174 protein-coding genes, 3 tRNA genes and 3 pseudogenes (2 of these 180 only partly in view) are annotated in these 230,686 nt (G+C 65.5%); 96 read left to right on the top strand and 84 right to left on the bottom strand.

The genetic code is table 11. The features are described 5' to 3' along the window. A protein-coding gene (locus NTV05_18530; protein ID MCX6546391.1) for a DUF1343 domain-containing protein crosses the window boundary here: on the bottom strand, positions 1–369 show its start. It extends 795 nt beyond the left edge of the window; only the first 369 of its 1,164 coding nucleotides appear in the window; its start codon is at positions 367–369; its stop codon lies off the left edge, out of view. Between the two features lie 40 nt (positions 370–409). Further along, entirely contained in the window at positions 410–2,680 is a 2,271-nt protein-coding gene (locus NTV05_18525) for a patatin-like phospholipase family protein (GenBank protein MCX6546390.1), read from the bottom strand. A gap of 91 nt (positions 2,681–2,771) precedes the next feature. Between NTV05_18525 and NTV05_18520 the strand changes: the two genes are divergently transcribed. The 12 genes from NTV05_18520 (at position 2,772) to NTV05_18465 (ending at position 17,320) form a co-directional block, all read left to right on the top strand. Further along, the gene (locus tag NTV05_18520) at positions 2,772–3,293 is read left to right on the top strand and encodes a hypothetical protein (protein MCX6546389.1); all 522 of its coding nucleotides are present in this window, start codon (positions 2,772–2,774) and stop codon (positions 3,291–3,293) included. Next, a tRNA-Val gene (locus NTV05_18515) sits at positions 3,273–3,347 on the top strand. Before NTV05_18520 ends, NTV05_18515 begins: the two co-directional genes overlap by 21 nt. An 89-nt stretch (positions 3,348–3,436) precedes the next feature. Continuing rightward, positions 3,437–3,513, top strand: a tRNA-Asp gene (locus NTV05_18510). 194 nt (positions 3,514–3,707) lie between these two features. Continuing rightward, complete coding sequence (locus NTV05_18505; protein ID MCX6546388.1) at positions 3,708–5,957, top strand: PAS domain S-box protein; 2,250 nt, start codon at positions 3,708–3,710, stop codon at positions 5,955–5,957. Then, positions 5,954–6,610: a response regulator transcription factor gene (locus NTV05_18500; protein ID MCX6546387.1), complete on the top strand. Its 657-nt coding sequence runs from the start codon at positions 5,954–5,956 to the stop codon at positions 6,608–6,610. The genes NTV05_18505 and NTV05_18500 overlap by 4 nt, the downstream gene beginning before the upstream one ends. A gap of 251 nt (positions 6,611–6,861) precedes the next feature. After that, positions 6,862–7,440, top strand: coding sequence for a chemotaxis protein CheW (locus NTV05_18495; GenBank protein MCX6546386.1), 579 nt, complete (start codon positions 6,862–6,864; stop codon positions 7,438–7,440). Further along, positions 7,437–8,840, top strand: coding sequence for a tetratricopeptide repeat protein (locus NTV05_18490; GenBank protein ID MCX6546385.1), 1,404 nt, complete (start codon positions 7,437–7,439; stop codon positions 8,838–8,840). The genes NTV05_18495 and NTV05_18490 overlap by 4 nt, the downstream gene beginning before the upstream one ends. A gap of 3 nt (positions 8,841–8,843) precedes the next feature. Then, a complete protein-coding gene (locus tag NTV05_18485; protein ID MCX6546384.1) occupies positions 8,844–9,452 on the top strand; it encodes a chemotaxis protein CheW in 609 nt (202 codons plus the stop codon). 32 nt (positions 9,453–9,484) lie between these two features. Continuing rightward, positions 9,485–11,131, top strand: a complete 1,647-nt coding sequence (locus tag NTV05_18480) for a methyl-accepting chemotaxis protein (GenBank protein MCX6546383.1) — start codon at positions 9,485–9,487, stop codon at positions 11,129–11,131. A 138-nt stretch (positions 11,132–11,269) separates the two neighbouring features. Then, positions 11,270–13,561 (top strand): response regulator, encoded by a 2,292-nt coding sequence (locus NTV05_18475; GenBank protein ID MCX6546382.1) that lies wholly within the window; start codon positions 11,270–11,272, stop codon positions 13,559–13,561. Then, the gene (gene cheB, locus NTV05_18470) at positions 13,558–14,637 is read left to right on the top strand and encodes a chemotaxis-specific protein-glutamate methyltransferase CheB (GenBank protein MCX6546381.1); all 1,080 of its coding nucleotides are present in this window, start codon (positions 13,558–13,560) and stop codon (positions 14,635–14,637) included. The genes NTV05_18475 and cheB overlap by 4 nt, the downstream gene beginning before the upstream one ends. Further along, positions 14,630–17,320: a response regulator gene (locus tag NTV05_18465; GenBank protein ID MCX6546380.1), complete on the top strand. Its 2,691-nt coding sequence runs from the start codon at positions 14,630–14,632 to the stop codon at positions 17,318–17,320. The genes cheB and NTV05_18465 overlap by 8 nt, the downstream gene beginning before the upstream one ends. A gap of 1 nt (position 17,321) precedes the next feature. Here the strand turns inward: NTV05_18465 and NTV05_18460 are convergent, their stop codons facing one another. Beyond that, positions 17,322–18,431, bottom strand: a complete 1,110-nt coding sequence (locus tag NTV05_18460) for a zinc ribbon domain-containing protein (GenBank protein ID MCX6546379.1) — start codon at positions 18,429–18,431, stop codon at positions 17,322–17,324. A gap of 150 nt (positions 18,432–18,581) precedes the next feature. Beyond that, positions 18,582–19,652 (bottom strand): SPFH domain-containing protein, encoded by a 1,071-nt coding sequence (locus NTV05_18455; GenBank protein ID MCX6546378.1) that lies wholly within the window; start codon positions 19,650–19,652, stop codon positions 18,582–18,584. Positions 19,653–19,804: 152 nt separating this feature from the next. Here NTV05_18455 and NTV05_18450 point away from each other — a divergent pair, with 152 nt between their 5' ends. Then, on the top strand, positions 19,805–20,722 hold the full coding sequence (locus NTV05_18450; protein ID MCX6546377.1) for a cation diffusion facilitator family transporter: 918 nt from the start codon (positions 19,805–19,807) through the stop codon (positions 20,720–20,722). Positions 20,723–20,759: 37 nt separating this feature from the next. Continuing rightward, positions 20,760–21,899: a hypothetical protein gene (locus NTV05_18445; GenBank protein ID MCX6546376.1), complete on the top strand. Its 1,140-nt coding sequence runs from the start codon at positions 20,760–20,762 to the stop codon at positions 21,897–21,899. 63 nt (positions 21,900–21,962) lie between these two features. Here the strand turns inward: NTV05_18445 and NTV05_18440 are convergent, their stop codons facing one another. Next, on the bottom strand, positions 21,963–23,711 hold the full coding sequence (locus tag NTV05_18440; GenBank protein ID MCX6546375.1) for a Na+:solute symporter: 1,749 nt from the start codon (positions 23,709–23,711) through the stop codon (positions 21,963–21,965). A gap of 113 nt (positions 23,712–23,824) precedes the next feature. On the opposite strand from NTV05_18440, the pseudogene NTV05_18435 reads away from it, so the two are divergent. Next, positions 23,825–24,895: pseudogene (locus tag NTV05_18435) on the top strand (sodium:calcium antiporter). Between the two features lie 277 nt (positions 24,896–25,172). Here NTV05_18435 and NTV05_18430 read toward each other — a convergent pair. Next, positions 25,173–26,441 carry an aminomethyl transferase family protein gene (locus tag NTV05_18430; protein ID MCX6546374.1) on the bottom strand — a complete coding sequence of 423 codons (1,269 nt, stop codon included), beginning with the start codon at positions 26,439–26,441 and terminating at the stop codon, positions 25,173–25,175. A 204-nt stretch (positions 26,442–26,645) separates the two neighbouring features. On the opposite strand from NTV05_18430, the gene aroH reads away from it, so the two are divergent. The 5 genes from aroH (at position 26,646) to NTV05_18405 (ending at position 32,580) form a co-directional block, all read left to right on the top strand. Continuing rightward, positions 26,646–27,017, top strand: coding sequence for a chorismate mutase (aroH, locus tag NTV05_18425; protein ID MCX6546373.1), 372 nt, complete (start codon positions 26,646–26,648; stop codon positions 27,015–27,017). Then, complete coding sequence (locus NTV05_18420) at positions 27,017–27,922, top strand: prephenate dehydrogenase/arogenate dehydrogenase family protein (protein MCX6546372.1); 906 nt, start codon at positions 27,017–27,019, stop codon at positions 27,920–27,922. The genes aroH and NTV05_18420 overlap by 1 nt, the downstream gene beginning before the upstream one ends. Before the next feature lie 91 nt (positions 27,923–28,013). Continuing rightward, on the top strand, positions 28,014–30,008 hold the full coding sequence (locus tag NTV05_18415) for an adenylate/guanylate cyclase domain-containing protein (GenBank protein ID MCX6546371.1): 1,995 nt from the start codon (positions 28,014–28,016) through the stop codon (positions 30,006–30,008). Then, on the top strand, positions 30,005–31,126 hold the full coding sequence (locus NTV05_18410; GenBank protein ID MCX6546370.1) for a M48 family metalloprotease: 1,122 nt from the start codon (positions 30,005–30,007) through the stop codon (positions 31,124–31,126). Before NTV05_18415 ends, NTV05_18410 begins: the two co-directional genes overlap by 4 nt. An 11-nt stretch (positions 31,127–31,137) precedes the next feature. Continuing rightward, positions 31,138–32,580: a mechanosensitive ion channel family protein gene (locus NTV05_18405; protein MCX6546369.1), complete on the top strand. Its 1,443-nt coding sequence runs from the start codon at positions 31,138–31,140 to the stop codon at positions 32,578–32,580. 37 nt (positions 32,581–32,617) lie between these two features. Here the strand turns inward: NTV05_18405 and NTV05_18400 are convergent, their stop codons facing one another. Continuing rightward, positions 32,618–34,879: a phosphatidylglycerol lysyltransferase domain-containing protein gene (locus tag NTV05_18400; GenBank protein MCX6546368.1), complete on the bottom strand. Its 2,262-nt coding sequence runs from the start codon at positions 34,877–34,879 to the stop codon at positions 32,618–32,620. A 164-nt stretch (positions 34,880–35,043) separates the two neighbouring features. On the opposite strand from NTV05_18400, the gene NTV05_18395 reads away from it, so the two are divergent. After that, a complete protein-coding gene (locus NTV05_18395) occupies positions 35,044–35,826 on the top strand; it encodes an alpha/beta hydrolase (protein MCX6546367.1) in 783 nt (260 codons plus the stop codon). 12 nt (positions 35,827–35,838) lie between these two features. On the opposite strand, the gene NTV05_18390 is transcribed toward NTV05_18395, so the two are convergent. Beyond that, positions 35,839–37,383 (bottom strand): sensor domain-containing diguanylate cyclase, encoded by a 1,545-nt coding sequence (locus tag NTV05_18390; GenBank protein ID MCX6546366.1) that lies wholly within the window; start codon positions 37,381–37,383, stop codon positions 35,839–35,841. 251 nt (positions 37,384–37,634) lie between these two features. On the opposite strand from NTV05_18390, the gene NTV05_18385 reads away from it, so the two are divergent. Further along, positions 37,635–39,308, top strand: coding sequence for an amidohydrolase family protein (locus NTV05_18385; GenBank protein ID MCX6546365.1), 1,674 nt, complete (start codon positions 37,635–37,637; stop codon positions 39,306–39,308). 83 nt (positions 39,309–39,391) lie between these two features. On the opposite strand, the gene NTV05_18380 is transcribed toward NTV05_18385, so the two are convergent. From NTV05_18380 to NTV05_18365, 4 genes are all read right to left on the bottom strand, one after another. After that, positions 39,392–40,717 (bottom strand): amidohydrolase family protein, encoded by a 1,326-nt coding sequence (locus NTV05_18380; protein ID MCX6546364.1) that lies wholly within the window; start codon positions 40,715–40,717, stop codon positions 39,392–39,394. Positions 40,718–40,799: 82 nt separating this feature from the next. Further along, positions 40,800–41,720, bottom strand: a complete 921-nt coding sequence (locus tag NTV05_18375) for a paraslipin (protein ID MCX6546363.1) — start codon at positions 41,718–41,720, stop codon at positions 40,800–40,802. 9 nt (positions 41,721–41,729) lie between these two features. Next, positions 41,730–42,170: an NfeD family protein gene (locus NTV05_18370; protein ID MCX6546362.1), complete on the bottom strand. Its 441-nt coding sequence runs from the start codon at positions 42,168–42,170 to the stop codon at positions 41,730–41,732. 6 nt (positions 42,171–42,176) lie between these two features. Next, positions 42,177–44,123, bottom strand: a complete 1,947-nt coding sequence (locus tag NTV05_18365; protein ID MCX6546361.1) for a M14 family metallopeptidase — start codon at positions 44,121–44,123, stop codon at positions 42,177–42,179. Positions 44,124–44,155: 32 nt separating this feature from the next. Between NTV05_18365 and NTV05_18360 the strand changes: the two genes are divergently transcribed. Continuing rightward, a complete protein-coding gene (locus NTV05_18360; GenBank protein ID MCX6546360.1) occupies positions 44,156–44,380 on the top strand; it encodes a M24 family metallopeptidase in 225 nt (74 codons plus the stop codon). A 36-nt stretch (positions 44,381–44,416) separates the two neighbouring features. Here NTV05_18360 and NTV05_18355 read toward each other — a convergent pair whose 3' ends face one another. After that, positions 44,417–44,881, bottom strand: a complete 465-nt coding sequence (locus NTV05_18355; GenBank protein ID MCX6546359.1) for a DinB family protein — start codon at positions 44,879–44,881, stop codon at positions 44,417–44,419. 229 nt (positions 44,882–45,110) lie between these two features. On the opposite strand from NTV05_18355, the gene NTV05_18350 reads away from it, so the two are divergent. From NTV05_18350 to NTV05_18330, 5 genes are all read left to right on the top strand, one after another. Further along, positions 45,111–46,418, top strand: coding sequence for an aminotransferase class V-fold PLP-dependent enzyme (locus tag NTV05_18350; GenBank protein ID MCX6546358.1), 1,308 nt, complete (start codon positions 45,111–45,113; stop codon positions 46,416–46,418). Between the two features lie 26 nt (positions 46,419–46,444). Continuing rightward, positions 46,445–48,160, top strand: a complete 1,716-nt coding sequence (locus NTV05_18345) for an ABC transporter substrate-binding protein (GenBank protein ID MCX6546357.1) — start codon at positions 46,445–46,447, stop codon at positions 48,158–48,160. A gap of 106 nt (positions 48,161–48,266) precedes the next feature. Then, a complete protein-coding gene (locus NTV05_18340) occupies positions 48,267–51,728 on the top strand; it encodes a prolyl oligopeptidase family serine peptidase (protein ID MCX6546356.1) in 3,462 nt (1,153 codons plus the stop codon). Positions 51,729–51,745: 17 nt separating this feature from the next. Further along, positions 51,746–52,042, top strand: a complete 297-nt coding sequence (locus NTV05_18335) for an MscL family protein (protein ID MCX6546355.1) — start codon at positions 51,746–51,748, stop codon at positions 52,040–52,042. 9 nt (positions 52,043–52,051) lie between these two features. Next, positions 52,052–54,175 (top strand): S9 family peptidase, encoded by a 2,124-nt coding sequence (locus NTV05_18330; protein MCX6546354.1) that lies wholly within the window; start codon positions 52,052–52,054, stop codon positions 54,173–54,175. A 43-nt stretch (positions 54,176–54,218) separates the two neighbouring features. Here NTV05_18330 and NTV05_18325 read toward each other — a convergent pair whose 3' ends face one another. Together NTV05_18325 and NTV05_18320 are read right to left on the bottom strand one after the other, a co-directional pair. Continuing rightward, positions 54,219–55,265, bottom strand: coding sequence for an ABC transporter permease (locus NTV05_18325; GenBank protein ID MCX6546353.1), 1,047 nt, complete (start codon positions 55,263–55,265; stop codon positions 54,219–54,221). Then, complete coding sequence (locus tag NTV05_18320) at positions 55,258–56,214, bottom strand: ABC transporter ATP-binding protein (GenBank protein ID MCX6546352.1); 957 nt, start codon at positions 56,212–56,214, stop codon at positions 55,258–55,260. Before NTV05_18320 ends, NTV05_18325 begins: the two co-directional genes overlap by 8 nt. A 173-nt stretch (positions 56,215–56,387) precedes the next feature. Between NTV05_18320 and NTV05_18315 the strand changes: the two genes are divergently transcribed. The 4 genes from NTV05_18315 (at position 56,388) to dcp (ending at position 62,615) form a co-directional block, all read left to right on the top strand. Next, the gene (locus NTV05_18315; protein MCX6546351.1) at positions 56,388–56,765 is read left to right on the top strand and encodes a type II toxin-antitoxin system prevent-host-death family antitoxin; all 378 of its coding nucleotides are present in this window, start codon (positions 56,388–56,390) and stop codon (positions 56,763–56,765) included. Continuing rightward, positions 56,762–57,148 (top strand): type II toxin-antitoxin system VapC family toxin, encoded by a 387-nt coding sequence (locus NTV05_18310; protein ID MCX6546350.1) that lies wholly within the window; start codon positions 56,762–56,764, stop codon positions 57,146–57,148. Before NTV05_18315 ends, NTV05_18310 begins: the two co-directional genes overlap by 4 nt. A 136-nt stretch (positions 57,149–57,284) precedes the next feature. Continuing rightward, the gene (locus tag NTV05_18305) at positions 57,285–60,419 is read left to right on the top strand and encodes a M14 family zinc carboxypeptidase (protein ID MCX6546349.1); all 3,135 of its coding nucleotides are present in this window, start codon (positions 57,285–57,287) and stop codon (positions 60,417–60,419) included. A 33-nt stretch (positions 60,420–60,452) separates the two neighbouring features. Further along, a complete protein-coding gene (dcp, locus tag NTV05_18300; GenBank protein ID MCX6546348.1) occupies positions 60,453–62,615 on the top strand; it encodes a peptidyl-dipeptidase Dcp in 2,163 nt (720 codons plus the stop codon). Positions 62,616–62,628: 13 nt separating this feature from the next. Here dcp and NTV05_18295 read toward each other — a convergent pair whose 3' ends face one another. Beyond that, entirely contained in the window at positions 62,629–63,036 is a 408-nt protein-coding gene (locus tag NTV05_18295) for a dienelactone hydrolase family protein (GenBank protein ID MCX6546347.1), read from the bottom strand. Here NTV05_18295 and NTV05_18290 point away from each other — a divergent pair. The 3 genes from NTV05_18290 (at position 62,992) to NTV05_18280 (ending at position 66,131) form a co-directional block, all read left to right on the top strand. After that, on the top strand, positions 62,992–63,198 hold the full coding sequence (locus tag NTV05_18290; protein ID MCX6546346.1) for a hypothetical protein: 207 nt from the start codon (positions 62,992–62,994) through the stop codon (positions 63,196–63,198). The genes NTV05_18295 and NTV05_18290 overlap by 45 nt on opposite strands. A 16-nt stretch (positions 63,199–63,214) precedes the next feature. Then, a complete protein-coding gene (locus NTV05_18285) occupies positions 63,215–63,625 on the top strand; it encodes a hypothetical protein (protein ID MCX6546345.1) in 411 nt (136 codons plus the stop codon). A 172-nt stretch (positions 63,626–63,797) separates the two neighbouring features. After that, a complete protein-coding gene (locus NTV05_18280) occupies positions 63,798–66,131 on the top strand; it encodes a prolyl oligopeptidase family serine peptidase (GenBank protein MCX6546344.1) in 2,334 nt (777 codons plus the stop codon). A gap of 26 nt (positions 66,132–66,157) precedes the next feature. On the opposite strand, the gene NTV05_18275 is transcribed toward NTV05_18280, so the two are convergent. Next, positions 66,158–67,366 (bottom strand): hypothetical protein, encoded by a 1,209-nt coding sequence (locus tag NTV05_18275; GenBank protein ID MCX6546343.1) that lies wholly within the window; start codon positions 67,364–67,366, stop codon positions 66,158–66,160. Between the two features lie 354 nt (positions 67,367–67,720). Between NTV05_18275 and NTV05_18270 the strand changes: the two genes are divergently transcribed. The 5 genes from NTV05_18270 (at position 67,721) to NTV05_18250 (ending at position 79,563) form a co-directional block, all read left to right on the top strand. Next, positions 67,721–70,858, top strand: a complete 3,138-nt coding sequence (locus NTV05_18270; GenBank protein MCX6546342.1) for a TonB-dependent receptor — start codon at positions 67,721–67,723, stop codon at positions 70,856–70,858. A gap of 389 nt (positions 70,859–71,247) precedes the next feature. Continuing rightward, positions 71,248–71,970, top strand: coding sequence for a PEP-CTERM sorting domain-containing protein (locus NTV05_18265; protein ID MCX6546341.1), 723 nt, complete (start codon positions 71,248–71,250; stop codon positions 71,968–71,970). 241 nt (positions 71,971–72,211) lie between these two features. Then, the gene (locus tag NTV05_18260; protein MCX6546340.1) at positions 72,212–74,767 is read left to right on the top strand and encodes a hypothetical protein; all 2,556 of its coding nucleotides are present in this window, start codon (positions 72,212–72,214) and stop codon (positions 74,765–74,767) included. Positions 74,768–74,909: 142 nt separating this feature from the next. Then, entirely contained in the window at positions 74,910–76,655 is a 1,746-nt protein-coding gene (locus NTV05_18255; protein ID MCX6546339.1) for a hypothetical protein, read from the top strand. Positions 76,656–76,782: 127 nt separating this feature from the next. Then, a complete protein-coding gene (locus NTV05_18250) occupies positions 76,783–79,563 on the top strand; it encodes a TonB-dependent receptor (GenBank protein ID MCX6546338.1) in 2,781 nt (926 codons plus the stop codon). Positions 79,564–79,634: 71 nt separating this feature from the next. On the opposite strand, the gene NTV05_18245 is transcribed toward NTV05_18250, so the two are convergent. Then, a complete protein-coding gene (locus tag NTV05_18245; GenBank protein ID MCX6546337.1) occupies positions 79,635–80,459 on the bottom strand; it encodes a hypothetical protein in 825 nt (274 codons plus the stop codon). 295 nt (positions 80,460–80,754) lie between these two features. Here NTV05_18245 and NTV05_18240 point away from each other — a divergent pair, with 295 nt between their 5' ends. Then, positions 80,755–84,183 carry a S41 family peptidase gene (locus NTV05_18240; protein MCX6546336.1) on the top strand — a complete coding sequence of 1,143 codons (3,429 nt, stop codon included), beginning with the start codon at positions 80,755–80,757 and terminating at the stop codon, positions 84,181–84,183. A 73-nt stretch (positions 84,184–84,256) separates the two neighbouring features. Here NTV05_18240 and NTV05_18235 read toward each other — a convergent pair whose 3' ends face one another. Further along, a complete protein-coding gene (locus NTV05_18235) occupies positions 84,257–87,148 on the bottom strand; it encodes an insulinase family protein (GenBank protein MCX6546335.1) in 2,892 nt (963 codons plus the stop codon). 176 nt (positions 87,149–87,324) lie between these two features. After that, positions 87,325–89,154, bottom strand: a complete 1,830-nt coding sequence (locus NTV05_18230; protein ID MCX6546334.1) for an ATP-binding protein — start codon at positions 89,152–89,154, stop codon at positions 87,325–87,327. A 102-nt stretch (positions 89,155–89,256) separates the two neighbouring features. Here NTV05_18230 and NTV05_18225 point away from each other — a divergent pair, with 102 nt between their 5' ends. The 6 genes from NTV05_18225 to NTV05_18200 all read left to right on the top strand — a co-directional run bounded on the left by NTV05_18225 (position 89,257) and on the right by NTV05_18200 (position 95,161). After that, entirely contained in the window at positions 89,257–90,231 is a 975-nt protein-coding gene (locus NTV05_18225; GenBank protein ID MCX6546333.1) for an ABC transporter permease, read from the top strand. Continuing rightward, positions 90,228–91,226, top strand: a complete 999-nt coding sequence (locus NTV05_18220) for an ABC transporter permease (protein MCX6546332.1) — start codon at positions 90,228–90,230, stop codon at positions 91,224–91,226. Before NTV05_18225 ends, NTV05_18220 begins: the two co-directional genes overlap by 4 nt. A 121-nt stretch (positions 91,227–91,347) precedes the next feature. After that, positions 91,348–92,229, top strand: coding sequence for a dihydrodipicolinate synthase family protein (locus tag NTV05_18215; GenBank protein MCX6546331.1), 882 nt, complete (start codon positions 91,348–91,350; stop codon positions 92,227–92,229). A 74-nt stretch (positions 92,230–92,303) separates the two neighbouring features. Further along, positions 92,304–93,332 (top strand): alanine--glyoxylate aminotransferase family protein, encoded by a 1,029-nt coding sequence (locus tag NTV05_18210; GenBank protein ID MCX6546330.1) that lies wholly within the window; start codon positions 92,304–92,306, stop codon positions 93,330–93,332. Next, complete coding sequence (gene mtgA, locus NTV05_18205; protein ID MCX6546329.1) at positions 93,310–94,116, top strand: monofunctional biosynthetic peptidoglycan transglycosylase; 807 nt, start codon at positions 93,310–93,312, stop codon at positions 94,114–94,116. The genes NTV05_18210 and mtgA overlap by 23 nt, the downstream gene beginning before the upstream one ends. 175 nt (positions 94,117–94,291) lie before the next feature. Beyond that, positions 94,292–95,161: a hypothetical protein gene (locus NTV05_18200; protein ID MCX6546328.1), complete on the top strand. Its 870-nt coding sequence runs from the start codon at positions 94,292–94,294 to the stop codon at positions 95,159–95,161. A 30-nt stretch (positions 95,162–95,191) separates the two neighbouring features. On the opposite strand, the gene NTV05_18195 is transcribed toward NTV05_18200, so the two are convergent. Continuing rightward, positions 95,192–95,755, bottom strand: a complete 564-nt coding sequence (locus NTV05_18195; protein MCX6546327.1) for a C40 family peptidase — start codon at positions 95,753–95,755, stop codon at positions 95,192–95,194. Positions 95,756–95,807: 52 nt separating this feature from the next. Beyond that, positions 95,808–96,740 carry a sugar phosphate nucleotidyltransferase gene (locus tag NTV05_18190; GenBank protein ID MCX6546326.1) on the bottom strand — a complete coding sequence of 311 codons (933 nt, stop codon included), beginning with the start codon at positions 96,738–96,740 and terminating at the stop codon, positions 95,808–95,810. A 164-nt stretch (positions 96,741–96,904) separates the two neighbouring features. Between NTV05_18190 and NTV05_18185 the strand changes: the two genes are divergently transcribed. The 5 genes from NTV05_18185 (at position 96,905) to NTV05_18165 (ending at position 102,163) form a co-directional block, all read left to right on the top strand. Further along, complete coding sequence (locus NTV05_18185; GenBank protein ID MCX6546325.1) at positions 96,905–97,438, top strand: HNH endonuclease; 534 nt, start codon at positions 96,905–96,907, stop codon at positions 97,436–97,438. A 169-nt stretch (positions 97,439–97,607) separates the two neighbouring features. After that, positions 97,608–98,537: a gluconolaconase gene (locus NTV05_18180; protein ID MCX6546324.1), complete on the top strand. Its 930-nt coding sequence runs from the start codon at positions 97,608–97,610 to the stop codon at positions 98,535–98,537. Positions 98,538–98,665: 128 nt separating this feature from the next. Beyond that, positions 98,666–100,210, top strand: coding sequence for an amino acid permease (locus NTV05_18175; GenBank protein MCX6546323.1), 1,545 nt, complete (start codon positions 98,666–98,668; stop codon positions 100,208–100,210). 353 nt (positions 100,211–100,563) lie between these two features. After that, positions 100,564–101,301 (top strand): energy transducer TonB, encoded by a 738-nt coding sequence (locus NTV05_18170; GenBank protein ID MCX6546322.1) that lies wholly within the window; start codon positions 100,564–100,566, stop codon positions 101,299–101,301. A 55-nt stretch (positions 101,302–101,356) separates the two neighbouring features. Beyond that, positions 101,357–102,163, top strand: coding sequence for a PEGA domain-containing protein (locus NTV05_18165; GenBank protein ID MCX6546321.1), 807 nt, complete (start codon positions 101,357–101,359; stop codon positions 102,161–102,163). Positions 102,164–102,262: 99 nt separating this feature from the next. Here the strand turns inward: NTV05_18165 and NTV05_18160 are convergent, their stop codons facing one another. The 3 genes from NTV05_18160 to NTV05_18150 all read right to left on the bottom strand — a co-directional run bounded on the left by NTV05_18160 (position 102,263) and on the right by NTV05_18150 (position 105,863). After that, positions 102,263–103,084, bottom strand: a complete 822-nt coding sequence (locus NTV05_18160; GenBank protein MCX6546320.1) for an FAD binding domain-containing protein — start codon at positions 103,082–103,084, stop codon at positions 102,263–102,265. 68 nt (positions 103,085–103,152) lie between these two features. Further along, positions 103,153–103,665, bottom strand: coding sequence for a (2Fe-2S)-binding protein (locus tag NTV05_18155; protein ID MCX6546319.1), 513 nt, complete (start codon positions 103,663–103,665; stop codon positions 103,153–103,155). A gap of 17 nt (positions 103,666–103,682) precedes the next feature. Further along, positions 103,683–105,863, bottom strand: coding sequence for a xanthine dehydrogenase family protein molybdopterin-binding subunit (locus tag NTV05_18150; protein ID MCX6546318.1), 2,181 nt, complete (start codon positions 105,861–105,863; stop codon positions 103,683–103,685). Between the two features lie 129 nt (positions 105,864–105,992). On the opposite strand from NTV05_18150, the gene uvrA reads away from it, so the two are divergent. Further along, positions 105,993–108,875 carry an excinuclease ABC subunit UvrA gene (uvrA, locus tag NTV05_18145; protein MCX6546317.1) on the top strand — a complete coding sequence of 961 codons (2,883 nt, stop codon included), beginning with the start codon at positions 105,993–105,995 and terminating at the stop codon, positions 108,873–108,875. 17 nt (positions 108,876–108,892) lie between these two features. Here the strand turns inward: uvrA and NTV05_18140 are convergent, their stop codons facing one another. The 8 genes from NTV05_18140 to NTV05_18105 all read right to left on the bottom strand — a co-directional run bounded on the left by NTV05_18140 (position 108,893) and on the right by NTV05_18105 (position 116,772). Then, positions 108,893–110,527, bottom strand: a complete 1,635-nt coding sequence (locus tag NTV05_18140) for an NAD(P)-binding protein (GenBank protein ID MCX6546316.1) — start codon at positions 110,525–110,527, stop codon at positions 108,893–108,895. 3 nt (positions 110,528–110,530) lie between these two features. Continuing rightward, positions 110,531–112,027, bottom strand: a complete 1,497-nt coding sequence (locus NTV05_18135; GenBank protein ID MCX6546315.1) for a polyamine aminopropyltransferase — start codon at positions 112,025–112,027, stop codon at positions 110,531–110,533. Further along, positions 112,027–112,245, bottom strand: a complete 219-nt coding sequence (locus NTV05_18130; GenBank protein MCX6546314.1) for a DUF350 domain-containing protein — start codon at positions 112,243–112,245, stop codon at positions 112,027–112,029. Before NTV05_18130 ends, NTV05_18135 begins: the two co-directional genes overlap by 1 nt. Before the next feature lie 31 nt (positions 112,246–112,276). After that, on the bottom strand, positions 112,277–112,453 hold the full coding sequence (locus tag NTV05_18125; protein MCX6546313.1) for a hypothetical protein: 177 nt from the start codon (positions 112,451–112,453) through the stop codon (positions 112,277–112,279). Positions 112,454–112,554: 101 nt separating this feature from the next. Continuing rightward, positions 112,555–113,877: a DUF4178 domain-containing protein gene (locus NTV05_18120; protein MCX6546312.1), complete on the bottom strand. Its 1,323-nt coding sequence runs from the start codon at positions 113,875–113,877 to the stop codon at positions 112,555–112,557. Beyond that, a complete protein-coding gene (locus NTV05_18115; protein ID MCX6546311.1) occupies positions 113,867–114,499 on the bottom strand; it encodes a DUF4178 domain-containing protein in 633 nt (210 codons plus the stop codon). The genes NTV05_18120 and NTV05_18115 overlap by 11 nt, the downstream gene beginning before the upstream one ends. Continuing rightward, a complete protein-coding gene (locus NTV05_18110; protein MCX6546310.1) occupies positions 114,496–114,897 on the bottom strand; it encodes an S-adenosylmethionine decarboxylase in 402 nt (133 codons plus the stop codon). The genes NTV05_18115 and NTV05_18110 overlap by 4 nt, the downstream gene beginning before the upstream one ends. Before the next feature lie 69 nt (positions 114,898–114,966). Continuing rightward, positions 114,967–116,772, bottom strand: coding sequence for a PAS domain S-box protein (locus tag NTV05_18105; protein MCX6546309.1), 1,806 nt, complete (start codon positions 116,770–116,772; stop codon positions 114,967–114,969). Between the two features lie 351 nt (positions 116,773–117,123). Between NTV05_18105 and lpxC the strand changes: the two genes are divergently transcribed. Then, a complete protein-coding gene (gene lpxC / locus NTV05_18100) occupies positions 117,124–118,020 on the top strand; it encodes a UDP-3-O-acyl-N-acetylglucosamine deacetylase (protein ID MCX6546308.1) in 897 nt (298 codons plus the stop codon). A gap of 24 nt (positions 118,021–118,044) precedes the next feature. Here lpxC and NTV05_18095 read toward each other — a convergent pair whose 3' ends face one another. The 3 genes from NTV05_18095 to NTV05_18085 are packed head-to-tail and all read right to left on the bottom strand — an operon-like array spanning position 118,045 to position 119,290. Beyond that, complete coding sequence (locus NTV05_18095; protein MCX6546307.1) at positions 118,045–118,314, bottom strand: hypothetical protein; 270 nt, start codon at positions 118,312–118,314, stop codon at positions 118,045–118,047. Positions 118,315–118,316: 2 nt separating this feature from the next. Continuing rightward, on the bottom strand, positions 118,317–118,658 hold the full coding sequence (locus tag NTV05_18090; protein MCX6546306.1) for an STAS domain-containing protein: 342 nt from the start codon (positions 118,656–118,658) through the stop codon (positions 118,317–118,319). Next, complete coding sequence (locus NTV05_18085; GenBank protein ID MCX6546305.1) at positions 118,655–119,290, bottom strand: sigma-70 family RNA polymerase sigma factor; 636 nt, start codon at positions 119,288–119,290, stop codon at positions 118,655–118,657. Before NTV05_18085 ends, NTV05_18090 begins: the two co-directional genes overlap by 4 nt. Positions 119,291–119,369: 79 nt before the next feature. Here NTV05_18085 and lysA point away from each other — a divergent pair, with 79 nt between their 5' ends. After that, positions 119,370–120,611 (top strand): diaminopimelate decarboxylase, encoded by a 1,242-nt coding sequence (gene lysA, locus NTV05_18080; protein ID MCX6546304.1) that lies wholly within the window; start codon positions 119,370–119,372, stop codon positions 120,609–120,611. Positions 120,612–120,625: 14 nt separating this feature from the next. Continuing rightward, positions 120,626–121,213 (top strand): dTMP kinase, encoded by a 588-nt coding sequence (gene tmk, locus NTV05_18075; GenBank protein MCX6546303.1) that lies wholly within the window; start codon positions 120,626–120,628, stop codon positions 121,211–121,213. A 133-nt stretch (positions 121,214–121,346) separates the two neighbouring features. Here tmk and NTV05_18070 read toward each other — a convergent pair whose 3' ends face one another. From NTV05_18070 to rplU, 6 genes are all read right to left on the bottom strand, one after another. Further along, positions 121,347–121,772 (bottom strand): phosphoribosyltransferase family protein, encoded by a 426-nt coding sequence (locus NTV05_18070; GenBank protein ID MCX6546302.1) that lies wholly within the window; start codon positions 121,770–121,772, stop codon positions 121,347–121,349. 508 nt (positions 121,773–122,280) lie between these two features. Continuing rightward, positions 122,281–122,670, bottom strand: coding sequence for a ribosome silencing factor (gene rsfS, locus NTV05_18065; protein MCX6546301.1), 390 nt, complete (start codon positions 122,668–122,670; stop codon positions 122,281–122,283). Continuing rightward, positions 122,667–123,374, bottom strand: coding sequence for a nicotinate-nucleotide adenylyltransferase (gene nadD / locus NTV05_18060; protein MCX6546300.1), 708 nt, complete (start codon positions 123,372–123,374; stop codon positions 122,667–122,669). The genes rsfS and nadD overlap by 4 nt, the downstream gene beginning before the upstream one ends. After that, positions 123,371–124,393: a GTPase ObgE gene (gene obgE / locus NTV05_18055; GenBank protein MCX6546299.1), complete on the bottom strand. Its 1,023-nt coding sequence runs from the start codon at positions 124,391–124,393 to the stop codon at positions 123,371–123,373. Before obgE ends, nadD begins: the two co-directional genes overlap by 4 nt. A gap of 59 nt (positions 124,394–124,452) precedes the next feature. Beyond that, positions 124,453–124,716, bottom strand: coding sequence for a 50S ribosomal protein L27 (rpmA, locus tag NTV05_18050; GenBank protein MCX6546298.1), 264 nt, complete (start codon positions 124,714–124,716; stop codon positions 124,453–124,455). A gap of 81 nt (positions 124,717–124,797) precedes the next feature. Continuing rightward, entirely contained in the window at positions 124,798–125,112 is a 315-nt protein-coding gene (gene rplU / locus NTV05_18045; protein ID MCX6546297.1) for a 50S ribosomal protein L21, read from the bottom strand. Between the two features lie 241 nt (positions 125,113–125,353). On the opposite strand from rplU, the gene NTV05_18040 reads away from it, so the two are divergent. Next, positions 125,354–128,254 carry an MASE1 domain-containing protein gene (locus NTV05_18040; GenBank protein ID MCX6546296.1) on the top strand — a complete coding sequence of 967 codons (2,901 nt, stop codon included), beginning with the start codon at positions 125,354–125,356 and terminating at the stop codon, positions 128,252–128,254. Between the two features lie 82 nt (positions 128,255–128,336). Here NTV05_18040 and NTV05_18035 read toward each other — a convergent pair whose 3' ends face one another. After that, positions 128,337–129,074, bottom strand: coding sequence for a hypothetical protein (locus NTV05_18035; GenBank protein MCX6546295.1), 738 nt, complete (start codon positions 129,072–129,074; stop codon positions 128,337–128,339). A gap of 7 nt (positions 129,075–129,081) precedes the next feature. After that, complete coding sequence (locus tag NTV05_18030; GenBank protein MCX6546294.1) at positions 129,082–129,444, bottom strand: tetratricopeptide repeat protein; 363 nt, start codon at positions 129,442–129,444, stop codon at positions 129,082–129,084. 152 nt (positions 129,445–129,596) lie between these two features. Between NTV05_18030 and dprA the strand changes: the two genes are divergently transcribed. From dprA to NTV05_18010, 4 genes are all read left to right on the top strand, one after another. Next, entirely contained in the window at positions 129,597–130,655 is a 1,059-nt protein-coding gene (gene dprA, locus NTV05_18025) for a DNA-processing protein DprA (GenBank protein ID MCX6546293.1), read from the top strand. Between the two features lie 29 nt (positions 130,656–130,684). Then, the gene (topA, locus tag NTV05_18020) at positions 130,685–133,411 is read left to right on the top strand and encodes a type I DNA topoisomerase (GenBank protein MCX6546292.1); all 2,727 of its coding nucleotides are present in this window, start codon (positions 130,685–130,687) and stop codon (positions 133,409–133,411) included. Between the two features lie 158 nt (positions 133,412–133,569). Beyond that, positions 133,570–134,955: a methylenetetrahydrofolate--tRNA-(uracil(54)-C(5))-methyltransferase (FADH(2)-oxidizing) TrmFO gene (gene trmFO, locus NTV05_18015; protein ID MCX6546291.1), complete on the top strand. Its 1,386-nt coding sequence runs from the start codon at positions 133,570–133,572 to the stop codon at positions 134,953–134,955. A gap of 271 nt (positions 134,956–135,226) precedes the next feature. Next, positions 135,227–136,210: a tyrosine recombinase XerC gene (locus NTV05_18010; protein MCX6546290.1), complete on the top strand. Its 984-nt coding sequence runs from the start codon at positions 135,227–135,229 to the stop codon at positions 136,208–136,210. Between the two features lie 9 nt (positions 136,211–136,219). Here the strand turns inward: NTV05_18010 and NTV05_18005 are convergent, their stop codons facing one another. Beyond that, complete coding sequence (locus NTV05_18005) at positions 136,220–137,476, bottom strand: cytosine permease (protein ID MCX6546289.1); 1,257 nt, start codon at positions 137,474–137,476, stop codon at positions 136,220–136,222. 246 nt (positions 137,477–137,722) lie between these two features. Here NTV05_18005 and NTV05_18000 point away from each other — a divergent pair, with 246 nt between their 5' ends. Both NTV05_18000 and NTV05_17995 read left to right on the top strand, forming a co-directional pair. After that, positions 137,723–138,103 carry a cupredoxin domain-containing protein gene (locus NTV05_18000; GenBank protein MCX6546288.1) on the top strand — a complete coding sequence of 127 codons (381 nt, stop codon included), beginning with the start codon at positions 137,723–137,725 and terminating at the stop codon, positions 138,101–138,103. A 63-nt stretch (positions 138,104–138,166) separates the two neighbouring features. After that, positions 138,167–138,838, top strand: coding sequence for a CDP-alcohol phosphatidyltransferase family protein (locus NTV05_17995; GenBank protein MCX6546287.1), 672 nt, complete (start codon positions 138,167–138,169; stop codon positions 138,836–138,838). 24 nt (positions 138,839–138,862) lie between these two features. On the opposite strand, the gene NTV05_17990 is transcribed toward NTV05_17995, so the two are convergent. From NTV05_17990 to NTV05_17970, 5 genes and pseudogenes are all read right to left on the bottom strand, one after another. Beyond that, positions 138,863–139,063 carry a hypothetical protein gene (locus tag NTV05_17990; GenBank protein MCX6546286.1) on the bottom strand — a complete coding sequence of 67 codons (201 nt, stop codon included), beginning with the start codon at positions 139,061–139,063 and terminating at the stop codon, positions 138,863–138,865. A 66-nt stretch (positions 139,064–139,129) separates the two neighbouring features. After that, positions 139,130–139,840: pseudogene (locus NTV05_17985) on the bottom strand (sigma-54 dependent transcriptional regulator). 99 nt (positions 139,841–139,939) lie between these two features. Beyond that, positions 139,940–140,263: pseudogene (locus tag NTV05_17980) on the bottom strand (response regulator). Positions 140,264–140,278: 15 nt separating this feature from the next. Continuing rightward, positions 140,279–141,364, bottom strand: a complete 1,086-nt coding sequence (locus NTV05_17975) for an ATP-binding protein (GenBank protein ID MCX6546285.1) — start codon at positions 141,362–141,364, stop codon at positions 140,279–140,281. A gap of 186 nt (positions 141,365–141,550) precedes the next feature. Next, complete coding sequence (locus tag NTV05_17970; GenBank protein ID MCX6546284.1) at positions 141,551–144,832, bottom strand: glycosyl hydrolase; 3,282 nt, start codon at positions 144,830–144,832, stop codon at positions 141,551–141,553. 93 nt (positions 144,833–144,925) lie between these two features. Between NTV05_17970 and NTV05_17965 the strand changes: the two genes are divergently transcribed. The 7 genes from NTV05_17965 (at position 144,926) to NTV05_17935 (ending at position 153,452) form a co-directional block, all read left to right on the top strand. After that, positions 144,926–146,968, top strand: coding sequence for a glycosyltransferase (locus NTV05_17965; protein ID MCX6546283.1), 2,043 nt, complete (start codon positions 144,926–144,928; stop codon positions 146,966–146,968). Beyond that, positions 146,965–148,071, top strand: coding sequence for a phospho-N-acetylmuramoyl-pentapeptide-transferase (gene mraY, locus NTV05_17960; protein ID MCX6546282.1), 1,107 nt, complete (start codon positions 146,965–146,967; stop codon positions 148,069–148,071). The genes NTV05_17965 and mraY overlap by 4 nt, the downstream gene beginning before the upstream one ends. Before the next feature lie 91 nt (positions 148,072–148,162). Continuing rightward, entirely contained in the window at positions 148,163–149,302 is a 1,140-nt protein-coding gene (locus NTV05_17955) for a DUF2891 domain-containing protein (GenBank protein ID MCX6546281.1), read from the top strand. Positions 149,303–149,312: 10 nt separating this feature from the next. Next, positions 149,313–150,050: a hypothetical protein gene (locus tag NTV05_17950; protein MCX6546280.1), complete on the top strand. Its 738-nt coding sequence runs from the start codon at positions 149,313–149,315 to the stop codon at positions 150,048–150,050. After that, the gene (locus NTV05_17945; GenBank protein ID MCX6546279.1) at positions 150,047–150,784 is read left to right on the top strand and encodes a hypothetical protein; all 738 of its coding nucleotides are present in this window, start codon (positions 150,047–150,049) and stop codon (positions 150,782–150,784) included. The genes NTV05_17950 and NTV05_17945 overlap by 4 nt, the downstream gene beginning before the upstream one ends. A gap of 3 nt (positions 150,785–150,787) precedes the next feature. Continuing rightward, positions 150,788–152,161 (top strand): MFS transporter, encoded by a 1,374-nt coding sequence (locus NTV05_17940; GenBank protein MCX6546278.1) that lies wholly within the window; start codon positions 150,788–150,790, stop codon positions 152,159–152,161. A gap of 103 nt (positions 152,162–152,264) precedes the next feature. Beyond that, on the top strand, positions 152,265–153,452 hold the full coding sequence (locus NTV05_17935) for an adenosine deaminase family protein (GenBank protein MCX6546277.1): 1,188 nt from the start codon (positions 152,265–152,267) through the stop codon (positions 153,450–153,452). Positions 153,453–153,518: 66 nt separating this feature from the next. Here NTV05_17935 and NTV05_17930 read toward each other — a convergent pair whose 3' ends face one another. Then, positions 153,519–155,585 (bottom strand): ABC-F family ATP-binding cassette domain-containing protein, encoded by a 2,067-nt coding sequence (locus tag NTV05_17930; protein MCX6546276.1) that lies wholly within the window; start codon positions 155,583–155,585, stop codon positions 153,519–153,521. Between the two features lie 257 nt (positions 155,586–155,842). Here NTV05_17930 and NTV05_17925 point away from each other — a divergent pair, with 257 nt between their 5' ends. Then, complete coding sequence (locus tag NTV05_17925; protein ID MCX6546275.1) at positions 155,843–156,352, top strand: hypothetical protein; 510 nt, start codon at positions 155,843–155,845, stop codon at positions 156,350–156,352. Here NTV05_17925 and NTV05_17920 read toward each other — a convergent pair. From NTV05_17920 to NTV05_17890, 7 genes are all read right to left on the bottom strand, one after another. After that, entirely contained in the window at positions 156,349–158,583 is a 2,235-nt protein-coding gene (locus NTV05_17920) for a hypothetical protein (GenBank protein ID MCX6546274.1), read from the bottom strand. The genes NTV05_17925 and NTV05_17920 overlap by 4 nt on opposite strands. Before the next feature lie 8 nt (positions 158,584–158,591). Beyond that, positions 158,592–159,467, bottom strand: coding sequence for a hypothetical protein (locus NTV05_17915; protein MCX6546273.1), 876 nt, complete (start codon positions 159,465–159,467; stop codon positions 158,592–158,594). 50 nt (positions 159,468–159,517) lie between these two features. Beyond that, complete coding sequence (locus tag NTV05_17910) at positions 159,518–160,021, bottom strand: hypothetical protein (protein MCX6546272.1); 504 nt, start codon at positions 160,019–160,021, stop codon at positions 159,518–159,520. Positions 160,022–160,034: 13 nt separating this feature from the next. Continuing rightward, on the bottom strand, positions 160,035–160,496 hold the full coding sequence (locus NTV05_17905) for a hypothetical protein (protein ID MCX6546271.1): 462 nt from the start codon (positions 160,494–160,496) through the stop codon (positions 160,035–160,037). Between the two features lie 33 nt (positions 160,497–160,529). Then, positions 160,530–161,030 carry a hypothetical protein gene (locus NTV05_17900; protein MCX6546270.1) on the bottom strand — a complete coding sequence of 167 codons (501 nt, stop codon included), beginning with the start codon at positions 161,028–161,030 and terminating at the stop codon, positions 160,530–160,532. Positions 161,031–161,102: 72 nt separating this feature from the next. Continuing rightward, the gene (locus NTV05_17895; GenBank protein MCX6546269.1) at positions 161,103–161,603 is read right to left on the bottom strand and encodes a hypothetical protein; all 501 of its coding nucleotides are present in this window, start codon (positions 161,601–161,603) and stop codon (positions 161,103–161,105) included. A 610-nt stretch (positions 161,604–162,213) separates the two neighbouring features. Then, positions 162,214–162,810, bottom strand: coding sequence for a response regulator (locus tag NTV05_17890; protein MCX6546268.1), 597 nt, complete (start codon positions 162,808–162,810; stop codon positions 162,214–162,216). Positions 162,811–163,044: 234 nt separating this feature from the next. Here NTV05_17890 and NTV05_17885 point away from each other — a divergent pair, with 234 nt between their 5' ends. The 4 genes from NTV05_17885 (at position 163,045) to NTV05_17870 (ending at position 165,923) form a co-directional block, all read left to right on the top strand. Continuing rightward, entirely contained in the window at positions 163,045–163,635 is a 591-nt protein-coding gene (locus NTV05_17885) for an RNA polymerase sigma factor (protein ID MCX6546267.1), read from the top strand. Then, a complete protein-coding gene (locus NTV05_17880; GenBank protein MCX6546266.1) occupies positions 163,632–164,438 on the top strand; it encodes a hypothetical protein in 807 nt (268 codons plus the stop codon). The genes NTV05_17885 and NTV05_17880 overlap by 4 nt, the downstream gene beginning before the upstream one ends. 41 nt (positions 164,439–164,479) lie before the next feature. Continuing rightward, positions 164,480–165,355: a hypothetical protein gene (locus NTV05_17875; protein ID MCX6546265.1), complete on the top strand. Its 876-nt coding sequence runs from the start codon at positions 164,480–164,482 to the stop codon at positions 165,353–165,355. Positions 165,356–165,452: 97 nt separating this feature from the next. After that, positions 165,453–165,923 (top strand): hypothetical protein, encoded by a 471-nt coding sequence (locus tag NTV05_17870; protein ID MCX6546264.1) that lies wholly within the window; start codon positions 165,453–165,455, stop codon positions 165,921–165,923. Here NTV05_17870 and NTV05_17865 read toward each other — a convergent pair whose 3' ends face one another. Further along, positions 165,924–166,610, bottom strand: a complete 687-nt coding sequence (locus NTV05_17865) for a protein-L-isoaspartate(D-aspartate) O-methyltransferase (GenBank protein MCX6546263.1) — start codon at positions 166,608–166,610, stop codon at positions 165,924–165,926. 58 nt (positions 166,611–166,668) lie between these two features. Here NTV05_17865 and NTV05_17860 point away from each other — a divergent pair, with 58 nt between their 5' ends. Beyond that, complete coding sequence (locus NTV05_17860) at positions 166,669–168,045, top strand: amino acid permease (protein MCX6546262.1); 1,377 nt, start codon at positions 166,669–166,671, stop codon at positions 168,043–168,045. Here NTV05_17860 and NTV05_17855 read toward each other — a convergent pair. Together NTV05_17855 and NTV05_17850 are read right to left on the bottom strand one after the other, a co-directional pair. Then, positions 168,015–168,401: a hypothetical protein gene (locus NTV05_17855; GenBank protein MCX6546261.1), complete on the bottom strand. Its 387-nt coding sequence runs from the start codon at positions 168,399–168,401 to the stop codon at positions 168,015–168,017. The genes NTV05_17860 and NTV05_17855 overlap by 31 nt on opposite strands. A 10-nt stretch (positions 168,402–168,411) precedes the next feature. Then, the gene (locus tag NTV05_17850; GenBank protein MCX6546260.1) at positions 168,412–169,155 is read right to left on the bottom strand and encodes a PEGA domain-containing protein; all 744 of its coding nucleotides are present in this window, start codon (positions 169,153–169,155) and stop codon (positions 168,412–168,414) included. Positions 169,156–169,713: 558 nt separating this feature from the next. On the opposite strand from NTV05_17850, the gene hslV reads away from it, so the two are divergent. The 10 genes from hslV to NTV05_17800 are packed head-to-tail and all read left to right on the top strand — an operon-like array spanning position 169,714 to position 185,240. Then, complete coding sequence (hslV, locus tag NTV05_17845; protein MCX6546259.1) at positions 169,714–170,277, top strand: ATP-dependent protease subunit HslV; 564 nt, start codon at positions 169,714–169,716, stop codon at positions 170,275–170,277. Positions 170,278–170,281: 4 nt separating this feature from the next. Further along, positions 170,282–171,655: an ATP-dependent protease ATPase subunit HslU gene (gene hslU, locus NTV05_17840; protein ID MCX6546258.1), complete on the top strand. Its 1,374-nt coding sequence runs from the start codon at positions 170,282–170,284 to the stop codon at positions 171,653–171,655. 11 nt (positions 171,656–171,666) lie between these two features. Then, positions 171,667–173,112, top strand: coding sequence for a hypothetical protein (locus tag NTV05_17835; protein ID MCX6546257.1), 1,446 nt, complete (start codon positions 171,667–171,669; stop codon positions 173,110–173,112). A 23-nt stretch (positions 173,113–173,135) separates the two neighbouring features. Further along, positions 173,136–173,918 (top strand): fumarylacetoacetate hydrolase family protein, encoded by a 783-nt coding sequence (locus tag NTV05_17830; protein ID MCX6546256.1) that lies wholly within the window; start codon positions 173,136–173,138, stop codon positions 173,916–173,918. A 20-nt stretch (positions 173,919–173,938) separates the two neighbouring features. After that, positions 173,939–175,483 carry an acyl-CoA carboxylase subunit beta gene (locus NTV05_17825; protein ID MCX6546255.1) on the top strand — a complete coding sequence of 515 codons (1,545 nt, stop codon included), beginning with the start codon at positions 173,939–173,941 and terminating at the stop codon, positions 175,481–175,483. 43 nt (positions 175,484–175,526) lie between these two features. Then, the gene (locus tag NTV05_17820) at positions 175,527–177,062 is read left to right on the top strand and encodes an acetyl-CoA carboxylase biotin carboxylase subunit (protein MCX6546254.1); all 1,536 of its coding nucleotides are present in this window, start codon (positions 175,527–175,529) and stop codon (positions 177,060–177,062) included. A gap of 23 nt (positions 177,063–177,085) precedes the next feature. Beyond that, a complete protein-coding gene (locus NTV05_17815; GenBank protein MCX6546253.1) occupies positions 177,086–177,601 on the top strand; it encodes an acetyl-CoA carboxylase biotin carboxyl carrier protein subunit in 516 nt (171 codons plus the stop codon). A 13-nt stretch (positions 177,602–177,614) separates the two neighbouring features. Further along, complete coding sequence (locus NTV05_17810; protein MCX6546252.1) at positions 177,615–181,664, top strand: translocation/assembly module TamB domain-containing protein; 4,050 nt, start codon at positions 177,615–177,617, stop codon at positions 181,662–181,664. Then, entirely contained in the window at positions 181,664–184,585 is a 2,922-nt protein-coding gene (locus NTV05_17805; protein MCX6546251.1) for a BamA/TamA family outer membrane protein, read from the top strand. Before NTV05_17810 ends, NTV05_17805 begins: the two co-directional genes overlap by 1 nt. A gap of 13 nt (positions 184,586–184,598) precedes the next feature. Further along, entirely contained in the window at positions 184,599–185,240 is a 642-nt protein-coding gene (locus NTV05_17800) for a hypothetical protein (protein ID MCX6546250.1), read from the top strand. Between the two features lie 3 nt (positions 185,241–185,243). Here NTV05_17800 and NTV05_17795 read toward each other — a convergent pair whose 3' ends face one another. Genes NTV05_17795 through NTV05_17760 form a run of 8 tightly spaced genes read right to left on the bottom strand, consistent with a single transcriptional unit; the run spans position 185,244 to position 194,904 of the window. Continuing rightward, entirely contained in the window at positions 185,244–186,779 is a 1,536-nt protein-coding gene (locus NTV05_17795; GenBank protein MCX6546249.1) for a glycosyltransferase family 39 protein, read from the bottom strand. After that, positions 186,776–188,050 carry a glycosyltransferase family 4 protein gene (locus NTV05_17790; GenBank protein ID MCX6546248.1) on the bottom strand — a complete coding sequence of 425 codons (1,275 nt, stop codon included), beginning with the start codon at positions 188,048–188,050 and terminating at the stop codon, positions 186,776–186,778. Before NTV05_17790 ends, NTV05_17795 begins: the two co-directional genes overlap by 4 nt. After that, positions 188,043–189,308 carry a glycosyltransferase family 4 protein gene (locus tag NTV05_17785; protein ID MCX6546247.1) on the bottom strand — a complete coding sequence of 422 codons (1,266 nt, stop codon included), beginning with the start codon at positions 189,306–189,308 and terminating at the stop codon, positions 188,043–188,045. Before NTV05_17785 ends, NTV05_17790 begins: the two co-directional genes overlap by 8 nt. Beyond that, entirely contained in the window at positions 189,308–190,501 is a 1,194-nt protein-coding gene (locus NTV05_17780; protein ID MCX6546246.1) for a glycosyltransferase family 4 protein, read from the bottom strand. Before NTV05_17780 ends, NTV05_17785 begins: the two co-directional genes overlap by 1 nt. Then, positions 190,498–191,565 carry a class I SAM-dependent methyltransferase gene (locus NTV05_17775; protein MCX6546245.1) on the bottom strand — a complete coding sequence of 356 codons (1,068 nt, stop codon included), beginning with the start codon at positions 191,563–191,565 and terminating at the stop codon, positions 190,498–190,500. Before NTV05_17775 ends, NTV05_17780 begins: the two co-directional genes overlap by 4 nt. Then, entirely contained in the window at positions 191,562–192,758 is a 1,197-nt protein-coding gene (locus NTV05_17770; GenBank protein MCX6546244.1) for a glycosyltransferase family 4 protein, read from the bottom strand. The genes NTV05_17775 and NTV05_17770 overlap by 4 nt, the downstream gene beginning before the upstream one ends. Before the next feature lie 18 nt (positions 192,759–192,776). After that, positions 192,777–194,234 carry a hypothetical protein gene (locus NTV05_17765; protein ID MCX6546243.1) on the bottom strand — a complete coding sequence of 486 codons (1,458 nt, stop codon included), beginning with the start codon at positions 194,232–194,234 and terminating at the stop codon, positions 192,777–192,779. Beyond that, entirely contained in the window at positions 194,194–194,904 is a 711-nt protein-coding gene (locus NTV05_17760) for a CPBP family intramembrane metalloprotease (GenBank protein ID MCX6546242.1), read from the bottom strand. Before NTV05_17760 ends, NTV05_17765 begins: the two co-directional genes overlap by 41 nt. 602 nt (positions 194,905–195,506) lie before the next feature. On the opposite strand from NTV05_17760, the gene NTV05_17755 reads away from it, so the two are divergent. The 5 genes from NTV05_17755 (at position 195,507) to NTV05_17735 (ending at position 204,939) form a co-directional block, all read left to right on the top strand. Continuing rightward, positions 195,507–198,323: a vitamin B12-dependent ribonucleotide reductase gene (locus NTV05_17755; GenBank protein ID MCX6546241.1), complete on the top strand. Its 2,817-nt coding sequence runs from the start codon at positions 195,507–195,509 to the stop codon at positions 198,321–198,323. A gap of 66 nt (positions 198,324–198,389) precedes the next feature. After that, complete coding sequence (locus NTV05_17750; protein ID MCX6546240.1) at positions 198,390–199,169, top strand: SDR family oxidoreductase; 780 nt, start codon at positions 198,390–198,392, stop codon at positions 199,167–199,169. A gap of 128 nt (positions 199,170–199,297) precedes the next feature. Then, positions 199,298–200,917, top strand: coding sequence for a DNA methyltransferase (locus NTV05_17745; protein ID MCX6546239.1), 1,620 nt, complete (start codon positions 199,298–199,300; stop codon positions 200,915–200,917). A 110-nt stretch (positions 200,918–201,027) separates the two neighbouring features. Next, a complete protein-coding gene (locus NTV05_17740) occupies positions 201,028–203,463 on the top strand; it encodes a DEAD/DEAH box helicase (protein ID MCX6546238.1) in 2,436 nt (811 codons plus the stop codon). A 162-nt stretch (positions 203,464–203,625) separates the two neighbouring features. Further along, a complete protein-coding gene (locus NTV05_17735) occupies positions 203,626–204,939 on the top strand; it encodes a ribonuclease H-like domain-containing protein (protein ID MCX6546237.1) in 1,314 nt (437 codons plus the stop codon). Between the two features lie 44 nt (positions 204,940–204,983). On the opposite strand, the gene rpmE is transcribed toward NTV05_17735, so the two are convergent. Both rpmE and NTV05_17725 read right to left on the bottom strand, forming a co-directional pair. Beyond that, positions 204,984–205,259 carry a 50S ribosomal protein L31 gene (gene rpmE / locus NTV05_17730; protein ID MCX6546236.1) on the bottom strand — a complete coding sequence of 92 codons (276 nt, stop codon included), beginning with the start codon at positions 205,257–205,259 and terminating at the stop codon, positions 204,984–204,986. Positions 205,260–205,388: 129 nt separating this feature from the next. Further along, positions 205,389–206,354, bottom strand: a complete 966-nt coding sequence (locus NTV05_17725) for an aldo/keto reductase (GenBank protein ID MCX6546235.1) — start codon at positions 206,352–206,354, stop codon at positions 205,389–205,391. 237 nt (positions 206,355–206,591) lie between these two features. Here NTV05_17725 and NTV05_17720 point away from each other — a divergent pair, with 237 nt between their 5' ends. After that, a complete protein-coding gene (locus NTV05_17720; protein ID MCX6546234.1) occupies positions 206,592–210,527 on the top strand; it encodes a carboxypeptidase-like regulatory domain-containing protein in 3,936 nt (1,311 codons plus the stop codon). 156 nt (positions 210,528–210,683) lie between these two features. Here the strand turns inward: NTV05_17720 and rho are convergent, their stop codons facing one another. The 9 genes from rho to NTV05_17675 all read right to left on the bottom strand — a co-directional run bounded on the left by rho (position 210,684) and on the right by NTV05_17675 (position 222,381). Next, positions 210,684–211,931, bottom strand: coding sequence for a transcription termination factor Rho (gene rho, locus NTV05_17715; GenBank protein MCX6546233.1), 1,248 nt, complete (start codon positions 211,929–211,931; stop codon positions 210,684–210,686). A gap of 11 nt (positions 211,932–211,942) precedes the next feature. Beyond that, entirely contained in the window at positions 211,943–212,572 is a 630-nt protein-coding gene (yihA, locus tag NTV05_17710; GenBank protein ID MCX6546232.1) for a ribosome biogenesis GTP-binding protein YihA/YsxC, read from the bottom strand. 150 nt (positions 212,573–212,722) lie between these two features. Beyond that, positions 212,723–215,119 (bottom strand): endopeptidase La, encoded by a 2,397-nt coding sequence (gene lon, locus NTV05_17705; protein MCX6546231.1) that lies wholly within the window; start codon positions 215,117–215,119, stop codon positions 212,723–212,725. Continuing rightward, positions 215,119–216,369 carry an ATP-dependent Clp protease ATP-binding subunit ClpX gene (clpX, locus tag NTV05_17700; protein ID MCX6546230.1) on the bottom strand — a complete coding sequence of 417 codons (1,251 nt, stop codon included), beginning with the start codon at positions 216,367–216,369 and terminating at the stop codon, positions 215,119–215,121. The genes lon and clpX overlap by 1 nt, the downstream gene beginning before the upstream one ends. A 7-nt stretch (positions 216,370–216,376) precedes the next feature. Continuing rightward, the gene (locus tag NTV05_17695; GenBank protein MCX6546229.1) at positions 216,377–217,006 is read right to left on the bottom strand and encodes an ATP-dependent Clp protease proteolytic subunit; all 630 of its coding nucleotides are present in this window, start codon (positions 217,004–217,006) and stop codon (positions 216,377–216,379) included. A 50-nt stretch (positions 217,007–217,056) separates the two neighbouring features. Next, the gene (tig, locus tag NTV05_17690; GenBank protein ID MCX6546228.1) at positions 217,057–218,346 is read right to left on the bottom strand and encodes a trigger factor; all 1,290 of its coding nucleotides are present in this window, start codon (positions 218,344–218,346) and stop codon (positions 217,057–217,059) included. 79 nt (positions 218,347–218,425) lie between these two features. Then, positions 218,426–218,512: transfer RNA gene (locus NTV05_17685), tRNA-Leu, on the bottom strand. Between the two features lie 112 nt (positions 218,513–218,624). Next, complete coding sequence (locus NTV05_17680; protein ID MCX6546227.1) at positions 218,625–221,354, bottom strand: hypothetical protein; 2,730 nt, start codon at positions 221,352–221,354, stop codon at positions 218,625–218,627. Between the two features lie 139 nt (positions 221,355–221,493). Continuing rightward, a complete protein-coding gene (locus tag NTV05_17675; GenBank protein MCX6546226.1) occupies positions 221,494–222,381 on the bottom strand; it encodes a hypothetical protein in 888 nt (295 codons plus the stop codon). 265 nt (positions 222,382–222,646) lie between these two features. Between NTV05_17675 and NTV05_17670 the strand changes: the two genes are divergently transcribed. Further along, on the top strand, positions 222,647–222,874 hold the full coding sequence (locus NTV05_17670) for a ribbon-helix-helix protein, CopG family (GenBank protein MCX6546225.1): 228 nt from the start codon (positions 222,647–222,649) through the stop codon (positions 222,872–222,874). Then, positions 222,871–223,302 carry a PIN domain-containing protein gene (locus NTV05_17665; protein MCX6546224.1) on the top strand — a complete coding sequence of 144 codons (432 nt, stop codon included), beginning with the start codon at positions 222,871–222,873 and terminating at the stop codon, positions 223,300–223,302. Before NTV05_17670 ends, NTV05_17665 begins: the two co-directional genes overlap by 4 nt. Positions 223,303–223,353: 51 nt before the next feature. Here the strand turns inward: NTV05_17665 and NTV05_17660 are convergent, their stop codons facing one another. From NTV05_17660 to NTV05_17645, 4 genes are read right to left on the bottom strand one after another with little or no spacing between them, the layout of a single operon-like run. After that, positions 223,354–224,403, bottom strand: a complete 1,050-nt coding sequence (locus NTV05_17660; protein ID MCX6546223.1) for a DUF1646 family protein — start codon at positions 224,401–224,403, stop codon at positions 223,354–223,356. A gap of 29 nt (positions 224,404–224,432) precedes the next feature. Continuing rightward, positions 224,433–226,361, bottom strand: coding sequence for a TRAP transporter large permease subunit (locus NTV05_17655; protein MCX6546222.1), 1,929 nt, complete (start codon positions 226,359–226,361; stop codon positions 224,433–224,435). Between the two features lie 19 nt (positions 226,362–226,380). Beyond that, entirely contained in the window at positions 226,381–227,457 is a 1,077-nt protein-coding gene (gene dctP / locus NTV05_17650; protein MCX6546221.1) for a TRAP transporter substrate-binding protein DctP, read from the bottom strand. A 3-nt stretch (positions 227,458–227,460) separates the two neighbouring features. Then, positions 227,461–228,420 carry a TRAP transporter TatT component family protein gene (locus NTV05_17645; protein MCX6546220.1) on the bottom strand — a complete coding sequence of 320 codons (960 nt, stop codon included), beginning with the start codon at positions 228,418–228,420 and terminating at the stop codon, positions 227,461–227,463. 260 nt (positions 228,421–228,680) lie between these two features. Between NTV05_17645 and NTV05_17640 the strand changes: the two genes are divergently transcribed. Both NTV05_17640 and NTV05_17635 read left to right on the top strand, forming a co-directional pair. Further along, positions 228,681–230,375, top strand: coding sequence for a glycosyltransferase family 39 protein (locus tag NTV05_17640; GenBank protein MCX6546219.1), 1,695 nt, complete (start codon positions 228,681–228,683; stop codon positions 230,373–230,375). A gap of 67 nt (positions 230,376–230,442) precedes the next feature. Next, positions 230,443–230,686 carry the 5' end (the start) of a DUF1698 domain-containing protein gene (locus NTV05_17635; GenBank protein MCX6546218.1) on the top strand. The gene runs 479 nt beyond the window's last position, so only the first 244 of its 723 coding nucleotides appear in the window; its start codon is at positions 230,443–230,445; its stop codon lies beyond the right edge, outside the window.

The following is a 230,686-nucleotide window of genomic DNA, read 5'->3' as shown; positions in this document are numbered from 1 at the left end:
GTTCGCCATCGTGTAGACGAATGTGTAGATGCGGGCGCCGATATCCTGGAGGTCCACCACGAGCGCATCAATCCCCTCGAGCATCTCCGCGGTTGGTTCGCGAGTCTCGCTGTAGAGGGAGTAGATTGGCACCCGGCGCCGGGCGTCGGCCGCGTGCGCCGTTTCGATCATGTTGTCCTGCAGGTCGGATCGGAAGCCGTGCTGCGGGCCGAAGATCGCGGCCAGCGTCACGCCGGGCGCGGCAGAGATCAAATCGGCGGCGTGGTTCAGGTCGGCGTCCACCGAGGCAGGGTTGCAGACCAGTCCGACCCGACGCCCCTTGAGATCGCGCGATGCCAGCAGGCGGGTGAGTCCAGGGACGACAGTCATGGGGGGATTATAGACGGGCTGTCATGGCCACCGTCGCCAATTACCGGTGCATCAGCTGGCCAAGCCCCGCGAACAGGCGAAGTCGGCCGTCAAATCCCACGCTGGCGCCGGCCGAGATCGGTCCGAGTGGTGTGTCGACGACAAACCCTCCAGACACGTCGGTCTTGAACATAGCGCCGCTCCACCGTTCGAACGTCGCGCCGTTCTCAACCCAGCCGCCCGCATACACGATCCCGCCCGCGCCCTGCGCGAACCGGTACACGCGGTGGAAGTACCCGGCCGTGGCCAGCACATAGTTGCTGCCGCGCAATTCGCCGACGTTGAGGGCGCTGAGCAAGAACGGCCCACCGAGCGCAAACGCGTTGACCTGGGCCGTGCTGCCGAAGGAGGAGCCACCGGCGGCCCGAACGAAGACCCTGCCTGCGCGGCTGACCGGCATGAACACCGACGCGTCGGCCTCGCCAGAAAGCAGATTGTCGGGTTCGGCGCGTGGGCTTACGGCGAGGTCCGTGGACGTCGCGCCGGCGACATGGGTGAAGCGGCGGATCCGCCCTTGCGCATACAGGCCGCGATCGGGGATCGTGGGCCCGCTCTGCCCGTCGTATGTGGCCTGCAGCCTGACGTATCGCTGGGATCCGTTGCTCGCGGGCAGCACCCCAGTGCCCACCAGCGTGAGGCCGTCGAGATGCTCGGCGGCGTAGCCGGCGCGCCACTCGAAAACGTTGCCCATCGTGAACCCGGCGTCGACGCCCGCGGTCGACACGGTCCGGCGGTACTCAGCGCGGAACTGCCGCCCCTCAAATACATTGAACTGCTGTTCCTCAACGCCGGCGTATGACGAGACGAACAAGCCTCCGTGACCGACGGGCTGGTACCACTCACCGGCCGCGCGCATGATCGTGCCGGCAGCCACGTCCAGTCTGGCTTCGGACCCGTGCCCGGTCAGGCCAGACGTCCAGACGCGCCCCCGCAGCGTCGCGGCAACCCCGGTGGACTGGGTGTTCTGCAGATCAAGAGCCGTCAGCAGAAACGGGGGGCCATAGGTCTTCGGCCTGGCCGTCACCGCGATGCCCACACGCTCGCCGTCGACGACGAGGCGATAGGTGACTGACAGGTAACGCTCGGTTCCCATCATCGCCACCATCTGCCGATCGAGCGCCGCGGTATCGAGCGGCTGGAGCACGAATCGCTCCAGTCGGGCGCGAATCGTCGCGGCCTCGTCGGGCAGCACGCCTTCCACATCGACGAACGCCGGCGCCGGCAGCCGCGTCCTGCGCAGGCCGGCGCGCGCGGCACGATACGCCTCGTATTCAACCGGGCTCAGCGCGTACTTTTCGAGCGAGGACCGCTGCGCCTCGGCCGCAGCATATCCCTGCCTGGCGAACTGATCGGCGCGGTCGAAATCAACGGCCCAGAATCCCTTAAGGGCGGGGACGAGCACGATGTCTGCCGATTCAAGCGCGCGGCGCGACCCGGCACGCATCATCACGTCAAGCGACTCGACCAACACGGACAGCAGCGAGTCTCCGCGCTTTTCGTACGCGAGGTCGCCGCTCACATCGACCGCGATGACGATGTCGGCGCCCATGGCCGAGACGACGTCGGCGGGCACGTTGTTGAGGATGCCACCATCGACCAGCGTCCGGCCGTCCACCGTGACTGGCGCGAATACGCCCGGAGTAGCCATCGTCGCCCGCAAGGCCTGGGCCAGCCCGCCGCGATCGAAGACCACCGCCTCAGCGCTCTTCAGATCGGCGGCGACGCAGCGGAACGGCGTAGGAAACTGGTCGAAGCTGGTTGTCGCGTAGTACGGCATGGCGATGCGCCCGAGCAGCAGATCGATCTGCGGGCTGGCGCTCAAGCCGGCCGGAAGACTGAATCCGCCGCGGAGGCCGAACTCGAGACGCGAGGGAAAGTCCCGGGCGTCCTGCTTGCGCCGGAACGCCTTGTCCGCGAACGACGCGCCCGGCGCCAGCATCTGCTCCCACGAGAGGCTCGACACCAGGCGTTCGATTTCGGCAGGCGTCATGCCGGTGGCGAACGCGCCTCCGATGAGGCCGCCCATGCTGGTGCCGGCAATCGCGTCAATGGGAATCCGGTGCTCCTCGAACCACTTGAGCACGCCGATATGCGCCAACCCCCGCGCGGCACCGCCGCCGAGGGCGAGGCCGATGCGGGGCCTGGCGGCGGGTGAGGATGGAGCCGTTTGCGCCGACACGGGAAAGGGCGCGGCGACGACGAGGATGAATCCGAGCAGGCCGGCGACCGCAGTGTGCGCCAGCGGAGAGTCCAGGGCCGGATGGCGATTCATCGAGTCACAGTGTACCCTTGATGCGGTTACAATCGAGGCCGAGGCGGACCAGATGCAGGGCTTTGTGCGCAGGACAGGGATCGGATGCCTGGTGGCAGTCGGACTGAGGATTGTGCTCCTCGGCTGTCTGTTCGTGTCGGTGATCACGGTCGTCGGCGCCTGGCGCCACTTGTGGTTCGCGTTCAACGGCGTCACCGTCGAGGGCGTGGTGGCGCGCCAGGTCGAGGAGTTGGCCGCGGATTGGGCGGATCCGTCCGCCGGGAAGGTGGTCTCGGGCGTCCAACTGGCGCCGGCGCGACGGTTGTATCGCGCGATTGTGGAGTTCAAGGACGGCGAGAGCACTTATTCGATCGAGGCACAGGCGCGAGGCCCGTCCGAGATCTATCCGGTGGGATCGCGCGTGGACGTCGTGTACCTGCGGGGTCGGCCGGATGCCGCGAAGCTGAGGCCGGAGCTGCCGGACTTCTGGACGCAGGCGGGCTATCTGCTGATGGGGATGATGCTGGGCTCGGGCGCGGCGTATTGGTGGTGGAAGCTCATCCGCCGACGTGGTAAACTTGATCCTTTGTCGGGCGGGCCGGATGGACGTGTCGGGCGGTTAGCTCAGCGGTAGAGCACCGGCTTTACACGCCGGCTGTCACAGGTTCGAGCCCTGTACCGCCCACCAGGCGAGATCGCAGTTTTCGGGTTCAGTAAGTCCAGGCAGATGGTGACAGCGACTGCCACGAAACGGACTGCCGAGTAGCCGCCTCGAGCGGGGTTGTAGTTCAGCTGGTTAGAACGCCGGCCTGTCACGTCGGAGGTCGCGGGTTCGAGTCCCGTCAACCCCGCCAGTTTCCACACCACACCATAGTCGCGGGTGCTTCGCCCGCGGAAGCCCTCACACGAGTTCGACAGGCTCACCGCAGGCGGGTTCGACAGGCTCACCGCAGGCGGGTTCGACAGGCCCACCGCGCTCAAATAACATTCGTGAGCTTCGTGAGTTCGTGATACACCGTTACTGAACAGGACAGTAGAGATCTGCACGATGACGATGAAGTCAACTCGTCGAACATCCAGGCGGGCGAAGGAAGCAATTCAGGACCTGTCGAAGTTCCCATCCGACAATCCCAACCCCGTCTTGCGGATCGCTCGAGACGGTACGCTGCTGTACATCAACGAGGCCGGCGTGAGCCTGCTGCCACAGTGGCATCTGGACATTGGCCAGGCGAGTCCCCCCGTACTGAGGGACGCCGTCTTTCGGTCCATGGACACTGGAGCAACACAGGAGCTCGATCTCGAGCACGGCGAGCGGGTGTATTCGTTCTTCGTTGCGCCGATTATCGCCACGCGCTTTGCCAATCTTTACGGTCACGACGTCACCGAGCACAAGCGCGCGAACGCGGCGCTGCGCGAGAGCGAGGCGCGCTTCCGCGCCATCGTCTCCCACACCCCGGACCACATCATCCTGCAGGACCGCGATCTGCGTTACCGGTTTGTGATCAACCCGCAGCTCGGCCTCACCGAGGCCGACATGATTGGGAAGCACGAGCGGGACTTCCTCGGAAAGGAGGATGCCGAGAAGCTTACCGCCATTAAGACGAAAGTGATGGAGACGGGCGAGCCGTTTCACTCGGAGTTGTCGCTTCAGAACTCAAAGGGCGAAACTGAGTTCTTCGAGGGGGCTTACATTCCGAAGTTCGACCTGACGGGCAAAGCCGACGGCCTCATCGGATACTTCCGCAACATCACCGAGCGCAAACGGGCCGAGGAGGCGCTGCGGGCGAGCGAGGGGCGCTTTCGCCAGTTGTTCGACAATATCAGTAGCGGTGCCGCCGTATTTGAAGTCAAAGACAACGGCGACGATTTCGTTTTTGTTGATTTCAACAAGGCGGGCGAGCGTCTTGACGGCGATCGCAAACAAGACCTTCTCGGGAAATCAATTCATACCGTTCGTCCGGGCATCAGGGAATTCGGGCTGCTGGACGTGTTCAGACGAGTCTGGGAAACGGGTATTCCGGAGCATTACCCCGCCAGGGTTTACCGGGACAAAAAGCGGATCAAATGGTATGAAAACTATGTTTACCGTCTTCCTTCTGGGGAAATCGTTAGTGTGTATGACGACGTCACCGAGCGCAAACAGAAGGAGGAAATCATCCGAGAGAGCGAGGCGTCGCTCGCCGAGGCGCAGCGCAGCGCACAGGTGGGCAGCTGGGACTGGGACCTCAAACAAGACAAGGCCACGTGGTCCGTCGAGATGTGCCGCATCTACGGCGTGGAGCCGGGCGGGTTCAGGAACCTTGACGAAAGCCTTCAGGCCATACACCCTGAAGACAGGGAGTCCGTCAGGAAAGCCGTCGAGGATGCGCTGGAAGGAAAGAAAGTCTACAAGGTAGAGCACCGCGTAATCCGCTCGGACGGCTCCACACGCACCGTCCACGCGCAGGGCGAGACGATTACTGGCGAGGGGGGAAAGCCCGTCAGAATGCGGGGCACGGTTCAGGACATCACCGAGCGCCAACGGGCGGAGGAGAGGATGCGGACGTTCTCTCGAGAGATCATCACCACGCGAGAGGAAGAGAGGAAGAAGGTGTCGTCCGTCCTGCACCACGACGTGGGTTCGCTGGCGGTAGGGATTTCGGCCCATCTCGACGCGATCGAAGAGGATCTCCGCGCCGGGAAGCCACGAGAAGCGCTCAAGTGGACGAAGCGGACCAGGCAACTGTTTGACGAGTCAGTGGCCCGCCTGAAGGAGGTGGCCGTCGAACTTCGGCCGCCCGAACTTGATCTGCTCGGACTGTGCGCCGCCCTGCGGCAACACTTCTCCAAGGTGACCAGGCACGGGGGCATCCGGATTCACTTCAGAGATACGCTGGGGCGAAGGCGCGTGTCCGGAGACACCGCGACGACGCTGTTCAGGGTTGTGCAGGAGGCGCTGACCAATGCCATCACGCACGGCGATGCGAAGCAAGTGGACGTGTTCCTCAGCGCATCCAGGAAGGAAGTCAAACTGACGGTTCGTGATAATGGAGCAGGATTCAGTCCGTCCGGACAAACGGGGAAGGCAACATCACGGATGGGCCTCCGCGTGATGAAAGAAATGGCGGCTTCCTTGGGAGGCGGCTTCAAGATTGACACCCGGCGGGGGAAGGGAACCACGGTGCGCGTGAGCCTGCCGCATGAGACCGCGGCCTTGCGGCCGGAAGACGTCACCGTGCGGAAGGAGACGGTGGCGCGAGGAGAGACGATCCGTTCCGCCCGACGGGGCTCGCGGCCGCAGAAAGTGAGCGGCGCATGAGCATTCGCGTCATCATCGCCGATGATCATCCGGTCGTCAGGGACGGGCTGCGGTTGACGATCGAAAGAAGCGGAGCGGAGATCGTAGTCGTCGGCGAGGCTTCCGACGGCATGGAAGTTCTGAAGATGGTCAGGACGAAGGCCGCCGACGTGTTCATCCTCGATATCACCATGCCCAATATGAACGGAATCGAGACCGCCAGAGAACTGCTCAGGCAGTCCCCGGCCGCGAAGATCATCATGCTGAGCCTGCACGATACGAAAGCCATGGTGGAGGAGGCGCTGGCGGCCGGTGCGCGGGGATACTTGACGAAGGAGATGGCCACCCGAAACGTGGTTGAGGCCGTGACCGCGGTCCACGCGGGACAGTACTATCTCTGTCCACGAATCGCCCATTTCGTCGTTGAGGCCGGGCTCATGGGGAAAACGGGCTCACGGAAACGTGGAGCCGCCCCGGTTGCGCTCACCACGCAGGAGAGGAAAGTGCTACAGCTTATAGCCGAAGGCCACAGCAACAAGGAAGTCGCCGCCAGACTGGAGGTGTCCGTCAATACCATCCACGCCCACCGGAACAGCGTGATGGCCAAGCTGAACATCCACAAGCAGGCCGACCTCGTCCGCTTCGCCATCAAGGCAGGCATTGCCAAGCTCTGACAGGCCATCCCTCAGGCGTCTTCCCGAGATAGCCCCAAAATCTTCTTGATTTAACCCCTTCGGGCGATAGCTCTCCATTCCGGACTGCGCAACCATGTACTTTCCATGACCAGCCGAAAGCGCGCACTACCGAAGAGAGACGGCGTTCTGAAGCCGAGGCCCAAGAAGAAGCCTGAGGCTGGTGCCATCGTCTTCAGGTATGCCCACGGCAAGGAAACCGTTTCCACGGCTCGTCGGAAGCCCGCGAAATCATGAGCACCGTCATTCGGGAGAGCGAGAGCGTTCTAGCCCGCGCGTGCCGCGCGCCGGAAGCAGAACGATCTCTGGTGGTCTTCTCGCTGGACGACCAGCGTTACGCGCTGGATCTCGCTCGCGTGCAGCGGTGCATCCGCGTGGTCGCCATCACGCCGCTTCCCAAGGCGCCCGCGATCGTCCTGGGCGTTATCGATCTCGGCGGCGTGGTCATCCCCGTCATCGACATCCGCATGCGCTTCAACCACCCGCCGCGCGAGGTTAGGCTGTCCGACCACCTCATCGTCACCACGGCCGGGAACCGAACCGTTGCGCTCCTGGTCGATGAAACGAAAGGGGTGATCGAGGCCTCGCCGGAGAGCTATGCGCCGGCGGGTGAGTTTATGCCCCGGCTCGAGCTGGTGGACGGTGCGGTGAAGCTCGAGGACGGCCTGATCCTGATCCACGACCTCGGGCACCTGCTGTCCCTCGAAGAGGAGGCAGCGATCGATCGCGCACTGAGCAGTACCGCCGGCAGCGATGCCACTGTGAGCGGCGGCCGTGACGACGCGCCCGAGCGGGGAGTGCCGTCGCGATGATCAGCGCACTGGACAGGACGCTCTTGGGCGAGGTGAGCGGCTTCATCGCGGAGCGCATGGGTCTCCATTTCCCCGAGGAGCGGTGGCCCGATCTGGCTCGCGGTCTCAAGGCCGCCGGTCGGGAGTTGGGTTTCGAGTATCCCGACGCGTGCGAGCGTTGGCTCATGACCCGGGATCTCACGACCCGGCAAGTCGAAACGCTCGCCAGCCACCTGACCGTGGGCGAAACCTACTTCTTCCGCGACCCGGCGAGCTTCGAAGCGCTCGAGCGGGAGATCCTGCCGCCGCTTGTCGCGAGGCGCTCGGAAGCGGGTCGGACACTCCGCTTGTGGAGCGCGGGGTGTTGCACCGGGGAAGAAGCGTACTCCCTCGCCGTCACGTGCGTCCGTGCGCTGCCGGACCTCCGGACGTGGAACGTCTCGATTCTCGCCACCGACATCAACCCGAAGTTCCTCGCCAGGGCTGAGGCGGGCGTCTACTCCGAATGGTCGTTTCGCGGCGCACCCGGCTGGCTTCGCGAACGGTTCTTTTCTCCCGTGCCGGACAAGAAGCTGGCGATCGATCCGACGTTCAAGAAACTGGTTCACTTCGGCTACCTCAACCTGGCTGAAGACGTTTACCCGTCGCTCGCCAACCACACCAACGCGATGGACGTGATCTTCTGTCGCAACGTTCTCATGTACTTCACCCCCGGCCACCAGCGACGAGTCGTGGCGGCGCTGCATCGTTGCCTCGTGGACGGTGGCTATCTCGTGGTCAATCCTGCCGAGGCCAGCACGACGCTGTTCCGGATGTTCGCCATGGAGAATATCGGCGGAGTCCTTCTCTATCGCAAGACCTCACAGCGGGTCCGCGCTGAATCCTGGCCGGAACTGGTCTCGCCCGCCACCGCGTCCGCTGTCGCGGTACACGAGCCCACATTCGTCGTGGCCCCCGCGCCTCTTGTGCCAGTCGAGCCGGTCGCGCCGGTGGCATCTGCCTCGGCAACGACGCCGATCACCGAGTCGCGTTGTGAGGATCTCCTGGTGCGGGCACGAACCTACGCCAATCAGGGCAGGCTCGAGGAGGCGCTCACGTCGTGCCAGGACGCCATCGCGGCCGGGCGCACCAACCCTGCCGCACATTTCCTGCACGCGGCGATCTGCAACGAGCTTGGCCGGCTCGATGAAGCTATCACGGCGCTCGGCAAGGTCCTCTACCTCGATCAGGATTTCATCCTCGCCCACCACGCGCTTGGGGGGCTCTACAAGCAGCTCGGCAAGCAGAAGGAATCCAGGCGCCACCTCGCGATCGCGCTCGAGCTCCTATCAGCCAGGCGCCGGGATGAGATCGTGCCCGAGTCCGACGGAATGACCTGCGGACGCCTCGTCGAGTCGGTTCGAGCGATGACGGAAGCCTAAGCCATGCCGCAACCACGCACGATCGACTGGGACGCGATCCACCGCCGCCTCGCACTGTCGGCGGCGGCCATCTCCGGAGGGTTCAAACACGGCCCGGAAGAGACCCGCCGCATTCTCGAAACGCGCGCGAGGGCGGCGGCCAGGCCACCCGCCAAGACGGACGACGCGGAGCGGCTCGAGGTGCTGGCGTTCTCGCTGGCCGGCGAGACCTATGGCGTCGAGACCTGCCGCGTCCGCGAGGTCTGCCAGCTCAAGGACCTGACAGCGGTGCCCTGCACGCCGCCCTTTGTCGCCGGCGTGATGAACCTGCGCGGCCGGATCCTGGCGATCGTGGACCTGCGTAAATTCTTCGACTTGCCGGCCCGAGGCCTCACCGACCTCAACCGGGTCATCGTATTGGGAGGCGGCGACAACGAGATCGGGTTGCTCGCGGACTCCATTGATGGCGTGCGGTCGGTAACAGTGTCGGCACTGCAGGACGGCCTGCCCACCCTCACCGGCATCCGCGAGAGGTTTCTCAAAGGTGTCACCGGCCAGATGTTGACCGTGCTCGACGGCGACCGCCTGCTCGCAGACGCTGGTCTCAAGGTCAACGAGCAGGTCACCAGGTAGATGCGCTGACTTCCGTCAGAAGGGGGATAGTCATGGGTTGGTTCACGAATCTCAAGACGAAGTCGAAACTGTTGCTCGGGTTCGGTGCCATTGTGGTGCTGCTCGGCGTCGTTGTTGCCGTTGCCTACCAGGGAACGAGCGCTCTAGATCAGTCCCAACGGAGCATCGTCGACCAGGAGTTCCGGGCCTCGGTTGATGTGATGCAAATCAGAAGCCATGTGAATCATCAGCGGGGCGATATGTTCGAGTTGCTGTACGCAGCCGACAAGGTGGTTCAAGCCGCCCACGAGCGCGACATCACAGAGCGCCAGAAAGAAATCCACCGGCTCGTTGCGGACGTGGGAACCATTTTGGGGGGGCGCAATGACAGCGAGGACATCGCCGCAGTCGCCGAGGTCAAGAACCTGCTCGCGGAGTTCTACCAGTTTTGGATGAAGGATCTGGGGCTGGTGCATCAGGGGCAGATGGAGGAGGCCCGCGCGCTGGGTTTCGGGACGCAAACCGATCGCATGAATAGAATCCGCGAGACACTCGCATCGTTGATCGCCAACCTCGAGAAGGACACCGCCGCAGCGGTGGCCAAGTCTCAGCAGGGCGTGCGCGACACGTCGCGCATCTTCGGGATCGTTGCGGTGCTCGCACTTGGCTTCGGCGTCTTCATGGTGTGGTTGATGAACCGCCTCATCGCCGTTCCGCTGAAGGCGGTCACCGGCGTGGCCCAGCGGATCGCCGCGGGCGACCTGACGGTGCAGGTCGAGGCGGAGGGTCGGTCAGACGAGGTCGGCGCGATGCAGGAGGCCCTGCGGACCATGGTCGACAATTTGCGCAGCTTGAACAAGGAGCTGCAGAGCGGCTTCGGCGTGCTCGCCTCCTCGTCGACCGAGATCCTGGCTACGGTATCCCAGGTCGCTGCGAGCGCGTCCGAGACGGCTACCGCCGTGAGCGAGACCTCAACCACCGCCGAGGAGGTCAAGCAGACGGCCCACGTCTCCAACCAGAAGGCGAAGAACGTCCAGGAGACCGCTCAGAAGGCGGCTGCCGTTTCCGAGACCGGCCGCAAGGCCGTCGCCGAGACCCTCGAGGGCATGAACCGCATCCGCGAGCAGATGGAGTCCATCGCCGAGAGCGTGGTGCGGCTCTCCGAACAGGGCCAGACCATCGGTGAGATCATCGCCACGGTCAACGACCTCGCCGAGCAGTCCAATCTCCTGGCGGTGAACGCCGCCATCGAGGCCAGTCGCGCCGGCGAGTACGGCAAAGGTTTCGCGGTGGTCGCGCAGGAAGTGAAGAGCCTGGCCGAGCAGTCGCGGCAGGCGACCACGCAGGTGCGGACCATCCTGATGGAGGTGCAGAAGGCGACGAGCGCCGCGGTCCTGGCCACCGAGCAGGGAACCAAGGCGGTGGCCGCCGGGGTCAAGCAGGCGTCTGAGGCGGGCGATTCGATCCGCGCGCTAACGGGCAGCGTGAGCGAGGCCGCGCAGGCGGCGACCCAGATCGCCGCGTCGAGCCAGCAACAGCTCGCCGGCATGGATCAGATCGCCTCAGCCATTGCCAACATCCGGCAGGCCACCACCCAGAACATGGCGGGTACCAAGCAACTCGAGGCGTCGGCGCAAAGCCTGCAGGAACTGGGCGGACGGCTGAAGATCCTGGTCCAACGGCAGCGCGTCGAGGCCTGAGTCCTTCGATGCACAAATGCGGCAACGTAATTGTGCCCTCAGGACTCAGTGCTGAGGAAGCAACTACGGCCGTTGTGGGCGCAACCGATACGGAGCCGTAGTTGCGACTCGAAGTACTGAGGCGGGGCAGGGGAAGGCATGGATAAGAAGAAGGAGGAGTTCCTGGCGCGGCTGCGCGAGACCTTCCGGGTCGAGGCGGCAGAGCATATCGAGACCATGACTGCGGGCCTCGTGGCGCTCGAGCGCACGGACGATGCCGGGCGGCCGCCACTCATCGAACGCATCTTCCGGGAATCCCATTCCCTCAAGGGCGCGGCGCGGTCGGTGAGCCTCGCCGGTGTGGAGGCGCTGTGCCAGGAACTCGAGAGCATCTTCGCGGCCATGAAGCGCGAAGACCTCAAGGTGTCCACGGGACTGCTCGATGCCATTCATCCCGCGGTCGGTGTTCTTGGGACATTGTGCGGGAGTCTCGGTGTCGCACCGTCGTCGGAAGGCGAGAAGAAGGAGCAGCAGGCGCTTGCAACACTCAAGCGAATCGTTCGGAAAACGGCGAACGAAAGCGCCGAACCGCCGGCGGTTGCCGTTCGGTCTCAGCCCCGCGCCTCCTTCAGCGCGCATTCAGCTCCGGCTGCGTGTGTGGGGTCAGCGCCGCCAGATCCACCTGCGCCGCGCACCGTTGCAGCCATGGCCGCGCCAGATACTGTCCGCGTTTCCACGAGAAAGCTCGGCGCCATCCTGCTCGAAGCCGAGGAACTGGTGGGCGCCAAGATTGCCGCACGCGAACGCGCCGCTGAATTGCGCGCGCTCGCCGCGGATCTTGCCGGCTGGAACCAGCGGCGCGTCGGCCAGGCGGCGCGGCGGCGCCGAGGTCATGAAGCGACGACGGCCGCGTCCGATCTGCTCGAGTCGGAGATGCTGTACGCCAGGACGCTCGAGAACTCGCTACGGAAGGTGGCCGGGGCCGCGCATCAGGACGCCCTCTCTCTTGCGGCTATGACCGACGCAGTCCTCGAGGACACCAAGAAGATGCTCCTGCTTCCCTGCTCGTACCTTCTCGGCACCCTGCCTGCGGTACTGCGCGACCTGGCGCGGGACCAGGGCAAGGAGGCGGACCTCCTCGTGCACGGGGAGGACATCGAGATCGATCGCCGGGTGCTCGACGAACTCAAGGACCCGCTCATCCACTTGTTGCGCAACTGCGCCGATCACGGCATCGAGAAGCCGGATGCACGCCGTGAGCTGGGCAAATCCGGCCGTGGGTCTGTCACGATCACGGTGAAACCGGTCGAGGGGAGCCGGGTCGAGCTCACCGTGGGCGACGACGGCGCCGGGATCAATACCGACAACGTCAGGAAGGCCGCCGTCCGTCGCGGACTCATCGCGGCCGACGAAGCGGCCCAACTGGCCCAGGCCGACGTGACCCCGCTCGTCTTCCGCTCCGGGCTGTCGACCAGTCCGATTGTCACCGACTTGTCGGGCAGGGGGCTCGGCCTGGCCATCGTACGCGAGAAGGTCGAGAAGCTCGGCGGAACGATCGCCGTGACTTCGGCGCCCGGCGCAGGTACGACGTTTTGTATGCTCGTGCCCTTGTCGCTGGCGACCTTCCGCGGCGTGTTCGTCGAGGTCGCCGGCCGGCGCTTTGCGATCCCGACCGCCAGCGTGGAGCGCGTGGGCCGGGTGAAGCCGGACGAGATCAAGACGGTCGAGAACCGTCAGACCATCGCGCTGGGCAAGGACGCGGTGTCGCTGGTGCGCCTGCGGGACGTGCTCGAGCTCTCCGGGCCGGACGGGCGCGTCGATGGCGCGGCCCGCCCCGTGGTGGTGGTGCGAGCCGCCGACCGCCGGGTCGCGTTCCTCGTCGACGAAGTGCAGGGCGAGCAGGAGGTACTGGTCAAGCGACTGGGCCAGCAACTCGCCAGAGTTCGCAACGTCGCCGGCGCCTGCATCTCGGGCAGCGGCGCGGTCATCCCCATTCTCAATGTCGTCGACCTCGTGGAGTCCGCGAGCACGGCCGGCGCGCCGGGGCCGATAGACGCCGCAAAGGCGCACGACACCGTGCCCGAACGGCGCGGGCGCCTGCTCATCGTCGAGGACTCGATCACTGCCCGGACGCTGGTGAAGAGCATCCTGGAGGGCGCCGGTTACGAGGTGGTGGCCACCGTGGATGGCCTGGACGCGCTGACCAGGCTCAAGACCGAGCCGTTCGACCTGGTGGTGTCGGACGTGGACATGCCGCGGATGAACGGCTTCGAGCTCACCGCCAGGATCCGCGCCGACAAGAAGCTCGGCGAGCTGCCGGTGGTGCTGGTCACGGCGCTGGGATCGCAGAAGGACCGCGAATACGGCATCGAGGTGGGCGCCAACGCCTACATCGCCAAGAGCGATTTCGATCAGAGCAACCTGCTCGAAATCATCCGGAGGCTCCTGTGATCAATGTGCTCATTGTCGAGGACTCGCGGGTGATCCGCGACTACCTGGTCTACATCCTCAAGACCGATCCGGACATGCAGGTCATCGGCGTCGCCGGCAGCGGAGAAGCGGCGCTCGAGTTCCTCGCCGAGCACCTTCCCGACGTGATCCTCATGGATATTCATCTGCCGGGGATTGACGGCTTCGAGACGACCCGGCGGATCATGTCGTCGAACCCCGTGCCGATCGTCGTGTGCACGGCCAGCACGCACTTCAGCGAGATGCACACCGTCATGCGCGCCCTGGAGGTGGGCGCGCTTGCCGCGGTAAAGAAACCCCGGGGCCTGACCGGCCCTGACGCCGATGCCGAATCCGCCGCGATCATCACTGCCCTCAAGCTGATGTCCGAGGTCAAAGTGGTGCGGCGGTGGAACCGGTCCCCGGCCACCCCAACGCATGTGACCGCAGTTGCTGCCGGGCCCGTGCTGTGCGATGGGAGTGGCCATGACGCGGCCATCGTCGCGATCGGGGCGTCCACCGGAGGCCCGCCGGCGGTCTTGCGGATACTGTCATGTCTGTCGCCCGCGTTCCCGATCCCGATACTCGTGGTCCAGCACATTGCCGCCGGTTTCACGGCCGGCTTCGCCGAGTGGCTCACTACAGCCTCGGGTTTGCCGGTGCACGTGGCACATGGCGGAGAGACCCCATTGCCCGGTCACGTCTACGTCGCACCCGACGACCATCACCTGCGCGTTGCCCGGCGGGGCGAGCTGGAGACAACCCGGGATGCTCCGCTGAACGGCGTGCGGCCGTCGGTGGGAGTCTTGTTCCGGTCGGTGGCCGAGCGTTTCGGCCGCCGAGCCATCGGCGTGCTCCTGACCGGCATGGGCCGGGACGGCGCCGAGGAGCTTAAGCTCATGGCGGACCGGGGCGCGCTCACCATCGCGCAGGATGAGGAGAGCTGCGTGGTCTTCGGCATGCCGGCCGAAACGATCAAATTGGGTGCGGCCCGATTCGTGCTTCCGCCGCACAAGATCGCCGAGCTCTTGACCACCGCCGTGGCGCGCGACACGAGCAAAGGAGGAACCCGTGGCTGACACTCCGAACACCACGCAGAAGACATTCAACATCCTCGTGGTCGAGGACAGTCCGACGCAGCTCGAGGCGCTGCGGTCCCTCCTCGAGGAGTCGGGCTTTTCGGTGGTTGCCGCGACCAACGGCAAGGAGGGGCTCGCGGCAGCCCAGGCGAACCCGATCGACCTCGTGATCTCGGATATCGTGATGCCCGAGATGGACGGCTATGCGCTCTGCAAGGCACTGCGCGATGACCAGACATGCCGGCGCCTGCCGGTCATCCTACTCACTTCGCTCACCGACCCGCAGGACGTCATCCAAGGGCTTGAATCAGGAGCCAACAACTTCATCTGCAAGCCTTACGACGATCGTGGGCTGGTCGCGCGCGTGCAGAACGTGCTCACGAACCAGGAGATCCGCAGGACCACGTCCAGCGAGATGGGACTAAGCGTCTTTTTTGCCGGACAACCGTTCTTCATCACCGCCGATCGGCTGCAGATCCTCGATCTGCTGCTCTCGACCTACGAAGTGGCCATCCAGCAGAATCGGGAACTGCTGTCGGCACGCGAGGAACTGCGGTTGCAGAACGCGATCCTCGAGAAGAAGGTGCGCGAACGCACGGCCAATCTGATGGCGGAGGTGACCGAGCGCGAACGGGCGGAACGGACGCTACGCGAGGCGAAAGAACATCTGGAAATCCGCGTCAAGGAACGGACGGTGGAACTGGAGCAAACCAATCGCACGCTCCAAGTGGAGATCGCCGAGCGCAAGTTGGCCGAGGAGGCTGTGAATCTCGAGCGGCAGCGGCTCTATGACGTTCTGGAGACGCTGCCGGCCTACGTGATACTACTGTCGGCAGACTACCACGTGCCCTTCGCCAACCGCGTCTTCCGGGAGCGATTCGGGGAGTCCGAGGGGCGGCGCTGCTATGAGTATTTGTTCAACCGTACTGCCTCTTGCGAGATCTGCGAAACCTATACAGTCCTCAAGACCGCAGCGCCGCACCATTGGGAGTGGTTCGGTCCCGACGGCCGCAATTACGACATCTTCGACTTCCCCTTCACCGACACCGATGGCACTCCCCTCATCCTGGAGATGGGCATCGACATCACCGAAACAAAGCGGGCGCGGACAGCCCTTACGGAGGCCAACGAATCGCTGGAGCGGCGCGTGGCCGATCGCACAACAGAACTTCGATTGAGCGAAGCGCGGCTGAGAGATGTCGTATTCAGCGTAGCCGATTGGGTGTGGGAGGTGGACGAGAATGGCGTCTATACCTACAGCTCGGAGAAGGGCTACGACCTGTTGGGAGTATCCTCCGAAGACGTCGTCGGGAAGACACCGTTCGATTTCATGCCACCGGATGAAGCAAGGAGAGTAGGAGCGATATTCTCTGAAATTGCGGCACGCAAGGCGCCCATAAGGGATCTGGAGAATTGGAATATCCGGAGGAATGGCGAACGCGTCTGTCTCCTCACGAATGCTGCGCCCATACTGGACGAAGCGGGGAATCTCAGAGGTTACCGCGGCGTGGATAAAGACATCACGACGCAGCGACAATTGGAGGCCCAGTTTCTGCAAGCTCAGAAGATGGAAGTCGTGGGCCGGCTCGCCAGCGGCATTGCCCACGATTTCAACAACCTGCTGACCATCATCAACGGCACCGCCGATCTCATGTTGACGGACTTGAAAGAAAGCGGCCCGCAGCGCTCGGATCTCCAGGACATCCGACAAGCCGGCGAGCAAGCGGCCTCGCTGACCCGGCAGTTGCTGGCCTTCAGCCGCAAACAGATCATGAAATTCGAGGCCCTCGACCTGAGCAAACTGGTCGCGGACATACAGGGCATACTCCAGCGCCTGATCGGTGAAGACATCGCACTGGTGGTGGTGCCGGCGAAGGACGTGGGCTGCGTCATGGCGGATTCCGCGCAGATTCAGCAGGTCGTGATGAACCTGACCGTCAACGCTCGGGACGCCATGCCCAACGGCGGTACGCTCACCATCGAGACACGGGACATCGTACTCGACGAAGCCTATGCCGAAGAGCACCCATCCGTGCAGTCAGGGCCGCACGTGATGCTCGCGATCAGCGACACGGGTACCGGGATGGACGAGGCCACTCGTGCGCGGATCTTCGAACCGTTCTTCACGACCAAGGGCCCGGGAAAGGGCACGGGACTCGGCCTGTCCACGGTGTACGGCATCGTCAAGCAGAGCGGCGGCAGCATCTGGGTGTACAGCGAACCCGGAATGGGGACGACCTTCAAGATCTACCTGCCGCGAGTCGAGCGTGTGGTGCACAAAATCCAGCCCGCCCCGGCGGTCGTGTCGGTACAAGGCGTCGAAACCATCCTCCTCGTCGAGGACGATGAGGCGGTTCGCTGTTTGGCCAAGCGCGTTCTGCAGAAGGCCGGCTACACGGTGCTCACCGCCAGCAACGGCGCGGAGGCCCTGCTGCTTCTGGAGCGGCACGACGGACCCGTACACCTGATGCTCACCGACATGGTCATGCCGGGGATGAGCGGGCGGGAACTGGTGGCACGGATCGGGCATCTCAGCCCGCGAACGAAGATCCTCTGCACGTCCGGGTACACCGACGAAGCCATCCTGCACCAGGGGTTGCTCGCCGAGGCAGCCCACTTTATCGGCAAGCCGTACAGCGTCGCGGAGCTGACGCGCAAGGTGCGGGAGGTGCTGGAGTCGTAGTCTACCGGTTCGCGAGCGCGATGATCGTCAGCACCACGAGCGCGAGGGTCACCACGAAGAGGATCTTCCAGACGCTCTTCGGGTACTGGCCGGCGATGACGCCGGTGCATCCGTTGGCGACGACCTGGTACATCCTGGCGCCGTACAGGTAAGTCACCAGCCACACCGGCACGAGAATGTGCTTGAACGTCAGCCCCGAGAAGTCTGGCGCAATCTGCAGGTTCCGCTGCGTATCCCCTGGCACCTGCTGGCCGCAGAGCGTCATCAGGTGAGCATGCATCTGATCGCGGGATTCCTTCGCCGCGTCGGCGAGCACCACCTGGTAGCGCTCGACGACAAAGCCTGACAGGAACGCCGTGTCGTACGGCACGAGTTCCTTCGTCGGAAACGGCTCGACGCCGCGCAGCAGCGACTCGTTCACGCCCTTGGTGGCTGGCACCGGCTCATCATCGAAGAAGTGGTCGAGTTCGCCTGACGCCGGTTCCCATCGCACCCGCCTCACCTGGCGCGTCTGGGAGCGGCCCTGGTTGTCGGTGTAGGACTCGGTGACGTAGTAGTAGTAGCCGGCTTCGGCTTCCCAGCGGCAGTGGACCTGCGCGTCGAAGGTCCAGTACGGAATGTAGAGTCCCTTCACCTGATCGACGAGCGCCTTCCGTTTGAGCGCATTCGGCGCGAACCACTTGCTCGCGTACCAGCGCCTGATGCCGTCACGGATCTGATCGTGCGAGATCTTGAACGGGAGCAGGCTCTGCGGCCGGATTGGCGACTTAAGCTCGGCGTAGTCGACCAGGGCCGGTGAGCCGCAGAACTCGCAGTTCTGTCCGACCTTCGCCGGATCGAACACCATCACCGCCTTGCAGTTCTGGCACTGAACGCTCCGGCGCTCGGTGTTCCAGCCACGCATCTCGTCCGGCATGTCGCGCAGTGTCGTGACGAGATCGATCTCCTCGATGGCGACCGCGTCCTTGTTGATGTCGTACGGTGATTCCGTGCCGCAGAACGGACAGATGAGCTTCTGCTTGCCGGGATGCCATTCCGCTTGGGCCCCGCAGGCCGGGCAGGCGTGCTTCTGTTGGGCGACGACCGGTGTGAGCGTTTCGTCCATCGTCATTACCGGGCGCGACCACCTCCGCCGCGACTTCGCTCAAAGAGCTTCGTCGGGCTACGGCGGTCCGCCGAAGCTTGGCGCGAAGGCGGATGAATCGCGCCTCTACGGTTCCGGAAACGATATTCCCGTAGGGGCAACCCCCCTTGTTGCCCGCTATTGCGCCAGGTACGCGTCGAGTGCCGTTTTCGTGATGCGGTAGCTCGTGCCGATCTTCTTCGACTTGAGATCGCCACTCTCGATAATGGCCATCACGTCACTCTCGGCGACGCCAAGCCGCTTGGCGACGTCGGCTGGTGACAGCAGTTCCACCGCCGTTGCGGCCGCCGCCGCCGCCGCGGTTCCCGCTGCCGGCGCCGCGGCCGCCGCCTGCGGATTCATCAGGCCCTGCTGCACCATCTGCTGCGCGAGACCGAAGCCGACCGCCAGCTCCGCCGCCATGCCCGCCGCCCCGCCGGTGCCCGTGGCCATTCCCTGACCCATCTGGTACTTCACGTAGTCGTTGAGGTTCCCGATGGCCGCCATGCTCGACCGCTTGTCGATCGCCCCTTCCACTTCGGCGGGCACCGACACGTTTTCGACGATGAAGCTCGTGATCTCGAGGCCGTACTTCGATCCGACCGCGGGATTGATGAGCGGCAGCAGCGCATCGCCCAGTTCACTGTAGCGTGTCGCCACGTCCAGGACCGGCACATGAGACGAGGCCAGCGCCTCGCTGAACACGCTCACCATGCGCGACCGCATCGTGTCGGCGAACTCGTCGAGCCGGAAATGCTGGTCCGATCCGGCGACCTCCTTCAGGAACAGCTGCGGATTGACGATCTTGAAATCGAAGATGCCGAACGCCCGCAGGCGAACGACGCCGAAGTCGTTGTCCCGCACCATGATGGGATTGGCCGTACCCCACTTGTTGCCGGTGAACAGCCGCGTCGTGATGTAGAACACGTCCGCCTTGAAGGGCGAGTTGAACGCGTACTTCCACGACTGCAGTTTCGTCATGACCGGGATGTTGTCGGTCGTCAGCGTGTGCTTGCCCGGCTGGAATGTGTCGCCGAACTGGCCGAGGTACATGAACTGGACCACCTGCGACTCGCGCACGATGAGCTGCGCCCCGTTCTTGATGGCCTTGTCCTCATCCGGAAAACGGTATGAGAGCGTGTCACGCGAGTCGTCGGTCCACTCGATCACCTCGATGAACTCGCCCTTGATCAAATCCATCAGTCCCATGGTCGTCGTCTCCTGTCAGGCCGGCGGTCGGGTGCCGTCGGGCCTATTCTACCGCGCCGTAGTGAGATATCCTGTCTCTTCCGTCACGAGCATTCCGCGGGGCCGGCTGCCCGCCGTTCTCACGTGAAGATCCACGGCGGAATCCCGACGCCATGACAGTAGACTCGACCGACCGCTCGTCGCTCAAACGGTTCGCGTGGCTGTCGATTGCCGCGGCCCTCGCGACCATTGTGCTCAAGACGGCCGCCTACCTGCTGACGGGTTCGGTCGGGCTGCTGTCGGATGCCATGGAGTCCGGCGTCAACCTGGTTGGCGCCGTGATGGCGCTGGCGATGCTGACGGTGGCAGCCAGGCCCGCCGACGACGACCATGCCTATGGGCATAGCAAAGCCGAGTACTTCTCGAGTGGCGTCGAAGGCGCATTGATCATGGTCGCCGCCCTCGCCATCGCGGTGGCGGCGGTGGAGCGCCTGCACTCGCCCAGACCGCTGGAGCAGATCGGCCTCGGCCTCGTCGTGTCGGTGGCGGCGTCGCTCATCAATCTCGGCGTGGCGCTTATCCTGCTCCCGAAGGCCAGGGTGGCCCATTCCATCACCCTCGAGGCCAACGCCCGCCACCTGCTGACCGACGTCTGGACATCGGCCGGCGTCGTCGTCGGCGTAGGGGCCGTGGCGTTGACGGGCTGGACTTCCCTCGATCCGATCGTCGCCCTGTTGGTCGCGGCCAACATCGTCTGGACCGGCGTGCGGATCGTCCGCGCGTCGGTGTTGGGCCTGATGGACACCGTGCTGCCGCCCGCCGAACGGGACGCCGTCAACCGCGTGCTGCACGAGCATGCCGAAGGCGTCCAGTTTCACGCCTTGCTCACGCGGCAGTCCGGGGCGCGCCGCTTCGTCTCCGTACACGTGCTCGTGCCAGGAGCGTGGACCGTTCACGACGGGCATCGGTTCGTCGAACGCATCGAGGCCGACATCCGGCGCGTCGTGCCGAATGCCTCGGTCCTCACCCACCTCGAATCGCTGGACGATCCGACATCGTGGGACGACGAGAAACTGGACCGCGTCGGCTGACCCCGCTCGCGGTGCCGGCGTCTTCCGAGACATCACCATGACGTCACGCGAGCGGATGGCTGCCGCCATGCGGAGCGGCGCACCAGACAGGGTGCCGGTGATGTGCCAGCTTTCGCTCGGCCACTACTTCCTCCACGCCGGCGGAGACGCCGTCGCGATCTGGCACGACACGACGGCGTTTGCCGATGCCCTCGTGACCCTGAAGCGCCGGTATCGATTTGACGGCATTCTCGTGAATCTTCCGGGGCGTGATCCGCGGTGGCGATCGTTCGTTACCGAGATACGCGAGGCCCCGGCCGGCCGGTCCGTCGTCTGGTCGAACGGATCGATCACGAAGACTCCACGCGACGACAACCCGCACGTGTGCCTGGCTGATGGCACGCCGAAACCGCTCCCTCGTTTCGCCGAAGTTGATCCGGACAAGCTGTACTACATCGAGCCGCACGATCGCTCGGGCGTGACGGCGGTGACGTCCTTCCCGCCGTGGCAATGGGACACGATGGAACTGGTCCGGTCCCGATGTCCGGATGTCAGCGTGCACGGCGAAGTGTTCTCGCCGTTCAGTCAGTTGGCTGAACTGGTAGGAGTGACCGAACTGATGCTGGCCCTGCGGCGCGATGCCGGCAAGGTGACTGCGTGCCTCGACGCGCTCGGGCGCGGCACCATCCGGCTGATGGACCGCCATGCCACGGCCGGCGCGGATGCGGTGCTGATCTCGAGCGCCTACGCCGGCGGAGGCTTTATCTCGCCGCGCGACTACCGCCGGTTCGTGCTGCCTGCGGAAGGAACCATCATTTCGGCGTTCAGAGAGGCGCACCCGGACGTGCCGGTGTACACGCATACCTGCGGCCAGCTCGGCGATCGGCTCGAGCTGCTCGAAGAGACAGGCACCAGGGGGATCGACACGCTGGATCCTCCGCCCATCGGGGACGTCGATCTGGCGGACGCGAAGCGGCGAGTCGGCCACCGACTCTTTCTCAAGGGCAACATCGACCCGGTCAACACGGTGCTGCGGGGAATGCCATCCGAGTGTGCCGACGCCGCGAGGCGCTGCCTCGAGATTGCGATGGAAGGGGGCGGCTACATTCTCTCGACCGCCTGCTCGGTCCCGCCCCATGCGCCACCGGAGAACGTCGAGGCGCTGAGCGTGGCGGCCGATCAATATGGGCGCTATTAGAGGATGGGGTCGAAACTCATTTCCGGGACCGCGTACGCCGAGCCCATGCCGCAGGTGCTGAAATCAGGTCCGACCCCATTTCGACAGGCTGCGGACCAGGACAATCGCACAAACGGCGGCGACTCCGGTCAGGACCCCGGCGCGCATCCATTCGCCGAAAATCACACTGCCCACCGCGAACAGCACGGCGTAGACCAACGCGACGCCTGCAATCCAATCGACAAACAGCCAGCCGAATCCCGCGTCAGGTCGAACCTCCGGGCACCGCGCAGCGATCGGCCGCCATCCTGGCCCGCCCGGCCGGACCCGGGCGTAAAACGCGACCAGCGTCGCCGTGTCGACAGCGGGCGTCACGAAGGTGGCTGTCACCCACGCCACCGTTGTGGCGCCGACGATGAGATACAGGCTCTGCGGGAACTCGATCGTGGTCCGCGACCTGACGAACGCGAGCACGATGAGTGGCGCGACCATGGCCGTCAATTCGCTCCAGGCGTTTACCCGCCACCAGAACCACCGCAGGATCAGGACGAGCCCGAGACCCGCGCCTGCCTCGATGATGAACGTCCACGCGCCCGAGATGGTGCCGAGCATCGCCGTGACGATGAGCGACAGCCCCATGATGACGAACGTCGTGATCCGCGACACCCGCACCAGCTCCCGCTGGCAGGCCAATGGCCGGACGAATCGCCGGTACACGTCGTTGATGACGTATGACGCGCCCCAGTTCAGCTGCGTCGAGACCGTCGACATGTACGCCGCGAGGAACGACGCGACCAGGACGCCAAGCAGGCCCACAGGCAAGTAGTCCCGCATCGCGTAGACGTAGCCGAGGCGTTTCGCATCCGGTGCGAGATCGGGGTACAGCACGAGCGTGGCCAGCCCGGTGATAATCCACGGCCACGGCCGTATGCAGTAGTGCGCGATGGTGAACCACAGCGTCGCGAACACCGCGTGCCGTTCGTTGCGCGCTGACATCATGCGCTGCGCGATGTACCCGCCGCCGCCCGGTTCGGCCCCCGGGTACCAGGACGCCCACCACTGGATCCCGACGAACGCGAAGAACGAGGCTGCGCTCATCATGAATGCGCCTCCTACCGACGCGGCGTCAGAGGCCGCGCCGATTCCGGGCGTCATGCGGAAGGCCCATTCGGGAAGGTGTGCCTTGAGGCCCGCGATGCCCCCGACCTGCGGCACGTTCACGACAATGACGGCCAGTATCGTCGTGCCGGCCATCGCGAGCGCGAACTGGAAGGCGTCGGTCACGGCCACGCCCCAGAGGCCCGACAGCGCCGAGTAGACAGCTGTCAGCGCAAGGACGCCGCCCACCCACCACAGCACCTGGTCGTGCGGTACGCCGAGCAGGCCCTCGAGGATGGCGGCCATCGCGAGGTTGACCCACCCCATGATCACGCAGTTGATGAACAGGCCGAGGTAGAGCCCGCGTACGCAACGGAGCCACGCGGCGGGCTTGCCCGAGTACCGCAACTCCACCAGTTCGACATCAGTGAGGATGCCGGCGCGCCGCCAGAACCGTGCGAAAAAAAACACCGTCGCCACGGCGCCAAACGCCATGTTCCACCACAGCCAGTTGCCGGCGATGCCGTTCTTCGCCACCAGTTCGGTGACCGCAAGCGGCGTGTCGGCGGCAAACGTTGTCGCCACCATGGACGTGCCGGCCAGCCACCATGGGAGGTTGCGGCCCGAGAGGAAGAACTCCTCGACGCTGCTGCCCGCGCGGCGCGTGTAATACACACCGATGGCCGCGCTCGCGACGAAGTAGAGCACAACGATAGTCCAGTCGATCCACGTCATGTCGGGAGCCTCCGCCCTGTCGATCTGCCGATTGTCATGCGCTCTCCGGGACGGATTGAGTAAGGCGGCAACGCGCCGCGGCAGGTCAGATGGTACAGTAGGAACTGGCATCGATGCGACTCCGCCAACTCGTTCCGTATCTTGCGGCGGCCTCCGCCATCCTCCCAGGCGTCGTGCTTCGGCTTTCCGGCATACAGCCGTCGCCCATGGCGGCCGCGGCCGTGTCTGGAACGGCCATTCTGGGCGCCTCCTTCATCTTGTTGTGGGCGTGCGAGGCGGCCCAGGCCGACATTTCGCAGGCGCTCGCGCTGGCCGTGGTCGCCTTGGTCGCCGTGCTGCCAGAGTACGCGGTCGACATGTACTTCACCTGGAGCGCGGGAAAGGACCCGGCCGGCGGGTACGCCCAGTACGCCGTCGCCAACATGACCGGCGCCAACCGCCTGCTCATCGGCGTGGCGTGGGGCGCGGTCGCCGCCATCGTCTGGATCCGGTTTCGCCGCGTCATCAGACTGACCGCTGATCGGCGAACCGAACTGCTGTTTCTCGGCCTGGCAACAGCCTACGCTTTTCTCATTCCCCTCAAGGGCCGCCTGACCATACTCGATGGATTCGTCTTTCTCAGCCTCTACACGTGGTACATCATCGTCGCCGCGAAACGCCCCTGCGAGGAGCCGCGCGCGATCGGGCCGGCTGCGGCGATCATCGCGCTGGCCAAACGGCCCAGACGGGTGGTCACCGCCAGCCTGTTCGTGCTGGCGGCCGGCGCCATCGTGCTGAACGCAGAGAGCTTCTGTGAAGGCCTGATTGCCACCGGCAAACAGGTCGGCATCAACGAGTTCCTGCTGGTGCAGTGGTTGGCGCCGATCGCGTCGGAGGCGCCCGAGTTCGTCGTCGCGCTCGTGTTTGCCTGGCGTGGCCAGGCCAACCTTGCGCTTGGCAGCCTGCTGTCGTCGAAGTTGAACCAATGGACGCTGCTGGTCGGCATGATTCCGGGCGTGTTTGCGCTGTCGCACGGGTCGCTCGACCATCCCATCCCGATGGGCTCCCTGCAGATGAACGAGATCTTCCTGACCGCGGCGCAGTCGGCGCTCGGCGTCGTGCTGCTGTCGCGGCTTCGCTTGTCGCCGAGCGGCGCGGTCCTGCTGTTCAGCCTGTTTGCCGGTCAGTTGCTGTTGCCGCGGCTTGTCGGAACGTCGGCGGCGGCCGTCGTCGGCGCCCCAACCAATCAGATGATGTTTGCCGTGCTGTACCTGACGGCCGCAGCCGCCCTGTTCCTCGCGACACCCTCGCATCTGCTGCGGCTGCGCGAGGGCGTACGGGTCCGAGTCGCCAGGGGGAAGCAGGCCGCCCCGGGCCGGGCTGAACCAGCAACCACCTCCACTTCCGGCCGCGATCGCGCGGCAGCAGGCAAACTGGAGATCTGCCAGACCTGTGAATGGAGGCTCACAGCCGAGAAGCGGTCTAGAGAAAATTCTTCAACGCCTTGCGCGCGGTCCGGTCCGGACGGACGTCGGATTCAATCGACACCCGAATCGACCGCTTGCTGTCCTTCAACTCGACGGCGGTTCCCGGCCTCAGGTTCGCGTGAACCTTGATGAACCCGCAGCTCAAGCCCCTGATCGCGAGCCCCGCTGGCTTGTCGGGCGACGCCACGCTGTAAATCCTGCCCTCGTGGCGCCCGATGGCCATGTCGGTCGCGCACGTAAGGACCGTGCCGATCTCACGCCCCTCCATGTCGCGCACGACTGCTTCGTGCGCGTCGATCTTCCGCAGATCGTTGCCGACGAAGGTGAGGGTGTACGGGGCGTCGATCGCTTTCTCCAGTGCCGCCGATCCCAGAAACGCCTTCGTGAATCCGTCGCCCGCCTGATTGAAGGGCAGGGCAAATGGCCACGGATGATGGACGTAGGTCCAGCGGCCGATGTCCTGATGTGAGAGCGGCAGCACCGCGCCGGTTCGCAGCGAGTCCCTGGCCGCCAGGCCGCAAGCGATGAGGCCGAGGTCTTTGCCGGCGTCCATCAGCAGTTCCCAGATTCTGACGTTGTGTTCGCGCCCCACGAAGATCTCGAACCCCACCTCGCCGGTGTATCCGGATCGAGAGAGCAGCATGGGCGTCCCGTCCAGGAACTGGGCGTCCGCGGCGAACCCGGATCTCGGGTCGAAGTGGCCCTTGAACGAGAAGTACGTCAGCTTGTCGAATGTGGCGTCCGGCGCCTTTAAGACCTTCTGCATGATCCTGATCGCCGCCGGCCCCTGGATATCGATCTTCCCGAGCTTGTCCGTCATGTCCACGCAGCGGACATCGAGGTCCTTCTTGCTCGCGTCCAGGTGGGCGGCAACGACGCCTCCCATCCCCGCGTTGACGACGACCACGTACTCCTCGTCGGTGACCTTGTACACGATGCTGTCGTCGACGGCATTGCCCCGCGCATCGAGGAACGCGCCGTAGACGCACTTGCCCGGCGTGATGGGGGCGTTGTCCTTGCCGACGCATGAGAGCAGATTCCGGGTGAAGCACCACTGGAGCAGGTCGAACGAGCCCGGGCCGTGGACGCGCACCACGGCCATGTGGCTGGTGTCGAACAGCCCGGCGCCGGCGATGACGGCCATGTGTTCGTCTCTGGCGCTGGCATACCAGACGGGCATGATGTAGTCGCCGAACTCGACCAGATTGGCGTGATGCTCTTCGTGCCAGCCCCACAACGGTGTCTTCTTTTTCTCGGTGCTCATCGGGCTGTCCTCTCCTCAATCACGGGCCACACGGCGTTCCCGCGGGCGCAAGTACACACCAGCATACCGGATTCGGTGCGCAGCCGGGCGGTTCCGGCCGCTCGTCGATGCCCGCCGTGCGCCACGGCTTCACCGCCGCTCCGATGTCGGATAGGATCAACAGGACAGCGATCAACCTCATCGCAAGCCACAAAGGAAAGTCACGTGCCTGTTCGAGGTATCCGCGGCGCCATCAATGTGAGCGCCAACACCCGCGACGCCATCCAGAATGCCACCACACGCCTGCTGCTCGCCATGTGCGAGGCCAATCACCTCGATGCTTCAGCGATCATATCGGCCTTCTTTACGGTCACGACCGATCTGAACGCGACGTATCCGGCCGCGGCGGCCCGGGCCCTCGGCTGGCTCGACGTGCCGCTGCTCGACGCCCAGGAAATCGAGGTGCCCGGCGGCATGGCGCGTGTGGTCCGCGTCCTGCTGCACGTCGAAATGGACGTGGCTCGCAGCCAGGTCAAGCACATCTATCTGGACGAAGCCGTGTCGCTTCGTCCTGATCTTCCGCAGACCCTCTGGTAATGGCGACCCGCCCGGGATCGGCCGAGAGTCGACGTCCGACAGTCCCGCGCCTGCTGAAGGGCGCGGCCATTGGCATCATCGGCGCTGGACAGATCGGCGGGTCGATTGTCCGGTGCCTGAGCCGGCGGCGGCCGGCCCTCACGGTGTGCGTGTTCGATCTCGACCGGTCGCTCGGCCCGAAGATCCGGCCATTCGCGCGCGTGTGCCGCGCGCTGGATATCCTGGTGCGCGAATCGGACGTCGTTGTGCTGGCCGTGCCCGTGCAGACGGCCATCCGCCTGCTGCCCCGCATCGCCAGGCTCACGGATCGGCGTTCGTCCCGGCGCAGACTCATCGTCTGCGACACGTCGACCGTCAAGGCGGCTGTCATTGCGGCCGCCGCGCGGCACCGGGCCGACTTCGATTTCGTTGGCCTGCACCCGCTGGCCGGAACAGAAGGCCAGGGCTGGGGGTCGTCGGATGCCGGCCTGTTCAAGGGGCGGCGGGTCGTCATCTGCCCGGCCGGTCGGCGGGCCAGCCGCGTCGCTCGCGAACTGATCGGGCTGGTCGGAGGCGTTCCGATCGCGATGGACGCGGGCGATCATGATCGGCTCGCGGCGGAAGGAATTGGATTGCCTCACGTCCTGGCCTTCGCGGCCGCCGGACTGGGCGCGCGCGCGCCTGGTGCCGACCTTCTGAAGGGCGGGTCGTGGCGGTCACTCACGCGAGTCGCGGCCTCCAGTCCCGCGATGGTGGCAGGCTTCCTCCATCAGAATCGCGACCATCAGCTTCGCGTACTGGCGCTGTTCACGAAGCGCCTCGATGCAGTTGCACGCGCGCTTGGCCGGCCGACGGTCTGCGGGCTCGAACGGCGACTGGCCGCGTGGCAGCCGCACGCGGGGACCGCGGGCCGGAGACGCTGCTGACCCGGGACGCCGCCCTGGCGATCGCGGACTTCGGCGATGATGTCGCGGTTTCTCTGCTATCCTCTGGTCGATGAAGTCCCGGAAGTTCTGGATGGCGCTGGCAGTGGGCGCGGTGGCCGCCGCGCTCTCGTGGGCTGCCGGCCGCCTGCCGCTGGTCGACATGCTCGAATGGAAGCTGTACGACCAGCGCGTCCGCTGGGCCGCCGATCCCGCGAAAGCCAGCCAGGACATCGTCATGGTCACCATCGACGAGGTGAGCGTCCGGCGCCTCGATCCGCTCGTCGGGCGCTGGCCCTGGCCCAGACTGGTGCACGCAGACGTGATCGACTTCCTCGCGGCGGCCGGCGCCAGGACGATTGTCTTCGACGTGCTCTTCACCGAACGGGACCGCCGGACCGGCTTCGACGTCGGAAGCACGATCTGGACCGGTCAGGAATCCGACCGCGCGTTTGCCGCCTCGGTCGCCAAGGCAGGAAACGTCGTCGTGCTTGCCGACGCGACCTTCGAGGGCCTGGTCGGGGACCCCAAGGGCAGCCCGCCCGCCTCTGGACCCTTCGAGGCACGGCCCGACGTGCAGTTGCCCTACGACGAACTCGCGCGCGCCGCACGCCTGATTGGGCATAACTACTTCGTGCTGGATTCGGACGGGCCGGTGCGGCGTGCCGTCACATTCATCGATCACGGCGGCCGCCTGGTTCCCTCGCTGTCTGCCGCCGGGTGGATGGTGGCCGCTTCACTCGATCCCGCCAGCGCCAGGCCCGGGGGACGAGGCGTGATCGTGGGGTCCCACGACATTCCGCTTGTCACCGACGTGTTGCCGGCATTCGACAAGAGGGAGCCACGTCGCACCGCCAGACGGCTGCTGATCGACTTCCGCGGACCGGCCGTGCTCGAGGACGGGAGACGGACCACCTACAAGCAATATTCGTACTACGACCTGTTCTACGCCAGGCAGGAGCAGCTCGGGGGCGCGGCACCTTCAATCTCGCCGGCGCTGTTTCGCGACAAGATCGTCGTCATCGGGACGACGGCCGCGGGGCTGCACGACGTGTTTGCCGTGCCTTTTTCGAGCGGCGGCAAGATGCCGGGACCGCAGATTCACGCGTCCGTCATCGACCAGTTGCTCTCGTCGCGGTTCATCGAGCCGGCTCCGAAGGTTCTCGGCACGACGCTGATGGTGGCGGCCTCGATTGTGACTGCGTTCCTCATCGTGTTCCTGCCGTTGCGCTGGGCGGGTCCGTGCGCGCTGCTGCTGCTGTCGACCGTGGTCGCCGTGGCCTTCCAGGCCTTCACGCACGGTGAGTGGTGGCCCCTCGCCCAGCCAGGGATTGCCTGGATCACCGCCGTGGTCGGCGGCCTCGGCTATCAGTACTTCGTCGAGGGACGGGACAAGCGCGCCGTGAAGCGGCTCTTTTCGCGCTACCTCTCTCCCGATGTGTACGCGCTGGTGCTCGCGAACCCCGCGCTCGCCGAACTGGGCGGCAAGCGGCGCCATATGACGGTGCTGTTCTCGGACATCCGCGGCTTCACGACGATGACCGAGCGCGGACAGCCAGAGGCCGTCGTCGAACAGTTGAATGCGTACTTTTCGGCCATGGTGGATGTGCTGTTCGAGCATCGGGGCACGCTCGACAAGTTCGTTGGCGACATGGTGATGGCGTTGTTCGGCGCGCCGCTCGCAGACGACGAACACGCCGATCACGCGGTGCAGGCGGCGCTGGCGATGCAGGCGAAGCTCAAGGAGTTGAACGCCGCGTGGAAGGCGGCGGGCTTGCCCGAAATCGCGACCGGCGTCGGCGTCAATACAGGCGAGATGATCGCAGGCACCATCGGCTCGGATCAGGTGCGCAGCTATACGGTCATCGGCGACGCCGTCAATCTCGGATCCCGGATCGAATCGCTGAATAAGCAGTACGGGACCACCATCCTTGTCAGCGAAAGTACGGTCAAGGAACTCAAACACCAGTATGATCTCCGTACACTGGGTGACGTCGTCGTGAAGGGAAAGACCCAGGCAGTGGCGATCTTCGAAGTGCGGCCGTCGGGCACGCGCGCGGCGGAGCAATCGCAGGAGGGGCGTTCATGAGACGGGTATGGCTGACAGGCGCGCTGATGTTGATCGTGGCGGTTCCGGCGACAGCCCAGATCGGCGGCTTCCTCGACAAGGCGAGCAAGGCTGCCCAGGTCGGCAAGAAGATCATGGACCTGAAGATCAGCGAAGATGAGGAGCAGCAGATCGGCGCTGCGGTCAGCGAGAAGGTGCGCCAGCGGTACGGCGTGGTGCAGGATCCGGCCGTCCACAAGTACGTCGCTCTGGTTGGGGCCGTCGTCACGCAGGCCAGCACGCGCCCGGGCATCGCGTGGCAGTTCATCATCCTCGACACCGACGGCGTCAATGCCTTCGCGGCGCCAGGCGGGTTCATCCACATCACTCGTGGGGCGCTCGCGCTGATGGGGAGCGAAGCCGAATTGGCGGGCGTGCTCGCCCACGAGGCGATTCACGTCACCGAGCGGCACACCATCAACGCCATCCGCAACACCAAGCTGAAGGATATGGGTCTCGAGCTCGCACCGGGTGGCGGCCTGACCAAGGCGGCCATCAACAAGATCGCCGGCGAGGCCTACAACATGATCTATGCCGGATACTCGCGCGGTGAAGAGCTCGAGTCCGACCGGCTCGGCATCGTGCTGGCCAACAAGGCCGGCTACGACCCGAAGGGACTCGGCGGCTTCCTCGCTGCGCTGACGGCGCGCAACAAGGGCGCGAGCGAGAAGCAGGGCCTGTTCGCCTCGCATCCCGAGATGAAGGAGCGCCTCGAGAAGCTCGACCAGATGATCGTCGCCCAGAAACTGACGTCGACCGTCGTGCTGGCCGATCGGTATCGCTCGTTCATCACCTACCAGCCGAAGGCGCAGACCGAGATTACGCAGGTCGTGGCCGGCTCGTCGGGCCTGGCTGGGGGAACCAAGGAAGAGCCGAAGAAGGAAGACGCAGCGCCCCCGAAGAAGCGAGGCTTCGGTCTGGGGTCCCTGCTGAAGCCGGGAGGCGAAGAGAAGAAGTCGGCGCAGGTGACCGGATCGGGTGGATCACGAGGAGTGGACACCGAGCGCGGGGCTCCCGGCGGCGGCAACCCGGCCATCGTGGTGGTCAAGCTGACGGCCGCCGAAATCGCGCAGTTCAAAGCGGACGGCAAGCTCAGGTAGCCGCCTTGTCGATGCTCACGTCGCACCTCATTGCCGATATCGTTCTGGTTGCGTTTGCAGTCGCGCTCCGGGTCGTGACCATCAACCGGCTCGTCAAGCGGAAGCTGCTGCTGACGTTGATTGCCGGTTTTGCGTCGCTGGCCGGATCGGCCCTTCGTGTGGCCGGCCTGATCCCGGCCGACCTGGTCGCAGACGTCGGGGGCATCGACAACCTGCTGGCGGCGCTCGCCGTCATCAACCTCGTCGTGATCGTCGCCCTCAACCCGCTGCGCGAGGATCGGATCCCGGGCCGGTTTCCCAACATCGTTCAGGACGCGATCATCGTCGGATTGTTCCTGATCGTGGCGACGTCCGTGCTGCAGGAGAAGTTCCTGACCACGTCGGCCGTCGGTGCGGTCGTCGTGGGCTTTGCCCTTCAGGACACACTGGGCAACGCCTTCTCCGGTCTCGCCATTCAGACCGAGAAGCCGTATCGGGCGGGGCAGTGGATCAAGGTCGGCGATCACGAGGGGCGCGTCGAGGAGATCACGTGGCGGGCGACGAAGCTGCGCACCAAGGTGGGGACCTTCGTCATCGTGCCGAACAACGTGATGTCGAAGGAAGCCATTGTCAATTTTTCGGAGCCCATCATTCCGACGCGAATGTCGGTCGACGTGGGCGCGTCGTACGCGGTGCCGCCCAACGAAGTGAAGGCCGCGATTGCCGAGGCGATGCGGAACGCTCCGCTGGTGCTGGCCTCGCCCGCGCCCGATGTCGTGCTGCTGGATTTCGGTCCGTCGGCGGTGATCTATCGGGCCCGGTTCTGGATCGAAGACTATTCGCGCGACGACCCCGCCAAGAGCCAGGTGCGGACGTCCATCTGGTACGTCTTCCGCCGGCGGAACATCGAGATTCCATGGCCAATCCAGGTTGAATACGAACGGGCGGAACTCTCCGGGCGTCCGCCCGAGACAACGCCGCTCATCGCGGCGTCGCTGGCCCACGTCGACGTGCTGCACGCGCTCACCGACGCCGATCGCCTCGAGCTCGCCGCGCTGTGCGACCAGCGGCTCTACGCGGCCGACGAGGTCGTGGTGCGGCAGGATGCGCCGGGGAGCTCGATGTTCGTCGTGTCGAGCGGACGGGTCGAGATTGTTCTCGAACCGGATGGACGCCCGCTCGCCGTCACCGAGGCGGGCGGCTTCTTCGGCGAGATGTCGCTGCTCACCGGGGCCGCCCGCACGGCGACCGTTCGGGCCGTCGAAGATTGCGCGCTCGTCGAGGTGACCGCCGACGCATTCCGGCGATTTGTGGTCGAGAAGCCCGCCGTGCTCAGCGCGGTCGCGGCGGCCGTGATGACGCGCCGGGCCGAGATCGACCGGCGGCGCTCCGAGGCGTCAGCCGTCGTTGCGCCGGCGGAATCGGCAACGAGCTTTCTTGGACGCGTCCGGAAGTTCCTGCGGATTCCTGCCTAGCCCGGCGCCGCACTCACGATTCGACCAGCCGGACGCGTCACTTGCGGGCGTAGTGCACCGCCACCAGCGCATAGCCGATGCGAAGCAACTGGTGGGGCGATGGAAAAACCAGATAGCGCGGCTCCCACTTCGGAGTGAACTTCTTCTTGTACTGGAAGAGCGTCCGGTAGCCATAGACGCTCGAGAAGTGTTCGAAGATCAGCCGGACACCCTTGTCATAGCGCGACACCGGCGCCTCGTCATCGGCATTGGCCATCGGCGCCATTGCGAGGCTGGCGGCCTGCAAACCTCCCTTCTTGAACAGCAGCGCCGACTCCGCAATCAACATGTCCATGATGCCCGGCTGTGCATCCTCTCGGTACCGCATCGCATCGAGGACGACGGCGCGGCCCGCGCGGTAGGGCAGCCAGGTCACAAACGCATCGACCCGCCCGTCGGCCCGTTTGGCAATCAGCGTGCGCTTGTCTGCGAGGTCGTCGATCCGGAACACGCCGAGATTGAACCCCATCTCGCCGCCCTTCTTGCGGGCGAGCCATTCGCTGGAGATGTCTTCGAGCTGATCGTCGATTCCGGGATCGGGTCCGGACGATCTCTCGTACTCGCGGATGGTCAGGCCGGGCGCCTCCCGCTTCACCTTGTTGATGAACTGCCGGACCTTGGCGATCTTGCCGCCTTCGAGCGACCACGTCGGGAGGTCGAGCACGGCCTCTTCGCCGATCTTGAACCAGCGCAGGCCCGCGCGGCGGTACGCCTCCAGATGCCGATCCGAGGCTTCATAGAACACCGGGATCCAGTCGTTGGTTCGGCACACCTCGACGAACGCCTCGATGCAGCGATCGAGCGACCCCCGATGCCCGACCGGATCGCCCGCCGCGATCGCGACGCGGTTCTTCACGCGGAAGCCGATAAACGCCCGGTCGTCGACGGTGAAGTGGCGCTTGTCGGCCTGCTTGGCGAAATACGAGATGGAATCGACGCCGTGCTCAAGCGCCAGCGTCGCAACCACGGATTCGCCGATCGCCGACCGGTATCTTCTCCACGCGACTGGCGCGAACGCAGCCGTCAACACGTAGCCGGCCGAGACGACCAACAGCAGGCGCAGCGACCAGACGAAGGCTTCAGGAGACCGCATGCCCGCGTAGTAAGAGACGTTTCCGAAGCCGGCCGCCCGCCACGTTGCGCGCAGATCGCTCAAGAATCCCGACGAGGGATGACCGGTCTGGTGCAGGCCAGCCACTCCGTAGATCGAGACGGCGAGCGCGAGGACGGGTGCCGCGACCAGCGCGTGTGTCAGCCGGACCGGATCGGTGCGCGCGTGGAACCGGGTGCGCTGCCGCCACAACTCCGTCGCGAACAGCGCCGCAAGACCGGCTCGCACAATGCTCGCGTTCTGGCCGACATAGAGCAGCGCGGATGAAGACGCCAGGCCGAAGGCCAGCAGCCAGGCCATTCGCTTTCGCCGGGCCAGGCCTCGCGCGAGGTAGATGAGACCTATGCCCGCCAGCAGCATCAACGCCCGGCTGCCCCGGGAGACTTCGAACGGCAGCGAGTTGGTCAGCCAACGGAGGTGGACGAGCCGCGTGTGGAAGACGGCCGTGATGATATTGAGGGCCCCCAGTATCCCGGCGAACGCGGCGACTCGACCATGAGCATGCACCACGAGCAGGCGCGCGACATGCTGGACGAGCGTGAACAACCTGAGCGCCGAATCGGCGCCCGCGTCAAACGGCTTCCTGACGGCCTCGACAACGATCGCGAAGTGGCGTTTGCGCCTGGCGAAGACGAACCCGACCCCGAGGGCGATCGACAGCAGTACGATCCACTCGTACTTGCGGACGTCATCGACGATCAGCCGCAGCGTGTCGCCGAGAGCGAAGCCGGCGAACCCGACAATCGCGCTCCACACGCACGCGCTGAGCGCGTCGAGCCACGTGAAGCGCGCTGCCGACACTCCCGTCGCGCCGTAGGCGGCCGGAATCGCGACACGGAAGCCGTAGAGGAATCGCGACAGGAAGATCAGGACGCTGTCGCGGCGTCGCAACCAGCCGCTGATGCGCTGGAACCTCCGGTCGTTCTGGATCCTGCTCTCGAAGAAGGCCCGGCCGCGGAACCGGGTCAGCCTGAACCAGAACTGATTGGCCAGCGTGGAGGCCAGAGCCGACAGCACCAGGACGACGCGGATGTCGAAGTAGCCGCGCGCAGCCAGAAAGGCGCCCGCGATCAGGAACCCGTCGGCTTCGATCGCGACGCCGGCAAAGAGCAGCAGATAGCCGTAGCGGATCAGTTCGGCGTCAAACATCGACGGGCCTGATCATACCAGCGGTCGGTATGTTGACAGCGTGCGGTCGGGGGCCGCGTCCTGGTGGCCGCCGGAGGGCACCGACGCCAATCGGCCCGGACGCCACTTGCGCGCCATGCCGAGTCAACGCCAGAATGGCGTGTTCCCCACCATTGAGGTGTCCAATGCCGCGCCGTCTGTCTGTCCCGGCGGTTCTGACGCTGTTGCTCTGTCTGGCCGTCGCCCCGCCTGCCCTCGGGCAAGCCTCAACATCCTTCACGCTTCGGGGCAAGGCGTTGACGCTGCACATCTATGGCAGCGCAAGCGGCGATCCCGTGGTCATTGCGAGCGGCGACGGCGGGTGGCTTCATCTCGGGCCTCACGCGGCAGAAGTGCTCGGCAGGGCCGGGTATTTCGTGGTCGGCATCGACAGCAAGGAGTATCTGTCGGTCTTTACATCGAGTTCGACGACGCTCCGGCCGGAAGAGGTGCCAGGCGACTTCAGGGCCTTCGCCCAGTACGCCGCACAACAGTCGAATCGATCGCGCGCGTTTCTGGTCGGCGTGTCTGAGGGAGCCGGGTTATCGGTGCTCGCCGCCTCCGATCCCCGCACGAGAGCGGCCGTTCGGGGCGTCATCGCGTTGGGGCTCCCCGACATCAACGAGCTGGCGTGGCGGTGGCGGGACTCGATCATCTACCTCACCAAGCAGGTGCCGGACGAGCCCACCTTCAGCGTCGGCGCCATCATCGAGAAGGTGTCGCCCATGCCTCTGGCCGCCCTTCATTCCTCCGCCGACGAGTTTGTCCCGATCGCCGAGATTCAGCGCCTGATGGAGAAGGCGAAGGAGCCGAAGCGACTGTGGATCATCAGGGCATCGAACCACCGGTTCAGCGGAAACGAGAAGGAATTCGACGCGCGGCTGATCGACGCGATGACCTGGGTACGGGCACAGAAACAGGCACCATGAGTAGAGGCAGCCTCAGCGCGCGCCCGACACCTGGGCCACGACGACGCGGTTTCGGCCTTCGTGCTTGGCCTTGTACACCGCGTCATCGGCGCGCTTGATCAAACCCTCTGGCCCCAGCCCTCGCTCAAAGACCGCCACGCCGAAGCTCCCGGTGACGTTCAAGGTCTGGCCGTTCTCGCCGACCAGACCGGCAGCGTGGCCCACTTCCGCTTCGATTGCGGCCCGCAGGCGCTCGGCTGCGATGGCGGCGCCTTCGATGCCCGTTTCCGGCATGATGACGATGAACTCTTCGCCGCCGTAACGAGAGGCGATGTCGATGTCTGCGTGCCTGATGGCCATCGGCTCGTCGAAGCGGCGGATGTTTCTCCGGACCGTGCGCGCAACCTCGCGCAGGACTTCGTCCCCCTTCAGGTGCCCGAAACGGTCGTTGACATCCTTGAAGAAGTCCAGATCGATCATCACCAGCGACAACGGGTGGCCATACCGGGCCGACCGGGCCGTCTCGGCGTGCAGTCGTTCGTAGAAGTAGCGATAGTTGTAGAGACCGGTAAGCGCATCGGTCACCGCCATCCGTTCGGCTTCGGCGAACATCTGAGCCTGACGGAGGCCCACGGCCACCTGGGCGCTGAGCGTTGACAACAGGCGCGTGTCGTCGTCGTCGAAAGCATTCTCGGCGCTGCTCTCGACCGTCAGCACGCCATGCAGCTTCCCTTCGAAGAGGATAGGCGAGGCGATCTCGGAGCGCACGCCCTCGACACCGGACGTGATGTATCCGCGGTCTGACCGCACGTCCCCGACGTTGACGACTCTTTGTTCGAGCGCACACCGCCCCGTGATCCCGTCGCCGAACGGGATTCGCATGCCGACCAGATCCTGGGCATAGCCGCCCGTGGAAGCCTCCAGCACGAGGTCGTGGCCGTCCGCCCGAAGAATCGCGCAGGAATCATGGTGGAGCCGCTGCTGGATCTGGCGCACGATCCACGGAAAGAGCTCTTCCGCTCTCACGATGGTCACCAGCTGAACACCGATATCCTGGACCAGCTCGAGCTGGGTGCGGATTCGGGTGTTGTAGAGCGCAACGCCGATCTGCGTCGCCAGAATCTTCAGCGTGTGGACGTCGTGTTCACCGAAGGCGTTGAGCGCCGCGCTTTGGGTATTGAGGACGCCCAGCATCTTTCCGCGGAAGACGATCGGGATGTCCAGTTCGGAGCGGAACTCCTCGCTGCCGAGATGGACGTAGTACGGGGATTTGCTCAAGTCAGGAACGAGCGACTCCTCCCGGCTCGACGCGCAACGACCGGTGAGGCCACTGCCGATCGGGATGCGCGTGCCGATGATGGCCTCCGGGTAATCGGTCACCGCGCGGATGACCAGGTCCGTCCCTTCTGCCAGCATAATGGCGCAGGTGGAGTACTTGAGCGACTCCTTGATCGCCTGCACGGTGAGAGTCAGCAGTCGATCGATGTCGTGCTCGGCGTTGATCTGCAGCCCGATCTGGAGGATCAGGTCGACATCGACTTGCAGTTCGTGCGCTGGTGCCAATCCGTCGTCATTCATCGAACACCTGCAGGTGTCGCCGCAAGGCCGCTGCTCGATCGCGGAATGATGACAATCATACACAAAAACGGGCTGTCGGAAGACTCAAGTCGCGAGTCCCTGGCCTTCTACTTCTTGACCGGAGTCTCCGGCGAGACGCCCGGGCGGTATCGAAATGGGTTCCAGAACCCAGCGCGCCCTCTCTGATAGACTTCTCGCCAATCGCCCCGACGGACCACGGCCTCGCTTGGGACTCTGAGGAGGATTCAGACATGCGACATGGTGATTCTCGTGTTCAGTGTCTGTGGGTTGCGGCCATCGTCCTGGTAGTGACGGTGCTGCAACTGGGCGCGGCGCGGCAGCCCGCGCGTGTCGAGATAATGCCGTCTGCCGGCTCCGCTTCGGCGAAGACGCCGCCTTCACCACCAGCAACCGCGAGGCTGCAGCCGCGCGCGCTGGCCGCAACAAGTGCACCGCACCACGCGCAGTCCGTCAAGCGGCTGCTCATCCAGAATGCGATGGTCGTCTACGGAAACGGCAAGCCCGCGTACGGCCCGACCGACATCCTCGTTCAGGACGGCCTGATCGCGAAGATCGGCCGTTGGTCGCCAGGCGATCCGCCCCCCGACTCGGTGATTGACGCGACAGGCAAGTACGTGTTGCCGGGCCTCATCAATGCACACATGCACCTGCAGGACGAACGCGGCGGCGTGCCACAGCCGCTTCAGTACGAGATGAACCTCTACCTCGCGTCGGGAGTGACGACGGTGCGCGACGTCAGTTCCGACTGGGCGAAGGCAAAGCAGTGGCGCGCGCAAAGCAGCGCGCATACGCTCGTGGCGCCGAGGATCCTCGTCTACAGCACCCTGTGGATGTCAAAGGGCATGAAGCCTGCCCAGATTCCCGAGGGCGTGCGCTTTGCGAAAGCCGAAGGCGTGGACGGCCTCAAGCTGTTCGGGATGGATCGCGATCAGGCCGAAGCCGTGCTCGACGAGGCCCACAAGCAGGGCCTGCGCACCGCCGTGCACATCGCGGTGGAGGAGACCAACGCGAGAGACTACGCCGAACTCGATGTCACTTCCATCGAGCATTTCTACGGCGTGGCCGATGCGGCGCTCGATGGCATCCAGCATTTCCCGCCCGACCACAACGCCAGCAACGAGATTCACCGGTTCGGGCGCGCCGGCGAGCTCTACCTTCAGCCCAATCTCAACCGCGAGAAGCTCTCGGACGTGCTCGACCTGATGGTCAACCACAACGTGACCTGGTGCCCGACGATGGACGCCTATGTCGCGAGCCGTGATCTGATCCGGGCGCAGAACGTGCCATGGCTCAAGGACTACCTGCATCCGACGATGGAGGAGTACTGGAAGCCGGGCCTGGAGAAGCACGGATCGTACTTCTTCGGCTGGACGCACACGCAGGAGGTGCGCTGGCAGAAGGACTTCCTGGTGTGGATGGGCCTGTTGCGCGAATTCTCGAACAAGGGCGGCGTGATCACCGTCGGCGATGATGCCGGGTTCATCTACAACCTGTACGGTTTCGGTTACATTCGCGAACTTGAGTTGATGGAAGAGGCCGGGTTCGAGCCCCTCGAAATCATCAAGCACGCCACAGTGAACGGCGCGAAACTGCTCGGCCTGGAGGATCGGCTGGGCCGGATTCGCGAAGGCTACATTGCAGACCTGATCGTGGTGAACGGCAATCCCCTCGACAATCTGCGCGTGCTCAACCCGTACGGCGTGGACATCCTCACCCTCAACGGCCAGCCTGTGTCCAACTACGCGCCGCTTGTGCCGGGCGACAGGAACATCAAGCTCGTCCACGGCGGCGGCATCGAGTGGACCATCAAGGACGGCATTCCGTATCACGTCCCAACGCTGATGAAGGAGACGAAGGACATGGTGGCGCAGGCGCGCGCCGGGCTGGCGCGGAACGGGAAGTAGCGCGGAAACCGGCGCGCAGGGGCGAGGTTCGCGCCTGCACGCCGCCGTCACCGGGCGAGGTTGACTGCCGCCGCCCTTGGCGGCTACTTCGCTCTCCAGCCCTTCACCGGCCCGGGATGGAAGAACTTCTCCGGTGTCATTACGCCGTCGCGTTTGTAGACGAGGCCGTTCTTCATGACGAACTGGACGTTGCGCACCGCGTCGATGTCCTCGAGCGGGTTGCCTGGCACCGCAATCATGTCCGCGAACATGCCGGGTTTGATCGGCCCGCGCTCGTTGATGATGCCGGAGGCCTGATATCCGGTGATGGTGAGCGCTTTGAGCGTGTCGGCGGCGGGAATGCCGGCGGCCTTCCAGGTGAGCAGGAAGTTGATGGTGATCTCGCCGCGCGACATCCAGTCGCCGTTGGCCTTCTTCATCCGCTCGTTCCAGTAGTCCATGTCGGTCGAGAATGTCACCGGCACCTTCTTCTCCCACGCGTCGCGCAGGTTGGCGACGGCGTCCTTGAAGGCAGCCTCGGTGCCGCGGTACGCGGTGAATGGGGTATCGGTGCCCGCCAGGAAGATGCCCTTCTGAGCCATCTGGCGATGATGCTCGGGCGTCAGCGCCCTCCCGTGCGCGATGATGTGGATGCCCGCGTCGATGGAGCGCTGAGCGCCTTCGGGCGTCTGCACGTGGCCTTCGACGAGGCACCCGCCCTTGGCGGCCTCTCGCATCGCCAGTTTGATGTCGTCAACCGAGTAGCCCCACGGCTTGCAGTCAATGCACAGCTTGATCGTCTTCGCGCCGAACAGCATGTTCTGGCGCACTGCCTTGACGATTTCGTCCGGGCTGTCGGCATCGATGTACTCGGGGTACATGATGTTGTGATCCTTGTACATCTCGGGCGTCGGCCAGAACTGGCCGCCCGTGCTGCCAATCATGGGGCCGGACGGAATCACCGTTGGCCCGGGCAGCCATCCCTGCTCGATCGCCGTGCGCAGGGCCACGTCGGCGTAGAGCGCGTTATTGCCCACGTCGCGCACCACGGTGAAGCCAGACGCGAGCATCTGCATGCCGTTTGACGCGGCCTGGATGGCGCGCAGCGGCGTCGAGTCCATCACGTACGTGAGGTAGTAGTAGTTGTTCTCGGGAACCTCCTTGTACGTGATGGCCATGTGGGTGTGGGCGTCGACGAGGCCGGGCAGGACCGTCATCTTCGACAGGTCGATCACCTCCGCGCCGGGCGGGATCTTGACGTTCGGGCCGACCTCTTTGATCTTCTCGCCCTCGATCAGGATGATCTGGTTGACGGCCGCGGTGCCGGTGTCAGGGTCCACGAGCTTGCCGGCCTTGATGGCGGTGACCTGCGCCGCCGAGACGACGGGCAGGATGAGCAGTGCAGTCGAAATGATGCAGCGTTTCCACATATGATTTCCTCCGCGCGGCAGCGCTGACTCACGTGCCGCACCATGCCGCCTGCCTTCGCCGCAGCGACTGTCGGCGAACGCCCTAGGCCTTCTGCTGGTTGAGTACGTTCATCGCCAGCGCGACCATGGCTCCCACGTCTGCGACGTTGGCTGGCAGGATGAGATTGGTGCTGCCCTTGGCCAATTGTCCCAACTGGGCGACGTACTGTTCGGCCACGCGCAACTTGACCGCATTGCCGCCGCCAGGCGTCTCAATGGCAATGGCCACCTGCCGGATGCCCTCGGCCGTCGCGGTCGCCACGGCCAGGATCGCCTCCGCCTGGCCCGCGGCTTCGTTGATCTGCTGTTGCTTTCGAGCCTCGGACGCCTTGATCACCTGCTGTTTCTCGCCTTCGGCATTGTTGATCACGGCGTCGCGTTGACCTTCCGACGTCAGGACGACGGCGCGCTTTTCCCGCTCGGCGCGCATCTGCTTCTCCATCGCAGCGAGCACGTCGACCGGAGGGGTGATGTTCTTGATCTCATACCGCAGAACCTTGATGCCCCACGACTCGGTGGCCTTGTCGAGCTCGCTTACGACGGCGGTGTTGATGTTGGTGCGCTCCTCGAACGTCTTGTCGAGGACGATCTTGCCGATCTCACTGCGCAGCGTGGTCTGGGCCAGCTGCATGATGGCAAACAGGTAGCTGCTGATCCCGTAGGACGCGCGCTCGGGGTCCAGCACCTGCAGGTAGAGCACGCCGTCGACATGCACCTGCACGTTGTCGCGTGTGATGCAGATCTGCGCGGGGATTTCGATCGTCTGCTCTTTGAGCGTGTGCCGGTAGCGAATCACATCCACAAACGGCACCAGCACGTGGAAGCCCGCATTCAGCGTGCCCGCGTACTTGCCGAGACGCTCAACGACCACAGCCGTCTGCTGCGGCACGACCACGGCCGTCTTGATCAGGATGATGATGACGAGGATTGCGAGCGCGACAAAAACGATCAGTGTGCCGCCCATGTTGTCACCTCACTCAGGTTCAATCGTCACGACCAGACCATCGATCTGGACCACCTTGCACCGGCAGCCCGCCGGAATGACCCGCGTACCGCGGTTGCGCGCAGTCCACGTAGTGCCACGCAACTCGGCCTTGGCGACCGCGCCCGGTTCGATGGCGGTCACCGGGATCGCGAGTTCGCCGACCAGCGTCTCCACCGGCACGTGTTCGACCGCCTGGCGCTGCATCCTCCGCAACAGCGGGTTGCGGAACAGCGCCACACTGACGATGGAGAACAGCGAGAAGAACAGCACCTGCACCCAGAGCGGTCCCCCGATACCCAACAGGGTCAGGACCGATACCGCCAGGCCCGCCACGCCGAAAAACACCAGGTAGAACCCGCCCGGTGTCAGGATCTCGAGGACGGCCAACGCCAATCCCAGCACCGCCCAGTGCCACCAGAACATGACCATCGCCCCCTATCGCTTGCCGATATAGATCTTCTTCTCGACGACGCCGCCGCGCGTCGACAGATACCGCAGCGTGCACTCCGTGCCGCTGATCCCATTCAGACGAATCTTGAACGTGACCGGTTTTTTTTCATTGCTGGTCAGTCGATCGATCGTCACGGCTGTCCGGCCCTGCGGCTCGACGATGATCACCTTGTCCTGACTCGCGGCTGGCGGTTCCGGTTGCGCTCCAGCGGCGCCGCGGCCACCGCCGCCGCCTCGCCCGCCTCGACCACCGCGGCCACCCGTGGCGGATACCGACGTCATGCCGGCCGGGAACACCATCCCCACGGTATCGGGGCGCACGATCTTGACCAGTTGGGCCTGCTTCAGTGCCGTCGGAATCACGCCCTGGTTCTCGACCGAGACCTCAATCGTGTACTCGTCACCGTTGCCGGTGACCTTCGGCTCGCCCATCACCACCTTCGGCAGGCTGGCGGCCAGCATCAGATTGAACCGGGCTTCCTTCTCGGCCCAGATCTCGAGCAGTTCCGGCGGCGGATTCTGGCTCCAGAACTTGGGATTCCAGCCGCCCACTTCAGCCTCGCCGTAGTCGGGGTGGACGATCTTGGTCCACGGCTGGAAGCGGCTGATCTTCAGTTCCTTGTCGTTGTACTGCAGGCGGTCCAGTTCGTCGTTGACGATGCCGTCCTTGTTGTAATCGCCGACATTGCCGCCGTTCCAGAGCTCATCTCCATACCAGATGGCGCCGTACTGCCAGTACCCGAAATCGGGGCTATGGCCGAAGAGCGGGCTGCCGCCGCCGTAGTCGTTGTAGACGTCGCCGGCCCTGGCGTAGCCGGTGATCTCCTTGCCCTTGGTATCGAAGGCCTTGTACAGCGTCAGGTCTTCCGGATACATCCGTTCCTCACTGGGGGAGGTGGACGGCGGACGCAGGAGCATCGGGACGGTGGTGTCCATCGTGTTGACGACGGACACATTCGGATGGGCGAGCAGGAAGGTGACCACTGCACGCGTCTCCACTTCCGACAGGGGATATTCACCGGAGCCTCCCTGCGTGAAGCCGCGCTGGGTTTCTTCGGTTTCCGGCCGCCAGTTCTCGGGGTAGTTGCGGTGCAAATCGAGCCCGCCAATGCCGTCCTCGTTGACCCGGCCGTCCTTGTCGTTGTCGTACCCCTCGGTCAGCAGCAGATAGTCGCCCTTGCCCGCGCCCACTCTCCTCATCAGGCGGCCAGAGGGATCGCGCGAATCGAGGATTGCGTCCCCTTTGCCCATCGCCACCTTCACGCGCATCTGGCGTACGAACCCGTCGCCGTCGAGATCTTCGGGGGGGTCCTCATCCAGCAACCCATCCCCGTCATCGTCATGCGGGCGAATCGTGCTGCGCAGCGTCTGGGCCGTCTCCAGGTAGAGCAGGCTGCCGTCGGGGTTGTTCACGGGGCGGAAGTAGTAGGTGAAGTTGTCGAGGAGCCGAGTGACCTCCTTGTCCTTCCCGTAGTTGGTCAGCATGTAATTCAGCATCCAGAGCGCCGATTCTGCAGCCGTCACTTCTCCGGCATGGCGGTTGCCCTCGACGTACATGGCGGGCTTGTCGGTGTCCTTGCCGGTCTTCTTGTTGGTGACGGTCACCTGATAGATATCCAGGCCGCCGAAGCTCTGCGCCACGACGTAGAGATTGACCAGGTCCGGGTACTGCCTCTCCCACCGCTTCAGGAACTCCACGGTCTCGGTGTACTTGTGGTAGTGCTTGAAGTCCATGACGCCTTCCTGGAGCGGCGTGGTCTCCACCAGGAAGTTGCGCCGGAACGCGCTCGGGCCATGCCGATACCCGGGCACGGTCCAGAACTTCGCCTGTTCTGGCTTGGGAGCCTGCACCTGCGCCCGGGTCTCACCCATCAACGCAAGCGGTACCAAACAACAGGCCCATACGATCACTCGCCGTGCTGTCCTGCTCATGAGCGGTCTCCTCCATGTGCCGGGAATCCTGGATGACAATTGTCGCGCAGCGGTATTCTACACGCGGCGCGCGCATCTGGCACGTCGGCATGGTTCTCGCCAACGAACCGTACATGACGTGGCCCGGCGAGGATCTGGGCGTTCGCGTCGAGGACACCGTCGTGATCACCGAGACCGGATGCGAAAATCTGACTGTCGGGATTCCGCGCACGGTCAAGGAAATCGAAGCGACAATGGCTGTCAGGAAGCAGCCGTAGGACGGGGGGAGCCCGGAGGTCAGTCTTCCGCAGGCTCTACCTCTCCGCCCGTCGCTGTCGCCATCTCTGAATGGCCGCGGTGTGCCTCGGGTAATGGCCGTAGGTATCGAGCCGAAGGCGACGACGGAAGCCCGTCTCCCTGATGAATTGATCCTCAGGCACCGTCAGGATGAAATTGATGAGCCGCCGGTGCGCAACATCCCGCATCCCGAGCGCCTCGGCGATCGACACGTTCCGCGTCAACTCCGTCGTCCTGGCGTTGAAGGCATCGATGCCGCCGTACATCACGGAATAGCGCGGCGGCCGCCCGCCCGCCAGAATGATTGGCAGATGCTCGAGCGACTCCGCTTCCCACGTGGCCACGTGCACGATGATGTCCTTGATCGACCATGTGCCCGTCACAGTGGGCTCCGTGATTTCGGCGTCGGACAAATCAGCGTACGACGCGGTGAATGCGTTCCACGTCTGATCTAGACGTTTCAGAAGTTGCGACCTGTTCATCCGTCCGCCCCCGGTCGTCCCGCTGGATCGCGCGCCGCCCGGCAGTCTGCGCTGAGCCAGATCAGTTGTTCGAGCAGTTTACGCGCAGATTCTACGTCACCCGTGCGGCTGGCGGTAGTGAATCGCTAAGGGACAGCTCAGGGGCAGGAAACTTGACGAACTCGCGGGCCGGGTACACGATGCTGCGGCAGGCTGGCCGGCGGCCCGCATGGCGAACTGGAGGGCAGTCGTGAGCACGAAGAACCACGCATACCGATCGACCCTGAGTCGGCGCTCGTTCACAAGACTGGCCGGTCTGGCGGGCACGCTCGGATGGCTCGAGCTTCCGGCGTGGGCCGCGACACGGGCTCAGATGCCGCCGCTCGTGCCCGCTCCGGCTGCGGCCGACGAGGGTTATTGGCAGCGTGTCCGTCAGCAGTTCCTCATGCCGCCCGGTCTCGCAATTGTGAACGCGGCGAACCTCTGTCCGACGTCGCTTCCCGTCGCCGAAGCGGTCTACCGTGCCACGCGCGACGTCGACGCGGATCCGTCGATGCCGAACCGGCGCAAATTGAGCGAGGCGAAGGAGCAGGCGCGGCGAACGGTCGCGGCCGCCCTGCGCGCGACGCCCGAGGAAATCGTCCTCACCCGCAATACCAGCGAGGGCAACAACTTCGTCTCGAGCGGGCTCGACCTGAAGTCGGGCGACGAAGTGATCGTGTCGGCTGAGAATCACCCCAGTCTGCTGAACGCCTGGGACGAGAAGGCGAAACGGTTTGGCTTCACCGTGCGCCGCGTCGCGCACCCGAGCCCGCATCCCGGTCACGCGGCGATTGTGGACGCCTTCCGCTCGGCACTCACGCCCGCCACGCGCGTCGTCGCGCTGACGCACGTGACCGCGTCGGCCGGTGACGTGTTCCCTGTCCGCGATATCTGTCGGCTGGCACGCGAGCGCGGGGCGCTGTCGATTGTCGACGGCGCCCAGTCGTTCGGTATCCTCGACATCGATCTGGCCGACATGCAGCCCGACTTCTTCACGGGCAGCGCGCACAAGTGGCCGTGCGGCCCGCGCGAGGTCGGCGTGCTGTTCGTCAACAAGCAGATCGAATCGAAGTTGTGGGCCAGCGTCGTGAGCCTGTACTCGGGAGCCGTTGGCGTATCGCGGCGCCTCGAAGGACTGGGCCAGCGGAACGAACCCGCGATTGTGGGAATGGCAGAAGCAATGACCCTGCAGGGGACTATTGGCCGGGCCGCGATTGAGGCACGATCGCGCCATCTGGCCCAGCTCCTGTTGACCGAGCTGCGCCGCACCGACGGCGTGAAGGTGTGGACGTCAGCCGATCCGTCGCACTCTGCCGCCATCGTCACGTTCCAGCCTGGCCGCCTCGATCCCGCGAAGCTGGCGGCGGCTCTTTACCAACAGGAACGCATCGCCTGTTCCGCGCGCTCGGGGGCGGATAGGCCCGGCCTGCGCCTGTCGCCTCACTTCTACAACTCCGTGGCCGAAATGGAACGGACGATCGCGGCGATCCGCAAGTACATCGCAGCGGGTGTGTAGGGAAAGAAACAAGGAGCAAGGAACCCATGAGAAGCGTCCGTCGTCGCGGGCTAGCGGTCACGGGCTGGAGCGTCGTCGGGTTGATGCTGAGCGTCGGCGTGGCGGCGGCGCTGCCGACCAGAGGCGGCAGCCTCGTGGCGACGATGCGGAGCGAGCCGCGCAGCTTCAATCCGCACGCGAGCCGCGACTTCGCCAGCAGCCTGGTCACGCAGTTGATCAACGCGAGACTCGTCCGGATCAATCGCGCGACTCAGCAGCTCGAGCCGTGGCTGGCAGAGCAGTTCGCGTGTTCGGTCGACGGCCTGACGTGCACGCTGAACCTGCGACGCGGCGTGCAATTCTCGGATGGGGCCAGATTCACGTCGGCCGACGTGCTGTTCTCGGTCCAGGCGTTGTACGACGAGCGGACCGGAAGCACGCTCGCCGACGCGATGCTCGTCGGCGGGAAGCCGCTCGCGGTCACCGCCCCAGACAGCAACACCGTCGTCATCAAGTTCCCGACCGCATTTGGACCCGGGCTGCGGCTGCTCGACATGCTGCCCATCCTTCCGAAGCACAAGCTCGAAGGCGCACTCAAGTCGGGATCACTCGGCAAGGCGTGGGGAGCAAGCGTCGCGCCTGGCGAACTGGTTGGGCTGGGCCCGTTTGTGCTGCAGGAGTACAGAGCGGGGGAGCGGCTCGTGTTTGCGCGCAACCCGCGCTACTGGCGGAAGGACGCGGCCGGCACGCCCCTGCCATATCTGGATCGGCTGACGATCGAGATCACGCCAGATCAGAACACCGAGCTGCTGCGCGTGCAGTCCGGGCAGGCGGACCTGACGCAAAGCGAGATCCGGCCCGACGACTACGCCGTGCTCAAGCGGGAGGCGACGGCAGGGAAGGTGCGCCTGGTTGACGCCGGCCTGTCGTTTGACGCCGACGCGTTCTGGTTCAACCTCAAGGCCGAGGCGAAGGCCAAGGATCCGCGCCGCGCGTGGATGCAGAGTGTCGAGTTCCGGAAAGCCGTGTCGCTGGCGGTCGATCGCAAGGCATTCGCAAACGCCGTATTCCTCGGGGCCGCCGAGCCGACGTGGGGCCCGGTGTCGCCGTCGAACAAGACGTGGTACCCGCCGACGTCATCCAACACGATCGATCGCCATCCGTACGATCCGGCAGAGGCGAGGGCCGGGCTGGCACGTATGGGTCTGCGCGATACCAATCGGGACGGGATGCTCGAAAGCGGCTTGGGCGCGGCGGTGCGGTTCACACTCGTGACGCAGAAGGGGAACACCGCGCTTGAGAAGGGGGCCGCCTTTATCCGCGACGACCTGAAGAAGGTCGGCATCGCCGTTGACGTGGTGCCGCTGGAGGTAGGCGCCCTGGTCGATCGGATGACGAAGGGCGACTATGATGCGATCTACTTCCGTTTTCTTACCAGCGACTCCGATCCGGCGATGAACCTCGATTTCTGGCTCAGCTCAGGCGGCGCGCACGTCTGGAACATGGAGCAGCCAAAGGCATCGACACCATGGGAGGCCCAGCTCGATGGGCTGATTCTCAAGATGGCGGCGGAACGGAACCTGGTCGTGCGGCAGCGGCTGTTCTACCAGGCGCAGAAGATTCTCTCGGACAACCTGCCGGTGATCTACTTTGCGGTGGCGCGGCTATACGTGGCCACGAGCACGCGCGTGGTCGGCGCGGTCGCGGCGCCATTGCGTCCTTCAATCCTGTGGAACGCGGATGCGATCGGGGTGGTGCGCTAGCGCGTCCCACATTTCCCCTACCATCCAGGCATCCGCCCGACGATAATGGGCCTGCCCAATGCGACCCCCTTCCGGTGGCTGGTCACCAGTCTATAAAGGAGTGCCTATGCGTCGGCGGTTCCCGTGGCGTACTTTCGCCCTGTTCGTCTGTGTCATCGCAGTGGTGGGTATCGTGGTCTCGGCGCAGGCGCCCTCCACGAACAAGCGCCCGCTGACGTATGACGTCGTGGACTACTGGAAGTCGATCCCCAGCAGTAAGTTATCCAACGACGGCAAGTGGCTTGCGTACTCGGTGACGTCGCAGGCCGAAGATGGCGAGCTCGTCGTTAGGAATCTCGCGACCGGGCAGGAATTCCGCCATCCGCGCGGCACGGGAGCGACGTTTACCGAGGACGGCAGATTCCTGATCTTCAGCATCGCGCAGACGAAGACCGAAGAAGAGAAGGAGCGGGTCGCGACCGAGGCCGCTGGGGCGACAGGCACCGGCGGCGAACAGACGGCCGGTGCTGGCCGCGGGACGAGTGGCCGACAGGCAGGCGGCGGCCAGGCGGCGGCAGCAGCAACGGCTGTGCAGACGACGGGCGGCGGTCAGACAGCTGCGGCGGGCCAGACGACCGGTCGCGCTGGAAGGAGCGGCCGCGGCGGGACAGGCGGCGGCCAGACCGCACGCAATGAGCCGCGGACCGGCATGGGCGTGATGACGCTCGCCGATGGCAAGGTCACGACGGTTGAGAAGGTGGGCAGCTTCCGCGTGCCCGACGAGTCGTCTTCGTGGCTTGCGTACTACAAGGGCACGGGTGGAGCGGGCGGCGGCGGCGGTCGCGGCGGCGGCCGTGGCGGGCGGGGAGCCGGCGCGGCGCCTGCCCCGGCGGCCGGGGGACGCGGCGGCACCGCGGCGCAGACCACCGCAACGGGTGAAAGACGGAAAGACCCGGGGTCCGACCTGATCCTGCGCAATCTTGCGACGGGCGAGGAAAAGACGATTCCTGAAGTGAGCGAGTACCTGTTCGACACGAAAGGCATCTGGCTGGCGTACGCCACATCTTCCACCGACGCGGCCAAGGACGGAGCGTTTCTCCGCCATCTGAGCGACGGCACCATCAAGACGCTGCTCAGCGGCCAAGGGCATTACAAGAGCCTGTCGTTTGACGAGGCCGGCCAGCAGGTCGTGTTCTTGAGCGATGCGTTTGAGTACGACAAACCGGTGTCGCCGTACCGGCTGTATTACTGGAAGGCGGCTGACGCGACGCCGACCAAGGCTGGCGCCGCCGCCAAGCCCGCAACGGTAGTGGCGAAACCCGCGGCTCCAGCCATGCCTGCACCAGAGGCCGCGAAGCCGGCCGTGCCTGCTGTCGCAGCCAAACCTGCACCAGAGGCCGCGAAGCCGGCGGTGCCTGCTGCGGCGGGAGAAGCTGCCAAGCCCGCGGCTGGTGGGCAGGCCGCGACGGGGGCAGCGGCCGAGCAAGCGGCCCCGGCCAAGCCCGTTCACGTGCCGCCCACCGGTGACGCGATCGAGCTCGTATCTGGCGTGACGACCGGGATGCCCAAGGGCATGGTGGTCGCCGACTTTGCACCGCGCTTCTCGCGCGATGGCGCCAGGATCTTCCTGGCGACGGGCAATCCACCCGCTGCGCCAGCCGATCCGGACAATAAGCCTCCGGCGCTGATCCAGGTTGATCTGTGGTCTTCGAAGGACCCGATCATCCAGCCGATGCAGAAGGTGCGCGCCGAACAGGAACGATCGCGCAACTACCGCGCCGTGGTTCATCTGGCGGACAAGAAGTTCGTGCAGTTGGCGACGCCGGAATTGCCCACGGTCAATCAGGGAGATGACGCGGTGCGAGCGATTGGCACATCCGATCTGCCGTACCGGATGGAGATCTCGTGGGATCAGGCCTACAACGATGTGTATCTGGTTGACCTGAAGACCGGCGCACCCAAGCAGGTGCTCGAGCACTGGGGCGGATCCGGCACCGCGATGTCTCCCGGCGGCAAGTATGTCATCTACTTCGACGAGCGTGCCGGCCACTGGTGGACGTATCGGATTGCCGATGGCGCGCGAATCAACCTCACCGAGAAGCTGAAGGTGCGCTTCCAGCAGGACCCTACGACGCCTGATCTTCCGGGACCGTACGGCGTGGGAGGCTGGACCGCCAACGATCAGTCGGTGCTGCTCTACGACGAGTTCGACATCTGGGAGATCAAGCCGGATGGGAGCGGCGCGCGGATGATCACCAACGGCGAGGGCCGCAAGCAGGATCTTGTCTTCCGGTACCGCTCGCTCGATCCTGAGGAACGTGTTGTGCCTGCGGCCAAACCCATGCTGCTCTCAGCGACCAATGACCGAACCAAGGCGATGGGTTTCTACCGCATGGCCCCGGTCGACCCGCCGCCGCCCGAGAAGGCCGGGACGCCGGTCAAGGCTTCCGGCGCGGCCTCCAGGATCACCAAGGCCGAGCCGACCGCCTCACTGGTTCTGTTCTTTGCAGCGCCTGAGAAGATCACGATGTTGGACAAGGCGATTGGCGCCCTCGCCAAGGCCTCGAAGGGCGAGACCATCGTGTTCACGCTCTCGCGCTTCGAGGAGTTCCCGGATCTGTGGACGAGCAGCGACATCAACTTCCGCGATATGAAGAAGATCTCGAACGCCAACCCGCAGCAGTCGGAGTTTGTCTGGGGCCGATCGGAGCTCGTCGATTACATCAACGCGGACGGCAAGCGTCTGCGGGCGATCCTCACCAAGCCGGACAACTTCGATCCGGCGAAGAAGTACCCGCTGATGGTCTACATCTACGAGGGGCTGACGCAGAACCTGCACAGCTACGCGGCACCAGGCGTGCGCCACACCATCAACGTCGCGCGGTATGTCAGCAACGGCTACGTGATTCTCCAGCCGGACATCGTCTACGACACTGGCTTCCCCGGTGAGAGCGCGGAGAAGTGCGTCATTCCCGCGGTGAACACCGTCGTGGCGATGGGCTACATCGATCCGAAGCGCATCGGCATCGAGGGCCACTCATGGGGCGGCTATCAGATCACGCATCTGATCACCCGGACCGACATGTTTGCGGCGGTCGAGGCCGGAGCGTCCGTGTCGAACATGATCAGCGCCTACGGCGGCATCCGGTGGGGCACGGGCATGGTGCGCGAGTTCCAGTACGAGAAGACGCAGAGCCGCATCGGGGCCGCGCCGTGGGATGCGCCGCTTCTCTACATCGAGAACTCGCCGATCTTCTGGGTCAAGAAGATCAAGACGCCGTACCTCACGATCCACAACGACGCCGACGATGCGGTGCCGTGGTACCAGGGGATTGAGTTCAATACCGCCATGCGGAGGCTGGGCAAGGAGGCCTACATGTTCACCTACAACGGCGAACCGCACGGCCTGACCAACCGCGACAACATGAAGCACTTCACGGTGCACATGGACGAGTTCTTCGACCACTACCTGCTGGGCAAGCCGCGGCCGGAGTGGATGGACAAGGGCGTCAGCTTCCTCGACAAAGGCAAACGCGACGTGCTGCCGATGTTCAAGAAGAAGGGAGCGGAGAAAGCCGTGGCGAAGTAGGGCGACAGGAGACACCGATGAAAGAATTCGTCGCGTTCCTCAAGCAGTACGGCGTAATCGGTCTGGCGATCGCGGTCATCATCGGCGGCAAGGCCAATGCCATGGTGACCACGGTCGTGGACGGCATCCTGATGCCGATCATCACGTTCTTCGTGCCGGGCGGCGCCTGGCGCACGGCCACGTTCGACCTGGGACCGATCCGCTTTCTGATCGGCCCCGTGATCGGCGCGGGCATCGACTTCCTGATTGTCGCGTGGCTGGTGTTCTACTTCTCGAAGAAGATTCTGAAAGAAGAGAAGGTCACAAAGAAGTAGGAGGTGCGTATGCGGCGGTGGCTTCGGGCTGGTCTGGCGATCGTGGTCTGCGTTGGCGTCGCTCCCGTCCTCATGTCGCATGCGCAACAGAAACCGACTGCGGGGCGTGCGCTCACCATTGAGGACTACTACCGCATCCAGACCGTCGGCAGCCCGTCGCTGGCCCCCGCCGGCAAGTGGGTGAGCTACTCGGTGTCCACGCGCATCGAGGACGACAACAGCACGCGCAGCGAGACGTGGGTGGTGCCGACCGATGGCTCGGCTCCGCCACGGCGCCTCCTGCACTACGGCCGCGACATAGCCAGCGTGCGATGGACCGATGACGATCGTCTGGCCTATGCGGCAGACCGGCAGGAATGGACCGTGGATCCGCAGACTCCGGACGTGCCGCCCATCAAAGTGGCGCCGTCGCGACCTGCCCGGGGCAGCAGCGGGCGCGGCGGGCGGGGTGGCGCGGCAGGTGCAGGCGACGGCCAGCAGGCCGCGAGCGTCCCGAGTCCTGATGGCAGGTGGCTCGCTTCGCTGCTCGATGCGCCGCTGGCGAAACGCGAAGCGGCCGTGTCGACCGAATTCGAGCGTCGTCACGAGGAGCGGTTCAAGGGCGTCACTTTCGACTGGAAGGACTTCCAGCGAGATGGCCAGCCGTTCCCCGCTCCGAATCTGCGCGCGCGGCCCGCGGCGCACATCGTGGTTGCGCCGGCGGCCGGAGGCGACGAGAAGACACTCACGACGCTCGACGTCAGACCGTCCGGTCTTGCCTGGCATCCAGACGGCACACGGCTCGTGTTCCTGGCCGATTCGGACTGGCGGGACGAGCTGAAGTACGAGAGTCCCGATCTCTGGACCGTGACCGTGGACGGCGCGGTCACGCGGCTCACAGACGACGGGTTCGTGTACAGCGACCCGAAGTACTCGCCCGACGGCACCTACCTGTCGTACGTGCGCGACCCCGGGACCGATCTGATCATCAAGCAGAAGCTGAATCACGGCGGGCCGAGCGACCTGTACGTGCGACCGTCGTCAGGCGGAGATCCGATCAATCTGACGGCGAACTGGGACCTCGAGCCGGGGGCCACGCGCTGGTCACCTGACAGCCGGTTCATCTACTTCACGGCCGCGATCGGCGGAGAGAATCACCTGTTCCGCGTGTCCGTGCCAGCGGGCCGCGTCGAGCAGGTGACGAAAGGCCCGCGCCGGATCGGGGGCCTGACGTTCGACAAGGCGATGACCAGGATCGCCTACACGGTTGGCGTACACGAGGCGCCGCTAGAAGTCTACGTCGCGAACATCGATGGCACCGGCGAACGTCGCCTGACGGATGTTCACAAGGCGATCGTCGCAGAAATCGCGCTCAGCCGCGCCGAACGGTTGCGCTGGCCGAGCGCTGACGGGACGGAAATCGAAGGCTGGCTGATGTTCCCGTATGGCTACGATCCGAAGAAGGGGCCCTATCCGTTGATTGTGGTGAGCCATGGCGGGCCCCATGCGGCCACCGGGTACAACTTCGACTTCAAGCATCAGTACTTCGCGGCGAACGGCTACTTCGTGTTCGACACGAACTTCCGCAGTTCGACGGGGTACGGAGAAGCCTTCAAGTGGGCGACGTGGGGTGCCTGGGGCGACAAGGACGGGCAGGACGTCGTCTCGGGGATTGACTACGTGCTGGCGCATTATCCAGTCGACCGGAAGCGAGTCGGCCATACCGGTCATTCGTACGGCGGCTTCATGACGAACTGGCTGATCACGCAATATCCCGATCGCTTTGCGGCCGCGATCACCGGAGCGGGCATCACCAACTGGGTCAGCGACTATGGTACGGCGGACATCTACCGCACCAAGGAGACCGAGTTCTTCGGCACGCCGTGGGATCCGGCCGCCCGGGACCGGATGATCAAGCAGTCGCCGCTGACGTACGCCGGCGCCGTGAAGACGCCGACGTTGTTCATCCACGGCGAGGTCGACCAGCGCGTGCCGTACGAAGAAGGCGAGCAGATGTATTTTGCGCTGAGACGGCAGGGCGTGCCGGCCAGGATGATCCAGTACGCGGGGCAGCCGCACGGGATCAGCGGCCACTGGAACAACGTCCACCGCATGCTCAACGAGTTGAAGTGGTGGCAGACGTATCTCAAGTGAGGGAACCGGTGTGGTGAGAGAAAACCACGCCGGGAGCAATTCGCTACTTCCACCGGAACGCCCGCAACGCGATGGCAAATGACACCATCGTCCAGGCGCCGAGCGTCAGCAGTTCGCCCGCGATCGCAGGAACCGACGCGCCATCGAGCATGACCGCCCGGAATGCGTCGTTGAGCGCGGTCAGCGGCAGCGCATGAATCAGCGGCTGCGTCGCCGCCGGGAAATTCGCCGAGGAGAAGAAGACTCCCGAGAGCACCCACATCGGCAGCATCACCGCATTCATCCAGCCCGACACCGCCTCGATGGTCCGTGCCCGGCTGGCGACGAGCAGGCCGATTCCACCGAATGCGAGTGCGCCCAGCACGGCCACCGCCGCGAGCAGGAGCAGCGACCCGCGCGTCGATACCGAGAACATCAGCCACGCGAAGACGAGCAGAGCGCCGACCTCGACGCCGAGAAACACCATGCGCGCCAGGATGTGCGCCAGCAGATAGTGCGATCGCGACATCGGTGTGGCGGCGAGGCGTTTGAGCAGATTCTTGCTTCGCGCCCAGACAATCGCGAACCCGATGCCCCACAGGCCGGTGCCCATGATGTTCATCCCGAGCAGGCCCGGGATGAGCCAGTCGATGTAGCGCGCGCCCACGACCTGCAGCGGCTGCTCGGCGGCGGTGAAACGATCGGGGCGGCCGGCGAGCCGCTGCAGCGCGGCATCGACCGCCAATCGCGCCAGACGGCTCTCGGGCCTGCTGGGATCGAAGCGATAGGTCGGCGGAGTACCGGGCAGGACGACGACCTGGACGTTGCCGTCGCGCAGCGCCCGATCGGCCTGTTCGGGCGTCACGACCCGCGCGTGAATGCCGGGCGACGTGCTGAGCGCCGCCACCATTTCGGCGCCGCCTCGGCCAGCCATCACTCCCGCGTACACCGGTTCGTCGCTCTTCGCGCGGAACGCAATCCCGAGCGCGAACGCCAGCACGATAGGGAAGATGACCACCCAGAACACGGCTTCGGGTTCGCGGACAAACTCCCGCACGCGCATCAGGATCAGCTCGATGAGCGGGTGGTGCGTGGGGCGGCGGCTACTCATCGCGCAGGTGCCGTCCGGTGTGAGCGACAAACACGTCTTCGAGCGAGGCGTGATGGGTGGCGAATCGCGAGAGGGTCCGGCGCTCGCGCTCCAGTTCGGCCAGCAGCGCCGGCACTGACGTGTGCAGTTCCCTCACGCGCAGGCTGGTCGATCCGCCGAGGCGGCGGACGTCTCGCACGCCAGGCAGCAGCTGCAGCGTGGCGTCGGCGAGCAAGGCGCCGTCTTCCAGCTCGAATTCGATGACATGCTCGGCGCCAAGCGTTGCGATCAGCTCGCGAGGGGTGCCCAGCGCGATCAACCGTCCCTGATCGACAATACCCACCCGATCGCAGAGCGTCTCGGCCTCATCCATATAGTGCGTCGTCAAGACGATGGTGCCACCGCGCCGGCGAAACTCGCCGAGCAGCGACCAGAGCTGGCGCCGCGACTGCGGGTCGAGCCCGGTGGTGGGCTCGTCGAGAAAGAGCAGGTCGGGTTCGTTGACCAGGGCGCATGCGACGGCCAGACGCTGCTTCTGGCCGCCGGACAGCTTGCTCACCCAACTGCCGCGTTTCGACTCCAGTTCCACCATCGCCAGCACGTCATCGACTGACGGCCCGCGCCGGTAGAACGAGCGGAACAGGCGCACCACCTCCTCGACGGTGAGCTTGTCGCTGAAGTGCGTGTCCTGCAACTGGATGCCGAGGCGCTGGCGCAGTGCCTGGTCGTCGACGCCCCAGCGAAGCCCCAGTATCTCGACCTCGCCGGCATCCGGCTTGAGCAGGCCCTCGAGGATCTCGATAGTCGTCGTCTTGCCGGCGCCGTTGGGCCCGAGCAGCCCGAAGCACTCACCGGTCCGCACGTCGAGATCGAGGCCGTCGACGGCCACCACCTTGCCGTAGCGCTTCTGGAGACCGCGGCACACAACGGCGTGTGATGATGCGGGCGAGGATGCGGGCGAGCCGGTCACGAGAGGATTGTGGCACAGTCAGAGACGACGGAGGCTGTTCGCGTGCCCGGCCGGCCTATGCGTCCCTCGTCGGCGCGGGACGACGAACCTGGAACCCGCGCGGCGCACCTCCGATCGTCAGTCGCCAGCGTCGGACGAGTCCCCTTGACAGGACGTCTAAAATAGTCAACTATATGACCATGATGATAGTCAACATCTACGAGGCCAAGGCGAAGTTGTCTGAGTTCCTGGATCTCGCCGCGCGGGGCGAGCGGGTGCTGATCTGTAAGCGGAACCGGCCCATCGCGGAGTTGCGGGCGGTGGAGTCGGCGCGGACCGAACCTCGGCCGATCGGCCTGGCGCGGGGGCGGATGGTCGTGCCGGATTCGTTCTTCCAGCCGCTGCCCGACGAGATGCTCGACGCGTTCGACGGGATCGAGCCGAGGGCGGGGCTGCTCCATGTGGCTGATGCGTCGCCGTCCGCGACGTACGGCGGGCGCAGCGCACGAAAGGCGAGCAAGGCGGGCAAGACGCGCAACGCGACCAAGACGACCAAGGCGCGCACGTCATGAAGCTCCTGCTCGACACGTGCGCCTTCCTGTGGATTGCGGGCGACGCGTCCTCGCTCTCGAAGCGGGCTCGCGAGCTGTTTCGCGCGGCCGACAACGAGGTCTACCTCAGCGCGGCGTCCGCGTGGGAGATTGCCGTCAAGCATGCGCTCGGGCGGTTGCCGCTACCGGCGCCGCCCGAGCGGTTCGTGCGCGAGATGCGCGAGGCGCACGGCATCGCAGCGCTGCCCATCGACGAGGCTTCGGCGCTCCACGTCTCGCACCTGCCCGATCTGCACCGTGATCCCTTCGATCGCATGCTGGTGAGCCAGGCTATCGTCCACGGCCTGACGATCCTCACGCCGGACCCGATCATCATCGACTACCCGGCGCGAACGATCTGGTGAGGACGCGGGAAGAGGGCAGAACTGAGTTCCAGCAGGTTGTCCGTCCGAAAAATGGGTCCGACCCCTTTTCCCATGCTATGTTTCTCTCCATTCCCACGCACCCGTCTGGTTTGCTTGCTCCGAGGAGCCCCATCTGATGAGCGCTGAATCTCTCCATCGTCGTCTCCCCGTCGTGCTCGTTGGCGCCTGCCTGCTCGTGCTCACTGCCGGAAGCATGCAAGGCCGGCAGATGACGCCGGATCTCAGGGATCCGAAGCAGCCGCAGGATCAGACGTTCGCGAAGTTCTACAAGGAGTGGACCGGCGATGCGAAGTACGGGAGCCCGCTGGTCGATCACTTGCCGATCGTGAAAGGGATTCCGGCACCGAAGGACGTGCTTGGCTATCACATCGGCGCGCCGAAGAAGCTTACGTACTACGCCGACATCCTGAAGTACTACCGGGCGCTCGCCGCCGCGACGCCGCGCGTCAAGGTCGAGACCATTGGCAAGTCTGACGAGGGGCGGGAGATGGTGGTCGTGTGGGTGTCGTCCGACGCCAACATCAAGGCGTTGGCGCAGAACCGGGACAATCTGGCCAAGCTGGCGGATCCGCGCGGGCTGACGGATGCGCAGATCACGCAGTTGATTGCGACGACGAAGCCGCACTACCACGTGACGGGCGGTCTGCACAGTTCAGAGTCTGGCCCGTCCGAGATGCTGATGGAGCTGGTCTACCGCGTGGCGGTCGAGACCTCGCCCTTCATCACGCAGATTCGCAACAACGTGTATCTATCGGTGACGCCGGTGGCGGACGCTGATGGCCGCGATCGGCAGGTTGACTGGTTCTACCGCGGGCTTGAGGTAGCCGATCAGATAACAACTCCAGCGGGCCCGTCCGCTGCGACTCCTGCCGCCGCCGCGAAGCCTGCCGCCCCCGTCGCGGCCGCGACGAAGCCGGCTTCAGCACAGGCTCCGGCGGCGGGTGCCGCTGCCGCCGATCCCGGACGCGCCGGACAGGCGGGAGGGCGCAGCGGCGCTGCCAGCATCGGAGCCCTGCCGTATTGGGGCAAGTATGTCTACCACGACAACAACCGCGACATTAATCTCTCGCTCATCCAGATGCGGGCCTTGACGGAGTGGTACTACACGGCGCATCCGCCCATCATGCACGACCTGCACGAATCAATGCCGCTGATGTACACGTATAGTGGCGGGCCTCCTCAGAACCCGAATCTGGATCCGCTGCTGTTTGCCGAGCTGCCGTGGTTCTCCAACTGGGAACTCGCGCAGATGACGAAGTGGGGCATGCCTGGCGTCTACACGCACGCGTTCATGGACGGCTGGTCGCCGGGCTACTACGCGTCGGTGGCCTACAACCACAACGGCCTGATGAAAATGTACGAGACGCAGTCGGGCCGCGATCCCGGTTCGGCGCCCGCCGGACGCGGTGGTAGCGGGGACGCTGCCACGGGCGAGGTGACGGCGCAGGCCGGGCGCGGCGGCACGGCGGCGGCTGAGGGCGGTCGCGGTGGGGCGCAGACGCCCGACGCTGGACGCGGCCCTTCGACTCCTCGGCCAGGCTCGGAGCAGGCGAGCTCAGGGCAGGCGGCTGGCGGCCGTGGGCCGGCGCTCCCCACCGGTCGCGGCGGCGCGCAGGATCGCGAGTGGTATCGCGGTCTGCCTGTTCCTCCCAACGCCGCCAACAGCTTCACGCGGCGCGATAACGTCAACTACTCGGAGACCGGCGTCCTGTCATCGCTGCAGCTCACCGCCATGTTTCCGACAACGATCATCGAGAACTTCTACGTCAAGTCGAGGAATGCCATCGAAGACGGCAGGACGAAGCCCCCGTACGGGTTCGTCATCCCCGTCCAGCGAGAGATGACCAAGGCCGCCGAACTGGTGCGGATCCTGCGCGTCCAGGGCATCGAGGTCGGTCAGGCAACCAGTGAGATCAAGATCGGTGACGCGACGTATCCGGCCGGTTCGTACGTCATCAAACGCGACCAGCCATACGGCCGCCTGGCGAAGAACCTGCTCGAGAAACAGCAGTATCCCGACACGCGACTGACCACGTACGACGACAGCGGATGGACGATGGGCCTGCTGATGCTGGTAGACGTGAAGGAGATCAACGACGCAGCCATCCTCAAGGTGACCACGACGTCGGTGAAGGCGGTAAGCGCCAAAGGAAGGGTGGCCGGGACCGGGTCGGCCGGGCTTGCTGTCGCCCATCTCGGGTCGAACAACATGATCGCGTTCCGCTACCGGCTCAAGACCGTGCCGATGAGGATTGCCGAGAAGAGCTTCACGGCCGCTGGGGTGGACTTCCCGGCCGGGTCGTTTGTCATCTCCGGCGCGGCGGCGGCCAACGTGCGGGCGGTTGTCGAAGAGCTCGGGCTGACAGCGGCGGCGCTCGATGCGATGCCGCAGGTGGCCCTGCACGATGCGCCGGCACCGCGTGTGGCGATCTACTCGCAGTGGACGAGCACGCAGGATCTTGGCTGGTATCGGCTGACGTTCGACAATTTCGGCATCCCATACGACTTGATCTACAAGGAACAGGTGAAGAAGGGCGATCTGCGAGCCAAGTACGACGTTATCGTGATGGCCGCGCAGAACATCAATCGATCCACCGTGCTGCAGCCCGCGGCGGCGCGCCCGCAGCCGTACCAGAAGAGCGACAAGTACAAGTTCCTCGGGATGTACGGCGAGACGCCGGATATGTCCGGCGGTTTCGGGCAGGAAGGCGTGGACGCGTTCGCGAAGTTCCTCGATGGCGGAGGAACGTTAATTGCGGCCGGAGCGGCAATCCGGTTCCCGATCGACTTCGGGTGGGCCCACACGATTGACGCCGAACCGATCGCCGGCGTCGTCGCCCAGCGGCCTATCGTGCAGGCAGAGATCGGTCGGCCCGAGCATCCGGTGTTCTACGGATACGCCGACAAGATACTGCCGATGAAGTACGTGGGCGGAAACACGCTTCGGGTGGGGCTGGCCGACTCAGGCAACATCCTGGCACGCTACGTGGGCGGGGATTCGTCCGTGCTCAGCGGCGCGATGACCGGCGCCGATGTCTTGCGGCAGAAGGTGATTGCCGCCGACATCCCGAATGCGTACAACGGCAAGGGGCGCGTCATCCTCTTTGCCAACAACCCAATCTACCGCTGGCAGAATCACGGCGAGTTCAACATGGTGTTCAATGCCCTGTTGAACTGGGCCTACGTCCCGCCACCCGCGCCGATTGCGGTACCGGCGTCGACCGGCCGCGGAGGACGGGGAGTACAATAAACGCTGTATCCGCGTTACGAAGGAGCATTCCGTATGATTCGCCACCTGGTTCTCGCTCTTACTCTTGCCGGCGTGGTTGTCGGCGGCATTGTCTCAACTTCATCCTGGTCAACGGGTCCCATGACGCCACAGACTTCGCCACAGGTCGCCGTCCGCACGAACCCGCTGTTGGCGCCGAGCACGCTGCCGTTTGGCGTGCCGCCGTTCGACAGAATCCAGGACGGCGACTTCCAGCCGGCGTTCGAAACCGGCATCAAGATCCAACTGCAGGAGATCGCGGCGATCGCCGACAATCCAGCCGCCGCGACGTTCGACAACACGCTCGTCGCGCTCGAAAAGAGCGGCCAGCTGCTGAGGCGCGTTAATCTCGTCTTCAACGGCCTCACGTCCGCCAACACGAACCCCGCGCTGCAGAAGACCCAGCAGGACGTGGCGCCGAAGCTCGCCGCGCAAGACGACGCCATCTTCCTCAACGGAAAGTTGTTTGCGCGGGTCGAAGCGATCTATGTCCAGCGCGAGGCGCTCAAGCTCGATCCCGAGTCGCGTCATCTCGTCGAGTACTATCATCAGCGCTTCGTTCGCGCGGGCGCCAGGTTGTCTGAAGCCGACAAGACGAAGCTCAAGGCCCTGAACGAGCAGGACGCCGCGCTGAGCGCCAAGTACATCGTCCTGCTGCTCGCGGCGGCAAAGAACGCGGCGCTGGTGGTGGGCGACGCCGCGGAGCTGGCCGGCCTGTCGAAGGACGAGATCGATGCGGCAGCCCTCGCCGCGAAATCGGCGGGCCTCGATGGCAAGTGGCTGATCCCGGTCGTCAATACGACGCAGCAGCCGATGCTGGCGTCGCTCACCAGCCGAGCGACCCGCGAGAAGCTCTTCCGGGCGTCGTGGATGCGCACAGAGCGAGGCGACGCCAACGACACGCGCAAGATCATCGCCACGCTGGCCGATCTGCGCGCGCGAAAAGCTGGACTGCTGGGCTACCCGAATTTCGCCGCCTGGGTACTCGAGGACCAGATGGCGAAGACGCCATCTGCGGTTGATCAGTTTCTCGCACGGCTGATCCCGCCGGCCACGGCCAATGCGCGTGGCGAAGCCGCCGCCATTCAGGCCGTCATCGATCAACAGCGCGGGGGATTCACGCTCGCACCGTGGGATTGGGATTTCTACGCCGAGCAGGTGCGCAAGGCGAAATACGATCTCGACAGCGCCGCCCTCGCGCCGTACTTCGAACTCGACCGGGTGCTTCGCGACGGCGTGTTCTACGCGGCCGACCAACTATACGGTTTGACGTTCAAGGAGCGCCACGACCTCCCCGTCTATCACCCGGACGTGCGCGTGTTCGACGTCATCGACCGTGATGGCGCGCCGATCGCGCTCTTCTATTGCGACTACTTCGCCCGCGACAACAAGAACGGCGGGGCCTGGATGGACAACTTCGTGACGCAGTCGAAGTTGTTGGGCACCAAGCCGGTGATCTACAACGTGGGGAACTTCGTGAAGCCAGCGCCCGGCCAGCCGGCGCTCATCAGCCCCGACGATGTGTCAACCATGTTCCATGAGTTCGGACACGCGCTGCACGGGATGTTCGCGAGCCAGAAATATCCGAGCCTGTCGGGAACGAGCGTTGCGCGTGACTTCGTCGAGCTGCCGTCGCAATTCAACGAGCACTGGGCGCTCGATCCCAAAGTGCTTGCGCACTACGCCGTGCACTACAAGACCGGCGCGCCGTTGCCACAGGACCTCGCGGACAAGATCAAGAAGGCCGCCACGTTCAACCAGGGCTACAGCCTGACCGAGATCCTCGGCGCCGCCGAACTGGACATGCGGTGGCATTCGTTGCCCGTCGGATCGCCGGAACAGGCGGTCGACGCGCTTGAAGCGTCGGCGCTGAAGGCGAGCGGTCTCGACCTGCCCCAGGTTCCGCCTCGTTATCGATCGAGCTACTTTCTCCACATCTGGGCGAACGGCTATTGGGCTGGGTACTACGCCTACCTGTGGGCCGAGATGCTCGACAACGACGCGTTCGCGTGGTTCACCGAGCACGGCGGCCTGACGCGGGCCAACGGGGGCCGGTTCCGCGACATGATCCTGTCGCGGGGCAACACAGAAGACTACGCCAAGCTGTACCGCGACTTCCGCGGGAAGGATCCGAGCATCGAGCCGATGCTCCAGCACCGCGGGATTGGAAAGCAGTAGCTGACCCCAGCACCTAACGCGAGATGGCGCACGTCTTGTAGACCGGGTCAACGGCGAGCGCGTGCTTCTGGAGAAAGGCCCAGACGGCTTTGTTGATCTCGTCCGCGCGGTCGTAGTACGCGTGTGTGTGGTTCTTGATCTCAGTCAATTCGACAGGAAACCCCCCAGCGGCAAACGTGTCGCGTGTCGCGCGCACCGGCGCGACGGGGAAGAACGCATCGGCGGTGCCGACCCAGATGGCAATCGGGGTCTTCCGTTCCGCGAGTTGGAGGAAGGGCACCATTTCCCCTTGCAGGACGCCAGCGTGAACCGCGACCGCCGCCAGATACTGGGATTCCAGCACCGCCATGCTGAGAGAGTGGACGGCTCCCGCCGAATGGCCAAACAGGTAGACGCGTTTTGGATCGACGGTGGCCTTCAGCTTGACCGCTTCGATGATGTCGTGCAGGAAAGCTGGCCCGTCGGTGTCTGGAGCCCAGAACTGTCGGTCCTTGGATTCCGGTCCGGCCAGGATGATGCCCTCCCTGGCGGCCAGTCGTTGCCACTTGTCGAGCAGCGACCGGCCGTCGCCCCAGTCGTGTGAAGCAGGAGGCGGGGGAGTGAGCGGGAGCCTGCTGGAACAGGTGACGGCGGCTCTCGACGGCGTCGGCGCCCGCTACGCGCTCGCCGGTGCCGGGGCCCTCGCGGTGCATGGCGTCGCGCGTTCCACCTTCGACTTGGATCTCTTCACCACCGATGCCGCCGCGCTCGAACCAGCCACGTGGGCGAGGCTTGGGGCGGACTCACGTGTCCAGATTGAGGTCTGTCGTGGCGATGCCGACGATCCTCTTGCGGGTGTGGTCCGGCTCGCGACCGCCGGCGAACGAGACATCGATGTGGTGGTTGGACGCTGGCGGAGATCGAAGAGAAGCTCGACCCCGAGAGGTTCCTGCGCATCAACCGATCTGAGATCGTCCGTCTCGACGCAGTGGCGGAATTCCAGCCGTGGTTCCATGGCGACGATCGCGTGAAGATGAAGGACGGCACCATCCTCGCTTGGAGCCGGCGCTACCGCTCGCGGTCCAATCTGGAACTGCAGCGTGTCCTCACGCAGAGGGAATAACGGATCTTCGAGTTGCCCTCGGCAGGCTTCGGATTCGCGTATACTAGCCCGGCCGATTCACATCCGTCCGAGGAGGGAACATGCGCCTCACCCGTCTTGCGCTCATCGCGGCATCGTGCGGTCTCGTCGTTTCGCTCGGCGACCCGGTGGCGGTCGCCCAGTCGACGGCCCCCGCAACTGCCAGGGCGATTCCGGCTTACCAGCAGTTCCTCAGTCCTGCGTCGCCGCTCGAACTGGTCGCCGCGAAGAACGCCGACCGCGTGGCGTGGGTGACGTTCGAAGAGGGCAAGCGCAACGCGTACACCGCTGCGGCCCCGTCATTCGCGCCCGTTCGCCTGACGAGCTTCTTGAAAGACGATGGCGTCGACATGTCCGCCATCCAGATCTCGGACGCCGGAGCGGTTGTGGCGGTGATTCGGGGAACGGCGCCGAACCGCGACGGCTGGGTGGCCAACGCATCGGCCGATCCCGATGGGCCCGAACGGGCCGTGTGGGCCGCGCGCACGGCCGGCGGGCAGGCCTTTCGCGTCACAAAGCTTCCAGCGGGAGGTTACGCGCTGGCTCCTGACGGCAGCTCGGTCCTGTTCGTGAAGGAGGGCCAGATCTACCGCGCGAAGGTCACGCCGGTGCCTCCGGCAAGCGCGCGCGACCGCGGCGAGGAAGCGTTCATCACGGCGTGGGGCGTTCAGAGTGCTCCGACATGGTCGCCCGATGGCCGGAAGATCGCGTTCGTCAGCACGCGCACCGACCATAGCTTCATCCTCGTCTACGACATGGCGACGAGGAAGATCACCTACATGGCGCCGAGCGTCGATTTCGATTCGAATCCGATGTGGGCCGCCGAAGGCAGAAACATTGTGTTTGTGCGGCGGCCGGGCTACTCATTCGCCCAGGCGGAGCAGAGCGCGAGCGCTGCCGGCGGGCGGGGTGGCATGGCCACGGCTGGCGGCCGCGGCCGGGGCGCCACGACCGGTGGCGGAACGCAGGCTCCGACATCGCCCAACGCGGCCGCGCTGAAGATCCCCGGCCTGACCCGCGCGACATTCAAAGGCGGCTACACGTACTCGTTCTGGAAGGCGGACATCGCGACCGGCGAGGCAAGGGAAGTCTGGCACAACCAGCCCGGCGACATGACGTTCACGACGGCCGCGAACATGCGTCTTGCGGGCGATTCCCTGGTGTTCCGCTTCAATCTCGGCGGCAGGGGCGCCGGGCGAGGGCAGGCTTCCGCGGAGACACCGGCCGGCCCGGTTGACGAGTGGGATCGGTACTACGCGCTGAGCCTCACCACGTCCGACAGCAAACCTGCGCTGCTGACGACGACCGACGGCCTCATCGAAGACGGGACGTCGGTGCAGCTGTCGGCCGACAGCAAGACGCTCTACTACTGCACGAACGCCAAGGACATCGAGCGGCGGCACATCTGGGCCGTGCCCATCGGCGGCGGCACGCCGGTGCAAGTGACGACCGGGGCTGGTATCGAGACGTCTCCGCTGCCGCTCGCCTCCGGCATGTGGCTCGCGACGCTCAGCGCCGGCTGGAAGATGCCGCAGTCGGTTGGCGTCTGGAAGCTGAGCGGCGCTTCGTCAGCAGCCGCGGCCGCCCAGAAGATCGTGTTCCCCACGTCCCTGAAGAACTTCCCGGCCGACCTGCACGTCGAGCCGCAGATCATTCTGACGAAGGCGCCAGACGGCCTCGAGATCCACAATCAGCTGTTTCTGCCGAAGGATCTCAAGCCCGGCGAGCGACGGGCCGCCCTCATCTTCGTGCACGGCGGGCCTCAGCGGCAGATGATGCCGGGCTATCACTACATGCAGTTCTATCACTGGGCGTACGCCATCAATCAGTGGCTCGCCAGTCAGGGCTACATCGTGATGTCGGTGAACTACCGGCTGGGCATCGGCTACGGCCGGTCGTTCCGCGCGGCGGCGAATACCGGGGCCGCGGGCAATTCAGAATACCAGGACGTGCTCGCCGGGGCGAAGTACCTGCAGACCCGGCCCGACGTCGACCCGCAACGCGTGGGCATCTGGGGGCTGTCGTACGGCGGCCTGCTCACCGGGCAGGCGCTCGCGCGCAACTCCGACGTGTTCAAGGCCGGCGTCGATCTCGCGGGCGTGCACCTGCGCGGCAGCGCGCTCGATCCCGAGACGTTGGGGTTCAAGTCGTCGGTCGTCGGAGCCATCGACGGCTGGACGTCACCGGTGCTGCTCGTGCACGGCGACGACGACCGCAACGTGGCGTTCAGCCAGACGACCGGGCTCGTGCAGTTGCTTCGCCAGCGCAACGTGTACATGGAACTGATCGTGTTTCCGGACGACACGCACGAGTCGATGTTGCACAGCCGGTGGATGTACACGCTTGGTCGGATGGAGACGTTCCTCAAGAAGTTTCTCGATCCGACGAAGAGGTAGATCCGGCGAAGAGGTAGATCCGGCGATCACTTGTTGGCGTTGCTGATGCGCGCGGCAAACTGATCGACGTACTGTTTCAGCACCTTGACCACAGCCCCGCCGTGCGTGCTTGCGGCGCCGCCGGTGACACCGCCGTTGCGCAGGAGCGACACCTGCAGGAGCAGGGGCGATTCCGAGTATGAGAGTTTCGCCATCGTGTACGAATAGAGGATGGCGTCGTATCTGGACACGCAGAAGCCCGTGGTCATGCTTGTCGTCATGATATTGACGTAGACGTACGTGTCCTCGTCGGCATTGCGCGCGACCTTCAGGCCGGAGTCGGTGAGGCTCTTCGAGACCATCGCCTCAACCGCATCCTGTTTCAGCCCGCACGTCGCAGCCGACGAATCCAGACCTTCAACCACCACACCGAGCCTCGTGATGCCCTTGAGTTCGGCATCAGGCTTTACCCCGCCAATGGGCGCCTGGGCGGCACCTGCCACGGCCGGCACGTCCTGCTTGCCCGGATCGGTCGCGGCGGGAGGGAGTGCCGTCCGACCCGGATCGTAGGCCTTGGACGCGCCCCTCAAATCCGAAGGCGGCTTCTGGGGCGCGCCAGCCGGGGTGGCACCCGCCGGGACCGCGCCCGCCGGGGTCGGGGGCTCATCGGCCCGCGCGGGTTCGTAGACGCGCGTAATGATGTCTCGTTCGCCGCGATCGACGAATTGCACCTGCACGATCAACTGCGCCGGATCGAGCTTGTGCGAGTACGTGTACCGGACCTCCCGGTCCTTTTCCACCTTGTACCGCACCACCAGCAGCGCGCCTTCCCACCTCGTCATCGTTGCGACAGGCGCGGCGGCAAGGGGCTGGAACTCGTCCTTTCCGTCTGGATGAAACCGTCGCGATCGGCCCTGATCGTCGGTGATGCTGATGGCCGTCTCCGATTGGACGATCGTCAGGTGCGGGGACGGCGATCGCACTTCGTCCACCAACTGCCTCACGTTTTGCGCTTCCGCTTCGCTCTCCTTCCGCGGCACGTACGCGGCCGCCTCACTGACTTCCCGCTCGCCCGCAACGGCCCCTGGCCGGATCACGATGCCGAAGCCGACTTCGCGCGGAAACTCGCTCAGATCACGGTTGAGTGTCCACCGGCCGGCGAAACTCGGAGTCTCGGCCGCCGCAACCGGCTCCCGGCCCGCTGCCCCGGCGAACGCCGTCGCCATCAGCACTGCCGCAGTGATCCACCGGCTCATGTGCATGTCCCTTCGGTTCCTGTCGATACGCCCCATCTTTCTTGGACGCCCGCCGCCACTCGATGGCCTTGCGACGCGCCGGGTGACAAACTGGCCTGCAGCTAGAATACCCCCCTTCGGGCACAGCTGAAGGATTCTGGACAGGCAGACCGAGCGCCCGCCGGCGAGAACAGACGCGCCGTCCGGAACTGGATCGCCAGGCGGGCTCGGTGTATCTAAGCATGCCTGTAGTGCTATGCTGTGCGCCGGATTTCGGTCGTTTGGGATAGCTGCCTGCTGCCGCGTGTCCTGAGGACGTCAGGATGGAACGGCATCGCAGGGCGGCGATGTCCGCTTTTTCTTGCTGGGGGAGTTATGCGTGCTAACCCGTGGACGAGGCGCGTCGCGCTGCTGGCGTTTCTTCTTCACCTCGCGGGCATCGCCGCCGTTCAGGCGCAGGTGACGACGGGGACGATCGTCGGGTCTGTGATCGACCCGAGCGGCAGGCCGATAGCCGGCGCGACGATGGTCGCGTCCGACGGTCTCCGCGCGGTGAATCGCACGACAGTGAGCGATGGGACCGGGCGCTACCGTTTCGCGGATCTGGCTCCGGCCCTCTACGACATCTCCGCGGTCGCCCCGGGATTCGAGCGGGTGCAGCGCGAGCAGGTCACGGTGGCAGTCGACAGTCAACAGCGACTCGACTTCTATCTGCCCGTGGCGGGCGTCGTGCAGGCCGTCGAGGTGACGGCGCCGCTCGCGTCAGTCCAGATCGAGTCTGCCGATCTCGGCACGATCATCGACCAGCGGCGCATCGAGTCACTGCCGTTGAATCGGAGGGATTTCCTGCAGCTGGCGATGCTCACGCCGGGTGTCAATCCGGCGGCTCAGGGCTCGGAGCTGTCGTCGCGCGGGTCGTTTGCGATGCACGCCAACGGCGGCCGGGAGGAGTACAACAACTTCCTGCTGGACGGCGTCGACAACAACGACCCGTACGTCAACCGCTACGTCGTGCAGCCTCCAGTTGACAGTATCCAGGAATTCAAGATCGCCACCAACAGCTACAGCGCCGAATACGGGCGCAGTGCCGCCGGCCAGGTGAACGTGATTACGAAGAGCGGCAGCAACCGCTTCGAACTCGCGATCTACGAGTACTTCCGCAATCAAGTCTTGAACGCCCGCGACGCGTTTGACGAGCCGGGCGTGAAACCTCCGTTCAACCGAAACCAGTTTGGCGCGAGCCTCGGCGGCCCGCTGCTCCGCAATCGCACGTTCGCCTTTGCGAGCCTTGACTTACTGCGCGAGCGGCGCTCTGTGACGCGCCTGTCGACGGTCCCGACCGACCTGCAGCGAAGCGGCAACCTGTCGGAACTCCCGTCGGCGGTGATCGATCCGTTCACGCAGCAACCGTTCGACGGCAACATCCTGCCGGTCAACCGCATCGATCCGATTGCGCTCAAGGTGCTCGATCTGTTTCCGCACGCCAACCGGCCCGGGCTGGCCGGGAACTACCTGTACGACGCACCCCTTCGCGAGAGCCAGAATCAGGCCGCCGTGCGGATTGATCATCGCCTCTCTGACTCGGCTCAGTTGACCGTGCGCTACAACCACGGCCTGGTCGACGCGATTGACCCGTACGGCGAGGACACGGAAACCGTTCCCGGCTTCGGCAACTCCTACCGGGACCCCGCGCACAACGCCATGATGCAGTACCAGCGCGTGCTGGGCGGCCGCGCGATCAGCACCACCCTGGGCGGTTTCAACAGCTATGCCCGCGACATCCTCCCCGAGAACCGCGGGACCGACGTCGGGAAGTTGTGGGGCGTCGACTGGCTACAGGTTTCCGGGCGTGACTTCGGGTACCCCAGCATGACGGTTGCCGGGTTCTCCAAGATCGGCGATTCCACGAATCTCCCCATCCAACGGAAGACCACCACGTATCAGTTCGCGCAGGCCGTCACACTGGACCGCGGGCAGCACCTCTGGCGGTTCGGCGGGGAGATCCGGCACCAGCGTCTCGACGGCAATCTCGACATTCTCGCTCGCGGGTCCCTGTCGTTCTCCGGATTCATCTCGGGCAGCGGCATCAGCGACCTGCTGCTTGGGTATCCGTCGTTCGGCCTCCAGTCGAAATCCGACAACACGCTACGGCTCCGCACCACCGCCTACAACATCTACGCGCAGGACGACTGGAAGGTCGGCCCGAATATCACGATCAACCTCGGCGTGCGGTACGAGTACAACACGCCGGCTGTCGACCCGACGAACCACATGTCGAGCTTCGATGCCGCCACCGGCACGGTGGTGCCTGTCGGCACGCAGGGGATGCCGGCCGCCGGCATGCAGCCGGATCGCAACAATATCGCGCCGCGGGTCGGGCTGGCGTGGCGCCCTCGCCCGGGGCTGGCGGTGCGAGCCGGCTACGGACTCTACTACGACGCGAGCATGTTCGAGGTGAACTCGGCCCAGTATTTCAACCCGCCGCAATTCACGCTCAGAGTGTTCTTTCCAACGCAGTTCTCGCTGCTGACGCTCGCCGACCCGTTCCCGTCCAACGGCGGGTTTGCACCGCCTGCATCGCTGAGTACGCTGAGCCCTGATCTGGTCACCTCGTCGATGCAGCACTGGAACCTGAGCCTGCAGCAGCAGGTTGGGCCGGTTGGGACCCTGACCGTCAGTTACGCGGGATCCAAGGGGACCAGTCTGATCCGCCCGCGCGACCTCAATCAGCCGCGGCCCGGCCCGGGTGACGTGCAGGACCGGCGGCCCTATCCGGAGTACGGCAGCATCTTCTTCGTCGAGAGCGCCGGCCATTCGACATTCAACTCGCTGCAGCTCACCCTGAACCATCCGCTGGTGCGCGGCGTTTCGGTGTCGGCGATCTACACGCTTTCGAAGTCGATGGACGACGGCTCGTCGTTCCTGGGCACGAGCGGGGACCCGAATTTCCCACAGGACAGCCAGAACGTGGCGGCACAGTGGGGACCGTCGAATTTCGACATCCGCCACCGCTTCGGGGCATCGTTCATCTACCAGCTTCCGGCCGGGAATGCGCTGACGCGCGACACGGAGCTGCGCGGCATCGTGACCGTGCAGTCGGGGCAGCCCTTGACGCCGCTGCTGCGTTTCGACAACAGCAACACGGGCAACACCGGGCAGCAAAGCGGCGCGGATCACCCCGACCTGGTGGGCAGTCCGTCGATCTCCAGCCCGAGCGCAGCGGCGTGGTTCAATACCGCCGCATTCGCGGTGCCCGCGCCTTACACCTTCGGCGACGCCGGGCGCAACATCCTCCGGGGCCCCGGCTATTCGTCGGTAGATCTGGCGCTCGCGCGCCGCATTCGACTGGGTGCGAATCGCCGAGTGTGGATCGAGGCGCAGGTGTTCAACCTGTTCAATCGGGTGAACTACGACCAGCCCGAGCATTATGTCGACGAGGCGGCCACCTTCGGCCGCATTTTCTCGGCGAAGGCGCCGAGGCAGGCTCAGTTGGTGGTGCGGGTGGACTTCTAGAGGTCCCTCCGGCTCCTTCTTCCAATCGCGCAGTCAGTGTCGAACATGTCCGTCCCTTGCGCGACGATGGAGACAATAGTCTCCTCGGTGGCAGACTGACTCCTCGTTCGAGCGACATGCAGTTCATAACTCATTCACTAGTAGCTACTTAGCAAGAGACGAGATTCTCGGTTGTGCGGACCGTTTTTTGCACAGTCACTTGCGAATTTGTGTACCCGTGTCCCCGAGTAGTTCATGGCCTCGACTGAAGGAGCGATGAGTACGAGGGCGAAGACAGCCGCGTCACAGCGCCCGCCGAGGCATACTGCGGGCGACCCGCTTCAGCCGCCTCGCACGGGCTGGCCGGTCCATCCATCTGCTCAAGTTCTTCTCGATAACGGGGGTTTCGTATGAGAAAACTCGTCATCCTGGTTGTGTTGCTGGCGGCTCTCGGTTTCGCCGCTCCGGTGACCCAGGCCGCTACCATCTCCTGGGCCGAGTTGGGCTTCAAGTCGTCGATTGACGGTGCCGTGTACTACACCGATCCGTCGCCGGCGACCTGGCCTCCGTTTCCCGCTGGAGCCGACTTCTCGGCCTTCAACATGTCAACGGGGCTAGGCAGCGTCACGTTTACATTCAGCGCCCCGGGAACCCACTACGTGGCCGGGTTCTTCGACTACCAGATCACGGACGAACCGAACAACAACGGGTTCCTCGACGAAGAGGCATATTGGGGCTCCCTGCCCGCCGGGTGGAGCGGGAAGAGCGACGATCCGTATGGGCCGTCGGCCGTCGATCCGCCAATCTATGACCAGTTCCTTGCATTTGATGCCTCCAATCCGTTTGACAACTGGGCCTGGAATACCCCGGGGCATGACGTCTCGGTGGCATACGGCTACGCCTTCACACTCAACGATGGGGACCCGGCCAGGAAGGTGATCTTCACCGTGTCGTCGGTGGCGCCGGTGTCAGGTTACATCCTCCGGCAAGTTGATCCGCTGTCGGCGCAGTCGCTCTACTTCTCCGGAACCACGCAAGATGACGGTGTGAACCCGGTTCCCGAGCCTGGCACACTTACGCTGGTCGGTCTCGGCGTGGCGGCGGTCGCGCGGCGGCTGCGCCGTCGAGCCTAGCGACGTACTTTCTGTCGGGGCGTGTGATGACGGGTCGTGAGCCGCGCACCGTTGCGCGTATCGGCCGTCTGAACCGGCCATGACTCTGTCTGTAGTTTGTTGGCGTGAAGTGTGATGCCTCTGCTCTGGAGCCAGCAGTCCGTGCATTGATGCTGTCTTCCGGTTCGGTACCGGCCGGGCATGCCGCCCGGCCGGCCTTCGTGTGTCAGAAGGCCCCCGGAGCGACGTGAAGGAGTTGGGCATGTTCAAGAGAATCCCCTGGAGGCTAGTCTCAGCGCTCGCCATTGTTGCGGCGTTTCTCGTGCCGACTGTCGCAATGGCTGCGCCACCCGTCGTCAAGGCGGTGCCCTGGGTTGCCACCAACCCGCTGATCGCCCACGACACCTATGCTGGCAAGGCGATCACGCTGAAAGGCACGTCCGACACCTTCGGTGCCACCATCACCTACCGTTGGTCTTTCGGTGACGGCGCCCCTGATGCGACCGGCACGGTCAGCAGCGGCAACATGTACGCCCTCGAGGCCACGCACGTGTATGCCGGCTCGCCGGGGGACATCTTCGCGGCGACCCTGACGGTCACCAATGCGGACACCGCAGAATCCGGTTCCGCTACCTACCTGATCCAGATGAGAGCCAGGAGCCTGGACGTTGAGGCCAACATCGCCATCGATCAGGCGCTGTGGTACCTCCATAAGACGCTCTACCGATACTCGGGGGGCGGCAAGGACTACGGCAGTTGGGTGAGCGGGTGCGGCGGGTACGCCTGCGCAGGATATGAGAGCCTGCAGGGCGCCAACGTGGCTGCGTTCTTCGTCAACGGCCACCGCGTCGATGGCAGCGCGTCGAACCCGTACACCGAGACGGTTCAACGGGCGATGCGGCGGTACTTCGAGTTGATCGACCCGGCCTGGGGCGTCCCGGCGTCCAAGACGTACTACCACGGCTTGGGTACGATCAACGCAGACTGCACGAGCTGCCCGGCCTTGGATCCGTCGAAGAACGCTCTGTCCCTCACCGTCGTCAACAACATGTACGAGGCGGGCATGTTCGCCTCCGCGCTGGCCGCGAGCGGAACACCCACGGCCGTTGCCGACACCGGCAACGCGAACGTCACGGGTCGGACGTACCGCGCCATTCTCCAGGACCTGGTCGACTGGTTCGTCCAGGCCCAGAACAGCAACAACACGGGTGGATTCGGGGCGTGGCACTACAACTCGGAACAGGGCTCGGCGGACAACTCCACCGCTCAGTGGGGAGCCATCGTCCTTCTCGGCGCCGAAGGCTTCGGGAAGGGACAGTACAACGGGATGTACGGCTACGTGACGGACCCTGGAATCCAGATCCCGGAGGAAGTCAGGCAGGCGAATCCGTACTGGCTGCCCACGACCTTCTACACGACAGGCACGGGCGGCATCTACGGCTACTTCCTCTACTCGCCCGGCTACAACCCCTGGTCGGTCTGGGCCACGACGACGTCGGGACTGGTTCAACTCGCCCTTGATCGGATGGGCCGCGGCAGCAGTGACCCGCTGCACATGTGGGACAAGACCGAGAAGTACATCCACGACAACTTTACCGGTGCAGGCGGCGGCCTCAGGGATTACTACTATGGCCTGTATGCCTTCGTAAAGGCCATGCTGCTTCACGTCAACGGGGCCACTGCCCTGAAGGAACCGATTACGCTCCTCGGCGGTGATCTGGATTGGTACGCCGCCGAAATGAGCAAGGGCGCTGCGGGCGACGGTGTCGCTCGAGTGCTCGTCAACCGTCAGGCGGCCGACGGCTATTGGTGGGGCTATGCCGTCGGGTCTGGAGAGCAACAGTACTTCCACACATCCTGGGCGATCCAGATGCTCAACCGGACCGTGACCGAGTCGGGCGCCCCGGTGGCTGTGGCCAAGGCGATCCCGAACCCCGCGGTGACCGGCGGCCAGGTGACTCTCGATGGGACGGCCTCGTTCCACCAGGATCCCACCAAGAGCATCGTGAAGTGGGAATGGGACATCGGGAATGATGGCACCTACGATCTGACCGGACCCGTCGTACTGTGGACCGCGCCGAGTTCTCAGACCAACGTGCAGATAAAGCTGCGGGTGACGGACAACTTCGGCCTGGGCACCACGGCCACCACAATCCTGACGGTAGAGGTCTCGATTCCGCCTCTCGCACCGACGGCCGACGCCGGCGGTCCGTACAACTTCTGCCCGGCCAAGACCCCTTGGTTCCTTGACGGCTCCAAGTCCGTCAACCCGGACGAGGGCGCGAAGGACCCGACCTGTCCTGGCTGTCTTGGCGACACGATCGTGTCGTGGGCGTGGGATCTCAACAACGACGGGGTCTACAGCGAAATCCCGAACACCAAGATTCCCGATGTGACCTCCTACTTCGCGGCGAAGGCTGTCGGCAGCTACCTGATCCGCTTGAAGGTGACCGACAGGACCAGCGTGTCGTTCCCCGGGCACGCCGACCTGTTCGGGACCGACTCCGGCCAGGTCAACGTGCTGGCGGCAAACGATCCCAAGTGCGCGGGCTGCACCGTCCTCACGGCTCGGGCCGCAGGCAGGCAGGTCCAGCTCAACTGGACGGACGTGGCAGCGGCAGGGTATGCGATCTACCGCGGCACCATTAATGGAGGTCCATACGTGAGGATTGCCCAGGTCCTGGGCACGCAGCGGCTGTACATCGATCAAGGCCTCACAGTAGGCGCTACGTACTACTGGGTGGTGCGACCGCTGACCGCCAGCCTGGAAGAGACCTGTCAGTCGAACCAGGTGACGGCAAGGATCGCCGGCCGCTAGAGCTTCGCGATCGGTCGGCGGCGGTTTGTGACGCGGCACTGGCCGGACCAGGAACACGTTTCAGGGTTCGGCCAGTGCTTTTTCGGGCCAGGAGCGTGGGGCGTCCTGACGGTTTCAGACTCGCATCGTTTCAGAGGTGCGCATGCACTCTCGCCTCGCCTCGGGTTTCGGGTTCCTTGCTGCGGTCTTGGTGCTCATCGTGGCGATCACGCTTCGTGCGCAGCAGGCCCGGCAGGAGCCGTCGCCTTCGCCCACGCAGCCTGTCGTGGCGGCGAAAGCGCCCATCTACGTCATGCTGCAGACCACGGTGGACGACGTGCTGAACGTGCCGGTCAGCATGGAGCGGCTGCCCCGGGCGCTTGGGCAGATTGATAGACTCCAGGCGCGTGCTGGCGCGTTTCATCCCACCTGCCTCGTGCAGTTCACCGGCGTGGCAGCCGACCGTCTTGCCGACCAGAACGACGGGACGCACCTGGTCGACGCGATCAACGACGGCGCCCGGCGAGGTCTGGTCGAGGTCGGCTACGACGGCACGGAGGAACCCGCCCTCGCGGCCAGACCGCGGCCCAACCTCCGGGGAGCCGATACCCCCGAGAAGCGATACCTGGCTCGGCTTGAGGCGACGCAGTGGTTCCTGACCGAGTGGAAGCACCCGTACAGCGGCGAACCGGATCCATCCCGGACGGGCGGGTTCAAACGGGTCCTGGAGGTGTTCGGTCGGGTAGATTTCGCGCGCGGCGCCACATTCGAGCCCTGGCACGCGGGGGAGATGGTACACGCGCTGGAGGCATTGGGTTCGCGGCCGGCTCTCGCCGGGTTCCTCGAAACAACCGCGTATCCGGCGCGCCATCTCGATGGCTACCGCGGCGGCGTGCCCATCGTGAGCAACATGCTTGCGGCCGACGAGCGCTGTGCCCCCGAGGTGTTTTTTCTCGACACCGCGTTGCGCGTCTCCGATTACGGGGCACTCGGCGAGCGGGTCTTCAACGCGTACGATGGGCCGGAGGCCCTGGACAAGCTGGTCGGCGGATTGGACCGATCGAGGCCCCACGTCATCCAGATCAGACTCGGGCATCCGGGCGTCTACGCGAAGCCCGGCTTCGGCGCCCGCAACTACCTGACGCCGCTGGAGTACGCCTACGACAACGTGAAGGTTCCCGACCTGCCGGCAGGGGTGATGCGGTCCCGGGAGGAACGGGAGACGATGTACGCACAGGAAGACGCCGTGCTGGACTGGCTGGTGACGACGTTCTTTCCCGCGAACGCCGGCAGCCGCTTCGTCTCCATCCGCGAGTTGAGTGGCCGGGCCGAGTATGGCCTCTCCGATCCTGTCACTCGCGCCGAACTGACCGCGGTCGCGGCGTCTCTGATCGCGCAGATCGAGTCCGCGCAGGGCCAGCTCCCGCCGTTTGTTCGGGGCGCCACGCGGTACTTCTCGCTGGCCGATGTCTTCGGCCTTCTGGTCACCGCCCTCGGCGACGCGCCGGCGCCGGCGGAGTGGCCTGCCCACTCGCAGTCGTTGCGCCTGTTTGGGCCCATCGAGATTGCCGACCCGGCCCGGCAGGCGACCGGCGCCCGCATCCCGATGGGCGCGCTCGTCAGGCAGTGCGCCACTGTGCGGGCGGCTCTGACGGCGGGGGAATGGACGGCGGTTCCTCGCAACACCGTCCCGTCCTACGTGATGGTCGGAGGCGTGCGCCTGACAGCGGCCCAGTTCCTCCGTGCAATGGCGGAGGCGTACGTCGCCCGCCCCGGGACGCCGGACGTCGAGATCAAGTGGGTGAGCAGCAACAACGTGTTCGGCGAGACATTCGCCCCGACCAGGGCGGTTTCAGACAAGGGAGGCACGTGGACGGCCAGACCGGCCGTGATCCGAATGGACAAGTAGTTCTCGACGGGTTTCCTCGCTGATGGATCGCCCGGTCGACGTCAAGATCTTGCAGGCGACAATCGACAGGTTCGTGGGAGTTCCGCACCGAAGCCCCTCTTGGTGAGGCCACGATGGAAGATTGCCGATGACGAACGATCCACTTCAGGATGCTGCGAAGGACCGTCCGAACGGATTCCGAACGAGGTTTGCGATCGGTCTCCTGGCGCTCCTCGTGTGGCTGGGAGTTGCCCTGCCTTCGACTGGTCGCGTCCCGGTGTCGGGCGGTGTGAGCGGCGTCGTTCTCGACCCCAGCGGCGCGCCGGTGCCAAGGGCTCGCGTGATCCTGCTCACCGCAAACGACACCGAGATCTGCTCGACCCTCACCGACGACGGCGGGTTGTTCCGGCTCGAGCGACTGGACCCCGCCACCTACGTCCTGGCCGTGCAGAAGGCCGGCTTCGGCGAACACCGCCGTTCGGTGGTGATTCGAGACGCTGCGGGCGTGACCCTGGACATCACGCTGGGCATCGGGCCGGTCAGCGAATCGGTCACGGTGACCGCGTTGCGCGGGATCGCGCAGGATGTCCAGACGTCACCCCAGATGGTGACCGTCACGGGCACCGAAGAGATGAGCCGCCGTGAGATGGCAGTATTCACGCGCGCCCTGATTGGGGAGCCCGGTGTCTACGTCCAGCAGACCAGCACGAGCCAGGGGTCGCCGTTTATCCGGGGCCTCACGGGTCAGCAGGTCGTAGTGCTGGTCGACGGCGTCCGCTTCAACAACGCCACGTTCCGGCCCGGCGCGAATCAGTACACCGCCCTGCTCGATCCCGCCTTCGTCGATCGCGTCGAGATCGTGCGCGGCCCGAACGGGGCCCAGTACGGATCCGATTCCCTCGGTGGCACCATCAACGTCCTGACGAGCCCCTTGGGCGGCGGCCGCGGCGGTGTCGGCGTGGACGGAGGTTTCGCGCTGACGCTCGAAAGCGCGGACAGGTCGGTCGCCGGCAGCTTCCGGCTGGCCGGCGGGTCGTTGAAGTGGGGCGTCCTGATGGACGCGACGGCGCGGCGCGCGCAGGACCTGCGGACTGGCGGCGGCATCGACTCGCACTCGGTCGCAACTCGCCTGCTGGGGCTGCCGTCGGCCGTGCTGGGCGACCGACTCCAGGACACGGCCTTCACCCGGTACGGGATCCGCTCGAAGCTCTCGATCCGTCCCGGCGCCAACGACGCCGTGACGCTGCAGTACATCCGGGGTGAGCAACTCGGCGCCCGCCGCTACGACCAACTGAACGGCGGCCTCGGCAATCTTGTCAACCGATTCGATCCGCAGACGCTCGATCTGGTCACCGTCCGCTACAATCGCATCAGGCTGCCGTGGTTCGACACGCTGTCGGCAGCGGGCTCCTTCAATGGGCAGCGCGACGATCGCACCTATCAGAGCGTCAACAACGCCAAGCTGGGGCTGCGCTCGCCGGTTTCCGTCGAGCACAATCGCACGAACGCGTTCGGGTATCAGGCTCAGGCAACCCGCCGGCTCGGCGCGGCCCATTCGCTCGCCGTCGGCGGGGAGATCTACGACGAATACGTGACGTCGCTCAGGACGGATTTCGGCTACAGTCAGGCCACCGGCGGGTTTACGGATGGGACCGCGGTTCGCGCGCGCTTCCCGAACGGCGCGAGGTACCGCACCGTCGGCCTCTACGGCCAGGATTGTTTCCCGTTGTTCTCCGATCGGCTCAGCGCGACGCTGGCGGCCCGCTATAGCCGGTTCAGCTACCGCCAGTCCGGCAAGAACAACGCGATCGGTTCGGGTGGGCCGCTTGTGCCGGACTACCGGACCAGTTTCGGCGACCTCACATTCAATACCGGGCTGGCCTTCTCACTGTCCCATGACATCGTGTTGACGGCCACGGTCAGCCGCGGGTTCCGGGCGCCGAATGTGAATGACCTCGGATCCATCGGCGTGTCGGGCATGGGGTTCGAGGTGTCTCCAGACGAAGGCGTGCGGCTTGGCGCGTCCGTGGCGCCGTTGCCGGGAGGCCAGCCGACCACGCTCAGTCAGGCCAGGCCCGTTCGCGCCCTCGAGCCGGAGCGGCTTCTCAACTACGAGGCCGGCGTGAGGTTGAACCGGCTGCATGTCAATGGTTCGCTCGCGGACTTCGATTCCGAGATTGCGAGCCTGATCGAGCGTCAGATGATCATCCTGCCGGCCGGTTCCGTCGGTCAGGTGATTGCCGGCCAGTCGATCATCCGACAGGATCCGGCAGGCGCCGTCTACACGTCGCTGTCGAATTCGCCCGTGTTCGTGCGAACCAACGCCGGACGCGTCCGATTGCGCGGGGCAGAGGCGTCGCTGATGGTGCGCCTCGGCTCGGCGTTCGCGCTGACGGGCAACGTTTCGTCGATCACGGGCGTCGACCCGGCCACGGGCCTGCCACCGGGTCTCGAGAACGGTCTCCCGCCCACCCACGGAATGATCGGGCTCAGGTGGGAGCCGCCCGGGCGCCGCTACTGGGTCGAGGGCTACTCGTACTTTGCCGATGCGCAGCGGCGCCTTTCCGGCAATGACCTCGAACAGGCGCGCATCGGGGGTATTCGCACACAGCAGGAAGTGACGAACTTCTTCAACAACGGGGCGGTGGCGCGCGATCTCGTGCAGGGCGGGATTCTGCTCGCCACCGGCGAGACGCTGGCGCAGGTGCTGACGCGCGTGCTGGGGCCGGATCTGACCGCGCGGGTACCGTTCGTGACGCGGAACCCCGGCTACGTCACGCTGAACATCCGCGGCGGAGTACGGTTCTCGCGCCGCGCGAACCTGACGCTGCTCGTGGAGAACCTGCTCGACAGAAACTACCGGACGATGGGGTCCGGCGTCGATGCCCCGGGAGTCAATCTCCTCGTCCGCCAGGCGTTCGAGTTCTGACGCAACTGCGGCGGCAATGGCAGCACTACTGGTCGAAGATCGGGTCCCCGACTGGCGAGTCCGTCGTAATCTCAGACCCCCGGGGGCTTGATCGGTGGCTGCGGCGGGAGCGGCGGTGGCGCGCCCCCTCCCGGGACGTAGGGAGTTGGCGGCTCCGGGATGACCATGCCCGGCCTTGGGGCAGACTTCACGGCAGTCGGTGCCGTTCGCGTTGTCGGTGGTATCTGGCTCCCCGGACCCTGGCCCCGCTGCAAGTCAGGCGTCAGCAGATCGGCCGAGCCTTGGCCCTGAAGCGAAGACTGCGGCATTTGGCCCGGCGCGAACACCATGACGGGGAAATTGCCTGGAAGCGATTGGAGAGGCGGCTCGTCATCGGTCACGGCGAGCATCTCGCTCGGGCGACCCGGATTCTCCTGGAGAGCGATCACTCGCCCGTCCGGCATGATTTGCCGATCGATCCGTTGCTGCCCTTGTCCGGTGAGAGGCACGGGCGCCGACAGTTGCTCTGCGCCCTGTGCCGTCTGCGACGGCGCGACACGACTCGCGGTGGCCGCGATGAGGATGATGAGCCTGTACATCGAGCCGCCGCTGGTTCGCTCGAGACGTTTCGCCGCCACGTACCCCGGGGTTGACCGCAGCAGCGTCCGCAACGCCTGCTCCTCGGGTACGTCGACGAGTTCAAGGGTTAGCGGCGTGTCAGGAACGCCCTCGCGAATCACGACGCGCGTGTCACCCACGCGTTCCCATTCAAGAAGTACCTGGCGGAGCGTGACGTCGCGCGCGGACAAAGCCACCCGGCCGTTCTGAATGGTGAGATGAACCTCGCCCGCGCCTGCGGATCCCGGCAGCGCGAGTACGACCGCGAGGCTGCACGCCGACAGCAGTCCTCCCATCATGGACGCCACCTTCTTGGCCCGAGTATACGCCCGCGCACTGGGGCGTTCAAGGGGGCCGCCGCGGCACGCGCCAGTCGTCTGTACCGACCGCCCGTCGCGGCCTCGGCAACACCTCGGTTCCGAAACGGCTGGCCCCAGCCTTGCTTGCTTGACGCCTTCCAGCCAGGGGCGTAGCATCCTGCCCGGTTTCCGATTCGTTCCGCGGGAGCGCGGAAGCCCGGCGAAGGTGGCATTGGCACGCCGAAGTTGAGAGCGATCGCGGGTGATTGCGGACGGCGACATTTGAGGTGTGAAGATGATGCGAAGAGTCACGATCCTCGGCGTACTGGTTTCGTTCATCGTGGTTGGCGTGGCCGCGGCGGCGCCCGTCCGTCTGGCCCGTCATCCCGACTATCACGCGGGCAAGATTGCCTTCAGCTACCTCGGCGATATCTGGGTCGCAAACGAGGATGGATCGAATGTCGTACGGGTGACCGATAACACGGGACGCGACGTGTACCCTCGCTTCTCGCCCGACGGAAAGTGGATTGCCTTTGCGTCGAACCGCTACGGCAACTACGACGTGTTTGTGGTGCCGGCGGCCGGGGGCACGCCCAAGCGGCTGACGTATCACACCGGCAACGAAGAAGTCGTGGGATGGACGCGCGATTCGCAGCGGATCGTGTTCCGGACCGCCCGCGGCGACGGCGCGTTTCCAAGCGTGGCGACCCTCTACGAGGTGCCGGCTGCGGGCGGCGCCGACCGGGCGTTGCCAGTCGACTGGGGCTACTGGGGCAACTACTCGCCCGACGGCAAGCAGTTCGTCTTCAACCGCCATCCGGGCGTCTGGTCGCGCCAGCACTATCGCGGCAGTTACGCGGCCGATCTCTGGATTGGCGACCTGGCGCAGAAGACCTACAAACCGTTGCTCGGCGGCGAACGCTATAACCGGTACTGGCCGATGTGGGGTCCGAAAGACGAAATCTACTTCGTGGCTGATCCGCTGCCCAACGACAAGGCCGTCAAGCCAGGCAGCCCCGACGTCCTCAAGAGCGTGAACAATATTTACAAGGTCGGCATCGCAGGCGGCGCGCCCGTGCAGGTCACCAGGCACACGTCCGGCAGCCTGTTCTGGCCGTCGATGTCGAGCGACGGGAAAGTGATTGTCTACGAGGAGAACTTCGGCATCTGGAAGCTGGATGTGGCCTCCGGCCGCAGCACCGAAATCAAGATCGACATTGTCGCCGACGAGAAAGAGAACCAGGCGGATGTCGAGACGGTCGAGAACGAACTCGACGGATTTGATCTGTCACCGTCGGGCCGGCGCGCCGTGATTTCGACGCGCGGCCAGATCCTCACCATCGCGTCCGACCGCGGCGACATCACGCGGGTGGCGCCGGACTCGATGGCCTCGCGCAGCCAGTCGCCGAAGTGGTCGTTCGACGGAAAGTACCTCGCGTTCGTCTCCGACCGTTCAGGCCGCGACGAGATCTGGATCTGTGATGCGGAAGGGAAGGGCCTCAAGCAGATCACCACGCTCGACAACGAAAAGGGCGCGCTCATGTGGACGCCCGATTCGAAGTTGCTGCTCTACACGGCGGCCGACAAGAAGCTGTACAGCTACGCCGTGGCCGACGGCAAGACGGCCGTCATCACCTCGAGCGACGTCGGCCGGATTGGGTCGGTGGCGGTGTCGCCCGACAGCAAGTGGGTGGCCTTCTCGAAGCAGGATCGGACGATGAGGTCGCACGTGTACATCGCGCCCATCGCGGGCGGCGAAGAGCGGCACGTGTCGGACGACAGCCTGTTGTTCTCGGAGGGCAACGCCGTCTGGACGGCCGACGGCAAGTATCTCGTGTTCACCTCGTCGGCGGGTGTCAGCACGGGCGTCGCGTCGACGGGTGGGCGCTTCCCCAACACGATGCAGATGTGGGCCACCGCGCTGCGCGACCAGGAGAAGGATCCGCTCAACCGCGATATCGACAACGAGGCGCAGGGCCTGGCGGCGGAAGCCGCGGCAAGACCTGCGGGGGGAGGGCGCCCTTCGACAGGCTCAGGGCAGGGTGGAGCCGGCGCAGCGGGGCAGGCGCCGGTCGAGGTAAAGATCGACTGGGACGGCTTTGCGCGTCGCGCACGGCGGCTCAACGCGACGGGCGACACATTCGGAGGGCTGACGCCGACACCTGACGGCCATTCAGTGGCGTTTACGTCATCGGCGGCGCCCGCGGCGGGTGGTGCGGCCGGCGGAGGCGCGTCATCCTCCGGCATTTACATTCTCAACGTCGAGACCGATCAGGCCACGCGCGTGCCGCAGCCCGCGGCAGAGCCGGCGGCGGGCGGGCGAGGCGGACGGGGTGGCGGCGGCGGTTCCGGCGGCGGTGGCGGCATGGCCTTCACGCGCGACGGCCGCACGATCTACTTCCGCTCCGGGCGCGGACTCTATGCCGCGGCGGTTCCGAGCGGCGGTGGAGCAGGGGCGGCGGCCGCGGCGACGGGCGGCGGCCGCGGCGGGCGCGGCGGCGCGAGCTCGGCACCCGAGCCTGCGGCGAGCGGCGGGGCCACGGCGCGGCGCGTGAGCTTCAGCGCCAATCTCGAGATTGACCACAAGGCGCTGCGCAAGCAGGTGTTCAACGAGGGCTGGCGCATCATGAAGAACCGCTTCTACGACGCCAGGATGCACGGCGCCGACTGGAACGCGGCCAAGGTCCTCTATGAGCCGCTGCTCGAGTACCTCGTCGACGAGGAAGAACTGCACTCGGTGATGATGATGATGATCGGCGAGCTGAACGCTTCGCACACCGGCGTGAGCGGAGGCCCGGCCGCCGCGACACCCTCGCCCGCACAGACACGGTATCCGGGATTCGATCTCGTAGCCGACGCCTCCGGGTTCTACCGCGTCGGGCACATCTACAAGGCGGGCCCGGCCGATCACGATTACCTGAAGATTACGAAGGGCGACTTCGTGATCATGGTCGACGACCACGAACTGAAGACGTCTGACAGTTACTGGACGTACTTCACGCTGTCGGCGGGGCGCAAGTTCCACTTCCTGCTCAACAGCAAGCCGGCGAAGGACGGCGCGTGGGAATTGACGGTGGACCCGATCAGCGGCGGCGCGTTCGGAAACCTGCAGTATGCGAAATGGGTGGACGACCGCCGCGAGATGGTCAGCAGGCTCAGCAACGGCGAGATTGGGTATCTGCACATCCGGGCGATGGATGCGCCGTCGCTCAGGCAGTTCGAACTCGATCTCGCGGCGAACCGTACCAGGAAGGCGCTGGTGATCGACCAGCGCTTCAACGGCGGCGGCGGCATCGACCAGGAGCTGCTCGGCATCCTGGCAGGCCGCAAATATCAGTATGCCGTCGGCCGCGATTCGGACATGCAGGTGTGGCGCCCGCAGAACTTCTACGGGCCGATGGTCGTGATGGAGAACGAGCGCTCGGCCTCGGATGCCGAGATGTTCCCGCAGGGCTTCAAGGACCTCGGGCTCGGCAAGGTCATCGGCGTGCCATCGATGGGCGCGGTGATCGGGACCGGATCGTACACACTGCTCGACGGCTCGACGATCCGCACGCCGGGCAGCGGCGTGTGGACCGCGCGCGGCGAGAACATGGAGAACTTTGGCGTGCAGCCCGACGTGTACGTCGACAACACGCCGACCGATTTCGCCGCAGGCCGCGACCTCCAGATCGAGAAGGCGGTCGAGGTGTTGAAGGCGGAACTGGCGGCGGGGAAAAAGTAGCGAGGAGTCTCGAAGAGCTGCGTAGGGGCACGGCATGCCGTGCCCCTACGGTAGCGTCGCGGTTAGGGTCCGGTTACTGCTTCTTCTCCGGCATCAGCACGACCTTGACGTAGTTGTTCGTGTCAAGGTACGTCCTGGCTGCCTGCTGAATTGTGGCCCCGTCCAGCTTGTTGTAGAAGTCGGTCAACGTGAAGACTCCGGCCGGATCCTCGCCGCTCTCGTACCGGCCATAGAGCTGGGTCATCACGTATGCGTTCTGCTTCATGCTGGTTTCGTAGTCGCGCAGCAACGTGGTTTTCACATCGGCGGTGTGCTTCTCGCTCGGCCCCCCGGTCTTGAGCCCGTCGATCTCCTTGAGCATCGCCTTGACCAGTTCGTCCACGCGGGCCGGGCTGCACGTGAAGTTGATTAACAGCGAGTATTCGGGCACGGGTACCCGGTTGTAGTTGGCGCTGACCGTCACGCCATACGTGCCGCTGAGATCTTCGCGCAGCGTTTCCCGCAGCCGGTTGTCGAGCACCGAGGCCACGGCGCGGATGGCCACGCGATTGGCCTGCGTGTACTGGAACGGGCCATTGAAAATCAGGGCGACACGGCTCTGAGGCTCGATCCCCTTCTCGACGGTCTTCTCGTTGACGCCTTTCGGCAGGCGCATCCCGACGTCCTTCCACGTCTCGTGCCGGCCGGCCGAGGGGAGGCTGGCCAGATAACGCTCCACGAGCGGCTTCATCGCGTCGAGATCGAAGCTGCCCGTGAACACAAACGTGAATCCGCCGGCGTCGGCCATCCGCTCCTTGTAGAACGCCATCGACTTCTCGAGGCTCATCTCATCGACCAGTTCGGGACTCATCGGGCGTCCGCGGAAATGCCCCTGGCTCATGATCTGGCTGAGTGCCTCGCTGAAGGCGTAGGCAGGCGTGTTCTTCCGATTGGCCAGCATGGTCTTCATCTGGGAGGTAATCACCCCGAACATGGCCGGATCGGATCGCGGCTGCGTAAAGACCATGTGGATCAGCTGGAACATCGTCTCGAGGTCCTTCTTCGACCCGCTGCCAAACACCATGCTCGCGACGTCGCTGAACGACGCATTGGCCGACGCCACCTTGCCCGACAGCACCTTGCGCAGCTCGATCGCGCTGAACTGGCCGATCCCGCCCGATCCGACCACCTGGCTGGCCGTCATCGCGGCCACGTAGTCCTTGTCGCTGGCGAGCGACGTGCCGCCAGGGCTGAACGCGCGGAACACGATTTCGTCCTGCTTGAAGTCGGTCGGCTTGAGCGCCACCTTGACGCCGTTCGACAGCTCCCACTCGGTGATCCCGATGCCATCGCGGGTGTTGGTCTTGACGACGCGTCCCGGGCTTGGGATCGGATCAAGCAGCGGCTTGTTGTCGGAGGTGTCGACATAGGCGGCGACTTCCTTGACGCCGACGGCCTTGATCACCGCGGCCAGCGTGGCTTCGTCGGGAACGACCAGGCCCTCCTTCTGAGGGCCAGACACGATGACGATGCGGTTCGACTCGGCGAGCCATCTTGTGGCGAGCGCGTTGATCTCGGCGAGCGTAATCTCAGGCAGGAATCGCTGATAGAGCTCGTACTCGTACACGATGCCCGGGATCGGCTCCTGCACCAGCGCGTGGCGTGTGTACTCGTTGGCGAGCATCGCGGACTGCAGCTTGTCCTTCTCGCCGGCCTGCTGCTCGAGACCGCGCAGCCTGTCACGCTTCTGCCGATCAAACTCGGTGGGCGTGAACCCGTGGCGCGCGACCCGCTGTGCCTCCGTCAGCAGCGCGTCCAGGCCACGTTCGATCCCGGTTTCCTTCACCATCGCATTGAGCGTCGCCGCCTCCTTGCCGCGCAGGAAGGGGCCGATGCCCGCCCCTGCGCCCACGAACGGCGGATCCGGCTTCTGGGCCAGTTCCGAAAAGCGGACGTTGAGCATGCGCTCGGCGAGGTTCTCGACAATGTCCTGGCGGTACGCGCCGATCGTCGTGTGGTCCCGCGCCGGCAACTTGTTGATGACACCGACGGTGGTTCCCGTCATCTCTTTGTCGGTTTCGATCGTATAGAGCGTGCCGGGAGTGTCGAGTACGGCGTACGCGGTTCGTGCGCGGGGAGTCTTCACGGCCGGGATCGCCGCGAAGCGCTGCCGGATCGTGGCTTCGACAGCCGCCTTGTCGAAATCGCCCACGGCGATAACCGTCATCAGGTCGGGGCGGTACCAATCGGCATAGAACTTCTTCAGGCGATCGGGCTTGAAGTTCTGCAGGATCTCCGTCTTGCCGATCGGCAGCCGCTCGGCATAGCGTGAGCTCTTGAACAGGATCGGAAACTGCTTGTCCTGGATTCGCGCGCCGGCACCGCGCCGGCCGCGCCACTCCTCGATGATGACGCCGCGCTCCTTGTCGATCTCAACCGGATCAAACGAGACGTTGTGCGCCCAGTCCTCGAGGATGAGAAATGCCTGATCGAGCAGCCCCGCCTTGTCCGTCGGAATCTGCAGCATGTACACGGTTTCGTCGAAACTCGTGCCGGCGTTGATGCTCGGCCCGAACTTCATGCCGGTGGACTGCAGGAAGTCAATGAGTTGCTGCTTCGGAAAATGAGACGTGCCGTTGAACGCCATGTGTTCGACGAAGTGCGCCAACCCCTGCTGGTCGTCGTCTTCGAGAACCGACCCGGCGTTGACGACAAGCCGAAGTTCGGCCCGGTTGGCCGGCACCTTGTTCGCACGGAGGATGTAGCGCAATCCGTTCGGCAACCGGCCCGCCGTGACTGACGGATCGATCGGAACCGCTTGCGTGAGCGCCGCGGTCCTGGCGGATGTTGCGGCGGCCGCCGGCGGTGCCTGAACGGCGGCCTGAGGCTTCGCTGGAAGCGTAGTCTGGCCCGCAAGCGGCAAACCCAGTGCTGCGAGCATCACGATCGCGATCACGACGAACCACGGCCGCTTGACTGTCACCATAGACCTGTCCTCCTGTCTGGCGCCAACCCGGACGCCGAATCGGGTAGCGGTGTGTGCGATGACGCGGATTCTACTGCAGAGACGATGCGGTCGGCTCAGTTGTCCACAGCCTGGAAACACCACAAAGACGCGCGTAGGCCGGGCGGTCCGCCTCCGCGCTCCCATATCGCAAATGTCTAGCGCACGTGTGCGGGATCCGCCGTTGGTGCGGCGGGAATCAAGACCTCCACACAGGTGCCCACGCCCAGTTCGCTGGTCACCGCCATCGCCCCGCCATGCTGGGTGACGACGACGTAGGCGGTCGCCAACCCCAGCCCGCGGTTGCGCGGTTTCGGTTTGGTGGTGAAGAACGGTTCGTACAGGTGAGCCAGGACGTCTCGCGGCATTCCGACACCCGTGTCGCGGACGACGACTCGACCGTAACGTCCTGGCCTTACGGCCTTCGCAATCGCCTCCAGCGGATCGAGATCCACCCACCCGGTCTCAATCGTCAGTCTGCCGCTGCCCTCGATCGCCTCACCAGCGTTGGTGGCGAGCGGCATCAGCACCTCGCGCAGGTAGTCGGCCGACATGGCGACACGGCCGTCACCGCACCCGAGCGGAGCATCGACCGCGGCCCGCGGCTTGACGATCGCGCGAATCTCCGGCAGCAGTTCCGTCACCTTCCTGTCGAGAACGATCGACGCCGGATGAAACGGCTGGCCCCGGCTCAGGATCAGCAATCGCGTCGTGAAGAGGGTCGTGCGCCGGACGACGTCATGAGCGCGACGGAGGTTGTCGGCATGCACATCGTCAGTGCCGAGATCGTCGAGCGTGAGGTCGATGTACCCGCCGATCGCGTTGAGCAGGTTGAGAAACTCGTGCGTCACCACGCTCGACAATCGGCCGAGGGCCTCCATCTTCCTGGCTTCGCGCAGGCGTTCCTCGAATGCCGCCCGCGCTCGCTCGGCGGCAGCGCGTTCCCGTTCGAGAGACCGGTACGCGACGATGCTGGTCCCGCCGAGCAGCGCCATCGCCGCCAGCGCCACGACATTCTGGGTGGCCTCAGCCGTCGCCGTCAGTGCGCCCGTCTCGTGCAACGCGGCGTGCACGAGCGGAAAGCAGGCAGCGAGCGCGATCAGCCGGAAGGCCACCGCCGCCGGCTCTCGGTCGCGTGCGGCCGCGTGTTCTGCCGCCGCAGGGCGGATCGGTCCCCATTGCACCTGCCGCAGCCTGAACGCTACCAGCAGACACAGTGGAGGCACGCTCCACATTACGCCGATCCCTGAGCCGTTTGGCAGCGTCACCAAACCCTTCACGATCAACACGTCGATCAGGTTGGTTACCAGCAAGGCACCGAAGGCCGCTGCGATCCCGCCGTAGATCCAGGTCCAGCGCGGCGATCGGCATTCGACGGCCAGGCTCGCGAATCGGGCCGCGATGATCACGTCGAGTACGACGAACAGCGGGGCAGCCCTCAGCCGCCCAGCCGGCCACGTCGAATCAATCGCGATGGGCACGACGATGAAATACACGAACCAGCCGATGCTCCACAGCACCAGGCCGGACCAGTTGAGCCAGCGAGCGGTCAGCCGGGATTCGGAGCCTTGCGGCCGGTGCGGCAGCCGCTCGGCGGCCAGCAGGAACGGGACATAGAAGCACACGTAGCCGGCTGCCACCATCGCATCACGGATCGGGCTGCCCCCGACGCCTTGGGACGCCGTGACGAGCGTGACGGTCACCAGCCAGCACAGGCTTCCCGCGCCGAGCGTCAGCCAGAATCGTCGCTCGTTGGGGTCGTCGATGCGCGTGAGAGCGTAGAAGGCAGCCGCGGCCGCAATGGCGACAAACGGGATCTGAACGCCGGAAACGCCCAAGCCGGCCAGCGCCGCCGGAGCGAGCAGCGGGACGCCGTAGATCGCGACCTCGACAGCGACTACCCACGCGGCCAATTGCACCAGATGGTCGTGCAGCAGTGCGCGAGCCGCGGAGGGTCGGTCGGAGAGCAGATTCTGGTCGGATGCCATGAAGTCTGTCTAACGTTACCTCGGAGCGGGCCGGGTTCGACGTCCGATTTCGAAAGAAAAACAGGCGCGTCTCCTCGACGCCAGCCGTGCAAGAATACGGCCGTGGCACGGTATCTCGCAAGGCGCATTGCGTTCTCGCTGCTCCTCGTCCTGGTGGTGGCCTCCTCGGCGCTGGTCCTGACCAGGATGGCTCCCGGTGATATTACGACGGAACAGGTGGGCACCGGCGTCTCCGGGAAGACGCTGGCTGCCGATCGGCTGCGGCTCGGGCTGGATCGGCCGTTGGCCGTGCAATACCTCGAATGGCTGGGCCGGGCCGTGCAACTGGATTTCGGGACGTCGCTGATGTACGGGCGTCCAGTGGCGGGGCTGGTGGCCGAACGCGCCCGCAACACCGCGCTGCTGGCGGTGGTCGCGCTGCTGGCTGCCACCCTGATCGGGCTGCCGCTCGGCGTCCTCGCGGGGAGCCGGAGCGGGATGGTGTCGGCGCTGGTCAGATCGGGTTCGGTGCTGGCGCTCTCGCTGCCGTCGCTGGTCAGTTCGCTGTTGCTGGTCTTCGTGGCAGCGCGCACCGGCTGGCTGCCGACCGGCGGCATGACTGCCCTGGAGCCAGGCGCGGGCGGATGGTTCGCCGCCGTCGTGGACCTGGCGCGCCACCTCGTGGTGCCGGCCGCCGCACTCACTCTGCCGCTTGCCGCCACGATCGAGCGCCTGCAGGCGCGCGCCGTCGCGGACACGCTTCGGGAACCGTTTGTACTGGCCGCGCTTGCTCGCGGCGTGCCCGCCTCGCGCGTCCTGTGGCGGAGTGCCCTCAAACCGGCCCTGCGGCCGGTGACGGCGATCTACGGCCTCATCTTCGGCAGCCTTCTCAGCGGATCGTTCGTGGTCGAAATCGTCACGTCGTGGCCGGGGCTCGGCCGCCTGATGTTCGATGCGCTCCGATCGCGCGACCTGTACCTGGTAGCCGGATGCGCGGCCGCCGGCGGGGCGTTTCTCGCGCTGGGTGGCCTGCTGTCCGATCTCGCCCTCGCCATCGTCGACCCGCGGCTGCGTGGGTCGACCGAGGCCCGATCATGAGGCGCGTCGGCTGGGGCCTGCTCATCGGCGTGGCGCTCCTCGCGCTGGCCGCTCCGCTTCTGACACCTCACACGCCCGGCCAGCGTTTCGTCGACCGTCTCTACGCGCCGCCGATGAGGCCTCACATCCTCGATGCCGACGGGCGCTGGCACGCGCCGTTCGTCTATCCGGTGCAACTGGCCGACCGGCTCGAACGCCGATATGAGGAAGACCGCGCGCATCCCGTCCCTCTGCGATGGTTCTCCGGGGGTGTGATCGTCGACGCGTCTTCCGAGGACGGAGCACCGTGGCTGCCGCTCGGCGCTGACGGGTCCGGGCGCGACGTGTTCGCGCGACTCGCTTACGGCGCGCGGCTGTCGCTGGGCGTCGCGCTGGTCGCCACGCTCGGCGCCCTGCTGATCGGCACGCTGGTCGGCGGCGCGGCCGGAGTGTCGGGCGGGCTGGTAGACGACGGGCTGATGCGTCTGTCGGATTTCGTCGTCGTACTGCCCGCGATGTATGTGGTGTTGGCGCTGAGGGCGGCGATGCCGCTGGTGCTGGAGACGCCTGCCGTCTTTGCGCTGGTGGCTGGCATTATGGCGGTTGTCGGCTGGCCGCTCGTCGCGCGCGGTGTCCGCGCGATCGTGGCCGCCGAACGCGATCGCGACTATGCACAGGCCGCGCGCTCGCTGGGTATGGGCCGATGGCGGCTGCTCGTGCGGCACCTCCTGCCCGCCGCACGAGGGTACCTCGCGACACAGGCGACATTGCTGTTGCCCGGCTTCATTCTCGCCGAAGCCACACTCTCGTACGTGGGTCTCGGGTTTCCGGATCCTGACGCCAGCTGGGGATCGATGCTCCAGGAAGCCGCCACGATCGCCGCCATTGCGGACGCGCCGTGGACGCTTGCTCCGGCGGTTGCCATCTTCGCCGTGGTCCTGGCTGTCAATCTCATCGTCCAGACGCCGGAATTCAGTGCGGTGCCAGGATTGGGCGCGCGTTCTGACGGCGCCTAATCCGGTCGGCGTCTTGCCGTGGTGTGTTCGACGAGTAGACGATGCGGTATTCTTGCTTCTTATCGAACGACGAATGCCACCGACTATCGACTGCTGACGACTTCTTCTCTTGGCTGCAACCATGAATCTGAACGGCATCTATCCGCCCGCCATCACCCCTTTTGCGAATGACGAGATCGACATCGCCGGTCTGGCGCACAACACGAAGCGCTGGATGAAGACGGGTCTCGGCGGGTTGCTTGTGCTCGGGTCGAATGGCGAAGCGGCGTTTCTCGACGAGGATGAGGCCGAGCGCGTCGTGGCGACCGTGCGCGAGCACACGCCGCGCGATCGGGTACTGCTCGCGGGTACGGGGCGCCAGTCCACGCGGGCGACGCTGGCGGCCACCAAACGGGCGGCGAAGGCCGGAGCCGACGCGGTGCTCGTGCTGACGCCGTTCTACTTCAAGAGCCAGATGACGCAGGAGGCGCTCGTCGCGCATTACCGCGCCGTCGCCGACGAGTCACCGGTGCCGGTGCTGCTCTACAACTTCACCAACGTCACCGGCATCAACCTGGCGCCGGATGCCGTGGCGGCCCTCTCGGAGCATCCCAACATCGTCGGCCAGAAGGACTCAAACGGGGACGTGGGCCAGGCCGCCGCGATCGTGGCCCGCGTGCCGCCGGACTTTCCGCTGCTGGTCGGATCGGCTGGCACGCTCTATCCGGCGATGATGATGGGCGCCGCCGGCGCGATCATCGCCGTGGCCAACGTGGTTCCGGATGTCTGCGTGAAGCTGTACGATCTGGTCCGCGCCGGCCGCCACGACGAGGCGCGGGCGCTGCAGCGGCGGTTGACGCCGCTCGCCGTTGCGGTCACCGGCACCTACGGGATCGCGGGGCTGAAGGCGACGATGGGGATGGCTGGGTACGTCGGGGGCGCGCCGCGCATGCCGCTGCGGCCAGTCAAGCCCGAGGCTATCGCGGTGCTGCGCAAACTGTACGACGAGCTGGTGGCAATATGATCTTCCTTCCCGAGTCTGAAAGAATTCTCCTTGGCCCCGGCCCGAGCATGGTGTCGCCGCGGGTGATGCGCGCGATGGCCGCTCCGGTCCTGAGCCATCTCGATCCTGAATTGATGGGCATGATGGACGCCATGCGCGGGCAGCTTGCGCAGGTCTTCCGCGCGCCCGCCGGGTCGTTTGCTTTCGCGGTCTCCGGCACCGGGACGTCGGCGATGGAGATGGCCGTCGCGAACCTGGTCGGTGACACGACGCGCGTCCTGTCGGTGGTGGGAGGCTACTTTGCCGATCGCATCGCCGGCATGTGCCAGCGATATGGCGGCCAGGTGACGCGGCTCGAGCACGAGTGGGGCCGCGCCGTTGACCCCGAGGCCGTGCGGCGCGCTCTCAAGGAGCGGGGCGCCGACATCGTCACCATCGTGCACGCCGAAACGTCGACCGGCGTGCTCAATCCGGTCGAACAGGTCGCGGCCATTGCCCGCGAGTCCGGCGCGCTGGTCATCGTCGATGCCGTCACCTCGCTTGGTGGCCACCCGCTCGACGTGGAGAAGTGGGGCATTGGTGCCTGCTACAGCTGTGCGCAAAAATGCATCGGTGCGCCATCCGGCATCGCGCCGATCGTGTTCTCGCCCGCTGCGCTGGAGCGAAGGGTCAAGGCGCGCAGCTTCTATTTCGATCTCACACTGCTCGAGGACTACTGGCTGCGCCGCAAGTACCATCACACGATCTGTGCGTCGCTCGTCTACGCGCTGCGCGAAGCGCTGCTGATGGTCGAAGAGGAAGGGCTCGAGGCGCGGTGGCGCCGGCACCGCGAGAACCACAATGTCCTGGCGGCCGGCCTCAACACGCTGGGTCTTTCGCTGCTGCCGCCCGAGCCCGAACGGCTGTGGACGCTGAACGCGGTTCGGGTACCAGACGGCGTGGACGAGGCGGCGGTGCGCACGAAGATGCTGCAGCAATTTGACATCGAAGTGGGTGCGGGCCTCGGGCCGCTTGCTGGCAGGATTTGGCGGGTTGGCCTGATGGGCGCCAGTTCGACCCCCGCAATCATTCTGTTGTTCCTGGGGGCGCTGGAGTCCGTGCTTGGCGCTCAGAAGGGTCGGTGACAGGAAATGGGGCCAGGCCCCTTTTTCGCGGCGCGGGCGTGAGGCGCAGGTGATCCGGAAGCTGTTCACCGGGATTGTCGTGCTCGCGGCAGTCGGATTCGGCTGCGCGGCCTATGTCTACCTCACACTGCCGGACATCCGATCACTCCGCCGGGTCAACCCGCCGACCACCGCCTTTATCGAGTTGCGCATGCGCGAGGCCGAGCGTGCGGGAAAGAAGCCGCGGCGCGTGCAGACCTGGGTGCCGTACGAACAGATCTCGTCGGCTGTGAAACGCGCGGTGCTGGTGACCGAAGACGCCGCCTTCTTCGGGCACGAGGGCATTGATTTCGACGAACTGGAGAAGTCGTTTGAATTGAACTGGAAGAAGGGTCAGTTTCTGCGCGGGGGCAGCACGATCACCCAGCAACTGGCCAAGAACCTCTATCTGTCGCCGTCGAAGAACCCCGTGCGCAAGTTCAGCGAGTTCCTGATCGCGCGCCGGCTGGAAGCTGAGCTGTCAAAACGGCGGATCTTCGAGATCTATCTGAATGTCATCGAGTGGGGTGACGGGATCTACGGCGTTGAGGCGGCGGCTCGCCACTATTTCGGGATTCCGGCCTCCGCGCTCGGACCCGAACAGGCGGCGATGCTGGCATCGATGATCTTCAATCCCCGCCAGTACGATCCCGCGCGGCCGACCCCGTTTCTGCGGCAGCGCCAGCAACTCATCCTGTCCCGCATGGGGGCCGTGGCGCCCCCGCCGGCCGACCAGCCGGGCCCCCCTCCGCCGCCGAGAACCTGAATCCCACTGGCCTGCCAGCCTAATGCGCGGCAGCTGGACAGCCGACATGAACTAGAGACGGTTTCAAGACCTGCGTGAGCGGCCTGTTTCTCGACCGCTAGCACGGGTCTTGAAACCGGTCATCTTAAAGCGTGACGCGGAGTGATCGGGCGTCTCCCGGGATTGTCCAGTTCGCATGATCAATTACACAGCCCATGTCCACCGACTCATGGAGGACATCGTTTCCCGCGTGCCGGCGCTCGCGGCCATCGACATCCGCGACGTGCTGGTCTTCGCCCGGTTGGGGCGCACAGACACCCACGGCGCCTATGCCACCTGTCACAGCCTCATGCTGCCCGACAGCGAGGCGGCGTACTACTTCTGGCGCGACCGGCGCACCGGACGTCTGACGCGGCGCTCGGAGTGGTTCATTACGCGGTCGCCGCACGTGAGAGTGGGCGGCCGGCGCGTCACGCATCTGATTTCGCTTTCGCTGCCGCGATTCTGCGACCAGACGCTGGCAGGCTCAGCCAAGCAGGATGCCTATCCCCACGGCTCCGACTGGAACGCGAAGCTCGACACGATCATTCACGAGCTGTATCACGTCGATCCGCACGGCGGAGGGATTCGGGCGTCGACCCGATCGGACGGCCGGCCCTCGGCGCAGACGCACACGGCGCAGTTTTTTCGGGACGTGTCGCAGATGGTGCGTGAGTACCTGGACAGCCGGCCCGACCCGGCCATCTCTGAATTCCTGACGCATCGCTTTGACGAACTCACGAGGCTCCATGGAGCCGTCGCCGCCGAGACGTTCCGCGCGTTTCCGTCGTTTCCCCAGCGCTTTCGGGAACCGGTGATTGAGCAGCCACGCCTGCCGCGCGCCACCCATGTCGTGCCGCTCGATGGCCGACAGCACCAGCGCTTCTACACCGACGCCGATCTTGAGACGCGCCAGTTCCTGGAGCGATCCACTCGACGGGTCGACACCGGCGCGCAGGTCGGGACGATCAAGGGCATCCATCCCCGCCAGCCTTCACACCTCGCCGCTCATCGCCGGCCGCGGTAGGAGCGGGTTCGGCTGAACCCGCGTGGCTTGTCAGGGCGCGGGTCTGGACGAACCGAGCCGCCTGGCGCCGGCGTAATGCTGGGACCAGTACGGCGACGTCAATGGCTCGACGCGGACCACGCCCCTCGAATTCGGCGCGTGCACGAATGCATCGCGGCTCGTCGCAATGCCAACATGCGTCAGACCGGGCCCGGTGGTGCTGAAGAACACGAGATCACCCGGCCGGATGTCCTCCCGCTCGACGGGTTGGCCCATGCTCGCCTGGGTGGCTACATTGCGCGGCAATTCCACGCCGTTCAGATGGTAGACGTACCTGACAAACCCGCTGCAGTCGAACCCGGTCGGCGTCGTGCCTCCGAGCACGTACGGCGTGCCGAGATATCCGAGCGCGGTGCGCACCACGCCCGAGTCCAGTAACGGCGCGACCGACGACGAACGAGGCAGAAGCACAGCCGAATCCGATGGCGGCTCAACCAGCGAGGGGCGGGGCGGAAGCACGTGGAGCGTGGGTCCCCGGCTGGCGGCGCACCCGGTCAACAGGAACGCGCACAACCCGAACAGGAGCAGTGGTGCGCAGGCGCGGGGGAGAGGCATCTTGGATGCTCTATCGGTCGAATGGGGGATAAAGTTCAGTCGTTCACACCGATCAGGCGGTCGCACCGAGATTGGCGTCCAGCGTCCGGCACGAGGTGTCAGCCGGACGTCGTGCCGTCCGGAGGTGCCGGCTCTGGTACGCGGAGACGCGAGCGGGCGTGCCCAGATCGCTCCATCCGCACGGGGGGACGCGAACCACCGCCAGGCTCGAGGCCGATTTCGTCAGGACGTCTCGCGACAGGTCTGCGCTTGGCAGGTCGGCGTAGAAATCACTCAGGCTCACGGCCGCAGTTCCGGCTTCCTCCCTCGCGACAAACGACCGGACCAGATCGGGTACCGACTGCTGGCAGGCTCGGAGCAACGCGCTCGCCCGAGCGACGATCATGAAGCTGTTGACCAGGGCGCCACGCCGCATCAACGCGAGCGCGCCGTCCAGATTCGGCTTCTCGACGAAGTGCGCCACGCCGGCGATGGCGCCGTCCCCGGCCGGCAGAATCCAGCCGTAGTCCGGATCACACTGCTCCGGGATCATGCCCAGCAGCAGAATGCGGCGATGACTGCTCCCCCGAGTCCTCAGTGTCTCGAGCAGCGCATCACGCAGGACGGGCTCGTTGGCGACGTAGTGGTCCGATGGCAGCAACAGCAGTCTGGCCTTCGGATCGCGATGGAACAACACGTCGACCGCGGCCAGCAGCACGCCAGCCGCAGTGCCGCAATTCCTCGGTTGAACGATGAGATTGTCGGGCGGCACGTCGGCCAGATCCCGTTCCCAGTAGCGCCGGTGCTGCTCGGCGACCACGAACAGGACGCGCTGGCGAGGCACCACGCCAAGGGCCCGGGCGAACGCCCAGCGAATCATCGATTCGCCGCCGGCAAATGACCAGTACTGTTTGGGAATCAACCGGCCGTCATAGCCGGTCGTCAGAGAAGCCACACGCTGTCCGTCGCCACCCGCCAATACGACCGCCCACGCGTGCGCGCTCATATCCGGCTCCGGGGTCTGTGTGCAAGTGCCTTAGTGTACGACATTCGGCTGGAGTCTTCAAGCTGCGGGGAGGCGCGGGACGGCGCGTTGCGGCCGCCTATGGCGCCTGTCGGACGCCGTTGGACGCCTTGACACTCACCGTCGCCGTTCTGCACAATGCCCTCATGGAGCAGACGCTCCTCCTCAACGCTTCGTACGAGCCATTGAAGGTGGTTCATTGGCGCAAAGCCATGACGCTGTGGTGTCAGGGCAAGGTTGAGGTGATCTCGGTCTATGACCGCGAGATTCACAGCGTCTCGATCACGTTCCGTCTTCCATCGGTCATCCGGCTGCTGCGCTACGTCAGGATCAAGCACCGTTTCGATTACGTGCCGTTTTCGCGGGCGAATATCTACGCCCGCGATGAGCACACGTGCCAGTACTGCGGCCACCGGATGTCCACCAGCGAACTGACGTTCGACCACGTGGTGCCGGTGTCCCACGGCGGCCGAAAGGCCTGGGAGAACATCGTCACCTGCTGCGTGTCGTGCAACCGGCGGAAGGGCGGGCGCACCCCGGCCGAGGCCCGGATGCACCTGGTCCGGTCGCCCAAACGGCCTGAGTCGGTACCCGCACTGCGAATTACCATCGGGATCCGCCAGGCGCCAGAAAGCTGGCGCGACTACCTGTATTGGAACGTTGAACTCGAGGACGACTAGGTGGGTGCGGTGAACATGGACATTTGTCGTCGCCTGCACGCCCGGACGGCCTCGCCCGTGAGCGATCCTGCCCCCCGTGTCTGAGATTCCCGACTGCTGCGTGACGTCGGTCGAGCCTGTCTGGGCTGTGCCCGGTGCGCGGATAACCGTTCGCGGGAAGGTCTTTCCTGTGTCCGGTGAGCGCCTGCCGGCCGTCCATGTGGCCGGACTCGATGCGCACGTCGTGGTCGCGGGGTCCAGTCGGCTCGGCGTGATCGTCCCGGATCGCGCACCAGGAGGCCGCGCCGTTGTGACCGTCGACGGAGCGGCCGGCCACGCGGAACTCGAGATTGGGACAGTCGTCGCGAAAGAGATTCATCAGGTCGACAATCCCGCGATCGCTTCCTCTGGCACGCTGTACGCGACGTGCAGCGGGCGGCGCGGTCAGGAAGTCCCGGTGTCGGTCGTCCGCGTCGGCACCGGCGGTGTCCAGGAGCCGTACCTCAGCGGCATCGTCAACGCCACGTCCATGGCCTTTGACGCCCGTGGAACGCTGCACATCTCCAGCCGCTTCGATGGCACGGTCTACCGCGTCATGCCCGACGACACGCTCGAGGTGGTCGCCAGCGAACTTGGCGTCGCATGCGGGATCGCCTTCGGATCGGACGGGACGCTGTTTGTCGGCGACCGCGGCGGCACGATCTTCCGGATTGGACAGACTGGTAGAGTGGTGCCGTTTGTGACGCTTCCGCCCAGTATCGTGGCGTACCATCTCGCCATCGGGCCAGAGGACGACTTGTTTGTTGCGGCGCCAACGCTTGACCCGTGTGACCGCGTCTACCGGATCAGCCGGTTGGGCGAGGTGAAGGTCGTGTCCACCGAGTTCGGGCGTCCCCAGGGTCTGGCCTGTGATGCGGAAGGCCAACTGTGGGTGACGGAAGCCGTGGCTGGCGGCGCGGGCCTGTACCTGGTTCGCGAGGGCCGTCCACGTGAACTCAGGATGGCGGCATCGTCGCTGGTCGGCGTGGCCTTTGACCCGCGCGGCGGGTTGGTGGTGGCGTCCGGTGACACGGTCTACAGGCTGAACGCGCCGGTGCGGCCCTGGATCCCCCGGGCATGAGGCCCGGGGAATCGGGCGCGATGAATCGCACCCCTACGGGTTTCTCTGGCGAATCCTGAATCCCGAATCCCGAATCCCGTCTAGACTACATGACTACCGACTACTGACTACTGACTACCTCTTCCCCTATGTCCTTCAAACAACTCACCGCCGTCAAGTCCCTGGATCGTCTGACTCGAGATACCGAAGATCCCACGCGCCAACTCAAGCGAACGCTTGGGCCGGTCCAACTGACCGCACTGGGGATCGGCGCCATCATCGGGGCCGGCATCTTCTCGTCGGTCGGATCAGCCGCCGCAGGAGGAGCGCAGCATCTGGGCGCGGGCCCGGCCGTCGTTCTTTCCTTCGTGCTGACGGCCGTCGCGTGCGGCTTCGCGGCGCTTTGCTACTGCGAGTTCGCGGCGATGGTGCCCGTGTCGGGGTCCGCCTACACCTACGCGTATGCCACGCTCGGTGAACTGATCGCCTGGGTGATTGGCTGGGATCTGATCCTCGAGTACGCCGTCGGGAACGTGGCGGTCGCGGTATCGTGGTCCGGCTACTTCCAGGAACTGCTTCGCGGTCTGGGCATGGACTGGCCGCGATGGCTGGGCACGGATTTCCGATCAGCCGGCCAGGCGGCCACGCAGTTGGCGGCGACCGTGGCCGCACACGGCGACGTCGGGGCGCTTGGTCCCGTCGTGATGCGGGCGGCCGACGCGTTCAACGCGGCGCCGCGAATCGCGGGCGTGCCAATCATTCTCGATCTTCCGGCGTTTCTGATCGTCGCGTTCATCACGTGGGTGCTCGTGAGGGGCATCAGTGAGAGCGCGTGGCTGAATTCGGCGATGGTCGGTCTCAAGCTGCTCATCATCGCGTTCTTCATCATCGTCGGCGCCTTCTACGTGAAGCCAGAGCACTGGACCCCGTTTGCGCCGAACGGGTTCAAGGGCATCTCGAGCGCGGCCGCCATCATCTTCTTCGCCTATATCGGGTTCGACGCCGTGTCGACCGCCTCCGAAGAGGCAAGGAACCCGCAGCGCGACATGCCGATTGCGATGATCGCCAGTCTGGTGATCTGCACGGTCATCTACATCCTGGTGGCGCTGGTGCTGACCGGATTGCTCAAGTGGGATCAGCTCGGCACGGCCGAGCCGCTCGCCACGGCCTTCTCGTCACTCGGGATGACGTGGGCCGCCGGCATCATCTCGCTGGGCGCCGTGTTCGCGACCACCAGCGTGCTCGTCGTGTTTCAGCTCGGGCAGCCGCGCATCTTCTTCTCGATGGCGCGTGACGGTCTGCTTCCTGCGTGGGCGGCCAAGATTCACCCGAAGTACCGTACGCCGCACATCACCACGATGATCACCGGGCTGGTCGTGGCGACGTTTGCCAGCTTCATGAACATCAACGAAGTCGTGGAGCTCACCAACATCGGCACGCTGTTCGCGTTTGTGCTGGTGGCCATCGGCATCATCATCCTGCGGCGCACGAATCCGGATCGGCACAGGCCATTCCGGACGCCGTTTGTGCCGTTTGTGCCACTGATGGCGGTGGTGATGTGCACGTACTTGATGTTCCAGCTGCCCCTGGTCACGTGGGTGCGGTTCTTCGTGTGGCTGGCGATCGGATTGGTGATCTACTTCGCGTACGGCGTGCGCCACAGCGTGCTGCGGTCGTCCAACAGGGCGTCATGAGGGGAGATGTGGTGGGGTCAGATCCGAAACGCAACATTCTCCATCAGACTGGATCTTGCTGCCCCGTGGGGTCTGACCCCACGCAGCACGTGGTTGACGATGATGCGCACTGATCCCCAGGAGCCCGATCGGGGCCGGACGCGATCATGAACGCCCCGATCGTGGCCGTCATGGTCGTGCTCGTCGTATTGTTGGCGCTGGCCGTCGTTTTCATCCGCCGATAGGACCCTCCCGAAGCACCTCGGCTCCCGCCGGACCCTTAATGCCTCGCCCGGAGTCTAAGCAAGCAGGCGACGACCTCTGGCCAGAGCCGGCTGCCTGACGGAGTGCTTCATGCATCCCCGGGAGGTCGTATGTCACACGAGCTGTTCGAGGATTTCGTCAGCGCCCCTGTGGCCATCCGCAGCCGGAAGTCGCGCACGATGCCGATTTCGATGGGCGTCCACGCCGTGCTCGTCGCGGTCGTCATCACGATGTCGATGGTGGGCTCGGACCTGCTGCCGGCCATGCCCGTGATGCTGGCGTTTGTCGCCCCGGCACCTCCGCCAGCGCTTCCGCCCGCGACGCCGCTCGCGCCGCAACCGGCGCACGCCGCAGCGGCGGCCCCCACCGTGCCAGCCGCTCATGCTGAGGCCGCCCCCGTGGACGCCCCCGCGGGGATCAAGCCGGATTCCGGCATCGAGCACGATCCGGGACCGGTCATCGCGTCCGGTGTCGAGGGTGGTTTGCCGGGAGGCGGTGCCGGCCCGATCGTCAGTGGACTGAATGGGCCGCCCTCACCTCCGGTGCCAGCCGCCCCAACCGGGCCCATGCGCCTGTGGAGCGGCGTCACGCCGCCGACCAAGATCAAGGACGCGCTGCCGATCTACCCGTATTTTGCCACGGTCGCCAAGGTCGGCGGCACGGTGATTGTTGAGGCGGTCATTGGACCGGATGGCCGGGTAAGCGATGCTCGCATCCTGAGATCGATCCCGATGCTCGATCGCGCCGCGCTCGACGCCGTCTTGCAGTGGATCTACACCCCGACATTGTTCAATGGGGTGCCTGTGGCCGTCATCATGACGGTGACCGTGACCTTCAAACTGAAGTAGCGTGTGCCACGGCGCAGCCTGCCATCCTATACTTGGATGCAGGAGGAGTCGGCGCATGCCGGTGTTTGACCACGAGCAGGAATCCGGACGGGGTGGCATGGGCCGCGTGCTGGCGCTCGGGGCGGGAGCCGTCGCACTGCTGGTGGCGGCGTACTTCGGCGTGACAATGATGATGCCGGTGAAGCCCGCGCCGAACGGGGCCGCGCTGTCATTACGGAGTGGACCGGCCCCCCGGTCGATCCCGAAGGCGGTCGAAACAGACCCGGCGATCGGAGAGTCGAAGGCCGCGCCCAGGCCGGCACCGAACAGGGCGAAGCCCGTGGTTGCGGCGCCCGCGCCGTCGGCGCGGATTGGTCCGGTGCTGGTCGTCGAGAGCGATGTGCCGGGCGCGTCGGTCTTCGTCGATCGCAAGTACCTCGGAACCACGCCGCTCCGCTCGACTGAGGTGACGGCCGGTGTCCACCAGCTCAATGCGTCGGCATCAGGCGAGGACGGCCTGGTGCAGGGCATCGAAATAGATGGGGCCGGCGAGACCACGATCGCGTTGAAGTTCCGCGAGGTGCGCCTCAACGTCCAGTTGGCCGCCATCCACAAACACGGCATCGGGTCGTGCGCGGGGACATTGATCGCCACGCCGGCCGGCATCAGCTACCAGACCGAGAACAAGAAGGACGCCTTCGCATTTCCGTTGCGCGATCTCGAGGTGTTCGAAATCGATTACCTGAAGAAGGAACTCAAGGTGAAGCAGCGCGGCGGCAAGACCTGGAACTTCACGGACAAGTCGGAGAACGCCGACACGCTGTTCGTGTTTCACCGCGACGTCGCGAAGGCCCGCGAGAAACTGGCCGCGCAGGGGAGGTAGGGGCCGATCCACGGCTGGACCCCGGTTGCCACCCCAACGCGGCTGCCGCGTTGGGGACCCCGGCTTTCGCCGGGGTGACGGATCGCCCGGGGGCACAGATCAGGCCGTCGTAACCCAGAAGTCGGCCAGCAGGTTCGCGGCAACCAGACGACGGTAGGCCGCCGTCGAGCGGAGATCGTCAATCGGCGCGATCTCGGTCTGCAGGATGCGCTGGGCGTCGCGCATCGAGGCGCCGGACGCGAGCGCCGCTTCGGTCCGCGGGACGCGGATGACGGTAGGTGCGACGCTGCCGAAACTGATGCGTGGCTGGGCCGCGCGGACGCCGGCCATCACGACCTTCGAGATCGATTGCGCCGCCCGCGTTCCCACTTTCCGAAAGTACTGCACGCCGTCGACCGCCGGGATTTCGACGGCCGTGATGAGTTCGTCTGGCTGCATCACGTTCTTGCGGTAGCCGGTGTAGAACGCGGCGAACGGCACCGTGCGGACCCGGTCGAGGCTCTGCAGTTCCACCAGCGCATCCGAGGCGGCCAGCACAGGCAGCGTATCTCCCGCGGGCGAACCGTTGCTGATATTGCCGCCGATGGTGCCGCGGTTCTGAATCTGAACCGCTCCGATTTCGCGTGCGGCCGAGACGATCATCGGGAGATGCCGACCGACGACGGGCGACGCGATGATCTCGGTGTACGTCGTCAGTGCCCCGATGCGCAGCACACCCTTGCGCCGCTCGATGCCGCGCAACTCATCCAGGTGCCAGATGTTCAGGAAGCGCGTGTCGGCCAGCGATCCGAAATTCAGGCCGACATAGACATCCGTGCACCCGGCCAGTGGGACCAGCGGCCCTTCAGCGCGCAGCAGCCGCAGCGCGTCGCGCAACGACCGCGGGTGACGAAAGTGGAGTGGGGTGATCGCGGTCCGCATGTCGTTCTTCTTCGTACCGTCTCTTGTCCTTCTGATATCCGGGCACGGCATGCCGTGCTCCTACGCGCTCATTTCTGCTTCCTGCTCCCAACTCCCTGCATCTTACGTCTTGCGTTATCCTGTTCCCGCCTCTCTGCTCTTGGTTCGAGGGGCCGCTCCGGAAGCCGTCCTCCCGCAGATCTGATCGCTCTATATATCCCGATGTAACCAGTACATCGGCAGAGATTGCCAGCCAGCCCGACTCGGACTTCCTTGAGCGTCGGACTAGGCCCCAGCGCGATCGCCGCCATCACCATTCCTGGCGTGCAGATGCCGCATTGCGTGCCGCCCTGTTCCGCGAACGCGCGCTGCAGGGGATGGCGGCCCTTGAGCCCCTCAATCGTTGTCACCTTCGCGTCGCGAACCTGCGCGATCGGCACGAGGCACGCGTTGACCGCGCGGCCGTTGACGATGACCGTGCAGGCCCCGCACTCGCCCTCGCCACACCCTTCCTTCGTGCCGGTCAGGTGACAATCCTCCCGCAGCACGTCCAGCAGGCGCTTCATCGGGTGCGCGCGGACCGATGTCCGCTTGCCGTTCAATACGAAAGTGATAGGTTTCAGCGTGACGCTCCGTCTCGTTTTCGGGCGCGATGAATCGCGCCCCTACGACCACCGTCGGGCCGTGTCCGGCGTCGTTCCGTCACTGCCTCAGAAATCCGTTCAGGAGTGGCCGGCACCGCGCGGATGTCGATGCCGAGGCTGCGAATCGCGTTGACGACGGCCGGCGCGACGCCGTCAAACGGCATTTCACCGATGCCTTTCGCGCCGTACGGCCCATGAGCATACCCCCGCTCCAGGACGAGGACATCCATCGGCGGCGTATCGAGCGTCGTCGGGATAATGTAGTTGGTCAGCTGCGCATTGGCCATCGCGCCGTCGCGCATGACGACGTCCTCGAGCAACGCATAGCCCAGGCCCTGCACCGTGCCGCCTTCGATCTGACCCCTGACGCCCAGGGGGTAGATAGCCTTGCCGACCTCCTGCGCCGTGGCCACTCGCGTTGGCCGCACTTCGAAGGTCACTGGATCGAGTTCGACCTCGACGATATCGCAGCCCCAGCCGAACGTCCCGTATGCGGAGCCGCGATAGGTCTCGTCATCCCAGACGAGCCCCGGAGGCGGCTCATACTGCCTGGTGATGACGAGCGGGCCGTGCTTGCGCCGGTACTCGGCTGGCGAGAGCGACCCCAGGCGCTCTCGCATCTCCCCGGCACATCGCTGCAGCAATCCGCCGACCACCATGGTTGTGCGGGAGGCGACGGTTGGTCCGCTGTTCGGCACGAACAGCGTGTCGGCGGCTTCGACTTCGACGTGGTCGATCGGGATGCCGAGCGCGTCGGCCACGATCTGGGCGTGCACGGTGCGCTGGCCCTGGCCGATCTCGGTGCTGGCCACCAGAACGCGCACGCCGCTGGTCGTGAGCTCCAGAGAGGCCTTCGATGCGAGGTACACCTCGCCGCTGCCCGTGAAGCCCGCGCCATGAAAGAACAGCGACAGACCGATGCCACGGTTGGTGCCGCGAAACGCCCGGCGCTTCTTGTGGAAGTCAGCACGCGCGACCGTTGCGCGCAGCACGTCGAGCGCGGCCGTATCCGGGCCGAGCGTCTGCCCCGTGGCTGTCACATCGCCCGGTATGAACGCATTCTTCTCGCGGAGCCGGACCGGGTCCATTCCAAGCGCCTCCGCGATGCGCTCCATGTGGACCTCCGCGGCGAACAGCGTCTGGGGCGCGCCGAATCCGCGGAAGGCGCCGTTGGGCGGCGTGTTGGTCATCACCACACGCCCGTCGACGCGCACGTGTTCGCATCGGTATGGGCCGGTGGCGTGGATGCATCCGCGCGAGAGCACCACCGGGCTCAACGTGCAGTACGCTCCGCCGTCCATCACCACCGAGATGTCCATCGCCACGAGCCGTCCGTCGCGCATCACGCCGGTCCGGTGTCGAACGATCGACGGGTGGCGCTTGGTGGTGGCCATCATGTCCTCGACGCGGTCGTAGACCATTTTGACCGGCCGGCCCGACGCGAGCGCGAGGAGGGCGGCATGGCCCGCGATGATCGACGGATAGTCTTCCTTGCCGCCGAAACCGCCGCCGGTTTCGGCTTGCACCACGCGCACCTTGTCGGCCGGCAGCGCGAGCAGCGTGCAGAGCGCCTTGTGCACGTAGTACGGGCACTGCAGCGATCCGTACAGGGTCACCCCTCCGTCACCAGGCACGGCGATCATGCCGTTGGGCTCGAGATACAGGTGCTCCTGGTGACCCGTCCGGTACTCGCCCTCAACGACCACATCGGCACGTGCGAACCCTTCGTCGAGCGACCCCTTCTCGATTCGCACGTGCTTGAAGACCCGTTGGGATCTGTCGGCGTCGAAGACCGGTGTCGCAGCGCGGTAGTTGATCTCGACGCGTGCGCCGAGAAGGCGTTCGGGATCTTCGTGCGCGACCAGCAGAATCGGTTCCGCGGCATGGTGGATCACCCGGTTCGCCAGGCATGGTTGATCGTCGGTGATCAGCGACACCACGTTGCGCCCGGGGATATCGCCCGCGTCAACGACGGTGAACCCTGATCGGTCGAAATCGAATCTGATGCCTGTGATCTCGCCGCACGGGATGGAGGATCGAATGGTGCGGCCATGGAGGAGCCCGGGCCACGTGAGGTCGTCAACGTAGCGGGCCGTGCCTCCAGTCTTGGCCGCGCCGTCCTTTCGCGCGACATTGCGGCCGACGTGCCGGCTCATGCGGATCCTCCCAGGGTGCCTCGATTATACAGGTGCGCATGCTAGAATATTTGATTGTACGATCGCTCGGGAGCCATACAGAGAGGCTGCTGGCTAGTGATGCATTCCGAACCCCGAGCTGTACATCCTATGACCCAGCGCTGGATTTCGGTTCGCGGCGCGCGTGTCCACAACCTCAAGAACATCGATGTGGACATCCCGCGGCATCAACTCGTGGTCATCACGGGTCTGTCCGGGTCCGGAAAATCCTCACTGGCGTTCGACACCCTGTATGCGGAGGGGCAGCGCCGCTACGTCGAGTCGCTCTCGGCCTACGCCCGCCAGTTTCTCGAACAGATGGAGAAGCCGGACGTCGATTCGATCAGCGGCCTCTCGCCCGCGCTCTCGATCGAGCAGCAGACCACCGGTTCGAATCCCCGTTCTACGGTGGGCACGGTCACCGAGATCTACGACTACCTCCGCCTGCTCTTCGCCAATACCGGCGTCGCCCATTGCCCGGTGTGCGACAGGGAAATCGCCTCCCAGACGGTCGACCAGATCGGCGCCCTGGTGATGGCCTATCCCCACGAGACGCGGATCAGCGTGCTGGCTCCGGTTGTGCGCGGGCGCAAGGGCGAGTTCAAGAAGGAACTGGCCGGATGGCGCCAGCGGGGCTTTCTCAAGGCACGCGTCGATGGCGTGCTCAAGGCGCTCGAGGACGACATTCCGCTCGATCGGCGCCGTAACCACTCCATCGACATCGTCGTCGATCGACTGATCGTGCGGCCGGGCATCGAGCGGCGCCTCCTCGAATCGGTGGAGATGGCGCTCGGCCTGGCCGGTGATGTCGTCGTCATCAACTCGCTCGACCAGGGCGATCGGCTCTTCTCCCGCACGCTCGCCTGCGTCGTCTGCGGGATCAGCATTCCGGAGCTCTCGCCCCGCGCGTTCTCCTTCAACTCGCCGCACGGCGGATGCCCCGACTGTCAGGGGCTCGGCGCGCTGTGGGATTTTGATCCCGACCGGATTGTGCCGGATCCAGCGCTGTCGCTCGCTCAAGGCGCCATTGCCCCCTGGGCGCGCGGCGACGCTCGCCTGGTCGCCGAGGCCATTACCGCGCTGGCCCGGAACTTCGACATCGACCCCTCGGTGCCGTTCGGCCGCCTGCCGCGCAAGTCGCGCGATCTGCTGCTGTACGGCCCGTCGGCAGCCGGACGGGCGGGCCCCGCCAACGGCGGCACCGTGTCAGCCAACGGCGCCAGAAGGGCTGCGAAGCCCATGTCGGCTGCGGCCCGCGAGCGCGATCCCTATGGCAAGGGTTTCGAAGGCATCATCCCGAACCTCCGCAGGCGCTACGAGAACGCCACCTGGGTCGATCAGGCCGAGATGGAGCCGTACCGCGCCCTGCGTCCCTGCGGGGGCTGCCGCGGCGAACGCCTTCGGCCGGAGAGCCGGGCCGTTCGGGTCGGGGGCCGCACCATTTCGGACTACGTCAATCTGCCGGTCGCCGACGCGCTCGCGGTGATGACCGACCTCGCGCTGACCGATCGGCAGGAACTGGTGGCCGGACGCATCCGCCGCGAAATCGTCGATCGCCTCAGATTCCTGGTGGATGTCGGCGTCGGGTACCTGACGCTGGGCCGCAGCGCGGCGACCTTGTCGGGAGGGGAGGGGCAGCGCATCAGGCTCGCGACGCAGATCGGCGCCAACCTCCGGGGCGCCCTGTACGTGCTCGATGAACCCTCCAGCGGCCTGCATCAGCGAGACAACCTCAAGCTGCTGACCACGCTCAAGCGGCTGCGCGATCTCGGCAACACCGTGATCGTCGTCGAGCACGACGAAGAGACCATCCGCGCCGCTGATTACGTGATCGACCTGGGACCGGGAGCTGGCGAACATGGCGGGCAGGTGATCTTTCAGGGCACTCCCGGCGCGCTGCTCGCCGAAGACCGCCGCTCGCTGACCGGCCAGTACCTCCGCGGCGAACGCGCCATCTCGGTGCCTGGCTCCCGCCGCCTGCCCCTGCGCGGCGACCTCGTGGTCCGCGGGGCCCGCGCCAACAACCTGAAGCGCATCGACGTGCGCATTCCGATCGGCATGTTGACCGCGGTCACGGGTGTCTCCGGGTCGGGCAAGTCCACGCTCGTCAACGACATCCTCTATCGAGCGCTGGCCCGCACGCTCTACCGCGCCAGAGACGAACCGGGGGCCCACGACGCCATCGACGGGATCGAGTTGATCGACAAGGTCATCGAGATCGACCAGTCGCCGATCGGCCGCACGCCGCGCTCCAACCCGGCCACCTATACCGGGTTGTTCACGTTCATCCGAGAGCTGTTCGCCTGGTTGCCGGAATCCAAGGCACACGGCTTCAAACCCGGCCGCTTCTCCTTCAACGTCAAGGGCGGCCGCTGCGAGACGTGCCAGGGTGACGGCGTCATGGCCATTGAGATGCACTTCCTGCCGAACGTCTACGTGACGTGCGAAGAGTGCAAGGGGCGCCGCTACAACCGTGAGACGCTCGACATCAGGTACCGGGGACGATCGATTGCCGAGATCCTCGATCTGACGGTGGACCAGGCGCTGCCCCTGCTCGAGCCGTTTCCTCCGATTGCCGGCAAGCTTCGCACGCTGCAGGACGTCGGCCTCGGGTACATCAAGCTCGGCCAGTCGGCGACCACGCTCAGCGGCGGCGAAGCCCAGCGCGTGAAGCTGTCGAAGGAGCTCTCGCGGCGCGGCACGGGCCGCACGCTCTACATCCTCGACGAACCGACCACAGGCCTGCACTTCGACGACGTGAAGAAGCTGCTGGATGTGGTGACCAAACTGGTGGACCAGGGCAACACGGTGGTCGTGATCGAGCACAACCTCGACGTGATCAAGACGGCCGACCATCTGATCGATCTGGGACCCGAGGGGGGCGAGGCCGGAGGGCACATTGTTGCCGAAGGGTCGCCCGAAGAGGTCGCCGCCATCGAGCGGTCCTACACCGGCCGCGTGCTGAAGGCCTTCCTGGCCGGCAGGGCGGGATAGGACGCGGCGCGCGGCTTTCAGATCGACGACGTGTGGGCGACGTGGTGGCGCCGCAGGACGCGTTCGGCGGCGCCGACGCCCCGGTACTGCGCTTCCTCGAACAGCGAGAACCCGCTGACGTCCGAGTGCGCGAAGTGAAGCGGCCCCTCCAGCGCGGCCACCCGCTGTCGTGCCTGACCCCATACGAACCCGGGCCGCGGCGTGATCATCGCGTGCCCCCACAACATCATGTCGAGATTCGTCACGAGCGACGCGATCTCGGGATGCGGGCGCGACAGGTCCTCGAGCATGAAATCGGCCCACCCCTCCCATCCGCGCGAAAGCAGCCGCGTCCGTGCATCAGCGGTCGGGCGGCCGGCCAGCGCATGGTAGAAGGTCAGCACCGTCTCTCGCGGACGGCTCTGCAGGCTCTGGTGCGTTGCCACGACGTACCCGAGCGTCGGGCTCTTGTAGATGACGTTGTCCCACGCGATCGGCGCACCAGCGCGAGCCGTCGGAAATGCGCGGAGCGTCAGGTTGGCGACCAGCCAGGGTGCGTAGTCGAACCGGCCCAGGTCGTGCCGAACCTCCGCCGGGAGCGTCGGGACCATATAGTTCGCAAATGACGACGGGCACGCCAGGATCACATCGTCGGCGACGAGCCTCGTCGTGACGCGTTCCCGGGTGTTGTACGTGTCGACCGTCACCCCGGTTCCGGTGGGCGTGATGCGGAACACGAGCGAGCCGCGCGTCACATGGCGATCCAGCGACTGTGCAAGGCGGGTGACGATCCAGCCGATGCCTTCCGGCCAGGTGAGCAGGGTGGTCTCCGACTCGCGCGCGCTCTCGCCCTCGCGGCTCGCGAAGTAGTGCACGCCGGCCCACGCGGAGACGTCACTCGAGTGACTGCCGTAGTCGTCGCGGCAGCAGTAGTCCACGTACCAGTGCAGCGCCGATCCGTCGAGCTTCCGGCCAAGGAGGAAGTCGCGCATCGAGATCCGATCGAGTGCCAGCAGATCAGGATCGCGGGCACTCATCTCCATCGGGATGGCGAACGCCGGCCGGCCGGCCACGTCGCGCCGGTCCCGATAGCCCGCGATCAGATCCTGGAATCGATCCAGTTGATCGAGTTCGCGGCGGCTGATCCCCAGCGTGGGCACGAGGCCGTCCTGCCACTTGCCGTTGATGTACAGGCGCTCCTCGGGGGCGCCGCAGACGAACGTCTCCTCGTATACGGGTTTGCCAGCGGCGTCGTAGCCCTGGATGATGCCGAGTTCCTGGAACAACTCGCGCACGGCGCGCGATTCGCGGGTGGGAAACGGCACGTAGTGGGCGCCCCACGGGAACGCGCTGACCGCGTTCCGCCCCGATCGCGCGTTGCCGCCGGCGTCGGCTTCCAGTTCCAGAATCTCGAAGTCGGTGAATCCCGACTTTCGGAGCTTCCAGCCGGCCGACAGGCCCGAGACGCCGCCGCCCACGATGACCACCGGCACACGCCGCTCAGCCTTCGGCGCCGGCAGGCCGCCCTGCCTGAGCAGGTGTCCGACGCCCTCGGTCGCGCCGACGATGCGCCCGTCGAAGCTGAATCGGCGGCCCGACGATCGCGAGCATCCCGACACGGCCAGGGAGGCCGCCACGCCGGCCGAACCGATCAGGAATTGTCGTCGCTTCATGATCTACTGCGTCACCTGGTGCCACTCGGCGTCGTAATACTGGACCAGGATCTGATTGTCGAGGCGGTTCAATTCGACCGCCACTGGCTGCATGTCCGGTGGAAACAGGAACAGCTGTCGCAGCACGTCTGGCGTCAGGAATCGCAGCCCCGGCGGCATCGCCGCTGGCAGGTGATACGGCCGCCGCGACGCCATCACGAAGCCCCATTCGCCAAACGACGGGACGTAGACGTGATACGGCAGGACCGACAGGCCGACCGATTCGATGGTCCTGGCAATGCACCAGTAGGACTTCCTGGCGAACAGCGGAGACGTCGCCTGCACGCTGATGATGCCCTGGCTGGACAGGTGGCGCTCGAGCAGGCGATAGAACGCGGTCGTGTAGAGCTTGCCGATGGAGTGGTTGGTGGGATCGGGGAAGTCCACCACGACGAAATTATAGAACCCGGGATCCGATTGCAGCCAGATGAAGGCATCCGCGTTGACGACCTTGACGCGGGCGTCGGCAAAGGCATTCTGGTTCAAGGCCCGGAGTGCCGTGTTGGACGTGAACAACCTGGTGACCTCGGCGTCCAGATCGACCAGCGTGATCGCGCCGACATCGGGCCGTTTGATGATCTCCCGGAGCGCGAGCCCGTCACCCCCGCCCAGCACGAGCACCTGCGTCGGGCGCGCCACGGCCTGAAGTCCCGGGTGGACGAGCGCTTCGTGGTATCGGTACTCGTCCTTCGAGCTGAACTGGAGGTGCCCGCCGAGAAACAGACGGATGTCGTCCTGCCAGCGTGTGACGATGATGCGCTGATAGGGAGTGGTCCTGGCCAGGATGATTTCGTCGGCGTAGAGATTCTGCTCGGCGTAGCTCGTGATCTGATCGGCGAATCCGAAGCCGGCAGCCAGCACGACGACTGCGGCGATCGACTGGCTGGTCAACGCCCGCACGCCGGGCAGGTCGCGGCGGAACATCCACGCGGTGGCGAGCGCCACCGCCGCATTCAGCAGCCCGAACAGCAGGCACGTCCGCACCAGCCCCAGCCTGGGGCCGAGCAGCAGGGGAAACAACAGCGACGCCACCAGCGCGCCGAGGTAGTCGAACGTCAGCACCTGCGACACCAGATCCCGGAACTGGATGCGTGACTTCAGAATCCGCAGCAGCAGCGGAATCTCGAGTCCGACCAGGATGCCGACGGCGATAACGAACCCGAACAGCACGAGGCGGAGCGATCCGAGATAGGAGAACGCCAGGAACATCGACGCCGCGGAGAACCCGCCGACCAGCCCCACGGCAATCTCAATCTGGATGAACCGCATGATGAGCCCGCGGCCGATGAACCGCGAGAGGTACGAGCCGACGCCCATCGCGAACAGGTACATGCCGATGATCGTGGAAAACTGCGTGACCGAGTCACCCAGCAGGTAACTGGCAAGCGCCCCCGACACAAGCTCGTAGACGAGCCCGCAGGACGCAATGGCGAACACCGACAGCAGCAGGGCGTAGGTCACTACCCGTGGATCGCCGCGGCGATGATGACGCAGATGCCGAGCGACATCGCGCCGACCACGATCGCCAGCGCCACGTTGTGGTCCTCGATGATCTCCTTCCACAGATGGTAGGGCGTCAGTCGATCGATGACGATAAACGACAGCCCGAACACGATGATGCCGAGGAAGGCGTAGACCACGGCGTTGACGACCGCGGAAAGTTGGGTGATGCCAGTCATGGGGTTGTCCTCACGGAAGCGTGACCGCCGTTTACTTGTGATAGTAGCGCTGGTACACCGTGCGATAGGCGCCCGGGTTGTCGCGGATCGACTTCGGCACGTTCTTGACCTCGTCGTAGCTGGTCAGGCTCCACCCGGTGTAGTTGGCCCAGCCCAACAGCCCCAGCACGACCACTCCATACGTCAGAAATGCCCAGATGCGTCCCACGTTGTCTACTCCAATCCGCCAGCCCTGAGCGAAGGCCGAGCATCTGACCTGAGTCGAAGCCCGCAGGGCGACCTGCTCCCGGTCTTCATGGGCAGGTCGGGCTATTCCGAATCGTCCGAACCGCCGCTCGACACCGGCGCGTCATCGCTCTCCGCCCACCGCTGCGTTTCGAACGACCGGCTCCGAATCCAGAACAGGAGCGGATAAATGCTGAGAGCGACGAGCGCCACAGGCAGGAACCAGAGCCTCGGCACGTCACGAACGACCTTGACGGCGTAGTTGATCGGAGGCGCGTCAGACTCGGGCTCGATCCGAAGATAGTACTGACCCGCCCGCACACTCGGCAGAATCGCCCGATCCGACCGTCCCCCTTCGGACCACGACTCGCCGCCCTCGACGCCGCTGTAGTAGCTGACCTCACGCCCGAAGTCGTACGCCTGGCCGCTGTCCAGGTTGATGAGCGCCATGCTGAGGTAGATCCACTTATTGCTGAGATCGGCCGTGGTTTCGACCATGACGTTGGACCGATGGCCAGTCAACTCGAAGGGCTCGGTCACGAGCGCCTTTCCACGCTCCTCCTGTGTGAATGTGTACGACTGTTCGAAGACCTTGCGATTCTGCGCCAGCGCGCAGCTGGCCATCTGGACGATGACCGCAGCCGCGACCAGGCAGGCAAATGCCTTGCCGAGCACCGTCGCCTTTGCCGAAAGCGGCGAGGGTTGATTGGCGTACACGCCAATCCGGCTGGGCATCGAGGTCGTCACGCCGAACGCCTTCGCCACCGCATCAGGTTCGACGTACTCGCCGAGCGACCACGTCGTCTCTTCTCCGGTCTCCTCCTTGCTCAGCATGAGCGGAGGCATCACGTAGTCGGATACCCGCGCCCTCTCGCCCACCGACACGCGCCAGTAGAACTCGCCGAGCACGTAGGTGACGCGGGCGTCCGCGCTCTGGAAGCGCCTGAACGCGCTGCCCAGGTACCTCACGGTCTTGTCGCCGTCGTCTTCGGGTTGCCCCGTCGTCGTCTTCACGTCGTTCCAGTGGCCGTTGTACTCGGTGAGCCAGCGGAAGCCCTTGTAGGGATTGAAGAGCAGATACTCGCTCCACTCGTAGTCGGTTCCGTCCACCGTGATCGCACGGCACATGAAGCCGATGACCTCGTACGGATCTCCCCGCAGCGTCCCGCGCGTGCCCAGTGGAATGACCGGATGGCGGGTGAGCGTGGCGTTGAACGTCGAGATCACCCGGAGATCGTCGCTCGAGATGTCGACCACCGACCCGCACGACCCGCACGCGATCGTGGTGGTCTGGCCCAGCCCACGCACCTCGAGCCGGCCGGCGCATTTCGGGCACTGGAGCGCCCGGACCAACGGCGCCTGCGGCGTCGCGAGCGGCGAGGGGGTGCGCGGGGAGCTACCAGCCATCGATCTGCCTCAAGCCGGAGAGCCGGAGATCATCAAACGCCACGTACGTGCCGAGAAACACGATCGGTGGATCCTCGCTGTAGTCGAGCGTGGCACACGACGCCCCGGCACCAGTGAGGTCGGCGACCGGCGCGTCGTAGCCGCCGCCAATCACGAACGGCAGTTCGCCCTCGCCAGCCACGCAGACGCCGCGCTCGACATCGGTGACGCGAAACGCCCGCCCGTCAAGCACCACCTGCTGACCAGGCTTCAGCGCGTCGAACGCCGGGATGGAATCCTGCACCGGCGTCGCGAACGACACCATCAAGGTGCCCTGCGCTTCTCCCAGCCATCCGCTGCGCGCATCGTCGAACAGCAGGTGCCACTCGTTCCAGAGGCCGTGATCGTAGCGGAGCTGGATACGGCCGACCGCCGTAAAGTGCACCGATGCGTACCAGCCCTGGACGCCCAGCTGGAACGGCGAGCCGTCGACCTGGAGTTCCGCCATGCGGCCGAGATTCTCCACATCCAGATCCTTGCGGAGAATCGACGAGCGGCAGTACGCGCACACCGCCAGAATCGAGATCGACGACTGGAACGTGTTCGGGCCGCCGCAGGTGGGACACGTGAAGGTGCGGCTCATCGCGGGATCACGCCACGATCCGACTTGGCCGATGCGAGCGACCGATCCGGCGCAGCGCCGTAGTCGCGCTCGTACTGGGTCGCCCGCACCGAACAGGCCCCGAGCGCCGGCGTCAGCAGCGACAGCCAGTCCGGGCACGCGCGCGGGGTGCAGCAGAACAGATTCAGGCTCGCGGAGGCGAACTCCGGAAACGTGTGAATCGTGAGGTGCGATTCCTGCAGCATCCAGATGGCCGTCACGCCGCCGGTCGTCGGAAACTGGTGCCACGCCGGGCGGCCGATCGGCCGCAGGCCCACCTGTTCCACGATCGTTTCGAACAGGCTCACCATCGCCCGCGGATCCTGCAGCGGTGCCACGTCGCACGCCGAGACGTCGATCAGCCACTCCACGCCGTTCACGTCCCGTACCCTACGGGATTGCGACCGACGGATCAACAGTAATCAGCCCGTGGTGAGAGTGGGAACCGTCTACGATTGGATGGGGAGCGGAATCTGCGAGTGGGTCGGGTCGAGCGGAAACACCACCGTGACCGACGTGCCCTCGCCCGGGACACTTTCGACGGCGACGGCCCCCCCCATCGCGTGGGCTGTACCGAGCACCGCGGGAAGGCCCATGCCCCGGCCTTGAAACTTGGTGGAAAAGAACGGATCGAAGATGCGGGTGATCGTCGCGGCGTCCATGCCCACACCCTGATCTTCCACCGACACGCACACATACCGTCCAGGCGGGAGGCGCTCGCCGGCGATCCACGGGCGCGGGTTTCTCGCGGCGATGTCTTCGATTCGCGTGCGCACCAGGGCCTGTCCTGGATGGGTGGCCATGGCTTCTGCCGCATTGGTGACCAGGCTGGTCAGCACCTGCCGGATGCGTTGGCGGTCCGCCTTGATGGGCGCGCCGTCCGGAGTCAGATCGAGCGCAAATGTCGCCCCGGGCGGCATCAGGGCGTTGAAGAACTCAATCCGGTCGCCAATCTCAGCATTCAGATCGAAGGACTCGACTCTTGTGAACACGCCGCGTCCGGCGTAGGCGAGCAACTGAGCCGTCAGGTTGGACGCGCGCTCGCCGGCGCGCAAGACGACCTGTAGCGTCTCGCGCACGCCGCTCTCTGGCGGCAGATCCTCGAGGGCAAATGCCGTGCCGGTGAGCACCGCCTGCATCAGGTTGTTGAATTCGTGCGCAATGCCCGCCGCCAGCGTCACGATGCGCTCGGATTCACGCCCACGAGCCAGCGCCTCCTCCGTGCGCTTCTGTTCCGTGAGATCCCGCGAGACGCCAACAAGCGCAATCGGAGCGCCAGCCTCGTCGCGCACGATGGCGGTCGAGAGGTAGACGGGGAAGTCGGTACCGTCCTTCTTCCGGTTCCAGATCTCGCCACTCCATTTGCCATGCAGCGTTGCGGGCAGAATTTGTCCAACGACCTCTTCGGGCGTCTTGGGCGACCGTACGATCGAGATTGACCGACCTTGCAACTCCGCCTCTTCGAACCCAAAGGTGTCGCAATACGCCTGATTGGCGAAAAGGATCTGGTTGTCCATGTCGGTGACGACGACGCACTCGCCGACTGACCGGATCGTCTGCGCGAGCATCCGAATGTCGTACTCCGATCGCCTGTGGGCCGTGACGTCCCGGCACCGCCAGATCCGCCCGACAACTACCCCGTCGATCCGCTGCGGCGCCCCGAACAGTTCCACGGTCCGACCGTCTTTGAACTCCAGCACGCTGGTGTATTCCGACTCGCTGTTGGTCCGCAACCGCTCCACGCTCGTCGACAACACGTCGGGATTGCTCAACTGACTCTTCGCGTACCGAATCAGCTCCCGCGCGGGTCCTTGCATCATGGATTCCTCCATGAGCCACATCACGAGAAACTGCCGGTTGAATGTCAGGACCGTGCCGTCGAAGCCGGCCACCAGGACCCCGTCCAGATTCGATTCGAGCGTGGCCACCAGGAGCGCGTTGGCGCGAGCGACGCCCTCGGCCACGCGACGGCGCGCGTTGGCTTCGGCGACCACCTCGTCGTGCAGTGCGTCGCGCCAACCCAGCACAACATAGCCGGCCAGCGCAGCGACCACGCTCGAGAAGACAACCGTGACGAGGTGGGATTCCCATACCGTGAGGTCTGGGTGCAGCCACTGTTTGATGAACTCCAGAACCAGCATGACCGCGGCGACTCCGCCGGCCAGCGCCGCGACCTCGACCACCCGCCGCCTCGCACGCACGACGGGCGACGTGGCCATCGGCTGACCGTCAGAGTGCTGGGAGACAATCGACATCTGGCTGTCCAATCGCGCTCGACCTGTCTGTACTCACCGGTGGATGGAATCGGGGTACAGGAATTCCTATCTATCTTCCATTATTGCATCTTGTTTGCGCAGCTGGCCGCGCAACCCGGCGGAGGTTGAAATATCCCACTCTATCGATGTGGTAGAGTGACAACAGTCGCCGCCGACGCGGCTGTGGTATCGAAGCCACAGCCGGGGAACACGCCAGAGAAATTCGAGGCGTACGCAAAGATTCAACTTCTTTAATTATACCTACTTACATCAATTTCAGGCGATTCGGCTGTTGCGGTATGCGGATTGCTTGGATTCGTAGGGTCCATCTCTTGGACCAGCGAGCGATTCATGATATTTCAGCGAACTCTCCGACGTCAGGTGGCCTGTGCCGGCATCGGCCTCCACTCTGGACAGAAGGTGACTCTGGGCCTGAAGCCTGCTCCGGCAGACTCGGGAGTTCGTTTCCGCCGCAGTGATCTGGGCATCGACATTCCCGCCGCCGTCGCGCACTTGAGCGGGACCAACCATGCGACGGGGTTGTCGCGCGACGGGGCGACGGTCGACACGGTCGAGCACTTGCTGGCGGCGCTGGTCAGCCTGGGCATTGACAATGTGACGGTGGAGCTGGATCACAACGAAGTGCCCGTGATGGACGGCAGCGCGGCGCCGTTCGTGTACCTGTTGCAGGAAGCCGGTACCAAGACGCTCAGCACGCCGCGCCGGTACCTCAAGGTGCTCAGGCCGATCACGGTGTCGAGGGGCGACAAGATGATGTCGCTCTACCCGGCCGAGAGCTTCAAGGTCAGCTACAGCATCAGCTTCGATCATCCGCTGCTGCGGCACCAGTCGCAGACGTTCCAGATGACCGAGGCGTCGTTTGTCGACGAGATTGCGCCGGCCCGGACGTTCGGATTCCTGCACGAGGTCGAGCTGTTGCGCCAGCAGGGACTCGCGCTCGGCGGCTCGCTCGAAAATGCCATCGTCCTCAGCGAGACCGGCGTCCTCAACAACACGCTCCGCTTTGAGGATGAATTCGTTCGCCACAAGATCCTCGATGCGATCGGCGATCTGGCCCTGGTGGGCTATCCGATTCTGGGCCACCTGGTGGCCAGCCGCGCCGGGCATGCGCTGCACACGGCGTTTGCGAAGCAGTTGCTGTCCGAACCGGACGCGTGGAAGATCGTCGAACTCCAGCCTGAACCCCTGTCGCTGGCCGTCCCGGCCGGCGTGCCCGTCCGGGCGTAAGATCCGTCAGGGCGTGAGAGAGAATTAGTCCTTCGACGCCAGTTTGCGCATGTACGAGCCGAGGCGCTCGTTCTCGTAAGTGACGGTATTCAGGAACAGGCTCTCCTGCAGGTACGCGCGCCGTTCCTCGTCGGTCATCTGGCCGATGAGCACCTGGATCTCCCGCATCATATCCTCGAACGATCGCTCGAGTTCGCGACGGGCTGTGACCTCATGGAACAGCGTCTCCATGACCGTCAACAGGTCGCCGTCGAGGGCGATGTCGGCACCCGTGCTGGTCTTGATCGTCCGCATGGCTACCCCTCGAAGCTGGAAAGCGCGCTGGCTTCGTCGGCGAAGAGCTGGATGAAGTTGTGCGCGCCCGTCATGGTCAGCATGGTCTCGACGCGCTTCTGCACCGAGGCCAGTTTCATCGCCCCGCCGGCGGCGGCCGCCTGGCGGTACAAGTCCATCAGGCAGCCAATCGTGGCGCTGTCGATGTAGACGACCGGAGACAGATCGACGACCAGCTTTCTCGTTCCCCCGGTGATGAGCGAGAGCACCATGGCCGAGAAGTCGGAGAGCAGCGGGTACATCAGCCGGCTCTCACCCACGCGGATGACGGTGACGTCGCGGACGTGATCGATGGTGTGCTTCATTCTCGTGCTCCAGACAGGTCCGGCTTGCTGGCGGCCCGAACCGGTCGTGCCCGATCGCGCAGGCGGCGAATCTGCCGCGCCAGTTCGTGGCGCCCTCTGTTGATCCGGGACTTGACCGTGCCTTCCGGCAGCGCGAGCCGGTCGGCGATTTCCTGATACGACAGCTCCTGCATGTCGCGCATCACGACGGCGGCGCGCAGCGTGTCGGGCAGGTGCCGAAGCGCCTCGCGAAGCAGCTCGGCGAGGTCACGGCGCTCGAGCGCGGCCAGCGGGCTGACGTCGGGAGACGCGGGCGCCAGATCGTCGCTCCTGACGTCGCGGTCGATGGTCTCACGTTCCTTCCGCACGCTGCGATAGTGATCGATGCACAGGTTCCGGCTGACGCTGATGAGCCAGGTCTGAAAATTCGCCCGCCGATCGAACGTGGCCAGCGAGCGAAAGACCTTCAGGAAGACATCCTGCGTCAGGTCCTCGGCCTCGTCGTGCCGGCCGACGAACTTGTAGGCGACATTGAACACGCGCCGCCAGTACTGGCGGACAACGGCCTCCCAGGCCGATTGGTCCCCTTGAAGGCAGCGTTCAATGAGGGCGTCGGATTCGAGCGATGCCGCTGTCGGTTCGTACGGAGTCATTGCATCAGGTAGCGTCACAGAGTACCGCACGGTCTGGGGGGTGTCAAACCGGCTCCGCCTCCGGTAAGATGCCTTGATTGTGAGTGCATTCACCCGCCGGGACGGCTCGCTCTGGTGTGACGAGGTGCCGATCGCGGAGATCGTCGGCGACGCGGGATCCCCGCTCTACATCTACAGCGCCGCGGGCATCCGCGGGGCGTTTACCGCGCTGGACACCGCGCTGGCGGGCTCGCGCCACACCCTGCATTACGCGCTGAAAGCCAACTCCACCCGCGCCGTCCTGCGGCTGCTCCGCCAATTGGGCGCCCACGCGGACGCCAATTCGGGCGGCGAGATCGAAGCGGCCAGGCGGGCCGGGTTCGAGCCGGCCGAGATCGTCTTCACCGGCGTCGGCAAGACCCGCGACGAACTCGATCACGCCGTCGCGCTGGGCGTTAAGGCGATCAACATCGAATCGGACGGAGAGGCCCGGCGGATCGACGACCTCGCGCGCGCCCGCGGCGTCAAGGCGCGCGTCGCGCTCCGCGTCAATCCGGACATCGATCCGAACACGCACGCGAAGATTTCGACCGGACAGCGCTTCAACAAGTTCGGCGTGCCGATCGAATACGCCCTCACGCTGCTGCGCGATATGGCGCGTCGGCCAGGACTTGATCCGGTCGGCCTGCACGTGCACCTCGGGTCGCAACTGGTGGAGTTGGACCCCATCGTGCGCGCGGCGCACGCACTCGCCGAACTTGCGCGTCAGGCGAAGGACGCGGGCGTGCGCTTGCGCCACCTGGATCTCGGCGGCGGCCTGGGCATCGCCTATGACGGCGCGTCTCCGCCCGATCCGGTCCGGTATGCCGAGGCCATCGCGCCGATCGTGAAGGCCACCGGACTCGATCTGCTGCTCGAGCCGGGGCGGTACCTGGTCGGATCGGCAGGCATTCTGGTGGGTCGCGTTGCGGACCTCAAGAGCTACCCGGGATCGCCCCGCTTCATGGTGCTCGACACCGGGATGACGGAACTGATTCGCCCGGCGCTATACGGGGCCTACCATCGCATCGAGGCGGTGACGCCCCGGGCCGGCGACGAGCTTGTGTACGAAGTGGTCGGGCCGCTTTGTGAGACCAGTGACACACTGGGACACGACCGATCATTCGGCCCGGTCGAGGTCGGGGATCTGATCGCGATCTTCGATGCCGGGGCCTACGGGATTGTCATGGCGTCGAACTACAACCGGCGCCGTTTCCCCGCCGAGGTGCTCGTCGACCAGGGGCGGTGGGAGATCATCAGCCGACGCCAGAGCTATGATGATCTGATGGCGCGCGAAGTATAGAGACCGGGGACCCGATGACAGGACTGCTGATCGTGTTCGAAGGGCTCGACCAGAGCGGCAAGCAAACGCAGGCTCGGCGGCTCCGGGAGCGTTGGGAAGCCGCCGGACGCCGGGTCGAATCAATCGCGTTTCCCGATTACACGTCGCCGATCGGCCAGGAGATTCGCACCGCGCTGCACGGCGGCCGCGACTACGCCGCCGATACGATCCAACTGCTGCAGATCGCCAACCGCCATCAGTGGAAGCCGCAGATCGAGCGCTGGCTTGCCGACGGGTGCGTCGTCGTCAGCGACCGGTATGCCGCCTCGAGCGTCGCCTACGGCGAAGCGCAGGGCCTCGATCCGGCGTGGCTCACCGCCGCGCAGGTGTACCTGCCGCAGCCCTCGATTACCGTTCTGCTCGACATCGCCGCAGACGTCGCCGCCGCGCGCAAAGCCCGGGATCGAGATAACTACGAGCGGGATCTCCCCATGCTCTCGCGGGTCCGAGCGAGCTACCTGCGTCAGGCGGCGCAGCCGGGATGGGTCGTGGTCGACGCCGCCCGCCCGGTCGACGTGGTTGCCGCCGACGTCGTTAGTGGCCTGTCCCAGCTGATTCGGTAGTGCCTTCCGGGCGGGGCATCCCGCCTCGCTTCGTTGCTCAACGCTCAAATACTCCCGGTATTCTCGCGTTTCGCGCCTTGCGATCCGGGCGCCGCGCTCCGGAATCCGCTACCTATTCAGCTGGGACAGGCCACTAGCGCGGTCTGGTCGCAACTCGCGCCGCGGTAAGCACCCGCACTTCCTTCGCGCCGGCCCGCTTCACCACGGCGGCGCACGCCTCGAGCGTTGCGCCTGTGGTGCTCACGTCATCGACGAGGACCACGGTCAGTCCTGCCAGACCCGTCGTGACCCGGCGGCGCAGCCATGCGGGCCAGCGCCAGGTCTCCCGCCAGCGGAGCGCGAAGGCGCCCTCCACGTTGGCGTGGCGGACCCTGGCCGGGAGATCGACTTGCGGACGGGTGCGTCGCACCCGTCGGAGCACGCGACCGACGGGAAGACCCAGTTGCGCCGCGAGCAACTCGGCCTGATTGAAACCCCGCCAGTGGCGCCTCGACCAGTGCAGCGGTACCGGGACAGCGATGTCCGCGCCGGCCAGCACGTCGGCGCCATGACGGCGCATCAGCGAGCCCAGCCGCGTCGCGATCGATTGACGCCGGCCGTACTTGAGTGCGTGGATGACGTCGCGCAGTGCGCCCTCGTAGTTGCCGATGGCTCGGGCGCGCCCGACCGTCCCTCGACCAGTCGCACAGTGAGCGCAGACCGGCGGCGCGCCGGAACCGGCGGGCCGCGTCGGCGGAGGGCTTTGGCCCGGCAGAGGAGCCGAGGCGCGACGGGCAGGCAGGACAGTTCTGTCTGGCCGACAGCCGAAATCGTCTCTCGAGGCCAGCACGCCGAAAGCGGCCGCCGCGAGCCGGTCGAGTCGCTGGCGGCGGCAAGGCAGGGGGTCGCCGCACCGATCGCAGAACGGCGCAGTAAACGGCTGAACCGCCGACCAGCAGCGCTCGCATATCGCGCCGGCTCGGAGATGCTGAAGAACGGCGCCGCAGCCGGCGCAATTCGGGGCGAGCAGCACCAGCGCCGCGGCTTCGGCGCCTCGCGCAAGTCCTCGCGCGAGGCGCGTCCACCCATCAGGCCGCTGTGTCTGGGACGGGCGTGAAGTCGGCGCTGCCCCAGAGCCGCTCCAGGCCATAAAATCGGCGCTGGTCGGCCGTGAAGACGTGCACGACGAAATCGAAGTAGTCGAGCAGGATCCAGTCGGATCGGTCATAACCCTCGACGTCGGCGGGTCTTGTGCCGGCCGCAGCGAGCGCCACTTCGATCGCCTCGGCAATCGCCTTCACCTGCCGGGGATGCTGACCCGTGCAGATCAGGAAGTAGTCCGTGAATGCCGACACCTTCCCGAGGTTCAGGACCACCACGTCGGTGGCCTTCTTCGCGTAGGCGGCCCTGGCCGCCAGGAGGACAGCGTCTGGCAGCACGTGATCGGCCGGCTTGCGTCGCGTCTGGGTTGTACTCATGCAAATTGCCCGCCGCCTCGACCTCCGGTTGGTGCGGGCTCGGGTGGAGCGCCGTACAGGCCGTGGCGGCGAATGTGTCTGTCGATTTCAGGAGGCACGAGACCCGAGATCGAACGGTGGTCACGCGCCCGTGATCGGATGTCAGTCGATGACACGTCTGGCGTGGGACAGTCGAGCAGATACACGCGGGGGGCCTGCTCGTCGGCGACCGGTACCCCGTCATCTCGGACCGTCATCATGCGCGATGCCAGGCCGGGGAGCCGCGCCGGCAGCTCGGACGCCGAGATGCCAGGCCTCGATGAGACCACGAAGTGGGCGAGCGAGAGCACGCCAGGGTATTCGCGCCACGTGGCAATTTCCGCAAACGCGTCAGCCCCCGTCAGGAAGAAGATCTGCAACGCGGCATGCCCGGCCGCGTGGAGACGGCGGAGCGTATCGGCGGTATACGACGGTCCCGGCCGGACCAGTTCGATGTCACTGGCGACCAGATACGGGTGCGCCGCGCACACCATCGCCACCATCGCAAACCGGTGAAACGGGGAAGCGGATGGTCCGGCAGCCCGGTGCGGCGGTACGAGCGACGGGATGATCAGGATGTCGTCGAGACCAAGCAGGCGTCGCGCGGCGCCGGCCACCGCCAGATGGCCGACATGGATCGGATCGAACGTGCCGCCGAGGACGCCCGTGCGTCGTGCGATCGTCACTGGTCAGGAGCAGGCGGACAAAGGTGCTGCCACATGGCTTCCACCAGTCGGCCGACCCCCTCACCGGTAACGGCCGAGATCCGATAGAGCGGAATGTGCCGCGTCGCCAGATGCGCCTCCAGCCGATCGACGGCCTCGGGATCGGCCACCACGTCCATCTTGTTGGCCACCGCCAACTGGGGTTTTTCGGCCAGTTCCGGACGGTACAGCTCGAGCTCGCGCCGGATCGTGTCGAAGTCTACCACCGGATCGCGCTCGGTGGCGCCCGAAACATCGATGATGTGGACCAGCAGACGCGTCCGCTCGAGATGGCGGAGGAACTGATGGCCAAGTCCCAGTCCGCGGTGCGCGCCCTCGATGAGCCCAGGCACGTCGGCCACGACGAAGCTGCGGTTGTCGCTCAGGGCAACCACGCCCAGATGCGGCGTCAACGTCGTGAACGGGTAGTCGGCAATCTTGGGCTTGGCCGCAGAGATGCGTGCGATCAGCGTTGACTTGCCAGCGTTGGGGAATCCGACCAGGCCCACGTCGGCCAGCAGCTTCAACTTCAGGCGCAGCTGTTTGATCTCTCCGGGCATTCCCGGATCGGTCCGTCTCGGTGCCCGATTGGTCGAACTCACGAAGCGCGCGTTGCCTCGGCCGCCCTGACCGCCCGCGGCAATCGTGAAGCGCTCTCCAGCCACCGTCAGATCGGCGACCTCGACCGGCTCGCCACCATCCTCCGGCACTTCCAGCACGGTGGTGCCGACCGGCACGTCCAGCACGAGATCCTTGCCATTCTTGCCATGACAGTTCGAGCCCATGCCGTGCTGGCCGCGCTGGGCGTGGTATTCGGGATGGAAGCGGTACGTGACCAGCGTGTTCATGTGCGGGCTGGCCACCAGAAACACCGAGCCCCCGTCGCCCCCGTCACCTCCGCTTGGGCCTCCGAGCGGCACGTACTTCTCCCGCCGGAACGCCATGCAGCCGCGGCCCCCGTTGCCGGCGGCGACGCGGAAGTCGACTTCGTCAACAAACATGCGGCCTCACGTACACACGAAAGCCACGGGCGTGGAACCCGTGGCCCGTCGAGCAGAGATTATTTTTCGACGATCGGCACAATGCTGATCGCACGGCCGCCGCGGCCGTGGTCTTCGAACGTCACGACGCCGGCGATCTTGGCGTACAGCGTGTCGTCTTTGCCCAGGCCGACATTGAGGCCCGGCCTGAACTTGCGGCCCCGCTGCCGAACCAGAATTGAACCGCCCGTGACGATGTTGCCGCCGAATCGCTTGACGCCGAGGCGCTGCGAATTGCTGTCGCGGCCGTTACGGGAGCTGCCCTGTCCTTTTTTGTGTGCCATCGCTGATCGTCCTGACTGCGCTTCGACTCTGTACGTCTCGCGAACCGGCGGTGCACGGCCTGCCGTGCGCCCGACCCCCGCCTAGACCTGGATGCCGGTGATGCGCACGCGGGTCTGGTCGGCGCGGAACCCGTGGGTCCGGCGCTCCTGCTTGCGGCGCTTGCTCTTGAACACCCGGATCTTCGGTCCGCGGGTCTCGTCCTCGACCACGCCGACGACCTTGGCGCCGGCCACGAAGGGCGCGCCAGCCATGATTTCGCCGCCGTCCTTCGAGACGTACAGCACCTGCTCAAAGGTCACTTCGGCACCCTTGGCGCTGGCCATCCTGTCGATGGTCACAACGGTTCCGGGCTCCATCTTGACCTGATGTCCGCCGTTCTGAACTATCGCGTACACGCGTCACCCCTCGCTGATATCGACACCTGGCACCCTCCGGAAGGCTCCGGCGGCAGCGGCGCAAACATTGATACTACCAGAAACGAGCCGTCACACGCCAGTCGAGCCTTGTTTCTCGGGATTGGAGATTCGGGAGTCGGGAGTCAGAAGGCGCCGGGGGCGCGGATCAGCGCGCAGCCGGGTGTAAACTGATCACTTGCCATAGACGGAAACGCGCGCCCTTCGACCAGAAAGCGGCCGCATGACAGACGCTCTCCCCCGGTCGCCGAAACCGCTCACGGCCAGCGATGGCGTCAGCGATCTGTCGACGCCATCGGCTCGATCGACGCCGAGGATCGCCGTACGCGTCGCCATCGTCGCACTGGCGTACTTCGCCTCCCGCGAGTTCGCGTTCCTGTTTCCGGCCTCGCACCAGATCCTGATGGCCATCTGGCCGCCGAGCGGTGTCGCGCTGGCCGCGTTCCTCTTGAGTCCTCGCTATTTGTGGCCCGTGGTTGCCGGGGCACTGGTCGTCGGAGGCACCGCCGCGGATGTCCTGGCGTCCGGTCGACCCCTTCTTTCGACGGCAGGCTTCCTCGGTGCGAGCCTCGTGGAATCACTGGGATGCGCCTGGCTGATCGAACGCTGGTGCGGCTCGCGCGTCCGATTCGCGCGAGTCAGGGAGATTCTGGCGTTGGTGGCTGGCGCGTTGGTGGTGAACGCGGTCAGCTCGATGCTCGGCGCGGGCACGGCGACCCTCACCAGAACCGCGTCGTTCTGGGATTTCTATCAAACGTGGTGGGTTTCCAACGGTCTCGGTATTCTGCTCGTCACGCCAGTCATCGTGACATGGGTCGAGTGGCGTGATCAACTGGAGCAGTTGAGCGGGCGGCGCGTCGTCGAGTCCGTGGCGTTCTTGACCATCTGGACCGGGGCAGGATGGCTCACATTCAATGCGGGTCCTTTGGTCCACGCCTCGACCCCGTCTCCGTACCTGATGGCTGTCCTGCTGGCATGGCCTGCGCTGCGCATCGGACAGCGGGGCGTCACCCTGGCCTTGGCTATTCTCGCGGCGGTGGCCGTCGCCAGCCACGCGATCGAGGCGGGTCCGTCACCGCTGGGCGGTGAGACGGCGTACGTGAGGCTGTTGTGGCTGCAGGTCTATCTGGGAATTACCGCCATCACGGGATTCCTGCTGGCCGCCAGCTACGCCGAAACGCGAGCCGCCGAACGCCACGCTCGGGAGGAGCAGACTCGACTGCGCACGCTCGGCGATCACATACCAGACAGCATCGTGTACCAGGTTGTGCGCGGACACGACGGGAAGATGCGCTTCCTGTATGTGAGCGGAGGCGTCGAACAGCTGACGGGCAAGTCGCCCCAAGAGGTGTTGGATGATCCGTCGGCACTCTACGGCCTGATCGTGGACGAGGACCGGGCCACGCTGGCCGCCGCCGAAGAGGCATCGGCCAAAGACATGGCCGTCTTGAACACTGTCGTGCAATTCCGCCGGCAGGATGGCCAGATCCGCTGGATGCTCTTCGCCTCGTCGCCGCGCCGTCTGGCCGATGGGCGGATTCTGTGGGATGGTATCCAGACCGATGTCACCACACGCCGGCAGGCAGAGCAGACACTGCGAGAGAGCGAGGAGCGGTTCCGCCAGCTATCCGACTCCGCATTCGAAGGCCTGATGTTCCACGAGGCGGACGTCGTGATCGACGTCAACGACGCCCTCATCAGGATGTTCTGGCTCGGCGCAAAATCAAACCTGATCGGCCAGAAAGCCTCTGCCGTGCTCCCGCTGACACTCGAATCAAGGAGCATCATCGAAGAGCGGCTCCGGACGAAGCCATCGGAACCCAGTGAGATTTCGGCGATCTCGCCAGACGGAGCGGTCTGCTTCTTCGAAGTGGTCAGCCGCCCCGGCGTCTTCCGCGGTCGGGACGTGCGCGTGGTGGCCGTGCGCGAGATCACGGAGAGAAAACGCGCGGAGGCGGAACGAGACAAACTGCACGATCAGCTGCTGCAGGCCCAGAAAATGGAATCAGTTGGACGCCTGGCCGGCGGCGTCGCCCACGATTTCAACAACATGCTCGGCGTGATTCTCGGCCATGCCGAACTGGCCCTCGAACAGCTGGATCCGACCCAGCCTCTGCACGCGGACATCGACGAGATTCGGAGGACGGCGGAACGATCAGCGGATCTGACCAAGCAACTGCTGGCCTTCGCGAGGAAGCAGCCGGTCGCCCCGAAGGTGCTTGACGTGAACGACACGGTCGCCGGGATGATGAAGATGCTCCGGCGCCTCATCGGGGAGGACATCGATCTGATCTGGATCCCCGGGGTAGACGTTTGGCCCGTCCGCATCGATCCGGTCCAGGTCGACCAGATCCTGGCCAACCTCTGCGTCAACGCGCGCGATGCGATCTCCGGCATCGGCAAGCTGACGATCGAGACGGACAATGCCACGATCGACGCTGCGTACGCTGCGCATCACCCGGGCCTTGCGGCCGGTATGTACGTGACTCTGGCAGTCAGCGACGATGGCGCGGGCATGGACGAAGAGGTGGTCGCGCACCTGTTCGAGCCTTTCTTTACGACGAAAGAGATGGGCCGGGGAACCGGCCTCGGTCTGGCTACGGTGTTCGGCATCGTCAAGCAGAACGATGGCTATATCGATGTGAAGAGCGAGCCAGGCAAGGGAACAACCATCACGACGTTCCTGCCGAGGTTCTCCGGCGTTCAATCGGCAGATGCCACGGTCGCCGTCGCCGGCATGCGCCGCGGCCGGGGCGAGACCATTCTGTTCGTGGAGGATGATCCGGCACTCCTGACACTCGGCCAGACCATGCTCGCACGGATGGGGTACGTCGTGCTTCCCGCGGGCATGCCGAACGAGGCGATCCAGTTCGCCGAACGGCACCCAGGGACGATTGACCTGCTGATGACGGATGTCGTCATGCCGGAGATGAACGGCCGGGAACTGGCCGCCCGGGTCCAGGAACTGAGGCCTGAGACGCGGTGCCTGTTTGTGTCAGGGTATACCGCCGACGTCATCGCGCATCGCGGCATTCTGGACGAAGGAGTTCAGTTCGTGCAGAAGCCGTTCACGATGCAGATCTTGTCAGAGAAGATCCGCGACGCGCTTTCGCACCGGGCCTGACCGCGACCGACTCCCGCCTCCCGCAGCGGGGCGGGAGATTCGAGAACCGGGATCGCTGCAGGGGCACGGCATGCCGTGCCCGTTACTTGAGCAGCGTCCTGGTCCCCTTGATGGTCTGGCTGCTCAGCGTCGACAGGAAGGCCGGCACGAGCCGGTCCATCAGCTCGAAGTAGGTTGACAGGGCCGGGTTGCTCTGCTCGGCGCTGTAGAGCACCTCCTCGCGGAACGTCTCTGTGTACAGCACGGCACCAGTGCGCCCGTCGATGAAGACGAACTTCGGCTTCAGGATGAAGCCCTTCCGCTCCATGTAGGTGCGGACCGGGATCACCTGGCGGCGTCCGAACGTGTCGTAGGTCTCCTCTTCGCGCTGCACGTACCCGGTGGCCGCCTGCGGCGCGAACATCACGGTGCCGGTCACGATCAGCGGCGACTGGAACTCTTCGCCGACCTTCTTCCAGTACGCCGTGTTCGCAAACAGCGGCTCGAAAGCCTGCAGGTCCTTGTCTTCCTTGATGATTGCCGGCAGATCGATGACAGGAGCCGGGCTCGCCGGATCCTGTTGGCCGGCCGGCTGGCTCTTCGCCGCGACGTCCCTCAGGGGCAGCACCTCGGCGTCGATGACCTTCAGACTCGACTTGTTCTTGAGCTGGTTGCGCAACAGGCGCACGGTTTCCAGGTTCGCATCCACGTCCTCGGTGCCTCCGGCGACGAAGCCGGCAACCAGCACGCGCGAGAACGCGGTGACATCGAGCTTCGGCTTGATCGGCGTCTCGACCGGCACCTCGAATGTCGTGGTGCAGGCGCTCGTCGCTATGATCAACGCCGCACTAGCGAGACAGTTGGCGATTCGCACGATCGTTGATTTCCTTGAACAAGTCGAAGTTCTGCCTGATGTACATGTTCTTGGGATCGAGTTCGATTGCGCGTTCGTACGCCTTCTTGGCCTTGTCGAACAGTCCGGCCGTCTCATACGCGATCGCGAGGTTGTTGAACGCCGCGGCATACTCCGGATCGAGCGCGACGGCGCGCTCCCATCGGTAGACGGCTTCTTTCCACAAGCCCTGCTCGGCGACCTTGATGCCGAACTCGACCTGGGACCGGGCCTCCTTGCGGTCGGCGGCCGATGCGACCGTTGCAGAAACTGCCACGGCCGCGAAGGCCAACGTGAGCGATTTCTTCAATCGGTTCATAGACACCATGGGCGCCAATTCTCACGTGCGCGATAGAGGCAGGAGGGTCTATTGCCACTATAACGCCCGATCTGGTGGGGCGCAAGCAGCCCCGGGAGGAGCGGCGGGCGGCGCCGCGCGGCGATGGCATGGTCTTCGCATCAGCGCGGAGAATGGCGAGCCTCAGAGAGATCGTCGCGGTGTCACTGCTCTGGACGGAGACCCCGCGGGTGCCCGCAGGAGCCTCGGCCGTCTGCGATCTCGATCAGGCGCTCGACGTCGCCGGCATCGGCCGACTGGGAGGCGTCCGCGAGCGGCTCCTGGATCGCGCCGAGATAGCGCTGGCAGAGGGCGCCGCACACGGGCTGCAGGCGTTGGTCCGAGGCGGCGAGTGCTATCCGGCCAGTCTCGCGCTGATTCCCGACCCGCCCGCGGTGCTCTGGATTCGAGGAGATCTCAGGCCGACGGATCTGGCCGTGGCCATCGTCGGCTCGCGAACCGCCACACCCCTCTCGCTCGACGTCGGATTCCAACTCGGCGAGGGGCTGGCGCGCGCCGGTCTCGCGGTGGTCAGCGGGATGGCCCGCGGTGTCGATTCGGCGGCTCACCGCGGTGCCCTCCAGGCGGGTGGCCGCACCATTGCCGTACTGGGATGCGGCGCCGACGTCGTCTATCCGCCAGAACATGCCGCGCTGGCCGACCGCATCAGCAGGTCCGGCGCTCTGGTGAGCGAGCTGCCGCCGGGTGCTCCGCCGCTGGCATGGCACTTTCCCCGGCGCAACCGGATCATCAGCGGCCTGAGTCTCGGCGTCGTCGTCGTCGAAGCCGCCGCCGACAGCGGATCCCTGATCACTGCCAGGTGCGCGCTCGACCAGAACCGCCCGGTGATGGCCGTGCCTGGCGGCGTGCTGAGCGGCCGCAACAGGGGCGCCCATGCGCTCATCAAGGACGGCGCCAGGGTGGTGGAGGGCGTCAGCGACGTTCTGGAGGAATTACGGCTCGAAATCCTGACCGCCGCCGACCCGGAGGCGCGGCTTTCCCATCCCTCCAACGACCCGCTGCTCCGGGTAATGGACGTTGGGGAACCCTACCTGCTCGAGACGCTTTGCGCCGAAACAGGCCTGGATCCTGCCAGGGCGCTCAGCCGTCTTGCCGAACTGGAACTGGCCGGCTGGATCTGCCGGGCAGGCGGGGGCCGATTCGTGAAGCCCGGCTCGAACGTGCTAAGGTAACGGAAATCTGGACTATCTGCAGGAGTTCAATGGGGAAGCCACTGGTGATCGTTGAGTCGCCGGCCAAAGCGAAGACGCTGGCACGGTTCCTGGGTAACGAATTTCGCATCGAGGCGAGCTACGGGCACGTGCGGGATCTGCCGGAGCGGGCATCGGAAGTGCCGGCCAGTATCCGCGGCAAGTCCTGGGGCCGCATGGGAGTCGACACGGACGGCGACTTCACCCCTTACTATGTGGTCCCCGCCAGCAAGAAGAAACAGGTGGCGGTGCTCAAGGCCGCGTTGAAAGGCGCGTCGGAGCTGATCCTGGCCACCGACCCCGATCGTGAGGGCGAGTCCATCAGCTGGCATCTCAAGGAGATTCTCAAACCCAAGGTTCCGGTTCGTCGCATCGCGTTCCACGAGATTACCGAGGACGCCATTCGGGAAGCGCTCGCGTCGAAGCACGATCTGGACGAGAACCTCGTGAGGGCACAGGAGAGCCGGCGGATTCTCGATCGTCTCTACGGCTACACCCTGTCGCCCGTGTTGTGGAAGAAGGTGCAGACCGGCTTGAGCGCGGGCCGCGTGCAGAGCGTGGCGGTCCGGCTGCTCGTGGAGCGCGAAGAGGCCCGGCGCGCGTTTCGTACCAGCGCGTTCTGGGATCTCGAGGCCCGGCTGACATCGGGTGGACGGGCGTTTGTCGCAACGCTGGTTCGCGTCGGCGACGAGCGGGTGGCGACCGGGAAGGATTTCGATCCGGCCACCGGCCTGCTCGCCAACAAGCGCGTGCGGCACCTCGACGAGGCCGCGGCGCGCCGACTGGCCGATGCGCTCACCACGAATCTGCCGTGGGAGGTGACGTCGGTCGAGGCCAAGCCGGGTGCTGAACGGCCCGCGCCGCCGTTTACGACGTCGACGTTGACCCAGGAGGCAAGCCGCAAGCTCGGGTTCTCGACCGATCGCACCATGCAGATCGCCCAGCGGCTGTTCCAGGGCGTCGAGATCGGCGGTGGCGACATCGAAGGCCTCATCACTTACCACCGCACCGATTCCACCACGCTCAGCGACAAGGCGATCCACGAGGCGGCTCGGGTCATCCGCCAGATGTTTGGCGACGAGTACTACACCGGCCCGCGACGGTACCAGACCCGCGTCAAGAACGCCCAGGAAGCGCACGAAGCGATCCGGCCCACCGATTTCCGCCTGGCCCCTCAGCAGTTGGCGGGCGTGCTCAATGCCGACGAACTGCGGGTCTATGAGCTCGTCTGGAAGCGCACCATGGCCTCGCAGATGCCGGATGCGCGCGTGTTGAAGACGCTGGTGGAGATCACCGGACGCGGCCCCAGCGGCGAACCCTGCGCGCTGACCACCAGCGGCAAGGCCATCGAGTTCGCCGGATTCCGGCGCGCGTATGTCGAAGGAAGCGACGACCCCGATGCCGAACTGGCCGATCAGGAATCGATTCTGCCGACGATGAAAGAGGGCGATCACATCGGGCGGGCTGGCGCGGCCAGCCAGGCGCAGGTCAGTCTGGCCAGCCTTGATCCGAAGGGCCACGAGACGCAGCCGCCAGCCAGGTACACGGAGGCGGCGCTCATCAAGGAGCTCGAGCAGGCCGGCATCGGCCGCCCGTCGACGTTCGCGCCGACCATCGCGACGCTCGACCGCCGGGCCTATATGTTCCGCCAGGGCAAGGCCCTGGTGCCGAGCTTCTCGGCATTCGCCGTGATCCACCTGCTGCGCCGTCACTTCGGCGACTACGTGGATGTGGGGTTTACGGCCGAGATGGAAGAAGATCTCGACCAGATCTCCAACGGCGAACGCGACTGGTTGTCGTTTATCAAAGCCTTCTATCGGGATGGCGAAGGTGGCCACCCCGGGCTCGAGCCGATGGTCAGGCGTGAGGAGTCGAAGATCGACTACCCGACCCTCGACGTCGGGCTGGACCAGGCGACAGGAGAGACCGTGCGTGTGCGCCTCGGCCGGTACGGTGCGTTTCTTCAGCGGGGTGAAGGCGGTACAGGCAACACGGCGACGCTGCCCAAGTCCCTCGCGCCAGCCGATCTGACGATCGAGAAGGCGTTGGCGCTGCTCAAGGTCAAGGCCGAGGGGCCGCGCACCCTGGGCCCGGATCCGGTCTCAGGACTGTCGGTGTCGGTGCAGCACGGGCGCTTCGGGCATTACATCCAGTTGGGCGAGACGCCGCCGCGCGTCAAGGGCCAGAAGCCCGAGATGCCGAGACGGGCGTCGGTTCCTGCCGGCAGCAATCACGCGACGATTACGCTGGCTGAAGCGTTGCAGTTGCTGAGCCTGCCGCGCGACCTGGGTGCGCATCCGGCCGATGGCGAGATCATTGTGGCCAGCCGCGGGCGATTCGGTCCTTACGTGAAACACGGCGACCAGTTTCGATCGCTCGAGGATGGCGATGACGTGTTTACGATCACGCTGGAGCGGGCTCTGGCGCTGCTTGCGGCGCCGAAGGTCTCGCGGCGTCAGACGATGACCAGGACCGTGATCCGGTCGCTGGGGAATCGCCCTGACGGCGGAGTCGAGATCAAGCTGATGGAGGGCCGCTACGGCCCGTACGTCACCGATGGCACCGTGAATGCCTCGTTGCCGAAGGGCGGAGACCCGGCTGCGCTTTCGATCGCCGATGCCGTCGAGTTGCTGAACGCCCGCGCGGCGGCAGGGCCGGCAAGCGGACGCAAGGGCAAGAGCGTTCGCGCTCGGCCAGCGGTGCGGAGCAAGAAGCGAGCAACAGGCAGCAAGAAGTAAGAAGTAGGGGCGCGATTGATCGCGCCCGGACGGCAGACGGCCGACGGGAGGGCGGTTCCTCCGCGTCCCCGCCTGTTTGATCTTGGTTCGAGGGGCCGCTACGGAAGCCGCCATCCCGCCCGTCCTGGACTACTCGGCGAGGCGCAAACAGGACTCACATGCCGCACGTTCGAATTATTGGTGGCGGGCTGGCTGGCTGCGAGGCGGCGTGGCAGATCGCCCGGCGCAACGTGCCTGTCACGCTGTACGAGATGCGGCCGACCCGGCCGACCGACATCCACCGCACCGGCAACCTTGCCGAACTGGTCTGCAGCAACTCTTTCCGTGCCGACAAGCTCGACAACGCCGTCGGCCTCCTCAAGGAGGAGATGCGGCGGCTCGATTCGCTGGTGATGCGGGTGGCAGACGCCGTGCGCGTGCCCGCCGGCGCGGCGCTGGCCGTCGATCGTGACCGGTTCGCGATCGAGATGACCCGGGAGATCGAGCAGCATCCGCTCATCACCGTGCGGCGCGAGGAAGTCGACCGAATCCCGGTATCCGACGGTGATGCCCGGCCGGTAATCATCGCGACCGGTCCGCTGACCTCCGACGCCCTGTCTCATGACATCCGCGAGTTCGTCGGGCAGAGCTACCTCTATTTCTATGACGCGATCAGCCCAATCGTCTCTGCCGAGAGCATCGACATGAGCAGAGTCTTCAGAGCGTCACGGTGGGGGAGAAGCCTCGGCCCGGGCCATGACGCCAGCGCTCCCGTGGGCGTTGAAGGCGCCGATGCTGGCGGCGAGGGCGACTACCTCAATTGCCCGATGACCGCCGCCGAGTACGGCGCGTTCTACGACGCGCTGACGCACGCGGAATCGGCGACCGTGCATGACTTCGACCGCACGCAGTTCTTTGAAGGGTGCCTGCCGATCGAAGTGCTGGCGCACCGGGGACCCGACACGTTGCGCTTTGGACCGATGAAGCCGGTGGGCCTCGCCGACCCGCGCACGGGAAGGCTTCCGTACGCCGTCGTCCAGCTGCGCCAGGACAATCTCGCCGGCGATCATTACAGCCTCGTGGGGTTTCAGACGCAGCTCAAGTGGAGCGATCAGGCGCGCGTGCTGCGATTGATTCCCGGTCTGGAGAGGGCCGAATTCGTGAGGCTCGGCATGGTCCATCGCAACACCTACATCAACGGCCCGATGGTGCTCGCCGAGACCTGGCAGGCCCGTCGGCGCCCGGATCTCCTGTTTGCCGGCCAGATCTCCGGCGTCGAGGGTTATGTCGAATCCGCGGCGTCGGGGCTTCTCGCCGGAATCAGCGCCGCATCGCTCGCACGGGGGCTGCAGCCGACCGCACCATTACGGACGACCGCGATGGGGGCGCTGGCGTACTATGTGTCTCACGCGACATCGGCGGGATACCAGCCGAGCAATATCACATTCGGCATCATGGAGCCGCTGCAGAAACCGCCCCGGAACAAGGTGGAACGGAAGCTCGCGATCTCGACACGGGCGTTGGCGGATTTGGCGGATTGGGAAGAAGCAAGTAGCAAGAAGTAGGAAGTAAGAAGTAAGAAGTAAGAAGAGGGGAGCGCTGCTGCCAGCGGACGAACGGCTTCCGAAGCGGCCCCTCGAACCGAGCCGACAGCGCAGTCTGCAAAACGAACCGTGAGGGCCGAAACGGGCTGCGCGAATAGCGCGACCGTAAGGTCGGTACCGAGTCCCGGAAGGTCCGTTTTGCCGGCTCGCGTGAGCGGGGACGCGAAGGAACCGCCGTCCCGATGGCTGAGTGGCTCCGGTCACGAAGCCAGAAGCGTGTGAATCGGAACAAGTGAAAGATCATCTCCGGTCGTTTCTCGACTTCATTCGCCTGAACCGGGGCGCCTCGCCGCACACGGTGCGCGCCTACGAGAGCGACCTGTCGCAATTTCTCGACTTCCTGCCCATCCACAACGGCCGGTCCGGCGGTGAGCAGCGGCCCACCGATTGCGACGTGGCCGCCATCCGGTCGTTTCTCGCCGAGCTCTATCGGACCCACAGGTCCCGCAAGAGCGCGGGCCGCAAGCTGGCGGCGGTCCGGACGTTCACGCGTTATCTTCGCCGCGAGGGGCTGATCGAGGGCGATCCCGGTTCGATGGTCGCCACGCCGAAGTCCGAGAACAAGCTGCCGGCGCACCTCGAGATTGACGAGATGACGGCCCTCCTCGAAACACCGGACACGCAGTCGCCGCTTGGAAGACGGGATCGGGCGATGCTCGAGCTGTTCTACGCGTCCGGGCTGCGATTGAGCGAGCTGGTGGGTCTCGACCTGGAGAGCGTGAATCTCGGCGGCCGCCTCGTGCGCGTGCTCGGCAAGGGGAGCAAGGAGCGCATTGTCCCCTTCAACCAGAGCGCGGCCGACGCGCTGCGGGCGTATCTCAAGGACCGCCCCGCGCTCGAGCAACAGGCGTTGCGGCAGAAGACAGGGCCGCCGAAATCACCCGCGCGACGGAGTCCCCTCCGGCGGCTGCCGCGGGAGTCGGCCGCCGCCAGTCCCCTGTTCCTCAACGCCCGCGGCGGACGGCTGACGGGCCGAAGTGTGCACCGGCTGGTGCGGCTCTACGTGTCGCAGTGCAGCATCCGCAGCGGCATCAGTCCGCATGCGCTGCGGCATTCGTTTGCGACACACCTGCTGGAGCGGGGCGCGGACCTGCGGGCCATTCAGGAACTGCTGGGGCACGCGCAGTTGTCGACCACGCAGCGCTACACGCACGTGAGCGCCGCGCAACTGATCGACGTCTATCGCCGCGCGCATCCGCGGGCGAGGCAGCAGTAGGGGTGCGATTTATCGTGCCCTTGGTACGCCTTGCCCCCGCCGTCTCGCCAGGATCCGGTACGCCACAATCGAAGTCATCAGCGACGGCAGCGTTCCGCCCCACCGACTGGCGAGATAGTAGGCCAGGCTTCCGAGCGCCCACGCCACCACACCCGGCAGCAGCACGCCACGATAGGGTCCACGGGCATCGTACAGATCGGGCACATGAGGCGCCGGGCGTCCGAACCGGAAGTGCGCCACCAGAACGCCTCCGACCGGCACCAGGACGCCCCCCAGCACCACCATGAACTCGGCGTACCGATTCAGCCAGCTTCCCGAGAGCAGCGCGAGCAGTGTGCCGATGATGCCAATCGACCAGACCGACCACTGGGCGCTCATCCGCGGTACCAGGGTCTTCCAGGCCAGCCCCGACATGTAGATGTTCACGAAGTTCGTGGTGATCGTGGCCAGCACCATCAACACCGCCCCCACCCAGCCGAGGCCGATGGCCGCCATCATCTCGCCCGGGTCGGCCGTGCCCGCCACGCGCGCCGCGGCCAGGCCCAGCGGCATCATCCAGAGACTGGTAAGCAGCAGCCCGAGCAACACGGCCCATGCGCTCTTTCGCTCCGACGTCGTGTACCGGGAATAGTCCGCGAACATCAGGATCCACGACACCTGGTAGCCGACGACGATGTCGAAGCCGCGAAACCAGGAGGGGCCGTGGACGGCCGGGGCGATCGACATCGGCAGTTGCGAAGGCGCCTGGATGACCGCCCACGTCATCGCGCCTCCAACCAGCAGCAGCAGCGGCACGGCAATCCGATCGGCGAGGCCCACCGCGCGCGGACCGAGCGCCACCACCGCGGTCGAGACGAGGCCCAGGCCCGCAATCCACAGCGGCATGGCTGCCGGACCGCCCAGCAGCCGTGCGCCAACCGATGCGGCAATCACGTTGTTGACGGCGATCCACGCGAAGTTGGTGACGTAGAGGAGGGCCGCAACCAGCCCGGCGCCGCGAACACCCAGCGCCGCGCGCGCCGCGATGACCGACGGCACGCCCAACCGCGGGCCGACAACCGCCAGCGACGCGACGAGCATCGAGCCGCCCGCCGCGCCGACCGCAATCAGGATCAACGCCGATGCCGGTTCGAAGTCGCCGGCGAGCGCCGCACCCACTTGCAGCGTCGTCGCGACGATATTGGCGCCGGCGAAGATCCAGAACACGTCAAGGGCGCGCTGGGTTCGGGCGCTCGGGGGAATCTGGGCGATATCCGCCGGGTTCATGTTGGCCGAGACCCCTTGTTCCTGGTCCGTATGCTGACCCGTCACAGCGTAGCGTCGAAACGGTCGGACCGCAATGGAGGGTCCGTGATCCGTTGAAGGCCGTCCGACATCCCGATGCCCGTCGCCACCGGCCCCATCGCGCGGCTTGCGGTCCGGAGGTGCTTCGAGTGAGAATCGGGAGACAGAACGGGCTGCGCGCCCGCGCGATGCCAGGCTCGCACAACGTTCAGCCGAGAAGGAGATCGAATGACCCTCAGAAACATATTCGCGTTCGCGGTGGCGCTCTCGTTTGCGGCCGTTGTCGGATCGGCCCAGGCGCCGAGCGCTCCGGCCAAGCCCAGCCAGGCACAGAAGAAGGTCCAGAAGGTGAAGCTGTCGTTCGACGACAAGGGCTATGTCGTGACGCCCTCGACGCTCGCCAAAGGCGTGCCGGTCGAGATGGACGTCGACCTGGACACGGTCAAAGGGTGCATGCGGACCGTCGTGATTGCGTCGTTGAACGTGAAGAAGACGGTGAAGGCCGGAGATACGCTGATTGCGTTCACGCCGGACAAGGCGGGGAATGTGCCGGTGATTTGCGGGATGAACATGGGCAAGGGCGCATTCACCGTCGTCGATTCGAAGTGACGTGAAGGCGGCGCCGGGAACTCCCGGTGCCGCCTTGTTCTGCCGCCGCCAGCAGGTTCTGCCATGCACCGCCCCGTCAAGCGCTTCGACTACTCCCGGGCCGTCAAGCAGGGGTATCAGCTCCCGCTGTTGCGCTATCTGAACGTCGATCGCTACGTGCACCGGCCCGTGGGTGCGTTGATCGTGCGGGCGGTTTATCCGACCAGCGTCACCCCGAACCAGCTGACGTACGCGTCATTTGCGCTGGGCGCCGTCGCGGCGGCCTGCTTCTGTCAGCCGGCGCGGGCCTACGTGGTGGCAGGGGCGTTCATTCAACTCGCGGCGAATTTTCTGGATTCGGCCGATGGCATGCTGGCCAGGGCCAAGGGCATGCCCAGCCGGTTTGGAGCGACCCTCGATCTGATGCTCGATCGGATCGGCGATCTGCTGCTCTATGGATCGACCATCGTCGCGTACTATCACGCGACGGGTGACCAGCGCCTGGCGATCGCGGGACTGGTCGGCCTCGCCCTCTTCAACCTGCAGGTGACGCTCTACTATCTGGTCGAGCAGTACAGAAGAGCAGAGCGAACCGGCATGTCCGGGGAGACGCGCGCCCTGATCAGCTGGTTGATCGTCGTCTGCGCGCTGGCCGGGCGGTTCGAGATCCTGATGTGGGTGATGGTCGTCGAGCCGGTGGCCAATATCCTGTATCGCGTCTGGTGCTTCCACCGCCTTCCACCCGATCCCGTCTGACCCGACGGCTCGCGCCGCGTGCCGTCATGCCTTTGGAGCGGGCGCCGGCCGGCGAGACGCCGGGCTCTCGATGCCAAGCGTCTTCATCTTGTAGTTGATGACGCGCGCGCTGACGTGGAGCAGATCCCCGGCATCGCGCTGGATCCAGTTGCACATCCGGAGCGCCTCGGTGACCGCCTGCCGCTCGATGTCTTCGAGCGCGACCCCGGTCGGGGGGATCCGCACGACGGGCGTGGCTCCCGGGTCGCCGCCGACCGCGATGGTCTCGCCGAGCCGCAAGTCCTCCACGGTGATGACCGGACCCTCGGTGAGCAGCACGGCCCGCTCGATGGCGTTCTCGAGCTCGCGGATGTTGCCCGGCCAGTTGTAGCGGACCAGCATCTTCTGGGCGTCGGGCGCGATGCCCTCGAGTTTCCTCTTGAATTCACCCGTGAACTTGCGCACGAACGACGTGGTCAGGGCCGCAATGTCGTCTTTGCGATCGCGCAGCGGCGGGATCTCCACCGAGACGACATTGAGGCGGTAGAACAGGTCCTCACGAAACTGTCCTGCCGTCACCATCGCGGGGAGATTCCGGTTGGTCGCGGCAATCACGCGCACATCCACTTTGAGCGTCCGCGTGCCGCCCAGCCGCTCGAACTCGTGCTCCTGGAGCACGCGCAGGATCTTCGCCTGCGTGTTCGGGCTCATGTCGCCCACTTCGTCGAGAAACATCGTGCCGCCGTCGGCCTGCTCGAAACGGCCGACGCGCTGCTTGTCGGCGCCGGTGAACGCGCCCTTCTCGTGGCCGAACAGCTCCGATTCGAGCAGGTTCTCCTGCAGCGCCGCGCAGTTCACCTTGACGAAGTTGCGGTTCGCACGCAGCGAGTTGTGGTGGATGGCTCCCGCGATCAGTTCCTTGCCCGTTCCCGTCTCGCCGCGAATCAGGATCGTCGTGTTGCTCTTGGCGACCTTGCGCACGATCCCGAGCACCTTCTGGAGCGCGCCTGAACTGCCCACGATGGCGTCGAACTGGTAGATGTCGTTCTGCGTGTGACGGAGGTAGTCGAGTTCGTGGCACATCCGGCGCATCTCCAGCGCCTTCCCAATCTTGAGTTCCATCTCCTCGACTTCGAACGGCTTCTGCACATAGTCGAAGGCGCCGATCTTCATCGCCTCGACCGCCGTGCCGACCGATCCGAACGCGGTCATCAGGATGACCGCGGAGGTCGGGTGCAGCGTCTTCGCCGTGCGCAGGACATCGAGGCCGTCGCTGCCGCCCATCTTGAGGTCGCTCAACACGACGTCGAACTGGGTTTCGTGCAACCGCTCGATGGCGGCGTTCCCGTTGGAGGCTTCGTCCACTTCGTGGCCCGCCTCCACCAGCGCGCGGGCCAGGCCCCGCCGCAACGCGTCGTGGTCTTCGGCAATCAGAATTCGGCCCATGACTGTCTCGCTTTCCTAGAACGCCAGTTGTCCGGGCGTGCCCACCGGTAGCGTCACCGTGAACGTCGTTCCGGCTCCGGGCGCGCTCGCCACATCGATCCGCCCATCGTGCGCGTCGACGATCTTCCGGACGATGGCCAGGCCCAGGCCCGAGCCCTCGTGCTTGGTCGTGAAGAACGGGTTGAAGATGCGCTCCGCAATGGCCGCCGGAATGCCCGGGCCGTCGTCGGCGACCGTGACCACCACTTCGCGCGGGTGCGTCTGGTCGTACGCCGGCCGTTCGTGTGCATCGACACGAATGCACCCGCGGCCGTCAAGCGCCTCGAGCGCATTGATGATCAGGTTGGTGACGACCTGGCAGAGCTGGTGGTGATCCCCGACCAGCGGCGGCAGCGCCGGCGGGACGCTGACCTCGAGGCTCGTGCCCCGGCAGGCGAGCTTGTTCTCGGCCAGCGTGACCGCGTCCTGAACCACTCGGGCGATCGACGTGTGATCCACATCCAGCCTGATCGGCCGGACGAAATCGAGCACCTCGAGCACGATGGCATTGGCCATCTTCGCCTCGTTGATGATGTCACCCAGCATGCCCTGCAAATCCGTACGATCGGCCAGCTGCCGCCTGAGCAGTCCGGCCATCACCTCGATGCTGGCGAGCGGGTTCTTCACCTCGTGCGCGATCATCGCGGCCATCTCGCCAAGCGCCGCGAGCCGATCGCGAAGCCGCTCACGCTCCTCCGCCTGTTCAACCAGCGTCAGATCCTTGAAGAACATGGCCGCGCCATACACCCGATCCCGCTCATCACGGATGAGCGACACGGTGTAGCCGATAACCGTGCCCGTGGGCTTCAGACGAAGCTCGGCCCGGTTGGGCAGATGGCTCAGGTCGAAGACGCCGGCAAAGACGCGGAGCAGGTCGGGATGATCGCGCAGCAGATCAGTGAAGTGGCGCCCGAGATCGCCGGCGGTCTCCGATACGCCCAGAATCCGGTACGCTTCTTCGTTGATGGCGGTGATGGCGCCATCCCGCGTGATCGCCATCACGCCGTTGCGCATGCTGGCGATCAGATCGCGAAAGAAGCGATTATCGATCGACTTCATCATGACGGTCTTCCCGCCCCTGGACCGGGACCAGGGAGGCTCTACGACACCAGAATTGTAGTCCGCTTTCAGTTTTGTCATCATTTCCCAGTCCATCCCGGAGTGTTCGCCGTGAAATACGGCGAATGAGGTGATCCGGCTCGGCGCCGGACCACCATGTCCTCTAGGGATGAGCAAGGAAGATGCCCGTCAATCCTTCTTGTCGATGGGCACGAGCACGATGGCGGGAACGCCGGCGGCACTGACCGCCTTGTTGAACTCCGCGAGCTCCGTGTCGAACAGCTTCTGGAGCCGCGCCGCCACATCAGACAACTGCGGCTTGAGATCCCGGTAGCGCGCCAGTACGCCGGCGGTGGGCCTGGCGTCAGCGGTATCGGCGACACCCGCCAGCCCCGCAAACTGGAAATCGAGCTTCGGCAGGTAGTTCAGGGAATCCTGACTCGTCTTCAGGTTCGGATTGTAGAGTTCGTCGGCCAGCACTGTCAGCTTCTCCAGCAGCCCGTCCGCGCTGGCCTTCAGGGCCTGGCCCTTTCCGATCGCCTCGGCATGTTTCATCAGAGCTGTCGTCTGCGTCCGGACGTCCTTGATGCGCCTGATCGCGTTGTGGATCCAGGCGAGATCATCCCGGACCATCCTGAGAAAATCGGCCTGAGTCGCCAGATCGGCGGCGGGGACGCTGACGGCCGGGTTCGGCCGCACCTCGAAGGGCGCCTCCACCTGTTCCTGTCCGACACGCAGCCGCACCGTGTACCGTCCGGGCGTGATGCGAAGGCCCTGCGGCGGAAAATCTCCGTACGTATACCGCGGCACGACGAGGCTGGCGACGGCCTCCCGCAGGTTCCAGACGAAGCGATTGACACCCGCCACCGGCTCGATCGGCTTCTCCTCGTCCTCGTCCTCTTCACCGGCTTCCTTCAATTCGTCCGCGCCCGGCGTCGCGACGCTCGACAGGGTCCGCAGAACGGTGGCGCCGTCCAGGAACTCGATCGTCACCGGAACCTCGGCTTTCGGTTTGTCCTTCAACCAGAAGTTCACGATCACGCCGCTGGGCCTGTTCTTGCCTGCGCTGAGGCTCTTGCCCACGTCGCCTGGAAGCCGGAAGGTCGGCCGCGGCGCAAACAGGCGAATGGGCGCCTGCCGGATGTCGGGCTGCCACTGGCGGAGCGGCGTCAGGTCGTCGAGGATCCAGAACGCCCGCCCCTCGGTCGCCACGACAAGATCCTCGTGCTTGACGGCCAGGTCGGTAATCGGCACCACGGGCAGATTCCTCTGAAACGGCTGCCAGTTCGCTCCATCGTCGAAGGAGATGTACAGGCCCGTCTCCGTGCCGGCGTACAGCAGTCCCCGCCGCGCGTTGTCCTCTCGCACCACTCGCGCGAACGTCGTGTCGGGAATGCCGGTGACGATCTTCGTCCACGTCTGGCCGTAGTTGCTGGTCTTGTAGATATACGGGCGCAAGTCGTCGTGCTGATTCATCATCGCCGACACATAGGCGGTCGCCTTGTCGTGCGGCGACACCTCGATGGTGTTGATCCGGATCCACTCGGGAATGCCCGTGGGCGTGACATTGGTCCACGTCTTGCCCCCGTCGCGCGTCAACTGCACGAGCCCGTCGTCGGTGCCGGCCCAGATCGTGCCCGCTTCGTGAGGGGACTCGACGACGCAGAAGATCGTGTCGTAGGTTTCGACGCCGGTGAATTCGTGGGCGATCGGGCCGCCGCTGTAGTCCTGCTTCGTTTTGTCGTTGCGCGTCAGGTCCGGGCTGATCTCAACCCACGACTGGCCGCCGTCGCGCGATCGGAGCAGGACCTGCGCGGCGTGATAGAGCGTGTCCGGGTCGTGCGGCGACAGCAGAATGGGTGCGGTCCACTGGAAGCGGTACTTCAAATCGCGTGCAGCGCGTCCGTCGATCACCTGCGGGTACGCGACGATCTCGCGCGACTCCCCGGTCTTGTGGTCGTAACGCGTGATGGACCCGCCGTAGCCGCCGGCAAAGACGATGTCCGGATTGCGAGGATCGGGAGCAATCCAGCCCGACTCCCCGCCGCCCACGCCGTGCCAGTGGGCGCTGGTGATGCTCGAATCGCGGCCGCCGCTCGGGATCGCGATGCTCGTGTTGTCCTGCTGCGAGCCATAGACCCAGTACGGAAACCGCGAATCGGTCGTGACGCGGTAGATCTGGGCCGTCGGCTGGTTGTCCTCAGCGGACCACGACTGGCCGCCGTTCACTGAAATCTCGGCGCCGCCATCGTCGCCGAGGATCATCCGCGCCGGGTTGTCGGGATCGATCCACAGGTCATGAGTGTCGCCGTGATGCACGCGGATGCTCGAAAACGACTTCCCGCCGTCAATCGACTTGAGGAACTGGATGTTCGGCGCGTAGACGACATCCTCGTTGACCGGATCGGCAAAGACGCCCGAGTAGTACCACGCCCGCTGACGAATCCGGTGCGAACCGTTGACGAGCGTCCACTTGTCGCCCCCGTCGTCGCTCCGATAGAGGCCGCCTTTGTCGGCTTCGATCATCGCCCAGACGCGCGAGGGCCGCGATTGCGACACCGTGACCGTCACCTTGCCGACAATGCCTTCGGGAAGGCCCGCAGTGAGCTTCTTCCATGTGTCGCCGCCGTCGATCGACTTATAGAGTCCGCCCCCGGGACCGCCGCTCTGCATCGTCCAGGACTTCCGGTAGACCTGCCAGAACGCGGCGTAGAGAATGCGCGGATTGGTTGGGTCCATCATCAGATCGGACGCGCCGGTCTTGTCGTCGACATAGAGCACGTGCGTCCATGTCTTTCCGCCATCGAGCGTGCGGAAGATTCCTCGCGCGCGGTTCGGACCCCAGATGTGGCCCTGGGCCGCGACCAGCACGATGTCGGGATTCTGCGGATTGATCCTGACGCGCGCGATCTGTCTTGTGTCGGAGAGCCCCACATTGGTCCATGTCGCGCCGGCATCGGTCGACTTGTAGACCCCATCGCCATGCGAGCTCGTGCTGCCGCGAATCGCCGTCTCGCCCATGCCGACATACAGCACGTTCGGATCGGAATCGGCCACCGCGATCGCGCCGACCGAACCCGTCTTGAAGAACTTGTCCGACACGTTCGCCCAGGTCGCGCCGCCGTCTATCGTCTTCCAGACGCCGCTGCCCGTGCCTCCGAAGTAGTACATGAGCGGCTTCCCGCGTACGCCCGTCACTGCGACGGAGCGGCCGCCACGGAACGGTCCGATGTTCCGGAACTCGAGGCCGGGAAACAGATCAGAGAACGAAGGCGGTGGTGACCCCGCTACGGGTGCGCCTGTTGGCGGCATGGCCATGGTGCCGGCGGGGGCCGGTTGTGTCTTGACCGGCGGGACTGTTGCCGCGGCGGGCTTCGCCTTGGCGGGCGTTTGCGCGGCCTGTGGCGCCTGCGCGATCACGGTCCAGGACAGCATCACCAGCAGCGCAGCAATCGTCGGAACGCGGGACATCGGCACGACTCACCTCCACCAGCATCAACCGGATCGGTAACGCGCAGAATAGCACGCGGGACGACGCCGCGTGATACCCTTGACCCGCACGCGATGACGGCCTTTTCGCGCATCCTCCTGACCGGGGGCGGCACAGCCGGGCACGTGAACCCGGCACTGGCAATCGGACGGGCGCTTGGTGATGAGCGCACGGCCTACCTCTACGTCGGCGTGCGCGGCCGCGCCGAGTCCGAAGTCGTTCCACGCGAAGGCATCCCGATTCGGTACGTTCGCGCGTCGGCCTATCCGGGCGCTCGCCCGTCCCTGCATTGGCTGCGCTTTGTGGCCGACCTCGCGCTGGGCACCTTCAAGGCGCTTGTGCTGGTCCGGCGTTTCCGGCCCGACGTCATTGTCGGCACGGGCGGGTTTGCGTCGGCGCCCGTGATGATTGCCGCGTCGCTGCTGAAGCGGGCGGGCCTCTGCCGGGCGGGGATCTACGTGCACGAGCAGAACGCCGCACCGGGGCGGCTCAATCTGATGGTCGGCCGCCTCGCCGATCGTGTCTTCGTGTCGTTCCCCGAGACGCTTGCCTCATTCCCGGTCAATGGCATCGTGGCCGGGTACCCGCTCAGGCGGCGCCTCCAGGGGATCGAACGCGACGCGGCCCGCCAGTCGCTGGACTTCGCCGTCCCGGCCGGCCGGACGGTGGTGTTCGCCTTCGGCGGCTCGCAAGGGGCACGCACCATCAATCACGCCGTCGTCGACGCGCTGGAGTCCCTGTTGCCGCACCGCGACAGGCTCTTCATCATCCACGGCACCGGCCTGAGGAAATCCGGCAGCCGCTATGACGCGGCCCAGGCGACGGCCGAGCGTCTGCGCGCGCGGTACAGCGAAGAACAGCGCCGCCAGATCGAGTCGTTCTACGTGGCGCGACCTTTCTTCCACGAGATCGAGCGCGTGTATGCGCTGTCCGATCTGGTCGTCGTGCGTGCGGGGGCGGGCACCTTGAACGAGATCGCCTCACTCGGGCTTCCCGCGATCGTGGTGCCGAAGGCGAACCTGTCGGGCGATCACCAGGTGATGAACGCGCGGGCGCTCGCCAGGACCGGCGGGGCAGTCGTGCTGTACGAGGAGACCTGCGAGCGCAACGGCTCGCTGGTCGAGGAACTGGATGGCCGTCTGCTCGCCTCCACGATTCTCGACGTCATCGAACCCGTGCGCCTGCGCCGGATGGCCGAAGGCGTTCGGGGATTCGTGCAGCAGGACGCGCGCGATCTAATCCGGCGCGTGGTCGCCGGCGAGCCGATCGACGCGACATCCGGGGGGGCACAGGGAGCCTGGCGGGTCGAGCCCGGCGTCAGCCTGCTGTCAGACGCGGCGCTGGTCGCCACACTCGAGCGCGCGCTCGGCGCCCGCGGGCACGAGTACCGAATCGAGCGCGAGATCCCATCAGCCGATGACCGAGCCTACTACGTGAGCCGCGCGGCCTCCCGGCTTGCCAGTTCGTCGTGGGAGAGCCGCAACCTGGGGGTCAAGCTCATCGGCCTGCTGCAGGCGCGCGAGAAACTCCCGCTGGTTGTTGCCCTGCTCCGCGACCGCCGTCCGGCCGCGTGGTACAAGCGGCTGGTCGGCGGCGATTTCGAACAGGTCGGCTTCATCCGGCGCAACGCGCTCACATGCCTGGCGCGACTCGGCGTGGTCACGCCCGCCGTCGAAGACGTCCTGGCGGCGGCCTTCACCGATCCGTACTATGAAGTCCGGAGCGAGGCCGCGCGAACGGCGGCTGCACTCGACAGAGCTCTTGGCGATGAGGCGCGGCGCCGGCTAACGGCATCGCTCATCAACCTGTTGCGGGATTCGTGGCTGGAAGTTGCGGCCACCGCTGCCGACGCGCTCGGCACTGTGGGCGGGCAAGACGATGCGCTGCCGGCGCTGCTGGAGCTGCAACGCTTCCGGTACTGGGTCGTTCGGGCGGCCGGCTTGCGCGGACTGCGGTCGCTGGTCGAACGCGGACGCGCCGGCGATCTCGCCGAACTCGAACGCCAGGTTCGCGGGTTTGTGCTGACGGCCACGGATTTCAGGCCAGAGTTCACCATTCGCAGTTCCTACGCGGGCGTGGTCGACGCCATCGCACGACAAAGGAGCTCCGGCACATGATTCACCTGCTCGGACATCTGCTGGCAGGCGGTTACCGGGCCTGGTCGATCCTGAGGTTGCTCGACTACCTGTCGGTGCGCGCCATCGCCGCCTCCATGACGGCCTTCGTCCTGGTGCTCGCCATCATGCCGCGCTTCATCTGGTACCTCCACCGCCGGGGACTCGTCGATCAGGTGCGCGAAACGGGCGTGCCGTCGGCGTTCGACAAGGCCGGCACACCGGTGATGGGTGGGGCGGTGATGGTCGGCAGCGTGCTGGCCGCGTCGCTGGCCTGGTGCGATCCGACGAACCGCTATGTGTGGAGCGTGCTGGCCGGCATGGTGTGGTTCGCGCTGATCGGCCTGAGCGACGACGTGGCGAAGTGGCGGGCGCGATCGGGCAATCGCGGGATGAGCGAGGGACGGAAACTGCTGCTGCAGGGTGCGTTCGCCGGACTGTTCGTGGCGTTTCTCGCCAGCCCCTGGTCGCCGCTGCCCGCGAGGGAGGCCGGAGCGTTCTACGTGCCGTTTGTGAAGGCGGCGCTCTTCAACTCGTTGTGGGTCTACCTGCCCATCGCGTTCTTCTTTGTCGTGCTGGTCGGCAACGCCGTCAACATCACCGATGGACTCGACGGCCTGGCCATCGTGCCGTCCGTGCTGGCGGTGTCGGCGCTCGGGGTGTTCGCCTACATCATGGGGAATGCCATCTGGGCGCACTACCTGTTCTTTCCGCTGCTGCCGGGAGCCGGCGAGTTGATCGTGGTGTGTGCGGCATTTGCCGGCGCCGGGATCGGGTTCCTCTGGTACAACGCTTATCCGGCGCAGATCTTCATGGGAGACGCCGGCTCGCTCGCCATCGGCGGCTGCCTGGCGACCCTGTCGGTGGTCGTCAAGCAGGAAGCCCTCTTTCTGATTCTCGGCGGCCTGTTCATCGCCGAAGCGGTCACCTCGCAGGTGCAGGACAAGGTCGGCATCAAGTGGCTGGGCCGGCGCCTGTTCTACCGGGCGCCGCTGCACCATCAGATGCAGCATACTGGGCTGGCCGAAACGAAGGTCGTGATCCGGCTGTGGATCGTCTCGCTGATCCTCGCGCTGATTTCCATTGCGACCGTCAAGCTGAGATGAGGACCTGTTCGGGGTTCGGGATTCCCGCCTTCGCCGGACCCGCGAGACGCCGGCTTCGGCGCGGCAAGCGGGATGAGGGGAGGCCAATGCCATGATCTCGAATCGGTATGTTGTGACCCTCGGAATGGGATGCGCGCTCGCGATTGCGCCGATCGCGGCGAACGTGCCCGTGGCGGCCCAGCGATCGGCGGTCGAGCGGACGGCGGCCCGCGGTGATTTCACCGCGGCCTCCGCGGCGCGCTTCGCCAACCTCGCCCTCGCGTGCGTGCACCAGGAGTATCCCAGCAAGATCGCGCACGTGCTGAACAGCGAGGCCGACGTGCGGGCGCCCCACCAGCTGACGCCCGCCTTCTACGGATGCTACGACTGGCATTCGTCAGTGCATGGCCACTGGCTGCTCGCGCGGCTGGCTCGCACCTTTCCCGCGGCGCCATTTGCCGAGCCGGCGCGCCAGGCTCTCGCCGCCAGCCTGACCGCCGCGAACATCGCAGGCGAAGTGCAGTACCTCAACGGCGCCGGGCGGACCAGTTTTGAGCGTCCCTATGGCCTGGCGTGGCTGTTGCAGCTGGCGGCCGAGTTGCGTGAGTGGGACACGCCGCAGGCGAAAGCGTGGGCCGCCACAATCAGGCCGCTCGAACACGCCGCTGCCGCCAGGCTCAGGGAGTGGCTGCCGAAGCTGTCCCGGCCGATCAGGATCGGCGAACACGACCAGACGGCGTTCTCCTTCGGATTGATCCTCGACTGGGCGCGCACGGCGAACGACCTGCAGATGATCGATCTGCTCACCTTGCGCATCGGGGACTACTACGGCAAGGACCGCAATTGCCCGTTCAGCTACGAGCCGTCCGGCCAGGACTTCCTCTCGCCGTGCCTGGCCGAGGCCGACCTGATGCGCCGCGTGCTGCCGCGATCACAATACGGGGCCTGGCTCCAGGCCTTCCTGCCGATGATTCCTGTGACCGGATCCACGGCGTGGCTCGAGCCAGCCGTCGTGACCGATCCCGGCGATCCGAAGCTGGCGCATCTGGATGGCTTGAATCTCAGCCGGGCGTGGATGCTCGATGGCATCGTCTCTGGCCTCGCCCCAGCCGACGCGCGGCGCGCCTCTCTGCAGGCGGCGGCGCTGAGCCACCGCGCGGCGGGCCTCAAGGCCGTCACCGGCGAACGCTACGAGGGCGGACACTGGCTCGGGAGCTTCGCGGTCTACCTGGTGACCGGCCGCGGGTTGTGAACTGAGCGCTATGAGCGGCATCTTTAAACATCTGCTGATCCTGGGGCGTCCGGCGTGCGGCAAGTCGGAGTTCATCGACTTCCTGAAGCACACGCCGGAGGACGTGAGGCGTCGCCGGCTGCACATCGGCCGCTTGGAGGAAGTGGACGACTTCCCCTGGCTCTGGGAGAAGTTCCAGGACGACGACGCGCGCGCAAAAGCCGGTCAGGACCGCCTCTACACGCAGGAGTACATGCCGGGCAATCCGGGCATGGCCCCGAAGGGTGCCGGGCTCTTTGATTGGTGCATACAGAAGTTCAACGACGTCATCACGAAACAGTATCTGGACAACGCGGAGTCGGATCGCGACGCGACCGTGCTCATCGAGTTCTCACGGGGCGGCCGCGACGGCTTTGGCAAGGCGCTCGGGATGCTGGACCGGCGGATTCTGGAGCCGGCTGCCATCTTGTACATCCAGGTGTCGCGCGAGGAATCGTGGCGCCGCAATGTCGCCCGCTACCAGGAGAAGCTGAAGCACTCGATTCTGGCGCACATGGTGCCCCGCGAGACCTACGACTTCTTCTACGACATCAACGATTGGGAGTCGCTCACCAGCCGCAAGTCGTCAGGCCTGATTGACGTCAACGGCCTGGCCGTGCCGTTCGTGTCGATGAACAACGAGCCCGAATCGACCGACTCTGTCGTGCTCGAGGAGCGCTACGCCGGGGCGCTCACGCGTCTCTGGGAGTTGCGGAGCGCCCGGACATGAGCGCTACTCACGCCGCGATCTTCGAACATCTCTTCGTCCTGGGCCGGCCGGCCGGAGGCAAGAGCGAGTTCATCGACTTCATGAAGAAGGTGGGCGACGAGGATCGGGCCGCCCGCTTCGGCATCGGCCGCTTCGAAGAGATCGATGATTTCCCCTGGCTGTGGAGCGCGTGTCTCGAGGACGACGAGCGGGACGGCCAAGGCGTTGCCCGGCTGGTCTCCGAGCGAACGGCGGAAGGCTACAACATCACGCAGCCGAAGTTCCGCGGCTCGCTCGTCAACCGGTTCAACGACACGATTACGGCGAAGTACCTGGCCAATCCCTCGTTCTACGAGCGCGGCACGCTGCTCATTGAATTCGCCCGAGGCCAGTCGGATGGATTCCGCGAGAGCCTGGAGCGTTTCCTCCCGGCGATTCTCCGTCGCGCGGCGATTCTCTACATCAACGTGTCGTTCGACGAGTCGTATCGCAGGAACTCCGCGCGATACCGGAAGGGGCAGGAAGAATCGATCCTGTTCCACAAGGTGCCTGATCGCGACATGTTCGGGTTCTTCCGCCACAACGACTGGGACGAACTGACGGGCGGCCGGCCCGACGGTCGGATCGACCTCGCAGGTGTGCGCGTGCCGTTCGTCTCCATGCCCAATGAGCCCGAATCGTCCGATCCTGGCGTGCTGGGCGAGCGCTACGCGCTGGCGCTCGGGCGGCTCAGGGATCTTCTCCGCACAAGGTGACGCATGCGAAACCCGATGAACCACTCCGCCGAGTACCGGCACCGCCGCTTCAGCAACTGGTTCCCGCTCGGCATCACGTACGCCACCTACTACATGGGGCGGTACAACCTCAACGTCTCGTCGACCACGATGATGGACAAGTTCCACCTGTCGAAGGCGGACTTCGGGATCATCGCGACGGCCGGCTTCTGGACGTACGCGCTGGCGGTGGCGTTCAACGGGCCGCTGGCCGATCGGATCGGCGGGAAGAAGTCGATCCTGATTGGCGCGGCCGGCGCCTGCGCGCTCAACCTGATCATCGGCCTCCTGTTTCTAAACGGCTGGCAGACCAAAATCATTGTCGGCATGTCGCTGCTCTACGCAGTGAACATGTACTTCCAGTCGTTCGGGGCTCTTTCGGTCGTCAAGGTCAATGCGCCGTGGTTCCACGTCAAAGAACGCGGGGTCTTCGGCGGCATCTTTGGGATCATGATCTCCTCCGGGTATCTCCTCGCGTTTACGTTTGGCGGGTGGATCCTGTCGCATATGGAATGGTACTGGGTGTTCCTGATCCCGTCGGGCCTCCTGGCAGTGATGTTCATGGTCGACGCCTTCCTCGTGAAAGACAAGCCGTCGGAGGCCGGCTACCCGGATTTTGGGACCGGTGATGCCACCTCGGGAGACGCGGACAAGAACAAACCCGTCGACTTCGGCTATCTGGTTCGCCGCGTGTTCACCAATCCCATCATCCTGACGATCATCGCCGCCGAGTTCTGCACCGGCTTCGTGCGGCAGGGCGTGATGCTCTGGTTCGTGCCCTTTCTCAAGGAAGTGCACAAGGTTGCGCCTGGCACGATGTCGGTCACGATGCCGTGGCCGCAGGTGATGATCGACGCGTTCTCGCTGACCTCGACTGGCATTCCGTTGGACGTCTTCGCCATCGCCTCACTGGGCATCACGGTTGGCGGGATCGCTGGCGGCCTGCTGTGCGGCTACCTCTCCGACAATCTGTTCCAATCTCGGCGGCCGCCGGTCGCCTTCATCTTCTACATCGGACAGATCGGGGCGCTGGTCGCGCTTGGCCAGGCGACCTCGCCGCTGATGGCCGCCCTGTTGATTCCGTTTACCTGCATGTGGATCTTCGGCGTGCATGGGATGCTTTCGGCGACATCGGCGATGGATTTCGGAGGCACCAAGGCCGCGGCAACGGTAGCCGGCATCTGTGACGGCGTCCAGTACATCGCGTCCGGGTTGACCGGGTTTGCGCTTGGCTGGGCGCTCGACAAGCACGGTTGGGGGATGTGGACCTACATGATCATCCCGTTCTCCGTCATTGGGGCGTTGTTGATGACGCGTCTCTGGAACGAAACACCCCTCAGGAAGCATGCCGCGCACTGACGTGCTTCGACTCGCGAAGACCGTCGTGTGTTCCTGCGAGGGGACCGGGCAACCACACTCGCTCAGCACGGCGTCGTGAGGAATGGCCTCGATTGACGAGTTCATGAATCGAAGGACTAACGCCGCTGGCTCGGGCGGCGCGGACACGCGGCGCGAGACGGATAGCATTCCGACCGTTGACCTGCACCGTCACTTCGAGGCGGGGCTGACACCCGAGACCATCGCGCGGCTGGCCGCGCGGCATGGTCTCTCGGAGGTTCGTGTCCGATCGGGCGAAATCGTCCCCGGTGTCGATCCCCAGGATCCCGAATCCATCCGGCGCTACTACCGCGGGATCGCGGCAGGCTTCGGCGGCCCCGACGGCTTTGGGCGGTTCGTTGATTCGTTCGGCCTGCCGCTGTCGGTGCTCCGCACGCTCGAGGATCTGGAAGAGGCCGCGTTCGATCAAATCGTGGATGGCGCCGATCGCGGCAGCCTGCACACCGAGCTGCGAGGATCGCCCTTCAGTTACCAGGAGTTCGTCAACGCTTCAATCGAGGACATCGGTGCCGCGCTCGTTCACGGCGTCGAGCGCGCCTGGCGCGAACGCGGGGCGAGCGGGACATTCCTGCTGTCCTTCAGCCGTCAGAAGGGACTTGGCGCAGCCGGCCTCGGTCCGGCTGGCCGGCAGGCTCCCGCTATTGCCGATCTTGCAGCCAGGCTGCATCAGTCGGATCGCCCGGTCGGCCTCGACATCGCCGGCTTTCCGGAAACACCGTTTCCTCCGCGCCGCTTTCAGGAGGCGCTCGGGCCCGCGCGCGAGGCCGGCGTGCCCCTCACCGTGCACGCTGGCGAACAGGGGAGACCGCCCGCGTACGTCGGAGCGCCTCCCGCGTTGATTGTCGAGGCCATCGAGGCGCTCGGCGCCAGACGGATCGGTCACGGCACATCGCTGGCGGCCTCGCGCGATGCACGACAGCTCGTGCGCGAGCGCGGCATCGCGATCGAGTGCTGCCCGGTGTCAAACGATCGCCTGGGCTTCGTGCCGCTTGCGCAGCATCCGCTCCCGCTGTTTCTCGACGAACAGCTGCTCGTCTCTGTCGGCACCGACGACCCGCTGATGTTCGGTCCCTTCACGGTGGCGGAGACGTGTGACATGGTGGCTTCCGCACCGGGACTGGACGGTGCGTGGCGGCTTCAATTGACGAAGAATGGCATCGAGTCGGCGTTCGTCAGCGACGAACGGCGCCGCTGGCTGCGACGACAACTCGCGGGTGCCAGTGAGCGGCCAGGCGCAGAGGGTAGCCAGTAGTCAGTGGTCGGTAGGAAACGCAACGAGCAAGAAGCGATGAGCAAGGAGAGTCTCCCTATCTACTGACTACTGACTACCTTCACTCCCACCGTCTTCCGACGCGTGGCTCTGCAGAGCTTCCCACTGGCTCATCAGGTTGCCGACGTCCCACATCAGTTTCTGGTGCTCGTCGATGATCGGTTTGGACGTATCACGGTTGTCGTAGAAGCCGGGTGCAGCCATCAAGGCCTCGATGTCCTTGATCCGGCTCTCGCGATTACTGATGCGGCTCTCGAGTTCGGCGATCCGATCGCGCAGCGCCTTGCGCGCCCGTGCCCGCTTTCGTGCCTCGGCATCCGCTCTCTTCCTCGCCTCGTACTCGGCCGCCCGATCGGGGGCGGCCGCGGGTGCCGGATGTTTCGATGGCGCGGGCCTCTTCTCGCCGCGGACCGCGGGAGTCGTCGCAGGCAACGCGCGCGATGGCGCCGGGGCCTTCGAGGCGGGCCTGCGTCCGATGTCGAGCGGATCCGGAAGTGCCGGCGGCTGTCCTGCATGCGTCCGGCTCCAATGGAATTCCTCGTAGGTGCCAGGGTAGAGCAGGGCCCGGCCGTCGCCAATCTCCACGACTTTGGTCGCCAGCCCGTCGATGAAGTATCGATCGTGCGAGACAACGATGAGCGTGCCGCCGTAATCCATCAGGGCATCGAGCAGCACGTCCTTCGAATCGAGATCGAGGTGGTTGGTGGGCTCGTCGAGCAACAACGTGTTGGACGGCAGCAGCAGCATGCGCGCCACGGCCAGCCTCGTCCGTTCGCCGCCCGACAGCACGCCCACCCGCTTGTACACATCGTCGCCCGAGAACAGGAAGCCGCCAAGAATGTCGCGAATCATCGGCACCATATGCAACGGGGATCCTGACGACAGCGTCTCGTAGACCGTCAGATCCGGATCGAGCCGTGTCGCCTCGTCCTGCGCGAAGTACTGCATCACCACCTGATGACCCAGCGTCCGTTCGCCCGCGTCGGGGGGCTCGACACCTGAAAGCATGCGCATCAGCGTCGATTTTCCGGCGCCGTTGGGTCCGAGAAGCGCGATGCGATCGCCGCGCTCGATGTGCAGGTTTGCGCCGGTGAAGACCGAGGTCGTCCCGTAGGCCTTGGCGACCTCCTTCAGATCGAATACCATCCGCCCGCTCTTCTCGCACGTCGGAAAATGAAAACGCACGCGCTTCCGCTCCGGCGGCACCTCGACCGGCGTGACCTTCTCGAGCAGCTTGATGCGGCTCTGCACCTGGGCGGCCTTGGTCGCCTGGTACCGGAACCGATCGATGAACATCTTGATTCGCGCCACCTCGTCATCCTGCCGGCGCTTGGCGTCGCGCAGTCGTTCCATCCGGGCGTCGCGTTCGGCAAGGTAGTGGGAGTAGTTGCCGGGGTAGTCGGTCAGCGTGCGCAGATTGATGTCGGCGATCCGATCGACGACGGCGTCGAGAAAGTACCGATCGTGCGAGACGAGGATGACCGCGTAAGGATAATCGTTCAGGTACCCCTCGAGCCAGTTGCGCGCGTCGAGGTCGAGATGATTGGTCGGTTCATCGAGCAGCAGCAGTTCGGGTCGCTCGAGCAACAGCTTGGCGAGTGCAATACGCATCTGCCATCCGCCCGAGAAGGCGCGCGTGGAGCGGTCGTAGTCGGCCGGCCGGAACCCGAGGCCCCGGAGCACGGTGTCGATCTTCAGATCGATCGCGTAGCCGTCGTGGAGGCGAAACAGATCCTGGAGATGACTGTAGCGATGCAGAATCTCGTCGTGCTCGGAGACCGGCACGGCCGGGTCCGCCAGCCGATCCTCGAGTGTCTGCATCTCGGACTTCGCGTCGAGCAGCCCCTTGAATGCCAAGGCGGCTTCCGCGTAGAGCGTGAGGCCTTCGTGCGTCAGGCCGTCCTGCGGAAGGTACCCGACACGCGTGCCTGACGGCTTGACGATGCCGCCCGCATCAGGCTCATCGAGGCCGGCCAGCATCCGGAGCACCGTCGTCTTGCCGGCACCGTTCGGGCCGCACAGGCCGACGCGTTCGCCGTCGGACACCTGCCACGTGACGTCCTGCAGCAGAACGCGGTCGCCAAACGCTTTTGTCAGGGATGAGAGCTGAATCATGAATTGGAGGCGCCAACTGTCGCCGCTCGATCAGGATAACACTCTACTATACCGGAGCGCTTTGCCTCGACGTGCTGACCGCAGAGAGTGGTAGTCGGTACTGACTGCTTCTTTTTCTTGTTTCTCCCTCCGCCAAAGGGCCCTATCAAACGAGATGGACTGCACGGGGGGCACACTGTGTCATCTAAAGTCATCCGCGCCCGTGTCGCCAATGGCATTGCCGGCCAGCACGCCCGGCCGTAACATCATGGAGAACGATGAGTGCCTGTTCTGCTCTTCTCCGTACGGTGGTGACAGCGGCGGCGCTGGCGGGCGGGGCGCTGACGTGCCCGATCCACGCGTCCGAGGGCGCGACGACGCTCGTCCGGTTCAAGAGCGACGTGTCGGCCTCGACTTCGCTTCGAGTGTCCAGTTCGGTGCTGCGCATCGGGCCGCAGACGGGTTCGGGCGCCGACGCGGTCGTGATCGGGACGATTGACTACCGCGCCGCCGCGCGAACGCGGAGCGATGGCGAAGTCGTGCTGACCGTTGAAGCGCAGGCGGATCTGACGGCTCTGCCCGGGCCTGCGACCGGCGAGTCGGTGATCGAGTTCGAGGGGGTTGGATTCGGCGCGCGCGACGGAGTGCTGCGGCCTGACGTACCCGAGGTTGCCGGCCGCTGGGTGGGAAGTGGCGTCCGCACCGGTCAACTGATCTTCACGCTTCGCGGTTCGGCGGCGGCCACCGGCATGGCCGTGCCGCTGCGTTTCGTGATCAGTCTGCCCTAGATCCCTTTCTTCTTTGGCGGGAACACTTTTCTCACCTCAGGCCGCTTGTCGAGTTTCACGAGAAACACCAGCCGTTCCGGCACGTGGTCCCTGCTCAATTCGACGGTGACCGCCGGGGCGCCCGCCAACTGGGCCCCATCGGGCAGCGATGCGACCAGCAGGCTAATCGTGTGCGACCCCATCCGCACGCTCTCGAACCGGAATCGCCCGTCCCGCACCAGCTCGGTGCGAGCCCCGTCATCGAGCACGAGCACCGCCCGTTCGATCGGGGTGTCCGCACCCGACAACGTACCGTCATTGTCGACATCCTGGAAGACCACACCGTCGACCGCGCCGAGCGGGAACAGCGCGAAGCGAACCGTGACGTCCCGGTTGCGCGCGACGACCACGGTCTGCCGCTCGTCGGCTGGGGCGTCATAGTCGGCCGGCACGCTCGCCATGTCGAGCGAGACGGACTGTTCGCCAACCGGCACGCCGGCGAACGCGAATCGTCCGTCACGGCCCGTCTCGATCGCCGCCATCGCGCCGAGCGAGACCGTCACGCCGCTGACCGGAGGTTCATCGGCGTCCATGGTGTTGTTGCCGTTCCAGTCGGCGAACACGATCCCGCTGATGACGCCCTGGGGACCGCCGTGCGACAAGCGTCCCGCCGACTGGGACGAGCGCGCGCCCCCGAACGGAAGCGACCGCGTCAGGCGGATCATCGTCCGTGTCATCCACGGGTTGACGCCGTTGCCCAAGGCGTACGGCGAGTGGTCGACATAACAGTCAATCGACAGATACGTCTGGTCCGCCACCGGCCCGCCGAGGCCGACTGCCAGGGACTGGCGGTTCGACACGGTCTGGAGACTCCAGTCGTGTGTTCGCCCGACCGTGCCCTCCAGGCGCAGATAGAGTGGGCCGACCGGCAGTTGACCCCCTCCGCCGACGTGCCAGAGCGTCTCGCCGTCGCCGGATCCGTCCGCCCGGCGCGACCATGAGCCGAGCACGAACAGCTGCCTGCTGCTGCGAAGATTGACGTACAGCTGGCCGGAGGCTTCGTGTTGTGTAGAGCTGACGCCGGAGTCGTTCGGATCGACATTGGATCGGCGTTCGTAGCGCGCAAACAGGCTGGCGGCCTGGAAGCGACCGTGCCATTCGGTTGTGATGACGCCCGTGTCGCTTTCGAATCCTGCGCTGAATCGTGACGGCCGAATCTCGCGGCCCCCGCCTTCAATTCGAACCGTGAGCATCGACGATCCGGCAAGACTGAACCGGACGCCGCCGTACGCGCGCGAGAACGTGCCCGAGGGCACGCTGACCGCCGCCCCTGACGATGCGTCCGGGTTGAGATTGCTTCTCGCGTATTCGGCGCCGCCAAACAGCTTCGCCGACATGGAGACATCGGCCTCGCCCGCGACAAACACTCCCGACCGATCGTTGTATGGGAAGCTCGAGACCGCGTAGTGGCCAAGCGAGTAGCGCTGAGCATTGATCTGAAGCCACCCGCGCGGAAGCGCCCAGATGGCGCCCGCCAATGCCGTCGGCGCGTACTCGGTCAGTGTCACGCCGCGTCGCCGGAACGCCGTGATGCCCCCATCGGCGACCAGCTGAAGCGACGCGTTCGGCCGGTACCGGACGCCGCCGCCCAGATCGGTGCTCCGATCCGTGAATGCCGTGTACAGTCGCATCGGGCCGCTTCGGACGTGCACAGCGTGCGCGTACACATCCAGGCGTTCGCTGGCCCGGTGGGACGCTGACGCCTGATACAGCTGCTGCCCGATGGCTTCCACGTCGGTGCCGAAGATGTTCCGCTGTGCGGTGACGCGTCCCGCGGTGAACAGCACGGTGGTGCGAGCGCTGGATCCCCGAACCGACAGGCCCTGCACTGTGACCGGGGGGGCGAAGAGATTTGAGAACCCGAAATCCTGGACGGCGGGGGCGCTCCACGTGTCGCCGCCGTCAACCGACCAGGTCAGGCCGGCGGCGCGCCAGCCCTCGAAACGCACCATCCCTCGTCCGATGACGACGCGGTCGTCTCGTCGCGTCACATTCAGATCGGCGTACAGATTGCCAAAACGAAAGCCAGGATCGAACAGCCGGATGCCGAGATCAGGCTCGAGCCGGTGCTGGCCGCCGAGGCGCAGCTCGTCGCCGGTAGTCGCCTGGACGGCTGCCGCAATCTGAACCGATGGTTGCTGCGCGCGAACCGGCAACGCCGTCGCCGCAACAAGCAGGGCGCCGATCCACACGGCCGGCCTCATAGCTTCGCGGCGATCTCCATCGTGGTCTCACCGACGATCAGCGCCGGTTGACCCACGTCAATCTTCACCTCGACGCGGTACTTGCCGGGAGGCAGCGGCGTCTGGCCCTCTCCCGAACTCGGGATGCTCACCTCGCGTTCGCTCGCGGGCAGCACCGGGACATTCGGGATCGCCACCTGGCGGACGAGCCTGCCGGCCGCATCGTAGAACGCCAGCGTGCCCTTGGTTCGCACGTGCGTGCGGCTCGTGTTGGTGAGCGTCGCGACGACCGCCGGCGCGCCATCTTTGGGCGTGCGAATCTGCAAGTCGGTCAGGTCGACGCTCGGCACCGGGGTGCCAACCGTTACGTAGAGCAGCGTCGCCACGCGGCCCCGGAACATCACGTCTCGGGAGCGGGCTACCGGATCGGCGTCCGGCGGAGCGAACTCGAACATCACCGCGCACCGGTAGCCGCCCTCTTTCGTGCCGGCGGGGACGGTCGTGCTGAAGCGAACGAGGGCCGTCGCGCCGGCCGCCGCAAGCTGCTCAGGCGGGTTGACGCGAACCCACGAGGCCGCCGAAAACGGGTCGGACGGATCGGCCGGCTTGAACTGCGGCGTCCCGTCTCTCGAGAGATACCAGTCGTCAACGCGCGCCCTGATCCTTGCGGCCTTCTTCGCGTCGTTGCGCAGCGTGACCACCTGGGTATGCGTGGCGCCGACACCCATCTTGAGCTCGACGCGCAGGGGAGTGACTTCAATCGAGAGCGACTCCTGCGCGAACGCGGCCGGCGGCGCGATCAGCAACAGCATCGCTGCGGCTGCATGAACGGCCCGGCGACGGGCCTGCCTGAGTCCCTTCAGGAGGTCCATCTGCACATGTGCCCTGTTCATCAAATGGCCCTTCGTGTCATGCATGATCTCCCGGCTGGACGTCTGCCGCATCAGGGAGCGGTCAGCGTGTAATTCAACGTTGTCGTGTACGTCCCGGTTGAGAAGTTCCACGAATTCACCAGGGCGTAGCTCTGCGTGCCGCTCCAGAACCCCGAGTTGGCCCACGATCCCACGGTCTGGGCCGTCGTCTTGTTCATGGTGCCGCCGGAAAAACCGCCGCCCGTCGCCGTCCACGTCAGATTGCCCGCCGGGATGGTATCGAGGCCAGAACGCAGATCGTCGCTCGCGAGAACCACGAGCGTCACCGTGCTGCCTGGTGTCGTCCTGGCCTTCGCGGTGATAATCAAGGCGCCACCACCGGCTGGCACGAGCGGCACAGCGTCGGGATCCGCGTCCGGAAACGCCATCGACGCGTAGGACAGCGTCAGCTTGGCTCGCGCCGCGACGGTGGCGCTGACCGACATCGTATCGGTTCGACTGGCGGCCCGCAGCAGGGGAGCCGCCGGCGCCAGCACGAACACGAACACGACGATGACTCCGAACAACCGACGCATGCAGTTCTCGTCCTTATGGCGCCGACAGGGTGAACGTGAACGTGGCTGAATAGTTGCCGACGTTGTAGCTCCACGAGTTCGCGAGACGGAAGATCACGGTTCCGGTCTTTGTCGGGTTGGCATTCCCGGTACCCGAAGCCATCGTCTGCTCGACCGCAGTACTCATCGTGCCCGCTTGAAAGGGAGGTGCCGGCGTGGCCGTCCACGTCACTTGACTGATCGGGATACTCGCTATGCCGCTGGTCAGATCGGTCGATGACATGATCGTGATCCTCCAGTTTCCCCCCGAGTTGCCTTGCACCCTGTAGGTGACGGTAACAGCGGCGGCTTGGATGCTGGGGGTCGCATCCGGATCAGCGTCCGCGAATGAAATCGATCCCTGGTCGACACCCAACGTCAGTGTCTGGGCATTGACGCCGGGCGCCATCACCAGCGCCACGCCGGCCGCCAGGCACGCCCCGATAAGTCGACGCATCTTGAAACGGTGCATAGGGCGATACCGCGGCGACTACGGGGCCGTCAACGTATATGTGGCTGTTGTCGAGAACGTGCCGGTCGGATACGACCAGCTGTTGGTCAGCGCGTACGACTGGGTCCCGGCCCGGTTGCCGGAGCCTGTCCACGACGCCACCGTCTGGGCCGTCGTCTTGTTCAACGTGCCCGGGGTGAACCCCGCCCCGCTGACCGTCCAGGTCACATTGGTGACCGCAATTGAATCGCCGCCGCTCGTCAGGTCGCTGGCCGCGATGACCGTCAGCGTGACCGCCGCGCCCGCCGCGGTCTTGGCCTTCGCGGTGATCGAAATTGTGCCCTCGCTGGCCGGAATCGTGAGCGCGACATCGGGATCGGCGTTGGCGAAGGTCACCGTGGACCGGGTCAGCTCCAGCTTCGCCCGTGCCGACACGGTGACCGACACGTTGACGTTGCCGGCCGAGGTGGCCGCCGTCAGCGGTTGAGCGAGCGAGGCAGCCAGGAGAGCGGCTGCGAATGACGTCAATCGGATGTTCATGGTCTGCAGCCGGCGGACGGGAGCGACCGTCCGCCGGATGTGGTCCTGCGTAGGATATCCCGATCCGAGGTCCTACGGCGCAGTGAGGGTGTAGGTGGCCGTGGCCGAGTAGCTGCCGGTCGGGTACGACCAGCTGTTGGCCAGCGCGAAGCTCTGCGTGCCGGTGCGCCTTCCGGAACTGGTCCACGACGCCACGGACTGGGCTGTAGTCCTGCTCATGGTGCCGGCCGCGAAATCGGCGCCGCCGGCGGTCCACGTCATGTTGGAAATCGCGATCGAGTCCGTGCCGTTGGTGAGGTCGCCATCAGCCAGCAGCGTCAGCGTCACGGCTGAGCCCGTACTCGTCTTCGCGCTTGCTGTGATGTTCACCGCACCTTCGGTCGCCGCGATACTCGGCACCGTGTCGGGATCGGAGTTGGGGAACGTCAGCGTGGCCGCGCTGACGCTCAGCTTGGCCGTGACCGTCACCGTCGCGGCAATCGCGACGTTGTGAGTGGTGTCGACGGCCCCAAGGGGCTGCACCAGCCCGATCGCGCCAATCGTGATGCCGAGGACGAACAACTTCATCTTCATTTTCGGTCTCCTTCGATCGAGCCCTCGTGATCGAGCGGCTGGCACGCGGTGACATGGGTTGCGGGAGCTTGGCCTTGCGTGCGCGTGGCTAGTCCCGTTGAGGTGGTGGCGCCGACATCATGCGTCTGCCGGCGAAGCCAGAGGTCAAGATCGCTTTGGCGAATCCGCCACTGACGGCCAATCCTGACCGCCGGGAGCGTCCCTTCGCTCATCAGCCGATACAGCGTTCGAGCGTTCACCCGAAGCCGGGCCAGCACGTCTGATGGCTTCAGAAACGTCTGAACCGTTGGATGAGGCCGACTGAGGTTCGACATGTTCATGGCTCTCTAGCGACCCGCGCCCAGCTGACACGAACGTCGTCTACATGTCATGAAGGGTATTAGTGGGTCATTCACGACACCACACAGAGCAAGTGCGATGCCATCATTGGGGCCGGCACACCGATCGGTTGTTTGTCGAAGGATTTCTGCAAATCGGGACACTGTGTTCGAAAAGTTGACACCCGGACTGTCTGATTTAGCGACACGCCGCCGAGGGTTCGAGCGACGCTCTGCGACAGTTCTGGTAGGAGTCGCGCAGAATTGGGAAGCGAGCTCGGCTGGCCGGTAGCCTACTCGCCGAGCGCCTTGGCGACGGTGGCGAGGACCCTGGCGATCCGGAACGGCTTCGTGGGATAGCCGGCCACCCCGACATTGGCGGCATCAATCGCGCTGGCCTCGGTGGAATGCCCCGTGATGACGATGGCCGGCATCGTCGGCGCGAGCCGGTGCGCGTCGCGAATCAGCGCCAGGCCGTCCACGCCGGGCATCTTGAGATCCGTGATGAGCAGATCGAACGCGGTGGTCCGCATCAGGGCGAGCGCAGCGCGGCCATCTGGCGCTTCCTCGACATCGTATTCCGCCAGCAGCAGCGTCCGGGTCAAGAGCTCGCGGATCGTGGCTTCGTCGTCCACCACCAGCACGCGCCGGCGTCGCGTCGATAGAGGCCCGGCTTCCGTGGCCGAGGCGCCCGCTGCCGACGGATCAGTGACAGGAAACGCCGTGGCCTGAGTGGTGAGCCAGCGATCGATGTCCGTTTTCCGGAACCTCCACTGGCGCCCGACTCGCACAGCCGGGATCTTTCCGGCCTTGATCAGACGGTAGACCGTCCTCAGGTTGACCTGAAGGTACTCGAGAACTTCTTCGGTGGTGAGGAAAACGTCATCCATGGGCGTCGTCGGCGCGTACTCTATCACCGTTTGACGGACGGAGCCGGTGCAAGTTTCACCGCAAGTGTCACCGCCATATTCCTCGGGAGGAACCGCCGAGGCCTATAATTCAACCACAGACACGGACACCCCTGCCGCCAGACCACTGGCCGCGGTCCTGCGTCTAACTGGGTGAACGGGAACGATGGCCCGGCCGGAGGCAGGTTCAGGGAACCGAAGACGCGATCGCCAGACATGACGGTAACTGACGAGGAACTGGTCGCGCGCAGCGTCGCGGGCGACTCGGAGAGCTTCAACCAGCTGATTGTTCGCTGGGAGCGGCCGATCTACGCCCTGGCGTACCGCCAGATCGGCCGCGAGGAAGATGCGCGGGACGTGTGCCAGGAGGCGTTCCTCCGGGCGTTCCGTGCGCTGCCCGGCTTCAAAGGCCAGGCGAAATTCTCGTCGTGGCTCTATCGGATCACGCTGAATCTCTGCCGCGACTGGATGCGCCGCCAGCGGCGCGCTCCATTCGTGCAGGTGCCGGAAGGCGTGGACGTCTCCGATCTGGCGGCAGCCCACGCCGCGCCGTCCGAGTCCATCGAAGATGTGATCGGGCGCAAGGATGTCGGCCGGCACGTAGCCAGGGCGATGCAGATGCTGCCGGAAGAGCAGCGCTCGACGATTCTGCTGAAGGAGTATCACGACCTGACATTTCAGGAAATCGCCGAACTGCAGGGATGTCCGTTGAGCACGGTCAAGACGCGTTTGTACCAGGGGTTGATCGTGCTGCGGCGGGAACTCGAGCGAAACGGCGTGGTGGCAGGGATGGGTGGACGATCATGAGTGACCGACAGTTCTGCGGCGATGTCGACGTGCTGATGTCGTACCTTTACGAAGATGGCGATTCCCTCGAACGGCAGGCGTTTGCCGCTCACGTCGCCCAGTGCGAGGCCTGCGCCACGGAAGTGGCCGCGATGAGGGCCGTGCGCGGCGGCCTGGCAGAGTGGACTCCGCCAGAGACGATGCTCGACTTCCGCATCGTGCGTGGGCCGGAATCCAGGCCCAGGCGTTTCGCGTGGCTGGCGATGCCCCAGCTGCCCGCGTGGGCCCAGTTGGCGGCCGCCTCGCTGATCGTGGGTGTGGCCGTCGGGATCTCGGGGCTGGAGGTTCGCTACGACCAGCAGGGCTGGACCGTGCGAGCCGGCTGGAGCAGGCAGGCGTCCGCGCAGGCCGCGGGTGCCGCCCAGTCTGGCGCGCAGCAGGCATCGACGGCGGCCGACGCGCCGTGGCGAGCGGAACTGGTCGCTCTCGAGCAGAAATTGCGGAGCGACCTGCGGCCGGCCGATGCCGGCGGAACCGACCCGGGTGTGCGGCAGGCCGCCAACGCGGCCGGCAGACGGCCGATGGGCAATCAGGAGTTCATGGCGCGCGTGCAGCAGTTGATCGACGCGAGCGAAACGCGGCAGCAGCGCGAAATGGCGGTGCGGATTTCGCAGGTGATGCGCGATTTCGACATGCAGCGCCGCACGGATATGACGCGGGTGGTTGACGGGATGGGCGCGCTCGAGGGCCGAACCGGCGCCGCCGTCGCGCAACAGCGCGAACTGCTCAACTACCTGGTGCGGGTCTCGCAGAAGCAGCAGTAAGACAGAGCCCGGCAGGCGACAGGGCTCCAGGGAGGACCGACGTGAGTGCTCGACAATGGTGCGGTGGATTGATGGCGATCGCGTGGGGCGTGCTCGCGGCCGTCCCGGTGCTGGCACAGCAGGCACCGATCCGCGCGCCGCTGGCTCCGGCGGCGATCGCAAAGGCCGATCCGCAGGAGAAGGTGCGGTACCAGATCGCGGTGATGGAAAGCGTGCTCGAGACGGCCGTGCAGCGCGGGGCGGCGGTGATGACCCGGCAGTGGCGGTCGGTCGCGCCCGAGATGCTGCTGATCGGCGGCACCGCGCGGGCACGCGGGTTCCGTCTGGATGGCTACGGCGTGTTCTTCGTCGTGGACGTCCCCGCTATGCGGCAGAGTGTGGTCTGGACCTGGCGGATGCTCGACCGCGACTCGGGCGGCGCCAGCACGGCCGTTCAGGCGATCAGGAACTTTATCAAGGGCGTGTCCGACCCGACGCAACGCAAGGAGCTCGAACAGGCCATCCGGCGTCTCGAGATACAGGTCTCCCCGTACTCGAAGCCGGACGATCCCACCGTGCAGGCGGGGGCAGGCGCGGCAGTGGCGAGGTCGCAGACGACGGGCGGCGTCGCGGTCTCGTCGACCGTCGCGGATCCGGCCACCGAGATGATGGCGGACCCGGGCGAGGCCTATACGACCGCCGTCAAGGACGCGCTCATCGAGGTGATGCTGGACTACAGCCAGGCCCTCCCGGTCGGTGCGGAGGAATCGCTGACCGTGGCCGCGCGCGACAACAACGCACGAGGGATCGGGGCCGACGACCAGGGCGATGCGGTGACCATCTTCATTCGCATGAAGGGTGCCGACCTGGCCGCGCTGCACGCCGGCCGGATCACTCGCGACGAAGCCCGCAAGCGGGTCGAGGTTCGCGAGTATTGATATAGTGGAACCTTTCGCGTCCGCCTGGTGCCTAAAATGAAAGAGCGCGAGCCGGACGGACGAAAGGGATCCTATGCGATTGAGAAGACGACCAGCCTTGGCGTTGATCCTGGTGCCCATGGCCCTGCTTGCCGGGTGCGCCCCGGCCGCCATCGATGTGGCCAGCGTGATCAAGGTCGGCAACCTCACGACAGGCTGGTTCGATGTCGGCGTCACCAACGGAATGAACAAGCTCGTCCCGAGCGCGTCGTTCACGGTGTCCAACACGAGCGCGTCGGCAATCGGTTCGCTGCAGGTGTTCTCGGTCTTCCGCTTCAAAGGCGAATCAGAGGAACTCGGATCGGCGCTGATCGTGCTGCATGGACAGGACGCACTTGGTCCGAACGCGACGAGCAAGCCCCTGACGGTGCGGGGCAACTGGGGCTTTTCCGGCCTGCAGCCGCGCGCGCAGATGCTGATGCACAAGGATTTCAAGGACGCGACCGTTCAGATCTTCGCGAAGTACGGCGCGGGTCAGTTCATCAAGCTCACCGAACAGCAGGTCAAGCGACAACTGCTGACGCACTGACTACCTCTTCTTCACCAACGGTACAAAGCGCACGGGAATCACGCTGCGGCGCGTGATCGCACCCGCCGCGTCCTTCTCAATCACCACGAGATCCTGAACCGCTCCCGCGCGTCCGACCGGAATCACCAGTCGCCCGCCCGGGCGCAGTTGTGACACCAGTGCGGGCGGGACATCGTCCGGCGCCGCGGTCACGAGGATGATGTCGAAGGGGGCCTCGCCCGGCCATCCGAGGTAGCCGTCGCCCTGACGGACGGTGACATTCCGATATCCCAGTGCGGCCAGCCGATCCCGCGCCGTGTCGGCCAGCGCCGCGACGATCTCGAGGCTGAACACCCGATCGACCAGCATGGACAGCACGGCGGCCTGGTAGCCTGATCCGGTCCCGATTTCGAGTGCCCGGTCGGTCTGGCGCGGGCGGGCCAGTTTCGTCATCAAGGCAACGATGTACGGCTGGGAGATCGTCTGGCCGTGGTCGATGCCGAGCGGCGCGTCGATGTACGCGTTGGCGCGATCTCGCTCCGCGACAAACAGGTGCCGCGGCACCTCGCGCATCGCCGCGAGCACTCGCGGGTCGTCGACGCCGCGGCCGGCGATCTGCTCGGCCACCATGGCCAGTCGCTCGCGGGTGAAGTCGTCCTGAACGCCAGGGCGTTGCGTGCTGTCGGCTGGCGGAGTCGGTGCAGCCATCAGCGACACCATCAAGCAGAGCGCCGGGACAAGGCGTGCCACCATATATAATGCGGGCGTGTCTCAGACATCGACCAACCCACAAACGCTTGATCGCCGACTCGGTCCCTTCGATGCCGCCGCCATCGTCATCTCGAACGTGATCGGCGTCGGCATCTTCATTACACCCGGGATCATCGCACAACTGGTGCCGCATCCTCTCCTGTTTCTGGCCGTCTGGCTCGGCGGCGGGCTGCTGGCGTTTGCCGGTGCGATGGCCTACGCCGAACTGGGCACGCTGCGGCCCCGATCAGGCGGCGAATATGTCTATCTGCGCGAAGGGTACGGCCGCCTGGCAGCGTTTCTGACGGGCTGGACGTCGTTTGTCGCGGGCTTTGCGGGCGCCATCGCCGCCGGCGCGCTGGGGGCCGCCGACTACCTCGGCAGATTCCTGCCTGTCGCGAGTGATGCGACGCCAGTCTTCATCATTCCGGTTCCTGGCATGCCGATCGTGCTGTCGCCGCGCACGGCCGTGGCGCTGGCCATCATCTTCGGGCTCGCGCTGATTCACATTCGCGGCCTCGGGCCCGGACGACTGGTGCAGAACACGCTGGCCGTCGTGAAGGTGGGGGCGCTGGCGCTGTTTGTCGCGATCGGGATCGGCGTGGGCCGCGGCAGTTTCGCCAACCTGCAGGCGGCCGCGCCCGCGGGTGCGTCCTTCAACTGGTCGCTGGCGTTCATCATTGTGATGTTCTCCTACAGCGGATGGAATGCCGCGTCGTACGTCGCCGAGGAAATTCGAGACCCTGGGCGCAATGTGCCGAAGGCGCTCGCCCTGGGAACGGTGGCCGTCGTACTGCTGTATCTCGGGTTGAACTTCCTTTACATCTACGCCGTGCCGATTGGCGAGATCGGCGGTTTGCAGGGAGAGATCGCCATGGTGGCGGCCGACCGGCTGCTCGGCCCGCTGGCGGCGCAGGTGCTGGGTGGACTCGCCGTCGTCGTGTTGTTGGGCAGCTTGAGCGCGATGACAATTGCCGGGCCGCGCGTATATTTCGCCATGGCGCGCGACGGGGCGTTCTTTCCCGCGGCGGCAAAAATCCACCCGCGGTTCCACACGCCGTGGGTCGCGATCGTCGCCCAGACGCTGTGGAGTTCGCTGCTGATTCTTACCAACACCAAGGACCAGTTGGCGGAGTACACCGGATTTGCCGTGCTGCTGTTCTCGGCCGTTGCGGTGAGCGTGGTGTTCGTGCTGCGCCGGCGTTACCCGAACGAGCCGCGGCCGTTCAAAGCGTGGGGCTACCCGGTTGCACCGGCCATCTTCGTGCTTGCCTCGCTGGCCATCATGGTGGCGGCGATTATGGGACGGCCCGGCCCTTCCTTGTGGGGCGCCCTGATTATCCTGGCTGGGATTCCTGTCTACTACCTGTTCTGGGGCAGACGGAAAGAGTGAGATCGGACCAGCGCCCAGAGCGTCAGTAGAGCGAGCGAGCCATCACCCACCGCGAATAGCAGGAACGACGCCGGCGATCCGCGCCACAGATAGTCCAGCACGAAGAGCGTCGCCCCGGCACCCTTCAGGCCGGGTCCCATCAGCCACAGATACGCGCGATACCGCTCCGGGTCGCGATAGGGCAGCAGGTACCCGATCCCGATGGCCAGCGTAAAGAGCCCATTCAGATCCGCATGAATCGGCGGAACCGGAGCCGGCACGCCGAACAGCTGTACAAGAAGAGGCCGCCCCGCGAGCAGGGCGGCCCCGACGAGGAGGTCATAAACGGCCGAAAGCGCGGCGACCAGTCGGAGCACGAAGTGTCTGCTATCTGATGGTCTCGAGCACGCCCTGGTAGTTGATGTTCTCTCCGACGCGGATGTTCACGTCGAACGAAATCGACTGGAACCCTTGCGCCGAAATCTCGATCTTGTGGGGCCCGGGCTCGAGCCGCAACTTCTGGAAGACGCCATCAAAATCATCCACTCGTCCGGAGTAGTAGCCGTCGACGTACACGGCGGCCTGGTTCGGCTTGACCTTGAGCCTGATACTGCCCATCATGCGCGTCGAAGGCGCGAATCCGCTGGGCGTACTCCAGCCATACCCGCCACCGTACACGTCGCCGTAGCCACTGCCATAGCCACTGCCATAGCCGTAGCCACTGCCATAGCCATAGCCAGGGTATCCTCCGTAGCTCATCCAGAACGGGTCGAAGAAGTACGACGTGCCGAGGCCGAACATTCCCCAACCGTAGTTTCCGTAGTAGCCACCCGATCCGTAATAGCCCGGGTACGAACCGTAGTACGGCCCATACCAGGGATTGCTATAGGATCCGCCAGGCAACTGGGTGCCGGTGCCACCAGCCGGCGTCGTCCTTACCGTCGCCGTGCCCGTGACCGGACTGTTCCCGCGCGGCCGGGAATACCACGGCGAGGCCTCGGTGGTCGGAGCATTAGCCGAGCGGGGGTCACCCGCGCTGTCGCGACGCCGGGAGTCGCGATAGTTCGCCGACCCGCCATACGAGGCGGGACTGCCGCTGCTCCCAACCGACCCGCCGGACGATGATGGCATCCCTCCGCTATTTGGGACGGCTGCCCCGGCGCCCGCGCTGGATGGGCCCGGCGTCGACGGGCCGCGCTCGGCGCCTCGGGCGACCGGTCCAGATTCCCTGGGGCTGCTCTGTTCGGTGGGTCTGGCCTGTTCGGTGGGTCTAGCCTGTTCGGTGGGTCTAGCCTGAGCGAACGCCCAGCCCGATGGGACGGTAAGTAGCAGAGCCGTACCCGCCAGGATGATGACGCCGGAGTTGAACCGAGTCATGATGCGCTCCTTTGCCGAAACGGACCGCGGAGGGACACGATCCACCGTCGCCTGCAACAGCTTAAGCAAGTCCATTGCCAGGCAGGCTCGACTGGATCCCTCCAAAATCTACGCCTTCGCCGTCTGCTTGTCCAGTTCCGGTGGCAGGTTGACGCGTCGGTTGTCCGGTATTCCTGACAGTCAACGAGGTCACGACAACTGGTCGGGTCGGATCGACAGCACAACATCCTCCGATTTACGCATACAGCCATGGCGTTTTGGCCTGCGGTCGATCCAAAATGCCAGAGAAGGTAATGTCCTGGATCTGACCCCATGATGATTCACGCGACGACGATTCTGACGGTCCGTCACTTGGACCGCGTGGTGATGGCGAGCGACGGCCAGGTGACGCTTGGAGCGACCGTCGTCAAGCATGGCGCGCGGAAGATCCGCCGCCTCTACAACGACCGGGTACTGGCGGGATTTGCCGGTTCGGCCGCCGATTCGTTCGCGTTGTTCTCGCGTTTCGAAGCCAAGCTCGATCAGTATCGCGGCAACCTCGAACGGTCGGCCGTTGAGCTGGCGAAGGACTGGCGGACCGATCGGGCGCTCCGGCGCCTCGAGGCGATGCTGGCGGTCGCGGACCAGAAATCGACGTTCCTGCTCTCGGGCACCGGCGATTTGATCGAACCGGACGACGGCATTGTGGGTATCGGCGCGGGCGGGATGTATGCGGTGGCGGCAGCACGGGCCCTCGCGCGCAACACGGCGTTTGACGCCCGGACGATCGCGGAGATCGCGATGGGGCTGACCGCCGAGATCTGCATCTACACGAATACCCGGTTCACGATCGAAGAGTTGGCCATCACTTCGCAGCAGCCTGAGCCGAGCGCCTAGCCCCATGCCCATCCATCCGTCGTCGCTCACGCCCTTCGGGTCGGCTATGACCCCCCGCCAGATCGTCGCCGAACTCGACAAGTTCGTCGTCGGGCAGCACCAGGCCAAACGCGCCGTCGCGATTGCCCTTCGAAACAGGCTCAGACGACAGCATCTGCCGAAGGATCTGGCTGATGAGGTGATGCCGAAGAACATCCTCATGATCGGCCCGACCGGCGTGGGCAAGACCGAAATCGCGCGGCGCCTCGCGCGGCTGGCGCAGTCACCGTTTCTCAAGGTCGAGGCCTCGCGGTTCACCGAAGTGGGCTACGTCGGCCGCGACGTCGAGTCGATGATTCGCGACCTGGTCGAGATCGCGGTCGGCATGGTGCGCGACGAGCGCTACCGCGACGTGCAGGCGATGGCCGAAGAGCGTGCCGAGGAACGACTGCTGGATCTGCTGCTGCCGCCTCGGCCCCCGGCGTCCGCAGACGACGAGGCGGCGAGACACGAACACGCGGGCCAGACGCGCGAATGGCTGCGGGCGCAACTGCGGGAGGGCAAGCTCGACGAGCGTACCGTCGAACTGGAGTTGCGCGAGCAGAGCCTGCCGATGATGCAGGTGGTGGGCGGATCGTCAATGGAGGAGATCGGCCTCAATCTCAAGGACATGCTGCCCGGTCTGTTCCAGGGACGCAAGGGAAGCAGCAGCATGAAGGTGCCGGATGCCCGGGTCCACCTGATCCAGGAAGAGCAGCAGAAACTGGTGGACATGGAGACCGTGGCGCGCACGGCCATCGAACGGGTCGAGCAGGGCGGCATCATTTTCGTCGACGAGATCGACAAGATCGCCGGGCGCGAGGGCGGCCACGGTCCGGATGTCAGCCGCGAGGGCGTGCAGCGCGACATCCTCCCGATTGTCGAGGGCACCACCGTCAACACCAAGCACGGCATCGTGCGGACCGATCACATCCTGTTCATTGCGGCTGGCGCGTTCCATGTGTCGAAACCATCCGACCTGATTCCGGAGCTGCAGGGTCGGTTCCCGATTCGCGTGGAACTCGAACCCCTCGGCCGGGATGAGTTCGTCCGGATCCTGCGTGAGCCGCGCCATGCGCTCATCACCCAGTACGTGGCGTTGATGGCCACCGAAGGGCTGACACTGGCCTTTACCGATGGCGCGATCGAGCGCATCGCGGCCCTGGCGGCCATGGTCAACGAGCGGACCGAGAATATCGGGGCCCGCCGGCTGCACACTGTGATGGAAAAGCTGCTCGACGTCATTTCGTTCGAGGGGCCCGATCGCGTGGAGAAATCGATTACGATTGATGCCGATTATGTGGACCACATGCTTGGGGACATCGTGAAGAACGAGGATCTGAGCCGGTACATCCTGTGAAGCCGACGTTGATGCTGCCAGATGTCCTCGCGTCCCGCCCCATGGTGACGGCGGCCGGCTGGCTCCGGGCCGAGGCTGCGCTCATCCTGCTGCTGGTCGGGTTGGTGCCCGCGGCGTGCGGCAAGAAGGGGCCGCCGCTGGCCCCGATCGTCAAGACGCCGGCTCCGCTCTCGGATTTTACGGCGCGCCGATCTGGCGACACCGTGTATCTCCGCTTGACCGTTCCCTCCGGCAATACCGACAACACGAAGCCGGCCGACATCAGCCGCGTCGAGGTGTACGCGTACACCGCGCTCAAGGAGATCGAGGGGCTCGAGGTCCGCGACCTGACGCTGGTGTCCGAGGTGCTCGTGCGGAGGCCGCCCGATCCTGAGGCCGATCGCGACGTAACGGAAAAACCCGCTGCCACGAAGAAGCCGGCGAAAGAGAAACCGCCCGAGCCGGGCGTCGACCAGGGGGCCGTCATCACAATCACGGAGGTGCTGACGCCGGAAACGATGGCGCCGACGCCGATCCCCAGGAGACTGATCAAGACGTCGACGGTGACGACCAGTGACCCGTCACAGGGTTCACGGCTGGAATTGCCGGTTGGCGGACCGGTGCTCGAGGCCAGACTGCGGCGTTTCTATCTGGCGTACGCGGTCAATCGCAGCGGCGAGCGCGGCAATCCCTCTCCCCGATTCGCGGTTGCGTTCGACGCGCTGCCGCCGCCGCCCGGACGGCCCCGGCTCGCAGTGAATGGGAAGGTCCTTGAGATTTCCTGGGATCCACCCGTGGGCGCCGCCGCCGCCATCGAGCGGCCGGGCGCGGCGCCCCTGTTGCCCGCTGCGCCTCGCGGCATGCTGCTGCCCGTGCTGCCGTTGTACAACATCTACGCGGTGAGCCGGTCGTCCTCGTCGGCCGAGACCGGTGGGAGTCGTCCTGCCGAGTTGCCGCTGCCGCTCAACCTCAAGCCTCTGAGCGTCCCGAGTTTTGTCGACGACAAGATCGAGTTCGGCGTCGAGCGCTGTTACCAGGTGCGCACGGTCAACACCGTTGGCGCGACCACGCAAGTGACGACCGGGACCGCGCTGACTGCGCCGCCGGCCGGAGTCGCGCCTCTGGCCACTCCCGCGATCGCCGAAAGCGCCCCGTCCCCGATCGCGTGTGTGACGCCGGCCGACCGCGTTCCGCCGCCCGCCCCGACTGCGTTGGCCGCCGTCGCCAGCACGGGCGCGATCAGCCTGATCTGGACCGGCGTGGATGCCCCGGATCTGGCAGGGTACCTGGTCCTGCGCAGTGCGACGCCGGACGGGCCGTTCACCGCCCTGTTCAAGGCGCCTATCACCGAGACCACGTATCGCGATACCAGCGTCACGGCCGGTGTCCGCTACGTCTACGCCGTCGTGGCGATCGACAGGGCGTCACCGCCCAATCAGAGCGCGATGTCGAACAAGACCGAAGAAACCGCGAGATAGGCTCAACAGCGAGGATCTGACCGATGGATCGAATTTACGGGATTCTGTGGAACGGCGAGCGCCGGCACGCCATTGAGCGGGACGGCACACTGAGACTGGTCGTCGGTGATCTGTTCGGCCGCTATACCCTTGGGGATCGGGTTGCCGAGGGCGAGTCCGGTGCGTTTTCGCCGGCGGTGCGGCTGATTGCCCCGATCGCCCCGAGCAAGATCGTCGCGATCGGCCTGAACTACAGGGACCACGCCGCCGAGCAGGGCAAGCCGCTGCCCAAAGAGCCGATGCTGTTTCTCAAGCCGTCGACCGCGGTGATTGGACCGGGCGACCCAATCCAGTTGCCGCCCGGTGTCGGGCGCGTCGATCACGAGGCGGAGATGGGCATCGTGATCGGGCGGCGGGCCACGCGCGTCAGCGCCGCCGACGCCGGGGCGTACATCTTCGGTCTCACGTGTTCGAACGACGTGACCGCGCGCGACATGCAGAACCGCGGCTACCAGTATTCGCACGTCAAGGGGTTCGACACGTTTGCTGCGCTGGGGCCGTCGATCGCAGTGGGGCTCGATCCGGCCGATCTGGCTGTCGAAGGCTGGGTCAACGGCGTCAGGCGCCAGAGTTCGCGTACGAATCAGCTGGTGTTTTCGGCAGCCGAACTGATCGAGTACATCAGCGCGATCATGACGCTGCTGCCCGGTGACGTGATCTCCACGGGCACGCCGTCCGGCATCGGGCCGCTCGTGGACGGAGACACCGTCACGATCAAAGTCGAGGGCGTCGGCGAGCTGACCAATCCGATCAGAAACCGAGACTAGTCGGCAGAAGGAGCGACAGCGTGAAGGAGTCCCTCAAGAAGCTGGCGGAGCTCGAGCGGCAGGCTGAACTTGGCGGCGGCGAGGAGCGGCTGAGGCGGCAGCACGACGCCGGAAAGCTGACGGCGCGCGAGCGGGTGATGGAGCTGTTCGACCCGGGGACGTTCGAAGAGCTCGACAAGCTGGTGACCCACCGCTGCCGGGACTTCGGGATGCAGGAGCAGATCATTCCCGGCGACGGCGTCGTCTCGGGTCACGGAAAGATCGAGGGGCGTTCGGTCTATGCCTTCGCGCAGGACTTCACCGTGTTCGGGGGATCGCTGTCGGAAACCAACGCGGCGAAGATCTGCAAGGTGATGGACCTGGCCGTCCGGATGGGCGCGCCCATCGTCGGGCTGAACGACTCGGGCGGCGCCAGGATCCAGGAGGGCGTGGTGTCGCTTGGCGGCTACGCCGACATCTTCCTGCGCAACACACTGGCGTCGGGAGTCGTGCCTCAGATTTCGGCCATCATGGGCCCGTGCGCCGGCGGCGCGGTGTACTCGCCCGCCATCACCGATTTCAACGTCATGGTCAAGGGCACGAGTTACATGTTCGTGACCGGGCCGGATGTCATCAAGACGGTGACCCACGAGGACGTCACCAAGGAAGAGCTGGGCGGCGCGATGACGCACAACGAGAAGAGCGGCGTCGCGCATTTTGCCGTGGAGAACGATCGCGAGTGCATCGCGCTCATACGGGAGCTGCTCGGGTTCCTGCCCGCCAACAACCTGGATGATGCACCCCGCGGTCCCGTGACGGATTCCCCGACGCGGGAGGACGACTCGCTCGATACGCTGGTGCCGGCGTCGCCGTACCAGCCCTACGACATGCTGGACGTCATCCACACGATCGTCGATGACGGGTACTTTCTCGAAGTGCACCGGTATTTCGCCCAGAACATCGTGGTCGGGTTTGCGAGAATGGGAGGGCGTTCGGTCGGGGTTGTCGCCAACCAGCCCGCGCATCTGGCCGGCACGCTCGACATCGACGCCTCGGTCAAGGGCGCGCGGTTCGTGCGCTTCTGCGACGCATTCAACATACCCCTGGTGACGCTGGAAGATGTGCCCGGTTTCCTCCCGGGCACGGTGCAGGAATTCGGCGGCATCATCCGCCACGGCGCCAAGCTGCTCTATGCGTTCGCCGAGGCGACGGTGCCGAAGGTGACGATCATCATCCGTAAGGCGTACGGCGGCGCGTACTGCGTGATGTCGAGCAAGCACATTCGCACCGACTTCAACTATGCCTGGCCGATGGCGGAGATTGCGGTGATGGGGCCCGAGGGCGCGGTGAACATCCTCTACCGCCGCGAACTGGAGCGTTCGGCGGATGCGCCGGCCCGCCGCGCGGAGAAGACGGCCGAATTCCGCGACGCGTTTGCCAACCCCTACATCTCCGCCGCCCGCGGATTCGTCGACGAGGTGATTCAGCCGCGGACGACGCGCCGCAAGATCATCTCGGCGCTCGAGGCCTGCGCGCACAAGCGTGACAGGAACCCGCCCAAGAAGCACGGCAACATCCCGTTGTAGCGAAATCACTCCCGGAGTGATTTCGCCATAGAATACCTACGGCATGTCTGCACCGCTGACGAAAGTCCTCGTCGCCAATCGCGGCGAAATCGCTGTCCGCATCATCCGTGGCTGCCGCGAGATGGGCCTGAAGACGGTGGCCGTCTACTCGGAGTGCGATCGCGCCGCTCAGCACGTGCGGCAGGCCGACGAGGCGTACGCCATCGGGCCGAACCCGCCGCGCGAGAGTTACCTGCGCATCGACAAGATCATCGACGTCGCGCGCCGTTCGGGGGCCGACGCCGTGCATCCCGGCTATGGATTTCTTGCGGAGAATCCGGATTTCGCCAGAGCGTGCCGCGATGCGGGACTGATCTTCGTCGGCCCGACGCCGGAGGCAATCGATCTGATGGGCAGCAAGACGGCGGCACGCGCCGCGGCGATCGCGGCCGGCGTGCCCGTCGTGCCGGGGACCAGGACCCCGCTGGGCCCCGACGTGCCCGATGCGGAGGTGGCGCGCCTCGCCGCGGAGATCGGCTATCCCATCCTCATCAAGGCCGTATCGGGCGGCGGCGGCAAGGGCATGCGCACGGTGGCCGAACCCGCCGAACTGGCCAGCGCGCTGCGAGCCGCGCGATCCGAGGCGCTGTCGGCGTTCGGCGATCCGGCCGTGTACGTTGAGCGACAAGTCACTCGGCCCCGCCACATCGAGATCCAGCTGCTCGGCGACCACTATGGCACCGTCGTGCCGTTCGTGGAGCGCGAGTGCTCGATCCAGCGCCGCCATCAGAAGGTGGTCGAAGAGTCGCCCTCGCTCCAGGTCACCCCCCAGACGCGCGCGTCGCTGGCGGCGGCCGCGGCCGCGGTGGCCCGCGGCGTCGGCTACACGAATGCCGGAACCATCGAATTCCTGCTGGATCAGAGCGGCGAATTCTTCTTCCTCGAGATGAACACGCGGCTGCAGGTCGAACACCCGATCACCGAGCTGGTGACGCTGACCGATCTGGTGCACTGGCAGCTTCGCATTGCGCGTGGCGAGCGTCTCGACCTGGATCCCGACAGCGTGCTGACGCCTCACGGGCATGCGATTGAATGCCGCATCTACGCAGAGGACCCGGATCACGATTTCCTGCCGTCCCCCGGCCGCGTGACCGCGTTGCGCGTGCCGGCAGGGCCCGGCATCCGCCGCGACGACAGCGGGGCCGTCGCCGGGGCGGACGTGCCGGTCTACTATGACCCGCTGATCGCGAAGCTGTCGGCCTGGGCGGGCGATCGGCCCACCGCGATCGCGCGGATGGCCCGGGCGCTCCGCGAATACGACGTGCGCGGCATCAAGACCACGATTCCGTTTTTCCGGTGGTTGCTGGCCGATCCCGACTTTCTGGCCGGCCAGTTCGACACGACGTTCATCGATCGCGCGCTGGCCTGTCGCAACGGGCAGCCGTTCCAGCAGGTGCCTCCCGAGGACGAGCACCTGGCGATCGTGACTGCCGCCGTGCACGCGATGACCCAGAAGACATCTGCCGAAGCATCCGCGGGCCCCCCTCCGGCGCAGGAGAGCCGCTGGATGCGGCACGCCCGTACTCAGGGGCTTCGCTGACCGCATTCGTGCCGGAGCACGCGATGACACTGCAGATCGACATCGGCGGCCGAACCCGCACCGTCCTGGTGGAGATAAAGGACGGGACGTATCACGTGACCAGCGACGGAGAAACGTGGCTGGCGGACGTGGCAGTGGTCGACAGAGCCACCTATTCGCTGATCTTCCCCGAACGCGGGCACGCCAGCCGGGAGGTCGGTGTGGCGGCATCCGGACCAGATGGCGATCTCGCCGTGCATCTGGCGAGCGGGATTGCCATCACGCGGCGGCTCACGGGAGCGGGCCGATTCGGTGGGCGCGGCGCGCAGGCGGCCCAGGCCGTCGGGACCCAGCAAGTCGTTGCCCCGATGCCAGGCAAAGTCATCAGGGTGCTGGTGAAGCCGGGCGATCAGGTCAAGGCGCGGCAGGGATTGGTCGTGGTCGAGGCCATGAAGATGGAGAACGAACTGCGTTCGCCAAAGGATGGCCGCGTCATCAATGTGGCGGTCACCGAGGGAACCTCGGTCGAGGCTGGCCGCCTGCTCGTTGTCGTCGAGTAGGTCCTGCGTGGACATGAGACTGCGAGACCTCGCACGCGGCGTATGGCGACACTCCAGACGAGCCGCCGTGCTCGCGCTCGCCCTCGTCGCCGCCGGCATCGTCACCAGCTTCAGCGTCGAGCTCGGGCCGGGGATGCGCCAGTGGATCGAATCGGCCGCCACCACCACGTTGCAGCGCCCGGTGCACATCGGAACGCTGTCGATTCGCCTCTTCGGCGGTCGGTTCGTCGGGCACGACATCGTTATCGAAGGCCTCTCGCGGACAGACGCGCCGTTTTTCGAAGCGCGGGAGATCGTCGTGTCGATGCCGTTGTGGTCGCTGCTGCGCCGCCAGTTGATCATCGAGAGCGCGGAGATCTCGGACTGGCGGGCGGCGGTCGAAACGTGGCCTGGTGATCGCAACAACCTGCCGCGGCTCAGGTCGACCACGCCCCGCGGGAGCCCCAGCCCGATCCGCGTGTCTGCCAGTTACGTGCATGCATATCGGGGCCAGTTCACCTACGACGATCACCGGAACTGGAGCACCGTGGCCCGCAACCTCGACATCACGGTGATGAATCTCGCGGGGTATCGCGGGACGTCGCGATCGTCGGGGAGCGTCATCACCATCGGCCAGTACGAGCCCATGTCGGCGGCGATGAATACGTGGTTCAGGATCGACGGCGGCAAGATTCTGTTCGATCGGGTTGAATTGAACACGTACGGCGCGGAGACGCTGTGCACGGGCGTTGTCAACGTGGCCCGCTGGCCCGAGATGCGCTTCGCGATTCTGCGGTCGACCATCCCGATGCCCCACGTGCGCGAGATCTTCTGGGCGCACGATCAATTCACCTTGTCGGGTGTGATGCAGTTCAAGGGAACGTTCCGCCTGTTCAAGGGTGGACACGAGGTGGCCGGGACCTTTTCGAGCGCCGACAGCGCCCTCAACCGGTACCACTTTCTCGATGTCACCGGGGCGCTGGTATGGACGCCATGGCGTCTGGATGTGTCCCAGTTCCATTCGCGCTTCTACGGCGGGTCCATGGCCCTGACGTACGTGATGGATCCGCTTGGGCAGAAGACGCCCGGCACGGCGCGACTCGATACGATCTATGAGGGCGTCGATCTCGAGGAGTTCTCCGACGCGATGGAGTTTGACGGGATTCGGTTCGCGGGCCGCGCGACGGGACGAAATCTGATGGAGTGGGCGATCGGGAAGTACTCCGGGCACTCCGGATTCGGCGACGTGACCGTTGAGGCGCCGCCGCGCGTGACGCTCCGGGGCCGGGCCCTTCCCGCGGTGCTGCCTGAGCCCTCGTTCGCCCACGTGTACGGCGATCCGTTTCCCCCGCTCGGGCACGTGCCGTTCGGCGGCGAAGTCCACTACACGTTCGGGCCCGAATGGGTCGATCTGGCGCCAAGCCATCTGGCGACCCGCGCGAGCTACGTCGAGTTCAGGGGTCGAACCGCCTACGGGCTGCGTTCGATCCTTCCCTTCCACGTGACCAGTTCGGACTGGCAGGAGAGTGATTCCCTGCTGTCCGGCATCCTGACGGCGTTCGGCTCGAAGACCAGGCCGATCGAAGTCGGCGGGGTGGGGACGTTTGACGGTGTTCTGCTGAATGCCATCTGGAAGCCGCGGATCGAGGGCATGATGGCCGGGCGCCGGATGCGCGCCTGGGACGTCGAGTGGGGCACCGCGCAGAGCCACGTGATCTACGAGAACTCTTATGCCGACATCGCCGACGCGGTGATTCGCAAGGGCATTGCCGAGATGCGCATCGAGGGGCGGTTCTCGCTCGGGTTCCCGCGTCCGGACGGAGGCGAGCAGATCAACGCGCGGTTCACGACCCACAAGTGGCCGTTGATTGACGTGCGGCATTTCTTCGAACTCGATGAGTATCCGATGAACGGAGGGCTCTCGGGCGAATTCCACCTCTACGGCGCGTACTTGGAGCCCTTCGGCTTCGGCCGCGCCGATGTCTCGTCGGCCGAGACGTACGGCGAGAGATTCGACAGTGCCACCTCCGCCATTCGCTTCGAAGGTGCTGGCGCCCGGTTCGACGGCCTCGAGCTCCGGAAGGGGACCGGGCTCATCACCGGCGCCGCCCACATCACCTGGGCCGGCTCGTATTCGTTCAGCGCGGAGGGGCGCCAGATTCCGGTCGACACCGTCGACGCGTTGCGCTTTCCGTTGGCGCCGCCGACCGGCCTGATCGACTTCAAGGCCGGCGGAAGCGGCGTGTTCCTCAACATGGAGTACGACGTCACCGGCCACATTCGCGACCTGTACGTCGGCGACGAGGGGCTCGCCGACCTCGTGACCGGCAAGATCGGCATGCGCGGCGACAATGTCAACTTCGAGTTGCAGGCGGGCTCGACGCGGCTCGGGGCCTCAATGGCCGGCACGGTGAACCGCCGATCCTTCAGTTATCCGGGCGACATCACGCTGAGGGTCACCGACACGTCCCTGGATCCGTACGCGCGGCTCTTTGCGGCGAACCTGTCGCCGTTTGCCAGGGCGATTGTGAGCGGCACCGTTCGCATCAGCGGCACGCTCGGGAACCTCGACGGGATTGTCGCGCGCGCGGTCGTCGACAAGGTCGATCTGAGCCTCTTCGACTACTCGCTCCGGAACGACGGCGTCATCGACATCGGCGTCGGTCAGAGCACGGTCCAGGTCCACCAGTTCAACCTGACCGGCGACGAGACCCGGCTTGGCGTGTCCGGGACCGTGGACTTCGCACGACGCCAGATCGGGATCCACGCCAGAGGCGACGCCAATCTTGGCATCCTGCAGATGTTCTCCGGGAACATCAGAGGATCGGGACGCGCCGAACTCACCGCCGATGTGACGGGAGACATCGATCACCCCCAGATCGGCGGCAGCGCGATTCTCGACAACGGGCGGCTTCGAAATATGTTCCTGCCGCATGCCATCGAGAATCTCAACGGCCCGATCACGTTCGCCGGCAACAGCATCCGGTTTGACGAGGTCGTCGCGAAGGTGGGCGGCGGAAACGTGAAGTTCGCCGGCCGTATCCTGCTGAACGGACTGTGGCCCTCCGTACTGGATGTGACGGCCAGCGGCGAATCGATGGAGTTGCGGTATCCGGACGGATTGCGGTCGCTGGTCGATGCCGACCTGGCGTTGCGCGGCAGCATCGGCGACCCGTTACTCAGCGGCATCGTCACGGTTCGTCGTGCCTCGTATACGAAACGCATAGACCTTGAGGGCGAGCTGAACCTGGCCGGCGGCGCGGCGCCTTCGTCAGGCGCATCCGCCGGGACGGCGTTCCCCCTGCGATTCAACATCCAGCTGGTGGCCCGTTCCTCGCTCGAGATCAACAACAATCTCGGGCGGATCACGTCGAGCGCGGATCTGACGCTTCGCGGCACGCTCGACCGCCCGCTCGTCTACGGCGGCGCCGAGATCGAACGCGGCGACGTGTGGTTTGAGGGCCGCCGCTACCTGGTGACGCGCGGCACGTTCGATTTCGTCAATCCCGGCAAGCTTGATCCGTACTTTGACGTGGAGGCCGAGACCAGCGCGCGGGCGCCCGGACAGACCTACCGCGTCACGCTCAGGGTGCGCGGCCACATGCAGCGGTTCGACTACGAAATGTCGTCGGATCCGCCACTGCCCGAAGTTGACATTCTGTCGATGCTGCTCGGTGAAGCTCGGCCGACGCAGGATGCGGAACTGCGGGCCCTGCAGGCGCCGAATGCCGCGCAGCAGACGTTGATCCAGTCGCGCGCGGCGCGGATGCTCGCGGGGCGGATTTCCTCGAACGTCCAGAAGGTCGTGGAGCAGACCTTCGGTGTCGATACGTTCCAGATCACGCCGATGCTGGCGGATCCGGCGCAGCAGACCACGCGGTTCGCGCCCGGCGCGCGCCTCACGGTGGGCAAGCGCATCTCCGACCGCGCGTACGTGACGTACTCCCGCAGCCTGACGGCGTCGGCGCGCGACCAGGTCATCATGCTCGAATACGACCAGTCGGACCGGCTGTCGTGGATTCTCACCCAGAACGAAGACAAGACCTACGCGCTCGACGTGCGCGTGCGACGGGTGTTCCGGTGATGGCCTGCCGCGTCGGCTGGACCGCCGCCCTGGCGCTCGCGCTCTCGGTCACGCCGGTTTCGCGCGCCCAGGCACAGGACGTGTCGCATTGGGTGGGTCTCCCCGTGTCAGATGTTCGCATCGTCCTGGCAGGCCGCGCGGTCGAGGACGAACAGCTGAACGCCCTGCTGGATATTCATCGCGGCGATCCGCTCTCGATGAAGGCGGTCCGCGACACGATTACCCACATCATGGGGATGCGGCGCTATCTCGATGTCCGGGTCGAGGCCACCGCCGATGGCGCCGGCGTGCGCGTGGATGTCACGCTGTTCCCGCTGCGCGATCTCCAGCGGATCGTCTTCCGGGGATCGCTGGGCCTCTCGGAAACGACCTTGCTCGGCGTCGTCACCGAGCGATTCGGTGCGACCCCACCTGTGGGGCGAGGCATCGATATCGCACGGACGCTCGAGGACTTCTACGCGGGCGAGGGGTACCTGCGGGCGGTGGTGAAGCCAGTGCCTTTCGGTGATGTCGAGGCAGGCGCCGGAGACCTCGTGTTCGAGGTTACCGCCGGGGCCAGGGCCCGCCTCAGGACAGTCCGGTTCAGTGGTTCTCCGGCCGACGTGGTGGACGCGCTGCGCCAGCAACTGAACCTCCGGGAGGGGGCCGAGTACCAGCCCGCCGCTCTGAAGCGCCAACTCGACGCCTACGCCGCCGGCCTGCGGAAGGCAGGCTACTTCCAAGCCAAGGTCGTCTCGGACTCCAACATCAACAGCAGTCGGGACGCAGTGGATCTGGCCGTCACCGTGACGAGAGGCCTGCTCGTGTCGCTGGTGTTTGCCGGCGACCCGCTGCCGCCGGCCGTGCAGGCCGAACTGGTCCCCATCGAGCGCGAGGCCTTGGTCGACCAGGATCTGCTCGAAGACTCGGAGGGGCGCATCAAGGAGTACTGGAAGGCTCGCGGGTACGGGGACGCCTCGGCGAAGGTCACGGTGAGCGAGTCGAACGACCGGTTGAAGGTCGAATTCACCATCAGACGCGGGCCGCTGTATCGCGTGGCTGAGGACGTCACGATTACGGGCACCGCGGCCGTGGCGCAGAGTGTCCTGAAGCCGTTCATCAAGATCGTGCGGGGGCAGCCGTTTGTCAGGGGACAGCTCGACGCTGATTTGGAGGCTCTGAAGACTGTGTACCGGCAGCTAGGGTATGCGAGCGTCGGCATCAACCCGAGCCTTGTCGTTTCGGGATCGACTGCAGGCGAACGCGCCGTCACGATCACGGTGGCCGTCAACGAAGGGCCGTGTCGAACCGTGCGGAGCATCACGTTCGCGGGGCGAGATCAACTGTCCGAGACCGCCCTGCGCGCGGTCCTGACGCTGCGCGAGGGTGGGCCCTACTACCAACCGGTGATCGATGAGGACCGTGACCGGCTGGAGACCGAGTACCTCAATCAGGGATTCCGGCGGGCCCATGTCCGTGTCGATCCACCGCCGGCCGACACGGGTGCTGACGTTCCCGTCCGATTCGTCATCCAGGAGGGGCCCAAAGTCATCGTCGATCGAATCCTCGTGGTGGGCAACCAGCGCGTGAGCGAGGCCACCATCAGACGCGAGCTCGAGATTCGGCCCGGCGAACCACTCGGCGACGAACGCGTCAGACAGAGCCAGCGGAAACTGGCGGCTCTCGGCCTCTTCCGGCGCGTCACCATTTCGGAACTGCAGCACGGTCAGGAAGGGCGGAGTGACGTTCTGGTGACAGTCGAGGAGTCAGCGGCCATGACGCTGGGCTATGGCGGCGGCGTCGAGTTCCAGAAAGTCGAGACCAACGAATTCGCGCCCCGCGCCTTCGTCGAGATCGGCCGCCGGAATCTCTGGGGCAAGAACCGATCAGTCAACCTGTTCAGCCGCGTGTCATTCAGGCGGCACGGCACGATCACCGCGGCGGACCCGCTGGCGACCCCGGTCACCATCACGGCCACCAACCTCGAGTACCGCGTCATCGGCTCGTACCGGGAGCCACGGTTCCTCAATACGCGGGCCGATCTGCAGGTCTCGGCCGTGCTGGAAAAGGCCAGCCGCACCAGTTTCCGCTATAGGCGCCGCTCGGCGCGGATCGACATCGGCGAACGGCTGGCCAGCGGCTGGAGTCTGCTCGGCCAGTACTCATTCGAGCGCAATGAGATTTTCGACGACCAGATCAACGCGATCGACCGACCGCTTATCGACCGCCTGTTCCCGCAGGTGCGATTGTCGATCCTGTCGGCGTCCGCGGTGCGCGACACGCGCGACGATGCGCTCGATCCCGGAAAAGGGAAGCTGGTGAGCGCCAGCGGAGACCTGGCCCTGCGGCAGATCGGATCCGAGGTCGGGTTCGCGAAACTGTTCGGCCAGGCCTTCATCTACCGGCAACTGCCCACCAGCCGACGCATCGTCTTGGCCGCTGGCGCCCGGCTGGGGCTGGGGACCGGCTTTCGCCGCACGGTCAAGGTGCTCGACGCGGGCGGCCAGCCTGTCCTGGACTCCGATGGCCAACCGACGTACCAGAGTGTCCGTGACCTGCCCGCCAATGAACGGTTCTTTGCCGGCGGCGACACGACGGTGCGCGGGTTCCAGCTCGATCGACTCGGACGGCCCGACACGTTCGACCGGGACGGCACGCCGAAGGGGGGGCACGCGGAGATCATTCTGAACAGCGAATTGCGGATGGCGCTGTGGCGTGATCTTGGTGTGGCGGCGTTCGTTGATTGTGGCAACGTGTTCAGCGAGGTGACCGACCTCAGTCTGACGCATCTGCGAAGTTCTGCCGGGTTTGGCATCCGCTACAAGTCGCTGGTCGGGCCTCTGCGGGTGGACGTCGGATTCAAACTGGGCGCGCTTCAATCGTTCGGGACGTTTTCTGAGCACCGTCTGGCGCTCCACATCAGCATCGGTCAGGCCTTCTGAGTCGGAGATGGACATGAACCGTCGTGCGCGCGCGTTCGCGGTCGGGCTGGTGCTGGTGGCCGGAATCGCGGAGGTCCGCGCGAGCGAACTGCTGGACCGTGTCATCGCCGTCGTGTCCGGTACAGTGATCACGCTGTCTGACGCGCGCACCGCCATCCTGTTCGGTCTGGTGGAAACCCGTGATGCCGGCGATCCGGTGACCGTCGCGATGCAGTGGCTGGTCGATCGCCAACTGGTGCTCGACGAGATCAATCGGTACGAGACGCCCGACGCCGATGTGGCCGCGGCCGATCCCGTGTTCTCGGAGATTCGCAAGAAGCTTGCGGGCGGAAAAGGCGTGGCGGCGGCGCTGTCCTCGCTCGGGCTTGACGAAGACGGCGCGAGGCGGTTTGTGCGCGATACCGTCCGCGTGCAGCAATACCTGCGAACGCGGTTTGAGTCGATCCTGCCAGGGACCGACGAGGAACTGCGGCTCCACTACTCAGCCAACCCGACTCGATTCATGCGCGACGGGCGCCAGCTCACACTGGAGGAAGCCAGGGATCTCGTGCAGGAAAGCCTTCAGGAAGTCCGCCGCGCCCAGGCGATCGACGCCTGGCTCGCCCGCCTTCGCCGAAGGGCCGACGTGAACGAACTGTACCTGCCCGCCCGTTGAATCCTATCTCGACACCTTCCGAATGCGGATGACGGGCCCGGGGTTCGCAGGCGTCGGTTCGATGACCTTGACCTCGGTGCTGCCAGCCTCAAGCCCGGCGTAGGCCGCGGGCGCCGGCCGCACTCCACCCGCTTGGGCCGAACCGCCCCACGCGTCCGACGACAACACGATCCACTCGGTGCCGTCCGCGAGAAAGGTGGCCGGGTCGCGGTCCGCCAGCGACCTGACCGCAGTGAACTTGTAGCGCTCAGGCGGCAGATCCAGTCCCCTGGCCTCTGACACGACCTTCGACTGAAACCACACGTTGTGAGTCAGCCACTGGTAGGCGAGCGCCTGCGTCGTCTTCGTGCCGAATCCTCGTACCCACCGCACCGACTTCACCGACGGCGGAAGCAGCGCCGCGACGGTCAGTCCCACGATCAGTGTCGTGCGAACCACGCGCGGGATGTCGAACCGGCGCAGCAGGCTCACGCCGGAGATGGTGGCGATGGCCGCCCACAGGCACATGAAAGGCACGATCGGCAGCGCGTACCGCGCGAAGAGGAAACTCCATCCCGTAATGAGATTGAAGAAGAGCACCGGGAACGCCACCAGCATCACCCACCGCGCATGAACAGGGCCACGGAACATGCGCACCACGCTCAACACCAATCCGGCGATCGCCAGCAGGAACGCCGGCCAGCCGAGATTCGCCACGAGGTGCTCGGCATAGATGACGGCCGTGGACTTGCCGCCAGGCTGCCTGGGTACGAACGCCCGCGTTTGCGTCCCAAATCCGTTGAGGAAATTCGGCAGATCGAGAATGGCGTACGGCGTCGTGACAAAGAAGGCGGCCACCGACGAACCGGCGACCAGCACGACGTTGGTGAGTGAACGCTGGCGCGTCGCCTGCGCCATCAGCGCCGCTGTCAGCGGCAGGATCGCCGCGTAGAGGCCGTTGTACTTCACGCCAGCCGAGAGGCCCGCCGCGGCCCCCGCCAGGACGAAGGCGAGCGTCGTTGGCTTCTCCAGCGCGCGCAGCGACAGCAGCAGCGTGAGCGTGACACAGAAAACCAGCGGCGTGTCGGTCAGCGCAAAATGCGCTTCGCGCACCTGGAGCGGCATCACGGCGAACAATCCGGCGGCCAACAACGCATGGCGCGCTCCCCAGCGCATTCCCACCTGGTGCAGGAGCAGAATCGTGGCCGTCCCCAGAGTGGCCGTGGCGATCCGGCCCCACAGATAGAAATCCGCCATACCGACCTGCTCGACGGCGTACCAGGCATGGCGCATCGCCCCATGCAGGAACTGGACGACGGCGACGCCCAGTTGAAAGTAGACGACGCCCGTCGGGTATTCGAAGAAGTGGGGATTGAAGTCGCCTGACTTCAGGATGCGCACGACCGTCGACATGATCGCGGGCTCGTCGATGCCGACCGCGAACGGCACGCCAGAGCCGATGTTCCACACCCGGAGCGCGAACCCGATGGCCACCACCAGCACCAGGGCCAGCGCGGACGGCTTGATGTCGGACGCTTCTCGCCACTCTCGTTCGGTCACGACGACCTCGTCTCGTACAGCAGTTCGGAGAAGACCGCCAGCAGGCGGTCGGTCACGGTGGTCCAGGAGAATTCTGCGTCAACCAGGGCTCGTCCGGCCAGACCCATTTCAGACAGACGCCCCGGCTCTGCCAGTGCCACGCGCAACGTCGTGGCCAGAGCCTGCGCATTCCCCGGCGGTACGAGCCAGCCGGTGTGTCCGTCCCGCACTTTGTCTGGCAGTCCGCCGGCGCGGCTGGCGACCACGGCTCGGCGGTGCGCCATCGCCTCGAGCGTCACGATCGAGCTGCCCTCGTAGAGCGTGGGATGGACAAAGAGCGTGGCCGCTTCGTACCACGCGTGAAGCGCACGGTCGTCGAGCCGCCCGAGCAGCAGCATTCGATCCGCCAGCCCCGCTCCGCGTACGCGTTCTTCGAGCTCCACACGAAGCGGCCCGTCGCCCACGAGCACCCAGCGCCACGGCAGATCCCGCATTGCGGCCAGGGCATCGACAAGCACGTGAAAGCCCTTGTTGCGTTCAATCCGTCCGACGCTGAGCAACACGGTCTCCTCGGGGAGAATGCCGTATCGGGCCCGAATCTGTTCTCCATCGCCAGATGTCGCCTGCGCCTCGCAGCCGGCGAGATCGATCGCGTTGGGGACCAGGCGCATCCGATCGGGACCGACGCCGAGGTGACGGGCGATGGCGGGTTCGATCGCCCGGTCCGTGGCGATGACGCGGTCGGCCGCGTTCGAGCAGATCCGGACGGCGCAGCGCAACGGCGCGTAGCCGATCCGCTTGGCGCGCCGGCCGCCGTACGAACCGTCCATGCCGCCGAATTCCTCCAGCCCCTGTGGATTGAAGACGAACGGCCGGGTCTCTAGCCTTCGCCGGCTGCGCGCGATCGCGTAGCCGAGCGTGCTGGCGCCAAGGCCGTACACGAGATCGACCTGACGAGCATCGACGAGGGCAGCTGCTGCCCTGCCTGCCCGGTAGCCGAACAACGGATACGCCGTCGATCGGTCGAGAATCGTGGTGCCCCGGCGATTGGCTCCAGGAAACGTCCGATACGGAATCGTCCGGATGGTGACTCTCGGATCGTCGAGCGCGCCGAGAGAGACCGGATCCCGGCCTTCGCGCGTGATGAGCGTGATGCGAACATCGCGCCTGGCCAGTGCGGCCACCAGATCGTACACATGCCGCTCGAGGCCGCCCACGCCGTGCAGGGGAAAGACCGACCGGCTCAGCACGGCGACCCTCAGTCCCTCCGGGAACGTGGCGCGGTCAGACACGCGGGCCTCTCGCTGCGAGGACGTCCGCGTAGAGCGCCTCGGTGCGCGCCGCGACGCTCGAGGCGTCGAAGAGCCGTTCGATGTGGTCACGCGCGTCGGCCGCCAGCCGATCGGCCAGCGTCCTGTCGCTGACGAGGCGCGCCACATGGTCGCCCAGTTCGTCGGGCGTGGCCGAGAGTAGACCGGTGACGTTGTGCTCGATGATGTCGGGCGTGCCGCCGGTCGCCATCGCCGCGACCGGCACGCCGAGCGCGCACGCCTCGAGCAGGACGCGACTCAACGACTCGGGGCCGTAGGACGGAAACACCAGTAGAGACGCATGCGCCAGCCACGCCAGCGCCTCGTCACGCCCAAGCCACCCGGTGACTCGCACGTCCCGCCCGAGCCGCCGGGCCTCGGCCTCGATCTGTCCGCGCAGCGCCCCGTCGCCCACCACCACCAGCGGCCAGGGCAGATGCGCCCGCTCGACAGCCGGCAGCAGGAACGCCGCCCCCTTGTTCAGCTCGAGTTTGCCGACAAACACGGCGTATGGCTCTCCAAGCGGCGCGGCCGCGCCGGCAGCCGCGGCCCGCAGGCCGTTGATGTCCACCGCGTTCGGAATCACTTCGATGCGGGCGTGCCGCAACCGATCGGACCGTGCCGCCAGATCCCGTCCCATCTTCGAACCGACCGCGACGATGGCGTCGGCACGCGCCAGGGACCGTTGCTTGCGCCGGAGGTTGCCGCGCATGTACGGAATGAACGGCAGGGCCGCCGGCCACATCGCTCCGGCGCGTGGTCGCACGCACCGCGTCATCATGCCCGGCGAACAGGCCGGGCAGAGCGTGGCCGCGCGCGGATCGTGAATCAGCGTCGCCCAGTAGCAGACGGGCCAGTAGTCGCGCACGGTGCACACGACAGGGATCCCCGCCGCCTGTCCGGCCACCACTGCGGCTGGAGCGGTCAGGACGTGCTGCGCGTGGATGATGTCGGCGCGGAAGGCTCGCGCCACTTCCCCGATGCGCTCGGCGAGTCGCGCCCACAGCCGCTCGTTCTTGAAGACGTTCCTGAGAAACGGCACGGCGGGCGCGGCCGCGGCCATCTCCTCGATCCGGAACCCGTCGTATTCGCGTGTGCCGCTGGCCGCCTGCCCTGGGCGCGGCTGGACGATGGCCAGATCGTGGCCGCGCCGGCGCAATCCACGCGCCAGCTCGTACGTGCTCCAGCCGCTGCCGCCGCAGCGGGGAGGAAACGCGTCGGTCGCGATGAGGATGCGCATCAGGACGTGTGCCTGCCCCGTGGCGGGTGGCCCGACGCCAGACGGGCGTCGAGCGCCGAGATCAACGCCTCGTCGAGTCGCCGGCAATGGGCCTTCCAGCTGTACAAAGCCGCCACGCGCTCGCGGGCGGCGCGCCCCTGCGTCTGCCGCAACCCGGCGTCTTCGACCAGGCGCTCGAGCGCTCCGGCCAGACCGCCGGGCTCACGGGGATTGTAGAGCACACCTTCGTGATCTGACCTCACGATGCTGGCGAGGCGGGGAATCGCCGGTGCCACCACGGGAAGGCCCGCTGCCATGTACTCGAACACCTTGAGCGGTGACCAGTAGAACGCGAGCTGAAGCGGCGGATGCGTCTCGAGATCGAATGGAGCGACGCCGATGTCGGCGGCAGCCAGACACGCCGGCATCTGATCGTGCGCAATCGCGCCGGTCAGCACAATCCCCGGCACCTGAGAAGCGGCTTCCTTGACGCGCGACCATTCGGGGCCGTCCCCGATCAGCACAACCTGAAGACCGCGCTGTCCGCGCTCGCGCAAGGCGCGGGCGGCACGGACCAGATCGATGGCTCCGTGCCACCGACGAAACGCTCCGGCGAATACCGCAACGACGGAACCCGGTTCTCTGGTGAACGGCAACGGGCCCTCGGCGCCCGGCTTGAACGCATCTGTGTCGGCGCCCCACTCGATCTCCACGATGCGATCCGGCTCCACGAACGCGGGAACGATGGCGGCGGTCGGCGTGATGAGCAGATCGGCGTGCCGGCACTGCCAGTCGCGCCATCGGCGCATCGGCTCGACGACAAGAAGACGATCGAGCCACGCTTTGGGCGATCCCGGGTAATCGATGACCGGGGCATTGACTTCGAGCACGGCCAGCGCCCCTACGGCGTCGGCCGCTCGGATGCCTTCACCGCCGAAGTTGTGGTAGCGCTCGATGACGACGTCGGCGGTTACGCGGCGGGCCATCCGGGCGACCGCGTCGGCGCGCAGGGCGCGCAGGTGGCGCATCCCGAGCGGCGGGGACATCGCATGCCACTTAGCCCGGCCGGTTGGGAACGGGCCGCTGCCTGGTGTGGTGAGCACATCAACGTCGTGACCGAGGGCCGCCAGGCCGGCGGCCACCGACTGCACATGGACCGACCCGCCCGTGGTGCCAGGCACGCGCTGGTCGAGCGCCACGTACAGGATCTTCATGAGCGCCGATCTTCGCCGCTCGCGCCATCCTTCGCCAGAAGGGCAAAGAACGGGCCCGAGCGGACGCGGCCAAAGAGGAGGACGTCGAGTTTCATCGCCCACGTGGCCAGGCGCAGGGCCGCGTAGGGCAGACCCCGGCCATCCACGTGCGCCCTGGCGTCAGACCGCGCCTGACGGGAGGCTTCGGCCGCTGCGATCGCGTGGCCGGTTGAGGCCGCACGCTGAGACGCTCGCCTGGAGAGCCAGTGCTCGACCAGTCTCATCACGATGTTCTCGACCACCGCCCCGACAGCCGGCGTGTAGTACCTGATGCGCACGATCCGGAACCCGGCGGACGCGGCCATCGCCTCGAGGTCGGGGATGTCCACCAGGGGATTGAGGTGATCGGATTTTCGAAGCCGCTCCCGCGACAGATCCATCAAGCCGCGCCGCTCGAACCAGCGGGCCAGCGCGTTGACCGCCTTGAGACCGCGTGCCAGCCGGGAGTTCTTCCGGACGTGACTGTAAACGAATAACGCGCCGTCAGGCGTCAGCACGCGGGCTGCTTCGCGAAGCACGTCGACCAGCGTCTCGCGCGACATGTGCTCGAACACGTCGAGGGCGTAGCCCTTGGAGAACGCGCCGGCGGCAAACGGCAGCCGGCGCAAATCACCGAGCACCAGATCGATCTCCGCCGACGCCTCCCGCGCGAAGTACGGGCTGACATCGATGCCCACCTGGTACGCGCCTGTGCCGGCGTTCCAGACGAGCACCTTGCCGCTGCCGCACCCGAGGTCAATCACCGTATCGGATGGCCCCGGAGAGAGGAACTGGCGGAGCATGTCATTGCGGATCTTCGCCGACAACAGCGGCGGCGACACGTGTTCGTGCCGTGCGTCATCGTGGAGCGCCTCGTCGAGGTACTTGGTCTGTTCGGCATAGCTCACCCCGGGGTGCAGCACCAGATACTCGGCTGATGTCGCGCATCGGCGGCCGCACGCCGTGCACACCAGTTCGGGCTGACCGGTGAGTGTGCCGCCGCAATCGGGGCACCGGACCAGGGTCAGCAATCGCGATGAAATCACGCCCGTGTCTCCACCGCCGACGCCAGGGCCGCCTCCAGCCGCTCGGCCCGCTTGTCCCACGTGTACTCGGCGGCGTCCCGGCGCGCCGTCGCCGCCAGTCTCGCCCCGAACGCGGCGTCTTCGAGCACGCGGCGGATGCCTGCGGCGAGGGCGTCGATGCTGCCCGGAGCGACCAGGACCGCGTTGTCGTCGGGGCGGAGCACTTCTCTGAGCGCCGGCAGATCGGACGCCACCAGCGGGCGTCCGGAAGCCATGTACTCGAAGAGCTTGAGCGGAGAGGTATAGGCGGCAGATATCCGGCTTGGCAGATTTGGAATCACCAGCACGTCGGCCTTCTGGAGAAGGGCTGCGACACGCGGCGGTTCGACCATACCCGCAAACTCCACGCGACCGGGCGCGACCTGTTCGGCCAGCGTTCTCACTCTGGCGAGGTCACGTTCGCCCTCGAGGCCGCCGACAACGAGCAAACGCACGCCGGCCAACTGGCCGAGTGCGCCGACCAGCACGTCGAGTCCCTTCCACGGGTACAGGTGACCCGCGTAGCAGACGACGGGTGCAGCATCGGGAGCGCGCCGCGCGGGTTCGACCGCGAAGCCTCCGGCGGGCAGACGCGTGCCGTCCGGGATGACGGCCAGCCTGGGACGTTGCCCAAAGCGCTGCTCCAGTTCGCGCGCGAGCCCGGCGGTAATCGCGACATACGCGTCGGCCCGGCGCCACACGCGGCGCTCGCGGGCGTCGAGGCGGCGGCGCTTCGCGTGCCCGGACCGTGGCGCGTCCGCGTGGAGCGTGTGCATCTCGGCGCTGACGGCAGGGGCGAAGCCGTGCGACTCATATACGGCTGGCGGACGCCAGCGCGCGGGGAGCGCGAGAATCAGTGCCGCCAGACCCAGGTCGCGGGTCAGCACGACGTCCGTCGTGCGCGAACAGCAGGTGCGTCGGAGCGCGAGCGCGAGGTACGCCAGGCGCCGCGCCTGAATCTGGCGCGGAGTCGCGACCTGTTCGATGCGCAGCGCCCCGATCGGCGGCAGGCCGTAGTACGCGAGCGGGTCGCGCCCGGGTGTCATCCGATCGGGCCGGACAACCAGGTGCACGCTGTGGCCCCGGCGTGCCAGCGCGTGACACGTCTCCATCGTCTGCACGCCATTGGCGCGCTCCAGCGGGAAGCGAATGTCCGCGAAGTACCGAATGCGCAATGGACCCCGTCTTGTGTGTCAGCGCGTTCCGTCTGGCACCGTGGCGTTCCGATAGAAGCTCTGCCGCTCGAACAGATAGCGATAGCTGATCTCCGGCAGTCGTTGCGGCACGGTGACAAAGGTATTGTAGGCGTTCTTTCGCAGATCGAGATGCTGGCGGTCCATCCAGCCGGCGCCGAACTGGACCATCAGTCCGAGGTTCCACCAGACGCCAGCCACCACGACGAGTGAAAGTGCGACCCGCGCGAGCCGCGTCGGCGCCCGGGAGAGCACGAACGCCACGCCGACCACGAGCAGCACCGTCAGCACGACGAAACGGCGCTGGCCAAACGCCCCGGCGACCGTCCAGCTCTCGACCGATCCGGCGATGTAGATCTGCGAGAGCGCCATCACCGCCACACAGAGGCCGAGCCAGCGCAGCCGATGCGCATCCTGATCCGTGCCTGTGCCGGAGCGGCGCCAGGTGAGCATCATCACCCAGCCCGTCATCGCCAGCAGCACCAGCGGCGTCCAGGCCACGTAGCCATTGAGTGGCGACAGCAGTACGTCGAGCGCGTGCGGCGCGGTCCAGCTCATCTTCCGGCTGACCAGTCGCGACGGGCCCAGCCGTCCGTTGAGCGCCAGGTACGCCGCGGCTTGAGGAAGGAACGTGAGGGCGAATGCGCCGGTGAAGGCGAGCGCTGACGCGAGCAGCCGGGGGGCGGGACGCCGGCGCAGCGACCACGCGAAATCGAGTCCGGGTCCCAACGCAAGAAAGGCATCCTGCTCGCGGACCATGGCCATGATCGCGGCCAGCACTCCGAGCATGGCCAGGCCGCGTGGCGACCAGCGCTCCCGCACTCTCAGCCAGGCCCAGACGAACACCGCAGCCGAACACGCGGAGACCGCGTGCGTAAACGCCGGCGCGACGTACATGTAGAACAGCAGCGGTGTTCCGAGCCACACCGCCCAGGTGGCGGCGGCCGCCGATCCCGCATCCGCGATCCCGCCCAGCCGCAGCAGGCGCCTGGCGATGGCAAACCCCAGCACCAGCGCCATCACTCCGTAGAAGGCCGATCCGTAGCACACTGCCGCGACGTACGGCCTCGAGTATCCGTCTGCCTCGACCGCGTGCCCCATCGCGCGGGCGACGCGAACGCCGGCATCGGCGACGGCATAGAACGGCGCCCACAGCAGCGCGCAGCCGATCGTGCTGAAGTTGAGGCGCAGCCCGGTTTCCGTGGTCAACTCGAGAAACGTCCGCCGGAAACCTTTGTCGGTGATGACGCGGCTGTCGTAGAAGTGGCGGTACTCGTTGTCAAACGACACGTCGTGATCGAACCAGAGCGATCGGAGAAACGAGAACGCCTCGATCTCATCGGCGGCATAGAGCCTCGTCGTGACGGCCGGCGCCGACAGGGCGGCGACCAGCAGAAGGAGCGCGATCCCTCTGGCGCTACGATCCGACGACCACGAACTGGATAATCTGCGCCACATTGAAGCCAGAATGACTGACGGCGGAGGCGGTGAAGCTTCCGCGCTTGAGGAAGAGAATGCCCCAGAACAGGCCGAGCAGCGTCGTGACGACGCCCACGTCCCATCCCTGAATGAAGTGTCCCGCGCCGAAGGCCACGCTGAAGACGACAAGCCCGACGCGCGCACCGCCGAGATAGCGCTCGAAGCGGCGCAGCACGAAGGCCCGCTGAAGTTCTTCCTTGATGCCGCCGCTCAGCACGGCGACTGCGGCGAGAATGGCAGCATCACGGCCCGACCCTATCAGATCTTCGAACGGATTGACCGCCACATTGTGCAGGCCCGGCCAGAAATAGCGCACGACCGCCAGCATCCCGATCACCAGTCCGAAGACCACTGGCACCAGCGCCAGACCCAGCCCCGCCTCACGCAGCCATGACCGGGTACCGAACAGCAACGCGCCGAGGCGCTCGCCGCGCAGCCGGAGCAGGGCGACGATGAGGCCAACCAGCACGACTGAATCCACCAGCCACAGCGTCACCACGAACGGCATCGAGAGGCGGCCATCTGGAACGCGTGGATCCATGCCGGCCCAGACCAGGAGCAGCCCGATCGACACCTGCGTGGGATACCCTGATGTCAGCACGACCTCAGCCAGCGCGGCAGCCCGCGCGGCCCGCCACGGTGACGTCACGGGCTGAGCGGCGGGAACGAGGGGATCCGAGGCCGAAACAGGCTCCTGCACAATCCAGTGACTCTATCATGCGGTGGCGCCACGGCCAGACCTGGCATCGCCCGGCTGGCGACGGCCGACCGCCATGGAAGTGCCGCGGCGAGCGCCATATACCTTATGGAAGGACCAGAAAAGCGAATAAATGGCGAAATAAATGAAAATGCGCCACAATCCACAGTATATTGCGTCTAACCTAAACAACGGGCACTATATGTGGTGTAATTGTGCTTGACAAGATCGGCCGGCACAGCGCATATTGTCCGCTCGACATCGGAGCGGGTGCGCGAGAATCTCCCAGCTTCTCGCCAGTGTAAGATCAGGGCAGAACGGCGTGTTCGTACCGAGGATCGGCATGGGTTCCCGGGACGTCAGCAGCCCGAGCGGGCTGCAGGTGGTCGCACGTGATGAAGGGAAACCGATCGAAGGGCGGGCTGGCCATTCTGGTCACGCGGTTATCGGATGTCGCAGGTGGCGACTCCGTGCCGCAGTCACCAACCACCGGTTGAGTGTCGTAGGCAACGGGCCTGTCGGGGCCAGGGTCACGTTGCATGGTCGGAGGATGTATGCAGCAAGGGGCGCAGGACACCAGGGCGGTGGGCTCCGAAGGGGTTGATCCGCGGAGCGACGTCACGCGGCATGACGCGACGCCGGCGCCGGGGATGGAGTACTCGAGGTTCTTCACGGCGCCCGGGCGCGATCCGTTCGACGAGATCGTGTGGGACACCCGCGATGCGGTGATCACCAACGACCGCGGCGAGACCGTGTTCGAGCAGCGCGGCGTCGAGATGCCGAAGTCCTGGTCGCAGCAGTCCACCAACATCGTCGTGTCGAAGTACTTCCGCGGGAGAGTGGGTGCCAGCGAGCGCGAATCGAGCGTCCGGCAGTTGATCGGGCGCGTGGTCGACACGATCACCGGGTGGGCCCGCGCGCAGAAGTACTTTGCGACCGAGGAGGCCCTCCAGGCCTTCAGCGACGACCTGAAGCACCTGCTGGTGTATCAGAAGGGCAGTTTCAACAGCCCGGTCTGGTTCAACTGCGGCATCGAGAAGCACCCTCAGATGTCGGCCTGCTTCATCAATTCGGTGGACGACACGCTCGACTCGATCCTGACGCTCGCGAAGACCGAAGGCATGCTGTTCAAGTTCGGATCCGGGACCGGGACGAACCTGTCGTCGCTGCGATCGTCGCGCGAGGTCGTCGCAGGCGGGGGCACGGCATCGGGGCCGGTGTCCTTCATGAAGGGCTACGACGCCTTTGCCGGCGTGATCAAGTCCGGCGGCAAGACCCGCCGCGCGGCGAAGATGGTCATCCTGAACGCCGAGCACCCGGACATCGTGGACTTCATCACCTGCAAGGTCGAAGAGGAGCGCAAGGCCTGGGCGCTGATTGACGCGGGCTACGACGGGTCGTTCACCGGACCGGCCTACGCGTCGGTGTTCTTCCAGAATTCCAACAACAGCGTGCGTGCGACCGACGAGTTCATGCGCGCGGTGGTGGATGACGGGCCGTGGCACACGCGGGCCGTGACCAACCCCGACACGATCATGGGCACCTACAAGGCGCGCGACCTGATGCAGATGATCGCTGACGCCACCCACATCTGCGGCGATCCGGGGATGCAGTTCGACACGACGATCAACCAGTGGCACACCTGCCCGGCCGCCGGCCGCATCAATGCGTCGAACCCGTGTTCGGAGTACATGTTCCTCAACGACTCGGCGTGCAACCTGGCGTCGATCAATCTGATGAAGTTCGTCGACCGGCGGGAAGAGTTCGACGTCGTGGCCTTCAGGGCGGCGGTGCGGACGTTCACCACCGCCCAGGACATCATCGTGGGCAACGCCAGTTACCCGACCAAAGCCATCGAGCGCAACAGCGTCGACTACCGTCCGCTGGGCCTGGGCTACGCCAATCTCGGCGCCCTGCTGATGTCGCGCGGCGTGCCGTATGACAGCGATGGGGGCCGCGCGTACGCGGCGGCGATCACCGCGCTGATGACCGGAGAAGGGTACGCCCAGTCCGCCCGCATCAGCCGTGACACCGGCGGCCCCTTCACCGGGTACGAGCCCAACCGCGAGCCCTTCCTGCGCGTCATGCGCAAGCACCGCGACGCGTTGCGCGATGTCGCGTCTGCGCTCGTCCCGAACGACATCTTCGATGCGGCCCAAGCCGCCTGGGATGACGCGATCGAGATCGGCGAGGAGTTCGGGTACCGCAACGCCCAGGCCACGGTGCTCGCGCCGACCGGGACCATCGGCTTCATGATGGACTGCGATACCACGGGCATCGAACCCGACATCGCGCTCGTCAAGTACAAGAACCTCGTCGGCGGCGGCTCGATGAAGATCGTCAACGGGACGGTGCCGGCTGCGCTCACCCATCTCGGGTACACCGATGCCCAGGTCAAGGCCATCATCGACCACATCGACAGGAACGAGACCATCGAGGGCGCGCCGTACCTCAAAGAGAAGGACCTGTCGGTGTTCGACTGCGCCTTCAAGCCGGCCAAGGGACAGCGCTCGATCCACTACATGGGCCACATCAGGATGATGGGCGCCGTCCAGCCCTTCATCTCCGGAGCCATCTCCAAGACGGTGAACGTGCCGAAAGAGGCGACCACCGAGGACATCGCCCAGGCGTATCTCGAGTCGTGGCGGATGGGCGTGAAGGCCATCGCGATCTACCGCGACGGCAGCAAGCGCACTCAGCCGCTCACCACGTCGAAGGACAAGACTCAGACGCCCGCCGCCGCGGTCGCGGCCAAGTCCGCACCCCACATCGTGCGGCGAAAACTGGCCGAAGAGCGCCAGGCCATCACGCACAAGTTCGATATTCAGGGACACGAGGGCTACATCACCGTCGGCCTCTACGACGACGGCATGCCCGGCGAACTGTTCCTCGTCATGGCCAAGGAAGGATCGACGATTTCCGGATTTGCGGACGCCTTCGCCCAGGCCATTTCCTACGCGCTGCAATACGGCGTGCCGCTGCCGGTGCTCGTGGACAAGTTCAGCCACATGCGGTTCGAGCCGTCGGGCATGACGAAAAACCCGCAGGTGCGCTTCGCCAAGTCGATCGTCGATTACGTGTTCCGCTGGCTGGCCACGAAATTCCTGTCCGCCGAAGCCCAGTTCCGGGCGGGTGTGAACACGCCTGAGCCGGGCGCACAGAACCCGTCGAAGAGCACGGAGGGCGAGCAACTGAAGCTGGTCGTCCTCGGCGCCCCCGCCGAGATCGCAACCGGCACGCGGGCCACCGTCATGTCGACCATCCAGAATCAGGAGGACGCGCCCCCGTGCAATCTGTGCGGGGCCATCATGGTGCGCAGCGGCAGCTGCTACAAATGCGCCAACTGCGGGTCGACCAGCGGGTGCGCGTAGGGCATCGCCGCGGAGGAAGCCGTTCTCCCGCGCGTTCTCGTGCGTCGTTAGGCTGGGCGAGCACCCATGGATCTTGAACTGACCGGCAAAGTCGCTATCGTCACCGGATCGAGCCGGGGTCTGGGCCTCGCGAGCGCGACGGCGCTGGCGATCGAGGGCTGCCGCGTCACGCTGTGCGCGAGGAGCGCCGATCCGCTCGAGACCGCCGCCCGGCAGTTGCGCCTGCGGTGCGGGGACGCGGCGCGCGTCCATGCGATCCAGGCCGACGTGGCGACGCCGCAGGGCGTCGCGACGATCGTCGATGGCACGGTGACTCACTTCGGCGGGATCGACATCCTGGTGAACAACGTGGGGCTGGCGCGCGGCGGGGACCTGCTGGCCACCACGGACGACGACTGGCGTGAAGCGTTCGATCAGACCATGTTCCCGGCCATTCGGGCGTCGAGAGCCGTCGTGCCGCATCTGCGTCGGCGCGGCGGCGGCGTCATCCTGATGATCGCGTCGATCTTCGGCCGCGAGACCGGCGGCCGGATGACGTACAACGCCGTGAAGGCCGCCGAGATCAGCCTCGCCAAGTCGCTCGCGCAGCAGTTGGCGCGCGACAATATCCGCGTCAACAGCATCGCGCCAGGGTCGACGATGTTCCCCGGCGGATCGTGGTGGAAGCGGCAGCAGAGCGACCCCGCCGGGATTGCCGAGTTCGTCGAGCGCGAGCTGCCATTTGGCCGCTTCGGGACGCCCGAGGAGGTCGGCGCGGTCGTCGCGTTCCTCGCTTCGGCGAAGGCCAGCTGGGTAAGCGGGGCGAGCATCGTTGTCGACGGGTGCCAGTCACGGTCGCTGTTCTAAACCCCGGGCGCACGTCGGTCGGCCCACCTCGAAGTCACTGAGTCGAAGCGTGACGCTCTCTCTGGTCAGTATGTCTTTGGCAACCCCACACCCGTCCCGGCTGATGACGACGGTATAATCCCGGCAGAATGAACAAGCTGTACTACGGCGACAACCTGGACGTACTCCGCCGCCACATCGACGACGAGAGTGTGGATCTCGTCTACCTCGATCCCCCGTTCAATTCGAACGCCAGCTATAACGTGCTATTCGCTGAGCGGGACGGCATCCAAGCGGCGTCGCAGATCAAGGCGTTCGAAGATACGTGGAAGTGGGACGACAGCGCGGCACGGGCCTGTCAAGAGGTTGTCGAATCCGGGGGGAAGGTGTCCGAGGCGATGCAGGCGTTCCGGACGTTCCTGGGTGACAGCAACATGATGGCCTACCTCGCCATGATGGCGCCCAGACTCGTGGAGCTGAGGCGTGTGCTGAAGCCCAGAGGCAGCCTCTATCTCCACTGCGACCCGACCTCAGCGCACTACTTGAAGATGTTACTGGACGCGGTCTTTGGACCGCAGCAGTTCAGAAACGAAGTCGTCTGGAAGCGTACCTCGTCCCACGCGAATGTCCTTCAACGCTACGGCATCATTCAAGACCGCTTGCTGTTCTATACCAGAGGAGACAAGTGGACGTGGAACCAACAGTACCTGCCGTACGACCAGGAGTATCTCGACACGTTTTTTGACCAAATCGATGCAGAAGGTCGGCGTTACGCGCGACGTGACTTGACCGCAGGAATGGACCGCGCGTCGAGCGGGCAAATCTACGCGTGGAAGGGCATCACGCCTCCGGCTTCTCGCTGCTGGGCCATGACACAGGAACATATGGACGGCCTCGAAGCGGCAGGACGGATTCATTGGCCCAAGAAGAAAGGCGGGATGCCACGGCTGAAGTTGTATCCCGAGGACTTACCCGGCGTGCCACTTGGTGACATCTGGACCGACGTCAAAATCATGCACAACCTGTCCGCCGAGAGGCTCGGTTACCCGACACAGAAGCCGGTGGCGCTGTTGGAGAGAATTGTGGCCACCAGCAGCAACGAAGGTGACGTCGTGCTTGATCCATTCTGCGGATGCGGGACGACGATTGCCGCCGCGCAGAAGCTGCAGCGACGCTGGATCGGGATCGACATCACGACGCTGGCGATCAGCCTGATCCGCCACCGGCTGGCAGATGCGTTTGGCTCCCGGGCGAAATACGAGGTTATCGGTGAGCCAGTGTCCCTTCCCGACGCGCTGAAACTCGCCCACGATGACCCCTACCAGTTCCAGTGGTGGGCGCTCGGGCTCGTGGGCGCCAGACCAGTCGAAGGCAAGAGGGGCGCGGACAAAGGCATCGATGGACGCATCTACTTCCACGAAGGCGATACGTCGAAGACGAAGCAGATCATCCTGTCGGTGAAGGCGGGACACGTGACCGTTTCTCAACTCCGCGATCTTCGTGGTGTCCTGGAACGCGAGAAGGCCGAGATCGGAGTCCTGCTGTGCATGGATGAGCCGACGATGCCGATGCGGAAGGAATGCGCCAGCGCGGGTTTCTACTCCTCGCCGTGGGGCAAGCACGCACGGTTGCAGATCCTCACGGTGGAGAACCTGCTGACCGGGAAGAGCATCGACCGTCCACCCGCACAGACCAGCATCACCTACAAGCGGGCGCCGAAGGCAGAGTCGACCGTTGGCGAGAACCGGGAGCTGTTTGGCAGGGGCTAACTGAAAACATCTTCAGGAGGATTCAGAATCGCCGGTTCTCGCGGATATTCGCCCCAACCTTCGCCTTTCGCCTCTTGATCGATTTCCAGCGGCCTAGTACCATGTCCGACATGCCGCTTCCCTCTGAAACGACCGGCCTGAGCGGGCGGAGCGAAGCGCGCCGGGACAACGCCCTCGAGCGGGCCCTGCAGGCCGTGGTGCCAGGCCCATGGCCCGTTGACCGCCCTGACAACCCTGATGCCTTCATCACCGCCGTTCGTCGGGTGCCGGAGGAGGAGGCGCGCTACGAGGATTTTCCGGCCGGCATCGACCCGCGTCTTCGGGCCGCGCTGGCGAGCCGGGGAATTGAGCAGCTCTACACGCACCAGGCCCGGGCCATCGAACACGCGCTGGCCGGGCGCCACGTGGTCGTCACGACGCCGACCGCCTCGGGCAAGACACTTTGCTACAACGTGCCCGTGATGAACGGCATCCTGGCGGATCCCTCGTGCCGGGCGATGTACCTGTTTCCCACCAAGGCGCTCGCGCAGGATCAGCTGGCGGAACTGGATCGGCTGTCGCAGGAAATCGCGAAGGCTGCCGATGTCGAGGTCGGCGTCTTCACCTACGACGGCGACACGCCGCCTGACGCCCGTCGCGCGATCCGGGGCCGCGCCCACGTGGTGCTCACCAACCCCGACATGCTGCACTCGGGCATTCTGCCGCACCATCCGCGGTGGGCGAAGCTGTTCGAGAACCTGCGCTACATCGTGATTGACGAACTGCACGCCTACCGCGGGGTGTTCGGCAGTCATCTCGGCAATGTGCTGCGGCGATTGCGGCGCATCTGCCAGCACTACGGATCGTCGCCGACGTTCATCTGCTCGTCGGCCACCATCGCCAACCCGTTGGGACTGGCCGAAGCCCTGGTCGAGCAGCCCTTCGCGCTGGTCGATGAGAGCGGCGCGCCGCGCGGCGAGAAGTACTTCGTCTTCGTCAATCCACCGATTGTCAACCGCCAGCTGGGCATCCGGCGTTCGTACATCGCGCAGACCAGGGCGGTTGCGCTCGACTTCCTGAACAAGGGCCTGCAGGTCATTGTCTTCGCGCAAAGCCGACTCTCGACCGAGATCCTGACGAGGTACCTGAAGGAGGCCCACGACGGCGAACCAGGGGCGTCCGACGTGATTCGCGGCTATCGGGGAGGCTACCTGCCACAGCGGCGCCGCGAGATCGAGAAGGGCCTCCGCGACGGATCCGTGCGTGGTGTCGTGTCGACCAACGCCCTGGAGCTGGGCATCGACATCGGCGCACTCGACGTGGCCGTGCTGGCGGGCTATCCCGGGACGATTGCCTCGACATGGCAGCGCGCCGGCCGCGCGGGGCGGCGGGCGAGCCGATCGGCCGCGGTGATGGTGGCGAGCAGTGCGCCGCTCGATCAGTTCGTCGTGCGTCATCCGTCGTACTTCTTCGATGCGTCGCCGGAACACGCGCTGGTCAACCCCGACAACCTCCAGATTCTGGTCGACCACGTCAAGTGCGCGGCATTCGAACTGCCGTTCACCGTGACCGAGACGTTCGGGCACGAGAATCTGCAGGAGATTCTCGGCGTGCTCGCCGAGGGAGGCCTCGTGCACCTGAGCCGCCCGCCCGGGGGCGATGAGACGGCGGGGCAGTGGCACTGGACCAACGAGTCATATCCGGCCAACGCCATCAGCCTCCGCTCGATCTCGTCGGACAACTTCGTCGTCGTCGACAAGACCGACACGACGCGCGTCATCGGCGAGACCGACTTCAACACGGCGCTCGAGATTCTCCATCCCAAGGCGATCTACATCGTCGAGGGCCGGCTCTTCCAGGTGGAGGAGCTGGACTTCGTGGGGCGCAAGGCCTTCGTGCGGCATATCGACTGCGACTACTACACCGACGCCATCACGTACAGCCGCGTCACCGTGCTCGACGTGTTCACCGCGTCAGGCGAACGCCCGCGGGCGCTGCCGGCTCATGGCGACGTTCACGTCGTGTCGCGCGTCGTCGGCTTTAAGAAGATCAAGTTCTACACGAACGAGAACGTGGGCTCGGGCGAGCTGGACCTGCCGGAACGCCAGATGCATACAACCGCGTATTGGCTCACCGTGCCCCGCGAGCTGATGACGACGTTGAGGTGGAGCGCCGATGACCGGCGCGACGGCATCGTCGGGCTGTCGTATGCCATGCGGCAGATCGCGCAGTTGCTGTTGATGTGCGACGGGCACGACATCGGCGTGTCGATCGGGCCGGCCACCGAACCGAACGCGGAGGCTCAGCCGGCAGCGGTGCCTGCCGCCTCGTGGTCGTCGTCGGTCGCTGACGGCGATGAGCCGCGCGTGTTCATCTACGACAACTACCCCGGCGGCATCGGCTTCAGCGAACCGCTGTACCGGATGCACGATGATCTGATCGCCCGGACGCGCGAATTGATCGCGAGCTGTCCGTGTGAGTCGGGGTGCCCATCGTGCGTGGGCCCGCTCGGTGACGCGGGCCCGAAAGCGAAGGACGTGGCCCTGGCGATTCTGGGGAAGCTGTAGGGAATGCCAGGCGACTCGTCCCGTCTTTCGTCCCGACTGAGGGATCTCTTGCGGAACAGTCCGACGCCGGGCGCCGCGCGAGACCTCGTTCGCCCAGTCGGTGACGAAGACCTCCCTGCGGGCGAGTCCTCGTCTACGCGGCGGTACGAGCTGGATGAGGCTGTGCCGGTCGGGTCCGAGGTTCCCACCGGCTGCGTGGTGATGGAGCGGCACTACGATCTCGAGCGGTACCACGGCACGCAAACCCTGGGGCACTATGCGGAGACCATCGGCCGCTGTCTGCCAGCCCTCGCGGTACTAGCGGCCGACGAGCGCGCGGCGGGCGGACCCAGGCCCGAGCGCCCCCTAGATCTGCAGTTCGGAGCCAGCCGATCCCTTGTCGACGACCGTAGACGACCAACGGTCCCGACGCAGGGTCCGCTGCTGTTCTTCGATCTCGAAACCACGGGCTTGAGCGGCGGCGCAGGCACCATCGCGTTTCTTGCGGGCTGCGGCTCTCTGGACAGTGAGGGATTTCACGTCGTTCAGTACTTTCTGGCCGGATACCACGCGGAACACGAACTGCTCGTCAGCCTCGCCGCGCTCGCTGAGCAGTTCGGCGGCCTCGTGACGTTCAACGGGCGGAGCTTCGACGTGCCGCTCATCGACACCCGATACCTGTTCCATCGCCTCTCGTCACCTTTTGGCGAGATGCCGCATTTCGACATGCTGTACCCGGCGCGGAGACTCTGGAGGAGACGCGTCGGCTCGGGTCCTGGCCGGCACGAAGGCCACAGGGGAGACACGCTCGACCAGTCGAGTTGCTCGCTCGGCGCACTTGAGGAAGCCATCCTGGGCGTTCGTCGCGTTGGCGACGTGCCTGGATCAGAGATCCCCTCGCGTTACTTCAGCTACCTGCGCACCGGGGACCTGCGACCGCTGGAACCGGTGTTCGAACACAACCGGCTGGACGTGATCTCGCTCGCGGCGCTGACAGCGCTCGGGATGCGGATGGTGGACGGCGGAACCGAGGCGGTCGCGTCCCCACACGAGGCGCTGGCCATGGGGCAGATCTACGAGCGCCTCGGGAGAAGCGGGGAAGCCGAGGCGCATTTCGCACGGGCGGCAGGGCTGGACCCCGGGCCCTGGGATACGCGATCCGTCGATCGCACAGTCCGCGCGGAAGCGCTCCATCATCTGGCCGTGCATCGCCGCCGCCAACGCCACTACGCCGCCGCGGCCGAAGCCTGGCACGGCATGCTCGACGCCGGCGCGGGACAGCCGCTCGCGCAGGAAGCCCGACGCGCGCTCGCGATTCACCACGAACACCGGAGCCGGGATCTCGACGCCGCGCGGGCGTTCGTTCTGCACGCGCTGGAATCCGAGCGCGACCCGGTCCAGATCGACGCGTTGCGGCACCGGCTGGCGAGGCTGGACAGGAAGCGGCAGACCGGACAGGAAGAGCGTTCCGACCAGGCGACGCTCACCCACGACTGAGCCCGTCAAATCGTCTATCCGACGGAGCACCTGCTGCGCAGGACTCAGGCAGACGCTTCTTTGCTGGCCTTCTTGGTCGGGGTGGCCTTTGCTGCGGCAGCCTTCTTGCGGGATTCGACCGTCTGGGCGCCGAACTTCTTCGTGAAGCGCTCGACGCGGCCCTCGATGTCCAGGATCTTCTGGCGGCCCGTAAAGAACGGGTGGCAGCTTGAGCAGATTTCGAGGTGCAGCTCCTGCTTGGTGGAGCGTGTCTTCCAGGTCGCGCCACATGCGCAGCGCGCCTCGACCTCGTAGACCTTCGGGTGGATACCTTCCTTCATACTGGCTCCTTCGGGACGTCCGGAACTATCGAGTATACCAGCGGGCCAGCAGAAAACGCCAGCATCGAGCATGCAGGGCCCAACTGCCTGGTGCCGCGGGGCCGCGGAGGAAATCGTCCTCTCGCGCTCCTACGGGATCTCCGTTGTCCGATCCCATCGATGCTGCCGCAGCGCGGCGAGCAGCGCTGGAGGAAACGGTCGGCCGTCTCCTGCCGCCAGATTGCGATCGACGTGCGTCACGGTTCGCATCCCTGGGATGACGGTACTGACCAACGGGTCGTGCAGCGTAAAACGCAGCGCCGTCTCCGGCAGATCCAGACCGGCCGGGATGTCCGTCTTGAGCCGGTCGACCCGAGCCAGCGTCTTGCGCAGATTGGCGGGCGTGAAATACAGATTGCGCCAGTCGCCCTCCGGCCACGTGTCGTGCTCCGTCATCGTGCCGGTCAGGCTGCCTTCATCGAACGGCACACGGGCAATGATGGCGACGTCGAGTTCCCGGCAGACCGGAAACAGCTCGTCCTCCGGAGCCTGATCGAAGATGTTGTAGACCACCTGCACCGCGTCCACGATGCCGGTTCGCAGGGCCTTGATGACGTTGGTCGGCTCCCAGCGATTCAGGCTGATGCCGATGCCCCTGACGAGTTTCTCGTCCTTCAATGCCGCCGCGGCTCGCACCCATCGGTCGTCGTCCGCCCACGCGTCGGTCCACACGTGGAACTGCTGGAGATCGACCTGGTCGACGCCGAGATTCGTCAGGCTGCGTTCGGTGGCCTCGCGGATGTAGTCCGGCGGAAACGCGGCGTCGAGAGGCGTGGATCGGCTGGCGGGCCAGCGCCCGTTCTTCGGCGGAATCTTGGTCGCAATGATCGGGCGGGGGCCCGTCCAGTCCGTCAGGACGTCTCGAATCAACCGTTCACTGCGACCGTTGCCGTACACGAGCGCCGTGTCGAGGAAATTGCAGCCCTGCTCGAGCCCGCGCCGAAGCGCCGCGCGCGACTGGCCGTCGTCGGATCCGCTCCATCCACCCATGCCCCAGGTGCCAAATCCCACCTCGGCCACCTGCCAGCCCAATCGTCCGAATGTCCGGTACATCATCCAGGCATTCTACCCCCCGTTGAGTTCTTGACTGACGCGGCGGCATAGCGTAACGTTGGCAGGATATTCGGGCGCGTCTCTCTCATTGTTCTGAAGACTCACGACCATAGCGGGGGGAACCGGGGGGCTGTTGGCGTCGCTGTCTGCGCCTCCGGGATAGATGGCACGAGATGTCAGGTTGGGCAGTCGCGGGAGGCGACCGCAGAACCGACATCGGTTTCTTGGAGGAGGAGTTGCATGAGGTTCGAAGGCAATACGAGGACCTGGATGGTTCGAATCGTGGTGCTGCTGGCGATGCTCGCCGCAGCGAGTTCGCTCGCATACGCGCAGAGCGGCACGACGACATCGGTCAACGGCACCGTCGTTGACGCATCGGGCGCCGCCGTGCCTGGCGCCGACGTCACCGTCAAGAACAACGCCACGGGCACCGTCTACACGACGGTCACTACCGCCAACGGCACCTTCTCGGTACCTGGCGTCAGCCCGGGCATCTATAGCGTGACCGTCGCGCTCATGGGCTTCAAGACCCACGTTGTGCCCGAGGTTCCCGTGAACGCCGGCACTCCCGCTTCGGTCCGCACCATTCTCGAAGTCGGCAAAATCGAAGAGACCGTGGTTGTCACCGGCGGCGCCGAGATCGTCCAGACGGTCAACTCGGCTGTTTCCACCACACTCAACGTCAGGCAGATCACCAACCTGCCGCTCAACAGCCGCGACCTGTCCAACTTCGTCGGCACGATGCCGGGCGTCGATGTGGCCAGCTCGGTGCGCAACTCCAACGTCAACGGGTTGCCGCAGGGCCAGATCAACATGACGATCGACGGCGTCAACGTCCAGGACAACACGCTCAAGCTGACCGACGGCTTCTTCGCACTGGTCAGCCCGCGACTCGACGCCATGGAAGAAATGACCTTCTCGAGCGCTGGCGCCGCGGCAGACTCCTCGGGTCAGGGCGCGGTCCAGATGCGATTTACCACTCGATCGGGCGGTAACAAGTTCATCGGCAGTACCTACTTCTACTACCGCAACGATGCGCTCGACCAGAACACGTACTTCAACATTCGCGACGGGGTCACGAAGACTCCCCTCACGCTGTATCAGCCGGGCGGACGACTGGGCGGCCCGATCCTGCGCAATAAATTGTTCTTTTTTGTCAACTACGAAGAGTACCGCTCGCCGGGCGCGGTCGATCTTTCGAGGACGATGCTCAATCCCCGCATGTTGCAGGGCTTTCTCCAGTTGGGCACCGCTGCCAATCCGACCGAATACAACGTCTGGACGGAAGCCGCGAGGATGGGCCTACCCTACACGGCCGATCCGACCATGACCAAGCTGCTGGCCGACATGAACGCCTCGACCACGTGCCCGACCTGCAAGATCGTCTTGCCCACCGGGTCGATGGACCCCCAGTATCAGACCATCAAGTTCCAGCAGGACTCTACGGTGCTCAATCGTTTCCCGACCATTCGGTTGGATTACAACCTGACGCAGAACCATCGTCTGTCGCTGATTACCAACTCGTCGACTAACAGCAGCTTCCCCGACACGACCAACCACTACGAGCAACAGTACCCCGGGTTCCCGCTCACCATGGGCCAGAGCTCGACGCGCTACCAGTACTCCGCTTCGTTGCGTTCGGTGTTTGGCAAGTCGCTCGTCAACGAAGCGCGCTACGGCGGCAGCGGCGGCAACGTCCTGTTCTTCGATACCTACACGAAGGACATGCTCACCGGCCCGATTGCCAATACAAACGGCTTTACCGTCAGCATCCCCACCAACGCCGCCAACCCCGGCGCCATCCCGACCAAGCAGGCGCGCAACGCCCCGGTCCGGAGTTTTGACGACACCGTCACCTGGATCAAGGGCAAGCACTCTGTGTCGTTTGGAGGCACCTGGACCCAGATCGACTATTGGGGATGGATGCAGACCCTGGCCCCGGCCATCTCGATTAACTCCGTTCCGGGAGACGGATTTAATGGTGTGTTTGGCACCACCACGTTGAACAGCACCGACGCCGCGAAAGCGCAGACCCTGTATGCCTTGCTCATCGGCGAAGTCAGTGCCATCAACGGCAACGTTCGACTCGACGAAAACACCAACGCGTATTCGTATCTTGGAAAAGGGTATTCTCGCGCGCAGTTGAGACAGTTGGACCTGTTCGCGCAGGACTCGTGGCGCGTCAAGCCGAACCTGACGGTCAACGCCGGCGTGCGATACGCGCTGGAATTCCCGATGAGCGCCCTGAACAACAGTTACACGACCGCTACGATGGCGGACATCTGGGGCATCACCGGCGTCGCGCCGGGCTTTGTTGCCAGCTCGGTCGGGGCCGGGCCCAATCTGGGCTATCTCTTCCAGCCGGGCGTGCTGAACGGCGTTGCCGGCTCCACGCCGGGTTCGTCGCGAGTGTGCGTGACCGCTTCACCCTGCTACCAGGAGTTGAAGAAGGGTCAGGAGATGTTCAAGACCCAGTACGCGAACATCGCGCCGAGCATCGGCTTCAACTGGACGCCGAGCGCGTCCAAGGGCTTCCTGCGCCGGCTTCTGGGTGAGAGCGGCGATTCGTCGATTAGCGGCGGGTACTCCGTCGCGTTCGAGCGACCTGGCGTGAGCGCCTTCACCGGCGTGGTCGGCTCCAATCCCGGTGTGTCGACGACGACAAACCGCAACTACAGCAACGGGAACCTGACCGACCCGAACGGCGTGCCAGGCCAGACGCTCAGCGGAATGCCGGTGTTGTTCTCCCAGACGTCTCGCCTGGGCCCGCCGACCAACCCCCTCGTGATTCCCGCTGCGCGCGTGTATCCCATCAACGCGTTGATCTCGAATTCGGTCAACATCTTCGATCCGAATCTCAAGATCCCGTACGCCCAGACCTACACGGTCGGCTACCAGCGCGCGGTCAGCAAGACCACATCGGTGTCGGTGCGCTATATCGGCACACGCAGCAAGGAAGGATGGACCGCGTACAACTATAACGAGCGGGACATCATCGACAACGGCTTCCTCAATGAGTTCAAGCTGGCGCAGGCGAACCTGCAGTACAACATCGCCAACGGCAAGGGCAACACGTTCAAGTACACGGGTCCTGGCACCTCGCCGCTGCCGATCTACTTGGCGTTCTTCCAGGGGTTGCCTGCGGCGAATGCGACAGACACCACCAAGTACACGTCGTCGAACTTCTCGAGTTCGAACTACTACAACTACCTCGCGCTCACCAACCCCAACCCCTTCACCGCGGCAGGCACGGGGAGCTACGGGCTCGGGAACACGACGATGAAGGCCAACGGTATTGCTGCGGGACTGCCTCGCAACTTCTGGGTGGTCAATCCTGACGTGGGTTCGGCCAACGTCACCGGCAACGGCGGGTACACGAAGTACAACGCGATGCAACTCGAACTCCGGCGCCGCATGTCCTCGGGGCTGCAGGTGAACGTGAGCTACGCGTTCGGCCGATCGTGGGGATCGAGCCGTTACTCGTTTCGCGTGGATCGCCTTCCGACCCGACAGACGGGGAGCTCCGGTGGGATTGAGCACGCGGTCAAGGCTAACTGGATCTACGAGCTGCCGTTCGGTCGCGGCAAGCGGTTCCTCAGCAATGCCAGCCCGCTGGTCAACGCCGTCCTCGGCGGTTGGCAGTGGCAGGGCCTCGGCTCTATCCAGAGCGGTCGGCTCATCGACTTCGGCAACGTCCGCCTGGTCGGCATGACCGCGAAGGACCTGCAGAGCATGTACAAGTACCGGGTGGACGCGGCCGGGAAGGTGTGGATGCTGCCCCAGGACGTGATCGACAACACGGTCCTGGCCTTCAGCTACAGCGCGACGGATCCAACCGGCTACTCCAAGGGCGTGCCGACTGGCCGGTACATCGCGCCGGCACAGAGCGCAACCTGTATCGAATCGATTTCGACGACGTACGGAACCTGCGGCACGCGCAGCCTCGTGATCACGTCGCCTCTGTACTGGAACGTCGACATGAGCTTGGCGAAGCAGTTCCCGATCAGAGGCCGCGTGGTCTTTGACTTCCGCGCTGAGGTATTCAACGCGTTCAACACGGACATCTTTGCCCCAGTACAGGGGCAGGGGGTCAACAACACGTCGTCCAACTTCGAGGTCACCGGCACGCAGCTGTCGGGCCGCCGCGTGCAGTTGGCGTTCAGAGTCAGCTGGTAGTCGGACGACTCGAGAGTTAGAAGATGGGTAAGGCCGGGTTTGCCGTTGGCTGAACACTGACGACTGAACAGGCGAAGTTCACGGGCGGTGGAGCGTCTTGGGGCGCTTCACCGCCCGACGTGTTTCAACCCTTCGGGCGTGTGCCCAGACACGCCGCTAGCGGTTCATGGCTCCCAGAAACTCCGCATTCGTGCGGGTCTTGGACATCTTCCCGAGCAGCAACTCCATCGCGTCCACGGCCGAGAGCGGATCGAGCACCTTGCGGAGGACCCAGACCTTGCTGAGGATATCCTTCTCAATCAGCAGTTCTTCCTTGCGCGTGCCGCTCTTGCGGATGTCAATGGCCGGGAACACGCGGCGGTCTGACAGCTGCCGGTCGAGCAGAATCTCGAGGTTGCCCGTGCCCTTGAATTCCTCGAAGATCACATCGTCCATTCGTGAGCCCGTGTCGATGAGTGCGGTGGCAACGATGGTCAGCGAGCCGCCGCCCTCGATCTTGCGCGCCGCGCCGAAGAACCGTTTGGGCTTCTGCAGGGCGTTGCTGTCGACGCCGCCAGACAGGATTCGGCCGGACGCCGGCACTACGGTGTTGTACGCCCGCGCGAGCCGCGTGATCGAGTCGAGCAGGATGACGACGTCACGGCCGGTCTCCACGAGGCGCTTGGCCTTCTCGATGACCATTTCCGCCACCTGGACGTGGCGCTGCGGCGGCTCGTCGAACGTTGACGACACCACCTCGCCCCGGACCGAGCGCTGCATGTCGGTGACTTCTTCGGGCCGCTCGTCGATCAGCAGCACGATCAGGAACACTTCCGGATGATTGGCCATGATGCTGCCGGCCAGCGCCTGCAGCAGCATGGTCTTGCCCGTGCGGGGCGGGGCCACGATCAGCGCGCGCTGGCCCTTGCCAATTGGCGCCATCAGGTCGATAACCCGCGTGCACATCTCCTCGGGATTGTGTTCGAGATTGAACTTCGCTTCGGGGTAGAGCGGGGTCAGGTTCTCGAAGAAGACCTTCTCCTTCTTGCGCTCCGGGGAATCGAAGTTGACCGCGTCCACCTTGACGAGGGCAAAGTAGCGTTCCCCTTCGCGCGGCGGCCGAATCTGGCCCGACACGGTATCGCCGGTCTGCAGTTCGAATCGCCGGATCTGGGAAGGCGACACATACACATCATCAGGGCCAGGCAGGTAGTTGTAGTCAGGCCCCCGGAGGAATCCGTAGCCGTCAGGCAACGTCTCGAGGACGCCTTCGGAGAACATCAGGCCATTGCGCTCGCTCCGCGCTCTGAGGATCTGGAAGATCAGATCCTGCTTGCGCATGCCAGTCGCACCCGGCAGATCGAGTTGCTTGGCGACGCCGGTCAGCGCCGCGATGTTCATGGCCTTCAGTGAGGCGAGGTCGATCTTCTCGACGTCTACGGCTTGCGAAGTGTCCACTGATCCAGTTGTTGCGCTATCCATGTCCACAGCTCATCGATGCCCTCGCCACCTGGCGCTGAAACCATCAGCGCGCTTGTTCCAAACGCCCGCGTCAGTGCGTGCGTTGTCCGCTGCCGCTCGGCGCGCGACAGCTTGTCGGCCTTCGTGGCGACCAGGCGCAGTGGGCATCCCTGCGCGCCGAACCACCTGAAGGCTTCAGCATCCGAGTCCAGGCCCGGGTGACGGGCGTCGACGAGCAGGATCACCCCGGCGATCGCCGGCCGGATCCAGGCGCCCTGGACATCCCCGAAGAAGTACTCCCGGGCGAGCGTGTCAAACGTCTGTCCGTCTCGCGCCCCGCGCGCGTAGCCGTAGCCCGGCAGGTCCACCAGGTGGAACGCCGGGCCGCGCGAGGGCTGCAACCGGTAGTAGTTGGCCAGCCGGGTCTTCCCCGGGGCCGCGCTGGTCCTGGCCAGCGTTCGGCCAGCCAGCACGTTGATCAGCGTCGACTTGCCGACGTTGGATCGACCCGCGATCGCCAGTTCCGCAAGGCTCGTCTGCAGCAGATCGCCGGCGCTTGCGGCGCTGGTCACGAACTCCGCCGCCGTGATTCTCAATATGGCCATGCACCCGTGGTGACGTTCTGGCGAATCGGTTGAATCTTCGCCAGCCGTCAGCGCCTGATCCGGTCTTGAGCGCCGACGCCCTTTGGCAACGGGCCTTGGACTGCGCTCAGGAAGCTCCGAGCACTGTCGAGAGGCTCAGGGCGAAGGCGACTAATGCGTCACCCGCTCATCTCCGGCCGAAGGCCCAATCTTCACGGGCTCGATCTCGGAGGCGGGCAGCGGACGGCCGGGCACGGGACCGGCCAGCGCAATCCGCAATACGTCGTCCATGGTGTCGACGAGGTAGACACTCAGGATGTCCAGCACGTCTTTGGGAATATCCGCCAGGTCCTTCTCGTTGTCCTTCGGCAGAATAATCGTGAAAATCCCGGCGCGATGAGCCGCGAGCACCTTTTCCTTGACGCCCCCGATGGGCAGCACCTTGCCCCGCAGCGTGATCTCGCCGGTCATTGCAACGTCACGCCTCACGGGCACCCTGGTCAGGATCGACACGAGCGAGGTCGCCATTGTGATGCCGGCCGACGGCCCGTCCTTCGGGATCGCACCCTCCGGGACGTGGATGTGCACGTCGCTGCGCCGGTGGAAATCCTTGTCGATGCCGAACTCCTCCGCCTTCGACCGCACGTAGCTCAGCGCCGCCTGCGCCGATTCCTGCATCACGTCGCCCAGCTTGCCGGTGAGCGTCAGGCGGCCGCGCCCGGACATGAGCGTCGCCTCCGTGACGAGGATCTCGCCGCCGACTTCGGTCCACGCCAAACCGGTCGCGAGGCCGATTTCGTTCTTCTCCTCGGCCATCGTCGGCCGGAACCTTGGCACGCCGAGGAACTGGGTGACCTTCTCCGGCGAAATCTCTTCGATGTACGCTTTGCCCTCGACGACGACGCGCCGGGCGACCTTGCGGCAGATGGATTGGATCTCGCGTTCCAGGCTGCGGACGCCCGCCTCCCGCGTGTAGCGCTGGATCACCGTCTTGAGGGCATCGTCGGTGAAGGTGACGTTGGCCGGCAGCAGGCCGGTGCCCTCAAGCGTCTTTGGCACGAGGAACCGCTTGGCGATCTCGGTCTTTTCCTGTTCGGTGTACCCGGGCAGGTGCAGCGTCTCCATCCGGTCGCGCAGCGCCTGGGGCACCGTGTGCAGCACGTTGGCGGTGCAGATGAACATCACGTTCGACAGGTCGTACTCCACGTCGAGGTAGTGATCGAGGAACGTGTGGTTCTGCTCCGGATCGAGCACTTCCAGCAGGGCGGCCGACGGATCGCCGCGGAAGTCCATCGACATCTTATCGACTTCGTCGAGCAGGAAGACCGGGTTCTGCGTGCCGGCCTTCTTCATCATCTGGATGATCTGGCCAGGGAACGCGCCGATGTACGTGCGGCGATGGCCGCGAATCTCCGCCTCGTCTCGGACCCCGCCAAGCGACAACCGGACGAACTGCCGGTTCATCGAGCGCGCCACAGACTTGGCCAGCGACGTCTTGCCGACGCCGGGAGGGCCGGCCAGCGTCAGGATGGTGGCCTTGGGCTTCTTGACCAGCGCGCGAACGGCCAGGAACTCGAGGATGCGCTCCTTGATCTTGTCGAGCCCGTAATGGTCCTGGTTCAGGATCTGTTCCGACCGCTTCAGATCGCGGCTCTCCTTCGACTTCTTGTGCCACGGCACCGCGACGAGCCAGTCGAGATAGTTGCGCGAGACGGTCGCCTCGGCCGACATCGGCGGCATCGATTCCAGGCGCTTCAGTTCCTGGATCGCCTTCTCCTCGACGTCCTTCGGCATCCGCGACTTCTCGATCTTCTTCTTGAGCTCGTCGACCTCGTTGCCTTTTTCGTCCTTGCGGCCCAGTTCCTTCTGGATCGCCTTCATCTTCTCGTTGAGGTAGTACTCCTTCTGCGCCTTCTCCATCTGCTTCTTGACCCGCGTCTGGATTCGGCGGTCGACCTGGAGCTTGTCCACCTCGGTTTCGAGGATGGCGGCGATCCGGTTGAGCCGTTCGAGCGGCGAGATCATCTCGAGCAGGTTCTGCTTTTCGTCGACGCCGACGGCCAGGTGCGCCGCAATCGTATCCGACAGGCGGCCCGGGTCATCGACGCGCACCGCCGCGATCATCGCATCGTACTGGAGCGTGTTCGACAGCTTGACGTACTGCTCGAACAGCGACACCACGCGGGTCATCGCGCCTTCCACGTCGCCGGCCGCATCGCGGTGGCGCGGCAGGACCTTGACGACGACGCGGTAGAAGCCCTTGTCTTCCTTCCACTCGATGGCACGGCCGCGGTCGGCGCCCTCAACCAGCAGTTTCACGTTGCCGTCGGGCAGCTTGAGGCTCTGCACCACGTTGGCCACACAGCCCATCGTGAAGATGTCCTGGGGCTGCGGGTCGTCCACCTGGGCGTCGTGCTGCGCCGCCAGGAACACCCGCTTGTCCTTCTCGAGCGCGTGCTCCAGCGCCTTGATGGACGCCGGCCGGCCGATCACGAATGGCACCATCATGTGCGGGAAGACCACAAGGTCCCGCAATGGCACGATGGGGAGCGTTTCATAGATTTCCACTATCCCGCCTTTTCCATGAGCATCATCGGCTGAGCCTTCTGCTCGACCACTTCCCGGCTGATGACGCACTCGCGCACCTTCTTCTGGCCCGGAAGGCTGTACATCAGGTCCAGCATCAAGTCCTCGATGATCATCCGCAGGCCGCGGGCGCCCATCTTGCGCCGGATCGCGCCCTCGGCGATCGCCTCCAGGGCGTCTTCGGTGAAGCGCAGCTTGGCGTTCTCGTACTCGAACAGCTTCTGGTACTGCTTGGTGATGGCGTTTCTGGGCTGCGTCAGGATCTGGACCAGCGCCGCCTTGTCCAGCTCGTGCAGCGTCCCGACCACCGGAAGCCGGCCGACAAATTCCGGGATCAACCCGTACTTGATGAGATCTTCCGGCTCGATGCGCTCGAGCGTCCCGCCCAGATCGCGCCCGCCGTGCGGTTTGACGTCGGCCCTGAAGCCGAGGGTCTTCTTGCCGATGCGCCGCTCGATTACCTTCTCGAGGCCCACGAACGCCCCGCCGCAGATAAACAGCACATTGGTCGTGTCGACCTGGTAGAACTCCTGGTGCGGGTGCTTGCGGCCGCCTTGCGGGGGCACGTTCGCCACCGTGCCCTCGAGGATCTTCAGCAGCGCCTGCTGCACGCCTTCGCCCGACACGTCGCGCGTGATCGACGGATTCTCGTCCTTGCGCGAAATCTTGTCGATCTCGTCGATGTAGATGATGCCCTGCTGGCACTTCTCGATGTCGCCGCCGGCCGCCTGCAGCAGCTTGAGGATGATGTTCTCCACATCCTCCCCGACGTAGCCGGCTTCGGTCAGCGTCGTCGCGTCCACGATGGCAAACGGCACCGACAGCATCTTGGCCAGCGTCTGCGCCATCAGCGTCTTGCCCGTGCCGGTGGGGCCGATGAGCAGGATGTTCGACTTGGAGAGCTCGATGTCGTGCTTGGTGCGCGCGACTTTCTGGATCTCGATGCGCTTGTAGTGGTTGTAGACGGCGACCGCCAGCTTCTTCTTCGTGCGTTCCTGGCCGATGACGTAGTCGTCGAGGAACTTCTTGATCTCCGGGGGAGTCGGCAGCGTGGTCCGCGGAGCGCCCTTGTGCTCGTAGCGGTTGTCATCCGCGATGATGTCGTTGCAGACTTCCACGCACTCGTCGCAGATATACACCGTCGGCCCCGCAATCAGCTTGCGGACGTCGTTCTGATCCTTGTTGCAGAACGAGCAGCGGAGCACTTCGGATTCGCCGTTCTTCTTGACCATGCCGGCCTCAGGTGCGCTTTCGGATCACGTCGTCAATGATACCGTATTCCTTCGCCTGCTCCGCCCGCAGGATGTAGTCGCGCTCCGTGTCCTGCTGGATGCGCTCCATCGGCTGCCCGGTGTGGTGCACCAGAATCGAGTTCAGGTTCTCCCGCATGCGCAGCAGTTCCCGCGCGGCGATGTCGATGTCGGTCGCCTCGATGTCGGTCGCCTGCCCGGCCAGCCCCTGCATCAGCGGCTGGTGAATCACGATGCGCGAGTTCGGGAGCGAGAATCGCTTGCCCTTCGCCCCGCCCGCCAGCAGCACCGACGCCATCGACGCCGCCTGCCCGAGGCAGTACGTCTGGACGTCGGGACGGATGAACTGCATCGTGTCATAGATCGCCAGGCCAGCCGTGATCGAGCCGCCAGGACTGTTGATGTAGAGCAGGATGTCCTTCTCGGGATCCTCCGCCTCCAGAAACAGCATCTGGGCGATCGTCAGGTTCGCGATCTGGTCGTCGATCGGCGTCCCGATGAAGATGATGTTGTCCTTCAGCAGCCGCGAGAAGATGTCGTAGGCCCGCTCGCCGCGGTTCGTCTGCTCGACGACCATGGGCACCAGCTGCATGCGCTCATCTCCAGAAGTGCGATTCATCGTCAATCCCCGCTAGGGCCCAGGGCCTTCGGCACCCGGGCATCGAAGGACTACACCGTCGTGATGCTGGCGTTGGCCAGCAGGAATTCAACCGTCTTCTCGCGCCGCAGCCCGCCCCGCAGGCGCCCGAGCCCGCCGTCTTTCTCCAGATGCGCGCGCACCGCCGCCGCCGAGCGGCCGCTGCTGTCCGCGTAGCGCTGCACTTCCTGATCGAGGTCCTCGTCGCTGACCGCGACCGTCTCGCGCCGGGCGACCTCGTCGAGCGCGATCGTCGCCTTGACCGCATCGATCGCGGACTCGCGCTGGCCGTTCCGGAATTCCTGCCAGTCAATCCCGGTCTTGTTCGGATCGATCTTCTGGTCCACCAGCCGCCGGACGAATTCTTCGAGCCGCCGATCCAGCTCCTGATCGACCAGCGCGACCGGCACGTCGAACGGCACCCGCTTGGCCAGATCGCCGAGCAGGTCGCTGCGCACCTCCCGGTCTGAGTCGTGGTCGGCTTCATGCTGCAGGTCGTGGCGCACACGTTCACGCAAGTCCGCCAGCGTCTCGAAGCTTCCCAGGTCCTTCGCGAAGTCGTCGTCGAGCGCCGGCACGACGCGCTCCTTGATGCTCTTGAGCGCGACCGTGTACTCGACCTCCGTGCCCGCCAGTTCCTTCGCGGCGTGGTCGGCGGGGAAGTGAATCACGAACGTCTTCTGGGCGCCGACCTCGAGCCCCGTCAACTCGTCGTCAAACCCCGGGGGGTTGGCCGGTGCGCCGATCTCGATCGTGACGTTGTCGTGCTTCTCCCGGCCGGGCTTGCCCGACGCGCCCGCCGGCACCTGGCGAGCGAGGTCGACGCTGGCCCAGTCGTGCAACGCGAGCGCCCGGCCTTCAATCGGCTCAAACCGCGCCGCACGCTGACGCAGACGCTCCAGCGCCTCATCGATGGCTCCCTCTTCAACGACCGCCGCCTTCTTCCGCAACCCAATGCCGCGGTACTCGCCCGGGTCGAACGACGGCACCGTTTCGAACGTCGCCGTGAAGCTCAGCGGCTGCCCCGCGTTGACGACCACATCAGTGACCTCGGGCACCGCCACCGGTTCCAGATCGCGTTCGCGCAGCGCCTGATCGATTGCGCCAGGTACCAGTTCGTGGGCCACCTCGCGCAGGATGTCATCCTTGAACCGCTGCCACACGATGCTTGTGGGCACCTTGCCCGGGCGGAACCCCGGAATCTTCGCGCGGCGGCCCAGCGCGGCGGTGACCCGCGCGATTTCGGCGTCCACAACGTCACTCGGGAGTTCAATGGCAAGACGCTTCAGCGTCTGGGTCACCTCGACAAACTCGGTCTTCATCTTCTATGTATCGGTGTCGGACATGGACAGATTAGGCGGCCGGCCGGGCCGCAACGGGGCGATGACGCTGGAACGGGCCTGGTGCGAAAGGGGGGATTCGAACCCCCACAGCCTTTCGGCTACTGGATCCTAAGTCCAGTGCGTCTGCCAGTTCCGCCACTTTCGCTAGAACGGCTGCGCGTTCCGGGTGGAACGTCCAATATCTCCCTCTCCCGGATCCGGCGCTCATCCAGAGCGTAGCACGCCGTTTTCCGGGGGGTCAAACACAGGATTCCCCGCTACCTCAGCCTCGCGCCAATCGTGATGACGACGTCCCGGGTGGCCCAATCGCTCCGGCGGCTGGCGGCTCCAGCCGAGGCAGCGTCGGCGGCGGGAATGTCGATCTGAAGAATGCGCGCCGACGCGAGGTTCGGATTCGTGGCGCCCTGCCACCTGTCGATGAGCGCGCCGTCGATACGTTCAATCACGAACGGGGCGGACAATCGCACACGATAGCTGCGCCCACGGCGACCTTCCACGCGGAGCGTGTAGATCTTTCCATTGAGCCGCGCATCGATGACGCGCAGGCGCGACGCCTCATCGCCCAGCTGCATCGGCGCTTGAATCGGGACCACCTGAATGCCCGGCAGAACGTTCACCGCATACGTCGTCGGGCCGGTGGCCAGCTGCACCGTCCAGCCGCGGGGGCCTCGGGAGACGTCGGCACTCGAGGCGATGGACTTGCCCCCCTGGCCGCGCGCCGCGATTTCGGCGCCAGGCTCCAGCGTGAAGGACACCTCGAGCGGCAGCGCTCCGCCCTTGGGAACCACCGACACGGCGTATCCCGTCTCGTCACGGATCACCGAAATGTCCGCCGTGATGTCGTGCCAGCGGACATTGCGCAGGCGGAGATAGCCCCAGCCCGGCGGCAGCTGCGGCGCGATCAGAAGCCGTTCGCCGACCGCCTTCCCATCGACCGTCTGCGCCGGCAGCGCATCAAGGCCAACCAGCCCGCGGAGCAGCGTCGAGACCAATCCGGTCGTCGCCGAGAGCTGATGCGGCACCGCGGAGTCCATCGATCGCGCGCGATCGCCAGAGAAGCGTTCGGCCATGTACCCGCGCGACTCGAGAAACGCCAGATCCGCCGTGCCGTCCAGATAGTCCCACGCCGCGTCGGGCCGGCTGTTCGCGTACAGTCCCAGCGCCGCAAACCCTGACAGGAACGGCCACACCGCACCGTTGTTGTCGCTCGAGGCATCGTAGAGCGCGCCGTCGATCGACAGCGTCCGTGCCCCCCAGTCGGCGCCGATCCCGGCGCCAGCCAGTTCGTCGAGCGCGCCCTCGACGGCCGCGCGCCGGTTGTCGAACACCCCGCGCCCCAGTGCGAAGCCGGTCCAGGCGGTCGGTTCGGCCCGGCCCTTGCCGTCCTTCATGTACGCGACGTAGATGCGGCGGCGCTCGTCGTCGAGGAAGCGCAGATTGAGGGACGTCCGAGCCTTGATGGCGGCGTCGCGGGCCTTGGAGACAAACGGATCGCCGGTGATCCCGGCCAGCTCCGCAACCGCATCGGCCGCTTCGGTCCACGCCGCACCGAGAAAGGCATCGGTCAAGATGTCGCGCTGACGAAGCGCCCCCGTTTCCATTGCGGAGGGCCCGGCCTTCGTGTTGTCCATCAGGCCATCGCCGTCCTCGTCGGTCGACACGCAGTAGTCGTACGCCAGCTTGATCGAAGGCCAGAAGATCCTGGCCAGCGCCACATCGCCGCTCGCCCTCACGTAGTCGCGCACCGCCGTGATGTAGAGCGGGGTCGCATCGGCGTGAGCGTAGCCGTACGGGTACTCCTCGAACCACTTCACGTAGCCGCCGCCCTGCGATAGCGCATGCATCATCTTGCCGTCGGCGCGCTGACGTTTGCGGAGGAACTCGAGTGTCTGCTTGACCGTGGAGAAGTCGCCGTAGGCGGTCATCGCCCACGAATTAATGGACGCATCACCGCCGAAGAACCAGCCGGCGCCCGGGCGCTCACCCGTGCCCGAGGGCCCGAGGCCGGCCATCAGGCCGCACCCGAGGCGCGGATTGCAGACGAAGCCCTTGTCGAGGGCAACCTTCCCCCATTCAAACGCGAGATCAAGGCGATCGTCCGGCGTATTGATGCTGGTGAGCTCCTCCCGGATCCTGCGATAGTGCCGCTCGGATTCGGCGTAGAGCGGAGCGGCGTTTGCGAGCAGCTTCTTGTACGTCGCTGTGGCGGCAGCCAACCCGTCGGGGCTGGCGGCAATGACGATCGGCACGAGGCCTTTGGCCGCCGTCTCCGGTGTGATCTCAATGGCGAACTGCGTAGGCGCGCCCGGCAGATTGGGCGTCGGCTGCTCGGACGGATTGACGCCGAACGGCGATCCGATGAGGGCGGCGTGCGTCCCGCTGCCCTCACCGGCGACGTACGCCTTCAGCGCGTTGTCCCAGGCGATGTACTGTCCGTGAAGGGCTGCCGGCCACATTGGTTTCAGATCGACACTGAATGTGACCGCCAGCCTCAGACGCACCGATGTCCGGACGTCCAGCAGCACGAGCGCGCCCTGCTCATTGAGCGGCACAAGCCAGGTCGCATCCACCGTAAACGCCGCGTGCGAATACCGCACGGTCGACGCCTCGGGACGGATGTCTACCGAGTTGGCCAGACTGGCGCCCGCGATCGGGTCCTTGTACGCAGGCACGCCGAACGACAATCCGAAGTCCTGCAGCACCTTGAGCGGGTACACCCACGCTTCGAAGCTGCCATCCTCTCGCCCGAGAAGTGCGGCCTTGCGGCCCGATGCCTCCATGTAGCGGGTGGGACGTGCGACGCCCGAAAGCGAGATAGGGTTGGCCTCTCGGGCGAAACGAGGGATGGTCGCTGGCGTTGCGGCGGCTGCCGGCGGAGCGGTGGGTGGCGGCGTCTGGCTCTGCGCGTCGAGTTCACCCAGGGAGGGCAGGAGCGTGAGGGCCAGGACTGCCAGCAGCAGGGTCTGTCGCGCGCATCGGTGCATCATGTGGCGATCCAGTCGGAAACGGGGCAGCCGGATGAGATTCCAGTCGTCGCATTGTAGCGCCAGATGACGATGAAGTTGATGTTCGGCCCGTCGTCACGGGCCCATCGGACGACTCAGCCTGTTCGCCGTGACCTGGTCGTTACTTTCCGGTTCGGAAGTCGATCAGGAGGGCGGCGCCCCACTGGTTGCGTTTGGACGGATCTTCCAGGTAGCGCCAGGCGACCGCCGTGATGCGCACGTGCGGCAGTCGCAGGTGGGGCGAACCGAACTCGCGGAACCCAATCAGGCCGAGACGCTCGCTGCGGTTGCCCGCTGGGGCGTCGAACACGCGCGTGAAGTTATGGATGATCCCAGCCCCCACCAGGCCGCCTGGCGCGGCCGCCCGCTGGTACATCGCGACGCTGGTCAGCGTCATCATGTAGTCGCCTTCGGCCTTCAGCAGAGTGTCGCGTGTTGGCTCGTAGAACAGGGGCCCCGCCGCGCTCGAAGACCATCGCTCGAACTCTGCGCCGACCCGTGCCACGACCGGTCCCACTTTCAGTTTCACGGCCGGCTCGGCGTAGGCCCGCAGCCCCTTCCCGGACTTGAGGTCGTGGCGCGCGTTTCGGGTCTGCCGGTCATACGGATCGGAGTAGGCGCCAAAGCTCAGCAGCGAACTGAACGCGCCGAAGTAGACCCCCGGCTCGATCCCGGCGCGCACATCAAGGATGGAAAGCGGCGAGTACTCGACCCATCCTCCCAGTCTGGCCGCCGACGGCGTTGTCACGCTGACCAGGCCCGCCGACAAGTGGGCGTCGGCGAGCAGCGGATGGCTGGAACGGGACAGCGGCTTGAGCCACGACACCTCCAGCGTGTTCTGCAGGCCGGGTTCGTTGATCGATCCTGCAAGCTGATCGCGGATGACGCGCTGGACACTGGACGGCTGGGCCTGCTCGTTCGACGAAGGCGCCTGGGCAGCGGCAAGCGCGGGAATCACGACGCAGAAGAGCGCCGCGAAGAAGACGGGATGAAGCGTCTGTCTACTCATGTCGACCTCAGTATTACACCGCCGCCCGGTCCTGCTACATTACCAGGTCCACGATTAGGCCAATTCCCGCGCCGACGCCAGCCCCGATCGCCACGCCATCCTGTCAGAACATGCGAAATCGAGTGCCGGATCGGCTCACGGTCGGACCAAGCGGAGACAGTATACGTATGTATGACCCACCGCGTGCCGGGCTTGACGTCGCCAGCACGGTGTAATACCGTGATGACGTATTGGTAATACCCGGGAGAAGACCGCCGTGACTACCATGTCGTTGAAGGTGCCGGACGTGCTCGAACAGCGGCTCGCCCGTCTGGCGGAGAGTCGGGGCGCGAGCCGATCCGGCCTGATCCGCGAGGCGCTCGAGCGTTTTCTGGACGAGGGATCCGCCCATCCCGACTCGTGCCTGGCGCGTGCCGCTGATCTGATTGGCTCGGTCGAAGGACCCGCCGACTTGTCGCACAACAAGAAGCGCCTGGAGGGGTTTGGGAAGTGACGGCCCGGGTGCTCATCGACACCGGACCTCTGGTGGCCAGCCTGAACCGCCGGGATCGCTTTCACCTGTGGGCGAAGACACGGTTGAGTGAACTCGAGCCGCCCATCTCCACGTGCGAACCGGTACTGGCAGAAGCCTGTTTCTTGTTGCGGGATGCACCCGGAGGCGCTGCCGCGGTCCTGAAGCTGGTTGAGCGCGGTGTGCTGGTGGTGGCCTTTCAGGTGTCACCCCATGCAAAGTCACTCGCCACGCTGATGACGAAGTACGCCAACGTGCCGATGTCGCTGGCTGACGCGTGTTTAGTACGGATGACCGAATTGGACGATAGCAGTGCAGTCGTGACCCTTGACAGCGACTTCCTCGTCTATCGGCGTCACGGCAGACAGGTGATTCCGGTGACGATGCCGCCGGAGCTATCTGCGGCTTGAAAGACGCCCGCGGGCAACCCATCACCCTTCCTTGGCTGGTCTGCGTGCGCCTTACTTCACCAGCAGCGACATCAGAACGAAGTAGACCAGCATCAGCAACGCGCCGAACGGCAGGGCCGCCCTGGCCCATTCTCGCGACTTGATGCCCAGTTTGGCTGACGAGATGATGTTCGGGATGTTGCCGGGGATGAGCATCCCTCCCGAAATCAACAGGCCCATCAGCACAAACGTAATCTGCCGATCTGTCATGGCGGGCGTCACTTCCGCCGCCACCAACGTGGCGTTGTCGAGGATGGCTGAGACCGAATTGGCCCAGAAGAGCGCCCAGGTCGGCATCCTGGCCACGAAGCGCTCAGCCAGCGGCCTGAGGCCGGCACCCAGGAAGATGAGGGCCATCACGAAGGCATACACCCGAAGTGCTCGCATCAGGATGTCTCTGCCCGTCTCGTGGCCGCTTTCTGCCAGGCCCCTCGATCCTGCGACAGCGGCTCCGGCCCCTCGCGCGGCTAAGGCAGCCGCCGCCAACACACCTGGCGCCACCCACAGGCCTATGTGCTGCATCAGGTACCAGAACCCCGCGTCATGGGGCGGGCCCTTGAGTTTGGCCACGACAATGGTGGCAAGCGGTTCGCCTATCGGCGTGAGGGCGGCGCCAAGACCAATGGCGTAGCAGGCGTACACGGTGAGTTGTATTTCGAACTTCCTGTCCAGCTTCAGGAGCGTAACCAGTTCCGCCAGGATCGTCGCCGCCACGATCGCGGTCAGCACGCCGGAACCGAGACCGAGTACGACAACGATGGTGAACACCGCCCCGCTCAGTCCGAACTTCGCGATCAGGAACGCCAGCCAGCCCTTCAGATGTGGGCGCAGTGAGCGAAACAGCCAGCCGACGCCAGCCACCGCGGCGGTGATGGCCAGCGGTTCGACAAGGGCTTCTCGAACCAGGTGCACGCTCCACACGTTGGACAGGCTGACAGCGGTGAGCCCCATCACAAGAAGGAAGGCCTCCAACTCCTGCTCCACGCGCCTGACGGAGAAGGGCAGGATCAGCGTGAGGCCCATCACGACGGCGAGCCCTACGGTCGGAAGGTAGTCGAGCATCGGCGGCGTCGAGAGCCTTCAGGTCCGCGTCACTGCGCCCACCAGTGAGCGAAACCCGCGCTCAGCCACGGGAAGAAGGTCACGAGCAGCACCGCCGCGAGCTGCACCAACATAAACGGCAGCACGGCGCGGATGATCTGGGGCATGGGCTTGTTGAACCGGAACGACGAAAGGAACAGGTTCATCCCGACAGGCGGCGTCAGGTAGCCGAGTTCGAGGTTGATCAGGAAGATCGCGCCCAGGTGGAGCGGATCGATCTGGAAGCGGGCCGCCACGGGCAGGATCAGCGGCACCACCACAAAGATCGCCGAAAAAATGTCCATCAGACATCCGACGATCAGCAGGAAGCCGTTCAAGATCAGCAGGAACACCCACCGTTGTTCGATGCCAGCTGTCACCCAGTCGGCGCCCATCTTCGGAATCTGGGCGTTGATCAGGTAGTTGGTGAACCCCATCGCCACGCAGAGGATCATGAGCACGCCGCCCACGAGAATCGTGGATTCCGTCAGGATCCTCGGCAACTCGCGTCGCACGCTCACGTCCCGATACACGACACACTTGATGAACAGCGTGTAGAGCACCGTGAGCGCCGCGGCTTCGACCGTCGTGGCGAACCCGCCGAACAGGCTGACGAACACGACGACCGGCAGCGCGATCTCCCACTTGGCCGCCCACAGCGACGCGACGATCTCGCGCGGGTCTACTCGCTTCCACGTCGCCCCTTCGACGACGCCCTCGCGGATGCAGTACGCCGCCACCAGACCGACCAGAACCAGGCCCGGCAGGATGCACGCGTAGAACATCTCGTTGACCGGCGTGCGGGCTTGCACACCGTACAGGATGATGGGGAGGCTCGGCGGGAAGAGCAGGCCAATACTGCCTGAGGCGGTGACCGTGCCCAGCGAGAATCGCTCGGAGTAGCGGTCCCTCATCAGCACCGGCAGCAACAGGCTGCCGAGCGCCAGAATCGTGACACCCGATGCCCCGGTAAACGTCGTAAAGAACGCACACACCAGGACGGCGGCGACAGCCGTGCCGCCCGGCAGCCACCCCGCCATGGCGCGGAACACGCGCACCAGTCGCTCCGGCGTCCCACCACTCGCGAGCAGCGTGCCGGCCAGCGTGAAGAGCGGGATGGTTGGCAGCGTGTCCTGGCTCGCGATCTGCAGCGTGGCGGTCGGCACCGACATGATGGCGTCCCGCACGGGCGTAAACGTCCCCGCGTCGGCGTAGAACAGCACCACGGCGAGACCGCCGAGCAGGACGAAGATGGGAGCGCCGAGGATCGTCGCACCAATGACCACGGCGACCAGCGGCCAGCGCCACGCTGCCACCGATGCCTCGGGCACCGAGGCCAGGCTGAACGCGGCGAACACGACCGCGAGGACGATGGCGCGCCTCGTCCAGGCCACGGCTGGGGCATACGCGATCGCCGGTTCGCTCTCAAATTCGTTGTGCGGCGGCCGCAGTCCCGACTGCCACCACAGTCGGATGGCGATGAGGGCAAAGCCGATCGGCATGATCGTGTACATCACCCAGATCGCGACGCCCCCGGACAACACGGTCGTGTCCGGCCGCAGTGTCTCCACGGTGCTGTAGGCCGCCCACGCGAGGACCGCGGCGACAGAACAGCCCACCGCCGATGCGACCAGATCGGCATACGTCCGGACCGTCGCGGGCAGGAACGTGGTTGTGGCCAGCGCGAGGTGGCGCCGGTCGCGGGCCGCGATGATGCCGCCGACGAAGGCGACCCACAAGGTCAGGTGCTGCACCCACGTGATCGAGCCCGACACACCTTGTCCGAAGAAATGGCGGCCGACGATTTCGGCAATCGGCAGGACCGCCATGGCGAGGATGGCGAGAATGCCGACGCCGTTCTCAACACCGTGGAACACGCGCGATACGAGCATAGGGCGCGGCGCCCCGACGGCGGCCGGCGCTGAAGACGGCGTAGTCACAGGTCGCTCCTCTGGTCGCCTACTTCTTCACGGGTTCCAGCGTCTTCGCCGGCTCCAGCTTCTTGGCCGGTTCCGGCTTCTTCTGCGCGCGGTACTCCATGACGAGGCGCTTGACTTCGTCGAACAGGTCGGCGGGGACGATCGTGCCGCGGATCTTCGGATAGAACTTCTCGGCCGTCTGCTGCCATTCCTGCTCTGCCTGCGGCGTCAACTTCTGGATCTGTAACCCCCGCTTCACCATCGCGTCGATGGCCTCGGTCTCGAGCCCGCGGATCTTGGGAGTGAATTTGGTGCCTGTCTCTCGCGCAAGCTTGAGGAGCGTCGGCCTGAGCGACGGGTCGATCTTGTCCCACGCCGCCTTCGTGATGATGGTGGCGCCAACGATCGGCGCGAACTTGATATCCATCATGTTCTTGGCCAGACCGAACCACTGGTTGGCGAGTGCCGCGGTGGCGGGCGCCGGAAACGCCTCGATCATGTTGCGCTGCAGATTCATCAGAATGTCGGTCGCGGCGAGCGGGACGATCTTGAATCCCGCGTCTTTGTACATCTCCTCCGACTCGGAGTTGCCGGCCCACGTGAACAGCTTCAGCTCCTGAAGCGCCTTGAGATTCGGAATGGGCTTCTTCGCGAAGTACTTGACCCATCCCGCGTCACCCCAGTTGAGGACGACGAAGCCCTTGTCGCCAAGCGCCTTCTCCAGGCGCGCATCGATCTTGCCGCGCACGTAGTCGAGCTCGTCGTAGTTCCGGAAGAGGAGCGGAATCCACAGCGCGCTCATCTCCTTGGTGATCGTCTCGAGCCCCACCGAGGTAAACGCGCCCATCTGAAGCTGGCCGATTCGCATCTTGCTGACCATGGCCGGCTCGTCGCCCTGGACGCCGCCGCCGAAGATCGTGAGGCTGATCGTGCCGCCGGAGGCCTTCTTCCAATTGGCGCCGACCTCCTGGATCACGTCGTACCACGGAGTGCCTTCGGGCGCGAGCGTGCCGACCTTGATATTGAGTTGTGTCGGAGCCTGCGCGCCCGCCGGAACGACAATCGCCAGTGCAAGCGTGGCGGCGCAAATGGATAGCAGCAGAGCGGTGCGTCTCATTATTTACTTCTCCTCCAGGAAGAGCGACCCGGCCAGCGCCTTGAGCTGGCGGGCCCGTTTCTGCGCCAGCAGGTTGACGAGCCGCGTCTCCGGATACTTGTCGGAGTCAAAGGCGAGCGCCTCGTCCAGCAACTTCTCGAACTCGGCGCGATTCTGGTTCGTGATCGAGACGTTCTCGGCCAGCGAGACGAGGGGTGAAATCCGCTTCCCCTGGGCCAACTCCATCGTCCGACCGAAGTACGTGCGCGCACGTTCCAGGCTGCCGCCCTGGGCGTCGCCGCGGCTCTCGAACGCGATCATGAATTCGGTGAGCGAGCCGTTGTCCCACCGCTCGTCGAGCTCGAGCGCCCGGTGGATCAACGCGTCCACGATCGGGACGTCGGCGATCAGATCCATCTGGTCCTTGCCGAGCGAGATCGCCGAGCCCCACGCGGCCGCGGTCCAGTAGAGATCGGGCACGTCTTTCTTCACGGTCTTCGCGAGTGCCGCTTTCGGGTCCTGCATCAGTTTCTGCCGGAGGTTGGGATAGCCGACCTCGAGCGCACGGAGGCCGTAGTCGCGTGCCCGGATGAACATGCGGCGTGCGCGGACCTTCACTTCGCGGGCGCGGTCCAGGTCGACGTCCTCGAGCCCGCGGATCTCCGGCTGGATGAAGGCCGCCGAGTACGACGTGAAGCCCGCCGCCACCGATTGGAGCAGGGGCCGATGCGTCGGGAGCTGGGCCAGCAGCCCCTCGAGCGTCTTCAGACCGAAGGGGAGCGCGTCCTTGATCAACTCGGGATCGTCATCGGTCGCAAACGACGACGTGCCTTCCGAAAGCGAGTCGGCCACCGTCTTAATGGCCATTCTCTTGATCGAACAACCCGGCAGCACCAGCGCCAGGCAGACGACGCCCAGGACACCAATCCGGCCGGCCTGGCCGCCTGCACGCGGCCGGCTGGGCGAACAACGAGCATCAACCATGGTGGCGTTATCCCCTTGAGTTGTTGTTGCCACGACACCCTCCCCTAGCCTGTACTCAAGCAAGCGGGCCGAGAAGTTACGCCAGTAGGAAATGCGTCATCGGAACCAATAGCGGCTCAGGCTCGCCCGATCGAAGGGGCGGCGTCATGTCCTGAGACCCTTGCTCGGCTGAGGCGGGGCGCCCGTGCCGGTTCGGCCGATGCGCGCGAGCGGCGCGGCCAGAGGCCTGGCGCGTGACCCTTCGGTGGTACGATGACGCCATGCGTTCGAGGCGCCTGGCGCTGATACTGCTGATTGCGGCGGCCATCCTGCCATACGTCCTGAATCTCGGCGCGACGTCGATCATCGACGCCAACGAGGCATTCTACACCGAGACGCCCCGCGAGATGATCGAGGCGGGCGACTACGTCAATCCCACCTTCAACTACGAGCCGCGGCTCAACAAGCCGCCGCTTTCGTACTGGGCCGTCGCCGCCTCCTACCGCATCTTCGGCGTATCGTTGACCGCCGCGCGGGTTCCAATCGCGGCCGGCGCGCTCGTGATTCTCGCAGCCGCGTTCGTGCTGGGCCGATTGGCATGTTCAACCAGCGCGGGTCTCGTCGCCGCGCTGACGCTCGCGGCCACGCCGCGATTCCTGCTGTTTTCCAGGCGCATCATCATCGACGTGTACACGGCGATGTTCCTGGGCCTGACGCTGCTGTTCTTCGTGCTGGCCGAATCGCAGCCGCAGCGACGGCGCCGGTGGCTGCTCGCCATGTACGTGGCGACGGGCCTGGGCGTGATCACGAAGGGCCCCATCGCGATTGCCCTGCCGGCACTGGTGTTCCTGGTTTACCTGATCACGTCACGGCGATTGATGACGATCACGCGGATGATGCTGCCGACCGGCGTCGCCGTGGTCTCGTTGATCGTCGTCCCGTACTACGCGCTGCTGTACTCCCAGCATGGGTGGGACGCGATCGCAACGTTTCTGATGCGCGAGAATCTGGCCCGGTACGCCGAGGGCGTCGGCGCGCCGAGCCGAGGGCCGCTGTTCTATCTGCCGGTCCTCTTCGCGGATCTCTATTTCCCGTGGTCGCTCCTGCTGCCGGCCGGCTTCGCCCTTGTGCCTTGGAGGCGCCTGTGGCGCGCCCGCTCCGATCATCCTGGCGACGGCGGCGTGACGCTGCCGATCGGGCAGGAGACCGTCCGCCTGCTGCTGGGCCTGTGGATCGTCGTCATTGTCGCGTTCTTCTCGCTCTCGAAGGCGCAGCAGGATCTGTACATCCTGCCTTGCGTGGTGGCGGCCGCGGCGCTGGTCGGCGGCGTGCTGGACGGAATGTTCAGGAAGGGGTTGTCGCCCCGGCTGACTGCCGTGACCACGTGGAGCGTGGGCCTGATTGGGATCGTGCTGCTTGCGTTGGGGTGCGCGATCGTGTGGGTGGCCGGCGGCGCTGGCGCCCGCATCCACGTGGAGGGGGCGACGGCCACAGGCGTCGTGCTGGCGATCGCCTCCGTGGTGGCGCTCGTCGCGCTGGCCAGGCGGTCCGCCACGGCCGCGTGCGCTGCGATCGGCGCGGCGGTGATTGTCGGCCATTGGATGCTGGTCCTCTGGGCGCTGCCCGATTTCGAACGCTATAAGCCCGTGGCTCATCTGGCCCGGGCGATCCAGCAGGTTGCGGCGCCGGGCTCCCGCATCGGCACGTACCTCGTGGCCACACCGAGTGTCGTGTTCTATCTCCAGCGGCACGTCGACCAGATGTTCGACGTGCCGACGGTATCCGAGTTCTTTGCGGGCGGCTCTCCCGCGTACTGCCTGATGACGCAGGAGGAGTACGAGCGGATCAAACCCCTGCTCAGGGCGCCCACGTTTGTTCTGGCCTCTTCGCCGCGCTTCGACGCTCAACTGCGCGACATCATCACCACGGCACCGCTTCCCAATCTGGTCGTGGTGGCCAGCGGCGACGTCCGGTAGGGGAGCCTCCGCGCTAATCGCGAAGGTCTCAGGTGTGGTACGGTTCTGTCTCGGAGGACGATCACACGTGAACGAGGCGGAAGATCTTAAAGCGCGCGCCGCGTCGATCAAGTGGTGCCACCCGATCGATCTCGGCCATGGCATCATCACCCGGCCCGAGCGGCATGTCCGCTTCCGCTACAAACGGCGAGTGCGCTTTCTGTCGCTGCCCGATGACCTTCGCGGCAAGAGCGTCCTGGACATCGGAGCCTGGGACGGCTTCTTCTCGTTCGAATGCGAGCGGCGCGGCGCGGCGCGGGTGCTCGCGATCG

It is taken from the genome of Acidobacteriota bacterium (assembly GCA_026393755.1).
GTDB lineage: Bacteria > Acidobacteriota > Vicinamibacteria > Vicinamibacterales > JAKQTR01 > JBAXOX01.
Note: the sequence above shows the minus strand (reverse complement) of the source record. Positions and strands in the feature narration are given on the sequence as shown.

Bases quoted from the DNA above. Each gene is read 5' to 3' on its own strand.
- NTV05_17955 (MCX6546281.1), top strand. From the start codon at position 148,163: ATGATCTCGAATCGGTATGTTGTGACCCTCGGAATGGGATGCGCGCTC.
- NTV05_18095 (MCX6546307.1), bottom strand. From the start codon at position 118,314: ATGCGGACGATCAAGACCAGCACGGGTGCCGACATCGCCCTCGACGGC.
- NTV05_18415 (MCX6546371.1), top strand. From the start codon at position 28,014: ATGGCGCTGGCAGTGGGCGCGGTGGCCGCCGCGCTCTCGTGGGCTGCC.
- NTV05_18405 (MCX6546369.1), top strand. From the start codon at position 31,138: ATGCTCACGTCGCACCTCATTGCCGATATCGTTCTGGTTGCGTTTGCA.
- yihA (MCX6546232.1), bottom strand. From the start codon at position 212,572: ATGGCCATATTGAGAATCACGGCGGCGGAGTTCGTGACCAGCGCCGCA.
- NTV05_18455 (MCX6546378.1), bottom strand. From the start codon at position 19,652: ATGGGACTGATGGATTTGATCAAGGGCGAGTTCATCGAGGTGATCGAG.
- NTV05_18275 (MCX6546343.1), bottom strand. From the start codon at position 67,366: ATGAGCCGGTGGATCACTGCGGCAGTGCTGATGGCGACGGCGTTCGCC.
- NTV05_18070 (MCX6546302.1), bottom strand. From the start codon at position 121,772: ATGCGCCGTCATGGCGCCGACGTGCTGGCCGGCGCGGACATCGCTGTC.
- NTV05_17695 (MCX6546229.1), bottom strand. From the start codon at position 217,006: ATGAATCGCACTTCTGGAGATGAGCGCATGCAGCTGGTGCCCATGGTC.
- rsfS (MCX6546301.1), bottom strand. From the start codon at position 122,670: ATGAGTACAACCCAGACGCGACGCAAGCCGGCCGATCACGTGCTGCCA.
- NTV05_17885 (MCX6546267.1), top strand. From the start codon at position 163,045: ATGACGGTAACTGACGAGGAACTGGTCGCGCGCAGCGTCGCGGGCGAC.
- NTV05_18085 (MCX6546305.1), bottom strand. From the start codon at position 119,290: ATGACTCCGTACGAACCGACAGCGGCATCGCTCGAATCCGACGCCCTC.
- NTV05_17900 (MCX6546270.1), bottom strand. From the start codon at position 161,030: ATGAACATCCGATTGACGTCATTCGCAGCCGCTCTCCTGGCTGCCTCG.
- NTV05_18340 (MCX6546356.1), top strand. From the start codon at position 48,267: ATGCGTCGGCGGTTCCCGTGGCGTACTTTCGCCCTGTTCGTCTGTGTC.
- clpX (MCX6546230.1), bottom strand. From the start codon at position 216,369: ATGGTCAAGAAGAACGGCGAATCCGAAGTGCTCCGCTGCTCGTTCTGC.
- NTV05_18490 (MCX6546385.1), top strand. From the start codon at position 7,437: ATGATCAGCGCACTGGACAGGACGCTCTTGGGCGAGGTGAGCGGCTTC.
- NTV05_17935 (MCX6546277.1), top strand. From the start codon at position 152,265: ATGAATCGAAGGACTAACGCCGCTGGCTCGGGCGGCGCGGACACGCGG.
- NTV05_18430 (MCX6546374.1), bottom strand. From the start codon at position 26,441: ATGAGCACCGAGAAAAAGAAGACACCGTTGTGGGGCTGGCACGAAGAG.
- NTV05_17640 (MCX6546219.1), top strand. From the start codon at position 228,681: ATGCGTTCGAGGCGCCTGGCGCTGATACTGCTGATTGCGGCGGCCATC.
- NTV05_17865 (MCX6546263.1), bottom strand. From the start codon at position 166,610: ATGGCTGCACCGACTCCGCCAGCCGACAGCACGCAACGCCCTGGCGTT.
- NTV05_17675 (MCX6546226.1), bottom strand. From the start codon at position 222,381: ATGAGTAGACAGACGCTTCATCCCGTCTTCTTCGCGGCGCTCTTCTGC.
- dprA (MCX6546293.1), top strand. From the start codon at position 129,597: ATGGCGAGCCTCAGAGAGATCGTCGCGGTGTCACTGCTCTGGACGGAG.
- NTV05_17680 (MCX6546227.1), bottom strand. From the start codon at position 221,354: ATGATGCACCGATGCGCGCGACAGACCCTGCTGCTGGCAGTCCTGGCC.
- lpxC (MCX6546308.1), top strand. From the start codon at position 117,124: ATGATATTTCAGCGAACTCTCCGACGTCAGGTGGCCTGTGCCGGCATC.
- NTV05_18130 (MCX6546314.1), bottom strand. From the start codon at position 112,245: ATGACTGGCATCACCCAACTTTCCGCGGTCGTCAACGCCGTGGTCTAC.
- NTV05_18255 (MCX6546339.1), top strand. From the start codon at position 74,910: ATGCACTCTCGCCTCGCCTCGGGTTTCGGGTTCCTTGCTGCGGTCTTG.
- tmk (MCX6546303.1), top strand. From the start codon at position 120,626: ATGACAGGACTGCTGATCGTGTTCGAAGGGCTCGACCAGAGCGGCAAG.
- NTV05_18485 (MCX6546384.1), top strand. From the start codon at position 8,844: ATGCCGCAACCACGCACGATCGACTGGGACGCGATCCACCGCCGCCTC.
- NTV05_18460 (MCX6546379.1), bottom strand. From the start codon at position 18,431: ATGACGATGGACGAAACGCTCACACCGGTCGTCGCCCAACAGAAGCAC.
- NTV05_18105 (MCX6546309.1), bottom strand. From the start codon at position 116,772: ATGTCGATTGTCTCCCAGCACTCTGACGGTCAGCCGATGGCCACGTCG.
- NTV05_17810 (MCX6546252.1), top strand. From the start codon at position 177,615: ATGAGACTGCGAGACCTCGCACGCGGCGTATGGCGACACTCCAGACGA.
- NTV05_18190 (MCX6546326.1), bottom strand. From the start codon at position 96,740: ATGAGCGCGCACGCGTGGGCGGTCGTATTGGCGGGTGGCGACGGACAG.
- NTV05_17725 (MCX6546235.1), bottom strand. From the start codon at position 206,354: ATGATGTACCGGACATTCGGACGATTGGGCTGGCAGGTGGCCGAGGTG.
- NTV05_18250 (MCX6546338.1), top strand. From the start codon at position 76,783: ATGACGAACGATCCACTTCAGGATGCTGCGAAGGACCGTCCGAACGGA.
- NTV05_18345 (MCX6546357.1), top strand. From the start codon at position 46,445: ATGAGAAGCGTCCGTCGTCGCGGGCTAGCGGTCACGGGCTGGAGCGTC.
- NTV05_17965 (MCX6546283.1), top strand. From the start codon at position 144,926: ATGACGGCCTTTTCGCGCATCCTCCTGACCGGGGGCGGCACAGCCGGG.
- NTV05_18420 (MCX6546372.1), top strand. From the start codon at position 27,017: ATGGCGACCCGCCCGGGATCGGCCGAGAGTCGACGTCCGACAGTCCCG.
- NTV05_18140 (MCX6546316.1), bottom strand. From the start codon at position 110,527: ATGAAGCGACGACAATTCCTGATCGGTTCGGCCGGCGTGGCGGCCTCC.
- NTV05_17740 (MCX6546238.1), top strand. From the start codon at position 201,028: ATGCCGCTTCCCTCTGAAACGACCGGCCTGAGCGGGCGGAGCGAAGCG.
- NTV05_18115 (MCX6546311.1), bottom strand. From the start codon at position 114,499: ATGAGCCGCACCTTCACGTGTCCCACCTGCGGCGGCCCGAACACGTTC.
- tig (MCX6546228.1), bottom strand. From the start codon at position 218,346: ATGAAGACCGAGTTTGTCGAGGTGACCCAGACGCTGAAGCGTCTTGCC.
- NTV05_18360 (MCX6546360.1), top strand. From the start codon at position 44,156: ATGACAATTGTCGCGCAGCGGTATTCTACACGCGGCGCGCGCATCTGG.
- NTV05_18400 (MCX6546368.1), bottom strand. From the start codon at position 34,879: ATGTTTGACGCCGAACTGATCCGCTACGGCTATCTGCTGCTCTTTGCC.
- NTV05_18270 (MCX6546342.1), top strand. From the start codon at position 67,721: ATGCGTGCTAACCCGTGGACGAGGCGCGTCGCGCTGCTGGCGTTTCTT.
- NTV05_17995 (MCX6546287.1), top strand. From the start codon at position 138,167: ATGCACCGCCCCGTCAAGCGCTTCGACTACTCCCGGGCCGTCAAGCAG.
- NTV05_17815 (MCX6546253.1), top strand. From the start codon at position 177,086: ATGACACTGCAGATCGACATCGGCGGCCGAACCCGCACCGTCCTGGTG.
- NTV05_18500 (MCX6546387.1), top strand. From the start codon at position 5,954: ATGAGCATTCGCGTCATCATCGCCGATGATCATCCGGTCGTCAGGGAC.
- NTV05_18230 (MCX6546334.1), bottom strand. From the start codon at position 89,154: ATGGCATCCGACCAGAATCTGCTCTCCGACCGACCCTCCGCGGCTCGC.
- NTV05_18450 (MCX6546377.1), top strand. From the start codon at position 19,805: ATGACAGTAGACTCGACCGACCGCTCGTCGCTCAAACGGTTCGCGTGG.
- NTV05_18325 (MCX6546353.1), bottom strand. From the start codon at position 55,265: ATGAGTAGCCGCCGCCCCACGCACCACCCGCTCATCGAGCTGATCCTG.
- NTV05_17820 (MCX6546254.1), top strand. From the start codon at position 175,527: ATGTCTGCACCGCTGACGAAAGTCCTCGTCGCCAATCGCGGCGAAATC.
- NTV05_17645 (MCX6546220.1), bottom strand. From the start codon at position 228,420: ATGGTTGATGCTCGTTGTTCGCCCAGCCGGCCGCGTGCAGGCGGCCAG.
- hslV (MCX6546259.1), top strand. From the start codon at position 169,714: ATGATGATTCACGCGACGACGATTCTGACGGTCCGTCACTTGGACCGC.
- NTV05_17755 (MCX6546241.1), top strand. From the start codon at position 195,507: ATGCAGCAAGGGGCGCAGGACACCAGGGCGGTGGGCTCCGAAGGGGTT.
- rpmE (MCX6546236.1), bottom strand. From the start codon at position 205,259: ATGAAGGAAGGTATCCACCCGAAGGTCTACGAGGTCGAGGCGCGCTGC.
- NTV05_17945 (MCX6546279.1), top strand. From the start codon at position 150,047: ATGAGCGCTACTCACGCCGCGATCTTCGAACATCTCTTCGTCCTGGGC.
- NTV05_17720 (MCX6546234.1), top strand. From the start codon at position 206,592: ATGAGGTTCGAAGGCAATACGAGGACCTGGATGGTTCGAATCGTGGTG.
- NTV05_18305 (MCX6546349.1), top strand. From the start codon at position 57,285: ATGAGCGCTGAATCTCTCCATCGTCGTCTCCCCGTCGTGCTCGTTGGC.
- NTV05_17805 (MCX6546251.1), top strand. From the start codon at position 181,664: ATGGCCTGCCGCGTCGGCTGGACCGCCGCCCTGGCGCTCGCGCTCTCG.
- NTV05_17905 (MCX6546271.1), bottom strand. From the start codon at position 160,496: ATGCGTCGACTTATCGGGGCGTGCCTGGCGGCCGGCGTGGCGCTGGTG.
- NTV05_18175 (MCX6546323.1), top strand. From the start codon at position 98,666: ATGTCCTTCAAACAACTCACCGCCGTCAAGTCCCTGGATCGTCTGACT.
- NTV05_17800 (MCX6546250.1), top strand. From the start codon at position 184,599: ATGAACCGTCGTGCGCGCGCGTTCGCGGTCGGGCTGGTGCTGGTGGCC.
- NTV05_18215 (MCX6546331.1), top strand. From the start codon at position 91,348: ATGAATCTGAACGGCATCTATCCGCCCGCCATCACCCCTTTTGCGAAT.
- NTV05_17890 (MCX6546268.1), bottom strand. From the start codon at position 162,810: ATGGATGACGTTTTCCTCACCACCGAAGAAGTTCTCGAGTACCTTCAG.
- dcp (MCX6546348.1), top strand. From the start codon at position 60,453: ATGATTCGCCACCTGGTTCTCGCTCTTACTCTTGCCGGCGTGGTTGTC.
- NTV05_18290 (MCX6546346.1), top strand. From the start codon at position 62,992: ATGGCCAAACAGGTAGACGCGTTTTGGATCGACGGTGGCCTTCAGCTT.
- NTV05_18280 (MCX6546344.1), top strand. From the start codon at position 63,798: ATGCGCCTCACCCGTCTTGCGCTCATCGCGGCATCGTGCGGTCTCGTC.
- NTV05_17915 (MCX6546273.1), bottom strand. From the start codon at position 159,467: ATGAACAGGGCACATGTGCAGATGGACCTCCTGAAGGGACTCAGGCAG.
- NTV05_18170 (MCX6546322.1), top strand. From the start codon at position 100,564: ATGTCACACGAGCTGTTCGAGGATTTCGTCAGCGCCCCTGTGGCCATC.
- NTV05_17970 (MCX6546284.1), bottom strand. From the start codon at position 144,832: ATGTCCCGCGTTCCGACGATTGCTGCGCTGCTGGTGATGCTGTCCTGG.
- NTV05_18410 (MCX6546370.1), top strand. From the start codon at position 30,005: ATGAGACGGGTATGGCTGACAGGCGCGCTGATGTTGATCGTGGCGGTT.
- NTV05_17750 (MCX6546240.1), top strand. From the start codon at position 198,390: ATGGATCTTGAACTGACCGGCAAAGTCGCTATCGTCACCGGATCGAGC.
- NTV05_18385 (MCX6546365.1), top strand. From the start codon at position 37,635: ATGCGACATGGTGATTCTCGTGTTCAGTGTCTGTGGGTTGCGGCCATC.
- NTV05_17765 (MCX6546243.1), bottom strand. From the start codon at position 194,234: ATGTGGCGCAGATTATCCAGTTCGTGGTCGTCGGATCGTAGCGCCAGA.
- NTV05_17975 (MCX6546285.1), bottom strand. From the start codon at position 141,364: ATGATGAAGTCGATCGATAATCGCTTCTTTCGCGATCTGATCGCCAGC.
- NTV05_18480 (MCX6546383.1), top strand. From the start codon at position 9,485: ATGGGTTGGTTCACGAATCTCAAGACGAAGTCGAAACTGTTGCTCGGG.
- NTV05_18235 (MCX6546335.1), bottom strand. From the start codon at position 87,148: ATGGTGACAGTCAAGCGGCCGTGGTTCGTCGTGATCGCGATCGTGATG.
- NTV05_18040 (MCX6546296.1), top strand. From the start codon at position 125,354: ATGACAGACGCTCTCCCCCGGTCGCCGAAACCGCTCACGGCCAGCGAT.
- topA (MCX6546292.1), top strand. From the start codon at position 130,685: ATGGGGAAGCCACTGGTGATCGTTGAGTCGCCGGCCAAAGCGAAGACG.
- NTV05_18185 (MCX6546325.1), top strand. From the start codon at position 96,905: ATGGAGCAGACGCTCCTCCTCAACGCTTCGTACGAGCCATTGAAGGTG.
- NTV05_18245 (MCX6546337.1), bottom strand. From the start codon at position 80,459: ATGATGGGAGGACTGCTGTCGGCGTGCAGCCTCGCGGTCGTACTCGCG.
- NTV05_17880 (MCX6546266.1), top strand. From the start codon at position 163,632: ATGAGTGACCGACAGTTCTGCGGCGATGTCGACGTGCTGATGTCGTAC.
- NTV05_18120 (MCX6546312.1), bottom strand. From the start codon at position 113,877: ATGGCTGGTAGCTCCCCGCGCACCCCCTCGCCGCTCGCGACGCCGCAG.
- NTV05_17950 (MCX6546280.1), top strand. From the start codon at position 149,313: ATGAGCGGCATCTTTAAACATCTGCTGATCCTGGGGCGTCCGGCGTGC.
- NTV05_18005 (MCX6546289.1), bottom strand. From the start codon at position 137,476: ATGAACCCGGCGGATATCGCCCAGATTCCCCCGAGCGCCCGAACCCAG.
- NTV05_17780 (MCX6546246.1), bottom strand. From the start codon at position 190,501: ATGAAGATCCTGTACGTGGCGCTCGACCAGCGCGTGCCTGGCACCACG.
- rpmA (MCX6546298.1), bottom strand. From the start codon at position 124,716: ATGGCACACAAAAAAGGACAGGGCAGCTCCCGTAACGGCCGCGACAGC.
- NTV05_18220 (MCX6546332.1), top strand. From the start codon at position 90,228: ATGAGGCGCGTCGGCTGGGGCCTGCTCATCGGCGTGGCGCTCCTCGCG.
- NTV05_18240 (MCX6546336.1), top strand. From the start codon at position 80,755: ATGATGCGAAGAGTCACGATCCTCGGCGTACTGGTTTCGTTCATCGTG.
- NTV05_18260 (MCX6546340.1), top strand. From the start codon at position 72,212: ATGTTCAAGAGAATCCCCTGGAGGCTAGTCTCAGCGCTCGCCATTGTT.
- NTV05_18355 (MCX6546359.1), bottom strand. From the start codon at position 44,881: ATGAACAGGTCGCAACTTCTGAAACGTCTAGATCAGACGTGGAACGCA.
- mraY (MCX6546282.1), top strand. From the start codon at position 146,965: ATGATTCACCTGCTCGGACATCTGCTGGCAGGCGGTTACCGGGCCTGG.
- NTV05_18525 (MCX6546390.1), bottom strand. From the start codon at position 2,680: ATGAATCGCCATCCGGCCCTGGACTCTCCGCTGGCGCACACTGCGGTC.
- NTV05_17830 (MCX6546256.1), top strand. From the start codon at position 173,136: ATGGATCGAATTTACGGGATTCTGTGGAACGGCGAGCGCCGGCACGCC.
- NTV05_18200 (MCX6546328.1), top strand. From the start codon at position 94,292: ATGATCAATTACACAGCCCATGTCCACCGACTCATGGAGGACATCGTT.
- NTV05_17670 (MCX6546225.1), top strand. From the start codon at position 222,647: ATGTCGTTGAAGGTGCCGGACGTGCTCGAACAGCGGCTCGCCCGTCTG.
- NTV05_18030 (MCX6546294.1), bottom strand. From the start codon at position 129,444: ATGAACCGATTGAAGAAATCGCTCACGTTGGCCTTCGCGGCCGTGGCA.
- NTV05_17910 (MCX6546272.1), bottom strand. From the start codon at position 160,021: ATGCGTCGGTTGTTCGGAGTCATCGTCGTGTTCGTGTTCGTGCTGGCG.
- NTV05_18370 (MCX6546362.1), bottom strand. From the start codon at position 42,170: ATGGTCATGTTCTGGTGGCACTGGGCGGTGCTGGGATTGGCGTTGGCC.
- obgE (MCX6546299.1), bottom strand. From the start codon at position 124,393: ATGTTTGTTGACGAAGTCGACTTCCGCGTCGCCGCCGGCAACGGGGGC.
- NTV05_17835 (MCX6546257.1), top strand. From the start codon at position 171,667: ATGCTGCCAGATGTCCTCGCGTCCCGCCCCATGGTGACGGCGGCCGGC.
- NTV05_17660 (MCX6546223.1), bottom strand. From the start codon at position 224,403: ATGCTCGACTACCTTCCGACCGTAGGGCTCGCCGTCGTGATGGGCCTC.
- NTV05_18445 (MCX6546376.1), top strand. From the start codon at position 20,760: ATGACGTCACGCGAGCGGATGGCTGCCGCCATGCGGAGCGGCGCACCA.
- uvrA (MCX6546317.1), top strand. From the start codon at position 105,993: ATGACCCAGCGCTGGATTTCGGTTCGCGGCGCGCGTGTCCACAACCTC.
- NTV05_18310 (MCX6546350.1), top strand. From the start codon at position 56,762: ATGAAGCTCCTGCTCGACACGTGCGCCTTCCTGTGGATTGCGGGCGAC.
- NTV05_18090 (MCX6546306.1), bottom strand. From the start codon at position 118,658: ATGAAGCACACCATCGATCACGTCCGCGACGTCACCGTCATCCGCGTG.
- NTV05_17930 (MCX6546276.1), bottom strand. From the start codon at position 155,585: ATGATTCAGCTCTCATCCCTGACAAAAGCGTTTGGCGACCGCGTTCTG.
- NTV05_18475 (MCX6546382.1), top strand. From the start codon at position 11,270: ATGGATAAGAAGAAGGAGGAGTTCCTGGCGCGGCTGCGCGAGACCTTC.
- NTV05_18365 (MCX6546361.1), bottom strand. From the start codon at position 44,123: ATGAGCAGGACAGCACGGCGAGTGATCGTATGGGCCTGTTGTTTGGTA.
- NTV05_18315 (MCX6546351.1), top strand. From the start codon at position 56,388: ATGACCATGATGATAGTCAACATCTACGAGGCCAAGGCGAAGTTGTCT.
- NTV05_18160 (MCX6546320.1), bottom strand. From the start codon at position 103,084: ATGCGGACCGCGATCACCCCACTCCACTTTCGTCACCCGCGGTCGTTG.
- NTV05_17895 (MCX6546269.1), bottom strand. From the start codon at position 161,603: ATGAAGATGAAGTTGTTCGTCCTCGGCATCACGATTGGCGCGATCGGG.
- NTV05_17745 (MCX6546239.1), top strand. From the start codon at position 199,298: ATGAACAAGCTGTACTACGGCGACAACCTGGACGTACTCCGCCGCCAC.
- NTV05_18150 (MCX6546318.1), bottom strand. From the start codon at position 105,863: ATGAGCCGGCACGTCGGCCGCAATGTCGCGCGAAAGGACGGCGCGGCC.
- NTV05_18195 (MCX6546327.1), bottom strand. From the start codon at position 95,755: ATGCCTCTCCCCCGCGCCTGCGCACCACTGCTCCTGTTCGGGTTGTGC.
- NTV05_18380 (MCX6546364.1), bottom strand. From the start codon at position 40,717: ATGTGGAAACGCTGCATCATTTCGACTGCACTGCTCATCCTGCCCGTC.
- NTV05_18375 (MCX6546363.1), bottom strand. From the start codon at position 41,720: ATGGGCGGCACACTGATCGTTTTTGTCGCGCTCGCAATCCTCGTCATC.
- dctP (MCX6546221.1), bottom strand. From the start codon at position 227,457: ATGAGACGCACCGCTCTGCTGCTATCCATTTGCGCCGCCACGCTTGCA.
- NTV05_17785 (MCX6546247.1), bottom strand. From the start codon at position 189,308: ATGCGCATCCTCATCGCGACCGACGCGTTTCCTCCCCGCTGCGGCGGC.
- NTV05_18390 (MCX6546366.1), bottom strand. From the start codon at position 37,383: ATGAATGACGACGGATTGGCACCAGCGCACGAACTGCAAGTCGATGTC.
- NTV05_18495 (MCX6546386.1), top strand. From the start codon at position 6,862: ATGAGCACCGTCATTCGGGAGAGCGAGAGCGTTCTAGCCCGCGCGTGC.
- hslU (MCX6546258.1), top strand. From the start codon at position 170,282: ATGCCCATCCATCCGTCGTCGCTCACGCCCTTCGGGTCGGCTATGACC.
- NTV05_18000 (MCX6546288.1), top strand. From the start codon at position 137,723: ATGACCCTCAGAAACATATTCGCGTTCGCGGTGGCGCTCTCGTTTGCG.
- NTV05_18505 (MCX6546388.1), top strand. From the start codon at position 3,708: ATGACGATGAAGTCAACTCGTCGAACATCCAGGCGGGCGAAGGAAGCA.
- trmFO (MCX6546291.1), top strand. From the start codon at position 133,570: ATGCCGCACGTTCGAATTATTGGTGGCGGGCTGGCTGGCTGCGAGGCG.
- NTV05_18335 (MCX6546355.1), top strand. From the start codon at position 51,746: ATGAAAGAATTCGTCGCGTTCCTCAAGCAGTACGGCGTAATCGGTCTG.
- NTV05_18210 (MCX6546330.1), top strand. From the start codon at position 92,304: ATGGCCGCTCCGGTCCTGAGCCATCTCGATCCTGAATTGATGGGCATG.
- NTV05_18165 (MCX6546321.1), top strand. From the start codon at position 101,357: ATGCCGGTGTTTGACCACGAGCAGGAATCCGGACGGGGTGGCATGGGC.
- NTV05_18440 (MCX6546375.1), bottom strand. From the start codon at position 23,711: ATGACGTGGATCGACTGGACTATCGTTGTGCTCTACTTCGTCGCGAGC.
- NTV05_17940 (MCX6546278.1), top strand. From the start codon at position 150,788: ATGCGAAACCCGATGAACCACTCCGCCGAGTACCGGCACCGCCGCTTC.
- NTV05_17925 (MCX6546275.1), top strand. From the start codon at position 155,843: ATGAGTGCCTGTTCTGCTCTTCTCCGTACGGTGGTGACAGCGGCGGCG.
- NTV05_18395 (MCX6546367.1), top strand. From the start codon at position 35,044: ATGCCGCGCCGTCTGTCTGTCCCGGCGGTTCTGACGCTGTTGCTCTGT.
- NTV05_18265 (MCX6546341.1), top strand. From the start codon at position 71,248: ATGAGAAAACTCGTCATCCTGGTTGTGTTGCTGGCGGCTCTCGGTTTC.
- NTV05_18330 (MCX6546354.1), top strand. From the start codon at position 52,052: ATGCGGCGGTGGCTTCGGGCTGGTCTGGCGATCGTGGTCTGCGTTGGC.
- NTV05_17850 (MCX6546260.1), bottom strand. From the start codon at position 169,155: ATGCCATCATCGTCCGGCGGGTCGGTTGGGAGCAGCGGCAGTCCCGCC.